We start from the raw sequence: 201,281 nt of genomic DNA, 5'->3' as shown, positions 1-201,281 counted from the left end.
GACCTCGGCATCACCCACCAACACGGCGCCTTCACCCTCCACACCGCCCACTGACACCCAAAAGCACCGACGGCGCCCCGCCCCGCACAAAACCCCGCCCAAACCGGCACCCCGACACCCGCCGGCGCCCCAAGCCCCGACACCGACCCCACTTGCTCAGCAGTCTCCTAGGCTAACGATGAGATCAACGGCCAGACCGATCCATCCAAGCTTTGTTATGACATTTATCACGTTTTCTTGGCACCTTGAGATCGCGATCTCCTTATCAATCGGCAGAAGATCTCTTTGGACCAGACGTAGCGAATCAGCAGCTAGTTCACCATCCTTTCCTTGTAACCTGATTCTAACGTCACCTTCCAAGACCCACGTGCCGCCCGTTGCACGATAGCCACGTGTTCGATTGTCATACTCACGAGTCTCAAATGAAGCCTCGGAGCGTTCAGTTGGATTCATTGATAGTGACAAGCTTCGAGTGTCGAGATTCCCTTCTACTTCACCTTGATCAATGGTGAAGTAGCCGACGACCCGCCAGTCATCACTCCAAGATTGCCGTTCATAGATTGTGTACTTGGCAATTGCACTTGCCGTGAAGCGATCTCGACGCCCATCCTGCTTCCAGGCAGACTTCTCCGGAAGAAAGAACTCAACTGAGTATGTGCCACGGAGCGGCGTGCGGCCAAAGTCATCCCAATACACATACGTAGATGCGAAGTCATCACGTTGAGAAATTGACGTATGCCAAAACCCGTCCTCTGCCGCGCAACCACCGAATACGCCACACGGATTTCCTGTTCCGCCTCCCCAGCCATGCTTGTTCCAATCTCTACTGTAGCGTTCCAAGACTTGAGGTACTTCATCCTTCGCCGAATCTCGCATCTCGGGAATTCTGACGACAGGTAAGTGTGCATACTGACCGACTGTGGTGAATTGGCCATTTACCTCCGAACTGTCCCCATGCGCGTTATGCGCCACCACCGTCACGCGATATGTGACGTCTCCCCGACGAATTGGTCTTCTATGGACGGTGACATCCCGTCGATCCGGTGCGATTCCTCCCATGGCCCAATGCTGGCAGACAGCCCGTCGCGCTCATAGGTGACCGTATAGCCAGTCGGAGCGGCCCCATCCAAGGGCCTCTTCCACGAGACAGTCGGTCCGCCGCGATCCACGTCAACCCTCAAGTCCCGCGGCTCGCCCGGTCGATTCGCGTCGGTTGACCCTATAGACGCGTTGTCATTATCCATCGTTGGAGGCAAGTCGCCATTTTGAGAGCGGGCTGAAGGCGGAGCGCTGCCTGAATCCCTACCCGGGAAGCTGATGGTGTTGGACCTGACGCCATCGATAGTGACGTGGACCGATCGTCCCTCCCGTACGTTGAATGAGCAGTACCTATCCAGTTTGCAGAGCTGCTACCACTGTGATTGATGTTTCCGGCAATCGGCACTCGTTCCGAACTTGACTCGCTGTGCCACCACACGCAGCGGGTCAAGTACGTGCCAGCCGGGAAGTTCTTGAGATTGATGTTGACCCAGCGGCAAGCCAGAGACGAGTAGGGACAATAGTTGCCGCCTGAATTGTTGGGGCCAAGCGATATCGTAACTGAACGTTCGGCGGTCGAGCTTCCATCTGGGAGCGATGATCCTGGTTCGTCCGGTTCGATATAGATGCTCTCCCTTACGGGGATACTCGGGCCGTGTCTGTTCTCTGCGACGACGCTTACTGTGTAGAATGCGTCGGTGTCACCTCTGAACTGATACTGAGTATTCGTCGTGGACCATGAGTTCGTCGACCCGTCAGGTCTCCATAGGCTGAGCACGTATCTCGTAACCCTTGAGCCGCCGTCGTTCGCGGGTGCGCCCCATGTGATCCGGACTCCACTGGAGCCGGTGCGGGTCAATCTCAGATTACGCGGTGGTCCTGGCACGTCGCCAGTCGATGGGATTGTGATCTGAGCACGTTGTGCAGATCCGCTCCCTTGGCTGTTCTTGGCCCAGACTTCTACGGTATAGGTCGCACCAACAACACCATCGAAACTGGTCGAAGTCCCGACGGTGGACCAACCGGATATGTCGCCGCTACCGGCGTGCTGGGCAGCGACGCCATACCCGGTGATGGGAGACCCGCCGTCGTCCGACGGAGGATCCCAGTCGATGTGAAATGAATCAGCATCAGTCAGCACCAGACTCAGATTTCGAGGCGGACCCGGTACGGTGCTCGGAGGAGGAGGCGGGGGTGCCGGTTGAGGATTGGCATCCACTCGCCGCATGCGGAGTGCGTCCACAGCCAACCGGGCATTTGCGATGCCGACGGTGCGGTAGTCGTCTTGTGTGACGGCATCGTAGACCGAGACCCTGAGGTACCCACCCAAGTCATATGTTCCAAGAGGCTGCCAGCCGCTTACATTCTGCTGATTGATCCATGCAGTGTCAATGCGTGAGCTGTCCTCCCATATTTCGTATCCGGTATGGGCCGTCGCCCAAGCAGAGGGTATCCACACCTCGATCTCGTAGATGCCATTCACGTACCCTATGTTCCATTGCGCCCAACTGTCGGTCATCTCGCGGGGATCGTTGCCGATCGCGATTGTGAACCGAAAACCGTTGGTTCCATAGCCAGTGCTGTTGACATTCGCAGGCGGCGTGAACCAGCTATAGTTCCCCATCTCGTCGTAGAACTCTGGATTGTCGTCGACGATCCAATCCTGCGCACGAACTGGAGTTGACGCTGCGATCGGTACGACTACCGCAGCGAGCACGCACACGGTGAGCGCGGCGCAGCCGGACTTCAGCTTGGAGGTCGACAGGTTCAGCATGAGTCGGTTTCCTTTCGTGACGAACCGATGCGCGCGGCGACACCGAGCGGCACCACGGCGCGAGGCCCGGCAGAGAGAACGGCATCCCGGAGGCGGCGTGCGAGGCAGACCGGCGCGGGTGTGAAGACAGGACCGGAACCCGCCGACGCCTCCGGCGGGTGGTGAGGATCTAGCGGAGGATGCAGGCTATCGGGATACCGGTCGGAGGGGCGCTGACACGCCCCCCCCCCCCGCCGCCGCGGCGGTTCGGGTTGTGTGAGATACGCGCATACCGGCCGCCTCCGAAAAGTCCGGCGGAGGTTAGCAGTTCCCGCCCGAGGGCCGCGCGTCGCAGCCGGCATTGACGCCGGGGAGTCGATGTTCGGCTCGCTCCGGACCGCGACCGGCACGGTCGTGCAGAGGTTCCCGCAGGGCGCGGATCGTCGACCGGCGCCCTGACCGCGTCAGGTCAGGGTGACGCCGCGACCAAGCCGGCGGCGCGGGCGAGGATCGCCGCGGAGGCTTCGATGTGGGCCTCGCAGGTCTCCTCGTCGTTCATGGGGAGCGCGAACAGGTCGAACGAGTCGCGCAGGCCGGCGATCCGGGCGGCGCAGTCGGTGGGTGTGCCGGTGACCGCGTAGAGGTCGAGCAGCGACTCGGGGAGGTGTTCGGCGGCCTCGTCCAAGCGTCCGGCGAGCATGGCGCGGCGCACTCTGGCCGCCCGCAGTTCGTCGAGGCCGACCTGGCGGCGGGCCTCGGCGGGCGCGTCGAGGGCCATGTAGGCGAAGTGGCGCAGGGCGCGGCGCCGCTCGGTGTCGTCGTAGGCCAGGTAGGCCGACCAGGCGACGCGGGCTCCTCCGCCGCGGATGGTCCTGGCCGCATCGGGCAGGTCGGCCAGCGCCTTGGCCGAAAGGATCACCCAGTCGGCCTCGGCGGCTGCAAACCGCTGCACGCGCGGGCCCCGCCCCGCCACCGCCATCGGCACGGTGCCGCGGAACCAACCCAGGTGGGCGTCACCGGCCCGGCGTCCGCTGAGCAACCGCCGGTTCACGGCGAAGGCATCGGAGAGAGCCGTGAACGGCCGCTGCGGCTCGATCTGCAGGGGAGCCAGCACCCGGCTGCCGCCGACGCCGAGCCCGTGCCACACGCGCCCCGGCGCCATCTCGGCAAGCGTGGCCACCGCGGCGGCAGTCGTGACGGGATGGCGCGAGAAGGGGTTGGTGATGGCCGGACCCACCACCAGATCGTCGCTCGCGGCGAGGATCGCGGCGAGCGCCACGTAGACGTCGCGCTCGGTGCCCTCGTCGGCCACCAGGCACACCTCCGCGCCCAATCCCTCGGCGAGCTTCGCCAGATCCACGAGCCGCCGCACGGGTTGGGTCGGCTCGAACCACACACCCCAGGGGATGGAGGGAGCGGCGGGACTCATTCCGGTCCCCGCGGCGCAGCCGGCGGCCTCACGCCGACGGCTCGCGGCCGACGACGCTGGTGCGAGTGGTCTGTGCAGCCAGCCGGCCCGCCTTGAACGTGCGCCGAGTCCCCGGTGCCGCGGCGATTGCCTGGCGCGCCGACCCGGCCGCCACCGCCACGAAGTCCGCAACGGCGCCGGGTTCAACCCCCGCCGGCGCAAGCCCCATCACGCCCCGGGCCTCGCCGGAGACCGCCGCCAGCGCCGCCGCCGGGGGCATGTGCCCGGCGGTCACCAGAAGGGAGGCGGTCTCGAACGGGTCGCCGCGGCCCATCAGGTTGAAGGGGTCCTGCAGGTTGTCGCCGCCGCCGGCGAGCCGCACGCCCGCCTCTGACAGCGCCTCGATGGCCGTGAGGCCGCGCGGCGGCGCCGTGCGGAGGCCCCGGCTCTGGAGGAACAGGTTGGTCTGCGGGAGGGTCACCACGCCGATGCCCGCCGCAGCCACCGATGCGGCGACCTGGCGCTGCTCGGCTTCGGGCATCGTTCCGAGGCTCACGCAGTGGCTGGCCGTGACCGGATGAGGGAATCCCCGGTCCCGAACACCGCGCGCCAGGTCCACCAGGGTGCGAGCACTCGGATCGAGCGTCTCGTCGATGTGCAGATCGATCGGCAGTCCCGCCTCGGTGGCCGCGTCCAAGCAGATCGCCACGCACTCCGCCGGGCGCGGGTCCAGCGCGGGGGCACCGCCGACCAGGTCGGCTCCGGCAGCGAGGGCGGCCGCCAGCGCACGCCGGTTCCCCGCGCCCTCGGGACCCGTCAGAGGCACGCCGACCAGCGCCACGAGCTGCAGGTCCACGAGCCTGAGGCACAGCCGTCGCACGGCGACCAGCGCCTCCACGCCGCGGGCGCCGATGTCGGCGCCGACGTCGACGTGGCTGCGGATCGCGGTGACACCATGCTCGGCGGCGATCTCGACCGCTCGAAGCGCCCGGGCCATCGTGCTCTCGCTGCTGATGCCGCCCCGGTGGGCCTGCCAGGCCTGAACGGCGCCGATCAAGTCACCGGTGGCGTTCACCACCACGTCCGCCGACAGCGCCTTGTCGAGATGGGCGTGCGGCTCGGCGAGGCCTCCCAGCAGCAGCATCCCCCCGAGGTTGTGACGTTCGCGCAGCTCCGTGGCCGCCGCGCCGCTCTTGTTCGCGCCGGCCCCGGCAGCGACTTCGTCCGGCGGCCGTGCCTCCTCCACCGCCGTGACCACCCCGTCGACGACGGTCACGTCCACCCGCCGCCCGTCGGGCAGCAGGGCATCGGCCAGGATGCAGGATGCGCGCACCGGCGCCGAGGGTAGCCCGCCGCGGTCAAGCCCCCGCCACCAGTCGGCGGCCATGCGAACCGGCCTCGCTGGTGGCCGGGGACTGCGGGACTGCCAGAATGGGGCCGTGCGCGTGGTGCTGGTTCTGGCCGACGAGCCCGAGATCGACGACGGCGGGCTGCGCCGGGCGGTCGAGGCGGCGCTCGCCTCGGCGGATCACGATGTCGACCTGATCGACCTGCACGAGGGTGACTTCAACGCCGCCATGACCGCCGCCGGACGACGGGCCTACCACTCCGGACAGCCCCTCGTGGAGCCTGACGTGGCCGACTTCGGGCCGCGGGTGAGTGCCGCCGAAGCGTTGGTCTTCGTCTACCGGGCACGCTGGACCGGCATGCCGCCTCGCCTCAAAGGCTTCGTGGACCGCACCTTTGTTCCCGGTGTCGGCTTCCACCTCGTCGACGGCAAGCTGCAGCGAGGCCTCGTCGGGGTGCGCCGGCTGGCAGTGATCGCCATCCACGATCGAACCCGGTCCGAGGTGTTCCGCAGCCGCGACGGCGGGCGCCGCATCCTGCTGCGGACGATGCGGCTGATCGTGAACCCGCGCTGCCGCCGGCGCTATGTGGCGCTCTACGACACCCGGCCCGAGCGTGTCGCCGCGACGCGCCGGCGCTTCGCAGCCAAGCTCGACCGCGTCCTGGTGGGACTGTGAGCACGCTCGTCGTCCTCTGCCACCCGGTGCCGGAGAGCTTCGTGGCGGCGGTGGCGGCGCAGGTCATCGAGACGCTCGACGATGCCGGAGCCGAGCCGCAGCTGCTGGACCTGTACGCCGACGGGTTCTCCCCGACCGACGCCGAGGAGGCGACCGTCGTCGCGCACCAGGAGGCCCTGAGCGCCGCCTGCGCCCTGGTGCTGGTGTACCCCACTTGGTGGAGCGGCCTGCCGGCGATGCTCACCGGCTGGCTCGAGCACGTCGTGGCCGGCGGATCCACGCCGCGACCCGGCAGGCCGGAGACGACCGCGGCGAGCCGCGAGCTCCTGGCGAACCTGCGCTACGTGGCGGCGGTCACCAGCCACGGCTCCTCGAAGTGGGTCAACGCCGTCCAGGGCGAGGCGGGCCTGCACTTCCTGCGACGCAGCCTGCACCTGCTCTGCCCGGCGCATTGCCGGTTGAAGTGGCTGGCCTTCTACGACTCCGACCGCTCCAGCTTGGCGGATCGCCAGGGGTTCCTCGCCCGGGTCGACCGCCGGCTCCGCAGCCTGGTCCAGCTCTCCTAGCCAGGGAGTTCCTGCAGGAGCCGCCGGAACACGAACGGGATGATGCCGCCGTGGCGCCAGTGGGTCGCCTCGGCGTCGCTGTCGAGACGTACCGTCAACGGGAATCGCCGCGACGCCCCGCCGGGGGAGGTCGCGATCAGCGTGGCCGGGGCGCCGGGAACCAGTCGTCCCTCCAGTCCGGTGATGTCGTAGGTCTCGGTGCCGTCGATTCCTCCGGAGCGCCAACTCTCCCCGGCGGCGAACTGCAGCGGCAGCACCCCCATACCGATCAGGTTCTGGCGGTGCAGCCGCTCGAAGCTCTCCGCGACCACCGCCCGCACGCCCAGCAGAGCCGTGCCCTTGGCTGCCCAGTCACGCGACGAGCCCGCGCCGTAGTCGGCGCCCGCCAGCACCACCAGGGGTGTCGACCGGCGGCGATAGCGCTCGGCGGCCTCGAAGATCGCCATGACCTCGCCGCCGGGTTGATGGGCCGTCCAGCCCCCTTCCCGGTCGCCGGCGAGATGGTTGCGCAGCCGGGGATTGGCGAAGGTGGCGCGCACCATGACCTCGTGGTTGCCACGCCGCGCCCCCAGGATGTTGAACTGCTCCGGCGTCACGCCGCGTTCAAGGAGGTGGCGGCCGGCCGGGCTATCGGGGTCGATCACCCCGGCGGGTGAGATGTGGTCGGTCGTGATGCCGTCGCCGAGCAGCAGCAGGCACCGGGCGCCCAGGATGTCGCTGATGGGCGGTGGCTCAGCGGGAACCGAGTCACAGAAGGGCGGCTCGGTGATGTAGGTGGAGTCCGGATTCCAGGAAGGCAGTGCTGACGGCTCGGCAAGCGGCGAGCGCCAGCGAGGATCGCCGCTGAAGATGTCCTCGGCGCGGGCGGCGAACAACTCGGGGGCAAGAGCCCGCTGGGTCTCGGTGCGGATCTCCGCCTCGTCGGGCCAGAGATCGGCCAGCAGCACCGGTGTCCCGTCGGGATCGAGGGCGATCGGCTCGGTCGACAGATCGATGTCGACCGTTCCGGCGAGGGCGTACGCCACGACGAGAGGCGGGGAGGCCAGATAGCCCAGCCGGCACTGCGGGTGGATGCGTCCCTCGAAGTTCCGGTTCCCCGACAGCACGGCCGCCACCGACAGGTCGTGTTGCGCCACGGCCGCTGCCACCGGCGCAACCAGCGGTCCGGAGCCACCGGCACAGGTGGTGCAGCCGTACCCCACGATGGCGAAGCCGAGCTTCTCGAGATGGCGCAGGAGTCCGGACCGCTCCAGGTAGTCCGCCACCACCGGGGATCCGGGCGCCAGGCTGGTCTTGACGTGTGCCGGCGCCGTGAGCCCGCGTTCGACCGCCTTGCGCGCCAGGAGACCGGCGCCGATCATCACCGCAGGATTGGAGGTGTTGGTGCAGCTCGTGATCGCCGCTATGACGACGTCGCCGTCGCGCACGCCGGTGGTGGCCGGCGTGCGGGCCGGACCACGATCCGCCAGGGCTTCGGCGAGTGACTCCGGGACTTCCCGCAAGGTAAGGGTCTGGGTGGGCCGCGAGGGCCCCGCCACCGTCGGTGCCACGTCTGCGAGGTCGAAGCGCATCACCCGGCTGAAGGCCGGAGTCGGGCTGTCGGGGGTACGGAACAGCCCCTGGGCCCTGCAGTAACGCTCGACGAGGTCCACGTGCGCCGCCGATCGCGCCGTGCGGCGCAGGTAGCGCAGCGTCTCGCCGTCCGGCGCGAAGTAGCCGGTCGTGGCGCCGTACTCCGGAGCCATGTTGGCCACGGTGGCCCGGTCCTCGAGGCTCAGGAAGTCCACCCCGGCGCCGAAGAACTCCACGAAGGCGCCCACGACGCCCGCCTGCCTGAGCGCACGCGCCAGTGCCAGCACCAGGTCGGTGGCGGTGACGCCTGCGGCGGGCCGTCCCGTCAGCCGCACCCCCACGACTTCCGGCAGCACGAGATCGATCGGCTCGCCGAGCATCACGGTCTCGGCTTCGATGCCGCCGACACCCCAACCGAGCACCCCCATCCCGCCGATCATCGTGGTGTGCGAATCGGTGCCCACGACGGTGTCCGGCCGGGCCATCACCCCGTCTCCGGCCGCATCTAGCGACACCACCGAGGCCAGGAACTCCATGTTCACCTGGTGCACGATGCCCTTGCCGGGCGGCACCACTCGCAGGTTGGCGAAGGCCTGCTCGGCCCAACGGGCGAAGGCGAAGCGCTCGGCGTTCCGCTCGTACTCGATGGCCAGGTTGGTTGCGTCGGCGCCCGGCGAGCCCGCCACGTCCACCTGCAGCGAGTGGTCGATCACCAGGTCGGTCGGCGTGGAGAGATCGACCCGCTCCGGATCGCCGCCGGCTCGTTGCACGGCGCTTCGCACCGCCGCCACGCCCAGCAGCGCCGGGATGCCCGTGAAGTCCTGCAGGATCATCCGGCCGGGACGGAACGCCACCGACGTCCCCGGTGGCGTCGCGGCACCCCAACCCGCCAGCGCCTGCACGTCCCCCGCCAGCTCACCGGCCCCACCCGGCGCCTCCTCGGCGTGACGCAGCGCGCCCTCGAGCAGCACCTTGATACTCACCGGCAGCTCGTCGACCGCTGCGAGCCCCAACTCCTCGAGGCGGCTCAGGCGGTAGTAGCGCACCGCCCCGGCGGCTGTCTCGAGGCCGGCTTCGGAGCCGAATGCGCTCACGGAGGCGAACCGGAGGCGAACCAGGCCTCGCCGTCGAGATAGGCCTGCGGCACCTGCACCGTGCCGCGCATGATCTCGCGAGCCGTCCGATCCACGACGAGGCTCGGTACCCGCCAGGCGCCGGCTGCACCCTCGGCGGTCACCTCCATCGCCAGAACGCCGGCCGGATGTCCGAGGCGCACGCGCCGTGCCGTTCGGGCACGCTCGCCGGCCTCCGGCGCCGTCGCCTCGATCGAGCCGCCGGCCAGCTCGGCCACGACGCTGCCGTCCATGGCAGCCGCTGCGGCACAAGCCATCGCGCCGGTCATCGCCAGGGTGCGGTGTGTCCGCCCCATCGAGATCAGCCGGACCAGCAGATCCACATCGGTGGCGGCAACCTCCTCGCCGCTGGTGCTGCGATACGCCCTCGATTCGCCGACCAGCGCCACCTTCGGCACGGTCCGCCGGTGCCGGCGGGCGTCGTCGACCGAGCCGGCGACGCCGGTGCGGACCGCGGCCTCGCAACGAATCATTTCGAGTTGGCTCTGGAGAGCCTCGTCGGCGTCGAGTGCGGCAGGCGGCGCCGCGGCGGCGCCGGGAGCACCGAGCGCGCCAGCCGCCACGAACACGGCGGGATTGCCCACGTCGACGATGGACACCGGCACCCCGCCCAGATCCGGCAACCCGACCTCCTCGCGGACACGGCCGGTGGGAAGCGCTCCCCTCCCGATCGAGCCGCCGGGATCCAGGTAGTCGAGTCGCAGTCGCGCGCCCGTGCCCGGCACGCCGGCGATGGCGAAGTCCCCGGACGGGTCGTACCGACCGGCCCTGAGCGGCACGCGGGCCCGGTACCGCTGGCCGGTGTTGAGGCTCAGCACCACGACCTCGGCCACGTCGCCGCCCCCCGCCACCAGACCCTCGTTGACGGCGAACGGGGCGACGGCGGCGGAGATGTTGCCGCAGTTGCCCGTGAAGTCAACCCGCGGCTCGGCCACCTCCACCTGGGCGAAGCGGAATGCCACATCGGCGGCGCTGCCGGTCGGAGCGGGACCCACGACGGCCGCCTTGCTGAGCGAGGAGATCCCCCCGCCGAGCCCGTCGATCTGGCGCCCGTCGGGGTCGGGACTGCCCAGCGCCGCCAGGATGATCGCCTCGACCTGTTCGGGCCGGAACTCGCTCAGGTCATCTTCCCGGAAGAGAACGGCGCGGCTCGTGCCCCCTCGCCAGAACGACGCCGGGACCGCCCGGTCCACGTTCAGCCCACCGGGTACGGCCGCGGTGCTGAACCGTCGTAGAGCGCGCGGGGCCTGATGAGACGGTTGTCGGCGTACTGCTCGAGCACGTGGGCCGTCCAACCCGCCACGCGGCTGCAGACGATGAAGCTGGTGAACATGCTCAGCGGGAATCCGAGGTGATACAGCACCAGCGCCGAGTAGTAGTCCACGTTGGCGTTGAGTCCCTTGCGCTCGTGCAGTTCGGCCTCCAGGGCACTCGCGGTGGCGTGCCAGTGCGGCTCGCCGGCCTCCGCACCCAACTCGGCGGCCAGGACGTCCATGGCGATCGCACGCGGGTCACGGGTGCGGTAGACGCGGTGGCCGAACCCGGGGACCTTGCGCCGCGCCGCCAGAGCCGCCTCCACGAACGACACGACGCCGCCGGGTTCGCCGATCTCGGAGAACACCGCCATGGCGTCGTCCACCGCGCCGCCGTGCAGCGGCCCCTTGACCGCCCCGATGCCCGAGACCATCGCCGAGTAGTAGTCCGAGAGCGTGCCGACGGTGGTGCGGGCCGCGAAGGTCGAGGCGTTGAGCTCGTGCTCGGCATAGGTGTTCAGCAGCGCGTTCAGGGCACCCGACTCCTGCTCGGACGGCTGCCGCCCGGTCAGCATCCAGCAGAAGTTGGCGGCATGGTCGAGGCTCGGGTCGGCCGCGATCGGCTCGTTGCCCTGCAGGTAGCGTGACATGGCGGCAACCATCGTCGGCAGGCAGCCCACGAGCCTCGCCGCCTTCGCCACCACGGCGTCCCGCGAGATGTCGTCGGCCGTGGGATCCTCCGCGCCCACCAGCGACACGGCCGAGCGCAAGACCGCCATGGGGTTCGCAGTGTCCAGCGGCGCAGCGGCCAGGAGTGCCGACACGCCCTCACTCAGGTGGCGGTGAGACGCAACCTCGGCGGCGAATGCCTCGCTCTCGGCTTCGTCCGGCCAGTCGGCGTGCCACAACAGCCAGGCGACGTCACAGAACGAGGCGTCTGTCACGAAGTCGCGGATGTCATAGCCCCGGTAGGTCAGGACGCCACCGGGACCGTCGATGGAGCAGACCGACGAGTAGCAGGCCAATACGCCCTCGAGACCGGAGGTGACCTGCGGCCGGCTGTCCTCACTCATCGGTGACCTCCCGTGGTCAGCCGGCTCGATACCCGCGTCCCGGCCGTGCTCAACCCAGCTTGAACGGGTCGCGTGTGGCGCCGGACATCTCGACCCAGACGGACTTGGTGTGCAGATACTCGCGCAGACCCTCCAGCCCGTTCTCCCGGCCGTGCCCGCTCATCTTGTACCCGCCGAAGGGCACGTCGTAGTTGATCGTGCGATAGGCGTTGATCCAGACAGTGCCGGCCTGCAGTCGCGGCACCATCCGGTGGACCCGCTGGACGTCCCTCGTCCAGACACCCGCGGCGAGGCCGAACGGCGAGTCGTTGGCGATGCTCAGCGCCTCGGCCTCCCCGTCGAACGGGATCACCGACAGGACGGGGCCGAAGATCTCCTCGCGTGCGATCCGCATGGAGTTGTCGACGCCGACGAAGACGGTGGGCTCCACGAACAGGCCGTCGCCGAAGCGCTCCGGGCGGCGCCCGCCGGTGGCCAACTCCGCCCCCTCGGAGGTACCGACACCGATGTAGCCCATGACCTTCTCCCACTGGGCGGCGAAGGCCAGCGGGCCCATCTCTGTCGCCAGTTCCATCGGATTCCCGAGGATGATCTCCTGTGCCCGACCCACTACTCGCTCGACCAGCTCGTCGTGCACGGGGCGTTCGGCGAGCAGCCGGGAACCCGCCACGCAGGTCTGCCCGCAGGCGGCGAAGATCCCCGCCACGACACCGTTGGCCGCGGCTTCGATGTCGGCATCGGCGAAGACGATGTTGGGTGACTTGCCTCCGAGTTCCAGGGACACGGGAGCGAGATGCTCGGCCGCCGCCCTGGCGACGCGTATGCCGGTGGCAACCGAACCCGTGAACGCCACCTTGTCGACACCGGGGTGCGAGACCAGCGGCTCACCGACGTTCGGGCCATCGCCGGTGACGACGTTGAAGACACCGTCGGGGACCCCGGCCTCGGCCACGATCTCGGCGAAGCGCAGCGCCGAGACCGACGTGTGCTCGGAGGGCTTCAGCACGAAGCTGCACCCGGCCGCAAGAGCGGGCGCCAGCTTGTAGGCCACGAGCATGAGGGGCGAGTTCCATGCCGTAATGGCCCCAACGACACCGACGGGCTCGAACAGCTGGTAGACGAAGAAGTTGGTCTTGGCGGAGTCCAGGACCTCGCCGCCGATCTTGTCGGCGGCACCGGCGAAGTAGTCGTAGAACTCCGGCAGGAGCGCCGCCTGCCCCGCCATCTCGCGCAGCAGCTTGCCGTTGTCGCGGACCTCGATGGTGGCCAGTTCGTCCGCGTTCTCCTCGATGAGCCGCGCCAGGCGACGCATGATCCGGGCCCGCTCCACACCCGCCAGCCGCGGCCAGGGACCCTCGTCGAAGGCGGCGCGCGCCGCGGCGACGGCCCGGTCCACATCCGCGGCGCTCGCCTCGGGAACCTGCGCCCAAGCCTCCCCGGTAAACGGATCGATGGAGTCGAAGGTGCGCCCGGAGAGCGCCTCCACCCGCTCGCCCCCGATGAACATGCGCAACGGATCGCCCAAAGGTTGGTCGCCCTCGGCCCGCGTGGCGGTCATGGTCATGATGTGCCCTCCTGGCCGGCGCTCAGCGGTAGCCCCCTGTCCGCACCGCGTCCAAGCCTACGGCCAGCATGAGTAGCAGGCCTTCCACGACGTACTGGTAGAAGGTCGGCCAGCCGGCCAGTGTCATGCCGCTCTCCAGGACGCCCAGCACGATCACACCGAGGATCGTCCCACCCATGGAGCCGGTGCCTCCCAGCAGACCGACCCCGCCGAGAATCACGGCGGTCACGACGGTCAGCACCAGGGTGCCGGGCACGCTGGCGGCCCCCGACCCGCCCAGCATGGACGACAGCACGTAGCCGCCGGTCGCCGCGCAGGCGCCGCTGAAGACGAGGTACATCATCCGGAGCCGGTCCACCGGGAGCGCAACCGACCGCCCCGCCGAGGCGTTGCCGCCCACGGCGTAGGCGTAGAGCCCGAAGCGCGTCTTGGCGAGCAGCACCCACCCCGCTGCGGCGAAAAGCACGGCGAAGACCAGCGGCAGCGGGATCCCCACGAGGTCGTTCTTCATCACGCCGTAGGCCGCGTCGGTGGTCTGGCGCAGGTTGCCGGCGATGCCAGCGCCACCGTCCACGACGAACGCCAGCCCGAAGGCGATGCCGAGCATGCCCAATGTCGCAACCAGGGGATTGACCCGGAGCTTCACCACGACGAAGCCGTTGACGAGCCCCACGCCGACGCCCGAGCCGATGGCCGCCAGGATGGCCAGCGAGGCCGGATAGCCGGCGATGACGATCTGCGTCCCGATCGTGCCCGCGAGCGCCATGACCGAGCCCACCGAGATGTCGAGGGCGCCGGAGATGAGCCCGAACGTGGCGCCGGTGGCGACGATCATCAGCACCGCCGTCGCCCGGCCGGTGTTCAGCAGGTTCGTAGTGCTCAGGAAGCGGGGCGCCGCGATGCTGAAGATCACGAACTCCGCCACGATGACCGTGCCCAGCGTGACCCAGGTGAGCCTCCCGGAGAACACCAGGCCACGCAGGCGCTGCGACCAGTTCGGGCCCTCGGTGGTGGCGCTCTCCGGTAAGACGGCGGTCATCGGAACCCACCCTTGGGTCGCTGGTCGAATGCAACCGCCAGGATCATGGCGGTGCCCACGACGATCAGGACGATCTGGGGTCGCACCGCCATCTGGACGAGGCCGTTGTCGAGCGTGCGCACGAACACCACGCCGATGAACGTGCCGAGGACCGATCCCCGGCCCCCGGTGAGGCTGGCGCCGCCCAGGAAGACGGCCGTGGCGACGTACAGCTCCCAGTTGCGTCCCGAGTTGGGGGCGATAGCGCCCAGGTCCGATGCCAGCAGGACACCGGCGATCCCGGTGTAGAGACCGGCCACGGTGTACATCCCCAGGCGGAACCGGTCGACGTTCATGGCGGCCTGGCGGGCCGCGTCCGGATTGCCGCCCACGGCGAACAGGTGCCGGCCCGCCTTGGTGGTGTGCAGCAGGACCACCGACAGCACGGCGGTGGCGATCAGGAAGAACACCGGCACCGGGACACCGCCCACGTTCTCCCGGGCGAAGCGGAAGCCGTCGTCGCGGATCTGCTGCGAGCGCCCGTCGGTGATGATGAACCCCACGCCCAGCAGTACGAACAGCATCGCCAGCGTGGCGATGAGCGGGTTGATGCGGAAGCGGGTGATGATGAGCCCGTTGACGTACCCGAGCACGATCCCGACGACCACCCCGATCAGGAACGCCAGGACGAGGGGAACGCCTGCCTGGAAGAGCTTCCCGGACGTGACCCCCACGACCATCATCCCCGAGCCGATGGAGAGGTCGAGGCCGCCTCCGATCAGGACCAGCGTGAAGCCGGTGGCGACGATGAAGGTGACCGCGCTGAACCGCAGGATCGTGAGGACGTTCTGGCTGGTGAGGAAGAAGTCGAGCCGGGACGTGAAGTAGGTCCCCAGCAGAATCAGAGCGATGAGCAGCAGGACGTGCTGGCCGAGCAGGAGGCGCCGGGCGCGGGCCGCGGCCTGGGCGCGGCTGTCGAGGGGAGCGCCCGGCGGGGTGGCGGTGGCCGTCACGCCTGCCCGGCCGCCGGCGCGCCGGCCACGATGAGGTTGACGCACTCCTCCACCGACGTGGCGCGGGCGTCGAGCGTCGCCACGTGCTCGCCCCGCTTCATGACCATGACCCGATCGGCGAGGTCCAGGACCTCGGGGATGCGATGGCTGATGATCATGATCGACAGGCCGTCGCGGCGGATCTCCCGGATCAGCTCCGTGACCGTGGCCGACTCGGTCGCCCCGAGCGCTGCCGACGGCTCGTCCATCAGCAGGACGTGGTTGTTCTCCTCGAACGCCACCGCCCGGGCGATGGCCACCATCTGCCGCTGCCCGCCCGAGAGGACCCCCACGGGAAGCCTCGTGGATCCGATCATGATGTTGAGGCGTTCCAGCAGAGCGGCTGCTTCGCGGTGCATGCGGCGGCGCTCCAGGAACCCCAGCAGGCTCGGCAGTCCCTTCGTCGGCTCACGCCCGATGAAGACGTTGGCGGCCACGTCCAGATTGTCGAAGAGCGCCAGGTCCTGGTAGATCATCTCGATCCCGAGGCGGCGGGAGTCCTGGGCGGTGGCGATCTCGACCCGTTCGCCATCCATGAGGATCCGGCCGCTGTCGGGACTCACGGTGCCCGCGATGATCTTCATCAGGGTGGACTTGCCGGCGCCGTTGTCGCCGACGATCCCGAGGATCTCATCGCGGTGCAGGTCCACGTCCACCTCGTGCACCGCCCGGATGTGACCGAAGCTGCGGCAGATCCCTCGCAGTTGCAGCAGCGGGGCACCGTTCGATCCGTTGCCGTTCGGGCCGGCGTGTTCGTTCACGTGAATCACTCTCCCGGTGGGTCCTGGGGCGGGCCGGCGACGACCGCCCCGCTGGGTCCAAGCTGGTAGTCATCGTCTGCCGGCGGCGCGAACTCCAGGTCGAAGACGAATCCCAGTTCGCTGTCCAGGTTGACGCGTACCACGTCGTCGGTGGTGTTGGCGGTGGCAGGGTCGACCCGCTGGGTCACGTAGGCGAAGTCCACGTAGGCACCGAGCGGGTAGGCGTAGCGCACCCAGGTGCCGCGATTGATCACCACGCCCGTCCCACCGGTGATCAGGAACGCACGGGCCGCATCGACGTCGGGGCGGCCGTCGACATCGGGCACGGCCACGAAGGCGGCCGAGTGCATGCCGAGCGTGATGAGCGTGACGGTGCTGGCCGGATGCTTCTGCACGAACTCGCAGCGGTTTCCCCGGTAGTAGTACCGCAGCGAGCACATGTAGGCCCGGCCGGGGAACTCCAACTCCTTCTGCACCCAGAGGTAGCCCAGGTTGTTGGACGCCCGGTTCAGGTTGGGCGAGTCGGCCGTCTCGGGGGCGATGACCGCCCCGAAGGGCGCGAAGGCGGCCCGGTCGAGGCGTTCCACCGCCAGGCGGCGGACACCGGTGGATTCGCCGTTCATGACTCCTCCGGATCGAGTGACGGCCGCACCGGCTGCCCGCTGCGGATGGATTCCTTCAGCGCGAACAGCGTGCTCATGCTGCGCAGGATGTCCGTGCCGCTGGCCCAGGGCTCGCCGCCGCCAGCGATGCACTGCAGCACGTCGGCACGCGTCGCCAGGTACGACTCGGGCGACAGCGTGTACTGCAGCGGCAGTTCCAGCGCCGAGCCGCGCGGCTCGTGCGGCCCGTAGCGCAACTCCGCCCGCACCAGCCGGGCCGGGCCGGGAAGTTCCTGATCCTGGATGCCGTCGACGCCCGCCCGCTCGCCCACGGCGAACATCTCGAAACGGCGCCGGTGACGGGTGGCGAAGTCGTACAAGAGCGTGGCGTTGGCGCCGCTCGCAAAGCTGAAGACGCCCGAGAGCACCGATCCCACGCCGTCCACCCGCCGCGACCAGTTGCCGTAGACCTCCTCGGGCGCCTCACCGAACCACGACTGGAGCACGTCCACGGCGTGGATGCAGACGTCGTGCACGGCGTCGAAGGCGTTGGTGTGCTGGCGCCCGATGCCCGAGTGGTAGTTGATCCCCGCCGAGATGAGCGGCCCGAGCGAGCCGGCCAGGATGAGGGCCCGGCAGCCGTAGAAGGCCGGGGCGTAGCGGGTGTTGAAATCCACGCCGAACGTGATGCCGCCCTCACGCGCGTGCCCCACGATGTCCTGGCACTGCTGCGGTGTCTCGGCAACAGGCTTGGCGATGATGACGTGGATGCCGCGTCGAGCAGCCTCGGCCACCACCTCCACGCGCAGCGGCGAGAGCCCCACGTCCCAGCGGATGTTGATGTCGAGCAGGTCCACGTCGACCGCGTCGATCATCGACCGGTAGTCGTCGAAGGTCTGCTCCACGCCCCAGGTGTCGCGGATCGCCTTGGCTGCGACCGGGTCGGGGTCGCAAGCGGCAACGGGTTGGAGACCGGCCGCCCGGTAGGCGGGCATCACGCCGCTGTGCACGATGCGACCGGCTCCCACCAGGCCGATCCGCAGGTCGCCGGGAATCTCCTGCCGCAGCGGTGGCGGCACGAGGTCCAGGGCCGCCACGGGGCCCAGATCAACCGGGGGGATGTCGGAAGTCAGGTCGATCTGCGGTGCCATGGTCGCCTCAATCCGCCGCGGCGTCGGCCAGGAGCGGCGCCAGGAAGCGCCCCGCCTCGCGCACGCCCTCCTCGTAGGTCTGGTACGGGTCCTCGTTCTCGATGCTCACGTAGTCGTCGTAGCCGACCGACGCCAAGGCGTCCACGAGCGCTCCCCAGAAAGCGGCATCGTGCGCCCGTCCGATCGTGCGATAGCGCCAGGCGCGCGCCGAGGGATCGCCGAAGGGTCGCTGGTCCAGGACGCCGGCAAGGGCGAGTTCGGTGGGCACCATCTCGGTGTCCTTGAGCTGCACGTGATGGACCGCCTCGCCGAGGGCCTCCACGACCCGCACCGGATCCATCTGTTGCCAGAACAGGTGGCTGGGGTCGACGTTGGCGCCGATGATCGGGCCGACCGCCTCCCGCATGCGCACCAGCGTGGGCACGTTGTACACGAGGTGGATCGGGTGCAGTTCGAAGGCGATGCGACGGACGCCGCAACGCTCGGCGAGTCCCGCCAGGTCCGCCCACAGGGCGATTCCCTCCGACCACTGGCGTTCCAGCAGAGCCACGCTGTCGTCGGGCCACGGATAGAACACCCAGTTGACGGTTGATGCGCCGCCGCCGTCGCCGGTCGTGCCCGACATGGTCACGATCTTCTCGACGCCGAGGAGCTCGGCCAGCCGGAACGTGTCCTCGATGAGCCGGCGATGCTCGGGCCCTCGAAGCGGATGCAGGGGCATGCCGGCGCAGTTGAGGGCGGAGATCGCCAGGCCTCGGCGGGCGAACGCATCGCTGAACATCGCCCGGCTGCGGGGGCTCTCGAGCAGGTGGCGCACGCCCGACGGCTGTCCGGCCTGGGTGACCTCGATGCCCATCGCCCCGATCTCCGCGGCGATGTCGAGGCGGGCCTCGAACTCGGCCAGGGTGGAGACGGGGCTCATCCAGGCCGGCCCGGCAACTTCGGGCTTGGTCTCGTCCGGGCGACCGCTCGTGGCGGTGAACATCCGGACGATGAGCCCCATGGCGGGGCCGTGCGAGCGGCCGGCACTCGTCACCGCGTCATTCCATTCATGCGGATCAACCTCGTCGCCTTCCGGCGGGGCGCCCCACGGCCCGCCCGCGGTCTCGCGACGACGGTAACCGAGGCTGGGTCGTGCGCTTGCCGGGAGGCTCCGGGTGCGTCCGCCGGCCTGCGATGCCGCGGACGCACCCGTTCCACTTACTCAGTGAGGTTTAGCCCTCGGGGTACCACTCGTCGATGTTGCTGGCGTCGATGGGGACGTGGGTGACGTGGTTCACCCGCTGCGCGGGCGTGTCGCCGTCGAGGATCGTGGCGATGATCGGGCGCAGGAATTCGCCGTAGCGGTCGGGGAAGTAGCCGATCGACATGATGAACGGCGAGTCCGGATCCCGGATCTCCGCCAGCGCGTCCGAGGCGCCGCCGTTGGACAGCACCACACCGGCGTCGAGACGCCCGAGCTGCTCCATGGCCGCCACGACCGCCACGCCAGCGAGGTCGTTGGTGGTGGCGATGAACAGCAGGTTCTTCGCGTCCGGGTTGGCGTTGAGGTACGCGGCCGCCGCGGCCTGCGTCTCCGAGCCCTCCAGCACGACGTCGTTGAGCGTGATCGTGTCCATCGTCCACTCGGGGAACTGCTGTGAGATCACGTCCATGGCCACGACCATGCGCGCCTTGGTCTCATCGGGCCAGGTGCTCTGGTAGATGCCGAAGATGCCGTCGACGTTGCCGCCCCAGTTGTTGTTGATGTAGTCGAGGGCGTACTCGCCCATCTGCTGGCCCGCCGACTGGCCGTGCGCGCCGAACCAGTACACATCATCGGCCGGCTCGGGGATGGGCCCGTCGATGAAGATCATCGGGATCTCCGCCTCGGCCATCTTCTCCAGCGTGGTCTCGTAGTTGGTGATGCCGCCGTCGAAGTTCAGGTAGACGTCCACCTCGCGGGTGATCATGGCGTCGGCGTTGGCGAGCATCTTGTTGGCGTCCAGGTCGTGGTCGAGGGCGTACAGCTCCCAACCCGCATCGGCGACCTCCGCGGTGACGCCGTTCTCGACGTCGTTGCAGAACTCGCAACCCGTCCGCAGGATGTTGGCGAAACCGACCGTTCTCTCGTCGTCTTCGCCTCCGCACGACGCCGCGATCAGGACGACGGCCAAGGTGAGGGCCAGCAGGCCCGACAGTTTCTTCACGAGACTCCCCCCATGATTTGGGGCCCGGCTGATCCGGGCGGTGCTGCAACTGTAGGAAACGGAACAATCCCGCGCTAGCGGCGCCGGCGGTCGGGATCGCTCACGCCACGACGTGTGCGTGGTGCGCCAAGCGTGGCAGGTGCGAGGCCACGCTCCAGGCACCGGCGCCGATCACGCCGAGTCGCAGCTTGCTCATGGATCGTCCTGTCCCCACTCCGCTGCGCTACCGGCCGGCGTCACGAACCGCCGCCAGCGCGCCGTGGAGGTCGTGGTAGCGCGTCAGCTTCGCGCGGTATCCCCTGCTGGCAGATTCTTCGGGCTCGTACCGCCGACTCAGGGGGAGGCCCCGACCATCCCCGGCGCCAACGCCCGTGGCGGCACCGGCGATGAGTGCCGCACCGACGGCCGCGGCTTCCGCGCTGGCGGTCGATTCCACGGGGACCTCGAGCACGTCGGCGAAGATCTGCATCCAGACCGGCGAGCGCGATCCCCCGCCGACAGCGCGGAGCGATGTCACCGCGGCGCCCGACTCGGTGAGCCTCCCGGCCATTGCGGCGGTCTCCAGCGCCACGCCCTCCAGCAGGGCGCGGACGATGTGGCGCGTCTCGGTGGCGAACGTCATGCCGATGAGCGCCGCGGTCGCCTGCGGATCGGCGAAGGCCGTGCGCGAGCCGGCGAAGTGCGGCAGGGCAATCAGATCGGTCTCGACATCGGCCGTGCCGGCGACGATCCGGTCGTAGAACTCGTCCTCGGCGCCGGCCACCGCAGCCGCCTCCGCGGCTCCGAACCGGTCGCGGTACCAGCGCAGCACAGCGCCCCCGGCGGGGGTTCCGGCGATGGCGAGCCGCTCGCCCGGCGCCCGGTACGGGACCGTTGGCACTGAGTTCCGCCCCGACTCGTCGGCGCGCAGAACCGCCGCCAAGACCGCCACGGTCCCGAGCGACAGCATGGCACTGCCGTCATCTTCAGCGCCGATGCCGGCGCCGTATGCGGCGCAAACCTGGTCCAGCCCGCCGGTGACCAGCACTGCACCGTCGGCGAGGCCCAGCTCCCGAGCCTGCCGTGCGGCAACGGCGCCCACGACGGTCCCGGTGGGAGCAGGAGTCGGGAGCTTCCCGATGTCGAGTCCGGCGGCGTCAAGGACTTCCGGGGACCAGGAACCGCCGGCGGCATCGAAGGCGAGCGTCCGCGTCGCCATCGTGTGATCGATGACCGGTGGAAGCCCCAGACGGACGGCGCAGAGATCACCGAAGCAGGCGAGGGTGGCGGCACGGCGGTACGTCTCGGGCATCTCCCGAGCGATCCAAGACCACTTGGCGACGGAGTAGTGCGGCTGCGGCTCCACACCGCACACGGAGGTGAGCCGCGCTGCGCCGAGGGCGCCGACGAGGTGCTCGTAGCAGGCCCGGGCTCGGCCGTCGAAGGAGAGGATCGTCGGTGCCAGCGCGGCACCGGAGGCGTCAATGGGCGTCACCGCCTCGCCGAGGGTGGCGACCGCCAGGGCCCGGGGCCGCTCGGGTAGCGCCGCGGTGACCTCCCGGATGGCCGAGCAGACCGCGCCCCAGACTTCGACCGGATCCAGTTCGGCCCATCCCGGCCGCGGGGTCGCCAGGCGGTACTCGCGGTATGCGCTGAGCAGCGGCAACCCCTCGGAGTCGACCGCGACCACCTTGCACCCGGTCGTGCCGATGTCGACGCCGAGGAGCGTCACCGGCCTGTCGCCCGACCGTGCGTTCCGGCGATTCGTGTGCCGGTGCCCGAGCCCGCAGCGACGCCGGTGGAGATCATCCGGCCCGGGAGGAGCCCTCGTGAACCGGGACGTTCATTCCCTCACGCCACGATCATGTCCGCGCCGACGCGCTCGAGCGTCTGCGGCTCGCCTGCCCGCAGAGCGAGATGCATGACCTGAGCGTTGAACTCGATGCCGATGGTGCGTTCGGCGGCGTTCTCCACGGTGTCGGCGACGACGAGCAGGCCGTGGTTCTGCCAGACCACCCCGTGACGGTCGCCCATGATCTCCAGCATCTCGGCGACGAATGCCTCGTCCCGGCGGTGACGGAACGGCATGATGGGAATGCTGCCGTTGGCCGACTTCAGGCCCGTCGTCGTCACGGGCAGGATGGCCCGATTCAGGGCTCCGAAGGCGTTCACATACGGCGGCTCGGTGTGCAGCACCGCGCACACCTCGGGACGCGCCGCGTAGACGCCGAGGTGCAGGAGCGCGTCGTAGGAGGGGTCGAGGCGGCCGTCGATCTGCGTCCCGTCGGCAGCGAGCACCACCAGGTCGTCAGGCGTCATGTCCTCGTAGGGATAGGCGTGCGGGGTGATCACCACGTTGCCCGTATCGGCGTCGCGGGCGCTCAGGTTGCCCTGCGATGCCGGCATGAGCGACGACGCCGAGAGCCGCTTCATCGTCACCGTGATGCTGCGGCGCAATTCCGCCGCGACCAGGTCAGCCACAGTGCCCTCCGATCCTCGCCGGCTCACAGCGACCCTAGTTCACAGGGCTATTCGGCAACCGCCGTCCGGCGAGCGAGGCGGTCTCGCCGTCTCAACCCTCAGTCGGAGATCCGAAAGGCAGCACGTGGCAGGCCACCCGGTGCGGCAGGTCGTCGGGCGCGAGCGCCGGGTCGTCGGTCTCGCAGACGTCGGTGGCGTAGGGGCAGCGGGTCCGGAAGCGGCATCCGGACGGGATGTCGAGGGGCGAGGGAATGTCTCCCGAGATGGAGGCGGTCTCGTCGGCCGCGCCCAGCGAGTAGGGATCGGGATGGGCATCCAGCAGCGCCCTCGTGTAGGGATGCCGGGGGGTCCGGAAGACCGCCTCGACCGGCCCTTCCTCCACGATCCGCCCCAGGTACATGATGGCCACGCGGTCGGCCACGTGGGAGACGACGGCCAGGTCGTGGGCGATGAAGATCATCGCCAGGCCCAGATCGTCGCTCAGCTGGGCGAACAGGTTCAGGATCTGGGCCTGGATCGACACGTCGAGCGCGCTCACGGCCTCGTCCGCGATCAACACCTCGGGTTGCACGGCCAGCGCTCTGGCGATGGCGGCACGCTGGCGCTGCCCCCCGCTCAGCGCCCGGGGACGGCGACGCGCGAACGAACGCGGCAACCCGACCACGTCGAGGAGGTCGCCCACGAAAGCGTCCCCCTCGCGGCCGTGCACCCGGCCGGCCTCCTCGATGGCCGCCCCGATCGACATCTGCGGGTTGAGCGAGGTGAACGGATCCTGGTAGATCATCTGCATCCGTCCGTGGAGATCGCGGCGCGACTGCCCCGCGGCCTCGGTCACGTCGAGCCCGTCGAAGACGATGCTCCCCCGATCCGGCCGGTAGAGGGCGACCAGGCAACGGGCCAGGGTGCTCTTCCCGCTGCCCGATTCTCCGACGATCCCGAGCACCTCGTTCGGCAGCAGATGCAACGAGACCCCGTCGACGGCGTGAACGCGCTCGCGCGGCTTGCGGCGGATCCACTCCAGCAGTGAGCGCTCGACGGCGAACCATTTCTCCAGCGCCTCCACGACGAGAATCGGATCACCGCCGGCACCGGTGGGCAGGAGCGCGCTCATGATCGGCCCCTCGCGAACGGGCACGCCGAGAGCTGCGCCGGCGAGACGGCGGTCAACTCCATCGACACCTCGGCGCACTCGTCGCGCGCCAGCGGGCAACGAGGGGCGAAGGGGCATCCCTCCGGCAGCTTCAACAGATCCGGCGGCTGGCCCGGGATGGTCCGCAGTTCCGATCGATCCTCCGGCTCGAGCTGCGGCATGGCGTCGATGAGTGCCCGCGTGTAGGGGTGGTCCGGGCTGCTGAACAGCACATCGGTGGGAGCCACCTCCACGATGCGCCCGGCGTACATGACCGCCACACGATCGGCGGCGGTTCCGATGACTCCCATGTCGTGCGAGACCAGGATCATCGACATGTTCCGCTCGTGCCGCAGGTCCTCGAGGAGCTGCAGCACCTGGTCCTGGATCGTGACGTCGAGGGCGGTGGTGGGCTCGTCGGCCAGCAGCAGGCGCGGCTCACCGGCCAGTGCCATGGCGATCATGACGCGCTGGCGCATGCCGCCGCTCATCTCGTGCGGGTACGCCGACATGCGCCTGTCCGGCGCCGGGATTCCCACCCTCTCGAGCAACTCGATGCTCCTGGCGCGTGCCGCGGCCCGGCCCAGTCCGGCGTTGACGCGAAGGGCCTCGGAGATCTGATGGCCGATCGTGAAGACGGGGTTCAGAGCGCTGGCGGGGTCCTGGAAGATCATGGCGATCTCGCGGGCCCGGAGTTCGCGCATCTCCGCGCGGTTGAACTCCAGCACGTTGCGCCCGTCGTAGTCGATGCGCCCGCCGAGCACCGCCCCCGGATGGGGGACCATCCCCACGATGGCGCGGCACGTAACGCTCTTGCCGGACCCCGACTCGCCGACGAGCCCGAGCACCTCGCCCTGACCGACGGTCAGATGGGCGTCGTTGGCGGCGAGGACGATGCCCTCCAGCGAGGGGAAGCCGATGCGGAGCCCCTCGATGGTCAGCAGCGGCGGCGCCGAGGTCTCCGGCCCGCCGGCGCGGAGTGCCGCGTCGGTCGACGTCATCCGACCACCCCGAACTTCTGGCCGAGGCGGTCGGCCAGCGAATCGCCGATCATGCTGAAGCCGGCTCCGAGGACCACGATCACCACGCCCGGCAGCGTCGTGACCCACCACGCCTGCTGGAGGAACGACTGGCCGTCGGCAACCATGGCGCCCAGTTCCGCGGTCGGTGCCTGCACGCCGACCCCCAGGTACGAGAGCCCGGCCAGCAACAGCAGGTTCAGGACGATGTCGGCCATCGAGAACACGAGGTTCGACCTGATGAGGTTGGGAATGGCATGTCGGAGGATGACCCGCCGCGGCGAGTAGCCCAGCGTGCGTGCGGCAAGGATGAACTGCTGTTCGCGCAGTACCAGCATGTCCCCCCTGGTGAGCCGGGCGTACAGCGTCCAGCCCACGGCGAGGACGCCGATGTACACCCCCTTCAGGCCCGGCCCCAGGATCGCCACCACGGCGATCACCAGCACGATGAACGGGAAGGCGATGAAGGCGTCGATCACGCGGACCGTGATGGCGTCCACCCATCCCCGGAAGTAGCCGGCGAGCGCTCCGACGATCATCCCGAAGACCATCGGCACGTACGTGATGATGAGCACCACCACCAGGTCGAGCCGGATGGCGTAGAGCGTGCGGGTGAAGATGTCCCTCCCGAACGGGTCGGTCCCCATCCAGTGCTTCCCGGAGGGGCTGAGCAGGCGCTGGGTCAGGTCGACGGCATTGGGGTCGGCGGAAGCGATCAGAGAGGCGAAGAACCCGGCGACCGAGAGCGCGCCCACGATGGCGATCCCGATGCCCAGGGTGACGTTCGACCAGCGCCGCTCCGTCTGGGCCTGGCGCAGCAGGTCGGCCGCCTCCCCCCGGAGGCCCACGGCCCGGCGGCCCGCCCAGGCGAGGGTTCTCATTCGGCCGCCATCCCGGCTCGCACCCGCGGGTCGACCACGGCGTAGGCGGCGTCGGCGAGGATGTTGACGAGGATGACCATCGCGCCGAATACGAGGATCAGCCCCTGGATCACGGGATAGTCCCTGTTGAGCACCGACTGCACCAGCAATGCTCCGAGACCCGGCACCTGGAAGACGACCTCCACGATCACCGTGCCGCTGATGAGGAAACCGATGTTGATGGAGAGAACGCTGATCAGCGGCACCAGGGCGTTGCGCATGGCCAGCTTGCCCACCACCCGGCTCTCCCGGTAGCCCCGGGAGCGGGCAGCTTCCACGTAGTCACTGTCGATCGCCTCGATGAGGCTCGACCGCAGCGTCCGCATGAGCTGCGGGGCGAGATAGAGGCCGATCGTGAGCGCCGGCAGCGTGAGGTGCAGGAGGATCCCGCCGAACCCTTCCCCGTACCCTCCGCTGGGGAGCACGTCGAGCTGGATGGCGAACAGCAGGATCAGCATCAGGCCCAGCCAGAATTGGGGCATGGCGAAGGACACCATGCTCGTCAGGCGGACGATCTGGTCGGGCACGCGATTGCGGTAGATGGCCGAGAGGGCGCCGAGCGGCACCGAGATGATCAGCGCCAGGACCGTGGCGTACAGGAGCAGGTAGACCGAGGGCAGGAGCCGGTCGAACACGATGTCGTTCACGGGCGCCCGCTTGATGATGGACGAACCCAGATCGCCCTGGAAGGCGCGCTCCACGAACTGCACGATCTGCTGACCCATCGGGAGGTCGAGCCCGAGATCCTCGTTGACGGCGGCGATGTTCTCGGGTGTCGCCTGGAGACCCAGCATCTGCACGACCGGGTCGCCCGGTATGAGCCGGATGACCAGGAACGACACGAGGATGATGGCGGCCAGCACCCAGATGCTGTGCAGCAGCCGCCGCCCTAGGAACCCCCACATACGCGAAAACGACCTCCCGGCGTGGGTCGGGTCCCCGCGGCACGGGGACCCGACCAGTATCGCGTCGTGGCGACTACGTCGCCGTTGTCAGAGCGTCAGTTACTGAGCCAGACGTCCTCGAGGTCCCACCAGCCGTTGGGCACGACCCGGAATCCCTCGACGTGGTCGGCCACCGCGTGCACGGTGGGCAGGAAGAACAGCGTCACCCAGGGCGCCTCCTCCATGGCGATCCGCTGCACCTCCGGCCAGAGCTCGGCCCGGATCGCCTCGTCGGTCGTGAAAGCGGCCTCCTCGGTGAAACGTTCGAGTTCGTCGGGGATCTCCCAACCGGTGAAGAACCCGGCGAGGATGTTGCTCGGATCCTTGTCGTAGAACAGCAGCGCCACCTCGTCGGGCACGACCACGTCGGAGGTGAACTTGGGCAGCGGCACGCCCGATTCGTACTCCATCGTGAAGAAGCGGTCACCGAACAGCGTGCCGGTGTCGACCTCCTCGATGGACAGGTTCACGCCGATCTGCGCCCAGTCCGCCTGGAGGATGGTCCCGAGCTGCTCGTGGGCCGTCGAGCCCGACGGGTAGATGTAGGCGAGGTCGAAGCCGTCGGGCATCGACGACGCCGCCATGAGCTCCTTGGCCTTCTCGATGTCGTAGAAGTACGCCGGCAGGGTGTCGTAGTCGGAGTGGTACAGCGCCTTGGGGATCATGCTGTTGGCGATCTCGCCGACGCCTCCGTACACCGCCTCGTTGATAGCCGCCTTGTTGGTGGCGTAGTTCAGCGCCTGGCGCACGCCGATCTCGCCCAGCGGCGGGATGGTGTGGTTCAGGAACACGCCCTCGTAGCGGACGATGTCGGCGACGTGGATGCTGAAGCCCTCGCTGAGGGACAGGTCGGGGATCTGCGTCCACGGCACGCCCTCCACGAGGTCGGCGTCGCCTCCCTGGATGCGCAGGATGCGGGCGTTGTCGTCGGGGATGTAGTCGAACCGGATCTCGTCGAGATACGGCTTGCCCTCCTCCCAGTAGTACTCGTTGCGCTCGAGGGTGATGTGCGAGCCGGGCACCCATTCCTTCACCTTGAACGGGCCGGTGCCGAGCGGGTTCATCCAGTGGTCGTCGCCTTCGGCCAGCACGGCGGCCTTGTTGATGATCGATGCGGGGAACACCGAGATGTTCTCGAGGAACGCACCGACCGGGCGGTCCAGGTTCACCTGCACGGTCTGGTCATCGATGATGTCCACGCTCTCGACGCCGACGCCGAGGCTCGGGATGTTTACGCTGATCGTCGGGTCCGCGAACCGCTCCAGTGAGAACTGCACGTCCTCGGCCGTGACCGGCTCGCCGTTGGAGAACCTGGCGTTGTCGCGGATGTGGAACGTCCAGGTCATGCCATCGGGACTGGAACTCCACTCGTCGGCGATCCCCGGGCCCACGTTCGGGAGGGTGTCGGGGTCGGCTTCCACGAGGGTGTTGTAGATCTGCACCCGCACGAAGATGGACCCGTTGTCGGCCACCCCCGCCGGGTCGAGGTTCTGCGTCTCGAAGAACCGGGCGAAGGTGAGCGTCCCACCGCGCTGCGGTCCGCCCGCCGGCGCGGCGGCGCTTTCGGCCGCTGCTTCGGCTTCGGCTCGTGCTGCGTCGGCTTCGGCCTGCGCGGCGGCGGCCTCTTCGCGTGCCACGTCGGCTTCGGCCTGAGCGGCAGCAGCCTCCGAGAGCGCCTCCTCCGCGGCGGCCTGCGCGTCGGCGAGCGCCGCTTCGGCAGCAGCCATCGCCTCCACATTTCCCTCGGCGGTGGCCTGTGCCAGGTCGGCGGCAGCCTGTGCCGCCTCGGCCGCGGCGAGTGCCGCCGCAGCTGCCGCGTCCGCGGCGGCCGCGTCGGCGATGCCCGTGGCGGCGTCCGCCTGGGCACTCCGGGCCGCTGCCGCCGTGGCTTGAGCCTCTGCCATGGCGTCGGCGGCAGCGGCGGATGCGCTACTTGCCTCCGCCATTGCCGCGTCGGCGGATTCCGATGCGGAGTCATCGGCCGCGCACGAGGCGGCGATGAGCATCGGTACAGCAGCGAGCACGATCAACCGCCTCCAAAGACGGCCGTGTCGCGAATTCATGTTGATCTCCTTCCGCCAACGCCATATGCGATGCGGAGGGGCGCCTCCCCCCGTCAGCGCCAGCGGCCAGGACTGTAGTTCAACCCTTTTTCGGCCGCTAACGGGCGCCCGGCGATCTCCGCCGGAGCAACGACCCTGCAGGTGGATCATCATTTTCGACGCCCCCGGGCGACATGGCACTCGGATGAGCGACAAGAATCCAGTCACGCCACGAACTCCGGGAGATCTCAGAGATGACCGCACGCGCCACCCGACTCATCGACACGCACCTCCACCAGTGGGACCTCGACCAGTGCGCGTACGACTGGCTCGACGCCGACCTGCCACCGGTGTTCCATCAGCTGCGTCGCACGTTCCTCGTCGATGAGGCGCGGCAACACATCGAGGCCACGGGCGTGACCGAGGCGATCCTGGTGCAGGCGGAGAACAGCTTTGGCGACACGGCGGCGATGCTCACGGTGGCAGAAGCAGACAACCGAGTCGTGGCTGTGGTCGGCTGGTTCGACCTGCTGGATCCGGATGCGGCGGACGCTGCGCTCGACGGGCTGCAGTCGGCCGGGGCGGTCGTGGGAATCCGGCACCTGATCCACGACGAACCCGATCCTGACTGGGTGCTGCAACCCGCGGTCATCGAGAGCCTCGGCGTCCTGGCCCAGCACGGGATGGCCTACGACTTCGTCGGTGTGCAGCTGCGCCACTTGGAACACGTGCCCACGTTGGCGACCGCGGTCGGCGACCTCCACATCGTGATCGACCACCTGAACAAGCCGCCGATCGGAACCGACGATTTCTCCCGCTGGGTGGAGCTGATGGGAGCGGCGGCGAGCTTCCCGAACGTGTTCGCCAAGGTCTCCGGCCTGCACAACGTCACCCCGCACGCCGACTGGACGCCCGACGATCTGCGAGGCGCCTTCGATGTGGCCCTCGAGTCATTCGGTTCGAGCCGCCTGATGTTCGGCAGCGACTGGCCCGTCTGCAACGTCGGCGGTGGCTACCGGCGTCAGGCCGAGGCCTTCGAGTCGCTCATCGGGCCGCTGGACGCCGAGGACACCGAGGACCTGCGCTGGCGCTCCGCCTGCCGGGCCTACGGCCTGGACTGAGCCCAGCCGACCCGGACTGAAGCGGAGGAGGAGCCGGGACATGCCAGCACCACGCATCGCCGTCGGCGGGATCCTGACCGAGTGCAACGACTTCGGGGGCCGGCCGATCGACGTCGCCGCCTTCGAGCGATTCGAGCTCCGCTACGGCGATGACGTTCTGGAGGTCGCCGGGGGTGTGATGGGCGGGATGCTGGAAGTGCTGGTCGAGCGCGGGGCGCAACCGGTACCCCTGCTGTTCGCTTCGACGAGCCCCGGCGGTCCGCTCACCACGGAGTGCTACGAGACGCTGCGCCGCGATCTCCTGGCGGCCCTCGAGGCGGTCGTGCCGGTCGATGCGGTGCTGCTGGCTCTGCACGGCGCCGCGGTCTCCGAGACCGTGCACGACATCGAGGGTGACCTGCTGGCGCACGCCCGCTCCCTCGTCGGTCCAGACGTCCCGATCGTTGCCACGCTCGACCTCCACGCCCACGTCACCGAGGACATGGTCACCAACGCCGATGGGCTGGTCGCCTGGGAGACCTACCCCCACCGTGACGCCTACACCACCGGCCGGCGCGGCGCCTCGCTGCTCGTCGATACCGCCGTCGGCGCGGCACGTCCGACGATGGTGATGGCCAAGGTGCCGGTGCTGACGGGCGCCGTGAACGGCTCCACCGAGGGTGATGGCCCGTTCGCCGACATGATGCGCAAGGCCAAGGCGCTGGAGGAACTCCCCGATGTGCTGTCCACCAGCATGTTCCTGGTCCATCCCTTCATCGACCGCCCCGGAATGGGCAGTGGAGGGCTTGTCATCACCGACGGCGACCAGGACGGGGCACGGACGGCCGCCGTGGCGTTGGCCGAGGAGTACTGGCAACGCCGCCACGAGTTCGAACCGGACATGTCCACCCCCGCCGAGGCCGTGCGCCGGGGTCTCCTGATCGACGACAGCCCGGTCGTGTTGATGGAGACCGCTGATGCCTGTGGCGGCGGGGCAGCCGGCGACAGCGTCGCCTGTATCGCCGCGCTGGCGGATCTCGCTCCCGACGCGGTGTCCGTGGCGCCGGTCGTGGACCCCGAGGCGGCTGCGCAGTGCCACATGGCGGGTGTCGGAGCCGAAGTGACGCTCCGCCTCGGCCACCAACTCGACCCCCGCTGGGGCGATCCCATGTCGATCACCGGCACCGTCGAAGTGCTCACCGACGGCAGGTTCGTCTACGAGGGCGGCATCTGGGAGGGCGTCGTCGGAGAGATGGGCCCAACCGCCGTACTGCGCGCCGGCGGCCTACAGATCGTGATCGCCTCGCACCCCACCTATGAGTGGACCGGGGAGCAGTACACCTCGGTTGGAGTGGACGCCCACACCTCCAAGTTCGCCGTCGCCAAGAACCCGATGAACTACCGGATGGCGTACCCCGATGCTCCCGTGATCGTCATCGACTCCCCCGGACCGACGCCGGCCTCGGTGCGATCACTGCCGTTCGAGCGGATGCAGCGCCCCTTCTTCCCCCTCGACGAGGACATCGCCGGGATAGGCCCCACGGTCTTCGCCTGAGGCCGGGTCGCCGACGCGAACCGATGCGGATCATGCTACGTTTATGGCATGAATCGACACCGGATCAGCACGACAGTCGACGGGCGGCTGCTGGCGTCCGCACGGGAGTCAATGCCCGGTACCCGCGATGCGCGCCTCATGGACGAGGCGCTGGCAGCACTGTGCCGGGAACGTCGCCGAGCAGAGATCGATGAGCAGTACGAAGCCTATGACTCCGTGCCACTCGACGCCCCCGACGCCTGGGGCGACGTCGAGTCGTTCCTCAGAGCAAGACGCAGGCGGTGACGGAAACACCGCGCAACGGCGAGATCTGGTGGTGCGAGACTGCCGATCTGCCGCGCCGGCCTGTCGTCGTCCTGTCGCGTGATGCGGCGATCGGCCGGCTGAAGCGGGTCATCGTCGCTCCGTGCTCGACCCGCCTGCGAGGCCTTGCGACGGAAGTACCGCTGGAGCCCGGGGACGATCCGGTGCCGCAGCCCTGCTGCGTCCAACTCGACAGCGTGCTGAACGTGTCCGCCGGGGAGCTTACCGATCGCCTCGGTGCCCTGAGCCCCGAACGGCGGCGGCACGTCTGCACAGCGCTGGAGTTCGCGGTCAACTGCTTCTGAGCAGGACGGGCCTCGACGCACGCCTATCGACGCAACTAGAAGAAGGTGCGCACCGAGCCGACGACGTTGTGGTCGTCGTCGGTGACCGGGATGGCCCGCCAGCGTTCGAACGAGGTGCAGGGATGGCTGATCCCACACCCGACCTGGTCGCCGACTCGGAGGTCGAACCCCGGGGCGATGCGCACGAAGGCGTGCTGGTCGTTGAGTTCGAAGATCTGGAGCCCGCCGCCCACGTCGTGCATCTCGCCGGCGCGACGGATGACCTCGGGCATGGGCATGTCGACGTCGTATGAGCCGTCGCGCTTGCCGAAACCCAGCAGGGCCAGGTCGGGCTCCGGGCGGGACACCACGTAGGACCACAGCGTGAGCGCGGGGCGCAGCGCCGGGTAGGTGTCCATCGGCGCCCGCACGCCGAACGGGCCCGAGTCGGTGTACATCTTCGAGTCGTGGGTCACGTAGCCACCGGGGCGGATGACCGGCCGCACCGGTCGGCCGATGTCCCAGTCGCCGCCCAGGATGGCCACCACCCGGTCGGGGAACATGCTGCCGCCGGCGGTGACGATCACCTCGTCGAGGTGGTCGAAGTGCCCGGCGGCGGCGAGCCGATCGGTGAGCTCCCGCATGCGGACCAGGAACTCGTCGACCTCGCTGAAGTCGTCTCCACAGAAGTGCAGGATCCCCTCGTAGCCCTCCACACCGACGAGGCGCATCCGGTCGGAAGCGGCGATCCGCTCGGCCACCCGCACCGCCCCCTCGATCGTCCGGCAGCCCGTGCGGCCCGCCATCATGCCGAGCTCCACGAGGCCGTCGATAGGCCGCCCCGCGGGCCGCCCGACCAGCGCCGCCTCCATCGCCTCGACGCACTCCACCGAGTCGATGAGACAGAACAACTCCACCTCGGGATGGGCGTCTAGCTCGTCGGCCATCCAGGTGACCGCCGCCGGGTCCACCACCTGGTGGGCGATGAGGATCCGGGGAATGTCGAAGGCCCGGTAGATGCGGGCCTGGCTGCCGGTGGAGGCGGTGATGGCCCAGGCGCCCGCCTCGAGTTGCAGGTGGGACAACTCGGGAGACATGGTGGTCTTGCCGTGCGGCGCCAGCGACACGCCGCTGTCGGCGCAGAACCGGGCGACGACCTCGATGTTGTGCACCAGATCGCTGTGGGAGATCACCATCACCGGGAACATGAAGTCGTCTCCGAAGAGGTTCAAGCCCGCCGAGGCGACCGACTCGAGGTCGGCGACGCCCGGTGACAGCGGCCAGCCCTTGTACTGCCACCCGAGATCGGCGTTGGCAACGTCGTAGTGCCGGCTCCAGCCGGCTTGCTCGCTGGTCATGGCTCATTCGCTCCCTGCGTTGTCGCCCCGCAGCGCCGTGCGAGTCGCTGCTGCATGGATTCCGGCCTTCGCCGGCATGACGATCGATTCGATCCGCTGCATGACTTGGCCGGCTCTCAGGACTCCGGCGCGTAGGCCACACACTCGATCTCGACGAGGATGTTCCCGTAGATCTTCGCCCCGATCGTGGTGCGGGTGGGCGGCTCTGTCGGGAAGTACTCCAAGTAGACCTCGTTGTAGGCGGCGAAGTGGCGGTCGACGTCGCGCAGGAAGGTGTTGACCTTGACGACGTCGGACATCTGTGCCCCGGCGGCCTCGAGGGCCGTCTTGATGTTCTCCAGCGTCTGGCGGGTCTCGGCCTCGATGCCACCCTCCACGAGGGCGCCCGGTTGCCAGCTTCCGTCCTCGCCGGTCGGCGTACTACCCGGCAGAAGCCCGGCGTTGCCCGACACGAAGACGAAGTCCCCCGCCCTGATCACCGGCGACAGGAACGGATGTCCCGGCGGGCCGTCCGGGACCTCGTAGACGCGCATCATGTGCCCTCCCGAGGGTGCTCGCGGTCGGTTGGGAGACTGTAGACGCGGTGTCCCCATCCCGTACGCAGGAGGATCGGTCCCGCCTGCGGGTGTTCGCCTGCGCCAACCGGCCCGGACCCGCCCGCAGGAGGCTTCGACTACGGTCGGAAGCCGTGGGGGTCCCCCGTTCGGAGTTGTGCGAGCGCTTCCGGCGCATACCGATGACAGCAGTCTGCGACGCCATCTACCGGGCCGGAGGCCGCGAGCAGGTCCTGCCCTCGTATCTGCGGCCGCTGTTCCCCGAACAACGGATCGTCGGGATAGCCAGAACGGTCCTCGGCGTCGGGTTCGACGAGCGCCTGCCGTGGGCCGAGGGCGTCGAGCGCATCCACTCCTACCTGCGGATGTTCGACGGCATCCAGCCCGACGACGTGTTGGTGTCGGTCAACCGCGACAGCCCCGTGGGCCACTTCGGTGAACTCACCGGCAACGCCGCGCAGGTACACGGCTGCGTGGGCGTCATCCTCGACGGCAACCTCCGCGACACCGACGGGCTGCGCGACATCGGGTTGCAGGTCTTCTACCGCGACATGTCGCCGCTGAACGCCATCGGGCGCTGGGAGATGGCGGCCACGCAGGTGCCCGTGACCATCGGCGCCGTCGAGATCCACCCGGGTGACGTGATCCACGCCGACTTCGACGGCATCCTCGTGATCCCGGGTGCGGAGGCCGCCCAGGTGCTGGCGGATTCCGAGACCGTGATGGCCGGCGAGGACCTGGTGCGCGAGGACATGCGCCGCGGCCTCTCCCCCGCCGAGGGGCTCGAGAAGCACGGCTACATCTGATGGCCGCTGAGGCGGGTTACAAGGTCCTCGGGCTACCTGCCTCGTCGTTCCATCCGCCACGTTCCTGCCTCTCCGTCTCCGGTGGTCCAGTTACAAGGGCCTCGGGCTACCTGCCTCGTCGTTCCGGCGAAGGCCGGAACCCAGGCACCGGCAACGAGCAGGGCGACTGAGGACGTGAGCGGGCGCACGCCGATCCTCGTGCCGCACTCCGGCGTCGTGGAGAGCGTGATCCTCGTGGAGTGGCTTCGCGAGTCCGGTGCGCGCGTCGAGACGGGCGAGGAGGTGGTGATCGTGGAGTCGGAGAAGGCCGAGACGGCGATCGAGGCACCGGCCACCGGCACGCTGGAGATCGTCATCGAGGCCGATCCCCACGACGATGTCGAGGTCGACGTCGGGGCGACCATCGGCCACGTGGTCACATGAGCGCTCAGGACCGCTTCTCGCTCGCCGGGCGGGTCGCGCTCGTCACCGGCGCCGCCAGCGGGCTGGGCCGGGCCATCGCCGCCGGGCTCGCCGAGGCGGGCGCCCGGGTGCGCTGCGTCGATCGCGACGCCGCCGGGAACGACGAGGCGGCTCGATCGATCGGGGAGAACGCGGACGCCGTCACGGCAGATGTGACCGACGCCGCTGCCGTCGCCGCCGCCGTCGACGGGTTGGTGGCCGAGGCCGGCCGGATCGACGTACTCGTGAACAGCGCCGGCGTCGGGGGACGCTCCCCCGCCGTGGACTACCCCGAGGACCTGTGGGACTCGGTCATGGAGATCAACCTGCGGGGCACCTATCTCGCCTGCCGGGCGGCAGGGCGCCACATGGTGGCCGCGGGCTCGGGGTCGATCATCAACATCGCCTCTGTCGGCGGCCTGGCCGGGTTCCCGGGCAGCCTCGGCTACCAGGCCTCCAAGGGCGGGGTGGTGGCACTGACCCGGACGCTCGCCATCGAATGGGCACCGCAGGGCGTGCGGGTCAACGCCATCGCCCCGTCGCAGTTCGAGTCGGCCATCGTGCTGGCCCAGTGGGAGAAGGAGCCCGACATGCGGGCCGACTGGGAGTCGCGCACGCCACTCGGGCGGATCGGGCAACCCGACGAGATCGTGGGTCCTGCCGTGTTCCTGGCCTCCGAGGCCGCGGCGATGGTGACCGGGCACATCCTGGCCGTCGACGGCGGCTACCTGGCCCAGTGAGCAGCCGAGCGGCCCCGCCACGCCAGCCGGGTCGGGCGAGGATGCGGCCCGGTGAGCCCGGTGAGCCCGCCGAGCCGCCGAGCCAGGCCCGCCGGTCCGGCCGGGGAGACCACTCCGCGACCCCGCCGGCCGCTGTCGGCGCGTACCGCGACGTCCGAGACGGAAGGATGAAGTGAGCCCGCCCGCCTGTCCTGCGACGCTCACCGGCCTCACCGATGCGGCCGCTCGGGACATTCACCGCACGATGGTCCGCATCCGCGTCTTCGAGACACGCGTCACGGAGTTGTTCGCAGCAGGGAAACTCCCTGGGTTCGTACACACGTACCTCGGCCAGGAAGCGATCGCCGCGGCGATCTGCCAGAACCTCCGGGACGACGATTACGTCACCTCCACCCACCGGGGCCACGGCCACGCCATCGCCAAGGGCATGCGTCCCGACCGGCTGATGGCCGAGTTGTTCGGCAGGGAGACGGGCGCCAACGCCGGCAGGGGCGGCTCGATGCACGTGGCCGACTTCAGCCTCGGCATGCTCGGCGCCAACGGCATCGTGGGCGGCGGGTTCGGCATCGCCGCCGGCGCCGGACTCTCGGCGTTGCGCCGCGGCTCGGGGCAGGTGACGGTCTGCTTCTTCGGCGACGGCGGCATCAACAAGGGCACCTTCCACGAGGCGCTCAACTTCGCCGCGGTGAAATCTTTGCCCGTCGTCTTCGTCTGCGAGAACAACCAGTACGCCCAGTTCACGGCCATCAGCCGCACCTCTGCGGTGCAGGACCTGGCGATCCGTGCAACCGGCTATGCCATGCCCGGGACGACCGTCGACGGCAACGACGCCGGCGCCGTGTACGCCGCTGTCGGCGCGGCCGTCGAGGCGGCCCGCGGCGGCGTCGGTCCGTCGCTGCTCAACTGTGTCACCTACCGCCACAGCGGCCACTACGTCGGCGACGCCGAGGTCTACCGTGACGACGCCGAGGTGGAGCGGTGGAAGGCGGCCGATCCGATCACCCGGCTGGAGGAGGCCCTCACTGCGGCGGGGTGGCTGGACGCCGCCGGCGTGGAGTCGGTCTGGGCGGCCGCCCGGGCCGAGACCGCTGCGGCCGAGGAGTTCGCCGCGACCTCGCCCGACCCTGCGCCCGAGACCGCGCTGCGCTACGTCTACACCGACGACCCTCGGGGGACGCTGGCGTGAATCTCCAGACGATGCGCTCCGCCGGCTCGGCAGGGGACGCCGCCACCCCGGCGGCATCCTCCGCCATTCCGGCGAGAACGTCCGTCACCCCGGCGAAGGCCGGGATGCACCTTCCAGCGGCACGGCGGTCCGTTCGCGCCGATCTCCCGGCACACCCCGAGGTCCGCCTGTGAAGCGGATGTCGTTCGGCCAGGCCACTGTGGACGCCACCCGCCTCGCCATGCGGGAGGACGAGCGGGTGATCGTGCTGGGCGAGGACATCAGCTGGGGCGGCAACTTCGGGCAGTTCCGGGGCCTGCTCGACGAGTTCGGCCCCGACCGGATCATCGACATGCCGATCTCCGAGGCGCTCATCATGTCCGCCGCCGTCGGCGCGGCAATGACGGGCCTGCGACCGGTGGCGTCGATGAGCTTCCTGGAGTTCACGATGGGCGCCATGGACGAGATCGTCAACCAGGCCGCCAAGATGCGCTACATGTCCGGCGGCCAGGTCAGCGTGCCGCTGGTCCTGCGGGCCTCCGACGGCATCCTGCGCTCGTCCGCCGCCCAGCACTCCGGAAGCCTGGAATCCTTGTTCACCCACATCGCCGGGCTGAAGGTGGTGGCGCCATCCAATCCAGCCGACGCCAAAGGCCTGTTGCGCTCGGCCATGGATGACGACGACCCGGTCATCTACCTCGAGAACAAGTCGATCACCGCCAAGCGGGGCCCGGTGCCCGAGGGCGACCATCGAGTACCGCTGGGCTCGGCCTCGGTGGCCAGGGAAGGCACCGACGTGACCCTGATCACCTACTCGGCCATGACACTGCGGGGCGCGGACGCGGCAGCCACCCTCAACGACGAGCACGGCATCGCCGCCGAGCTGATCGACCTGCGCAGCCTGTGGCCGCTTGACTTCGAGACCGTGGTCGCCTCGGTGTCCAAGACCGGCAGGGTCGTCATCGCCCACGAGGCCTGGCTGACCGGCGGCTACGGGGCCGAGCTCTCCGCCCGCATCGGCGAGGAACTGTTCGCGGACCTGAAGGCCCCCGTCGTCCGCGTCGGCGCCGCCCGGGCTCCCATCCCCTTCAGCCCACCCCTCGAGGGCGCCGTCGTACCCGGCACCGACGCCATCGTGGACGCCGCTCTCCGGGCCCTGACCCAACAGCTCCCGGCCGGGTAACCCTGAGAGCGTGCGGGGATCGGCTCTGACCAGCCGCTTTGCAGTCGACTGCAGCGGCGCGAATCGCATCGCCGGAGCCTGGATTCCGGCCTTCGCCGGAATGACGGGGGTTCACGACTCGGAATCCTCGGTCGGTGGTGGCGGGTGCAGTTCTCGGTTTTCGAATGCCGCGTCTTGGCGGGAGTTCACGGCTCGGAATCCTCGGTCGGTGGTGGTGTCCTGTCCGAGCACGCTCTACAGACCTTCGACCGTCACGTCGGCCGCACAGGCCGCGAGTGCGCGCAGATCACCGAGGTCTGTCGTCAGAACGGAGCCGCCCGGCTCGGCGACGGCCACGACGAGCGCGTCGACCGCAGAGCCACGCCCGGACCGGGACCGGAGTCGGGCCGCTCGCCTGGCGACGCGCTCGTCGACGCGTTCGAGGACGTCGCACGACTTGAGCAGCCGATTCGTCGGCGCGTCCCTGCCCGGGTCACCCTGCAGACACTCCACGAGCACCGGCGTCGGGACCACCGGCGGCCAGAGACCCTCCTGGCGCAGCGCCTCGATCAGCGCCGCCGCACGAAGCGACCGGCCGGCCAGGAACGAGACGGCGCCGGCATCGAGGACCAAGGCCAATCAGCCCGCCCTCCGGTCAGCGCGGCGAGCCAGCCGCTCGGCCAACTCCCGCGCCCACGCGGTCTGCGCAGCGTCCGGGGTTCCCACCTCTGCGAGCAGCTCCGACAGGTACTCCTCTCCTGCTCGGGCCAGCTGGCGGCGATGGAGTTCGACACGCACAGCCTCCTGCAGAAGTTCCGAAGCGGGAAGGTCGTGTGCCTTCACCTCGGCGTGAAGATCCTCGGGCAAGTACACCTGCATCCTCGGCATACGCCTAAGTATACGTAGTTCGCGCGACGCTAGGCCACGCCTCGGCTACTCCGGCTTCGGAGCGGAGACGAGGGAGAAGAACTTCTCGTCCTGGATCACGGCCGGCGAGGGGAACGCCACCTTGGAGTGGCTGAGACCCAGCAGAACCATCGCCTCGGCCATCTTGATGGCGACCGGGCCGGGGTTGATCACCGGGGCATCCAGATGGCGAGCGAGGTGGTCGGCAGCCTGGTGCATGGTCGTGGAGCCGAGCAGGATCACATCCGCGCCGTCCTCGGTGATGGCGAGCCGGGCCTCCTCGGTGAGACGGGGGAAGACCGTCTCCTCCTTGCCGCTCAGCAGTTCCTCCATGTCGGGGCGGATGCCGGCCGCGCGCACCGAGGCACAGTGCCCCCAGAGGTGGTAGGTGTCGAGGTTCTTCTCGTACAGGTGGCGCCACTGGTCCCACATCGTGATGATCGAGAAGCGCCTCCCCAGCATGATGGCGACCGCGTAGGAGACCAGCCCGGGGCCCAACACGGGAATGGACAGGCGCGAGCGCAGCGCCGCCAGCCCCGAGTCGGACACGGTGTCCATCACGACGGCGTCGTAGCCCTCCTCCTCGGCGCGCAGGCCCGCCTCGACGATGTACATCTCGAAGATGAGGTCCTCGTAGTAGCAGTCGACCAGCGTGGCAGTGTTCCGCACCGGCACGCACTCCACGTGGGTGCCCTCGCCGAGCAGATCGCTGGGAACCTGAGCGGATCGGATGTCCTGACCCACCTCGAAAGGGAACGGAATGATGTACTTGATCCGCATACCCGGCAGTCTGACGCCTCCCCGCGCCCGCTGCCAATCCGGGGAGTACTGTTCGGCTGGGGGACCGAACACCCTGCGTCGGCCGGGGGACCGAACACGCCCCGACCGTCATCCCGGCGCAGGCCGGGATCCAGAGAATCCGGGGAGTACTGTTCGGCGGCGGGGCCGAACACCCTGCGTGCGGGCCGATCCGAGGGGGGTTGACGATGTCGAATCTGGATGTCCTGTGGCAGCCGCTGGAGGTGGGCGCCACGACCCTCAAGAACCGGGTGATGACCAGCGCGCACAGCCTCGCCTACAGCAAGGACCACGTCCTCAGCGACCGGCACATCGCCTACTACCGCGAGCGGGCCAAGGGCGGCCTCGCCCTGCTGATCAGCGAGCAGCACGCCGCCCACGAACTCAGCCTGGGCTCGTTCTACAACTGCATCACGGCCTGGGAGGAGCGCTGCATCCCCCAGATGGAGCGCCTGGCCGAGACCGTCCACGAACACGACTGCGCCATGTTCATCGAACTCGCCATCATGGGCGTGCAGGACAAAGGCCACATGTTCTCGCCCTGGCATCCCCTCTGGGGCGTCTCCCGGGTGCCGTCGGTGATCCACAACGAGATCCCCCACGTGGTCGGCAAGCGGGAGATCCGCTCGCTCATCGAGGGCTACGTGCAGTCGGTCCGCAACGTCAAGCGCTCGGGGCTCGACGGGGTGGAACTGCACGGCGCCCACAGCTACGGCATCGCCCAGTTCCTCAGCCCGTTCTACAACCGCCGCACCGACGAGTACGGCGGATCGGTGCGCAACCGCTGCCGGTTCGCCATCGAGGTGGCCGACGCGGTCCGCTGCGAGGTCGGCGACTTCACGATGGGCATCCGCCTGTCGTTCGACGAGTTCGCCGGCGAGGCCGGCATCACCGGCGAACAGAGCGAGGAGATCCTGGACATCCTGGCCGAGACCGGCCACTTCGACTTCTTCGACCTGTCGGGGGGCAACTACCACAACCTTCACCTGGCGGTTGCACCCATGTCGGTCCCCGACGGCTTCATGATCCCCTTCGGCAGGCGCGCCAAGGAGGTGGTCGGCGACCGCGCCAAGGTGTTCATCGTCGGGCGGATCCGGCATATCGACATGGCCGCCGACATCGTGGCGAACGGTTGGGCCGACATGGTCTGCATGACCCGCGCCCACATCACCGACCCCGCGCTCGTCCGCAAGGCCCAGGAAGGGCGCAAGCACGAGACGCACATCTGCGTCGGCGCCAACGAGTGCATCCTGCGCAACTTCCAGCAGCGCGACATCTTCTGCATGGTGAACCCGGTCACCGGGCGGGAGGCGGAATGGGGCGAAGGGTCGCTGAAAGCGGTCGCCAGCGAGCGCGCCAAGAAGGTCGTGGTCGTGGGCGGCGGGCCGGCCGGCATGAAGAGCGCGGCCGTGGCCGGCAGGCGCGGCCACCGGGTGGTCCTGTTCGAGCGGTCCGACGAGCTCGGCGGCCACATCAACCTCATCAAGCACCTGCCGACGCGCACGGCCTGGCAGGACGCCATCGACAACCTCCTGACGGAGATGCGCACCGGCGGCGTGGAGGTGCGCACGGGCGTCGACGTCACCCGGGAGCTGCTGGACGGCGAGGCCCCCGACGCGGTCGTCTGCGCCACCGGATCCACCTGGGACTGCACCGGATTCAGCGTCACCCGCACCGACCGGGACGAACTGCCGGGCGCCGACCAGGACAACGTCGTTGACATCGGCTCTGCCATCGTGGCGGCCCTGGAAGATCCCGCCGCCCTCGGCGGCAGCGTGCTGATCGTGGACGACACCGGCGAGTACCTGCCCCTCGGGCTCGCCGAACTGCTGGCCGACCATGGGGCCTCCGTCGAGGTGGTCTGCCCCCGCGCCGTCGTCGGCGAGAACGTCGCCGGCGCCCTCGAGGGGAGCCACATCTATCCCCGCCTGGAGGGCAAGGGCGTGCGTCTCACGGCCAACGCGTTCGTCGAAGCCGTGAACGGCGCCGAGGCCGAGGTGTACAGCATGTGGGGAGGCTGGCGCCGCAGCGAGACGGTGGACACCGTGGTGCTCAGCCTGCTGCGCACGCCCAACGACGCGTTGTTCCGCGAGATCGAGGGCGCCTACCCCGCCGTGCACCAGGTCGGTGACGCCGTTGCCCCCCGGCGCACCATCATCGCCATCTACGAGGGCGAGAAGGCCGGACGCGAGATCTGACCGGCCCGCCGCCAGCCCACGACAGGCCAGCGCTGGATTCCGGCCTTCGCCGGAATGACGTCGTTGGGTGGCAGCCGCCTATCCGCTAACGCGCTAGTCGTCGTCGATGATGGTGCCGGTGGCGGTTCCTCGGGCGATGGTGGCGCCGACGGGGCCGGACAGGACCACTTTCAGGGTCTCGTCGGCCTCGCGCCTGCGGTCGCCGGAGATGAGCACGATGATGGTCTTGCGGGTCCGGCCGGGCTCGAAGGTGAGGGTCCTGCCGCGGACCTCGGCGAAGTCGACATAGCTGTCGGCGGTGCCCTCCTCGGTGGCCCATGTGACCGTGACCGGCTCGGGGGACGCCTCGCTGAGGGTGACCCGGAACTCCAGGAGCCCTCCGAGGTAGAACACGTCGCCTTCGACGTCGCGGGCGTCGTCGATGGTGACCGTGGGCAGGTCGGTGTCCGGCGGCGGCGGGGCGTCGTCGTTGGCGATGGCGACCTCGACGGGTCCGCCGCTGGCGGCGACGCCGCCGTTGAGGCCCTGGCCGGTGGGGGCGCGCCGCCCGGCGCCGAAGGCGATGCGCACGGTGCGCTCGGCGGTGTCGTCGTTGGGCAGCGCCGTCAGCACGAGCGTCGCCGTCCGGGCGCCCGCGGCGAACGCCACCGCGGGGTTCTGGGCGCTGTGGGGCGCACCCGTGAGCAGCGTCACGTGCCCGTTGAGGCCCTGGCCCTGCTTGAGGGCGAGCGTGTAGTGGCCGCCGGCGGCGGCGCCGGTCACCGACAGCGGCGCCGTGAGGGACTCGCCGGCGGCGAGGGCGCGGCCGAGGGCGAGGGTGACCTCGCGGGCGCCGCCGTCCTCGGCCACACTGCCGCCGGCGGCGCCGGCGAGGGCCACGGTCGTGGCGTCGTCGTCGGCCACCGACACCGAGGCGGTCGCCTTGGACGACGAGACCGCGTAGCCCTGCCCGGCTTCGACGGTGGCGGTGACCGACCCGTCGGCCTCATCGGCGCCGTCGCCGACGGTGGCGACGCTGACGCGGGCGACGCGCCCGGACATCGTCACGGTCCTGGTGCCCGCGGAGGCGCCGAAGTCGCCGCTCTGGGTCACCGTCACCCGCACCGACAGCGGCGAGGCGGGCGCTCTGTCGGCGGTGAGGGTGAAGCGCGCCGTGCCGCCCTCGGTCACGCCGCCGCCGGCGGTGACGCTGACCACCGGCACCGGCGTCGGCGGCGGGTCGTCGTCGTCGGCCACGGTCACCGTCGCGGCGCCCTGGGACGACGACACGGTGTAGCCGCTGCCCGCCTTCACCGTGACGGTGACCGACCCGTCCGGCTCGTCGGCATCGTCGCCGACGGTGGCGACGCTGTAGGACTTGCTGCCGCTGGTGGGGACGACGACGGTCCTCGTCCCCGTCGAAGCCCCGAAGTCGCCGCTCTGGGTGACCGTCACCGTCACGGCCAACGCGGACGACGGCGCCGGGCTCGCCGAGACGGTGAACGAGGCGCTCTGGCCCTCGGTGACCCCGCCGCCGGCGGTCACGCCGACCTCGGGCACCTGCGGCGGCGGAGGCGTGGGGGTCTGCTGGTCGTCGTCGGAGACCGCGACCGTCGCCGCGCCCCCCGTCGATGACACGGTGTAGCCGCTGCCCGCGTTGACCGTCACCGTCACCGACCCGTCGGCCTCCTCGACGCCGTCGCCGGCCGTGGCCACCGTGAGGCTCACGCTGCCGCCCGTGGGGACCTCAACGGTCCGCGCGCCGACCGCGGCGCCGAACTCGCCGGCCTGAGTGACCGTCACCACCACCGTCAGCGCCGCCGACGGCGCCGGGCTCGCCGACACCGTGAACGACGCGGCGGCGCCCTCGGCGACGCCCGCCCCGGCGGTCACGCTGACCTCCGGCGCCGCCGCGGGCGGCGGCGGCGTGCCCGCCGACTCGCGGCACGCCTCGAGGCTGTCCAACTCGGCGTAGATGCTCTGCCACAGCGCGTTGGGGCCGGCGCCCTGCCAGTTCGGCGTCCGGCGGTCCGGGCGGGCCTTGAGGTCCGCGACCGTGTAGTCGTCGTCGCCGAGCATCGTGTCGTAGGCGCGGGTGAACGTCTCCACCAGATCCGGGCGCGCCCCGCCCCACGGATCGGCGGTCTTCGCCAGCACCTGCCCCAGCAGCGCCGCGTCGCCGGTGACACAACTCGGCGGCGGCGGGTCGTCGTCGTCGGCCACGGCCACCGTCGCCGCGGGCCGGGCCGGCGACACCGTGTAGCCGCCGCCCGCGTCCACCGTGAGCGTGACCGAGCCGTCGGGCTCGTCGGCGCTGTCGCCGGTCGTGGCCACGGCGTGGGACACGCTGCCGCCGACGGGGACCGTCACGGTCGCCGCGCCCGCCGCGGCGCCGAAGTCGCCGCTCCCGATGACCGTCACGCTGACAGTCAGCGCGGCCGTCGGCGCCGGGTCGGCAGTGACCGTGAAGCTGGCCGAGCCGCCCTCGGTCACGCCCGCCCCGCCGGTGACGCTCACCGTCGGCACAACCGCGGGCGCCGGGTCGTCGTCGTCCGCGACGGCCACCGACGCCGAGCCGTGGCCGGAGGACACGGTGTAGCCGTCGCCCGCGTTCACCGTGAGGGTCACCGATCCGTCGGCCTCGTCAACCTCGTCGCCTGCGGTGGCGACGGTGTACTGCGCCGAGCCGCCGGTAGGGATGCTCACCGACTTGACGCCGGTGGCCGCGCCGAAGTCGCCCGTCTGGCTGACCGTGACACTCACGCTCAGCGGGGCCGACGGCGCCGGGTCGGCAGTGACCGTGAAGGAGGCCGAGCCGCCCTCGGTGACGCCCGCTCCAGCGGCGACGCTGATCTCCGGCGTCCCCACCGGCGGGTCGTCGTCGTCGGCCACCGCCACCGACGCGGTGCCGTGACTCGACGACACGGTGTAGCCCTCGCCGGCGTTCACCGTGAGGGTCACCGATCCGTCGGCCTCGTCAACCTCGTCGCCTACCGTGGCGACGGTGTACTGCGCCGAGCCGCCGGTAGGGATGCTCACCGACTTGACGCCGGTGGCCGCGCCGAAGTCGCCCGTCTGGCTGACCGTGACACTCACGCTCAGCGGGGCCGACGGCGCCGGGTCGGCAGTGACCGTGAAGGAGGCCGAGCCGCCCTCGGTGACGCCCGCTCCAGCGGCGACGCTGACCTCTGGGAGCGGAGGCGGCGTTAGCTGCTGTTGCGCCGCCGCTGCCAGTTGCTTCACGATGTCCAGCACCTTCTGCCAGCGCTCCCGCGGCGCGCCCGCCTCCACGGACGCCGCGTGGGCCTCCAGCTCGGCGATGGTGAAGCCGCCGGGCTCGCCGCGCACCGACCTGAGGGCCTTCTCCCAGTTGGCCAGCGCGCCGGCGTTGCCGGTCACGTCGCGGTGCCGGACGATCATCTGCTGGATCAGCTGCTCCACTTCCGAGGTGTCCACTTGGGGCTGCTCGGGCGGCGGCGGCGCGTCGTTGTCCGCCACGGTCAGGGTCTCAGCGGACAACGGTCCCACGGTGTAGCCGCTGCCCGTCTCGATGGTCAGCGTCACCGCGCCGTCGGGTTCGTCCACTGCATCGTCGACGGTGGGGATGATGATGTCCTTGATGCCGCGGGGCGTGATGGTCACCTTCCGCCGTCCCAGCTCGCCGGCCGCCACGAAGTCTCCGGTCTGGCCGATGGTCACCGTCACGGTCAGGTCCGCGGCGGGGCGCGGATTGGCGGTCAGGCGGTACTCCACGGCACGGCCCTCGACGCCGGCGGTGAGGGTGGACGTGATGTTCACCTCCGGGTCGCCGGCCGGGGGCTCCGCCGACAGCGGCACTCCCTGAGTTCCATCACCGTCGTCGTCCAGCACGGGCAGGCGCAGGCTGCGCCCGCCGTCTCCCCCAGCGACCGTGAAGCCGCCGCTGCCGTACAGGCGGAGGATTTCCAGCTCCACCCAGCCGTCGTTCTCCTCTTTATCGTCGTTGACGGTGGGGATGGTGACGGTCGCCCTCCCGCTGGTGGGGATGACCACGTCGCGCCGGGTTAGGTAGCGGCGGTCCACGAAGTCGCCGCCGGCTTGGCTGGCCCACACCCAGACCACCAGCGGCTCGGCGGGCGCCGGGGTGGCCGTCAGGCTCCAGATCAGGCTGCCGCCCTCGAACACTCTGGCGGGCGGCCCCACCACGAACACCGGCGACATACCGTAGAGAGAGGCCTGGTCGTAGTCCGACCGGATCCCGGTGTTCAGCGGCCCGCCGCTCCGCCCGTCGCGGTGGGCGCCGTAGACGTTGTGGCCCGCGTAGCCCAGGTGGCGGAAATGCGGGGTGCAGTCGTTGTTGCTGCCGGTAAAGGGCGCGTTGCTGTCGGTGTGACTCGCGCCGTCCTCGTTGCGCTGGTCGGCCAGGTTGTCGTTCTTCCACCAGATCTGGGGGCTGTTGTCCGCGTCCTCCAGTTCCTGCTCCCGGTCGCAGAAGTCCTCGTAATCGTCGGCGACCAGCCTGCCGTCACCCTGGGCGTCCATCCAGAAAATGGGTATGCCGGGGCGCCAGTTGCCGCCGGAGCGCAGGTCCAGGTGAGTCCGGATGTCAACGCCAACACCTTGGCGTCTGGTGGAGCCCACCACCTTGAAGTCCGCGGCGTAGGGTTTGATGGCGTCCAGGCTGCCGCCGGTGATCTCGGACTGCACGTAACCGTCGTAGGTGGAGATGTTTCTGGTTCCGGTCGGACTCCACCGGCTAGTGGTGCGGAACAGCAGCCGGAACTTGTCGCCGGGTTCCAGATTGCCGGGGACCAGCGGCCAGTCGGCCGGCACGGTGTAGGAGCCGTCGGCGTTGCGCGACGGGGCGCCCGACACGGGGACCGGCGCAACGGCCGCCAGTTTCACCGTCGGCGCGGTGGCGGCGGGCTTAGCGAGTTCGCGCCGGACCGTGTAGGCGTTCATGTCGCTGCCGCAGTCGGGCCGGTCGGCGGGCGCGACGGACCCGTCCATCTCGGTAGACACGATGCAGGGGTGTCCGGTGTAGAGCCAGTCATGCCGGGCCGAGTTCGGCACCTCGATGTGGACGTAATCGATTTCGGCGAAATCGGCGGTCTCCGTGTCCACGGCGACGAGGAGTCTGTCAGCGGCATCCTTCTTGTGATCCCCCAATTCCCCAGTGACGATGCTCCCATCCGTCTTGTGGACATTGATCTTGATGCGGAACTCCACCGGCCGTTTCAGATGCACGAAAATATTGCCGCCATCGGTTTTCCGGTAGAAGTACACCTCCGCCGAGTCGTCGTCCCGGACCAATACGTCGATGGAACCCTTGCTGGAGCTGATGTCGACGCCCCGGGCGGCGCCGCTCTTCTTCAGGGTGAAGGTGATGGTCGCGTCGTCTTCCACGATGTTGTCGTCGACGGTTCCGAAGACGAGCTCGCCCGCGGTGGCGCCCGGCGCGAACTCGTAGATCACATGCTCCAGCTGCGCCATGTCCGCGCTTTCCGTGTCGTCGATGGTGAAGGGCTGGCGCAGGGTCGGATCGGGGTTGGCCTTGTGGGCCACGGTGGCGTACAGGTGGAAGCGGGCTTTGGCCGCCGGGTCCACCGCGATGTCCAGGACCCGGCGCGTGCCTTCGATCACGCTCTCCACCCGGCCCGAGGCCACGTCGGACAGGCTCGCCGTCACGTTCGGGGCTTCCGGCGGGGTGTCGTTGTCGCTGATCAGAACGGCATGACTTTCTGCACCGCCCGTGGTCACCGTGACGCCGGCATGGTCGGACTGCAGCTTGATCCTGATTAGCTCGGATTGCTCCGGCGCGTCGTCGTCCTTGATGCTCAACGGCATCCGGACGGATTCCGCCCCGCTGGCCACCTCGATGCTCCGACTGCAGTTGCCGCCGGCGCGGGTCCAGATGGTGTAGTCGTAGCCGCAGACCGCCGTGCTACCCGGCGTCGTGTAATGGAGGGTGAAGGCGGGGCTCGCTCGGGAGAAGCTGACCGTCAGGTCGTGATCCCCCGCGCTCTCAGACACAAGCGTGGTGGAGGTGACGAAGCCTACCGTAATGCCTTCCCGGATGGTGACCGTGGCCCGCTTCGGGCTGCCCACTGTGACTCCGGCGGGCACTGTGCTCTCGTCAATCTCTATCGTGAAGGTTTCGCCGTCATCCTCCGTCTGGTCGTTGTTGATTCCTATGTTGAAAGCGCTCTCGGTCGTGCCGGGCGGGATGCCGACACTGAGCCGGGTGTTCGTGCTGGTTCCATAGTCCTGGCCGGCCGTGGCGGTGCCGGGGGTCACCACGACGGTGAAACTGGTCCATTCGGTGCGTGGCTTGGCCAGGCGCATCTCCGCGCCGAGAACGGTGCCCTCGAACGCTATGTATTCGCTGCGGGAAAAGCTGAGTTTCTGCTCGTCGTTCCGGATGGTGTAGGTGCCAGAAGACTGGCCGGCCACGACGCCGACTGCGGCCGTCCCGCTGGTGATGGTGACGATGATCGTCTCGTCGGGCTCGAACTGCGCGTCGCCCCGCACCCGGAAGAACAGGGCGCGGCTGCTCTCGTTGCGACGTATTGCGTGGTTGGCGCACTTGTTGGTAACGCCCAACGGAGCACCGCGGTCGTTGACGACCGTGAAGTCCTCGCCGGCGCCGTACGTCGCGGTTCCGCCGAAGCAGATAGTGTACGGGGGGGCAGTCGTCAGGGCGGTGGGGATGTTCACCGCGAAGGCGACGTCGGTGTGGCCCGAATCGCCCTCCGGCCCCTCGGCGGTGGGCAGGCTCAGCGAGAACATCGGTTCGTCGTTGGTGATGGTGTAGGTGGCGGTGGAATGGCCGGGGACGACGGCGACGCCCGGGGTGTGGGGGACAATGGTGACGATGATGGTCTCGTCCTGCTCGGGAGTGGTGTCGCCGGAGACGCGGAGATTGATGAGGACATCGCCGTTGCCGGAGAACCGGAAGGGCGTGGCGCAGCCGTTCCCGCCGACACCCAGCTCGCCCCCGCCCGCAGTGAAGACCCGGAAGTCCCCGCCGCTGCCGTGGGCTGCCGTCCCGGAGAAGCACAGCCGCGCCCACTTGGTCCCCGAGGCGGCCCCGGAGAGGGTCGCCGTCACGCCGACCTCGGCATAGCTTGAATCGCCCTCGACGCCCTCGGCTTGCGCCAGTTTCACCGAGAAGGCGGGTTCGTCGGCGCGGATGGTGTAGGTCAAAGTGTCCCGGCCGGGCTGGACGCTGACGCCTGCGGTGCTGCTGGAAACGGTGAAGACCACGGTCTCGTCGAATTCGATGTCCGCGTCGCCGTTGACCCGGAGTCGGAGCGTGTAGCTCGTGTCGCCGAAGCGGACGCCGCCGCTGAGGCATCCGTCGTCATCGAGAATCGCCGCAAAGGAGCGTCGCCAGACCTGGTAGTCGGCGCCGGCGCCGTACGTCGCGGTTCCGGCGAGACAGAGCCGGTACTCGGCGGTGTACTCCAAGGTTCTGTTGAGGCCCACGGTCAGGTCGACGTCGGTATGGCCCGAACTGCCCTCGGCTCCCTCGGTTCGCGCCAGGGTGATGGAGAATCCGATGTCGTCGTCTTGGACGGTGTAGGTGGCCGTGGACCGGTCGGGGTGAACGCCGACGCCGGCGGTGGTGGTGGAAACGGCGACGATCACCGTCTCGTCGTCTTCCACGTCCGCGTCGCCCCGGATGCGGAGTTTGAGGAAAGTGCCCGCCGAGCCGGGGGGCACGGTGAAGGCGGAACTGCACCCGTCGCCGTCGAGAGTCCAGGGACTGTCGGCCAGGTCGGTGACCTGGTAGTCCGCGCTGGCGCCGTGGGTGGCCGTTCCGGTGAAACAGAGCTTCAGGGAAACGGCCGCGGTGTGGACGGGAGCGATGCTCACCTGCACGCCCACGTCGGTGTAGCCCGTGCCGCCTTCTTGCCCCTCGGTGGCCGTCAGGCTCAGCGCGACGCCGACGTCGTCGTTGCGGATGGTGTAGGTGGCCGTGGCCGGGTCGACGGCGATTTCGACGGTGGTGGTGAGCAGGGAGACCGTCACCGTCTCGTCGTCTTCAACGTCCGTGTCGCCCCGGATGCGGAGCTTGAGGGAAGCGCCCGCCGCGCCCGGGGGCAGGGTGAAGGCGGAACTGCACCCGTCGCCGTCGAGAGTCCAGGGATTGTTGACGAGGCCGGTGACCTGGTAGTCCGCGCTGGCGCCGCGGGTGGCCGTTCCGATGAAACAGATTTCCAGGCTGATGGCCTGCGTGTGGGTGGGATCCACGTCCACGTCCACCCTGACGTCGGTATAGCCCGTGGCGCCCTCCGGCCCCTCGGCGGACGCCAGGTTCAGCGAGACCACGGGCGTTCTCTGGATGTTGACCCTGGCGAAGCCCGGCCCGAGGGCGCGGGCGCCGGCGCGCACCCCGGCCGGCTGGTCGCCCAGCATGACATAGATGTGGTGGTCGTCCTCGATGTCGGCGTCGTCCACGATGGGCAGGGTGGCCGTGGCCGTGGTCTGGCCGGCGGGGATGGAGACGGTGGCGATGCCGCCCGCGACGCTGACCCCGGTTCCGGTGGGCGCGCCCACTTCCTGGCCGCTGCGGGCGACCACGAACTGCACCGCCGTGTCCTCGCTGCGGCCGGCGCTCAGGGTGAAGGTGAGGGTGACGCTGGCGCCCTCCCGCGCCGTGGTCGGCGACGCCGACACGCGGACCCTCGGCCCGGTGGTGTCGCCGTCGTTGACTGCCAGCAGCAGCCGGTTGTCGGCGCCCGTGTCCGCCGTGACCGCCGTCGTGCCGCCCTTGACCGAGTCCAGCTGGATGAAGAAGCCGGCGGCGCCCTGCTGGTCGCCCGCAACCAGGTGGTCGCGGGCGATCACGTTGACGGTCACGGTCTGGGGCGCGGCGTCGCCGTTCATGGTGAGCCGCCCGGCGGCGGCGTCCAGGGTCACCCCGGCGGGCGCGCCGGCCAGGGCGTAGTCCCATTTCTTGCCGATGTGGTCCTGGCTGAGCTGGACAGTCAGGGACTCGCCGGCGCTCAAGGCCCGGCTCAGCCGCATGTCCACGGCCGCCGGGTCCGTACTGAGACCCTCGGTCATGACCGAGTCCCTGGGTTCGAAGAAGACGTGGACAGGCTCGGCCGGCGTGACAATGAACACCGGAGACAGGGCGAACATGGTGTGGCGGTCAGCCGGGGGGCCGGCGGCGTGGCTCAGCGGGCCGGCGCTGGCGCCCTGCCGCACCGAGGCGGCGTGGCCCAGGTGGTTGGCGTGTCCGGTGCAGTCGTTGTCGGAGCCCGTCCAGGGCCCGTCGATGAGTGCGGCTTTGCCGGCCTCGTCGCGGGCGTCCCGCTGTCCGGCGCTGTCCCAGCTGCCGTCGCAGAGGTCGGCGTAGCTGTCGGCCGCCTTGTTGCCGTTCACCCAGTAGATGGGGATGCTGGCGTCCTTGTCGGTCCAAGCGCCGCCCGACCACATGTCCAGGTGCTCGCGAGCGTCCACCGCGGCGGTGCTGCCGACGGCCTTCCAGCCCTGCCGGTAGGCCGGGTCGCGGCCGTGGCCGGTGGCGGCCAGGGCGGTGCGGATGAAGTCGTCGTAGTCGGCGATGTCCGCGGCGCCGGCCTGGGTGCGGGTGGACGTCTTGAACAGCAGGCGGAACTTGCTCTTGACGTCCAAGCCCGCCGGCTTGAGCTCCCAGTCGGCGCGGACCGGCCGGGTGCCGTCGGGATTGAGGCCGCTGTCGTCGTCGGTGATGGTGTAGGTGACCGTGCCCCGGCCGGTTCGGACGCCCACACCGGCCGAGCGGCTCTCGATGGCAGCGACCACCGTCTCGTCCCGTTCGAACACCGCGTCGCCCAGGACCCGGATCCTGAAACCGAGATCCCCGGCGCGACCGTACCCGATGGTGGGGCCGCAGCCGTCGCCGCCGAGCGTCATCTCCTGCCCGTCCCACGAGATGACGATGTAGTCCCCGCCGGCGCCGTGGGTCGCCGTCCCGGAGAAACAGAGCCGGAAGTGATGGTGCGCCAGCTTCGCGACCGAGAGGTTCGTCACCAGGCTGACGTCGGTATGGCCCGTATTGCCCTCGGCCCCCGCGGTCCTGGGCAGCCGCACCGAGAGTTGCGGTTCGTCGTCGGTGATGGTGTAGGTGGCGGTGCCCCCGTCGGCGTCTGTGCCCACTCCGGGGGTCTCGCTGTGAACGCTGACGGTCACCGTCTCGTCGGCTTCGGGAACCGTGTCGCCGCTGATGCGGAGCTTGAGCCCGTGGTGCGTCACGCCGGCATTCAGGTTGAAGGCGCCGCTGCACCCCTGGGCGTTGATCGTCCAGTAATTGTCGTTGTAGTCGGAGACCCGGTAGTCGCCGCCGGCGCCCAGCGTTGCCGTGCCGGAGAAGCAGATGTTCACACTGGTGGCCTCGGAGCGGGCGGAGGACAGGTCCACGTCCACGGCCACGTCGGTCAGGCCGGAGTCGCCCTCGGTGCCCGACGTCGGCAAGACGCGCACCGAGAGCATGGGTTCGTCGTCGCGGATGGTGTAGGTGGCCGAACCCCGTTCGGGGTCCACGCCGACGGCGGCATTGTCGCTGCGCGCGGTGACAGTCACCGTCTCGTGGGCCTCGCCGGCGTTGTCGCCGCTGATCCGGAGCTTGAAGGACCGGCCCGTTGTTCCGGCGGGCAGGGAGAACGCGCCGCTGCAGCCGTCCGCGCCGATGGTCACGGGAGGGCTGCGGGCATCCACGAACTGGTAGTCCCCGCCGGCACCCCGGGCGGCCGTGCCGGTCAGGCAGAGTTTTATGCCGGCCGCGGGCGCCGCCAGGGGCGGCGAAAGGTTCAGGTGCACGCTGACGTCGGTATGACCCGTATCGCCCTCGTCGCCCGCGCTCTGCCCCAGGGTCACCCGCAGCCGCGGCTCGTCGTCGCGGATGGTGTAGGTGGCCGAGCCCCGTTCGGGATCCACGCCGACGGCGGCGGTTTCGCTGTGCACAGTGACGGTCACCGTCTCGTCGGCTTCGGGGACGGTATCGCCGGCAATGCGGAGCTTCAGCGAGTGCTCCACTGCTTCGGCCGCCAGGGAAAAGGCGCCGGAGCACCCGCCGGCGTCGAAACTCCAGTCACGGTTGTGGTGGTCCGAGACCCGGTAGTCGCCGCTGCTGCCCTCCGTTGCCGTGCCGGACAGACAGAGCTTCACGCTGGTGGCCTCGGATCGGAAGGGCGACAACTTCACGTCCACGTTGACGTCGGTCAGGCCGCTGTGTCCCTCGTCTCCCTCGTCCGACGCAAGGTGTACCGAGAGCGTGGGTTCGTCGTTCCGGATGGTGTAGGTGGCGGTGCGCTTGTCGAGGTCGACGCCGGTGGCTTCGGTGAGGCTGTTGATCGTGACGGTCACCGTCTCGTCGGGTTCCGGCAGCGTGTCGCCGATAATGCGGAGCTTGAGCCGATGCCCTGTCCATGTGGCGGGCAGGCTGAAGGCTTCGCAATTGTCGGCTCCGAGCGTCCACAGACTGGTGTCGTTGGGAGGGTTGTAGTAGACCCAGTCCCCGTCGCTGCCGTGGGTCGCCGTTCCGGTGAAACAGAGATGTATCCAGGTGAGCTCGGTCAGGGGGGGAGATATTTCGATGTTCAAATCGATGTCGGTCCCGCCGGAGTCGCCCTCTGCGCCAGAGATCGACCCCAGGCTCACCCCGATTCTCGGTTCGTCGTCCTCGATGGTGTAGGTGACCGTCTCCTGATCGGGGTTGACGCCCAGACCGGCCGAGCGGCTCTCGATGACAGCGACCACCGTCTCGTCCCGTTCGGGCACCGTGTCGCCGAGGATCCGGATCTTGAAATGGAGATCCCCGGCGGCGCCGTACCCGATGGTGGGGCCGCAGCCGTCGGCGCCGACCCCCAACTCCCGCCCGTCCAACCCGATGACGATGTAGTCACCGCCGGAGCCGCGGGTCGCCGTGCCGGAGAAACAGATCCGGAAGTGATGGTGCTGCAGCTTCGTGACCGATAGGTTCGCAAACAGACTGACGTCGGTATGGCCCGTGTTGCCCTCGGCCGCCGCGGTCTCACCCAGCCGCACCGAGAGTTCCGGGTCGTCGTCGGTGATGGTGTAGGTGGCGGTGCGCCGGTCGGCGTCTGTGCGCACTCCGGGGGTATGGCTGTGGACCGTGACGATGATCGTCTCGTCGGGTTCGGCTACCAGGTCGCCCCTGATCCGGAACTTCAGAGAATTGCCCGATGACCCGCCGGCCAGGTTGTACCTTGCGCACCCCTCCGCGTCGATGCTCCAGGGATTGTTGCTGAGACTGGTGATCTGGTAGTCGCCGCTGCTGCCGCGGGTCGCCGTGCCGGAGAAGCAGAGCCTTATGCCCGTGCCGGCGGAGTGGGTGGGAGCTATGCCCACCTGCACCGTGACGTCGTTGAATGGCGAATCGCCCTCGGCGCCCTCGGTGGCGGACAGGCTCACCGAGAGTTCGGGCGTGTCGTCGTCCTCGATGGTGTAGGTGACCGTGGGCTCGGAGACGCTGACGCCGTTGCTGGCCGACACGACGGTCACGGTGATGGTCTCGTCGGACTCCTTCACCGCGTCGCCGACGACCCGCAGCCGCTGGACGACGACTCCCTCGGCCCGGTTGCCGATCCGACTCATATAGTGGGTGAGGCATCCGTTGACCACGCCGAATACATCATTGTCGTTGTGATAGTTGGTGAACTTGTAGTCGACGCCCAGGGTGGCGGCGCCGCCCAGGCAGATTCTGACGTCGGTCTGGCCGGGGTTCAGGTCGAGCGCCGTGATCCGCAGGTAAACGTCGTCCAGCCCCGCATTCCCCTCCGGCCCCGCGGTCCTTGCCTCCGTCCGGGCCGCATTCGTCAGGGCGAGGGTGACTCTCGGCCCGGTCTCCACCGCGGGCGCTTCGGTGACCAGCAGCACCGGCGACAGGCCGAAGATCTGGCGCTGCTCGTCGCGCAGGAAGTTCTTGTTCGGGCCGGGTTCGGTCAGCGGCCCGCCGACGCCGCCCACCCGGACGTGCTGCTTGGACAGCTGGAAGTTGCTGCCGGTGCAATCGGGTCGGGAGCCGGTCCAGGGGTTCTCGTTGGCGCCCTGGTTGCCGTTCTCGTCGGACGTGGGGACATGGCCGGTCGTGTCCCAGGAGGCGCTGCAGAATTCGGCGTAGTTGTCCGCCACCTTGGCCCCGCTGAGCCAGTAGACGGCGGTGTTGGCGTTCGGGTCCTCGGCGGTGTTGGTGTCGGTCCAGGCGCCGTCGGACCACATGCCCAGGTGGTCCCGGGCGTCGGTGGTGGGCGTGCTGCCCACGGCCTGCCAGGCCGTCACGAATTGTCTGTCCTTGAGAACCGGGTGGACGGCGTTGCGCAGGACCGTGTGGACGAATTCGTCGTATCTGGCGATTTCGTGGTGGGTGGCCGCCGTCCGCCACCAGGTTTTGATCAGCAGCCGGAACCGGTCGCCCGGCTCGAGGCCGCTGGGAGTCAGCCCCCAGTTCTCGGGCACGGGCCAGCTGCCGTCGGCGTTGGCCTCCCAGTCGTCGTTGACGATGGTGTAGATGTCGGTCGGCCGGGGGACCGTGGCCCCGTTGGTGGCCGATCCGATGGTCACGATGATGGTGTCGTCCCGGCGCTCGTTCTCCGTGTCGCCGATGATCCGCAGCTTGGTGACGTACTGATGGGGGCCGGTCCCGTGAGTGCCGCCGGAAGAGAAACTGATGTTGTGGCACCCGTTCGAGTCGAGGATATGCGGGTCGCCGGCTGTGTCGGTGTACTCGTAGTCGTCGCCCAGCGCGGCGGTGCCGCTCAGACAGACTTGGAAGCTGGTCGAGCCATCGTTCGGGTTGGTCAGCGTGAAGGTCACCGTCACGTCGGTGTGGCCCGCGTCGCCCTCCGGCCCCAAGAAGGACGAGTAGGCGGCCGTAATGGTCGGCGTGGTCTGCGCGGCGGCCGGCGCCGGCGCCGCCAGCAGCAGAGCGCCCAGCAACCCCGCCACCGAGACGAGCGGCAGCAACCTCCGCCAGCCGCCCGCCGGGCCGCACCGGGAGACGCCCATCATCGGCGGCCGCCTAGTGGCTCCGGGCCGCCTCGAGCCGGCAGCCGCCCGCCGGGCCGCACCGGGAGGCGCCCATCAGGCTAACCGCCGGGCTGGACACCCCCAGTATCCCGCCGCCCCCGCGGCGGCGGCCGATCGGGCCAGCAGAGAATCTCCGGGGGGGGGGGGGGAGAACGAGATGCGCTGCTCACGACAGATGCGACCCCCGAGCGCACCATCGGCCGCGACGCCATCCGCTGGGGGGAGAACGAGAAGCGCTGCTCACGACAGATGCGACCTCCACTCCGGATGCGGGCTCGTCCCCGGACTGTACACCGCGCTCAGACCCCAGCGCGGGCCGTCGACGCCGAAGCCTCGGCGCCCCTCGACGACGGGTCGGTGCAGGCCACTGGAAGACTGTTGAGCAATGCTCCCGACGCCCTGACACGTCATTCCGGCGAAGGCCGGAACCCAGGATCCACGCCGCCCGACCGGCGCTGCCCGCGGATCACGCAGCACACTCCTAGCGGAGATCGGCGTCGAAGCTCAGGAGTTCGCGGGCGTTCAGTTCGGCTATGCGGGCGGCCTCGCCGTCGGGCACGCCGGCGAGCATCTCGGAGAGTCTTTTGCGGGCGTTGGGCCACAGCGAGTCGGAGTGCGGGTAGTCCGACTCGAAGCAGATGTGGTCGATGCCGATGAACTCCCGCTCCCGCAGCCCGGCCTCGTCCTCGATGAAGCAGCCCCAGATGTGCTTGCGGAACAGTTCCGACGGGGGTGCCTCGGTGTTGATGCCGGTGTACCAGCGGTGGCGCTCCCAGACGAAGTCCATGCGCTGCAGCAGGTAGGGGATCCAGCCGATGCCGCCCTCGGCGAGACCGACCCGCAGGCCGGGAAACTTGTGGAAGAGCGGCGAGAACACCAGGTCGGCGGCGCACACCATCGAGTTGGTGCCCATCGTGGAGATCCACACCACGATCGGAGCGTCCGGCGCCGTCTCGGGCGGCTTGCCCGAGCTGCCGAAGTGCATGAACACCGGCAGCCCCGTGTCCTGGGCGGCGGCGAAGAACGGGTCCCAGTGGTCGGTGTGGAACGACGGCAGGCCGAGCGGCGTCGTCGCCTCGGGGAACGTGACGGCCTTGGCGCCCTTGGCCGCGCCGCGTTGCACCTCCGCCGCCGCCAGGGCGGGGTCCCACAGCGGCACGATGATCATCGGCACGAGGCGCTCGGGCTCGGTGCCCGCCCACTCGTCGATGATGAAGTCGTTGTAGGCCTGCACGCACAGCAGCGCCAGGTCCCGGTCCTCGCTCTCCAGGAACAGCGTGCCGCCGAAGCGGGGGAACGACGGGAAGCACAGCTGCGCCCACACCCCGTCGATGTCCATGTCCTTGACCCGCTCGGCGGGGTCGTAGCAGCCGGGCAGGATCTGGTCGAACCGGTAGGGCTCGAGGCCGAAGTCCTTCGGGTCCTTGTCGATGACCGCGTTCAGGGCGAACTGCGGGTACTCGCGCCCCTCGTAGAGCCAGAGCTCCTGGGACCCGGTAATGGCGTTGCCGTACTGGTCGGTGGTGTCGAGCTCCTTCTCGATGACGCGGGGGCCGGCCTCGCGGGCGTGCGCCGGCAGCCGGTCCTGGAAGACCCGCGGGTGCTCGATGACGTGGTCGTCGATCGAGATGATCTTCATGTGGTCCTGCAGTGGCATGCTCCCCCCTCCGGCGCCGGTGCCGTGCCCGGAGCGCGGCCCCCGGCTGACTCAGCAGGCCAGCGGGCCGCTCAGTCGAACGATAGCCCTTCCCCGGCGGCGTGGCGCGGCCAGGGCGCGGCCTCCTCGAACGCCGCCGCGGCCCGCAGCACCAGGGCGTCCTGACGCCAGCCGCCCACGATCTGCAGACCCACCGGCAGGCCGCCGGACATCCCGCACGGCACGCTCGCCGCCGGCAGCCCACAGATGTTGAACGGGTACGTGAACGGGGTCCAGCTGAGGTATTCCGTCGGCCTCCCGGCCACCTCGCCCGGATGGTCCGCGCCGGCCTCGAAGGCGGTCAGCGGCAGCGTCGGCGTCAGCAGCAGGTCGTAGCCGTCCATGAACTGCCGGACCGTCTCGGCGAAGGTGGCCTTGGCGGCATGGGCGACCGCCAGCTCCGGTCCCGTGATCCGCATGCCGCGCTCGACGATCTCCAGCCGGCCGGGATCGATGAGGTGGCGCACCTGCTCCAGGTCGTCCCGGTGGCGACCGGCGTTGCCGGCCGACCAGATCACATCGAGGAACGGGTACGGATCGTCCCAGCCACCCACGACCTCGCTGACCCGGCAGCCGAGCGACTCGAAGACGGTGGCCGCCGCCGCGGTCGACTCCCGGACCTCGGGTTCGACCGCCGCATACCCCAGGTCGGGGCTCCAGGCGATGCGCAGCTCCCCGAGCGGCCCGGTCAGCGCGGCGGCGTAGTCGGCGCCGGTGTCGGGGAGCGAGAACCGGTCCCTCGGGTCGGGTCCGGCCACGACGTCCAGCACGTCCGCCGCGTCGGCGACGGTGGTGGCGAGCACGCCGAGGTGCGACAGCGACTCGATGGGGCTGATCGGGAAGGCGGGGATGACGCCGTAGGACGGCTTGATCCCGAAGACCCCGCAGAAGGCCGCCGGGATCCGCACCGACCCGGCCCCGTCGCTCCCGATGGCCGCGGGACCGAGACCGGCCGCCACCGCCGCGGCGGCGCCCCCGCTGGAGCCCCCGGCGGTGCGGTCGAGCCGCCACGGGTTGCGGGCGGGCCCGTTGACCCTGTTGCCGGAGTCGCCCTTCCAGCCGAACTCGCTGGTGGTCGTCTTGCCCAGGAGCGGGGCTCGTGCAGCGCGCAGCCGCTCGGAGGTGGGCGTGTCGAACTCGGGAACCCAGTCCGCCAGCAGCAGCGACCCGATCGTCGTGCGCACACCGCGTGTGACGATCATGTCCTTGATCGAGATCGGCACACCGCAGAGCGCGCCACCGGGACCGCCGGCGCCGCCGTCACCATCGGCACCGCCGTCGCCGCGCAGTGCCCGCTCGGCGGCCGCAGCCGCCCGCCGCGCCTCGTCGGCGGTCACCGTCACGAACGCCGTGAGATCGCCGTTCAGCCGCTCGATCCTGCCCAGCACCGTCTCGGCCACCGCAACGGGACTCAGCGCCCCCGACTCGTAGCCCTCGCGGAGTTGGCGGGCCGTCAGTTGCGCGAGCTGTTCGTCGGGCATGACAAGCCGTCTAGCATCGGGGGCGGGCCGAGGCAACTGCGAAGCGCTCGGTGCGTGCCGGAGCCCACCGGCGAGGGGGGAGGCGAGGACATGACATCTGCAGTGGACCTGTTCGAGGCCGAGCTGCGTCTCTGCGGGGTGCACGAGGGCGAGACGGTGGCGGTGCTGTCCCAGACGGAGCGGCAGCGGGCCTACGCCCGCGACTTCCTGGCCGCGGCCCAGCGCCTGGGTGCGCACAGCTACGAGGTCGGGCTGCCGGCGGACAGCGAGGCGGGAGGTCTGGACTACGTCGGCGTGAACCCGCTGGCCGGCAACCAGGCCGCCATCGAGGCGTTGAAGCAGGCCGACCTCATGGTCGATCTGGTGTTCCTGCTGTTCTCGGTCGAGCAGCAGGAGATCCAGGAATCGGGCACCCGCATCCTGCTCTGCATCGAGTCGCTCGACGTGCTCAGCCGGCTGCTGCCGACGCCGGAACTGCGGGAGCGCGTGGAGTGCGCCGCCGAGATCTATGCCAGCGCCGAGGTGCTCCGCTTCACGAACGCCCACGGCAGCGACGTCACCTACCGGCTCGGCGCCTACCCGGTCATGACCGAGTACGGCTACACCGACGAGCCGGGCCGTTGGGACCACTGGCCGTCGGGGTTCCTGTTCAGCGGGGGCCGCGACGACGGGGTGGACGGCCGCGTGGTGATCGCCCCCGGCGACATCGTCTACCCGTTCAACCGCTACGTGCAGAGCCCGGTCGAGCTCACCGTCGAGTCGGGCCGGATCGTCGACATCAGGGGCGGCCTCGACGCCGACCTCATGGCCGACTACATGGCCGGCTTCGACGACGAGAAGGCCTACGGCATCAGCCACATCGGTTGGGGCCTCAACGAGCGCTGCCGCTGGTCGGCGCTCGCCACCGACCCCCAGAGCATCGGCATGGAGGGGCGCGCCTTCTACGGCAACGTGCTGTTCTCCACCGGCCCGAACCAGGAGCTGGGAGGCAGCAACGACACGGCCTGCCACTTCGACATCCCCATGCGCAACTGCACCCTCTACCTCGACGACGAGCCCATCGTGGTCGACGGCGACGTGGTCGTGGAGGAGATGCGCCCCCGCTCCAACTCCTAGCTGCACGCCGTCGGGGCGTCGGTTGGCGACGTTGTGGCCCTGCACGAATCGAAGCGGCCACGCAGGAGGCCATTTCGAGAGACACGCTGGTCACGATTGCTGCCAGCGACTCGTGGGGTTGCCGGTCGACCGGGCCCCGCCTCGGCTTCAGTTCGCCGCGCCGTGCCAGTCGTCGCGGCTGATACCGGCCTGGGACAGGACATCGGCGACGCGGCCGGCGCTGATGTCGCCGCGGTGCGGGTTGGGGATGCGGACCTTATGGGTGCCGCGGCTCATGTAGTCGTGTTTGCCGCCGCGGCGGGGGCCCTGCCAACCGAGCCGTCGGAACCGTGCGATCAGTTCAGTGCGGCTGACAGGCGTGAGCCGCCGGCTCATGCGTCGAGAACGAGGCGGATGCCCTCCATGTCGGGGATGTCCCGGTCGCCGTCATCGAGCTTGAGGGTCGCCCAGCCGATCAGCACGGCGTGTAGATCGCTCAGCGCTTCGTCGGGTGTTGCCCCGGCGCCCCACGCGCCGGGTAGACCGGTGACGGTGGCGATCAACTCGTCGGGGTCCTTGCTGCGCCGCAGGACGGCGTGTCGGACAGCGACGTCGGCCCAGAGAACAATGAGCTTGTGGCGCACGTCGGCCGCCGCTGGGGAGTCGGCTTGGGGTGCGCCGCCAGAGAAATGGGGCTCGATGTCCGCTAGCCGTGGCATGCGGGTGAGATCGACACCCGCGAGGCGGGGCGCAAACTCGGCCTCGAAGTCTTCCGCAAACTGACTCGCGACCCGCTCCGGTGTGGTCGTGGGCCGGAGGAAGCTCGCGTTGCTGGCGTCCCTGGCGTGGTCTCGTGTGCGGGTATCGGACATCAGCTTCCCCCATCCTCAGCGGCGGAGACCGCCATGACGTTCGTGGACTCGATGATGTACACGGGCTGACCCTTCTGGTCACGCACGCCTTCGAGTCGCAGGACACCGGTGACGACGAGCTTGAGACGCGCGACGGTGCCGTCGTCGAGCAGGTACTCGTTCCAGTGCTCGCCGCTGGAGCGGAAACCGACTTCGGTGGCGTCGTGGACACCGCCGTCAGGGCCCTGCACCTTGCGTTTGCGTTCCATGGGGCTGGTCCTTCCCGTTGGCGCCGGTGCGCCTGTGTAGCGAAGTGTAGGCATGTCGCCAGCGGACCGGCCAAGCGCGTCGGCGGCGGCCGGGGCGGCCCCGGGTGTATGGGCCCGCGGAGCGCCTGGCCCTGGTCAAGAAGATCACGACGCGCCCGCCCGAGGCGGGCCAGGGGGGCGGGCGCCAGCTCAAGGCCCGCATGTCCATGCCCGATGTCCATGCCCGAGGTCGCCCGGCCCCGCGGCGGCGCCGCCGACGAGGGGCACCCCGCCCAGCAGGAGTTCGAGTACCGCCGCCACGGCACCAAAGCGCTGTTCGCCGCGTTCGGCTGCGCCGCCGGCGCAGCCGCCGCCGCGCCCACAGACTCGATCCGCTCGGACAACTTCGTGCTCCTCTCCGACGACGACGGCCAGACGATCACAGCCATCGTGACCATCACCGACGTGGCCAAGTACCTCTACGAGAATGCCGACTGAGCAGATCGGCGTCCGGTCACTGTCGGCAGAAGCCGAGACCCGCTGCCCGAATAAGGCGCGAGGGACCGGTTTGCAGACCGCAGCAGTCCGGACGGGGTCAACATCGCATTTGAGGCGTGTCCAGACGCTGCGGGAGAACTTCATCCATTCCGACGAGTTCGAGTTGGCATAATACGTTTTGGCGGGCTTGAATCGTCTCGTGACCCGGCGGATTGCGCTCATTGGGTTCGGGGCGATCGGGCGGGTCGTCGCTGCCGAGGTCGATGTGGCGGCGGTCCTGGTGCGCGACCGTTACCTGGAATCGACGCGGCGGGCCCTGCTGGGGGTAGCTGTGGTGACTTCGGTCGAGGATCTCCGGGCGACCGCGCCCGACCTCGTGGTGGAGTGCGCGGGGCAGCCGGCGGTCCGGGAGTACGGGGAGGCGGTGCTGGCCTGCGGGACCGATCTGATGGTTGTCTCCACCGGCGCGTTCGGCGATCAGGACTTCCTGGACCGGATGTGCTCTGCGGCGCGCCGGGCCGGGCGGCTCATTCTGCTGCCCGCGGGCGCCACGGCCGGGCTCGACGGGCTGCTGGCGCTGCGCGAGGGCGGGCTCGACTCGGTCCGCTACACCTCCTCGAAGCCTCCGCACGCCTGGTCGGGCACGCCCGCGGAGCAGGCGTTCCGGCTCGACGCTCTGACGGAGCCGACCGTGATCGACTCCGGGCCAGCCCACGAGGCCGCCCGCCTCTACCCCAAGAACGCCAACCTGGCCGTGACGATCGCACTGGCGGGCCTGGGGCTGGAGCGAACGCAGGTTGACCTCGTGGCCGATCCCGCTCTCACCGGAAACGTCGGGCGGATCGAGGCGTCCGGCCGCCTGGGCACCCTCACCGTGGAGATGGCAGGCCGGGCCGCGCCCGACAACCCCAAGACCTCCCTGGTGACCGCCTACAGCATCGTCCACGCGCTCCGCTCGGGGCGCACTGTCATGGCTCTGCCTTAGAGGGTTCGTGGATAGGCTCTGAACAGGGGATTTGCTGTCCTACCACAGTGGTGCGATCGCGCCGCCGGAGCCTGGATTCCGGCCTTCGCCGGAATGACGGGAGTCACGGATTGGAATTCTCGGTCGGTAATGGCGCCTATCCGCTCATGCTCGTAGGCAGGTCGGCGGGCGATTCTGAGATTTAGTATAAAGTTCTGTAACTCACTGTTGCTTCACTCGCCGCGCGATGATAGCATCACGGCGGTGGGAACGTTCACCTATCCCATTCGACTGGCCGGTCTGGATACCCCAGAGGCCCGGGAGATCGAGGCGATGGTGGACACAGGCGCGTTCTACACCACCCTCCCCGAGCGTCTCTGCAATGAACTGGGCGTTGCCCGCGAGGGCAGCCAGAGCTTCCTGCTGGCCGACGGGCGCCGAGTCGAGTTCGACTACGGACAGGCCTGGGCAACCATCGGTGACAAGAGCGTCGTAACCATCGTGGTCTTCGGCACAGAGGAGGCCCCTGCCCTGTTGGGCGCCTACACCCTCGAGGGGTTCTGTTTGGCGGTGGATCCCGTCAACCAGTGCCTCGTGCCCATCACCCCGCTCATGTGCTGATCGCCTCGCGGCGGCACTTTTCCGGTCAGAGGCGCTCGTAGGTCCAGCCGACCGCCGCGGTCTCCGGCGCAAGGCATGGTGCAACAGGAGCGGTCGCGGCCTCCCCGGGGCTCGCCGCAGCGCAGCACGGGGCGGCCGGAACCACTAGCGTCACGCCCGCCCACTCGTCCTAGCGCAACCAGGAGGGGATGATGCGCACGAGACGATCCGTTCGAGGATTCCTTGCACCGCTGTTGGTGCTCGCCCTGATCGTCGCCGCTTGCGGCAGCGACGACGGTGAGGCCGAACCCGCCGCCCCGGCGCCCGCACCCGAGGCGCCCGCGCCGGCTCCGGCCGAGCCCGCCGCGCCGGCACCGGCCGAGGATCCCGCACCGGCACCGGAGCCTCCGCCGGCCGCGCCCGCCGAGGAGAAGACCCTCGTCGTGGCTGCGGTGGACACCGCACCGACGCTCGACACCGAGTTCTTCGCCGGCACGCCCCAGTCGTGGGAGATGACCGACAACATCTACGACACGAAGTTCTGGTACGCCGACGACGGCACCGAGCGGGACTTCAACCAGTTCCTGCCGCGGCAGTTCGCCAGTGCCGAGGTCAGCGCGGACGGCACCGAGTGGACGTTCGTCATGCGCGACGACCTGGTCGACGAGAACGGCGACCGGGCCACGACCGAGGACTTCATGTACAGCATCGATCGAGCCTTCGGCGTGCAGGCCGTGAACCAGTTCCTGCTGCTGCTGATGAACGTCACGTCGGCCGACCAGTTCGAGGCCGTCGACGACTTCACCGTGAAGATGACCCTCGCCGACTTCAGCCCGCTGGTGCAGCCGATCTTCACCCTGTCGTTCATCCCGATCCTGAACAAGGACATCGTGGAGGCCAACGCCACCGACGACGACCCCTGGGCGCTCGGCTGGCTGGCCACCAACGCGGCCGGCTTCGGGCCCTACTACATCGAGGAGAACACGGCCGGCCAGCAGACCGTGCTGCGCGCCAACCCCAACTACTGGGCCGGCAAGCCCGACATCGACCGGATCATCTACCGGGCCGTGCCCGAGTCGTCGAACCGGGTGAGCGCCCTGCTCAGCGGCGCCGTGGACATGGCGCTGGCCCTGTCGGGCACCGAGCTGTCCAGCATCGCCGGCAACGACAACGTGGAGCTCTCGGCGTTCGAGGGCAACAACATCACCACGATCATCGCCAACAACGCGGTGCCGCCGTTCGACGACCCGCTGGTCCGCCAGGCCCTGGCCTACGCGGCGCCGTACGACGAGATCATCGCCATCTTCGACGGCTGGGCCTCGCCGATCCGCAGCTACATCCCGCCGATGTTCCCCGGCTACACCGACGAGCACTTCCCGTACGAGACCGACCTGGACAAGGCCAAGGCGCTCCTCGCCGAGTCGGGTGTGGCGACGCCGATCAGCGCCACGCTGACCTACGCCGACCACCGGCCCGAGAACGAGCGGGTCGCCGTGGCCGTCAAGTCGGCGTGGGAGGAGATCGGCGTCAACATCGACTTGAACAAGGTCACGTTCGGCACCTTCGCCGACATCTCCAACAGCCGGGACTTCGAGATGATCATGACCGCGGCCCTGCAGAGCCACGCCATCGACATCCTCTACGGCATGGAGATCTTCGCCGGCGCCGGCCTCTTCGGGTTCCTGAACTACGGCAACTACGCCAACGCCGAGGTGCACGCCCTGTTCGACGCGGGCCGTTTCGAGACCGACAACGCCGCCCGCCTCGACATCGCCCGGGAGATCCAGCGGATCATGGCCGATGATCCGCCGTGGATCGTGCTCGCCACGCCGCAGTACGTGGTCTCGCACCGTCCCGGCGTCGAGGGCATCCTCTGGCCGCCCGACGAGGGCCTGCGGTTCTGGGAAATGAGGCTCACCGAGTGAGCGGGGCTGGGGTGACCGCAGCGCCCCGGGAGGACATCGACCCGATCCTGGCGGTCGTCCTCGGCAAGAAGATCGAGGCGATCGCCAAGGAGATGTCGCTCGTGCTCGAGCGCACCGCCCGCTCGCCCCTGTTCCAGGTGAAGGACTTCTGCACGGCCGTCCTGGACGAGCGGGCCAGGATCCTCAGCCAGGAGGAGGGGCTGCCGCAGATGGCCTACGCCATCGTGCACTCGCTGGAGCACCTCATCGAGTTCTTCGGCGACGACATCGGCCCCGGCGACATCTTCATCCAGAACGACCCCTACTACGGGGGCAACCACGCGCCCGACACGTGCATCTTCATGCCGGTGTTCGTCGACGGGGAGATCCATTTCTGGGGTGCCGCCAAGGGCCACCTCGCCGACCTGGGCAGCGCGGTCATGGGCGGCTACAACCCTCAGGCCACCGACATCTGGCAGGAGAACTTCCGCATCCCGCCGCTGCGGCTGTACGACCGCGGCGCCCTCCGGAGCGACGTGTGGAACCTGCTGGCGGCCAACACGCGGCTGCCCCACTTCGTGCTGGGCGACATCCAGGCCTCCATCGGGGCGTGCCGCACGGGCGGGCTGCGGCTGGAGGCCCTGGCCGAGGAGCAGGGCGTCGGCACGCTCAAGGACCACCTCGACTTCCTGCTCGACGCCACCGAGCGGCGCATGCGCTCGGAGCTGGCGCAGATCCCCGACGGGACGTACCGCAGCGAGGTCGTCTACCGCTGCGACGACGGCAGCGAGTCGATCGACGTGACCGCCAAGCTGGCGGTCACCACAGACGGCGGCCACATCAGCGTCGACTACGCCGGCAGCTCGCCGCAGACGCCCTACTACTACAACTGCGCCTACGGCACCACGTTCGCCGCGGTCGTGGCGGTCGTGCTGATGCTGGTGGACCCCGACCTGCCCCACAACGACGGGGTGCTGCGCTGCATCGACGTGATCGTGCCCGAGGGCAGCTTCCTGAACTGCACGTTCCCCTCGCCCTGCGTCCAGGGGAACTTCACGTCCTCCGACGTGGCGGGGGACTCCATCTTCCTGGCCCTCTCGGAGGTGCTCCCCGACCGGGTCTGCGCCGGCTGGAGCCGCAACGAGTCCCACATGATCAAGGGCCTCGACCCGCGGACCGGCGAGCGCTTCTACGGCCCGCCGCTGCTGGCGAACAAGGGCGGCGCCGGGGCCACGTCGGAGAACGACGGCTGGAGCTTCATCGGCCTGATCGCCTGCGGCGGGGGCTACGCCGCCAACGACTACGAGATGTTCGAGATCCAGAACCCGGTGCGTATCGCCCACCACGAGTACTGGTGCGACTCGGCGGGGCCGGGCACCTACCGGGGCGGCCTGGGCATCCGCTTCCGCTACACCCTCGAGGCGCCCGAGACCGAGGTCACGACCTACGGCGAGGACTGGGCGCCCGCGTTCGGGCTGTTCGGCGGCGGGCAGTCGTCGCTGAACCAGTACCGGGTCCAGACCCCGGGCACCGAGATGCGGCGCCTGGCGCCCAACACCACCTCGCGCTTCGCCGCCGGCACCGTGCTCGAGGCCGACAACGCCGGCGGCGGCGGCTTCGGCCCGCCCCATCGCCGCGACGTCGAGACGGTCCGCGACGACGCCCGCAACGGCTTCGTGTCGCTGGAGACCGCAGCGGAGGTCTTCGGCGTCGTCGTGGACCCGGAGTCGTTCGAGATCGATCACGACGCCACCGCCCGTCGACGGGAGGAACTCGAACACGCTTCGCCCTCCGGCTGAGCGGCCGTCGTCACGATGCTCGGCCGACTGATCGCGAAGCGGCTGGCGCTCTCGGTCGTCCAACTCTTCGGGGCGTCGGTCGTGATCTTCGCCCTGGTGCGGCAGTTGCCGGGCGACCCCGCCGTGTCGCAGCTCGGCTCGACCGCCGGACCCGAGCAGATCGAGGCCCTGCGGGAGCGCCTGCACCTCAACGACCCGGTGCCGGTGCAGTACGGCATCTGGATCCGGGACCTGTTCCGGGGCGACCTGGGCCGGTCCAACGTCACCGGCAACGCGGTGACGACCGACCTGGCCGACCGCATACCCGCCACCCTCGAGTTGATCACCATCTCGCTGTTGGCGGCGCTGGTGGTGCTGGTGCCGCTCGGGGTGTTCACGGCCCGGATGGCCAAGCGCTGGTACAGCCGCGCTGTGAACCGCAGCGTCTTCACCTACGGCCTGTTCGCCGGCTCCATGCCGGACTTCTGGTTGGCCCAGCTGCTGCTGTTCGTGTTCTTCTTCAAGATGGGCTGGGCGCCGGCGCCACTCGGCCGGGTGGATCTGGCGATGGGGCCTCCCGAGGACGTGACCGGTCTCTACACCATCGACAGCATCATCGCCGCCGACTGGGGGCGATTACGCGACGCCGTGGTACACCTCGTTCTGCCGGTCATCACGCTGGTGTTCGTCTACGGGGCGCCGATCCTGAAGATGACCCGGGCCAACGTCACCAAGAACCTGGACTCCGAGTTCGTCCAGCAGGTCAAGTCCGCCGGCGTGGGCGAGCGCACGCAGCTGTGGATTGCATTCAAGAACTCACTGCCGCCGGTCATCACGCTGGCGGGCATCACCTACGGCTTCGTGATCGGCGGCGCCGTCCTGGTGGAGACGATCTTCTCGTGGGGCGGGCTGGGCCAGTACGCGGTGCTCGCAATCTCCAACTCGGACTTCAACGCCATCCAGGGCTTCGTGCTGGTCGCCACAGTGGTGTCGATCTTCATCTTCCTGCTCGTGGACGTCGTCCACTACCTGGTCGACCCGCGGATCAGGGCAGCCTGATGGACCCCATCGAGCCCATCGAGACCACGGCGGGACCGGCGCCCCTGACCGGCCGGCGCGAGAGCCCGTTCAGGTACTACCTGCGGTTCGTCTTGAGCCGTCCCGCCGGGATCTTCGGTCTCGTGATGGTGTCCGGCGTTCTGATCGTGACGATCATCGCCCCGTGGATCATCCCGTACGACCCCGAGAAGACGTTCCCGGGGCTCATCCTGGAACCGCCCAGCAGTGCCCACTGGTTCGGCACCGACGCCACTGGCCTGGACGTGTTCTCGCGGGTCATCGCCGCCACCCGCACCGACATACCCGTGGCCTTCGCGGCCACCGCCGCCTCCATGGCCATCGGGGTGATCCTCGGCGTGATCGCCGGCTACTTCGGCGAGCGGCGCGGCCTCGGCGGCGCCGTGTCCGAAGTCATCATGCGCATCCTGGACATCTTCCAGGCGTTCCCCGTCTTCGTGCTCGCCCTCGTGCTCGTGGCCGCCGCCGGCTCGGGCGCCCTGAACGTGGGCATCGCCATCGCCTTCGTCAACGCGCCCATCTTCGCCCGGCTGATCCGGGGACAGATCCTGGGACTGCGGCGCATGCCGTTCGTGGAGGCCGCCCGCTGCGCCGGTGGGACACCTCTGCGCGTCGCCTTCGGAAACGTGATGCCCAACGTGATCTCGCCGGCGTTCGTGCAGGCCTCGGTGACGCTCGGGTTCGCCATCCTCCTGACCGCCGGCCTGAGCTTCGTCGGTGCCGGGGTGGCCGCGCCCACGCCCGAGTGGGGCTTGATGGTGGCCTCCGGCGGCCGCCACATCATCACCGGCGAGTGGTGGCCCTCGGTGTTCCCGGGCCTGGCGCTCGGCGGGACGATCCTGGGCTTCGCCTTCCTGGGCGAGGTCATGGGGCAGGCCATCAACCCGCTGGAGCGACGATGAGCAGCGGCAACGGCGTCGTCCTCTCCGCCGGCGGCGTCTCGACGACGTTCTTCACCCACGCCGGCGAGGTCGAGGCGGTGCGCGACGTGTCCCTCGACCTGCACAAGGGCCGGATGCTGGGCCTCGTCGGCGAGACCGGCTGCGGCAAGTCCGTGCTGGTGCATTCGCTCGTCAACCAGGTGCGCTTCCCCGGCAAGGTCACAGGCGGGGAGGTGCTCCTCGACGGCGAGGATCTGCTCTCACTCGACGAGCGCTCCCTCCGCCGGGTGCGGGGCCGGAGGATCGCCATCATCGGCTCCAATCCCGGCGCCTCGCTGGATCCGCTGACCACGATCGGCGACCAGCTCGGCCGGGCGATCACAGCGCATGAGAAGGTGACGGCGCCCGAGGCTACGGTGCGCGCCGTCGAGGCTCTGGAATCGGTGGGCATCCCCGATCCCGAACGGCGCAAGGACGCCCACCCCCACGAACTCAGCGTGGGCATGGCCCAGCGGGTGCTGATCGCCATGGCGCTGCTGCACTCGCCCGACGTGATCATCGCCGACGAGCCCACCGCCGGCCTCGACGTCACGGTGCAGCGCCAGGTGCTCAACCTCCTGCGGCGACTGCTGGCGGACCTGGGGTCGGCCACGATGATCGTGACGCGGGACCTGGGCATCGTCGCCCAGTACTGCGACGACCTGGCGGTCATGCGCGACGGGTCCCTCGTGGAGCACACGCCGGTGGTGAGGTTCTTCGATCGGCCGAGCGAGGCTTACAGCCGCGACCTGCTGGGGAGGGTGATGACGTCGGCGGTCGGCGAGAGCGCCCCGGCGGCCGCCGCCCCCACCGCCGAGGATCCGGCCGCCGAGCCGCTGCTGGCGGTGCGGGACCTCGTCAAGCACTTCCCGGTGCGGGGCGCCCGCCACCTCAGGGTGCACGCCGTGAACGGCGTCAGCTTCGAGGTCGGCCGCGGGGAGGCGCTCGGCCTGGTCGGCGAGAGTGGCTCGGGCAAGACGACGGTGGGCCGCCTGGTGCTGCGCCTGATCGAGCCGACCGGCGGCTCCATCGACTTCGCCGGCGAGCGAATCTCGGAGATGTCCGAGGCGGACATGCGCCCGCTGCGGAGCCGCATCCAGATGGTCTTCCAGGAGCCGCACGCCTCGCTCAACCCGTCGACCTCGGTGGCGCGCAACATCGACGAGCCGCTGCGGGTGGGCGGCATGGGACGCCGCGAGCGGAACGAGCGGGTGCGTGAGGTCCTGGCGATGGTGCACCTCAGCGAGGCCGACGGCGACAAGTTCCCCCACCAGCTCAGCGCCGGGCAGGCGCAGCGCGCCGGCATCGCCCGGGCGATCGGCACCGAGCCCGACCTCGTCGTCCTGGACGAGCCCACGTCGCAGCTGGACATCGCCATCAGGGCCGAGATCATCGACCTGCTGAACGAGATCAGCGACCAGCTCGGCATGGCCTACCTGTTCATCTCCCATGACCTGACCGCGGTGCGCAGCGTCTGCTCGCGGATCGCGGTGATGTACCTGGGGAAGATCGTCGAGGCAGCGCCGACGGCGGAGCTGTTCGCCGAGCAGCGGCATCCCTACAGCAAGGCCCTGCTGTCGTCGGTGCTGTACCCCGACCCGGCGGCGGCGCTGCCGGACTTCCGGCTGGAGGCCGAGATCCCCAGCCCGATCCACCTTCCCGAAGGGTGCCACCTGCACCCGCGCTGCCCGATCGCCACCCCGGAGTGTGGGGTAACGTACCCACCTCTCGTGGAACTGTCGGCGCAGCGGCACGCGGCCTGCTACCGCTCCGATGTGCTCGTCGCGACTCCGACCACCCGAGAGGAGGGACGATGACGAACGTCTTCCATGTGGGCGTCGACGTCGGGGGCACGTTCACCGACCTGGTGTGCGTGAGCGACGACGGCACGATGACCGCCACCAAGGTCCCCAACGTCGGCGACGACCCGTCCACCGACGTGTGTGCCGGCCTCGACGACCTCGCCGACCGGCTGGGGCTGTCGCCGGAGGGGTTCTACGAGGCGATCGAGGTGATCGTGCACGGCACGACGGTCGCCACCAACGCCATCCTCACCGGCCGGATCGCCCGGACCGGGTTGATCACCACCTTCGGGTTCCGGGACGCCCTGGAGATGCGCCGGGGCATCCGCGAGCGCCTCTACGACAACAAGTACACGCCGCCGCCGCCGCTGGTTCCCCGCTACCTGCGCCTCGGCGTGCGCGAGCGGGTCGACGCCGCCGGGAGCGTCGTCGAGCCCCTCGACGAGGACCACCTGCGGGAGGCGGTGGCGGAGCTGCGCGCCGAGGACGTGGAGTCGGTCGCGGTGTGCTTCCTGCACGCCTACCGGAACCCGGCCCACGAGGCGCAGGCGGCGGAGGTGATCGCCGCCGAATGGCCCGAGGTGCACGTCTCGCTGTCGCACGCCGTCCTCTCCGAGCGGCGGTTCTACGAGCGGATCTCGACCACGGCGATCAACGCCGCCGTGGGGCCGATCCTGGCCACCTACCTCCGGCATCTGCTGGCCGAGCTCGGTCGGCGCGGGTTCGGCGGCGCGCTGCGGGTGATGAAGTCCAACGGCGGGCTGATGTCGCCGGAGGTGGCGGCGGCCCGCGAGGCGGCGCACACCCTGCTGTCGGGACCGGCCGGGGCCGTGGCCGGCGGCACCGCCTTCAGCCGGATGCAGGGCAATGCCAACCTCATCGTCATGGACATGGGCGGCACGAGCTGCGACGTGTGCCTGATCGAGGAGGGCGCCTCGCTGGTGACACGGGAGGGCTCGGTGGCCCGCTACCGGCTCATGCTGCCGATGCTCGACATCCACACCGTGGGGGCGGGCGGCGGCAGCATCGCCCGCGTCGACGAGGCCGGGTTGCTGGAGGTGGGCCCCGCCAGCGCCGGATCCCACCCGGGACCGGCCTGCTACCGGCGGGGCGGAGACTTCGCCACGGTCACCGACGCCGACGTGGTCCTCGGCTACATCTCGCCGGACTACTTCCTGGGCGGGCGGATGGCCCTCGACGGCGACCTGGCCCGGCAGGCGGTGCGCGCCCAGGTCGCCGACGCTCTCGGGACTTCGGACCTGGAGGCGGCCGCCGGCGTCTACGACGTCATCAACGCCAAGATGGCCGCCGCCATCGGGGAGGTGTCGGTCCAGCGCGGCTACGACCCGAGGCGTTTCACGCTGCTGGTCGCCGGGGGCGCCGGGGCCGTCCACGTGTGCCCGATCGCCCGCGACATCGGGATCCGCCGGGTCATGGTCCCCCGCGACGCCAGCGTCTTCAGCGCCTTCGGCATGCTGACCACCGACTACCGCCACGACTTCGTCCGCACCTACGAGGCCATGCTGGCGGTCGCCGACGTCGAGACCATTCGGGCCGCCTATGCCGAGATGTGCGGCGAGGGCGAGGAGCTGCTGGACGCCGAGGGCGTCGAGGCGGCGGAGATGAGCCACGTCCTGAAGATGGACCTCCGCTACCACGGCCAGATCCACGAGGTGGAGATGCCCGTGGAGCGGGCGGCCCTCGACGAGCCAACCATGCCGTCGATTCACCAGAAGTTCCACGAGCGGCACGAGGAGATCTACTCCTACGCCACCGAGGCCGACCCGGTGGAGGTCGTGAACCTGCGGGTCACGAGCATCGGCCACGCCTGGACCACCGAACCCCGGGTCGAGCCGCTGGGCGGCGCCGACGCCTCGGGGGCGTTCAAGGGCAACCGCAGCACCTACTTCCGGGACGGCGGCGTCGTGGAGGTGCCCGTCTACGACGGCACCGCCGTGCTGCCCGGCATGCGCATCGAGGGCCCCTGCATCGTGGAACTGCCCGACACGAACGTCGTCGTGGACGTGCACTTCGACCTGTCCTGCGACGGCTACGGGCACTTCCTGCTCGAGGCCAAGGACTGAGCGCATGAGCACCGACCTCCCGGGCGCCGCGGGCGAGCAGTGATGATCGACCCGATCCTGGTGGCGGTGCTCGGCAAGAAGATCGAGGCCGCCACCCGGGACATGACCCGGGTCATCGAGCGCACGTCCCGCTCCCAGCTTCTCCAGGTGCGGGACTTCACCGCGGCGGTCCTCGACGCCGACCACCGGATCCTCGCCCAGAACGAGGGGCTCCCGCTGATGGCGTACGGGTTCTCCGAGATGCTGGGACACCTCGTCGAGCAGGTGGGCGGCCCCATCCGTCCCGGCGACGTCTTCGTGCACAACGACACGTTCCGGGGCAACAACCAGGCCCAGGACACGGGCGTGTTCCGTCCGGTGTTCATCGACGGCGATCTGCGCTTCTGGACGGCCACCAAGGGGCACCTCGCCGACCTCGGGGGCAGGTCGGCGGGTGGCTACGACCCGCAGGCCACCGACGTCTGGCAGGAGACCATCCGCATCCCACCGCTGCGGGTGTTCGACGGCGGGACACTCCGGCGAGACGTCTGGAACGTGCTCATGGCCAACAGCCGCTTCCCCGAACTGGTGGGCGGCGACCTGCGTGCCCTCATGGGCGCCACCGGGGTCGGCGAGCGGGCGCTGTGGGAGTTGTGCGCCCGCTACGGCATCGACGTCGCCATGGCACATCTCGACGCCCTGCTGGACTTCAGCGAGGAGCGGGCGCGAGCCGAGATCGAGCGCATGATCCCCGGCACCTACACCGCCGAGGCCACCTGGGACCTGCCCGCCGGAGTCGGTCCTGACCGGCTGGTCTGCCGCTTGGTCGCCACCGTCGGCGGCGGCCGGGTGGTGCTGGACTTCAGCGACTCCGACGCGCAGGTGGACCGCTACTACAACGGGGTCCACGGCACGTCGTACGCGGCCGCCACCTCCACGTTCCTGATGATCATCGACCCCGACATCCCCCACAACGGCGGCGTCGAGCGCTGCATCGAGGTGGTGTTGGCCGAGGGGACGTTCCTGCATGCGGCGTTCCCGGCACCGAGCGTGCTGGGCAACTTCGTCATGAACGACGTGATCGCCGAGACCGTGATGAAGGCCCTCGCCCCGGCCGCGCCCGACCGGGTGTGCGCCGGCTGGGGCAGGGGGCTCAACGTCAGCCTCTACGGCACCGACCCGGCGACGGGCAGGGAGTTCCTGGCCGTGCCGCTGCTCTCGAACAAGTGCGGCGCGGGCGGCGTCGCCGGCGGCGACGGGCAGGACTGCATCGGCATCCTGACCTGCGGGGGCGGCTTCGCCTTCGACGACTACGAGGTCTTCGAGGGGGGTATGCCGATCACCCTGCTGAGCCACGAGTACTGGGAGGACTCCGCCGGTCCGGGTGAGTGGCGAGGCGGATTCGGCATCAAGGTGGCCTATCTCATGGAGGCCGAGACCGTGGTCACGTGCTTCGGCGACGGCAGCGACGAGCCCTACGGCCTCTTCGGCGGCGAGCGGGGGGCGCCGAACCGCATGGTCATCACGCCCCCGGGCGGCGAACCGTACGAACCCGCACCCAACTCCACGACATTGGTTGCGCCCGGTTCGATCGTCGAGATGTTCAACGCCGGCGGCGGAGGCTACGGGTCACCTGCGGCCCGGCCGCACGGGGTGATCGCCAGCGATGTGCGCAACGGAATGGTGTCGGCGGACACCGCCCACCGGTTCCACGATTTCGCTATGGCGTGACCGCCCGAGCCCGGGTCCCGCGGGAGTGTGCGACCGGTTCGATGGGCCAGACCGTGCCGCGCAGCAGTTGTTGCCGACCGCTGGTTGTGGGGCAGATCCCGGCCGGAGATGTGGTTGCGAGCGTCGACGCGGCTCTGGGATGGCAACGTCGCGACCACATGAGCAACATCTGCCCCTGCGGCCGGTCCGGGGAGGTCTTGGGTCAGAGGCGCTCGTAGGTCCAGCCCACGGCCCGGTCGCCGGCGTAGGGCATCGTGCCGTGGAACGGGCGCGGGTCGTCGTCGAAGACCAGCGGCAGGAAGTGGCGGTCGCCGTCCCAGAGCTCGAGGCCTGCGGCCTGCCGGGCGGCGGGGTCGGGGGCGCAGGCGGCGAAAAGGCGGGTGCGAGGCACCCAGATCAGGCCTCCCTCGTCGTTGTGCGCCGGGGGCTCGCCGCGCCAGGCGTCGGCCAGGAAGACGAACCCCAGCCAGTCCTCATCCCGGGGACCGAAGTCGGTCCAGGAGATCGTGCCGCGCAGCCGCAGCGAGGTGACCTCCAGGCCGGCCTCCTCGCGCAGCTCGCGGCGCATGCACTCGACGACGTGCTCGCCGGCCTCGAGCTTGCCCCCGAGGCCGTTGACCTTGCCGAAGTGGTCGTCGCCGGGACGTGCATCTCGTTGCACCATCAGCACCGTGTCGCCGGCTCGGTCCCACAGGTAGCCGAGCGTGCCGACGATCGGCGTGAGGGTCACAGTCTCACGGTAGCGAACCGCCACCCGCTGCCCGCCGAGCGGCGGCGGTACCGGTCCTGGGCGCTAGCCGGCACCCTGGGCGGCGATCCGGTCCAGGGTCTCGCGGGTCGGAACCCGCCAGCTGACGTAGGCCACGCCCACCGCACCGGCGGCCAGGACGATGGCCCGTGGCGTCCAGCTCTGGATCGCCAGGCCGGTGCTGATGCCCACCGCGATCACGATCATGGACACAGCCAGGATCTTGGCGCGGCGGCGCATGCCCAGCCCTGCCCGGTAGTCCCGCACCAGCGGACCGACCGCGGGCAGGTTCAGGAGCCAGCGCTCAAGGCGGGCACTCGACCTGGAGAAGGCAGCTGCCGCCAGGATGAAGAAGATCGTGGAGGGCAGACCCGGCACGACGATGCCGACTCCGCCGATGCCCACGAGCACCAGACCCGTCGCGATCCAGACGCCCCGGATCAGCTTGCTGCGGGCCATGGCGGGAGGTTCCCCGTGGGCCGGATTCCGGGCCGGCGGCACCTCGGGGCCGCCGTTCGACTCGTCCCGCCCCGCCATGTCCGGGCTCTCCCGACTCAGCCGGCGAGTTCGGCGACGTCGCCGACGGCCAGGTAGAACATCAGCCCCATCACGGCGAGGTTGACGACGCTCAGGGGCCACTTGAGCCGGTGGTTCCCCCGCCAGAAGCGCCGGATGCTCAGAGCGTTGAACACGATCGCCACCACACCGATCGCAACGCCGACCGCCGGGCCCACGACGTCTGCGACCCCGAGCAGCGGGAACACGTAGGGGAACACGACATACGCCAGCAGGCAGCGGGTGCCCGAGACGATCATGGATTGGCTGAAACGGCGTTCAGCGACCTGTCGCGAGGGGGCTTCGGCGGGAGCGGTACCAGACGTCATAGCGGGATCCCGCCCAGCCTAGGCGTCGGCCTCGCCTCCGGTGCCCGCCCCGGCAGGCGGGAGCTCGGCTCAGTCCTCGAACTCGCCGGTCGTGAACTTCAGTGTGGCGGCGTTCTCGCTGACGGTGCGCTGAGTGGCCTCGTCGAAACCCGCCGGGGCGGTGCCCTCGACCTCGATGGTGATCTCGACGGTGGCACCGTCGGCGCGGGCCAACTGGTTGACGATGGCGTCGGCGATGTCGGCGGCCGCCCGGGTCCAGCGCAGCGAGTCCAACGTGACCCGGCCCCAGTAGCGAGTGGGCAGGGCGGGACCGGCGGGTTCGGCAACAGGCTCGTCACCACGCGGTGAGTCAGGATCGCCGCCGCCAGCCTCGCCGGATTCCTCAGGGCCGTCGGCGGTCTCGGCCCGGTCGGCGGCCAGTTGCTCGGCGGCCACGTCGGGACGGACCACCAAGCCGCTCGGAGCCAGGGCGGCGAGGGCCTCGCCCGCCCGCAGACCGACGTAGCGACCGCTCTCCCCGCCAGCAGTGTCAGCGCTGTGGGTGTCGGCATAGGCGAAGCCATCGGCCCGCCAAGTCAGCGAGGCCACGCCGTCGCGCACCGCCTCATCCAGCACCGACCGATCCCGAAGCCGGGGCAGGTACAGGTACTGCGTGAAGTCGTCCCACAGTTGTGCCACGCTGACGTGGTCCCCCCGCCACAACGGCACCCGGTCGATGTCCAGCCGCAGCCGGGGTCCGGAATATGCGGGCACTAGGCCCTCGTCGGCGATCAACTTGCGGGAGACCCGTTCGGCCAGCGACTCCGAACTGGCTCCGGCGCGCCCCACACCAGGACTCGGCAGCCGGAACGTGTCCCAGGTCATCGGCCCCGTCGGGTCGTTCTCGGGCTGGTCGGGGTTGAGCACCCACTGGTAGGTCTCGGCAATGCGCTGGTCTACCGTCTCGTCGAACTCGTCCGCCTTCGTGTCAGCCTGGCGGGTCTGGAAAGCGTCCAGGTTCAGGGTCTCGCCGTCGCGGCGTATGGAGTCCCATGCAAGCCACTGGCGGGCCGCCTGGCGCAACTCCGCGAGCCGGGCACTGTCGGGCGCCAGGAACACCACCATGTTGCGGTGGCGCCGCGCCCCGCCCGAGCGCTCGTTCAGAACCGTGGCGGCGAAGTCTTGAGCCCGACTCGACTCGCTGCTGCGGTCGTGCTCGAAGCCGGGATCGATGATCACCAGCCGGACCGTGTCCTCGTCGGGCACCTCGCCAGGCGAGCGGGCACAGGGATGCACAGCTGCGAAGTCGCCCCTACGAGCGGCCTCCGCGCCCAGGCGTCGGCGGATCGCCTCGTCAACGTCGAGAGACTTGAGTTCGGCGGCCCGATCCTGGGCTATGCGAGTGACCGTCGGCGCCAGCGCGTACCAGTAGCGGGAGGCGTCGCGGTACAGGTACGTGGCCCGGTCCGAGAGTCGCCGGAGGGCGTCACCGAAAGTGGCCGGGCGCTCCCCCGGCTGGACACAACCGAGCTTGATCGAACGGTCGTCCAGGCCCTTGTTGGCAGCCTGCTGGCTGGGCGCGGAACCGAAGTACACCGTGCGGGCCACCCGCCGCGCCGCTGAGTAACGGCCCAGCGGGGCGTTCTCGGCGTCCAGACGCCACGACAAGGCCTTGGGCCCGTCCACGTCCACCTCCAGCACCGGCCGCCAGCCATCGTCCAGGTAGCGGGTTATTTCGGCGGCAACTTCGGCATCGTCGACGGGGATCGTGCCCGGCATGATCAGCAAATTGGCGTCCTCGTTCATCCACAGACTGTGGATAACTCTGGCCATCAGGCGCAGAACACCGCGGGTGCACTGGAAGCGTTCCAGGTTCGACCAATCGCCAAAGAGCCGGTCGAACAACTCCGGGTGAACCGGGTAGGCCGCGACCATCCGGCGCTGGTAGTCGCCCTCCCGGCACTCGGACGGGAACTCGCCGCTGTTGGCCCTGTAGAGCTCCGCAAATGCCGCCGCCACCGCCTCCCGCCTGCGGGCCGCGGCGGCGCTGAGCGGCTTGAACAGCCGGCGCCGGACGATCTCGAAGCTCTCCTCCGTCGAGGCAGTGCGCCAGTTGGCCTCCACGCGCCCGAACAGATTCTCCAGGCGGGTTAGCGCGGCTTGCCCTCCCTCACCGCCGACCTCGATCTGCGAGGCGGGGATCGTGGCTACCAGGAGCGCCCGCGGTGTGGCAGCGACGGCGTCGGCAAGCGCCTGCGCGAAGCTGAAGTGGGCGTCGAAGGTCCCGGCCGGCAGACCCTGCTGCCCATAGAGCTGCCGAGCGTAGGCCACCCACTCGTCGATCAGGATCAGGCACGGCGCGTGGGCCCGCAACACTTCGCCGAGGGCGGCGCCGGGGCTGGTGGCGGACCGGTCTGCCTCAGCGATCAGCGAATATGCATCAGATCCACCAAGTTGCCAGGCAAGTTCACCCCACATGGTGCGAATCTCGGTCCCGTCGGGCTTTCGGGAGATAGTGCTCGGCTCCAGTTGATGGCCCACGAGGACCGCTCGGCGCACTCCGGTTCCGGGGAGGCTCGATCCGCCGCCGGTCAGAAGGTCTTCCACCCCCGGGATGTCGGCCGCCCGCTCGGCGCCGGCGAGGTGGTACAAAGCGATGAGGGCGTGCGTTTTCCCCCCGCCGAAGTTGGTCTGCAACTTCACGACGGGGTCGCCGCCGGCACCCGCGAATCGCTCGACCGCTCCCGTGATCAGCTTGCCGAGTCCCTCGGTGATGAAGGTGCGCCGGTAGAACTCGGTCGGGTCGCCGTACTCGGCCGCCGCCGCGCCGCGCCACACCTGGTGCAGGTCGGCAGCGTACTGGGCCATCTCGAAGCGCCCCGAGGTGACGTCGTCGTGCGGCTCGATCACCTCCCGCCAGGAAGGCAGCCCCGCCTCCACGCCGGCCTCGGTGCGCTGCGCCCTGCTGCGCCGGGCGCTGCGGCTCTGCTCCTCGAACTTCAGGCGCAGCAACTCCTGATGGAGGCCACCGATTTCGTTGGCCTGGGCACCAGCAGCAGCGGACTCCAGCAGGCGCTGTGCCGTGTCTAGTCCCCGGAGAGCATCATCTGTGGAAAAACTCTCGTTGTGAGCCCATGAGTTACGCACAACCTGCAGTTCTGCGATGTAGCTGCGGTCGGCTCGCGACAGCTTCCGGGAGAAGATCGCGTTCCATTCGTCCCAGAGCACCTTGAGCAGGAACTGCGGATCCTTTGGGTTGACTTGCCTGGGCTTGCCGCCCCGAGTGTCGACGCGCTGCACGGCCGCCGGCCAGTTGGGGCCGAACTCCGCCTCGCACTCGCGCGCCACGAACGGAGCCAAGCCGTCGCCTAACAGGGCGATCGCCTTACCGATCCGCTCATGATTGCTCAGCGCCAAGAGATCACTCCTCCCGCGGCCTCACGACCGAGGCAGACCGCAACTCCCAGCGTCACGGCGAACAAACGTAGCAAGCATCAGGGCACATCTCCCTGTAGACCCTCGGAGTTCGTGAGGTCCAGAACGCCGCGAACTGGAGAGTCTCTGTGACCAACTCCCCCTTGCATGTGGGGGGCGTCCCGTGGCGTGGTGGGCTTAGGACAGAAGCTGTTCGCCCGTAGCGGCGAGGCGGGTCAGTTCGGGCCAAGAGGTGACGAGGCCGTTGTAGACAGCGGCTTCCGCGGACCGGTTCCGCCGAGTGCAGATTTGGAACAGTCGGTAGGCCAAGTCGCGGGCCGCGTCCGCCGTGTCCGCTTCGAGGCGACTCAGCAGCCTGGCCGCGGCCGGCTCGCCGCTGTCGAGGAGTGTTCGTAGCAGGTGTTGCGTGGCTTCCCACACGGTGGGGCGCCTATCTGTGGTGGGATCCCACCCTTCCTCGAGTTCGTCGCGATCTCGTAGGCGAACCCGATCGCCGACAGCCACAGCGACTCCAGCCTCAACCAGTCCGGCCACAGACGTGTTCCGGGCCTTGGACAACTGCTCGGCGCGGCCGAACGGGCCCTCGTTGAAGCCGTGTTCGTCGAACCAGGTCAGTGCCCAGCGGGTGTCAGCGTCGAGTTCGGCGCCGGTACCGGTCAGTGTCTCGTCGAGAACCTCATTGATGAGCGCCAGGGCCTCTCGGACACCCAGGTGCGATCCATCGGCGGCCAGCACCCGCTCGTAGCGCGTGTACACCGCCATCCCGGGCCCGACAGCAGCCTGGACAAGATCCAGCGGGGCGATGTTGCCCTGCTGCAGCAGCCGTATGGCACCGGGAAGCTCGGCCTGCAACTCGCGACGTAGCTCACGGACTGTCGTCACGGACTGGGCGGAACCGTCCCCGGCCTTCGGGCGGCAGACCAGGAGCACCGAGGACGCCAGAGACTTGGTGCCCTTCTTTACGCCTTCAGGGCGCTCAGTCCGCAAGGGCCACGTTGCGGTGATTTGCAAGTCGGCAGCGATGAGACTCTCCAACAGCGCCTCCCACGCCGTGCCGGGAGCCCTGGCGTTCGTCTTCTTCGCCTTCTTCTCCACCTGCTGGTATCCGTAGTAGACGGTGAGCGGATAACGAGGGTCGTGGACTTCCCGCATGTGCTCGAAGGCCCGGCGTAGCAGCGTCTCGAAGTGGGAGTGCGCGGCCGCCCTGTCTCCCTCGAACCTTGCTGAATTGGAGACGATCTGCTCATCGCTCGGGGCCAGGAGTGGTCCCAGCGTGTCGGGCCACACGTCACCGAGCGTCGCTCTGAGCCACACAAGAAACAGATTCGACAGCGAGGCGTAGTCGAACATGTCGTAGTAGGGCGGATCCGTACAGACCACCCCCCTGTCACCGTCGAGAGCGGTGAGCATCGAGGCGCATCGAACTTCGGCTCGCCCGACGCACGCCAGCTCCCGAAGGATGTCGCTGGATGGCTCGCCGCTAGGAGGGGACGAGATCGATCCCAGACCGGCAACGCTCGTCGGCGCAGGGAGGGCCTCGACCGCCTTGACAACGTAGTCGAGACCGCCGGCCCACGAGCCCGTCGACCCCGAGAAGGGATTGGCCTCGGGGAACTCACCGTAGAACCCGTAGGCGGGTCGGATGAACGACTGCTCGACCGACCCGTTGGCCCGGTTGTGGGTCGTCATCGTCGTCGTACGGTTGGCCATCCGGGACAGCGCGAGAGCCAGGTACGTGGTGATGGCCTCGGCGTAGGCGCGTGCACCACTGCCACCCTGCTCGAGGCCGAGTTCGGCGTCCGGCATTCCCGCCCCGACGGCGTCGCGGTGCACCACGGAAGTGATTCCGTTGATCACCTCGCTGAACGTGGCCATCGTGCGGCGCTGGCGAGGCGAGAGGAGGTCGCCGAATGTGCGCAGCCCGAACGCCGTGACATTCCCGCATTCGGCTGGCAGTTCTCGGCGCAGTGCCGCCTCAACGGCCTCCGGGTACCTGGTATCGCCACCTGCGAGGCCTGCCTGTTGGCTCGCGGCGTCGGGTGCCAGCCACCCGCGTCCGCCCCGCGGCCGCTCTGGGTTGGCGAAAGCTTGCACAGCCACCAGACGCAGCCCGAAGCCAAACTCCCACCCCCAGTCGCGCACCGCGTCGGCGTCGTTCACCGTGTTGCAGAAGATGCACAGGAAGTTGGCGCCCCGTCCGACCTTGAGATCAACGACACCGGCGGGCGGCGGCCCTGGCATCACTTCGAAGTCGAAGCGGTCACTGTCGATCACCGGGCGGGCATGCCAGCGGTTCGTCCGTTTCTTGGACAACCACCATGTGGACAGCAGCGGTGTGGTGCGACGGCAGCCTGGGTTGCCGCAGGCAATCGTCCGCGCCCACAGGTAAGAGATCGCCACCGTGCGCCCGCTCGGCGACAGCGGACTCACGGCCGCCTCGAAGGCTTGAGCGAGACGCCGCTGACACTCGGCTTCAACGGCTTCCCCGTAGAAAGCAATATCAGACGCAATTCCCCTCAGCCCATCGCTTCCTCCGAAGAGACCGGAGTTGACAGCAGGCTGCCCGGCGAACCTCTGGGCAATCGACAAGGTGGCCGCACTCACAAGGCCGGCGACGGGGTTCAGGTCGATGGCAAGCGTGTCCAAACCCAGCCTGAGCGCCTCCGTCGAGATCGCTCCGCCACCGCAGAAGGGGTCCAGGATTCTCGGCACATCGTCGCCCGCGGAGGTGACGATTCGGTGCTGCGCAGCAGCTAGCAGAGCAACGTCGCCGCTGCGCTCCCATCGGCAGAGCCCCTCGATCAACTCCATCAATCTCCGGCGCTCGGCATTCTGGTCGGCCTCGGTGGGAAATCGATCCGGCCGGGCAGACGGGTCATCCACGAGCGAGGCGAACAGCACGGCCCGCGCGACGCCAAGCGGCTTGCGGGACCACCACAGGTGCATCGTCGCTGGGTGTCCCTTCTTGGGCACCGCCTTCTCAGCCCGCCCGGCGGCGTTCACAGCCTCCAGCGGCAGCGCGACCTCGATGAGCTTGCGCCCCGACGGCTTCGAACGCGACGACTCCACAGCCGCAGGTCTACACGCGAGGTACGACAGCTGCTCGACCCAGCGGCGCGTCCCGGCGATGGCACAGATGTCGGGCACCGGCGAATGACGATCTCGGCACGTCGATCGCTCCACGCAGTCGGTTACACGGGTTACGTGTTACACTGATTACGTGGCGAATCTAACACTCGCGATCGATGACGAGTTGTTGCGTCGCGCTCGGATCCGGGCTCTCGAGTCCGGCACGTCGGTGAACGCCGCCGTCCGCGACTTCTTGGTGTCCTTCACCGGGACCTCGCAGCAGGATGCCACCGTGCGGACCCTCATCGCGCTCGCCGACGACGCCGGTGTCACCAGTGGGGACAGGGGCCGCGGCTGGACTCGCGAGGACATCTACGAAGAACGGACAGCAAGCTGAGCGTCTTCGTCGACACGAACGTGTTCGTTTATCTCTACGACCACGCCGACGCCGAGAAGCAGCGCATCGCTCGCGCAGTGCTCACGGAGCAACCCGAGGAGGTCGTCATCTCCACCCAGGTACTCTCGGAGTTCTTCTGGGTGGTCACCAGGAAACTCAGCCTGGATCCGCGGGCCGCACGCGAGGGCGTGCGCCAAATGGCCACGCTCCGCGTCGTGCCCATCGACCACCGGCTGGTCCTGCGCGCAACCGATACCGCCCTCACCGCAAGGCTCTCGATCTGGGACGCCCTGATCGTCGAAGCGGCCGCCGCAGCCGGCAGTGACCGTCTCCTCACCGAGGATCTCAACGACGGCCAGACCATCCGAGACGTCCAGATCGTCAACCCCTTCTCGGGCATCGGCTGAGCCGCGACGCGTCGGCGCCGGCGCCGCCTGCGGGCACAGGGGCCGCGGCTGGAGCCGCGAAGACATCTACGAGGAACGGACAGGCCGCTGAGCGTCCGGAGCGGAAGCGATTGGAGTCTGTCAACCCCACAGGGCTGCGATCGGGACAGCCTCGATCTTTTCGGCGATTTGGCGGCGGTGACGACCCGTGTGGAAGATGACGCCGCCAGCGAACTGTTCGGGGGGCATCTGATCTCGCAGCCAGATGATGTGCCGTGCGTCCTTGCGGGTCGGGGCGCTGGCCCTCTTCACCTCGAACGCGGCGACCCTGAAGCCGAATTCGGCGATCAGGTCGATCTCGTGCTCGCCGCGCTGAGCGCGCAGGTGATGGAGTTGCACCGGCCGGACAGATGCCTCGGCCTCCACCCGGAGCTGGGCTGCCACGTAGGTGTCGATGATGCGACCCCGCGCGTCCGGGTTGTGTCTCGCGGCGTCGAAGTCGACCCCGGCCAGCCAGGCGGCGAGTCCCGCGTCGGTGAGGTAACGCTTGGGGGTGGCCGTGAGACGCTTCAGGCGGTTCGAACGCCAAGCCGGCGTGTCGTCTATGAGACGCAGGACGCTGAGGATCTCGTGATAGCCGGCGGCCGTCTTCCGGTCCAGGCGTGCGGACTCTGCGAGGGTCGAGTCAGCCACAACGCCGGCAGAATGCAACGCGCACGCCTGCAGGTAGCGGCGCATCCGCTCCGGGCTGCGGGGACGACCGTTGCCGCTATCAAACTCACCGAGGTCGCGGGTCGACGCAACCCGCACATAGCTTCGCATCCAGCGGGCCCGCCGGTCGGCATCGGCCGAGGCGACCGCAGCGGGGAAGCCGCCGGCCAGTGCGATCCGCAGGTAACCCAGAATGTCGGGCGGATCCGTCGGGACCGTGAACCGCGCTGGGGTGTCCCAACGGTCGAAGAGCGACGGCGCGGTCGCATCACCGAAGCGCTCCCGGCCGGTTAGCGGCCACAGTTGGATGTCCAGGAAGCGGCCCGTGCCGGGCCACGAGCTGGCGATGAGGTCGTTCCTCGCTGAGCCCGTGATGATGAAGCGCCCCGGTCCGCCGTCGGCGTCAACCGCCCGCTTGACGGCACCCAGGACGTCCGGCGTGTGCTGCCACTCGTCGAGCAGCAGCGGGAAGGGACCGACAGATATCGCCGCGTCCGGGTCCTCGAGAACGAGGCTGCGCTCTTCGGGCCGGTCCAGTTGGAGGACCGACCCGGCCAGCCGCTGGGCAGATGTGGTCTTGCCGACCGCCCTGGGTCCGGTGAGCAGGATGGCAGGCCATCCGCCCAGATCCGAGGCCAGGGCGCGGTCAGCGATGCGGGCGATGTAGTTCTCGATCCAGCCAGATTAGCGGACCGAGATGCCTCTTCTACAATTATGTTGGTTACTTCTTACACACATTTGTCGACTATTTCCTACACACAATCGTGAGACGACGCCGGCACCGCCAGTGGGGACACGGGCCGCGGCTGGACCCGCGAGGACATCCACGAGGAACGGACAGGCCGCTGAGCGTCTTCGTCCAGGCGCACCTCTCGCGTTGGGGCGGTGACTGGACGCCGGGCCCGTAGAAGGCGCCGGCGACGTGCTCAGTGGTCGAGCAGCATCCTCAGCACGTCGGATATCCGGCGGCCGTTCACGTAATCGATCACCCCGAGGCGGCGGACCAGACGGTCCCGGTTGACGGATCGAACGAGTTCGCACTGGGCATAGCTCGTCTCGGCCAAGCCGTTGGCCGGCGTTGCCTCCACCTCGACGTGGCACGAGAGATCGCGTCGTGCGGTGGTCAGAGGCACGACGATCGCCACCGGGAACTCCCGGCCGAACGAGTCGGGAGGACCGACCACAACGGCGGGACGCCGGAATGCGGGCTCTGCCGGATACGAGGGACCGAAGTCGACGGACCAGAGTTCGTCAATCGACGCCATCTGTGACGGCTGTGAGTTCCGCATCGGCGAGATACTGCTGCCAAGCCTGCGGGTCCGCCCGCAGGGCGGCGAACTCAGCGCGGACCCGGCGTGCGTACCGCTCGCGGCGCAGCGCCTCGGCCGCGTCGCGGACCGTCTGGATCAGCGAGGTGTCCGCTGCCCGGCTGAGTTCGACAAGTCTCTCATGGGTACCGAGATCAACTCTGATGGTCGTTGTGTTCGCCATAGGGAAAGTCTACGTAATGTAGACAGAACCTGCTCAAGCAGCGCCCCAGCGCCAGCAGTGGCCGCTCAACGATTTCGGCCGGTGGCGCAGTCGCTCGATGCGGCGCGGTGCGAACCCGACATCGGCCCGCCACCTGCACCGCACCACTTCACTGGCTACAGGAGGCTGACCTGGGTCGACGGTGCACTGGCGGCGAGTTTGGTTAGTTCGGGCCAGGAGGTCACGAGGCTGTTGTAGTCGAGGGCCTCGGTGGCCCAGCCCTTGCGCTCGCAGATGAGGTAGAGGCGGTAGGCGAGTTCCTTGGCGGCCTCGCCGTGGCCGCCGACGGCACCGAGGAGAGCTGCAGCCTCTTGCTCGCCTTGTTCGTGGACGCGGTGGATGAGGTGGTGGGCGACCTCCCAGACGGTGAATCGGCCGTCGGTGGTGGGGTCCCAGTCGGGGTCCAGTTCGTCGCGGCGCAGCAGGCGGACCTTGCCGGCACCGGATTCGACGATCCCTGCGTCGACGAGGCCGGCCACGGAGGTGTTGCGGGACTTCGACAGCAGTTCGGCGCGGCCGAACTCCCCTTCCTCGAAGCCGTACTCGGAGAACCAGCTGATCGCCCAGCGGGTGTCGTAGTCGAAGTCGGCGTCGATGCCCTCGGCCACCTCGTCGAGCGTCTCGTTGATCAGCTCCAACGCGGTGCGAACCCGCATCGTCTCGCCGCTGGCCTCCATCACCCGGGCGTAGCGGGAGAACACCGCCATGCCGGGTCCGATGGCCGCCTGCGCCATGTCCACCGGTGCGACGCCGCCCTCACGCAACAGCCGCAGCGCCTCAGGCACCTCGGCCTCAAGGGCGCGCAGGAACTCGCGCCGAGTCGCCAGCGGGGCCGACACCGAGCGCCGGCGACACACCAGCACGATCGAGGACGCCAGGGCGTTCGCCCCCATGGCACGCGGTCGATTCGAGCGCTCGGTTCGCATCGGCCAGGTGGCGGTGATCACCATGCCCGAGTCGATGAGGCTCTGAAGCATCGTCTCCCACCCCGTCGACGCCACACCGCCCTCGGTGGTCTCGGCCTGCTTGAACGCGTAGTACACGGTCATGGGGAACCGCTCGTCCTGAACATCCCTCAGCCGCTCGAAGACCCGGTTCAGCCCGGACTCGAAGAACTCCTCGGCCTGATTCCTGTCGCCGTCGAAGCGGTACGGCGTGGCCACCAACTCCTGCGCCTTCGGCACCAGCAGCGTCGCGCACACCTCCGGGTACACCGACCCCAGGCAGCGGCGCAGCCACACATAGAAGAAATCCGACAGATCGGCGTACGGCACGTTGTCGTAGTAGGGCGGATCGGTGGAGATCAGCGCCAGCCGCGGCGAGGCGATCTTTGCCGCGTCGGCCTGCGTGGCGGCGCCCGCCCCGCCGGCGGGGAGCGCGGCCAGTGCGTTGGCCACCCAGGTTGTGGCCGTCTCAAGGCTGCCCGAGGAGCCGCTGAACGGGTTCGCCTCGGCGAAGTCCCACACCATCGCCAGCGCCTGACGCGTGAACGTGTTGGCGACCGTCTCGCGGCCAGGCTGCCAGAACGCCAGCGACGAGCCTCGGTCGGCCACCCTCATCACCACGAACGCCAGGTACAGCGAGACCGCCTCGGCGTACGCCGCAGCGCCGCTGCCGCCATTGGCCAGCGGCATCTGATCGTCATCCCACCCCGCTGCTGCGGCGTCGGCCCAAACCCGCTCACGCGCCTCGACAACCAGGTCACACAACGTGTCCAGCACCGTCAACTGCCGGGGCGTGAAAAGGTCGGCCCAACGGGTCATGCCGTACTGCTGGACCCGGAATCCCAGAGCCTTCTCGGGCAGCCGCTCCGTCGGAACGTCGAGAGGCGGATCGACGAGAGCACTCTCCTCGTGCACCGCGCTTGCGGGGAGGTAGACCCGCCTCCGGTCGCCCCCGGAGACGATGGCCAAGAGTGAGTGGCCCATGCGGCCCGCGCGACCTTCAGCCCGGAGGTAGTCAAACGGCAGTGCCGCACCAGTGGCCAGACAGCGGGCACCTCTACGGGTGAGGGTACCCGCGGGCAGGTCACCCTCGTCGCCTCTTCGGACCGCGAAACGGACCGTCCTCGAGTCTCGGTCCACCGAAGGCTCCAGCCACGCCCGACTGCTCTTCTTGCTGCTCAGCACGAAGCTTCGCACCAGCGGCACGTGCCCACGCCAAGCCGGATCAGCCGAACGCACCGTGCGCGCCCACAGCCAGGCGATCACCTTGGCCTCGCCACCTCCGTGCTCGGGCGGCAGCACGACCTTCGGGTACAGACCGCCGATGCGGCGCTCGGCCTCCGCGGCCAAACCACCGGCGTAGTAGCGCACATCGGCGGCGAGGCCCTGCGCGCCGGTCCAGCCCCGCAGCTGCGCGGCACCCTCCTGGTCCGGATGAACCGGCGGGCGGTCGGCGAACCGCGGCGGGATCTCAACCTGAGCCTTGTTGATCAGCACCGCCACGGGATTCAGATCAGAGGCGTGCGCCGCCAACCCCAGGCGCTGCGCCTCCAGCGGGATCGACCCGCCGCCCGCGAACGGGTCGAGCACCGCGGGCAGGTCACCGCCGCAACTCGCAGCGATCTCCGCCCGCGCCTCGGCCAGCACTCCGGCGTCGTCGCTGTTCTTCCACGGCACCAGACGCTCGATGATCCCGAAGAGGCGTTGGCGCTCGGCGGCCTGCGCCTCGGTGGTCGGGAACCTGTCGGGGTGCGCCGACGGGTCGTCCACCAGAGAGGCGAACAGCACCGCCCGCGCCGCCGCCAACGGGCGCCGCGCCCACCAGATGTGCAGTGTCGACGGGTGCGCATGAAAGATCGTCTTCTCCGCCGACGCGGCCGCGTTGATGGCGTCCAGCGGCAACGCCACCTCGATCAGCTTCCGCCGCGGCTCAGTCACGGGCGTTCCTTCCCGCAACTGACCTCTGGCGAGTCCACGCCTCCTCGCTGTCAGCCCGCGTCGAGTTGCAGGACGAGGCGCAGGCCGGCATCAACCCGGCGCATCAACTCGACGCCCGCGCTTCCGACCCGCTCTCGCACTTGGGCCTTGTCGAGAGTCACGATCTGCGAGACGTTCACGACCGAGTCGCGATCCAGCCCGGACTCGGCCGAAAGCACTTCCACGTTGCCCGGCGCGTCGGCGAGGCCCAGGTTGGACGAGATCGCCAGCGCAACCACCGTGTTGATTCTGCTCTCGTTGAAGGCTTCCGCGGAGACGATCAGAACCGGGCGGCGGTAGCCCGGCTCGGATCCCACCGGTTCTCGCAGGTTCACCCAGTGGATGTCGCCGCGTCTCAGCACCCTCGAGCCCACTCACCACTGCTCGCGCATGGCTTCGGCCTGCGCTGCCGCCAGACCGGAATCCAGTCGGGAGTCGTGGCCTTCATACACGGCGTTGAGTTGCTGGGTGATCTCGCTGTCGCCTTCGAAACCCACGATCTGTTCCAGCGCCAACGCGTACAGCTGCGAGCGCGACATCATCCGCCGGCGCGCCAATCGTTCCGCACGGCGGAACAGGGGATCGGGGATCGAGACGGCGACCTTCACGAGGTCAGTATAACTCGGTAATACTGAGGTGCTGAGGCGGGGAGGCAACTTCGAGTCACTCACCGCGGGGGCGCTGCGAGGTTCCAGTAGGCGTCCCAGGAGAGGCGGCGGTCGTACTCGGGCTTGCGGGCGGTGCCCACGCGACCCAGCGGCACCAGTTTCTCCTCTCGAGTCAGATACGGAGTCCGCGTTCGGCCCGCCCGCCGGTCGCCGTCCGCTGCTCCGGGCGGCGTTCCGGCTAGTCTCAGAACTGTCATGCGGTCAACTCACGCGGTGAACGGTGCGGCCGCCTGAAGGCCAACTCCCTGCCTACGACCGGCCGCCGGTGGTCGAGGTGGCTCTGGCGATCCAATTCGAGTCAGCCATCGGCTACCGCTCGGTCGACCTCGCCCAGATCGCCGAGCCTTGGCAAGACATGCTGCCGAACGTGTCCGAGCGGCCGACGCTGGCACCGATTGCCGTCGAACCCGATCGCCCGGCGGTGGCACTCAAGCTGAGCGACGAGACGGAGACGCCTCGCCTGTGGCTTCAGAACAAGGAAGGAAGCCAACTCCTGCAACTCCAGCAAGATCGGCTCGTCGTCAACTGGCGGAAGCTCCCAATGGACACCCCTTACCCGCGCTACGCAACCATCCGAGCGTTCCTAGTGTCCTGAGTTCCAAGTTCATGAGGATATGGCGTGGCCTCAACCGTTCGCCTTGGCGCGAAACCGCTGTTGAAAGGCTTGCTAACCTCACCAGATACCTCCGCCGAACTTCCGGCTCAGGACACTAGTCGAGGCCTGGAAGCGTCTATCGCGCGTCGTCGAGCACCTCGACCTGACTCTGCCCCCACCCTCGATCAGCGAAGTCCTCTATGTCAACCGACCGGAGGTAGAGGACAGCCACGACTCGCCAGACGGCATGTCGACGATCGTCGCGCCGTGGACGGGATCGATGAGCGACGAATTCCTGCCAACGCCAAGCGGGGCCGGGTTCTTCACGCGCTTCGAGCTTCCCAACGGGCGCGGATGGCTCGCCATCGAGGGGCAGTCCGGCAGTCCGGTGATGGGCGGCGGATCACCGGCCTCAACCTGGTCTCGCGGGGCCGAGCGAGTTCGCCCGACCTCGACGGCGCGCTCGACTTCATGGACCTCGCTCACGAGTGGATCGTGAGAGGTTTCACATGCATCACGACAGCAGAGGCACACAATCGCTGGGGACGAACCATATGAGCGCAGTCGAGCAAGACCTGCTGAGCGAGAGCGCGCCTCGACAGCGATCATGGGTCGCCTCCGCACGAGCGGGCGTCTCAGAAACCATGACACCCGTGGCTGGGTCCGTGCTCGGACCGGAACGGCGGGAGTTGACCCTGCAGGTGTCAGCTGCTCTCTTCAGGCAACAGTGGTTCCGGCCGACACTCGACCGGATGCTCGGCTTCCTGTCCTTGGGGGAGGACTGGAACGGCTACGGCGAACGCCCCATTCACGAGAGTGCTGTGAAGCGAGCCGTCGACGCGCTCAACGAGATCTTCCCCAACGGACCGAGCCCCTGTGTCGTTCCCACGCCGGACGGCGGCGTACAGATTGAATGGATGACCGGGGGTTTCGAAATCGAGGTCGAGATCCTCCCAGCGGGCCAGCCCTAGTCCTGATCGTGGACCCGTCCGGCCACGAGACCGAGACGACCGCAACCGCCCGAAGCGGCACATGGGAGTTGCTGCGAGACCAGATCTCTCGCATGCAGCAGGCGACCAGCTGATCACTCGTGAGCCGCTCGAAGGCAGCGAGAGCCTCTGGCGGCGAGTCCACCGAACCCACATCGTCGACAACGGGCAGGTGTCATCTATCGCGTTCTCCGACCCCGAATTGTCGGTCGACATCGCCCGGATCCAGCAGGACATGTCGATCACGCTCGCGGCCGAAGCCGGCGTCGCGGACTTTCCAGCGTCCGCCGCGCAAGCACTCGATCAGCAGACTAGGGATCGGCGGCGTTCCCGGTCAGCGCCGGACGGCCTCCAGGCGGGCCCGCATGCGTTCGTGGGCCTCGGGCGAGCCGTCGTGCCAGGTGCCCATCCAGGCGTCGATGGGAATCACCTGCAGGCCGTAGTTGCACTCGAAGTACTTGTGGTGCAGGTCGTGGTAGTAAGTGCCCGCGGGCATGGTGCGGCCGTAGCCGATCTCGAAGCGGTCGAAGCCGCAGTGACCGCGCGCCGGGTCCATGGCGGTGAAGAGATTCGTCAGGATGACAACGAAGGGGCTCACTGGTATGAGCATGAAGAACAGCACCGTGGAGAAGTAGAGCAGGTGCTCCAGGGGGTGCATGGAGAGGCCCGACCACGGTCCGGTGTTCACGTTCTTGTGGTGCAGGTAGTGCGCCCAGCGGTACAGGGGACGGGTGTGCAGCAGCCTATGGGTCACGTAGAACCAGCCGGTGACCAGGAAGAACGGCACGACCGTCATTGCAAGCAGGTAGACGACCCAACCCGGCCCGTCACCCCAATCCACCCGGGCGATGTGGTTGTTGGCGTACGCCCACAGCAGCAGCGCCTCGTAGGCGGTCCAGAAGAATGCGCCGCTGGTGAGCGCCCAGAACATGTTGTCCCGCGTCTGGCTGCCCCAGAGGAAGCGGCGGCTCTTGCTGCTCAACCAGCGGCGGTCGTACTTGTAGTTCTTGCCCTGGGCCCGGCGCACGTAGAGCCAGAGGTGCAGACCCCCCGCCGAGACCAGCAGCAGCACCACGTTGCGCAGATAGATCTCGGCGATCCAGCCGATGGAGAACCGCTCCATGCGCTCCATGGCGGGGGTGAAGACGTTCCACACCAGCGCCGCCAGGCCGGCGTAGATGAAGCCGTAGGGCCACATCGTCATCCAGACGAGGTTCCGGATGGTCTGCAGCGCCTTCTTGGGGCCGCCCCGCAGCGTGGGCGGCTGCATCGGGATGGCTTCCGCCGGTTCGTACCCCGCGATCCGCTCCATGGCCAACGTCCCCCTCAGCCGATCCGCGGCGCGCGGGAGCGTACCAGCCGCCCCTCGCCCACCCGAATTGTGCCAACGTATGGCTCCGGGGACAGGCCGATGCGGGGACAGGCCGATGCACAGAGGAGGACCGCAACGATGACGACGATCAGATCGCTGCTGGACAACGTGTGCGCCGGGGGCGTGCTGACCGTTGGAGACCTCGCGCAGGTCACCCGGACCAGCAAGCGCAACGTCGTCCGCTGGCGCTATCGAGGCGCCACCGTCCGTCGCGACGTGGAGGAACGGCTCCTCGAGCTGCGCGCCGTCGTGGATCTCACCCGCAAGGCGATGCCCGACCGCGAGGCGCGAACCTGGTTGCGGTCGCCCCAGCCCGAACTCGAAGGCATGAGGCCGCTCGACGCGATCTCCGAAGGCAAGGCCTTCGCAGTGATCGACTTGCTGGGGGCTCTGGCGGATGCCGCCGTGGAGGCCGCCATCGAGTGACCTGATCGGGCGCGGTCGGCGCGCCCGCCGTCGGGAGAACGTGACGCCGACGCCGCCGGTGCCCGCCGGAACCTTGAGGTACAGGCGGGTGCCGTGCCTCATAGCTGCGGGCGGCGCACGGTCCTCCAGCGCTCGACGGCGGCAGCCACGATCGCCTCGGCCTCGCCCAGGTAGCTGTCCGGTTCGAGGTCCACCTGATCCGCCGGACCCCGGTCGCCGAGGAACGACCGGGCAGCCTCGGCCAGGGGCACGCCGGAGGTCCGAGCGGCCGCGGACAGGTCGTAGACAGCGTCGTGGGCCTCTTGGCGCCCCAGCAGCGGGGCGAGGCGGATCATGAGCGCCTCGGCCATGATCAGGCCCCCGTCGATCTCCAGGTTGGCGGCCATCCGTGCGCGGTCCACGTGCAGCCCGGCGAGCAGATCGCCGCAGCGTGCCAGCGAGCTGCCGGTGTACGCAACGAGCAGCGGCAGCGAGTCCCACTCCATCTGCCACTCCCCCGCCGACCGCTCGTGGCGACCGGTCATGGCGCGCAGCGGCACGGCGGCAAGCGCGCAGGCCATCCCGCTGAGCCCCACGATGGTCTCGGAGAGGATGGGGTTGGCCTTCTGGGGCATCGTGGAGGACGCACCGGCCAGCCGGCCGCCGCCCTCCCGGACCTCGGCGATCTCGCTGCGGGCCAGGTCGATGACCTCCAGAGCGATCCGGCTCGTCGCCGCGGCCAACACACCCAGGCTGCCGGCGACCTGCGCGAGGCGGTCCCGGACGCTGTGCCACGGCACGTCATCGCAACCCAGACCCAGGATCTCCGCGGTGCGACGGCGCGTGGCAGCGCCGAGGGGTCCGTAGGCCGCCGACGTGCCCGCCGCCCCGTACAGCTGGACCACCTCGGCGGCCGCCCGTGCCTCGCCCAGGTGTACCAGCGAGCGGGCGATCTCCTCCAGCCAGCCGGACACCTTCATGCCGAAGGTGATCGGCACGGCCTGCTGACCGTGGGTCCGGCCGGCCATCGGCGTGACCCGGTGTGACTCTGCGAGCGCCGCCAGGGTGTCGCCCAGCTCGACGCCGGCGTGGGCGATGTCCCTACAGGCGTCGCGCAGTTGGAGCACCAGCGCCGTATCCATGATGTCCTGCGTGGTGGCACCGAAGTGCAGCCAGGCGGCCACCTCGGGATGGGTCCGGCCGAGTTGCTGCAACAGCGGCAGGATCGGGTACCCGACGAGCCGGGTTCCCTCCTCCAGTTGCTCGTGATCGATCTCGACCGATGCGAGTTCTGCCCGGATCGTCTCGGCTGCCGACTCGGGGATCACGCCGGCTTCGGCCTGCGCCCGTGCCAGCGCCACCTCCACATCGAGCCAGGCCCCGATGGTCCGATCCGCGGCGAAAGCCTCCACGAACCGCGCCTCGCCGAAGACACCCAGCAGGGGCAGATCTATGGCCACGCCGCCCGCCTGCCGGCCGGCAACGGCAGCGATGAGATCGGGTGGGTCACATCCCCGAGCGTAGGAGCTGCCCGAGTGGCGGCCACGGGTGCGCCGGACCGGTCGGCCCGACACCGGCGCCGGCCAGGTGTGGTCAGTCGCCCTTGCGGGCGAGGTGTCCGGCGGCCTCGCGGCGGGCTCGCATGCGTTCGTGGGCCTCGGGGGAGCCGTCGTGCCAGGTGCCCACCCAGGCGTCGACCGGGACCACCGGCGTGCCGTAGTTGCACTCGAAGTACTTGTGGTGCAGGTCGTGGAAGTAGTCGCCGGCAGGCAGGGTGCGGTCGCCGACGGTCACGATGCGGTCGAAGTTGGAGTGACCGAGCGACGGGGCGAGGCCGGTGAAGATCTGCGTGACGATGATGATGAACGGGTTGGCGGGGATGAACAGGAAGAACACCGGCGTGGAGAAGTAGAGCAGGTGCTCGATGGGGTGCATCGACAGGCCCGACCACGGCCCGGTGTTGACATTCTTGTGGTGCAGGTAGTGCGCCCACCGGTACATGGGCCCGGTGTGCAGGAACCGGTGGGTCACGTAGAAGTAGCCGGCCACAAGCCAGAACGAGAAGACCGTCATCACCACCAGGTAGACGACCCAGCCCGCCCCGTCGCTCCAGCGGGCGTGCGGGACGTAGTCGTTGGCGTAGCACCAGTAGAGCAGCGCCTCCCAGAAGGTCCAGAAGACGGGCGCACTGACCAGCGTCCAGAAGGCGTTGTCCCACGCCTGGTTGCGCCACATGAAGCGGCGGGCGGTGGTGCTGAGCCATCGGTCGTCGTACTTGAACCGCATACCCTGCGCTCGGCGCACGTAGAGCCAGAAGTGGATGACGCTCACCCATACCGCCACCATCACCAGGTTGCGCACATAGATCTCCGCCACCCAGCCGATCTCGAAGCGCTGCATGCGGGCCAACGCAGGCGTGAAGTAGTTCCAGACCACCACCGACAGCCCGATGTAGAACAACCCGTAGGGCCAGAGCATCAGCTTGGTCAGCTTGCTGATCGCCCTCAGCGAGTCCGACGGCCGCGTCAGGAACCTGGGCGGCTCCATCGGGATGCCGTCCGGCACGTAGCCCTCGGTCCTGGCCATTTGCTCTTTCCCGACTGGCGGCAACTGATTCCGCCCAGCAGGCGCCCGTCGCCTGCAGGCGAATCAACGGTACCGGACTCCGCCGACCGGCGGAAGATCCAGCGCTAGCGGCCGGTGAGGTGTTCGACGACGGGGGCGAAATCCGCGGCCGTCTCGGCGGGGATGGTCACGTAGGAGACGCCCCAGCGCTCGCGGCGCTCCTCGAGGGCGGCGATGCACTCGTCGACGGTGCCGAAGAGGGCGTGTGGTGAGCCGAGGGCCTGCTCGACGGTGAGCCCGAAGCCGGGCGCCAGATCGGCGGCGAAGCCGTGGCGGTCGTCGACGATGCTGGCGATGAACACGCCGACGCTGAGTTCGATGCCGGCGAAGCGTTCCCCGGCGACTTCGCGCACGAGCGCCACCTTCTCGTCGGTCGCCTCGGCCGTGGCGTTGGCCGCCACGCTCTCGCTCATCACGCCGCTGCGCAGGTTCACGTTGACCGCCACGATGTCGGCTCGCTGCGCCGCCAGCATCAGCATCCTCGGGCCGCCGCCGGCCATCAGCAGCGGCGGGCGCGGACGCTGTACGGGCGTGGGGCCGGCGTCCAGGCCGCCGATGGTGTAGTGCTCCCCGGCGAAGTCGAACGGCCCGTCGCCGAAGCAGCCTTCCATGACCGAAACGGCCTCCGCCAAGCGCTCGATGCGCACTCCCGGCCGATCCTTCGGGAGTCCGGCCTGCTCGTAGTCGGTGGTCATCCAGCCGGCTCCGATGCCGATCTCCAGCCGGCCGCCGGAGATCCTGTCGAGGGTGGCGAGTTCCTTCGCCAAGACGACGGGATGGCGGTAGTCGTTGCAGAGCACCAGCGTGCCGACCCGCAGCGTCGAAGTGGCCAGCGCCGCCGTGGTGATCGTCACGAGAGGCCCGTTCCGGGCGTCCAGATGATCGGTCATCACCATGCACGAGTAGCCCAACTCCTCGGCCCGGCGCGCCTGCTCGGCTATCTGGTCCTGATTGCTGGTCCTCTCCAGAGTGAGGCCGAACCGGAATGGGCGTGTCATGGCTGCTCCTGGTCCGGCCTCAACAACTCAGCAGCTCGTGGCGTCGGTATCACGACTTCTTCCTTTGCTTCCTCTCCGCGGCGCGGCGCTGCTGCCGGTTCCCTCCCTGCGGAAGATCCGGTGAAGCGGGCGGCTGGTCTGCCAGGCCCGGTGGCACCGTGACCGGCACGACTCCTACCCGATGTATGAACGCCTTCCCGAGGTGGTTCTCCACGATCTTCACAACACCTGTGTGGTTCATCGTGTGGTTGACCGCGTGGTGAACGCTCAGCACCAAGTCCTGCAAGGTTGGGTCTGACTCGAGGTCGGTGATGTTCAGCCCCAAGCCCTTCAGCCTGCTCACTCCGAGACGGCGGCCGTGACTCATGAAGTGTCCATAGTCAGTCAGAGCGTCAGCAACGCCCTGCGCCGCTGCATGCGGATCGGGCTGCTTGGCGAACATGAACCGCGCAAGCCACTCGGTCACCATCGACTTGGCAAGTCTCTCGGCGTCTTCGCAGATCTGGAGCAGAGCAGGTGCCATGCTCCGCAGGATCGGCAACCACGCCGCAGTGTGCTCCGGATGTGCCGCGAGATCGCGGCGGGCCTCCTCGAACTGCTGCCGTATGGCCGCTGCCGGTGCCGAGCGCGGACCCTCTGGTGTGGCGATCGAGATCTGAGGATCGATCGGGCCGAGTTGGGAATGGGCGCCCATTACGATCTCGTCCGCTGCCATCGCCACCATCGTCGCAGCGGACATCGCTGCGACAGGTACAAGGACTCGCAGCCCCGGAAACCGACCGCGCAGATAGTCGACTATCGCTTCTGCTGCTTCAGCAGTCCCCCCGGGGGAATGCAGAATGAGATCGACGGGTGTGGACTTCGGCAATCCGTGCACGACCTCCATGAATGCGCCGACATCTGGATCCAGCCCGATAGCGACATCCGCTGGCATTACTCCTGGCGATGGACTGAAGCCGTCTGCCTCGTAGACGATGGTTGAGCGCTGCGTGTATTCCGCCAGCCGCTTGAGGTAGCCACGACGCACTCCATCGAAGTCCGGAGTTCCGTTCGGCAGCCGCCTACTCAGGAGTTCTTTCTCGATTTCACCCCAAGTGCCCATCGGAGGGCGGTCCTAGCCGGGGAAGTCGGCTGCGAGCGCTGCGCTCGTCGAGGAGACCCTGGATACGCGTTCCGTATACGCCGCTGCCGGCGCGTAGTGGCGCATGGCTGCCTCATACAACTCGATCGCTTCCGCAACGCCAGGCAGGGGGGCGTCGAGAGCTTGGAGGGGGTCGCTGCCCGTCTCCGGACTCATCTGCACTGGCCTCGCCGATCGAGAAGCACTCATCACGGACAACCTCCCAACTCAAGTTCGAGACTATAACTCGCCCGGGCCGGCATCCAGACCCACGGGCCAAGAGGTCGCATCAAGGAGACTGAGACTGCTGCTCCAGAAGCTGCTGCCGCAGATCGGCAAGCGAACGGCCGTCTGCGACGCGCCATGCCGTCCAGCCGTCGAAGCCCTGAATTCCGGCTGCTTCGTCGGCAGCTCGGGACGGTGTCGAGAACTCTCGGCCGTCCTCCAAGCAGATAGCGGCGTCGGAGAGCACCGTCGCACGGTACGTCACTCCCGATCGGGGCTTGTTCCAGGTCAACGCGGCACCGGGCTCGAGCAAGTCCGCGTGGAGCAAGTCGCCGACCATAACCCGACGCCCGCCGATCTCGTATCGAGCGGGAGTCTTGCGCTCTCTACCCCCCCTTCGAGCAAGCTCCGCGCCATCTCCGGGTCCGTCAGCCCTAGCAACCATGGGGTCGTGGTCGGCTTCGACATCCACGAAGCGACGCCGGTGCTGATCCTCGTAGACCGAAACGCGTAGCACAGCGATCGAGCGATCGAGTTCTGCCAGTTACTCGATCGCGCCATCGGTTCGACTGTCGAATTCGCCCGCGACGAGCACCACTCGCGGCGGCCCGTGGATGCGCCGAGGCGCATCAGTATCGGTGAACTCAGACCACGCTGCGAAGAAGGTCTCCGGCCCACCTTGGTGCATGCCCGCGAGATCGTCGAGGCTGAGGTCCCGCGCCCAACCGGCGTATTCCAGGGACTGAGCGAGTTGAGTCCGATCGACGTGCCGCTTCACCTCGATGACGTGGACATGGCCCTCGATGTCCAACGCAAGGAGGTCTGGACGCAATCCACCCGCGACGCTCGGCTGACGAGCGGCCGGGAATAGCGGATAGCCGACGAAAGCCTCGAGGTTGTGCCAGAGCAACCCTTCGATCTCGTTCTCGTACAGGCCCGCTCCGGCCTTGACACGCCGGCATGGCACGAGTTCGTCGCCACAAACCTCGAACAGTGGCACACTCAACCTCCTTTTTGCGGGATGAACCGCTGCGGTCCACTATCACGCTACCGGTGGGCACCGACGGGTCGATGGGCTCCTGGATTCCTCCGCCGGAATGACATTCGAGGAGCCCGCCGGAATGACAGGAGAGCGAGCGAGTCGGCCGTCGGGGTGGGTGGAGCGCCCTCGGGGGTCAGCGCATGGCGGTGAGGACTCGGCCGACGGTGTCGTGGCTGCGGCCCACGATCCGCTCGTAGGCGTCGGGGTCGGTGGCGCCCTCGGTGACCGTCACCATCACGCACGTGCCCGACAGGTCGCCGAGCGCCTCCCGGGCGGCGGGGTCGGCCAGCAGTGCTACCAGTCCGGCCAGGGAGGCGGCGCCGGTCTCGCCAGCCACGACGGCGGCGTCGGCAAGGTCGCGCATGGCCTGTCGGGCCGCGTCGTCATCCACGGAGGTGAACCAGTCCACCCCGGCGGCCAGGCGGGGCCACGCCACCGGCGACGGCTGGCCGCAGTTGAGTCCGACCATGATCGAGCGGTGCGGGCCGGGGACGTGCGTGATGTCTCCGGCTAGGGCCGAAGCCTGCACGCAGTTGGCGTCGCTCGGCTCGGTGCCCACCAGCACCGGCCGGTGGTCGCCGGACCGGTAGTGCGTCACCGCGGCCGACATGAACGCCCCGACGCCCATCGGCACCACCACCAGCTCGGGTTGCTCGAGGCCGCTTGCGGCAATGGCCTCGTCCACTTCGGCGAAGATGGTGGTGTAGCCCTCGATCACCTGGGCGGGGATGGTCTCGTAGCCCGGCCAGGAGGTGTCGGACACCACGATGCAGCGCTCGCCGGCCTCCTGCGCGGAGCGGGCAACGGCGTCGTCGTAGTCGCCGGCAACCATCGTGACCTTGGCGCCCTCCCACTCCATGGCTTCGATGCGGGCGGCCGCCATCCCCGCAGGAACGAAGATCTGGGCGTCGAAGCCCAGCAGCCGGGCCATGAAGGCCACCGCCCGGCCGTGGTTGCCGTCAGTGGCGGTGCACAACTGCAGCGGGCGCAGGTAGGCCAGCCGGGCCGCCAGCTCGTTGATGTTCCCCCAGCGGGCCGGCGGGGCACCGACGTGTTCGCAGATGGCCTGGTAGGTGGCCCAGGAGGCGCCCAGGATCTTGAATGACGGCAGGCCCATGCGGCGGGTCTCCGCCTTGACGAGCAGGCGACCCACGCCCAGCTGTTCGGCCAGGTCGGGGGCGTCCAGCAGGAGTGTCGGCGAGTAGGCCGGCATGCGGCGATGGAATCCGGCGATCTCGGGCGGCGCCGGGGGCCAGTCTCGTTCCTCGCGCAGGGGGTTGGGAGTGACCAGCACAGACATCACGGCTCCTCGTTGAGCGTGCGGTACCGCACCAGTCTGGCGGATCCGCGTGCTTTCGCGGCCTCGGCACCGGTCGTGGGGGTCTGTGCGGCAGGAGGGCGGAGCGGTCGCCATTGGACCGCAAGCCGCGGCTCTCGACGATTGGAACGCATCGATCGGCGACGAGCGACGATGCCGCAGCCAGCTCGAACCGCTGCCCCGGTCCGGAATCGCGGAACCGATCGGGCGCCTCGGGCGACGTGGGAGGCAACGGGAGTATCCCTCGCCGTCGACTGCCGACTCGATCCGCCGCTACGACGCAGCATCCGGGAACCGATCGGAGGCTTCGGGCGTCGTTGGAGGCGATGGGAGTTATTCCTCGCCGTCAGCGGCGACCTGATCCGCAGCGACACTGCGTTCGGGAACCGATCGGGCGCCTCGGGCGTCGTCACGGGTGATGGGAGTATCCCTCGCCATCAGCGGTGAACACGCAACCGCCCCGCCGAGGGTGTTGGATGGTCGCGTGATCGCCGTCGATTTCGATGAGTTCTACCGGACCGAGTACGCGCCCATGGTGCGGCTCGCCCGCGGGTTGGTCGACGCCACCGAGTCCGCCGAGGAGATCGCTCAGGACGCCTTCGCCCGCGTGTTCGAGCGCTGGGGCCGGCTGGAGTCCCCGGGCGGCTACCTGCGCACCGCGGTGGTCAACGGCGCCCGCAGCGAACTCCGTAGGCGGGAGGTCCGGCGCCGGATCGGCTTGGGGCAACCCCGGCAGGCGCCGCCGGAGCGGGACTACCTCCTCGACGCCCTCGACCGGCTCGCACCCAAGCGGAAGACGGCCCTGGTGCTGCGCTTCTACGCCGGCCTGTCCGAGCGGGAGACTGCCGAGACCATGGGCGTCCGCCCCGGCACGGTCAAGAGCCTGGTGTCGCGAGGGTTGGCGGAGCTGCGGGAGGTGATCGAGCCATGAACGACGACCGGCAAAACGGCCGGCGACCCGGTGACGGCAAAGAAGCGCTCGGTGCCGCCCTCGGCGAAGCCGTCGCCAGGGAGACCGACTCCCCGATTGCTCCACCGCCGGTGACCAACATCGCCGAGCGGGCCGCAGCCCGTGCGAAGGCCAGGCGGGTCCGGCACGGGGCGGTGAGCATCGCCGCCGCAGCGGCCCTCATCGCCGCCGGCCTGGCGGCCTGGAACACGCTGGGCAGCGACGGCGAACGGGTGGTGACCGGGCCGACCGCGGCCGAACCGGCGGAGCAGACGCCCGCCGACGGCGGCCGGGCAGAGGACGCCGGACCTGCCAGCGGCGGCGGACCCGCTGAGACCGCACCCGCCGGACGCGGACCTGCCGCCAACGCCGGACCAGCCAACGCCGGACCAGCCGAGCCCGCCGGACCGGAGGCAGCGTCGGCGCAACCCGCCGGAGCGGCCGCCGACACTGGAGGAGCCGAAGCGCCCGGAGCGGAGGCACCGTCGGCGGATCCGACCGATCCGGAGACCGACACGGCACCGGAACCCGGCGGCATGTCGAACTTCCCGGCGCCGGAGGACCTCTCGAGCGGTCCCGCCCTGGAGTGGACCGAGGTGTCAGTAGACCTCGGCGGCAGACCGACGGACTCCGTAGAGCTGCAGGCCCTGGGCGACGGACGGATCGTCGCCCGCGTCCGGGGCGAGAGCGGCGACCGGGTCGCGATCACCGGCGACGGCATCACCTGGAGGGCCGCCGGACTTCCCGACGGCGTCTTCCCGTACCGCCTGTCGGTCGACGGGAACGGCTGGGCGATCGCTTCGCAAGGATCGACCGCAGCCGATGATCCCGGTCGGGTCCTGGTCTCCGGCGACGGCGGCGAGTCCTGGAGCGAACCGAACCTAGACATCCGCTCCGAGGCGGGGCTGCCCCCACACTGCGTCGAACAGTCGGCGGTGCAGGACGTGCTGATCTCGGGCGACCGCGTCGTCGTGCTGGTGTCCCTGCGCCGACTCCTGGACATCGAGGCGCTGCTCGCCGAGCGGGGCCTGATCCCTGAGGGGACGCCGGCAGTCGAATGGAGGCGCACGGACGACGTCCTGACGGTCCGCCTCGGCGATCCCTCCGATTGGGACGGCACCGACGGCGACACGCTGCAAGTGGCGCTGGACGAACTAGGGCTCACGCCCGAGCATCTCCACGACTGCGACGACTACGCGTCGGGGCGGGTCCGCGTGCTGGCAGGCGACGGCTCCGGCACCGAGCAGGTCGCCGACTACGAGGGGTGGGCCACGTCCGCGGTGGCGACCAGCGACGGCTTCGCCATGGTGCTGGCGACCGACACCGGGGGCGTCCGGCGGCTCACGTCACGCGACGGGCGCAGCTGGTCGGAGATCCGGACCACCGAGGAGGCATACGCCACAGTGGCCCGCGGGCCCGGCGGCACCGTGTGGCTGGGCGAGAATCACTGGCTCGGCTACCGGATCCGGCGCGGCGACATCGCCGGCGAGCCGCGGCAGGTGGCCGTATTCGACGTGTTACAGCCGGTGGGGGTGCTGTCGGCCGGACCGGCCGGGGTGGTGACCTCGGCATGGATGCTGCCCGACCCCATCCGGGATCTGATCGAGGTGACGAGCTTCGAGAAGGACGGCTACGAGCTGCGCCTGGACAACGCCTCAGGGGGCGCCTCTCTCCGGGACCTCGCCGCGGGCACAGCCGTCTACGAGTTCTCCGCCGAAGAGCTGGAGCCCTCCGCCGAACCTCCCGACGGCGTGCGCGAGGTGACCGAGGACGACGGTTCCGTCTCGCTGGCCTTCAGCGACCCCGACACCGGCGAGGAGCTCGTGCGGTTCACCGAGGAGGACATGGTGCCCGACACCGACCGGCTCGTGACCGCCCGCACCGAACTGTTCGGCCCGACCGGCATGCCGCCGATCTGGATCGGCTGGTCGGCCGACGGCGAGCGCTGGGGCTGGCAGGACGCCGCCGAGGCGTTCGGCCTGGCCGAAGGGGAGGGGCTCACGCCGTTCTCCCTCGCCGTGGGGTCGGATTTCGTGATCGCTAGGTTCAACTCGTTCGATGTGGCCGAGGCGATGGCGATGGCCGAGTCACCGGATGCCGAGCAGTCTCAGTCCGGGCCGCCGAGCAGCTGGAGAGCCCGCTGGTTCATCGCTAAAGTGCCGTAGCCCCCGACAACCCTCCCCCATGCCCACGCGGGCCCCGCCCGACGGCGGGGCCCGCTCACGTTCCGACACACCTCACCTCCCAACAGAGATTGCTGAATCAGGACAGTCCGATGAACCGAACGCTCCGGTCGTGCGTCGGTAAGGGTGATGGGAGGCCTCACAACGGGCATCTGCGCCGGATCGTGATCCTGGACGGATCGTGGCTCCCGCGAGCGTGTTGAATGACCGCGTGACCGTCGCCGCCTTCGAGGAGTTCTACCGGGCCGAATATCTGTCCATGGTGCGACTCGCCTTCGGGCTCCTGGACACCCCCGAGTCCGCAGAGGAGATCACGCAGGACGCGTTCGCCAAAGTGTTCGAGCATTGGGACAGGCTCGACAACCCGGGCGGATATCTGCGCACGGCGGTCGTCAACGGCGCGCGCAGCGAACTCCGCAGGCGGGAGGTACGGCGCCGCATCCCACCGGGCCGGCCACGGCAGATCCCGGCAGAGCAGGACTACCTGCTGGACGCGCTTGAGCAGCTGCCCACGAGGAGGAAGACGGCGCTGGTGCTCCGCTACTACGGCGCAATGTCCGAACGGGAGATCGCCGAGACGATGGGCATCCGCCCCGGCACGGTCAAGAGCCTCCTGTCGGGAGGACTCGCGCAACTGCGGGAGGTGATCGACAGATGAACCAGAACCGGCACATCGACAGACACGCCGACGGCGACGATCGGACCCTCGGCGCCGACCTGGGTGCGGCAATCGGCAGGCGCTCGGAGTCTCTGGACCGCATCCCCCCTGTGGGCGGCGTCGTCGAACGAGCCGCCGCGGCAGCGAGCGCCCGCAGGCTCCGGTACACGCTGGTGGGCGTCACAGCGGCGGCGGCTCTGATCGCCGGCGGCCTCGTCGCCTGGAGCACGCTCGGCCGCGACGGCGGCGGCATCCAGGTGAGAGCGCCGTCCTCGGTGCCCGAGCGCGCCGAACCGGCGGGGGCAGAACCTGCTTCTTCAGCCAGCCAGGACGCGGCGGAAACGGGCGACTCCGATCTGGCCGTCGCCCGACAAATTGAGTCCGGCGAGAAAGGAGCGAGCGACAACGAGCGACCTGAGGACCCGGTCGTGACCGACCCGGATGATGGAGCGAGGGATGCCGACCCGGCATCGGCGGCACCCGCTTCCGAGCCCCCGACACCCGACGAAGTGTCCACCGGGCCCACACTGACGTGGATCGAGGTGGACTTGGACACGAGCCTTGAGTTCGTGGCCGTATACGGCATGCAGTCGGTCGGCGACGGACGAATCGTGGCCCGCGGCATGGTCCCGCACTACGTCTGGGAAACTCCAATCGACAAGGTCATCGTCACAGCCGACGGCACTCACTGGGCGGCGATCAACACGCCCAGTGCCGTCTCCCCCGACGTCGTCGATATCTCGGGGGACCGCTGGCTGCTGGGTGAAGGGGGCAACTCCGACCTTGGGCACCCTCCTCGGGCGTTTTTCTCCGACGACGAGGGCGCTTCCTGGACCGAGGTGGCGCTCAACATCGACGGCTCGGCGCCGGACCCGCCGTCCTGCCTCGAACGGTTGTCGGTGCGAGCAGTACTGACGTCCGACGACCGCATCGTCGTGGTTGTTGCGAGCGACATCTATCTCGATGTGCCCGCGCAGTTGGTCGCACGCGGCTACGTCCCGGACACGGAGTCGATCCTCGAATGGCGCTCCGCCGGCGCCGGCACGCTCGTCGTCCACTTCGGCGACTCCTCTGACCCCGAGACGGTTGAAGTGGCCGACGACGACTTGATTCCGGGGCTCGACGAACAGTGGCCGTGCGCGGCGCCGGACACCAGGAGCGGTGAAGGAACTCAATTCCTGCTGTCCGATCGAGTCCGGTTGCTCGTGGACGAGGGCTCCGGCGCCGAGCAGGTCGCCGAGTACGCCGGATGGATGACCTCGGCCATGGGCGCGCCCGACGGCTTCTCGGTCACCATCAGCGGCCGTGATGGGATGCTGGAGGTCACGTCTGCGGACGGCCGCGCGTGGAGCGAGACCCGGCTGGGCTTCGGGTACCTCGACGCCGCCCACGACGGCAGCGGCACGACCTGGTACAGCAGAGATGTCAACTTCACCTACGGCATCCTGCGCTCCGGCAGTGGCGAGCAACCGAGACCCGTCGCGGTCTTCGACGGTCTCGGACCCGGCAGGATTCTGGCTGTGGGCCCCGCCGGAATCGTCACCACGGCGCGGCCACGACCCGGTATCGATCTCGACTCGTTCGACGAGCCCGCCGTCTGGATCGGATGGTCGGCCGACGGCGAGGGTTGGGGATGGCAGACCGCCGACGACGCCTTCGGCATCGACACCGCCGACGGACTCGTGCGAATCGAACTCGCCGTCGGCGACGACTTCGTGCTGGCCCGTGTCGAGGTCTTCGACGGGTCGGATGTCGACAGCTCGCGCTGGTTCATCGGCCGAGTCCCGTCGTGACATGTCCACGAACCCTGGTAGGGGTGCGCGGGCGGCGCGATATCGGAGGCGCAAACCCGCCACCGAGCGGTCCTCGTGCGTTCGCCGATGATCGTCCGGTTGCCGCCGTGCCTTCCTCGGTCGGCCATGCACAGGCGGGTTGGCAATCGAACTGGAGCAGTCTGCGGACGCGGTCGCGGTCAGGGGGCGGCGCGGTCGGTCAGCCACTGGCGCCAGCGAGGGTCGTCGCGGGCGGCTGCGGCGGCGCCGGGGCCGTAGAGGTACGACCAGATCGACACGGTGACGTGCTCGCCATCGCCCTCGACGGCCAGGAAGGCGGTGCCGGGGGCGGGGCGGTCGAGCACCAGGGCGACCCACCGCGGGGCCACGTCGACGACGGTCCCGGCCAGTTCGGGAGCGTCGGCCGCCGACACCTCCCGTCTGAATCGACCCATCTCACCGCCAATCCGGCGACGAGCCTGCCCCGGACTTGAACCGGGGGCAAAATCCACCCGGCGCGCCGCGCCTCAGCCGACATCACTCGGGAAGTTCACAGGCGCCGCCGGGACGAGATGACGCCCGTGTCGAAGCCGGCGAGGGTCAGCCCGCCGGAGAATCTGGCGTGCTCGATCTTCAGGCAGCGGTTCATCACGACGTCGAGGCCGGCGTCCAGGCAGAGCCGGGCGGCCTCGGGGCTCCACAGACCGAGTTGCGCCCAGAACACCCCGGCACCGACGGCGATGGCCTCGGCCGCCACCTCGGACAGGCCCTCGGAGCGGCGGAACACGTCGACGATGTCGGGTGCCACGGGCAGGGCCTCCAGCGAGGGGTAGACCGTCCGGCCCAGGATCTCCCGCTCGCGGGGGTTCACCAGATACACGTCGAAGTCCACCGACGACGACAGCAGGTAGGTCACGACGAAGTTGCTCGCACGCGCCCGGTCGCCCGAGGCACCCACGACCGCCACCGTGCGCGAGCGGCGGATGATGTCCCAGCGCTCGCCGGCGTCGGGCGGCGCCCAACCCTCGACGGGGGGATAGTCAGGCACGGCCCACAGCGGCGGCGAGGGCCTGGCCGAGGTCCCAGATGATGTCCTCTGTGTCCTCGAGGCCCACCGAGAGCCGCACCATGTCGGCCGACACGCCGGTGGCGGCCAGGTCGGCCTCGGAGAGCTGCTGGTGGGTGGTGGAGGCCGGGTGGATGACGAGCGTCTTGGCGTCGCCGACGTTGGCCAGATGGGACACGAGTTGCAGCGCCTCGATGAATCTGGCGCCTGCCTGCCTGCCACCCTCGACGCCGAAGGTGAAGATGGCGCCCGGCCCCTTGGGGAGGTACCGCTGTGCTCGCTCGTGGTGGGGGTGGTCGGGCAGGCCGGCCCAGCGCACCCAGGCCACACGGTCGTCGGCGTCGAGCCATTCGGCGACGGCGCGGGAGTTGGCCACGTGGGCGTCCATGCGCAGCGGCAGCGTCTCGAGGCCGCACAGCAGGAAGAAGGCGTCGAAGGGCGAGAGGCAGGCGCCCACGTCGCGCATCTGCTCGGCCCGCAGCCGGGTGCAGAAGGCGTACTCGCCGAAATTGTCCCACCAGCGCAGCCCGTTGTAGCCGGCCACCGGCTCGGTGAAGCTCGGGAACCGCCCCGACCCCCAGTCGAAGCGACCGGCCTCGGCGACAACCCCTGCGATGGTGGTGCCGTGCCCACACAGGAACTTCGTGGCTGAGTGCACGACGATGTCGGCGCCGAACTCCAGGGGCCGGCAGAGGTACGGGGTGGCGAACGTCGAGTCCACGACCAGCGGCAGGCCGTGGGCGCGGGCAACGTCGGCGAGGCCGCTCAGGTCGGCGATCTCGCCCGCCGGGTTGGCGATGATCTCGGTGAAGAGCAGCTTGGTCCGGTCGTCGATGGCGGCGGCGAAGTCGTCGGGATCGCTGCCGCGGACGAAAGTGGTGTCGATGCCGAGGCGGCGCAGCGTCACGTCGAACTGCATGTACGTGCCGCCGTACAGCCCGGCGGCCGAGACGATGTGATCGCCGGCGCCGGCCAGGGACGTGATGCCGAGGAACTGGGCGGACTGGCCGCTGGAGGTGGCCACCGCCCCGATGCCTCCCTCTAGGTTCGCCATCCGCTCCTCGAACACGTTGACGGTGGGGTTCGAGATGCGCGTGTAGATGGAGCCGTACTTCTGGAGGGCGAAGAGGTCGGCCGCGTCATCGGTGTCCTCGAAGACGAAGGCAGAGCTGTAGTAGATCGGCGTGGTCCGGGCCCCGGTCCCCGGATCGGGTCGCCCACCGGCATGCAGCGCCCGCGTGCGAAACCCCCAATCCCGATCCGCCACGCTCGACCGCTCCCTATCCACAGGAGGCCTCACTCTCCTCGGGCTCGGACGCGGAGGCGATTGCGTCGGGCATGCCGGCGACACTAGCGGTGAGCACGATGGGTGGGCAGCCACAAGGCATTCGACCTAGCCGCCTTGTAAGCTGGCGGCATGTCGAGCACGGGTGACCTGCGAGTGTCGGGGCGGGGGCAGATGAGTCTGCCGGCGGCAGCGCGGCGACGGTGGGGGCTTGAAGAAGGCGGCAGCGTGGGCTACCTCGACATCGGTGAGGCGGTGCTGCTCGTCCCGGGTGGCGTCGACAGGCTCCGCCGAGAACTCCTGGGATCGGTTTCCGATCAGGATTGGGAGGCGGCTCGAGGCGGGTTCGGGGATCCCGAACTGGCCAACGAGTGACCCAACTCGTCGACGACCGTCTGCTGGTCAAACTGCTCGGCGGCGGCGATCCGCCACGGCCCTCCGAGGCCGTCTGGACAACCAGCTACTGGTACGTCCGATTGTGCCGGGCCGTCCTGGGTTCCAGCAGACCCTCCGGCGTACTATCGACGTCGTTCGCCGACCTGCCCGAAGCCATGCATGCTCCGGCACTGCGCGCGCTGCTCGAGCTTCCGGAGCGGATCGGGCTTGCAAGCCTTCGGACCCTGGCGCCGCTGATAGGACACTTGAGCCGCCGCCATCGGCTCAATGCACTGGGCATCGAAGTGCTCGCCGCTGCGGTCCATCTCCAGGCAGATGTCTACCTGTCGGCACCGGCGCCCCGGCTGGAGGAGGCGCTGCGCGCCGAAAGTCGCATCGTCGAGATCGTCGCCTGGAGGCGCGGAGTCCGCACGCGGTCCGCAGACGAGAACTTCTGATGGAACCGCACTGCCGGACTCCAGCCGCCCGAACGGCACGAGCTTGGCAGTTCACTGCCACCCACAATTAGTCTTCGTCTTCGGATCTTGCTCCCACGGGCGGCGCGGGCCCGCGGGGGACTTCGCTCGAGCGAGATGAGCAATCGCATGTACATCAAGGCACTCAGGCATCTGTTCGGCTATGCCCACGTCCTTCTCGGCCTGGCGGTGGCGGGGCAGTTCTTGGCATCCCCCACCTACGAGGTGACGACGAGCACCGACGTGTGGGACGCCATGAGTTTCGCCATGGCCGTTGGCGCGGCGACTGCGCTCGTCGTGAGCCTCATGCGGATCCGCGAAACCGGCAAGCTGCCGGACTGGGCGGCCACGACCATGCTGATCGCCTCCGGGTGCCTCTTCCTGCTCTTCTACCGGCTGTGGCTCAGCTGGGAGGTGTACGACGCCGCTGAGACGCCGCCCTGGGAGATCAGGCTGCTGCTCTGGTACTTCATCGACGTGCTGTTCGTCATCGTGAGCATCACCGTCGGCCGCTACCTGCTGCGCACCGCCAAGTCACAGGCCGGCGGCTGACAGCCCCGCAGCGGGGATACTCCGGTACGGCGTCGCTACGATCGAGTGCGCGGCGCTGGTGCCTTGCCGGCGCCGCAATTCGAACAGCCGGGAGGTTCGACAGGTGCACGAGTCCTTGGCAGGCAAGGTCGTGATCGTCACCGGCGCCGGCCGGGGCATCGGCCGCGCCATCGCCGAGCGGTTTGGTGGTGTGGGATCCAAAGTTGCGGTCAACGATGTCGACACGGACAGCATCGACGAGGTCGTGCGGTCGATCCGCGACTCGGGTGGCGCTGCCATGGCGGTGCCTGCCGACGTCTCCGACAGTGCCGCCGTGAACCCGATGATCGACGCCGTCATGACTGCACACGGCCGGATCGACGTACTCGTCAACAACGCCGGACTCAATGGCCCGATGCTGCACTTCTTCGAGGCCGACGAGGCTTGGTGGCGGCACATCCTGAACGTGAACCTCACGGGGCACTTCCTCGTGGCGCACCCGGCCGCGCGCATCATGGCTCGCCAGGGCGGCGGCTGCATCATCAACATGAGCTCCGGAGGCGCCACGCAGGCGCACCGCTGCTTCACCGCCTACGACGCGGCCAAGGGCGGCATCGAGGGTCTCACCCGAGCCATGGCACTGGATCTGGCGCCGTACAACATCCGGGTCAACGCCCTCGTGCCGGGCACGATCGACACGGTCGGGATGAGTGACGAGGCACGGGCGCTGCGGGGGGACAACGTCCCACTCAGGCGCATGGGCGAGCCGTCCGACATGACCGGTGCCGCCCTGTTCCTGGCGTCGGACGATGCCGCCTACATCACGGGTGCCGTACTCCGTGTGGACGGCGGAATGCTCGCCCAGCAGCGCTCGGCAACCGTCGACATCAAGCCGCCGGAGGACTTCCCCCCGCTCGAGGAGGTCTGACCGTGCCGCTGCGGGACTGGATTCCGGCCTCCGCCGGAATGACGGGAGAGGGCGGGGACGCCGGGGGCCGGCCGGCGGAGCGATTTCGCCAGACGCTCCCGACGACGGCCACCGGCGGCCCCGACCGGACACCAGCCAACCACCCGATTCAGCGAGAGGGCCACTGCCGATCGGGGAGTCGCTGACCGTGCCGCTGCGCATCGGGGCCGACGTGGGGGGCACCTTCACCGACGTGGTGCTGGAACGCGACGACGGGCGGTTCGTCTCGACGAAGGTGCTGACGACCGGCCGCCCGGAGGAGGGAGTCCTGGCGGCTGTGACCGAGTTGGCGGCCGGCAACGACGTCGACCTGGCGGAGGTGACCCAGATCATCCACGGCACCACGCTGGCCACCAACGCCCTCATCCAGCGCACCGGTGCGAGCACCGCCCTGGTGACCACCGCAGGGTTCCGCGACGTGATCGAGACCCGCACCGAGAGCCGCTTCGAGCAGTACGACCTCAACATCGTGCTGCCGGCGCCGCTGATCGAGCGCAAGGACCGCTACGTGGTCAGCGAGCGTCTCAACGCAAGGGGTGCGACGCTGGTGCCCTTCGACGAGTCCGGCGCCCGCGCCGTCATCGCCCGGTTGGCCGACGGCGGCTACGAGTCCATCGCCGTCGGGTTCATGCACAGCTACCGGAACGGCGACCACGAGCGTCGCTTCCGCGAGATGCTGCTGGACGCCGTGCCCGGCATCTCCGTGTCGCTCAGCAGCGAGGTCTCGCCGCGGATGCGCGAGTACGAGCGCTTCAACACCGCCTGCGCCAACGCCTACGTGCAGCCCCAAATGGCCTCGTACCTGCGTCGACTCGAGTCCGAACTCCGCCGGCTCGGCGCAACCTGCCCGCTGCACCTCATCCACTCCGGCGGCGGCCTGCTGAGCGTCGAGGTGGCCGCGGCGTTCCCGGTGCGGCTGGTGGAGTCGGGCCCCGCCGGCGGGGCCGTCTTCGCCGCCGAACTGGCCGCCCGCCACGGCCGCCGGCGCATCTGCTCGTTCGACATGGGCGGCACGACGGCCAAGATCGCCCTCATCGAGGATCACGTGCCGCGCACCGCCTCCACCTTCGAGGTGGCGCGGGAGGCCAGATTCAAGAAGGGCAGCGGCATGCCGATCTCGATCCCGGTAATCGAGATGCTGGAGATCGGCGCGGGGGGCGGCTCCATCGCCGCGGTGGACGCCCTCGGGCAGATCCGCGTCGGGCCCCGCAGCGCGGGCTCGGCGCCCGGACCCGCGGCCTTCGATCTCGGCGGGGACGACCCCACCGTGACCGACGCCGACGTCTGCCTGGGCCGCCTGCATCCCGACACGTTCGGGGCCAAGGACATCTCGCTGTCGCCGGGCCTGGCCGTCGGGGCCATGCAGGCCATCGCCGCGCCCCTGGGGCTGGACACCGTCACGGGCGCGGTCGGCGTCACCGAGGTGGTGGACGAGAACATGGCGAACGCGGCTCGCGTCCACGCCGTGGAGGGTGGCAAGGATCTCAGCGGCTTCTCGCTGGTGGCCTTCGGCGGCGGCGCGCCGCTCCACGCCACCCGGCTCATGGACAAACTCGGCCTCAGCGAGGTGCTGGTGCCCCCCGGCGCCGGCGTCGGCTCGGCCATCGGGTTCCTGCTGGCGCCGTTCTCCTACGAGGCGGCGCGCAGCTTCTACACCACCGTGGAGGACTTCGACGGCGAGGGGGTCAACGACACGCTGGCCCAGCTCAGCGCCGAGGCGGAGGCATTCGTCAGGCGGGGCACCGACGCGCAGGTCGACGTGCAACGGCAGGCGTCGATGCGCTACCGGGGCCAAGGGTGGGAGATCCCCGTGGTGCTGCCGCCGGGCCACGTCACCGCCGAGGCGATCGGCGGCGCCTTCACCGCGGCCTACGAGGCGCACTTCGGGAGCGCCATCGACGACCTCACCATCGAGGCGGTGAGCTGGTCGGTGCGCGTGGCGTCGCGGCGGGCGCCGCCGGAACCCGTGCGCCCCGTCATCGGCGGCGCCGCCGTGACGCCGGGGGCGGACCGGCCGGTCCACGACCCGGCCACTGGCGAGCGACGGGATGCAGGCATCGTGGAGCGGGCCGCGCTGGTGCCGGGCGAGCAGGTACAGGGACCGGCGCTGATCGTCGAGGAGCAGACCACCACGGTGCTGGGAACGCACCACGCCGCCGTCGTGGCAGCGGACGGAGCGCTCGTCATCCGCTCCGAGGCGTCGGCCCGCAGCCGGACCGTCTTCGGCGACCCGGCGGCCGCCGAGCCGACCGCCGCACCGGCGAGCCCCTCCCGCCGCGGCGAGCGGGGCGAGGTGCCGCTGTCGGCCGCGACCTGCTCCGCACCAGTGAGCCCCTGCCGCCGCGGCGAGCGGGGCGAAGTGCCGCTGCAGGTGATGTGGAACCGCCTCATCTCGATCGTGGAGGAGCAGGCCCGCACGCTGGTGCGCACGGCCTTCGCCACGTCGGTCCGCGAGGCGGGCGACCTCTCGGCCGGGGTGTTCGACCGCCAGGGCCGCATGATCGCCCAGGCCGTGACCGGCACGCCCGGCCACGTCAACACGATGGCCGCCGCCGTCGGACACTTCATCGCCGACATCGGAGCCGAGAGCATCGCGCCGGGCGACGTCTACGTCACCAACGACCCCTGGAAGGGCACCGGCCACCTGCACGATTTCACCGTCACGACGCCCGTGTTCACCGGCGACGACCTCGTCGGCTTCTTCGCCTCCACCGCCCACGTGGTCGACGTGGGCGGCCGAGGCTGGGGTCCCGACGCCCGCGAGGTGTACGAGGAGGGATTGCGCATCCCCATCATGCGCTGGGCCGACGAGGGCCGGCTGAACCGCGACCTGATCAACATCGTGCGGCACAACGTGCGCGCCGCCGACTACGTGATCGGCGATCTGCACGGCCTGGCGGCCTGCAACGAGATCGGGCGCCGACGCCTAGGTGACATGTTCGACGAGTTCGGCATCTCCGATCTCGACGAGGTGGCCGGTTTCGTGTTCGACCGGACGCGCCAGGCCACCCTCGGCGCACTGGCGGGGGTGGCGCCGGGCACCTATCGCAACGAGATGCGGGTGGACGGCTACGGCGAGCCGGTGGACCTCGCCGTGACGCTCACCGTGACACCCGCGGGCATGCACGCCGACTTCGCCGGCACGTCGCCGATAAGCCCGCTCGGCATCAACGTGCCGATCACCTACGCCCAGGCTTACTTCACCTACGGGATGCTGGTGGCGCTGGCCCCGGAGTTGCCCAACAACCACGCGTCACTGCTGCCGTTCACCGTGAGCGCGCCGCCGGGCGTCATCCTCAACGCCACCGAGCCGGCCCCCATCGCGGTGCGCCACGTGATCGGCCACTTCGTGACCGACCTCTGCCTCGGCGCCCTGTCACAGGCCCTGCCCGGAGTGGTGCCCGCCGAGGGGTCCGGGGCCATCTGGAACTTCCAGGCCAGCGCCCGCACCGCCGACCCGGCCACGCCGCTGCCCCCCGCCGAGATCCTCATGTTCAACAGCGGCGGAGGCGGCGCCCGCCCCACCCTCGACGGGCTGACCGCCACCGCCTTCCCGTCGGGTGTGATGACGATGAGCGTCGAGGCCACCGAGCAGGTGGGCCCGATCGTGGTCTGGCGCAAGGAGATCCGACCCGGCAGCGGCGGAGCGGGCCGCCGGCGCGGCGGGCTGGGCCAGATCATGGAGATCGGTCCGACCGACGGCTACCTGTTCGAGTTCTCCGCCATGTTCGACCGCGTCGACAACCCGGCGCGTGGCCGGGCCGGCGGCGGCGACGGCGCCCCCGGGCGGGTCTGCCTCGACGACGGCACGCCGTTCGCCGCCAAGGGCCGCCACACGGTACCCGCGGGCCGGCGGCTCATCCTCGAGTTGCCCGGCGGCGGCGGCTTCGGCGACCCCGCCGAGCGGGACCCCGCCGCGGAGGCGAACGACCGGCTCCAGGGCTATGTCCTCTGAGGGCGGCGCCCACCGACGACACACGCCGTGCACGCACCCCCATTCCCGCCGCTGAGCACTGCGCCCCGGCGGTCGTCCTACGACGTCGTGATCGTCGGCGGCGCCGTCATGGGCTCGTCGGCGGCCTGGTTCCTGTCCGCCAACGACGATTTCGACGGCAGCGTGCTGGTCGTGGAGCGCGACCCGTCCTACGAGTTCACCTCCACGGCGCGCACCAACAGCTGCATGCGCCAGCAGTACTCCAACGAACTCAACATCCGGATCAGCCAGTTCAGCGCCGACTACGTGCGGAACTTCCGCCGCTGGATGGGCGACGACCCCGAGGTCCCCCATCTGGCCACCCGCCACTTCGGCTACATGTACCTCGCCGGCGACGAGAGCTTCGCCGCCACGCTGCGCGCCAGCCAGCGATTGCAGTCCTCCCTGGGCGCCGCGACGGTGATCATGTCCCCCGACGAGATCGCCGCGGAGTACCCCTTCTACAACGTCGACGACATCGTCTGCGGCAGCCACAACACCACGGACGAGGGCTGGTTCGACTCGGCCACGATGTTCGACTGGTGGCGGCGCAAGGCCCGCCTCGCAGGCGTCGAGTACCTGACCGGCGAGGTCACCGCCATCGAGCGCTCGGACGGCAGGATCAATGGCGTGAAGCTGGCCAGTGGCGAGACCGTCGCCTGCGGCACACTCGTGAACGCCTCGGGGCCGCGAGCCGCCGCCACCGCCCGGATGGCCGGCGTGGAGCTGCCCGTCGAGCCCCGCAAGCGCTATACCGTCGTCTTCGACGCCGCCGAGGCGCTCCCGCGGGCGCTGCCGCTCACGATCGACCCGACCGGCGTGCACGTGCGCAGCGACGGCGCCGTCTACGTGGCCGGATCCACGCCGGAGATCGACCCGGCCGTCGCCTTCGACGACTTCAGTATGGACTCCGACGTCTGGGAGGAGCAGATCTGGCCGGTGCTGGCACACCGCGTCCCCGCCTTCGAACGCGCCAAGGTGCTGCGCCAGTGGGCGGGGCACTACGCCCACAACACCCTCGACCACAACGCCGTGATCGGGCCCCACACCGAGGTCGCCAACTTCATCTTCATCAACGGTTTCTCCGGTCACGGCGTGCAGCAGTCCCCCGCCATGGGCCTCGGCGCCTCCGAACTCATCACCTACGGCGAGTACCGCACCCTCGACCTCACCCCTCTCGGCTACGACCGCATCGCCCGCGGCGAGCCCTTCCCCGAGACCGCCATCATCTGAGCCGCGGCGACGCCATTGCGGCAGTGAGGGGGACGGTGCAGGACGCGCCTTCCCCGAGACCGCCGTCATCCGAGCCGCGGCGACGCCGCGCGCTCCGATGTGGAAATACCCGTTCAGCGCCGACCTGCAAACTAAATTGGCATCTCGGGCTGCGCCCTGTTCGGCTCCCGTGGAGCGAAGGGATGTGTTGTGTCAAGAGCCCGGCGACAGATCGGGGCTGCACTCGCCGCCGTGGCGGCGGTCTCGGCGTTCGTGGGATCCGCTGCTCCGGTGATCGGGCAGGACGGCGACGGGCAGGTGCCGAAGCGGCTGGTGGCGATCACGACCCCGGCCATCGCCGGCACCTACAAGGTGTCCTGGAAGACGTTGGGAGGCTGCGACCCCGGTTCCGGCACGTCGGGAATGGCCGGTGAGATCACCCTGACGGTGGAGGCCGACGGGACACCCGACGCCGACCCGGAGCCCGGCGAACTCACGGGCACGCAGGCCACCGAGGTCGTGGTGACCAGCCCGCGATGCGTCTACGAATGGACCGTCATGATGATCGAGGCGACCACGGACGGGAACTGCATGGTGGGACCCGCCCCGTTCGGACCCGACGACGACTTCAGGATCATCATCACGCTGGACGACCCCGACACCGCCTGTAGCAAGAAGTCCCGCATCGTGCTCCGTCTGAATCCAGCCGTCCCGGTCGACCGCGACGCCACCGACCGCAACGCCGTCCTGCGCGCCACCTTCAGCGCGACGGCCGTGCCCACGGAGCGAGCCCCCAAGGGTTGTTCCACCAGCAGCAGCGCCACCTCGGAGGTGGACGACCGGGACACACCGACCGAGACCGACGACATCGTCACGGTCGAGTTGCCGGTGGTGAACCTCACCTCGGCGGGCGAGAGTTGCCGCTACGACGTGTCGCTCAGCCTGCCCGGCCACCTCGTCGCCACCTTCATGGGGCGGAAACTCGAAGTCCTGCAGGACATTGCCGGCCTGGCCACGGTCGACGTCCGCGTCGGCGTCGTGAGCAAGACCGTCTTCCTGCTGCAGACCGTCGTCGGCGACTCCGGCGGCGCTGCCGTGCACTACGCCCTGTCGACGGATTGCGAACCGCCGTCGCCGCTCCCCGGGGTGATGCCGCCGCCAGACCCCTCGAACGGCATCCAGAGGATCGAGGGCATCACCCTCGTCGAGCTGCGGGAGGGCCGCTACAACATCACGGCGGCGCTCGCGGACGACCCCACCGCCGAGGATGCCTTCGACGGTGTGCCCACCCGCGCGCTCGGCAGCGGCGGCGAGGCCTGCGACGCCACCGTAACGCTCACCCGCCTGCCCCCGCAATGCCTCGCGGAGACGACCGACATCATGTTCAACCTGGCCACCGCTCCCGAACGCGTCATCTTCGACTTCAAGGTGACCTGCGGCGACGCCGTGGGCGGCTCAACCGGCTAGGGCGCACGGCCGGTCACCTCAAACGGGGTTGCCCATCTGCCGGGTGAACTCCCGTGCCAGCGCCCGGTTGATGTCGTCGGGCACTGGTTGTGCACCGCGGGGCAGCGACGCATGGTCTCGGGCCACGCGTTCGAGCGACCGAGCCTGCATGGCGAATCCCATGTCCATGGACTCGATGCTGTTGCCCTTGGGCCGGCTGCCGGCGAGGTTGAACATCCGTCCTTCCGCGATGAGATCGATGGTCCTGCCGTCTTCGAGAACGTGCCGGGCGAGAACATCCCCGAGGGGGATCCGCTCGGCGGTCTGCGCGTTGAGCGCGGGCACATCGATCTCCCGGTCGAAGTGGCCCGTGTTCGCCAGCAGGATTCCGTCCGGCGCCAGCCCGAGTTCGTCGACACCGATCACTCCATCGACCCCCGTGGCGGTGATGGCGACGTCTGCTTCGGCGATCAGCGCGGCGACGTCGCCGACCCTGAAGCCGTCGAGTGCCGCTTCGAGCGCCTTGATCTCGTCGATCTCGGCGACGGTGACCTCGGCCCCGTTGGCTCTCATGTAGTGCGCGATCCCGCGCCCGCACCAGCCGTAGCCGACGATCATGAACCGCTTGCCCTGTGGCATGAGGTTGGTGATCCGGCAGAAGGACTCGTAGGTGGACTGGCCGACCGCGTGCTTGTTCTCGACGAGCGCCTTGAGCGGCGTGTCGTTGATCACGATGATGGGGAAGTTCAGATGCGGCGCCAGTTCCCCGGCGAGGATGTTGTGTCCCGAGGTCGTCTCCTCGGTCCCGCCGAGGACCGCCAGGCCCCGGTCGACGGCCCGGCGCGCCAGGTCGGCGCCGTTGTCCAGCAGGATGTCGGGATTCGAGTCCAGCACCGACTCGACGTGGCGCAGGTGTCGCTGGAGGGAGTCCGAGCCGCTGCCGCGGGCGTCGATGCCGTGGTCGTTGAGGTAGGCGACGACGTCGTCCTGCGACGTGCCGTAGTTGCCCGTGGCAACGATGTCGGCACCTCCCGCCTTGAGGGCCAGGAGCAGGACCGCGGTCTTCACCTCCAGGTGCAGCGACACCCCGATGCGCCGCCCGGCGAAGGGCCGCGTGGTCTCGAACTCGGCGGCGATGCGGCCCAGCAGCGCCATGTTCGACGACGTCCAGAGAACGCGGTGCACCGTTTCCTCGACCATGTGGCGAGTCCTCCCGATCTGGTCGCCGATCCGGGACGACCCGCGGTGAGCCTAGGAGAGCACCGCGCACTCGGCAGTCGTCACCGGTGGCCCTGGATTCCGGCCTTCGCCGGAATGACGAGGTGGGAGCCGGAGGCGCGCTGACCCGGAAGGAGGTGTGGGTGGGGCCGGTGGACGGCCCCACCCACGATGTCTGTTACGAGGTGACTAACCCTCGAACTTGAATGCCACCTGGTCGAGGATCTCGAGGTGACGCTCGGAGTCCACGGCGACCTGATCGGCGATCTCGCCGTCGGGGCCGAAGATCCGGACCACGGGGATGACCGCGTTGATGCCGCCGGGACTGAAGGTGGCCGGACCGGTCACACCCTCGTAGTCGACGTCGGTGCCCGCCCGGATCAGGGCCAGGCAGTTGCTGTACGTGTAGCACTTCGTGCCTGGCGCGCCCGACACCTTGAACATGGCCGGCGCCCAGTCCGAGCCCTTCACCGAGCCCGCCTCCTCGATCGCCAGCGCGGTGACGATCAGCAGGTCGTAGGTGGTGAAGGAGTAGGGATCATCGGCGATCGTGTGTTGGGTGTAGGTCTCGTTGCCGTCCCAGAGCGGCTGGTAGAAGTCCCAGGCCGGGTTGTCCTGGCGGTGGAACGACGGGTAGGCCACCACCTCGTGCGCCGCCAATGCCTCGGCGGTCGCCGTGGCGGCGAACTCGGGTTCGGACCAGCCGACCTCACCGATGATGGTTCCGGCCCAGCCCGCCTCGGCGAACTGCTTCACCATGATGGCGCTCTCGGTGGCCTGGGCGAGGATGATCACGGCGTCAGGCGCCGCGTCCACGGCCCGCTGCACCTCGGTCCGGTAGGAGGACTGCTCGCCGGGGGCGTCGATGCGTTCCAGCAACTCGATGCCGATGACGTCCAGTGCCTTCTCGGTGGCGTCGGCGGTGAGCTGGTAGCCGGCGGTGGGTGTGGTCATGATGACCACCGCCTCGGCGCCCAGAGCCTCGGCGTACAGAGCGTCGGTGACGCCCTGGCCCTCGTCGCTGCCCTGTGCCCGGAAGATCGGCTCGCCGGGGCGTCCGCCCACGTTCACAGGGATCACGCCGCCGTGCACGGTCGGCATGAGTGGCCCGTCGTTGTCCTCCTGCCAGTCCAGCATGAAGTCCCGGTAGGTGAAGTACTCGTGGGCGGAGCTCAACACGATGTCGACCCCGTCCTGCTCGAGCAGCTTGCGGACCGCCTGGGCCTCGCCGACCGTGCCGATGTCCTCGTGGATCACCTCGATCGGGCGCCCCAGCGGCGGATCCAGGTTGATGACCTCGTTGACCGGGAAGTCCACCTGCGATGCCAGCAGGTCGCCGACCGAGGCGAAGTCGCCGGTGAAGTAGGCGAGATCGCCCAGCAGGATCGGCTCAGCCTCAGGCTCGGGAGCCGGCTCCGGCGGCGGCGGCGGTTCGGGGGCGGGATCCGGCGATGGAGCCGGGGCGGGAGCGGGTTGCGGCGCCGCGGCGCCGTCGTCATCGTCCCCGCAGGCGGCCGCCACGAGGCTGACCGCAAGCAGAACTGCGCCCGCTCGCCACACCCAACTGCGCGAGCGCTTGGCGCCCGCCGTCTGTCGGTGTGCTTTTCTCATATTTTGTATCCTTTCCTCAGTTGGTCGGTTGTGAGGTCTTTGGCATCGGTGATCATCATCGCCTCACCGAGGCTGAGCACCATCGCCCGGTCGGCCACTTCGAGGGCCTTCGTAGCATTCTGCTCGGTGATGATGATCGCCACCTGCTTAGTTTCGTGGATCCGGCGGATCCTGTCGAAGAAGTTCTCGACGTACAGCGGGGCCAGACCCGCCGTCGGCTCGTCCATCAGCAGGAGCTTGGCGTCCTGCATCAGGGCCCTGCCCGCTGCGACCATCTTGGTCTCGCCACCACTGAGGGTGCCGGCCCTCTGGTTGCGGAGGCCCGCCAGCGCCGGGAAGAGTTCCATGATCTCGTCGATCCGGTCACCGCGTGCCTGCTTGGCCACCAGACCGCCGACCCGCAGGTTGTCCAGCACGGTGAGGTCGGGAAACACGCCCCGCTCCTGGGGGACGAGTCCGACGCCCATGGCGGCGATGCGCCACGGCGGCATGTCCGAGATCGTTTCGCCGTTGAAGCGGATCGAACCCGAGGTGAGCGGCAGCAGTCCCGCGATGGCCGAGAGCAGGGTGGTCTTGCCGGCGCCGTTCGCCCCCAGGATCGCGAACACCTCCTCGCCGACGGTGAAATCCAGGCCCTTGATGACGTCGATGTCCTCGTAGCCGGTCCAGATGCCGCTCGCCTCAAACATGGCCGCTCCCGAGGTACTTCTCCACCACGGTGCTGTGCGCGCGGATGTAGGCGGGGTCACCCTCCAGGATCACGTCCCCCTCGGCCATGAAGTGCACGATGTCGCTGAATCCCCAGATGACGTCCAGATCGTGCTCCACGATGATCACCGACATGCCCTCTGCCACCTTGATGCGCAGCAAGTCGATGATCTGGGTGGTCACGTCGTCGGGCAGGCCCGCCGTGGGCTCGTCCAGCAACAGGATCTTGGGATTCAGGAGCAGGCAGCGGATCACGTCCAACAGCTTCTTCTCGCCGGTGGAATGAGCGAAGCCGGCCGGCTCGGAGAACTCGAAGAGATCCAGGTAGCTCCGGATCTCCTCGCCGTGGCGCTCCAGGAGGTGGCGCTCCCGGTAGATCCGGTGCGGCCGCTCGTCGTGGCGCTGCGCCACAGCCAGCAGCAGCGAGTCCCAGATGGTCAGACCGGCGAAGTCCTGAGTGACCTGGTTGGTCTTCACCACGCCCAGTGAGGCGATCCGGTGTGGCGGCAGCTTCGAGAGCGCCACGTCGGTGGAGCCGTCGTCGAGGACGACGCTGCCCGTGTCGGCCCGGGTGGAGCGCATGATGAGGCGCATCAGGGTGGTCTTGCCGGCGCCGTTGGGGCCAATGAGGCCCTCGACGGGCTTGCTGCCCAGCACCAACTCGTCGATGTTCACGACGGTCTGATCGCCGAAGCTCTTGGTGAGACCGCTGATGCGGATCACAGCGCGGCCGCCCGGGGTGCTCCCGTTGCCCTCAGACACGGGACAGCCCCTTGACGTGGCTCTCCCGCCGCATGCGGCCCAGGAACCCCAGCGGGCGGAAGAGCAAGACGAAGATCAGCAGTGCCCCGAAGATGATCTGCTTGGTGACCGGGAAGGCGTGCTCCAGCAGATCCTTCGGCAACGGGACATACAGCTTGATCACGATGTCGAAGAGCCCCACGGTCAGCACCGCCCCCACGAAGGCTCCCAGAGGCCGCTGCTGGCCGCCGAGGACCAGGGCGGTGATCACCGACACGGTGATCGCCACGGTCAGTTGGGTGGGGAACAAGAAGTGCACGATCGGGCCGTAGAGACCGCCCAGGGCGCCCATGCCTGCCGAGGTGAGCGCCATGACCCCGACCTTGGTGCGCTTGACCGGCTTGCGGAGGCTCCGCGCCAGAGGCTCGTTGGTGCCGGTGGCGATCAGCAGGCGCCCGTAGGGCGAGCGGTGCACCCGGCGGGCGTACCAGAGCAGCACGCCGGTGACGCCGAACAGGATCGCCAGCCAGGCCAGATCGGTGCGGTCGCCCACATCGAACGGGAAATCGATCGTGCCCAGGCCCACCCGGCCACCGGTGATGTCCTTCTCGCTCTCGATGGCCAGCAACACGATGGTCGCCACGGCCAGCGTGGCGGCCAGCACGCCGTCGTCGTCGAGATCGGCGATGACCCAGCCCGTGATCAGGCCGAGCACGCCGCCCGCCGCGGTCGCCGCCAGCAGGGCCAACCAGAAGCCCAGGTCGTAGGTCACCTGCATGATCCCGAAGGTGTAGAGACCCGCGCCCCAGAACCCGGCCACACCGAAGTTGCCGATCCCGGTGACGCCGAGTTGCAGGTGCAGCAGGATCCCCAGCCCGACGATCATCATCAGCGTGTAGGTCCCGAAGATCAAGAACGCCGGCGACCCGAAGAGGTAGTCCCAGACGGCGCTCATCGCCTACACCTTCGCCAGCTCACGGAAGCGGTTGCCCCGGAGCTTCAACACGATGATGAAAGCCACCAGCAGCACGATCTCGGCCCGCAGCGGGGCGATCTCCAGCTTCAGGGCCGACAGCAGCACACCGGTTCCCATGCCGGCCAGGATCACGCCCCGCAGGCCCCGCGCCCCGCCCACCAGCACCACCAGCAGGGTCAGCAGGAAGCGATCCCAACCCAGTCCCGGCTTGGCCGAGGAGCCGACGCCCCAGAAGGCGCCGGCCAGGCCGCCGGCGGCGCCCGCCATGAACCACATGATCAGCGTCGTCAGCAGCGGGTTGATGCCGCTCACCTTGGCCAGATCGGCGTCGCTGGCCAGCGCCCGCACCTGACGTCCCCAGACGGTCTTCTGGACGAACAGGTAGAAGAGCAGCGCCAGGATGACGACCAGGATGAAAGCCGTGAGTTGGAAGGACGTGAACCCCACGCCGAACAGCTTCATGAAGCGCGGCGGGGGCGTCTCGAAGAAGCGGGCCTCGTAGCCGAACACGAACTGCAGGGCGTAGCGCAGCAGCACCGAGAGCCCCAGCGAGATGATGATCACCTCCACCGGCCCCACGCCCCGCCGTTCGGCGGTGCGGAACACCAGGAGGTAGGTGACACAGCTCAGCGCGCCGGCCAGGATCCCGGATATGGCCAGGCTCAGGTAGAAACTGGCCGCGAAGGCGACGTTGATCCACTGCGCGAAGTAGGCGCCGAGGGTGATGGTCTCGGCGAAGGCCACGTTGATGACCTTGCTGAGGTTGTAGATCAGGGCCATGCCCATGGCCGCCAGCACCAGCGGCGCCTGCTCGGTCAGGCCGATGATCACGGCTTTGGCAATGAAGTCCAAGGTCGCTACTCAGCAGTCCGAGGCCACAGCCCCCACGATGTCGTCCTCAGCCGTCCGGCCGGCTACATCCCCGCCATGGCGGGATCCTTGTGCCACTTCCCGTCCTTCATGATCCCGACCAGGTTGTCGTGGTTCTGGAGAACGGTGATGTCGCTGGACGGATCGCCGTTCACCAGCAGGAGATCCGCCAGGTAGCCCGGCGCCACGCGGCCCAACTCGTCGGAGCGCCCGAAGATCTCCCCTCCGAGGACCGTGGCGGCCCGGATCGTCTCCATAGGCGTGAAGTCCAGCAACTCCACGAAGTGCTGCAGATCGCGGGCGTTGGTGCCGTGGGGCGTCCAGGCGAAGCCGTAGTCGCCGCCGGGCAGCACGCGCACGCCCCGGCGGTGGATCTCCTTCAGTCCGACGATGGAGTTCTCGAGCTCGTCCTTGTAGCCGACGGCCTCTGCCGCCTCCTGGGGGTAGCCGAAGTCGGCCGCCTCGTAGAGGGTCGCATACAGCCAGTGCAGCCCCGGCGCCACGAACACGTCGTCACGGCGCTCCTCCATCATGTCCGCCGCCTCGTCGTCGATGTAGCTGGCGTGGTAGATGATGTCGACCCCCTGGCGCAGGCACTGCTTGATGGAGTCGGTGCTGCGGGCATGGGCTGCGACCTTCTTGCCGACCCGGTGGGCCTCGACCACCGCGGCGCGCACCTCCTCGTCGGTCATGTAGGTGTCCTTGGCCCAGACGCGCTCGGTGATGGACTCGCCCGAGAGGATCAGCTTGATGTTGTCGACCCCCTGGCCGCACATCTCCCGCACGGCGCGGCTCATCTCCTCGGCGCCGGAGACCTCCCGCGTGATGCCGTAGACCAGCACGCCGGCGGGCGTGGCGAGTTCCTGACCGCAGGCCAGGTAGCGGGGCCCGGGGATCATGCCGGCGTCGATGGCGTCGCGGGCGGCGATGTCGATGCGCTCCTTGGCCGAGGCGGCGCCGACGCACATCGTGTAGCCGGAGTCGATCAGGATGCGCGCCGACTCCACGGCCACGATCGTGTGGTCCTCAACGGGCATGCCCGCCAGGGCGTCGAGGCTGCCCCCGCTGTTCCAGGTGAAGTGGGTGTGGGCGTCACACAGGCCCGACATGAGCGTCATGCCGCGGCCGTCGATCACCCGCCGGTCATCGCGGGGCAGTGCCCCGCCGTTCGTGGCGACGTCGCTGATCCGGCCGTCGGCGACGCTCACCTCGCCGGCGACCGGCCCCTCGGCGTTGCCGTCCAGGATGTTGATGTTCGTGAACAGGGTGTTTCCCATGCTCCGCCTCCCTTGTCTTGATCGGTTGTCGAGTATTCGACGGCCGGCGCTCCGGCTGGGGAATTCAGGCCGTCTTCAGAAAGTCTCCAAGGAGGTCGTTCACCTCGGCGGGGGCCTCCAGCGTGGTCCAGTGCCCGATGTCGTCGATGACAACGGCGGTGGCGTCGGCGAACTCCCCTGTGATGGCACGCAGCCCGTCCGGCGGGCAGACCATGTCCTCAGTGCCGGTGACACCGAGCACCGGGCAGGTAACCCGCGAGATGTCCGGCGGGCTCGAGCCGCCCAGAGCCTCGCAGGCGGCCGCGTAGCCCTCAGCGGACTGGCGCTGCAGCAATTCCTTGATCATGGCCGGGACCACGGGCCGCTCGGCGCGGGTCTTCGCCGAGACCGCGCCCTGGGAGATGCCGCCGGCCACCGCCGCCATGCCCTGGGCCCGCACCAGCGCGGCACGATCGGCCTGGGCGCTGCGAGCCGCGTCCGGCAGGTTGCGCACCGGGCCCAGGAGCGCGGACGCCCGGATGCGCTCGCCGGCGATGGCCATCACCTGCTGGGCCACCAGCGTGCCCATGGAGTGCGAGACCAGGGCGACTTCGGCCAACTCCAGATCATCCATGAGGGCGACAACGTCCCCGGCCCAGTTCTCGATCGAGATGGGGCCGACCATGGGGCTCATGCCATGGCCGTTGAGGTCGAAGGTCACCCAGCGATGGGCACCGGCTAGGGCGGCGATCTGCGGCCCGTAGATGTTGCACGTGCCGCCGAGGCCGTGAATGCCCACCACCGCGGGTCCTTCACCACTCTCCTCGACCCAGACGTGCTTGTTTCCGAGGGCGCGAAAGCCTGTGGCCATGGTTCATCCGATCCTGTTCGTGAGGGTTCCAATGGGTTCGATGGTTGCCGCCACCTCGTCGCCGGGCTTCAGGAAGCGCGGCGGGTCGAAGCCGATGCCCACGCCTGCGGGCGTTCCCGTGGCGATGACGTCACCGGGCACGAGGGTCATGCCGGCGGAGAGGTCGCGGATCAGCGTCGGGACGTCGAAGATGAGGTCGGCGACCGACGCCTTCTGGCGGAGTTCGCCGTTGACGCGGCACTCCACGACGGCATTGGCGAGGTCGATCTCCTCGGCGGTCACCACGGCCGGCCCCATGGGGCAGAAGGTGTCCAGGCCCTTGCCCAACAGCCACTGGCGGTGGGTCTGCTGGCGGTCCCTGGCGGTGACGTCGTTGACGATGGTGTAGCCGAAGACGTGGTCGAGGGCATCGGGCAGGGCGATGTCCCGCCCGCCGCGGCCGATGACGACCGCCAACTCGGCCTCGTAGTCCAGCTTCTCGGTGAGGGTCGGATGCGATTCGATGACGTCGCCGGGGCCGATCACGGAGGTGAAGGGCTTCGAGAAGACGATCGGCGCGGTGGGAATGACGTCGGTCGGTGTCGCGGCGCCGGCGGAGGCGTCGAACCCGCTGGTCGTGAACTCCAGTGCATGCGCCCGGTAGTTCTTGCCGATGCAGAAGATGTTGCGCGGGAACGAGCCCATGGGCGCCAGCAACCGGGCGTCTGCGAGTGCGATCGGTTCGCCGAACTCCACGTCGGCGGCAGCGACCTCGCCCCTGATGATCGGGTGCAGGTCACGAACGGGCTGACCGTCCACCCGCACGCGCCTCAACCGGCCGTTGCCGCGCGCTGCCACGACCGCGCCGGAGTCGTCACGTATCCGGCACCAGGCGGTCATCGGCCAGCCCTGTCGTACGGACGGAGCGTGGCGACCGCCCCTTCCGGTGCGGTCGCTGTGGCGATTCCTACAGAGGAGTTGGCGCTCGGTGCGATTGGAGATCCCCCGACCAGTGCGCTATCAGTACGGGCGACTGCTCAGAATAATCGAAGGACAGCGGCGCATTCCGCGGGTTGTCGCCGGCCGCGATCCCCACGGGCGGAGCATGCCGTGCCCGCGCACATCGCGAACGGCACCGAGCGGCTCGTCGGCTGGTCCGGCGACCGCCAGTTGGTTCTGCGACTGCCGAAGGCCTATTGACCCTGCGGCTTCAGGCCGCCGAGCAACCTCGCAATCAACTCGGCCCACTCGCGCTCGGATGGTAGGTGGAGATCGTCTCGCCCAGCGGACAGCAGCAGGTGCGTCCCGATCCCGATCGCTTGGATCATCAGGGTCACCGAGGCCGTGCCGAGTTCGGGATCGAAGATTCCCTCCTCCTTGCCCCTATCGACGAGGTGAGCCAACTGATCAGCCTGGTCGCCGAGGAATCGTTGCAGGCGCTCCTGCACCGCGGGATTGTTGCGCGCGCTTCCGAATACTTGGACCAGCACGTCCTGAGTCGCATCGGAACTCAGGAGGAGTGCTCCCCACATGACGAAGATGTCGCCAACCGGCAACGCGTCCGAACCGAAGTCCTTGATCCTCTGCTCCGGCAGGATCTCCTCGAAGATCCGATCGAGGGCGGCCACCATGACGTCGCTCTTGTGGGGCCACCGCGCGTAGACGGCGCCGGTGGTCACTCCGGCCCGGCGCGCGATGTCGCTGACCACCGCCTTCTCATAGCCGTGCTCGACGAACTCCGCCGCGGCGGCCTCCAGCAGCCGTCGAGTTGTCTCGCCAACATCTCGCCGGCCGCGTGGGTCGTCCCCATCAGGCATATCCATGCCTCCCGGACAAGAGCACGCGCGAAACAATACAGAATTGGCGCGCCCACCTGAACCTACGGCCTGGATGCCTCCGTCGGCAGCGAGGCCCGCCTCCGGGGTCGCGGTGGCGCAGACCAAGCCGAACAGCAACCGGCTGCGATCGGCGCTCGCCGGGGTAGAAGTGTTGGCCCCGCGTCATGCGTGCCTCGATTGCCGGGTGCGCAGCCGGGTCAGGGGAGCGGCGCAAGTCGCCGCACGACCGGCGCGGCCAGGGTCTCGGCGATTGCGGCGACCAGCAGTTCGTGCTCGGTCTCCCGGACCCGCCGGCGCAGGGTCTCGAGCGTGTCGCCGGGGTGGATGAGCACCTCTGCCGATGCGATGGGCGGGCCGTCGTCCACCCCCTCGTCAGGCACGTAGTGGACCATGACGCCCGTCCGGCTGATCCGTCCGGCCTCGAAGGCCCTCCAGGCGTCGCCAATGGCGTCTGTGCCGGCGAACTCCCCGGGCAGGGCCGGGTGCAGGTTGATGACCCGGTCGGGGAAGCGGTCGAGGAAGCTGGACGACAGCAGGTGCATCCAGCCCGCCAGCACCACGAGATCCGGTTCGATGCTCGCCACCAACTCCGCCAGGTCGGCGTCGTAGCGGCGCCGGTCCGCTGTGGCGTCCCAAGCCCGCTCTCGCGGCGCCCTCGCAGCCAGGGGTTCGCCGCCGGTCCTGTGCCGAGCCTGCCCGCGATAGGGCGCCAGCGGTCGGTAGTGGACCGGAACTCCCGCCCGTTCGGCCGGCAGGCGTGCCCCGGCACCCCGGCGGTTGACAATCACGGCGGCCACTTCGGCGTCGAGGCGCCCCTCGGCGATGGCGTCGAGGATGGCGCCCAGGTTCGTCCCCGCTCCGGAGGCCATCACCACCAGCCGGCCGCTCACCGCCAGGACCCCGCCAGCATGACCCGGGCCCCGTTCGGAGCGGCGACATCGACGACCGACCCGATCACGCAGTGGCCCTGCCCCACCAGAACCTCCGCGTCGGCCTCGTCCACGACCGCCACGAGGCCGATCCCCATGTTCCAGACTCTGAACGCCTCGGAATCGGCCAGCCCACCCCAGTCCACGAGCGTGGCGAACAGTTCGGGCACCGGCCAGGTGCCGAGCTGCAGCCGGACGCCCAGATGGTCCGGCAATACCCGGGGGAGATTGTCGAAGAAGCCGCCGCCGGTGATGTGGGCCAGCGCCTTCGACTCGATCCCGGCCACCGTGATCTGCGAGACGGTGGGCAGGTAGCTGCGGTGAGGTGCCAGCAGCGCATCGATCAGTGCGTCGTCCGCAGAGGCACCGGGTCGTTCGTCGAGCAGGCGCCGGATGAGCGAGTAGCCGTTGGTGTGCGGTCCCGAACTGGCGATCCCCACCAGAACGTCTCCGGCCTGCACCGTCTCCGGGCGCGGCCGGAGCCGGTCTCGCCGGGCCGCTCCCACGATGGTCCCGACCACATCGATCGTCCCCGGGACATAGACGCCGGGCATCTCCGCCGTCTCCCCGCCCAGCAGGGCGCAGCCGGCCTCGCGGCAGGCGTCGGCCATGCCGGACACGATCTCGGCCACCGCCTCGGGCACGAGCCGGGACATGGCGATGTAGTCCAGGAAGAACAGCGGTCTGGCGCCGTGCACGGCGATGTCGCCGATGCAGTGGTTGACCAGATCGACGCCGATCCCTCGCCAGCGCCCGTGGCGGCCGGCCAGCTCGGCCTTCGTGCCCACACCGTCGGTGGAGGCCACCAGCACATGCTCCGCATCGAGTCCCGCCAGCGAGTACAGCCCGCCGAACCCCCCCGGCGCCGAGAGCACGTTCGGCGTGCGAGTCGAGGCCACGGCCGCCGACAGCAGCGCCACCGCCCGGTTGCCGGCCTCGATGTCCACACCGGCGGCTCGGTAGCGGGCCGCAGCCGGCGCCGCTGGGATCGGCGCGGCGCGCTCCGCCGAGGTGGGACTCAAGGGTGGGCTCCGGTTCGCGCCGGACCGATGTCGGCCCGATGCTGGGCGCCCTCGAAGTGGATGGCGGCAACCCCGCGGTAGGCCAGGTCGGCGGCGGTGCCCACGTCGGGCCCGATCGACGTCACGCTCAGGACCCGCCCGCCCGTGGCGTGCACCGCTCCGCCGATGACCGCTGTGCCGGCCTGAAAGACCGCGCAACCCTCCTGCTCGGCGGCGTCGAGGCCGAAGATCGGGACAGGATCGCCGCTCGCTCCCGGATAGCCGGCCGAGGCCATCACGATCGCCACTGACGCCGCCTCCGACCAGTCGATGGTGACGTCGCCCAGCGACCCCGTTGCGCAGGCAGCCATGATCTCGAACAGATCGCTACGCAGCAGCGGTATCACCGCCTGCGTCTCGGGATCTCCGAAACGGCAGTTGAACTCGATCACCTTGGGCCCGTCGGCGGTGATCATCAGCCCGGCGTAGAGCAATCCGCGGTACGGCGTTCCGGCGTCCCGCCGCGCGGCCAGGGTCGGGCCGATGATCTCCTCGCCTATCTGCTCGAGCAGCCGATCGTCGACGGCGGGGGACGGTGAGTAGGCCCCCATCCCGCCGGTGTTCGGCCCCTCGTCGCCCGCCAGGAGCCGCTTGTGGTCCTGGGCGGGAGGCAGCAGGGCGAACCGCTCCCCGTCGCAGAACGCGAGCACCGACACCTCGCGGCCCCGGAGGCGCTCTTCGAGCAGGATCCGCTCACCTGCGGATCCGAAGCGCCGCTCCACCAGCATGGCCCTGACGGCGGCGGCCGCCTCGTCTCTGGTCTCGGGGACGATGACACCCTTGCCCGCCGCCAGTCCCGAGGCCTTGACCACCGGCACGTCAGGCCGCGAGCCGAGATTCGCCAGAGCCGCGTCGGCATCAGCGAACACGTCGGCGGCGGCAGTCGGTATCCGGTTGCGAATCAGGAACTGCTTGCAGTGCGTCTTCGAGGCCTCCAGCCGGGCGCACGAGGCGCCGGGTCCGAATGCGGCGACCCCGACCGCTGCGAGCGCGTCCACGAGCCCCGCGGCCAGTGGATCCTCCGGACCGATCACCGCAAGGTCGACCGACTCGCGGCGGCTCAGCGCCACCAGCCCGTCGATGTCGCCAGCCGCGATGGCCACGTTCTCGGTCCGGTCGCGGCCGGCGGTCCCGGGGTTTCCGGGAGCCACCAGCAGCCGCTCCACGTGCGGCGAGCGGCTCAGCGCCCAGGCCAGCGCGTGCTCGCGGCCGCCGCCGCCCACGACCAGGACGCAGCTCACGACCGATCCCCGTCCGCTCCGGGGGGCGGCCTCATCGCAGCCGGGCCCGCCATTGGCAGCACGCCGTCGTCCGCCGCACGTCAGTCGCCCCAGACCGAGGCGAACTGGTCCTTGGCCCCGAGTTCCAACTGCACGAACATCTCAGGCTCGAACGGGTAGACGCCGGTGAAGCATGCGTTGCAGTAGCCGTCGACGGCTCCCAGCGCTTCCATCATGCCCTCGAGCGACAGGAACGCCAGCGAGTCGGCGCCGATGTGGTCACAAATCTCGGGAATCGACCGCTCGGAGGCGATCAGCTCCTGCTTGGCGGCCATGTCGACTCCCATGTGGCAGGGGTCGGTGATCGGCGGGCAGGCGACTCGCACGTGGACCTCGAGCGCCCCTGCGTCCCGCAGCATCCGCACGAGCGGACCCGACGTGGTCCCCCGCACGATCGAATCGTCGACCAGCGCCACCCGCTTGCCCGCCACGTTGTCGCCCAGCGGGTTGAACTTCATGGCCACGCCCGCCTCGCGCTGCTCCTGGGTGGGTTCGATGAACGTCCGGCCCACGTAGCGGTTCTTGATGAGCCCGTCGGTGTAGGGCAGCCCCGACTGCTGGGCGTATCCCACCGCCTGCGGTGTCCCCGAGTCGGGCACCGGTGCCACCAGATCTACGTCGGCGGGAGCCTCGATGGCGAGTCTGGCGCCGAGGCGCTGCCGCACCGCGTGGACCAGCGAGCCGCCGTGATGCGTGTCGGGCCGCGAGAAGTAGATCTGCTCGAAGGTGCAGAATGCCGGCTGCCGGGGATGCGCTCCCTGCTCGAGCGTCATGCCGCCGGCGTCGATCCGCACGATCTGCCCCGGCGCCACCTCGCCGGCAAAGGTGGCCCCGACGACCGACAGTGCGCAACTCTCCGAGGCCAGCACCCAGCCGTCGTCGAGCCGGCCCATCACCAGCGGGCGGAACCCGCGCGGGTCTCGCACCCCGTAGACGGCGTCACGGGTCAGGATGGTCAGGGAGTAGGCGCCTTCGAGATGCGCCATGAGCGCCCGGATCCGGCTGAGCCAGCCACCGGCGGCGACCACCAGCAGCTGCACGATCAACTCGGTGTCGGAGGAGGTCTGCAACCCCACACCGCTCTCCAGTAGGTCACGCCGGAGCTGCGGCGCGTTGACCAGGTTGCCGTTGTGGGCCACCGCCAGCGGTCCGTCGATGGTCTCGATCACCTGCGGCTGGATGTTGCGCAGCGCCGAAGCCCCGGTCGTGCTGTAGCGGTTGTGGCCGATGGCGGCCTCGCCCCTGAGTGTCGAGAGGTTGTCCTCGTTGAAGACCGACCCGACCAGGCCCGGGCCACGGTGCAGATGGACCGCTCCCCGGTCGCAGCTGGCGATCCCGCTTGCCTCCTGGCCGCGGTGCTGCAACGTGTGCAGGCCGAAGAAGGCGATCCGGGCGGCGTGGCGGCCGGGCGCGTACACCCCGACCACGCCGCATTCCTCCCGGATCCGGTCGCCGGCGGGGCCGATCACGAGGCCAGCCGTTCCCGGGCTGCCAGAACCCGCTTCAGGGCCAGTTCCGGTGTGGCGTCGACGCACGTGAAGTGCCCCATCTTGCGGCCCGGCCGGGGGTCCCGCTTGCCGTAGAGATGCAGCCGGATCCCGGGGTCCGACAGGGCCTCGCACCACGCCGGTTCGCCGCCGGCCCAGAGGTCGCCCAGCAACTGCGCCATGGCCGCCGGCCGGCAGCCGCCGTCCCCCAGCGGCAATCCGCAGACGGCCCGGAGTTGCTGCTCGAACTGGCTGACGGCTGCCGCCTCGATCGTGCAGTGGCCGCTGTTGTGCGGGCGCGGCGCCACCTCGTTGACGAGGAGATCGGAGCCGACCACGAACATCTCCACGCACAGCACGCCGACCACGTCGAGGTGGCGTGCCAGCCGGGCGGCGATGCGACGCGCCGCGGCGGTCACCTCCTCGGGCAGCCGCGCCGGCACCGTGGTGGTGTCCAGGATCCCGCCGACGTGCACGTTCTCCATCACCCCGTGATCGGCGACCGCGCCGCTCGCGGACCGGGCCACCACGACCGACACCTCGCGATCGAACGGCACCTCCTGCTCAACGATCAGCCGGACCGAACCGAGGCGCCGGAACACCTCGGCGGCGACCGCGGTCCGCTCCACCTCCGACCGGTCGGCGGCCAGGCGGGCCTGGCCCTTGCCGTCGTAGCCGCTGCGGGCGGTCTTGACGATCAGCGGCCCGTCGAGGTGGGTGATTGCGGTGACCAATTCCGCCGGCCCGGCCGCTTCCCGGTACGGCGCCACCGCGACGCCGGCGGCCTGCAGGGCTCTCTTCTCAGCAGCGCGGTCGGCCGCGGCGGCCAGCACCTGGTGCCGGGGCCGGACCGGCACCCCGGCCTCGGCTGCGACACCGGCCAGGCCGAGGTCCACGTCCTCCAGCTCCCAGGTGATGACGTCGGCGCAGTCCACGAGACGGTGCGCGGCTGCGGTGTCGTCGAAGGAGGCGGCGATCTCGATGTCGGCGACCGCACCGGCGGGGGTCCGCTCGTCCCCGCCGGTGAGCACGGCGACCCGGTATCCGTGGCGCTGTGCCACCTGCGCCAGCATGCGGCCCAGTTGCCCGCCGCCCACGATGCCGATCACCGCCGGCGGCACCAGCACGTTCACGAGATCTCCCCGCCCGCCATCTCCGGCGCCCCTCTACCGTTCGAGTTGGGCGGCGCGGACCTGGGCGGCCCGGGTGGCCCGGTAGGCGGTCAGCCGATCGGCCAGATCCTGATCCTGGCGGGCCAGCATGGCCACCGCCAGGAGTCCGGCGTTGGCCGCGCCGGCTTCGCCGATGGCCATGGTGGCCACCGGCACGCCGGCGGGCATCTGCACGATCGAGAGCAGCGAGTCCATGCCGTTGAGCGCCCGGCCGGCAACCGGCACGCCGATGACGGGCACGATCGTCTGCGCCGCCAGCATCCCCGGCAGGTGGGCGGCGCCTCCGGCACCGGCGACGATCACCTGCAACCCCCGGCCCTCGGCTCCCCCGGCATATTCCACAAGCAGGTCAGGAGTGCGATGAGCGGACACGACGCGGCACTCGTGGGCGACGCCGAAGTCTCCGAGCACCTCCGCGCAGCGGCGCATCGTGGCCCAGTCCGAGTCGCTGCCCATGACCACCCCCACCAGCGCCGAGCCGGACTCCCGCCCGGCGCCGGGCAGCGCGCCGCGTCGCGCGCTCGATCGGACGCCCCTCGGCGGGTCAGGCTCTGAGCCCGGATCGCTGCCTGCAGCCATGGACGCGGGCATCATCGCGCACCGTTGCCGGCCCGGCGCGCATGGGGAGACGTCGCCACGGCGGCCGCGATTCGGGACTCGGCCGGGTAGGGGGCCGGTTGGAGCGGTGCCCCGGTCAGCGCCTCGAACACCTGCCGGTAGGCGGCCGCCGTCTCGGCTGCCAGCGTGTCGCCGAGTGGCTCGGGCCGACCCTCACCGCGATACCCCGCGGCGGCGTAGGCGCGGCGCACGATCTCCTTGTCCAGGTTCTCCGGTTCGAGCCCGGCCTGCCGGCGCGCCTCGACGGTGGCGAACCGCCAGAAGCGCGACGAGTCCGGCGTGTGCACCTCGTCGATCAGCGTCAGCCGATCGCCGGGACCGATCCCGAACTCGTACTTCGTGTCGACGAGGACCAGGCCGGCAGCCTCCGCCGTGTGCTGACCCCTCTCGAACAACTCCAGCGCGACGGTGCGAACCTGGTCCCAGCGCTCGGCGCCGACCCAGCCACCCGAGATGACCTCGGCCTCGCTCAGCGGCTGGTCATGGCCGCTGTGGGCCTTGGTGGTCGGGGTGATGACCGGGCACGGCAGCGGATCGTTCTTGACCATCCCGTCGACGAAGTCGATCCCGTCGATGCGCCTTCGGCCGGACTCGTACCGGGTCCAGAGCGACGTGGAGGTCGTGCCGGTGAGCCGGCTCCGCACCACCACTTCAACGGGCAGGGGCGCGCACTTCTCCACGATCGAGACGTTGGGGTCGACGGTGGCCACGATGTGCGGCGGAACGATGTCGGCGAGCCGCTCGAACCACCACGCGGAGAGTTGGTTGAGGATCTGGCCGCGCTGTGGCACCAGCCCCAGCACCTGGTCGAAGGCCGACAGCCGGTCGGTTGCCACGAGTGCCAGGTGGTCGCCCAGGTCGATCACATCGCGCACCTTGCCCCGCCGCATCGGCCCCAACCCGGCGGCCATCTCGTCGGGAAGGCCCCCGAAGGCGTGCGTGTTCGGGGCGGCGACGGTCATCGAGCGGCGTCCACGAAGGCCTCGAAGAGGGCCGAGCCTCGCTCTCCCGGCGGGCCCGAGGGCCTCTGCCAGTCCGCGATGTGATCCTCGGGGTGGGGCATCAGACCGACGATGGCGCCGGTCGGGTCGCACATCCCGGCGATGTCGTCGACCGATCCGTTGGGATTGGCGGGATAGGCCCCCGCCGCGTTGGCTGCCGCACCGCCTTCGGTCCCCGAAGCCAGGTAGCGGAAGGCCACGCACCCCGCCTCGATCAGTTCGGTCACGGCCCGGGCGCCGGCCACGGCGAGTCTCCCCTCGCCGTGAGCCACCGGGCAACGGATGCGCGAACCCCCCAGGGGCGCCAGCCAACTCGAGCTGCAGCCCGGTTCGATCCGGACGGTCACCCAGCGGCATTCGAAGCGGCCACCGGCGTTGACGGCCAGCGTGAAGGTGCGGGATCCGAGCAGTCCCGACTTCACCAGGGTCTGGAAGCCGTTGCAGATGCCGAGGATCGGCTTTCCCGATCGTGCCGCCTGGCGCAATTCGGCGCCGAACCAGGCCCGCAGCTCCAAGGCCAGGCGCCCACCGGCCCCCAACGCGTCGCCGTAGGAGAAACCGCCCGGCAGCAGTACGGCGCCGTAGTCGGACAATGCCGCCGGCCGCTTCCTCAGCTCGTTCACGGCGACGATCCGGGGGTCACCGCCGGCGGCCGCCACCGCCAAGGCCGCCTCCGCGTCGCGGTTGGTACCCGGAGCGTGGGGGATCAGGACCGGGGGACGGTTCATGGTGACGGTGAGCGGCACCCGAAGGCGCGCCTTGCATCCTCGACCGTCAACGTCACGTGACCCGAGGTGCCGATCGGCGTGGCAGATCTTCCTCCTGCGCCGGCAGCGACGCGGAGCTCGATCTCGCCGGTGCCGGTCACGGTTCCGATGCGCCGCCCCACTGCACCCAGCCTCGCCGCCACCGCGTCCCGCGCCGTGGCGGGGGTTTCCAGCACGAGTTGCCCCGGCGCCTCGTTGGCCAGGGCCGCGATCATCCCGAGTGGGCTGCGAGCGTCGGGGTCGGCGGCGTCACCGGGGATGGTCGCCCGAAGGCCGAGCCGACCACCGATGGCCATCTCCGCCAACGCAACCGCGATCCCGCCGTCGCTCACGTCGTGGGCCGCGCTCACGTGCCCGGCCGCTATCAAGTCGTGCACGGCCCGGTAGCGGGGCAGCGGATCCCCCAACGGCGGCGGGACCCGAGCGTCGCCGAGGCTCAGCACGTCAGCCGCCAGGGATCCGCCCAGGTGACCCGAACCTCGCCCGACCAGCCACAGGTCGCTGCCGCAGGTGGTCAGGGCGCTCGTCGCCGCCCGGTGCAGATCCGGCACGATCCCGACGGCGGAGATCAGCAGCGTGCCGAGGACGGCCCGGCCGTCGAACTCGTTGTAGAGGCTGTCCTTGCCCGAGACGAACGGGGCGCGGTACCGGCGAACCCCTTCGACGCAGCCTTCCACGGCCCGCACCAGCGATCCGAGCCGGTCGGGTTTCGTCGGGTCACCCCAGCTGAAGTTGTCCAGCAGGGCGATCTGCGCGGGGTCCGCCCCGACAGCCACGAGGTTGCGGAACGCCTCGTCGATGGCATGCAGCGCCATCGCCCACGGATCCAGGGCCCCGATGCGGGGCGTGAGGCCCACGGCCAGAGCAACCGCCCTGTCGTGGTGCCAGGTGCCCAGCGGCTTGAGCACAGCCGCGTCGGTCGGACCGTCGGCGCCGGGGCCCGCGAACGGGCGCACCACGGTCCCGCCCCTGACCTCGTGGTCGAAGCTGCGGACGATCGACTCGCGGGAGGCGACATTGGGATGCGCCAGCAGGTCCAGGAGCAGCTTCTCGTTGTCGATCGCGGGAGGCGAGCCGGGGGTGACCGCCCCGATGGCCGGATCGCGGTGCTCCGCCACAAGAGTCCGCCGCGGCAGGCCGTGGTGCAGGAACTCCATGGGCAGGTCGATCACGTCGCAGGCGCCATGGCGCACCACCAGCCGCCCGGACGAGGTGAACGAGCCGATGTCGCTCAAGTCCACCTCCCAGCCCGTGCAGAGATCCCGCAGCGGCGCAACCTTCTCGGCGGGCACGGCCAGCACCATGCGCTCCTGGGCCTCGGACAGCCAGATCTCCCAGGGCAGCAGGCCCGGATACTTGAGCGGAACCGTCGCCAGATCAACCTCCGCTCCCAGTTCGGCGCCCATCTCCCCCACCGCCGAGGACAGCCCGCCGGCGCCGCAGTCGGTGATGGCGTTGTACAGACCGCGATCCCGGGCCCGCTCGATCACCTCGATGCAGCCCTTCTGGACGATCGGATCGCCGATCTGCACCGCCGAGCCGGCCCGGTCCACAACAGAGGCGTCCAGCCCGGCCGAGGAGAACGTGGCACCGCCGATGCCGTCGCGGCCGGTCCGGCCGCCGATGACGACGATCCGATCGCCGGTCATGGGGGTGGTGGGATGCGAATCCCTGGGAAGCAGTCCCAGCGCCCCGCAGAACACCAGCGGGTTCCCCACGTAGCCGGCGTCGTACAGCACGGCACCGTTGACCGTGGGCAGGCCCAGCTTGTTGCCGTAGTCGCCGATGCCGGCCACGACCCCGTCGCGGATGCGGCGGGGATGCAGCACGCCGGCGGGGAGGTCGGCCTCGGCAAGATCTTCGGGGCCGAAGCACAGCACGTCGGTACAGGCAATGGGCCGGGCGGAGACCCCCATGACGTCGCGCACCACACCGCCGACACCGGTATTGGCCCCGCCGAAGGGCTCCAGAGCCGACGGGTGGTTGTGAGTCTCGACCTTGACAGCGAGGTCCAGTTCGTCGTCGAAGGCGACGATGCCGGCATTGTCGACGAAGATCGACCGCAGCCAGCCGGCCTCGAGCTCGGCGGTCGCCCGCCGCAGGGCGTTGAGCAGGCCGTCATGGCGCGACACCTCGAGGTGGCCGTCGGCGCGGGTACGGGTGAGGTGGATCTCCGCCTTGAAGGTCTTGTGGACGCAGTGCTCCGACCAGGCCTGCGCCAGGGTCTCGAGCTCGGCGTCGCTGGGGTCGCGGCCGCACGACGCGAAGTGGTCTCGGACGGCTCGCATCTCCGTCACGTCCAGCGACAGCATCCGCTGCCGGCTCAAGGCAGCCAGTTGCCCGTCATCCAAACCGATCACCCGCACCGGCGGCGCCGCCGGTGCGACCTCCCAGGTGGGTGAGAACGACGGGGCCAACTCGCCGCTGCCGCTGCGCTCGATCGTCGGGTTGGCCAGCAGCCGCTGCGTCAGCACAGCCAGGTCGTCATCGTCGAGATCGCCGCTCAGTTCATAACGGCGCGCGGTGGCTGCTCGCAGCGACGGGAGTCCCAGCACCGCGGCCGCCCGCTCCAACTCCCGCGCGGCACCGTCGGTCACTCCCGCGATGGGCGCCACCTCCACCACCCGCTCCGCCGCGGCCGGCTCGCCGACCGCGACCTGGTCGGTGACGGGATCCACCAGAACGTCCGCGCAGAGCCGAGCCACGTCGGCAGAGCCGAGTTGTCCCTCGAGGTGGTACACCGTCCAACGCCGGCAGCCGGTGAGACCCGTCACCCCCAACTGGGCCGCCGCGTCCAGGATGCGGCGCTCCTCGGGGTCGCCGGCGCTACGCACCTGGATCCGCGTGGTGAGAGTCGCCGCGTCCCTGCCGTCAGGCACCAGCCGCTCCGACCGGCGCCCGCCCCCGACTGCGACGGCTCTCACGTCATGACTCACCCGGCCATCCCCCGTCGGTGCTGCGCCGAGACTGCTCCGCCAACCCGATTTCGACGGCAGCTCCGGCCACCGCCGTAGCTTCCCCCGCGCGCACGCCCCGGTGGTGGATCCCAAACGAGCTCGAGTTGCCCGCCGGCGGGGGCGGTTCCGGCTAGGCCAGTGCGGCGATCTCGGCTCGCTGTTCGGAGGTCATCGTCCAGCCGGCTGCGGCCACGTTGGCCGCCACCTGCGAAGGCTTCGTGGCGCCGCAGATGACCGAGGCAACCGTCGGGTTGGACACCAGCCACCCCATAGCCAACTCCAGGATGCTGCGGCCCCGCTCGGTGGCGTAAGCGATGAGCCGGTCCACCGCGGCCAGGTTCTCCTCGCGCAGGAAGCGCTCCCAGGTGCGGCCCTTCATCGTGGTCAAGCGGGCGCCGTCGGGTCGAGCCGCCCCGGAGTACTTGCCGGTCAGCAGCCCGGACTCCAGCGGGAAGAAGGGCACCACGGCCATGCCGGCGCGGCCGCAGGCGGCGAGCACTCCGGCGTCCTCGACATCGCGAGTCAGCACCGAGTAGTGGTTCTGGACGCTGGCGTAGTTGCCCACACCCATCTCGGCCGCGGCATCGACGCTGGCGTCGACGAGGTCAGCGGTGAAGTTGGAGCAGCCGATCTCCAAGACCTTGCCCTCCTCCACCAACTCCGCCAGGGCGCCAAGCGTCTCGGCCTGCGGGGTCTCGGGGTCGGGCGTGTGGATCTGGTAATGGTCGATGCGGTCGGTGCCCAACCGCCGCAGGCTGCGGTCCACGCAGCGGCGGACCCAGGCGGGGTCACCGCCCCGTTGACCCTCCGGCAGGAACTTGGCGTGGCCGAACTTGCTGGCGATCACCGCACGGTCACGGTTCCCGGCCAGCGCCGCACCCAGGAACTCCTCCGACTTGCCCCCTCCATAGATGTCAGCGGTGTCGAAGTAGTTGATCCCGGCCTCGAGGGCCGCGTCCACCACCGCCCGCGAGGCCTCGGCGTCGATCGTCATGCCGAAGTTGTTGCATCCCAGCCCCACGACAGACACCGGCAGGGTCCCGATGTTCCGCATCTCCATGCCACTGACCCTATATCGGCGCCCGGGAGAACGGCGGGGAATGAGTCCGCGTGCCGCAACCCCCCGGGCATTCGGCGATAGCTCACCGATGAGCGGCGCGGACGAGCCAGCGAATCGTGGTCGCCGCCTGGCTGCCGTCGTCGCAGGCCCTGGCCCATCCTGCGGCGTCGGAGTTGTAGACGCCGTCTGAGACGGTGACCGAGGCTCCCCGGTCGAGGAGCCGGCGGACCATGTCGACGCGCCGGAACTGGATGGCGAAGTGCAGCGCGGTGGTGTTCCGGTACGGGCACACGTCGACGTGGACGCCGGTGTGGAGGAAATAGTCGACGACGGCGTGCCGGTTGTTGAGGGCGGCGAAGACGAAGGCCTCGCCGACGATCTCGGCCGGGTCGTCCCGGGGTGAGGCGCCGGCGGCACGGCCGACGGCGGCCCAGTCCGGGCGGTACGGCCCCGGGTCGGCCCGCAGTGTTCCGTCGGCGGCGACCCAGCCCTGCACCCACCGCAGCAGGCCGCTGGCCGCCGCGAGCCACAGGGTCTGCCGGTGCAGCCCGTGCCTCACGAGCACGTCGGCGGCCTCGGCGGAGCTGTGCATGGCCGCCGACTCCAGGGGCGTGAGGCCGGCGTCGGCGCGGGCCGCCGGATCGGCGCCGGCAGCCAGGAGTTGCGCGCACAGGTCGGGGAGGTTCCAGCACCCGGCCAGGTTCAGAGCCCGATCCAGCGCCGCGCCGGCACCGATCAGCGCGTCGATGATCTCCGCGGACGAGTGGCCGACGTCGGGTTGAGTGGTCAGCTCCAGCAGCGTGTTGTCCCCGACCTTCAGGTTCACGACCTCCGGGTCGGCCTCCAGAGCCGCCCGCAAGCCGTCGACGTCATCGGACAGGAGCGCATGGAGGGCCGGCTGGATCCTCTCGTCAGCACCCACGGGCACCTCGCCATCGTAGGTTCGTCGCCCTCGCAGGTTCGACACCCTGCCGGTCACTACAGTTGGAACGGCCGTCGTCGTCTGCCGCGAGCACGTCCCCGAGGTTCGACGCCCTGCCGGTCACTACAGTTGGAACGCGGCACGCAGTGGATCGACCGGGAATTGGTTCTATGACCGCCGCCACACCTGAGCGGGCAACCACGCCCGACTCCGCCGCCAAGCCCCCGCCTGCCACCGAAGGGGATCCGCGGAACCCCATCCACAACGTCTTCTGGAAGCGGCATCGCAGCGAGGTGGAAGCGGATCTCGGGGGGCTGCGCGCCCAGCCGCTCACCTTCTTCCCGGGGTTCAAGTTCTACGGCGATCTGGAGAGCATCCGAGTCCCCGGCGCCTGGGTCGTCACCCGGCTGGCCCCCATCCTCGAGGTGTCGCGCAACCCGCAGATCTACTCCTCGGCGTCCGGGGTCACCATCAACGACTTCCCGCCGGAGTTCAACGAGTACTTCAACTCGATCATCGCCATGGACGACCCCCGCCACGCCCGGCTGAGACGGCTCGTCTCGGCGGGCTTCACGCCCCGGATGCTGGCCCGCCTCGAGGACTCCGTGCAGGGCCAGGCCCGGCTGATCACCGACGAGGTGTGCGAGCGGGGCGAATGCGACTTCGTCACCGACGTGGCGGCCCGGCTGCCGCTGCGCATCGTCTGCGACCTGATGGGGATCCCGGCGTCGCAACACGACTTCGTGTTCGACCAGTCCAACGTGATCCTCGGCGGGGGCGACCCCGAGTACGTGCCCGAGTTCGGGGATCTCATCACCGCCATCCTCACCGCCGGAGGGGCCCTGACCCAGCTGATGGACGAGGTGGCGGAGTCCAAGGTGGGGGTGGACACCGACGACCTGACCAGCATTCTCGTCAACGCCGAGGTGGACGGCGAGCGGCTCACCCGCGCCGAGCTCGCCAGCTTCTTCATCCTGCTGGTGGTGGCCGGCAACGAGACCACCCGCAACGCCATCAGCTGGGGCCTGCTGTACCTCACCGACCACCCCGACCAGCGCCGCATCTGGACCGAGGACTTCGAGGGCACAGCCCACAGCGCCACCGAGGAGATCGTCCGCGTCGCCAGCCCGGTCACGTACATGCGCCGCACCGCTCTGTGCGACACCGAACTGGACGGCCAGAAGATCGACGCGGGCGACCAAGTGGTCATGCACTACCTCTGCGCCAACCGGGACGAGTCGGTTTTCGATGACCCGCTCGCCTTCGACGTGCGGCGGGACCCGAACCCCCACGTCGGCTTCGGCGGGCCCGGCCCTCACTACTGCCTCGGCGCGCACCTCGCCCGCCGCGAGATCAAGGTGATGTTCCGCGAGCTGTTCAGCCGCATCGGCGACATCCGCGCCACCGGCGAACCGGACCTCCTCGCATCATCCTTCATCCACGGCATCAAGCACCTGCCCGCCGAGTTCACCCCCACCAAGCCGACGAGAGCGTCCCGATAGATTCGATCCGTGGATCTCGAGCCGGCGAGCCCTTGCTCATGACAAACCCGACGTGATCGGCTCGCGCCATAAACACATACTTCTTCGGCTCAGCAGCGGCCTTGCGTAGAAAGGTCACGCTGGTCTTCGCAGTGGTCCCGGCGGGGGCGAACGTGATCGCTGGCGATGCAGCGCACCTGCGCCCGGTCAGCGGATCCTCAACGCGCGCCTGCTGGGCCGTATCCCACAGTGGAGACTTGGGCAGAACTCGGCCCACTGACGACAAACTCCAGCCCGGAGAGCTGCTCTGACCTGGGATTTCTCAGTGGCGGGGGGAGGATTTGAACCTCCGACCTTCGGGTTATGAGCCCGACGAGCTACCAGACTGCTCCACCCCGCGGCGGACCTCCGAGGATACGCCGTCGGCGGCGTGCCGGCAACTCCGCAGCGGCCGTCCCGCCGCGTCCCGACTCGAGAGGCCGCGAGTTTGCCGCGAGGGCGGGAACCGGAGCGCGGCGCGGCACGCCACCGCGCTGGGCGACGAGAGTTTTCCCGCGAGGGCGGGAACCGGAGCGGTGTTTCGGTCGTCAGACACCGGTGAGAGGATCGGAACCGATACGGTCACGACACAGAACCTGACGGGGCGCGCCCCGGTCCCATCTCCGAGCGCCGCCGTCGGAACGACAAGGAGAACCCCATGCGCTCACTGATCGCCGGCATCCTGGCCCTGACCGTTCCCATGACCGAATGCGCCGGGATCGGCAACGGGGAGGAGACACCCGCCAAGGCCGCGGCCAGCGCGGCGGCGACGGAGAGCCCGCCGGGCGACGCAGAGTTCGCCTCGACGTTGAGGAACTTCGACGACTGCGACGCCCTGCTGGCGCACATCCGGGCCGAGGCGATGAGCCGCGTGGGCCCGTACGGGCTGGACGGCGACCGGTTCGGTCCCGCCCTAGGGCGACGAGGCTTCGACGAGGAGGCTATCGAGGCCGACTTCGCCGTGGCCGAGAGCGCTGCCGCCGCGGACGACGCCGCCGCTCCCGCTCCCGCCGTCGTCGACGGCGGCGACGACTTCTCGGGCACGAACGTGCAGGTGACCGGCGTGGACGAACCCGACATCGTCAAGACCGACGGGCGCCGCATCATCACGGTGCGCAACGGCACGCTCACCGTGATCGACGTCACCGGCGACGAGCCGGCCATCACCGGTCGGGTGCTCCTCGGTGAGCGCTGGGGCGGCGAACTGCTGCTCCACGGCGACCGGGCGCTGGTCATCAACAACCACTACGGCACCATCGAGCCGCTGCCCGCCGACGCCGGGAGCCGCCGCTACGACCGCGACATCGTGATCATCGACGAGATCCTCCTCGACGGGACACCCCGCCGGGGCCGCAGCCTGCACACCGAGGGCCGCTACGTCAGCTCCCGGTCCATCGACGGCACGGCGAGGGTGGTCATCGTCTCGCACCCGAGCGAGCTGGCGTTCGTGTACCCGCGGAACGCCAAGGGCGAAGCCGTCGCCGCCGCCGCCAACCGCCGGGTCGTGGCGGAGAGCACGCTCGATGACTGGCTGCCGCACTACCGGGTGGTCTCCTCGGAGGGCACGGTCACCGAGGACGGACGGATCCTGGCGTGCGACCGGGTGTACGTGCCGTCGCGGTTCTCCGGCTTCGGGTCGCTGGCCGTGCTGACCTTCGATCTCGAGGGGCCCCTGACGCTGGGCGACGGCGCCTCCACGTTCGCCGCCGGCGAGACGATCTACGCCAGCCACCGGAACCTGTACGTGGCGACGAACACATGGGTGCCGGAGCCGTTCTTCGACGTCGCAACCTGGCGACGAGACCTCGACGAGCGTTACCGCACCTCGATCCACAAGTTCTCACTCACCCCCGACGGGCCTGCGGTCTACGAGGCCTCCGGTTCGGTGAAGGGCCACCTGCTCAACCAGTTCTCCCTGCACGAGCACGGCGGGCACCTGTTCGTAGCCGTGACCGACGGCTCGCCGTGGAGCGCCGACCGCCGCAGCGAGAGCCTCATCTTCGCCCTCACCCAGACCGACGACAGGCTGGCGGTCGTCGGCAGCGTCGGCGACATGGGGCGCGGCGAGCGGATCTACTCCGTGCGCTACATCGGCGACCGCGCCTACGTGGTGACGTTCCGCCAGGTCGATCCGCTGTACGTGGTGGACCTGGCCGACCCCACCGAGCCCGAGGTGCTCGGCGAGTTGAAGATTCCCGGCTACTCGGCCTACCTGCACCCCGTCGGCGACGGCCTGCTCGTCGGCATCGGCCGGGACACTGACCGGGCCGGCCGCATCATGGGCTTCAAGGCGTCGCTGTTCGACGTGGCCGACCCCGCCGAGCCCGTCGAGATCGACACGTGGAGTCTGGCCGACGCCGAGAGCAGCGTGGACTGGGACCACCGGGCGTTCCTGTGGTGGGCGCCGGAGAATCTCATGATCGTGCCGGTGTGGTCGTGGCGCAACGAGGTTCCCAGCGGCGCCGCCGTCTTCGAGGTGACCAGGGAGCGGGGCCTCGACTACCAGGACCTCATCACCCACAGCACCGAGGACTACACCTTCTCCACCGACTGCTACTACGACTTCGACCTCGAGCCTCGGAACGGTCGACAGATCCCTCTGCTGTTGGTCTGCACGCCCGAGCAGGTGGGCAACCCCGTCGGCTACAGCTGCGACACCGTGCCCGCGACCGAGGCGGCCCACTGGGACATCGATCTCGAGATCATCGACCTGGAGGTGACCGAGAACGACCGCTTCCAGCTCTGCTGGCCGCGGGACCGGGACGACACCGAGCGGATCGAGCGCTCGCTGATCATCGGAGACGACGTGTGGACGCTGTCGCGCGGGCTGCTGCAGAGCAACGACGTCGACACGCTGGACCGCCGGGCCCGCCTGGCGCTGCCCGGCTGAGCGAGGGTGCCGTCAGTCCCCGCCGCCGGCTGCGGAGCGAGCCCGCCGAGTCTGACGCGCTGCCCCGAGCCCAACCCGGAGACTGCGGGCTCGTCTCCTCGCCGTGTCGAGCGAGCGGGAATGCGCCTTACGTAGCGGTCGACCCGGATCTCCCCGCGGCGGCGGCCGGGCCGGACTCGGCGGCGGGGACTCCGCCGATCCGGGGCCGTGACTGGTTGCGGACGATCATCGTCAATGCCGCCACGACCACCGCGATGGCCACCATTTGCAGAACCGACAGCGACTCGTCGAAGATCAGCCACGCGAGCCCCGACGCCACCACGGGGATGAGCAGGGTCAGCGTCGATGCCAACCACAGGGGGACGTGCCGCAACGACCAGTTCATGGCGGTGTGGCCGAGGACGCCCGAGCCGAACGCCATCACCACCAGCCACATCCAACTCTCGCCGGTGGGCCACGACAGATCCTGGCCGAAGACGGCCGCCAGCGGCAGGTTCATGAGCCCCACGTAGATGGCGACGCAGACGGTGTACTGCTGCGCGTCCACCTTGTCCCGGGCCTGACGGGTGGCGATGAAGTAGGCCGACCACCCGAACAGGGCGCCGATCGCGGCCAGGTCGCCGCCGAGGGACCAGTTCTCGCTGCTCGCCGACTCGAGGGCCACGACGGCCACACCGACCATGGCCAGCGCCGCGTAACCGATGTCCCGGCGGGGCATCCGCTCCCCGTACAGGCGGGCCGACACCGCCGAGACGATGATGATCTGCAGGGCGTTGATGATGGTGGCGTTCGCGACGGTCGTGAACTTCACGGCGGTGAAGAACAGGCCCGCATCGATCCCGAGAGTCACACCGCCCCAGATCGAGTGGCGCATGTGGAAGCGTGTGATGGGTACTCGCCGCGCCCTCAGCACAGCAGTCATGACGATCGCGAAGAGCAGGAATCGATAGGCGATGAGGGCCAGCGCACCCATGTCGATGATCTTGGCGATCACGCTCGAGGCGCCCCAGGCGGTGACTGCCAGGGTCGTGCCGGCGATGCCCAGAGAGAGTTCGCTGCGGCCGGCGAGGGTTCGGCCGCCGTGCGCCGCGGCCGCTGAATCGCTCACCCGGGCACTCTAGGGCGGCGTGCCCGGGATGCTCAGGTTCGTTCGGAGCTACGCCGGCCCACTGTCCGGTGCGACGGGTCCGTCATGGGTCAGGTCGGTTACGGGCACGTTGCAGCAGGTGTCGGCGAGCGAGTCCGCCCGCCACATACGCGCCGCGGTGTAGGCGGCGGCGACGGCGATGAAGATTCCTGCGGACGGGTCGGCCCACCACCAACCGAAGAGCATGTTCGCTCCCAGCCCGATCAGCACCGCGCCCGAGAGCAGCGCACACAGGGTCGTCTGGGCCGCCTCGGCCTGCACCGCCTGGGATCCGAGCACCACCGCCAACTGCAGCTTCAGGCGCGCCAGGATCGGCATCACCGCCAGCGACAGGGCCGCCAGGGCGATGCCCAGGATCGAACCGTCCGGCTCGTTGCCGGAGATGAGATCGCGCAGCGACTCGGCCAGCACGTAGGCGGCGAGAACGGCGAAGCAGGCCGCTATGAGACGCTGGGCGCGCCGGTCCGCGGCGTGCCGGGCGTCGGCGCCACCTCTTTCGAGCCTCAGGCGCCACGCCAGCACGAGCCCCGCCACCAGTTCGACGAACGAGTCGAATCCCCAGCCGATGAGGCTGATCGAACTGGCGCGGATCCCGACGACGATCACGGCCACGCCCTCGACGGCGTTCCAGGTCATGGTGAGCCGGTTCAGCCGTCGCGCCCAGGCAACCGCCGCCGTCCGGGACAGGCGGGAGACGACCGTGGTCACGACCATATGATAAGCAATGAAGGTCAGGGTGCCCGTTCAGCAACCGATGGTTGATCGCGGGCATGAAGGGGGACTCAGCATGAGCCGACTCGTCGCCGGCACGCTGGTCCTGATCGTCGCCGCCACGGCTTGCTCCAGCACCGCTGACGTGTCGGCCGTTCGTACGGTGGACATGGGGCGCACCGAAGTTTCGACCGCCGCGCCGGAGCCGGGCAGCCGAGCCCCGGCGAAATTGGCCTCGCAGACCTGGCCCGATTGGGCTCTCGCAAACTTCGACGACTGCGATCGCCTGCTCGATCACATCCGATCCGAGGCGCTGAGCCGAGTCGGGGCGTACGGTCTCGATCGGGGCCAGTACGGGCGGTCACTCGATGACGACTTGTTCGATGAGATCCTCGAGGACGACTTGGAGGACGGCTTCGGCGACGACACGGCCGGCAGGTTCGCCAGAGACGTCGCCGCGGCCGAATTCGAGTCCGAGGAGGCCGGCGAGGAGTCCGAATTCGAGTCCGACATGGGCGACGACATGGACGACATGGGTCCACCGATGGACATCGCCACCGACGATGGGGGCGGCGCGACAAGAGTCGAGTTCTCGGGGACGAACGTGCAGGTGAAGGGGGTGGACGAACCCGACATCGTCAAGACCGACGGCCGGCGCATCATCACGGTCTCGGGGGGCGTGCTGACCGTCGTGGACGTCAGCGGCGCCGAGCCCGCCGTTGCGGGCCACGTCGTGCTCGACGAGACGCCGGACGGCGAGTTGCTGCTGCACGGCGACCGTGTTCTCGCCATCCGCAACGATGTCGGGGGCATCCGGCCGGAGGCCGATCTCCGCAATCAGGGCCCGACGCAGCCCGAGACCGTCGTGATCGACGAGGTGCTCCTCGACGGAGTGCCCCGCCGGGGTCGCACGATGCGGGTCGAGGGCCGCTACGTCTCCTCACGCTCCGTCGGCGGCACGGCACGCATCGTCATCAACTCGTTCCCCGACGAGCCGGGATTCGTCCGCCCGCTCAATCGGGACGGAATCTCCCTCGCCGCCGAACTCAACCGGCAAGTCGTCGAGCAGACCACTCTCAGCGACTGGCTGCCCGACTACTCGCTGGTCAATGCGGACGGTTCGGTGTTCAAGGCGGGCGAGCCGTTCCTCGCTTGTGACCGGGTGCACGTGCCCGGCGAGTTCGGCGGGTTCGGCACAGCGTCGGTCCTGACCGTCGACCTCACGCAGCCGCTGGCGCCGGATGACGGTGCGGCCACGTTCGCCGTGGCGGAGACGGTCTACTCGAGCCTCCAGAGCCTCTACGTGGCGACGAGCGCCTGGGTGTCGGCGTCGGATCTCGCCGGTTCCGCGATCACCGGTCGTGCAGCCGCGCGGTACGCCACGTCGATCCACAAGTTCTCGTTCGGCGCGGGCGGCTCCGCCGCGTACGAGGCCTCCGGCTCTGTGGAGGGCCACCTGCTGAACCAGTTCGCACTCCACGAGCGCCACGGGCACCTGTTCGTGGCGGCGACCGACGGGCCCCCAGGGCGGTTCGGGGGAACCGTGAGCCGGATCGTCGCCCTCGGGCAGCAGGGTGACAGACTCGTCACCGTCGGCGGGGTCGGAGACCTGGGACGCGGCGAGCGCATCTTCGCCGTCCGCTACATCGGCGACCGGGCCTACGTCGTGACCTTCCGGCAGGTCGATCCCCTCTACGTCGTCGACCTGAGCGACCCCACCCGGCTCGCCGTCCTCGGAGAACTCAAGATCCCCGGCTTCTCCAGCTACCTGCACCTCGTCGGGGACGGGCTGCTCGTCGGCGTCGGGCGGGATGTCACCGAGGGGGGCTGGGACCGGGGATTGAAGATCTCGCTCTTCGACGTGTCCGATGCCGCCGACCCCCGCGAGATCGACACCTGGACTCTGGAGGACGCCTTCACCGACATCGGGGCCGACCACCGCTCGTTCCTGTGGTGGGCGAGAGACCAGATGATGGTTGTGCCGGTGACCGTCCCCTACTGGGGAGACGCGCCCGGCGGGGCCTATGTCTTCAAGGTGACGCGTGCGGACGGCCTCGAGGAGTTCGGCCGCGTCGACCACAGTGGGGCCGGCCGCGAGGAAGAACCGGTGCGCCGATCGCTCGTGATCGGGCAGGACCTCTGGACGATGTCGGCGTCGCTGCTGCAGCGCAACGACATCGGCACGCTGCGGCGGGGCGACCGCGTCCCGCTTCCCGCCGCCGGTGAGGTGGAGTCGGACCGCCCGCCGACGCCGGCCGATGGCACCACTGCGGCGCCGGCCGCGACGACCTCGCCGGCCGTGGTCGCAACCCCCGATGCCGGCGAGGCGCGATCCGTCGCGACGGTGACGCGGTTCAGCGACTGCCCCGGCCTGCTGGGACACATCCGGATCGAGGCGGCGAGGCACGTGGGCGCCTACGGCTTCGACCGCGGCCGCTTCGGCCGCCCGTCGGACCGTTCCGGAGGCGCCGACGACGACGCTTGGCGGTTGGCGGTGGCGGGCGATGACAGCCTGCGCGACTTCATCGACAGTGACGGTCAACGCATCGTGACGACGGTTGGCGGCACACTGACCGTCGTCGACGTCACCGGCGCCGAGCCGAGCCTCGTGGGCCGTCTGCCCCTGGACCTTGATCGCACCGTCCGCCTCATGACGCTCGGCAACCGGGTGCTCGTCGTCGGCGAGAACAGAGCCGGCAGGCCGGGCCAGATCTCGGGGACCAGCTCCTCCGGCAGTGCCGTCGTCGTGCGCGAGTTCCTGGTGGACGACCAGCTTCGACGGGGCCGCAGCCTGTATGTCGAGGGGCGTCTCCTGGACGCCCGGCCCAACGCGGGGAGGGCCCGGATCGTGGTCCGGTCGGCTCCGAGGGATGTGGGTCTCGTCTACGCGCCCACGGCGGCCGGGGAACGCGTCGCCGCCGCCGGGAACAAGCGGAGCATCGAACGGTCGACACTCGAGAACTGGCTACCGAGATACTCACTCGTCGCCGGCAACGGCCTCCGTCTCAGCGAGGGACAACTCCTCTCCTGCGATGACGTGGTCGCGCCGAGCAGGTTCTCCGGCGTCGGTGTCGTGTCGGCCCTGACGATCAATCTGAACCGGTCGATAACGAGCGGCGCCGCGGCGGCGATCGTCGGTGAGGACGTCGCCGCCCTGGCCACGGGCGAGAGCCTGTACGTCGCCACCGAGCCGTGGCCGGCACCATCTCGGGAGGGAGGCGCCGGCCACGCCACGGCCGCAAGTTCCCCGACCTCCACATCGATCCACCGGTTCACCCTCTCGCACTGGTGGCGGGCCGCCTACGAGGCTTCCGGCCCGGTCGCCGGGAACCTGATCGGGCCGTCACCGCTGCACGAGCGCGGCGGACACCTTTTCGCCGCGGTGGACGAGGGCACGTCCGGCTCGGGGGACGACCGCGGCGGGTCGCGCATCGTCGCTCTCGAGAAGGACGGGGACGGCTTCGTGACGATCGGACGGTCCGACGACCTGGGCGATGGCGATCCGGTCACGGTGGTGCGATACACCGGTGATCGGGCGTTCACCCACACGGGACGCCACTGGCAACCGATCCGGGTCGTCGATCTGCACGACCCCACCAGGCCCTCGCCCGCAGGCGCGCTGTCGGCACTCTCTTACGACCAGATCGTCCTGCAGCCGATCGGAACCGACCAGCTCGCCACTGTCGAGAGCGACCGATCGAGATGGGCAGCGGCCACCAAGGTCTCCTCCTACGCGGTCGTCGATGGCGAGTTCCGCGAGACCGGGACTTGGACGCAACCCGGTACCAGCAGCAGGGCGGCTTCGGATCCCGAGAGCCTCCTGTGGGCGGATCGAGCACGGCTGCTGGTCGTACCCGTCGCGGAAAGATTCGCCCGTGCCCCAACCCGCGGCGCCGCAGTCTTCAGCGTGAGTCCGGCCGGCGACTTGACCTACGTCGGCCATGTCGGCCCGAGCGAGCATCAACGTGAGGACGCTGGGAGCGAGGTCTTCCGCTCGTTGACGATCGGCGAGGATCTCTGGACTCTCTCGGGCTCGTACTCCCGCCTCGACCGGCGGGCGAACTGGCTGCTGCAGAGCTACGACTTGGCCACCCTCGAGCGCAAGTCGGCGGTCGCTCTGAACGATTGACCAACGCGGGATTGGTCTGCCGGGACACACGGGCGCTCGCGCGCCGCTCACAGCTAGCGGGCGGTCATTCCCCCGTCGGCGGGGACGGCGGCACCGGTGAGCGCGCCGGAGGCTTCGGAGCAGAGCCACGCCACGACGGCTGCGACCTCTTCGGGCCCGATGATCCGGTGGTCGACGTGGTGGTCGGCGAAGCGGGCGGGGTCGTCAATGCCGTAGACCTCGGCGCTGTGGGTCAGGAGCATCGTGTCGGTTGAGCCTGGCAGGACGGCGTTGGCGGTGATCCCGGTGTCGGCGAGATCGGCTGCGAGGCCTCGCACAAAGCCGATGACGCCCGCCTTCGAGGCGCTGTAGGCCGCCAGGCGAACCGTGGCCTTCAGCGCGGCCGCCGACGACACCGCGACGAAACGGCCCGAGCGCGGAGCAGGACGAGCGAGCATGGCCGGCACCGCGGCCCGCGCGAGATGGAAGGTGCCGGTGAGGTTGGTGTCGAGGGTGGTGTGCCACTGCTCATCGGGCATCTCCCAGACACGGCCGGCGGCGATCAACACGCCTGCCACGCCGACGGCGGCGTCCAGCCCGCCGAACCGGTCGACGGCCAACTCGACCGCCCGCTCGAGGTCGCCCACGGATCGCACGTCGCCCACGATCGCCTCACCACCGCAGCGCTGCGCGGTCGCTCCCAGTTCCTCCCGGCTGGCAAGCGGATAGCCCAGCGCCGGGTCGTCACGGCAGACGTCGAAGAGCACGAGGTTCCAGCCGGTCGCGGCCAGGGCCTCGGCGGTGGCCGCGCCGATGCCGCGGGCGGCGCCGGTGATCAGCGCGACGGGCACGGCTTCGCCACTTACCCGCCGGCGCCGAGCGTCACGGCGAAATCCGGGGGCACGACGATGTCGGACGGGTCGAGTTCGGTGACCGCGCCCCGGCCGAGACCCAGGAGTACCGAATCGATGCCGTCGCGGAGGACGTCGAGCACGTTCTCGACGCCCGCCTGACCGTCGGCGGCCAGGCCCCACAGGGCGGCACGGCCGATCATGACCGCGCGGGCGCCGAGAGCCACGGCCTTCACCACGTCGGCGCCGCGACGGACGCCCCCGTCGAGCAGCACCTCGACGGAATCGCCGACGGCCTCGGCGACCGCGGGGAGCACGCGGATCGTCGCCGGGGTGCCGTCGAGATTGTTGCCGCCGTGGTTCGACACCGAGACGGTCGTGGCACCGATGTCGGCGGCACGCCTGGCGTCGTCGACCCGCACGATGCCCTTGATCATGCACGGGCCCTCCCACTGGGAGCGGAGCCACGCCAGGTCTTCCCACGACGGCGGCGGGGTCTGCATCCACTCGCCGTAGGCCGCGAAGAAACCGGGCGGTTCCTCCCCGGAGATCGTCATGTTCGGCACCGCGAGCCCGGGCAGTCTGCCGGACCGGAGCCAGCGGCCCAGCCACCGGGGTCGTCGCGCCAGCTCCGGCGCGAGCTTCCGGACCGCCGTCAGGTCGATCTTCTGGGGGATGAACGGACTCCCCCGGTCGCGGCTGTGCACGAACGACCAGTCGAGCGTCACGATGAGCCCGGCGGCACCCGCCGCCCGGGCACGCTCGAGTCGCTGTTCGATGCGCTCCCGCGACCCCGCCCAGTAGACCTGGAAGAACGTCTGGGGGTTGGCGGCAACGACCTCCTCCACCGGCTTGGCGCCGAAAGAGCTCAACCCCATGGCCGTGCCCCGGGCGGCAGCCGCTCGGGCGACGGCCACCTCGGCGTCGGGGTGCACGGCCTGCACGCCCACCGGTGAGATCAGAACGGGCATCGACAGCGCCTGGCCCATCACGGAGACGGAGAGGTCCCGATGGCCGGCCTTGCCCGCCACGCTCGGGGCGAAACCCAGTTCGCCGAACGCCGCCGTGTTGTCGGCGAGCGTGATGCTCGCTTCGGACCCGGCGTGCAGCGCCGCGGCGACCGACGGCGGCAGCACCCGCTCGGCGCGCCGACGGGCCTCGGCGACCGACTCGAACCATCCGCCGCCCATCAGACCCCCGAGGCCACGAGGTCCGACCCCGCGAGAGGGTTCTCGTCGCATGCCCGGTCGGGCCGGCGCCGGGAGAACGTCACCCGTGAGTGATCGACGGAGGGCCTGGGGATCGAACCCGGCTCGACGCCCGCGAGCGCCGCCTGCCCGTGCCCCTTGACGCACTCCGGGTCGGGTCCGGCGAGCGGCAGCCCGGTGAAGAACTTGGCCGCCATGCACCCGCCGCGGCACACGTCGAACGCCGAGCAGGACGAGCAGGCGCCGGCCGATTGCGGCTCGCGCAGCGACCGGAACAGTTCCGACTCGCGCCAGACCCGTGTGAACCCACTGGGATCCCGCACATTGCCCGCCAGGAAGGCGTCGTGGATGGCGAACGGGCAGGCGTAGACGTCGCCCACCGGATCGATGAGGCACACCACCCGGCCGGCGCCGCAGAGGTTGAGTCCCGGCAGTGCGTCGCCGTAGCCGCCCAGGTGGAAGAACGAGTCGCCGGTCAGCACCTGCTCACCGTGATCCAGCAACCAGAGATAGAGGTCTCGCTGCTGATCGGCCGTGGGGTGCAGTTCGTCCCAGACGTCGGCTCCCCTGCCCGACGGCCGCAGCCGGGTCAGTCGCAGCTGCGCCCCGTACCGGTCGGCGAGCGCCTCGAACGCGTCGAGTTGGCCGAGGTTTCGCCGGGTGCACACCACCGAGAGCTTGAATCCGGCGACGCCGGCGGCGGCCAGCCGCTCCATAGCGGCGACGGCGGTGGCGAACGAACCGGCGCCGCGCACATCGTCGTTGACCGCGGCGGTCGCCCCGTCGAGAGAGATCTCGACGTCGAGGTAGTCGCCGGCGGCGATGCGGCGGGCGATGTCCGCCGTGATCCGCGAGCCATTGGTTGAGAACTTCACGCCGACGTGGTGGGCCGCCGCATAGTCGACGATCTCCCAGAAGTCCGAGCGGATCGTCGGCTCGCCGCCGCCGATGTTCACGTAGAAGACCTGCATCTGCTCGAGTTCGTCGATGACCGCCTTCGCCTCGTCGGTCGAGAGTTCCTCCGGGTCGCGCCGCCCAGAGCTGGACAGGCAGTGGCGGCAGGCCAGGATGCAGGCGTAGGTCAGTTCCCAGGTGAGGCAGATCGGCGCGTTCAGGCCGGCCGCGAAGTGCTCCACCAGCGGCATCGCCGCGCTCACGAGCCGCGCTCCTGCAGCATCCCGCCGGCGACGAGCCGCTCGAGGGCGCGCTCGAAGGCCGGGAGGGCGCCTGCAGCCACGCCCGCGGCGGCGCATGCGGCCCGCGCCGTGGGGGCGTCGCCGAGGCCTTCGATCACCGACAGCAGCCGCGCGTCCTTCAGAAACGACAGGCGCCGCGAGCCGAAGTGATAGAGCAGCGCGCCGAACGGCTCCGGGCGCACCGACACCTCCGGTGCGACGGCCAGGGCGCGGTCGAGGACGTCGCTCGTCGCGGCTGTGCCCGCCTCATCCAGCGTGAGGTCGCACGGGGACCGGCGGCAGCCCGCAATGAAGCTTGGCGGGCGACCGACACCCCGATCGTGGCGTTCCTCGACGCCGACGTCGAGGTGACGCCGGGCTGGTTGGCGCCGCTTCTGGCACATTTCGCCGACCCGGCCGTCGCCGCAATCGCGCCGCGTGTGCGCGCCCGAGCGGCCGACGGCAGCACGCTGGACCGCTTCGAGCGTCACTGCTCGCCGCTGGACATGGGCCCCCTCCCGAGCATCGTCAGCCCACGCCGGCGAGTGCGATACGTCCCCTCGGCGGCTCTGCTGTTCCGCCGCGACGTTCTGGACGCGCTCGGCGGTTTCGACGAGGACCTCCGGCTTGGCGAGGACGTCGACCTGATCTGGCGGGCGGTCGCGGCGGGATGGACGGTGCGCTACGAGCCGTCGGTCGTCGTGCACCACCGCAATCGCCCCAGGTGGGCCGCGCTGGGTCGCCAGCGCTACGGCTACGGAACGTCCGCGGCGCCCCTGGCGGCGCGCCACCCTGGGTACGCAGTCCCGCTGGAAATCGCACCTTGGAGTCTCGCCGCCTGGCTGGCCCCGGTGCTCGGCGGTCGGAGAGGCGCATGGGCAGCGACGTCGATCGCAGCGAGACGCATGCGGCAGTTGCACGAACGCCTTGCGGGGCGCAGCGAGACATCGATCGCGGACTGTGCCCGCACCGTCGTGCGAAGCCATCTCGTCGCCGGCCGGCGGGCGGCAACGGCAGTCCGGCGCACCTGGCTCCCCCTGCTCGTGGCTGCAACGGCGTCGTCCTGGGGCCGGAAGCTGGCACTGGCGGCGCTGATCGTGGATCCGTTGGCGTCCTGGGCGACCAGCCGACCGTCCATGGGGCCGCTCAGGTGGATTCTGGCGACGCTGTACTCCGACGCCGCATACTGCACCGGGGTCTGGCGCGGCGCAGTCGCCGCGCGCTCCGCGGCCGCACTGCGACCTCAATTGACCCGAGTGGCCGGTACTCCGGCGGCAGCGCCGGCCGGCGCGCCCGAGAGTGGATCCCAGCCTCCACCGGGATGACGGGGTAGTGCCGGGCGGTGGACCCAGGCCCCCGCCGGGATCACGGGCTGGTGCTGGGGTGCCGTCAGCCGGAATCGGCCTGCGGACTGCGGAGGGGCCAGGGGTGTGCCTGTTCGAGCTGTCCGGCCAGACGGAACAGGACGTCCTCACGCCCGTAGCCGGCCGTGAAGTGGATGCCGACCGGCAGGTTGTCGGCGTTGCGGTCCCACGGGACCGACATGGCCGGCACGCCGGCGATGTTGGCCAGAGACGTGAACGGGATGAAGTTGAAGACGGCCGTCAGGTAGCCGTTCAGATCCTCGGTGGTGGGGTCCAGGACTCCCAGCGGTGGCGGCGGAAGAGATCCCCGGCGGCGACGCCTCCTGGATCAGCAAACCGGTGCCGCAGTTGGAGATCCGCGTCGTCGATGACGAAGGCGCGGACGCCGAGGTGGGCGAGCTGATCTGCCGCTCGCCCTCGGTGATGCTCGGCTATCTCAACAACGAGGAGCGCACCGCGGAGGTGTTCCGGGACGGCTGGCTGCACACCGAGGACATCGTCCGCATCGACGCCGACGGCAACCTCTTCTTCGTGGATCGCAAGAAGGACATGATCAAGACGGGTGGGATGAACGTGTCCTCGGTGGAGGTGGAGCGCGCGCTCTACGGCCACGATGCACTCATGGAGGTGGCCGTGGTGGGTCTGCCCGACGACTACTGGTCCGAGGCCGTGACCGCCTTCGTCGTCCCCAGGCCCGGACGATCGGTGGAACCCGCCGAGATCATCGATCACTGTCGCGCCTCACTGGCGGGTTACAAGGTCCCCAAGGCAGTCCACGTCACCGACGCTCTGCCCAAGGACACGCAGGGCAAGATCCTCAAACGCCGACTGCGCGACGAGCACACCTAGCTGTCCCGCGCTCACCCGAGACAAGGTTGAAGACTCCCGGCGGAACGCCGGCCTCCTGGATGATCTCGGCGAGAGGTCAACGCCTATTTGCGCGCGCTCTGAACCACCACTCGAAGATTTGGGGGGAAGCGCAGACTAACTTGGTATCCGGCGTGTGTTCTGTGAGCGACGGTCCGATGAGCGGCGTGGTGGCCCGCTGGGCGTTCTCTTTGTCCCGGCGGATGCGGGGTGTGGGGGTTGCGCTGGTGGCGGCGGCGGTGTTGCTGAATGCGGGCGCGGCGGCGGTGGGCGCGAGCGAGGGGGACGCCGGGCCCGACGAGGCTGAGGGTTTGGAAGGTGGGGAGGAGCTGCCGGGCGATCCGTTGGGGCCGGCGGAGGATGTCTGGTCGGCGGCGGCCATTTTCGGCGACGACGGTTGGTGGGTTTGGGATGACGGTGGTCGGGGTGTCCCGGTCCGGCCGTTGGGTGAGGGGGAGGTTGCCGAGTGGCTGGGCGAAGAGGGGGCGGAGGCGGTTCTGCCCGATTTCGACGGGAACGGCACTTCGGTGTTCGAGGGGGCCAGGTGGGTGGCGACGGACACCGGGCAGGTGATGGCCCTGCGGGGAGGGGTGATCGTGCAGTTCCAGCCCGGGACGACGGATGCCCGGGCTCGGGGGGTGCTGGCGGACCACGACGCGGGCGGCGGCTCGGTGTCGGTGTTGGGGGGTTTGGCGGACAGCTACTACGTGGCCACCGGCTCCCCCCTCGATGCGCTGCTGATCGCCGACACGCTGGCCGGGGAGTCGTCGGTTCGCAGTGTGAGCCCCGACTGGATCCTGCCGCTCGGCGTCGACAGCAGTTCGGGCGCCGACGTGGACTCTCCCACAGTTGGATATTGCACAGGCTTTCGGGCGTGGCTCTCCGATCGTCTGTCAGGGTGTCTGTGGCACCTTCGCAGCGACACCGACTACCGCGGCCCGAACGGTCATGATCCCGTGGTCGATGTCAATGTGGTCGACGCGTGGGGGGTGAGCCGGGGGGAGGGGGTCAATGTCGCCATTGTGGATAGCAGGATCGATCATCGCCATGAGGACCTGGCCCCGAACCTCAGGACCGACAAGGGCACCAACTACCCCAGCGTCACCGGAGGTGGCAGAAGCGAACACGGCACCCGGGTGGCTGGAGTGGCGGCGGCGGCGGACAACGACCTCGGCAGTCGCGGCGTCGCCCCGAGAGCGACGATCTACCCCTACAACCTGTTGAGCAATTACACGCTCGCCAACCAGATCGATTCGCTGACCCGTCACAAGGAAGAGGTGGGGGTCTCCAATCACAGTTATGGCCAAAAGGGCCTCAACACGGGGCGTCTGATTCGGGCGCCGAGTCTGCTGATCAGTGCTCTGGAGAGCGGATTGACCCACGGGTATTCGGGACGGGGCACGGTTCAGGTGGCGGCTGCCGGGAACTCCAAGGAAAGCGGGTGGTATCGCCTGGTGGGAATGGCCGAGTTCCGCAATCATCGCGGCATTGTCAATGTCTGCGCGGTGAACCATGCGGGGGAGTCGTCGGATTACTCGTCGGAAGGGGACAATCTGTGGGTCTGCGCGCCCTCGAGTAGCCGCTCGAGTAGCCTCTCGAAGAATATTCTGACTACGACGGGTCATTCCGAGTACACTCGGTTTTTTTGGGGGACCAGCGCGGCGGCGCCCATGGTGTCCGGTGTGGTGGCGCTGATGCGCGGTGTGAATGCCGAGTTGACCTGGCGTGATGTGAAGTTGATCCTGGCGGACACCGCCCGCCGCAACGACCCCGGTGACAGCAGCTGGAGCACCGGCGCCTCCAAGTACAGCGACGCCGACCACAGGTATCACTACAGCCACAAGTACGGTTTCGGTCTGGTCGACGCGTCCGCGGCGGTGGATCTGGCATTCGAGTGGCCGCTGTTGCCGGCGATGCAGACCGCCTCGGCCTCCACGTCGGTGACGTATCGGATTCTCGAGGACCGGCAGGTGGTCGAGATACCGCTCACTCTTTCCACTTCCATCGATTTCGTTGAGCATGTGGATGTCGAGTTGGGTCTCTGGACGGAGTTCGCCCGAGATCTCGATATCAGGCTGGTGTCGCCCGCGGGCACCGAGTCTCTGCTGCTGGAGCCCTGGGAAGGGGGATACGGGTGCAGGCTCCCGTGTGGGATCAGCGGCAGCTTCAACTTCAGTTCCACCCGGCACCTGGGAGAGGATCCCTCGGGGACCTGGAAGCTCCGCATCTCAGACCAGTTCCCCTCCCGCAGGAACACGGCCGGTCCTTCTTGGGGGGAGTTCGCCGAGGTGCGGACGGCCACTCTGACCGTGTACGGACACAGCGGCCAGAGCACCGACGGGCGGCCGCGGCTGCGTCTGTCGGTGGACGGCGGCACCGGCATCGACGTGGACGCCGACGAGGGCGAGACGGTCACGGTCGGGGCGACGCTGAGCGGTGGAACGTTCACCAGTGATCTGGTGGTTCCCATCTCGGTCAGCGCCGGGACGGCCACCGTGACCGGCGCCGGAGCCGACATCACCTCATTGGCGTCGGTGACGATTCCCGCCGGGAAGGCCCAGGGCAGCGGGGCCATCGAGGTGCTCGACGACGGGAGGGCCGAACCGGACGAGACCTTCAAGGTGGGTCTGGGCGCCACGCCTTCGGGTGTCCTGGCGCTGGGGGCGCCCTTCACGGTCACCATCGCCGGCGACGATCCCGTACCCGAGGTCACCGTCACCGGGGGCGGCCCGGCTACCGAAGGCGAAGCGGCCACCTTCACAATCACCGCCGCCCCTGCTCCGAAGGCGCCGCTGACCGTCAACTTGCTGGTGTCACAACAGGGCGACTTCGTTGCTGCGGCCGATCTGGGTTCGCATTCGGTGACGGTCCCGACCGGCGGCACGGCCCAGTTCGCGGTGGACATCGTGGACGACGGTTACGCAGAACCTGATGGGTCGGTGCGGGTGGCGGTGTGGAACGGCGAGGGTTACAGGATCGCTGTCGGGCAGGGTTCGGCTGCGGTGCCAGTGGACGACAGGGATGATGAGAGAACCGTGGTGAGCATTGCCGGCGGCGGAACCGTGACCGAGGGCGACGCGGCCACTTTCACGCTGACCACCGACTCTGCTCCGGATGCGCCGCTGACGGTTTCGCTGCTGGTGTCGCAGTCGGGCGATTATGTCGCTTCGGGGGACTTGGGCGCCCGGACGGTGACCGTTCCCATCAGCGGTTCGGCCATGTTCTGGGTTGCCACGGTGGACGACAGCGTCTACGAACTGAACGGGTCGGTGACGGTCAGGGTGACCCCGGGTCTCCGATATGCGGTGTCTTCGTCGCAGGATTCGGCGACGAAGACAGTCCGGAGTGAGGACGTTCCGGAGATCAGCATCACCACCAGTGACAGCGCCGTGACTGAAGGCGGCTCCGCAGTCTTCACGGTCACTTCCACCCCCACTCCGATAAAGCCGCTCACGGTCATATTGGCGGTGACTTGGCGAGGCTCCTACAAGGTCCCCGGGATTCTCAGTTCGCGCCGGTTGGAATTCCTTCCAAGGAACGGCTCATACAGCCGTTCGATGCAGATTTGGGAGGCGACCCACGATGACAAGGTTGATGAGCGCGATGGGCTGATGAAGGTCAGGGTGGTGGGATCTCACGCCTACACGGTGTCTGCCACCCAGGGATCGGCCGACGTTGTGGTGAGGGACAACGACGCCCCTCTGGTGGTGAGTGTGGTGGGTGGTGCGGGGGTCTCGGAGGGCGGCACCGCCTCCTATACCGTGTCGGCTGTTCCGGCGCCGTCCGCGCCGCTCACTGTCTCGTTGACGGTCGCTCAGCAGGGCGATTTTGTCGCGGCGGGGGCGACCGGTTCGCATTCGGTGACGATTCCGACCAGCGGTTCGGCGCCGTACACGGTTGCGACGATCGATGATGGGGTGGATGAGGCCGATGGGTCGGTCACGGTGACTGCGAAGGCGGGCAGCGGCTACATCGTGTCTTCGAATATGCGTGCGGCGTCGGTGGCGGTGTCCGATGATGATGACCCTCCGCCGGACGATGCGCCGGTGGTCGGCGTGGCCGCCGGCCCCGGCGTGACCGAGGGCGACGGCGCGGTCTTCACGTTGACCGCCGATCCCGCCCCGTCGGCGCCGCTGACGGTGTCGCTGGCCGTCGCGCAGACAGGCGACTTCGGCGTGTCGACGGGCGCGCGGACGGTGACGGTTCCCGCCGGCGGCAGCGTCGCCCAGAGCTTTGCCACGGTCGATGACGACGTGGCAGAGCCCGACGGCTCGGTGACCGTCACGGTGAACGCGGGCAGCGGCTACAAGGTCTCGTCCGCCCAGGACGCGGCGACGGTGGCCGTCGCGGACGACGACACGCCGGTGGTCGGCGTGGCCGCCGGCCCCGGCGTGACCGAGGGCGACGGCGCGGTCTTCACGTTGACCGCCGATCCCGCCCCGTCGGCGCCGCTGACGGTGTCGCTGGCCGTCGCGCAGACAGGCGACTTCGGCGTGTCGACGGGCGCGCGGACGGTGACGGTTCCCGCCGGCGGCAGCGTCGCCCAGAGCTTTGCCACGGTCGATGACGAGGTGGCAGAGCCCGACGGCTCGGTGACCGTCACGGTGGACGCGGGCAGCGGCTACAAGGTCTCGTCCGCCCAGGGCGCGGCGACGGTGGCCGTGGCCGACGACGACCTGCCAGGGCCGGAGGTCGGGGTCACCGCCGTGGCCGTCACCTTGACCGAGGGCGACGACGCCCGCTTCACCGTCACCGCCAGCCCGGCGCCCTCGTCTCCGCTGACGGTCTCGCTGCAAGTGCTGCAGATCGGGGATCACCTGGCACCGGGCGCCGCCGGCGTCCAGCAGGTGACCATCCCCGTCTCCGGCTCGGCGCAGCACAGCGTCGCCACCGACGACGACGCCGTCGCCGAACGCAACGGCATGATCATCGTCATGGTGGCACGAGACAGCGGCTACACCGTCTCGCGGTCCCGCATCTCGGCCGGCGCCGTGGTCTACGACAACGACGCGCGAAGCCGGACGCCGACCCCCCGGATCAGCGTCACCGCAGGCACCGGCATAACCGAGGGCGGCTCTGCCGCTTTCGCTGTGACCGCCGACCCCGCGCCCGCGGCACCGCTGACCGTGAGCGTCGCCGTCGGCCAGACGGGCGACTACGCCGCGCCCGGCACGACCGGCACGAAGACCGTCACGGTCCCCACCAGCGGCAGCGTCAGCCACACCGTCGCCACGATAGACGACAGCGCCGACGAGGCCGACGGCTCGGTCACCGTCACCGTGAACACAGGCCAGGGCTACAGCGTGTCGTCGTCGCAGGGCTCGGCGACGGTGGCGGTCTCCGATGACGACGACCCGCCGTCGGCGACGCCGGAGGTCAGCGTGACCGCGGGACCCGGCGTCACCGAGGGCACCAGCGCGTCGTTCACTGTCACGGCGAGCCCGGCGCCTGCGTCGCCGCTGTCGGTGTCGCTGACCGTCACCCAGACGGGCGATTTCGGCGTGTCGACGGGCACCAAGACGGTGACGGTTCCCACGAGCGGCGCCAAGAGCTACACCGTGGCCACCGCCGGCGACAGCGTCGACGAGGCCGACGGCTCGGTCACCGTCACCGTGAACACAGGCCAGGGCTACAGCGTGTCGTCGTCGCAGGGCTCGGCGACGGTGGCGGTCTCCGATGACGACGACCCGCCGCCGGTGCCGCAGACCTGCGTCACCGCGGACACAGCGTTGCTGGCCCAGGTGCTGGCCAAGACCCGGGATCCGTGGAACGGGGGGCGCCCGGATCTGTTGGAGACGTTCACCCGCTCCTACAACACCATGTTGGGCACCGACACCTACACGGTGGCGGCGCTCAAGGCCCGCCCCGACCGCCAGGAGCCGAACTGGCAGGGCAACGGACCCAACGCGCTGTGGCAGAAGGTGTACGCCGAACTGGACCGCCTCGAGGCCTGCCGCGCCACACCGCGAACCCCCACACCGCCCCCGCCGCCGACGCCGACGCCCGAGATCAGCGTCACCGCGGGCGCGGGCATCACGGAGGGCGGTGGCGCTGCGTTCACGGTCACGGCCAGCCCGGCTCCCGCAGCCGCTCTGTCGGTGGGCGTGACCGTCACCCAGCAGGGCGATTACGGTGTGTCGACCGGCTCGAAGACGGTGGTGATCCCGACCGGCGGAACAGCCCGGCTCACGGTGTCGACGGTGGACGACGATGCTGATGAGGCTGACGGGTCGGTCACCGTCACTCTCGACGCCGGTCAGGGCTACACGGTGTCGGCGGCGCATGGCGCGGCGTCGGTGGCTGTCTCAGACGATGATCTGCCACCCTCTCCCCCACCCCCTCCACCTCCGCCGACGCCGGAGGTCGGCGTGACCGCGGGGGCGGCTGTGACCGAGGGCGGCAGCGCTGCGTTCACTGTCACTGCCAACCCGGCTCCTGCTGCGCCGCTGCCGGTCTCGGTGACGGTCACCCAGAGCGGCGACTACGGCGCGTCGACGGGCACGAAGACCGTGATCGTTCCCACCAGCGGCACCAAGTCATACACCGTGGCCACGGCGAATGACAGCACTGACGAGGCCGACGGGTCGGTGACCGTGACCGTGACCGCGGGCAGCGGCTACACCGTCTCGTCGTCGCAGGGCTCGGCCACGGTGGCGGTTTCCGACGGCGACGCCACCACCGTCACGCTGGCGGCCGTCGCCGGTGCCGCCATCGCCGAGGACGGCGGCACCAGGGAGATCACCGTCACCGCTGGCCGGGCCCTGGCTGCCGGCGAGACCCTCACCGCGCCCCTGGCCGTGACCGGCGCCGCCGCCGGCGGCCACTACACCCTGGCGCTCAAGCAAGGCCAGGGAGTCAACGACCACGTGACGCTGCTCACCGACGGCCCCCACAGCGCACAGAACCCCGCAGTGGTGCTCGCCGCGGGCGGGCAGCAGGCGACGCTCGTGCTGGTTGCGCTGCCCAACGACGACACCGCCGAGCGCACCGTGGCGGTGGCGTTGGCCGCAGGCAGGCTCGCCCCGTCGGGGCAGGGACTCTCAGGCGGCGTCACCGCAGTTGGCGGCCCCATCGCCACCGCCATCACCAACGACGACCAGCCCCCGCCCGCCGGACTGCCCGCCATCACCATCGACACCCGGTACTCCCGCGCCGGCGAGGACACCGGAGCGATCACCTTCGTCGTGGTCCTCAGCGAGGCGTCGACCCGGACGGTGACCGTCGGCTACCAGACTCAGGAAGGCACCGCCTACGACTACCTCGACTACCCCGGAGCCCGGGGCCGGCTGACCTTCAGGCCGGGCACAACCCGCCGCGGCATCACCGTCATACCGAACGCAGACAACAGACGAGAGGCCGACGAGACCTTCCAGCTGGTCCTGTCCGACCCCGTCGGCGCCACCCTCACCGACCGCACCGCCACCGGCACCATCATCGACGACGACTAGGCGCTAGACCGTGAAGAGGCGGCCGGGGCGGTCCACGGCGTCGGGGTTCTCGCCCGACGCCCGCACCCGCGCCACCTTGTTGAGGGCGCTCACGAAGGCCCGCACCGAGGCCTCGACCACGTCGCTCGACAGCCCGCGGCCCGACACGGTCACACCGTCGGTGGACTCGAACCGCAGCGCCACGTCCGCCAGGGCGTCCACGCCGCCGGTGACCGACGTGACGCTGTAGTCCGTCAGGCGCCCGTGGACGCCGGTGGCCGCCTTGACCGCCTTGCAGGCGGCGTCGACCATGCCGTTGCCCTCCTCCCGGGCGGTACGCGACTCGCCGTGCACCGACACGACGACGGTGGCGCTGGGCGTGCCGGTCCCGACGCTTCCGCCGTGGCACTCGAGCACCTGCAGTTCGAAGGCGTGCTCCAGCGCGCTGCCCACCTCGTCGGCCACGATCGCCTCGAGGTCGGCGTCGGTGAGTTCGATCTTGCGGTCGGCGAGTTCCTTGAAGCGCGCGAACGCCGCGTTCAGGGCGTCACCGGTGATGTCGAGTCCCAGGCTCTGGAGGCGGTCGGCGAAGGCGTGGCGGCCGGAGTGCTTGCCCAGCACGATCTGGCTGCCCTCCTGGCCCACCGCCTGCGGGTCCATGATCTCGTAGGTGGTGCGCTCGCTGAGCACGCCGTGCTGGTGGATCCCCGCCTCGTGGGCGAAGGCGTTGCGCCCCACGACCGCCTTGTTGTACTGGACGGGATAGCCCGTCAGGCGGCTCACCAGCCGGCTCGTCTTGTGGAGCTCCTCGGTGCGGATCCCCACCTCCAGGCCGCCGAAGAAGTCGTCGCGGGTCTTGACCGCCATGACGATCTCCTCGAGCGCGGCGTTGCCGGCCCGCTCGCCGATGCCGTTGACGGCGCACTCGACCTGACGGGCGCCCGCCAGCACTCCCGACAGCGAGTTGGCAACCGCCAGGCCCAGATCGTTGTGGCAGTGCGTGGACAGCACGTAGTCACCGCTCACCTGCTCCCGGATGCGCCGCAGCTTCTCGGCGTACTCCTCCGGGACGCCGTAGCCCACCGTGTCGGGAATGTTCAGCGTGGTGGCGCCGTTGTCGGCGGCCACCTGGAGCACCTCGCACATGAAGTCGAAGTCGCTGCGCGAGGCGTCCTCGGGGGAGAACTCCACGTCGTCGGTGTAGCTCCTTGCCCGCGCCACCGCGGAGGCCGCTTCGGCCTTCACCTGCTCGGGGGTCATGCGGAGCTTGTGGCGCATGTGGGTCTCGCTCGTGGCGATGAACACGTGGATGCGCCGCCGCTCAGCCGCCTCGATGGCCTCCCAGCAGCGGTCGATGTCCTTGTGGGCGGTCCGGGAGAGGCCGCAGATGACCGGTCCCTGCACCGCCTTGGCGATCACCTGCACCGCCTCGAAGTCGCCCCCGCTGGCGATCGGGAAGCCGGCCTCGATGATGTCCACGCCGAGCCGGGCGAGCTGCTCGGCGATCTCGAGCTTCTCGCTCTGGTCCAGGGAGATGCCGGGCGACTGCTCGCCGTCGCGCAGCGTGGTGTCGAAGATGACGACCCGGTCCGGATTCTGTACCGACATGACCTTCTCCTGTCTCTATCGAGGTAAAGAAAAACCTCCTGCCCCGGGGCAGGAGGTTGGTCGACGAGCGCCGGTATGCGGGCGCTCGCCCTAGCGAAGAAGCAGCAGGTGAACGAAACTGCGCATCGACCTACAGCATGGCAGCAGGCTGGCGATTCGTCAACGTTCGCGCCGGATCCCGCCGCCGGCCGTACCGACGATGTGCTCGCTATACTCCGCGGCGATGTTGCGATTCCTGAAGCGGCTCATCAAGTGGGCGCTGATCATCGCCGTCGTGGCCGCCGCCATCCGCTGGCTGAAGAACAAGCGCGAGGGCGACGACGCCGAGCAGGATCCGGGTTCGATCGAGCCGTGGCCCCCGCTGGAGGGTGACGGGGGTGCCGGTGACGCCTCCGAGGAGTCGTCGACCGCCTGAGCTCCGGTCGGTGCCAGGCGACGGCACGATCCACTGGTATCACCCTCCGATCTGCCGAGTTGTCGTGGCGCGTGGGCGTCCTGGCGCGAGTCAGCGCGCGGAGGGCCCTGACTGGTCGACGGTGCCCAGGCGGATCACCGTCACCGTCAGGACGCCGGGCGTCTCCCGCAACCGCCGTGCCACGGCCTCGGGTACGTGGCGGTCCGTTGAGAACATGATCAGCGAAATGGAGCTGCGGCCGCCCGTGCAGTCGAGCACCATGTCGGCGATGTTCACGCCGGCCTCACCGAGGATCGTCCCGACCGCCCCGACGATGCCGGGCTTGTCCTCATTGGTGATCATGACCATGTGCCGGGACGGGCGCACGTTGATCGCCACGCCGTTCACCTTCACCACGTAGGGGTCGCCGCGCACTCCCAGGAGCGTGCCGACCAGCTCCGTCCCCCCGCCTCGCACCACCACCTCGTTGAGGAAGTCCCGGGGCGCCACGTGGCTGTGCGTGACCGTCCGCAGGCCCACCTCCCCAGCCATCAGGGGCGCGTTCACATAGGTCACGTTGGTCTGGCGGGCCGTGGCCAGCAGACCCTTCAGCACAGCCAGGCGCGCAATGGAGGGATCGTGATCACCGATATGGCCCCAGAACTCCAACTCCACCTCCTCGGGCAACCCGCCGACGATCTCGGCCAGCATCCCGCCCATGTGCTCGCAGAGCGGCAGGTAGGGTCGCAGGATGTCGGGCGCCTGCCGCGCCTCGATGTTGACCGCGAACGGCACGAAGCCGCCCGCCAGGGCATCGTTCACCTGCTCGGCGATGTTCACCCCCGCCCGGTGCTGCGCCTCAGCCGTGCTCGCCCCCAGGTGCGGCGTCACCACCACGCCGGGCAGGCCGAACAGGGGCGACGACTCGATGGGTTCGCCGTCGAAGACGTCCAGCGCGGCCCCCGCCACCCGGCCCGAGCGCAACGCCTCCGCCAGCGCCTCCTCGTCGACGAGTCCGCCACGGGCAACGTTCACGATCCGGATCCCCGGCTTGGCCTCTGCAAGGAGCTCCGCCCCGATGAGTCCGATCGTCTCGGGGGTCCGGGCGACGTGCACGGTCACGAAGTCGCTGCGTGCCATCAACTCGGGGAGGCTCACCAACTCGATGCGCAACTCGCGGGCCTGCTCGACCGACACGTAGGGATCGTGCGCCACCGTGAGCATGGCGAATCCGGCCACACGCTCGGCCACGAGACGGCCGACGCGCCCCAGCCCGATGATGCCGAGCGTCTTGCCCGCCAGCTCGATGCCCTCCCACTGCGCCCGCTCCCAGCGCCCCGCCATCAGCGCGGCGTGCGCCTGGGGGATGTTGCGGGCCTGGGAGAGGATCAACGCGACGGTGTGCTCGGCCGCCGACAGCACGTTGGACAGCGGTGCGTTCACAACCGTCACGCCCAGCTGCGTGGCAGCGGCGAGGTCGACGTTGTCGAGGCCCACACCGGCACGGCCCACCACGACGAGGTCCTCGCCGGCCTCCAGCACCTCCGCGGTCACCTGCGTGGCCGAGCGGATGATCAGCGCCTGTGCGCCGCGCACGGCCTCGGCCAGCTCGGCGGGCGACATGCCGAGGCGCACGTCAACCTCGTGGCCGGACTCCCCCAGGAGGTCGATGCCGGCCGCCGAGATGCGCTCAGCGACCAGAACACGTGCCATGGGGGCTCACCTCGCTCTGTCGTGCGGACTCTTGGCCTCTTGGCGTACCGGCCGCCCGGCGAACGAACACTAGAGCCGGGCGTCGGGGCACGCGCCGGCCAGCACCGGCGCCGGGCGCTAGAGGGACGGGACGTCGAGGATCTGGGACGGGTCGGGGAGGGAGACGGCCAGCGACGGGTCGTTCAGTGCCAGGACCGTGAATCCGGTGCTGAGCACGTACTCGATGTCGGGCAGATCGAGGGGCGCGGCGCCTTCGGCGCCCTGTGACCCCATGTCCCCGAACGCGGCGAGGCCGCCCAGCAACAACTGGCTCAGGTCGACGACCTGTGTCAATCTCCGGATCGCGCCGTCGGCGTCGGCAGCGAACTCGATCTCGGTCGGCACAGGCCCGGGCAGCATCTCGAACAGTTCCCCGGCGTCGGGGACAGAGCCGGCGTCCTCTCCCAACAGCCCGCCGATGAAGTCGGAGAGCTGCTCGGCCGCGGCCGCCAAGTCGACGGTCATCCGGTAGGTCTCGACGGCGGTGCCGCCCACCTCGCCAGGCCCCAGGTACTCGGCCTCCAGCACGGCGCCCGCGGCGGTCGCGGCCTCCGCCAGTTCCAGGAATTCCGCGAGCTGCGGGGCGAGCGGGAGCTCCCCGAACAGACCCAGCTCGTCATCGCCGGACGCGCTGGCGACGTCGATCCACAGGTCGCTGATGTCCCCGCCGGCCTCGGCGACGGCGTCGGCCAGCGGGCCGGTCGGCTCGCTCCCGGCCCCGTCGAGCGCCAGCAACGGCTCGACTCTGGCATACGAAGCGCCGGTTTCGTCGATGACGAACTCCATGGGCGGTGCATCCCCAAGACCGGGCGCCAGGCCGCCCTCCGCGAAGGCGAGCACGCCCATGGCCGCCGGATCGACGCTCAGCCAGGTATGAGGCCCCACGGTCCGCACCAGCGCGAACGGCTCGTCGCTCAGCGATCCCAGCTTCATCCCTTCGATGCTCACCTCCATCGACAGGAGCACCTCGTACTCCACCGAGGTGATGTCGTCGTAGGCCGCCTGCGCCGCGGCCACGAGCCGTGCGACCTCCGCCCCGCTCAGAGATCCAGGGCTCGGCGGCGGGGCCTCGGTGGCGCCGGCGACCGGCGGGGGGACGGGTTCGGCGGGGGAGGCCGGCGCCGGCGGAGGCGCAGGTTCGGCCGGGGGTTCGGCCGCCGGGGGTTCGGCCGCCGCGGGCGCCGGGACGGGCGCCGTGGCCAGTGACTCGGCTGGCGCCAGCGACTCCGGCGGTGATTCGCTCAGCGGCGCCTGCGGGGCGCCCGACTGCGTCGCCACCTGCTGTCCACCGCCGTCGCCGCAGGCAGCCGCAACCAGCAGCACCGCCGACACACCGGCAATGAGCGCACCCTTTCGTACGATGTCGTTCATCCTCACGGTGGTGCACCTCGATTCTCGCGGGCGATCGTTGGTCACTGGGGTGTGCAGCGACCCTACCGGCTCGTCTCTTCTGCACAGTGGCAGCACGGGCGTCGCGGCAGGCGGCGCTGCGGCGCCGGTCTCAGAGGTTGCGCACCGCGACGGGCGCGACGTCGTCGGCTGGCTCGAAGCCGAAGATCTGCGCCAGGAAGGAGAGCTCGGCCGCGGCGGCCGCCACGATCGCCTCGGCGCCCCGGAAGCCGTGCGCCTCGCCCTCGAACAGAAGGTAGGCGTAGGGGAGCCCGTTGCGCTCCAGGGCCTCCACCAGTGCCTCCGCCTGCTTCGGCGGCACCACGGGATCGCTGTCGCCCTGCAGGACGAGCATGGGACACGAGATGCGCTCCACCCGGTGGATCGGCGAGCGCTCGACGTAGAGGTCGCGCTCCTGGGGGTACGGGCCAACGAGGCGGTCCATGTAGTGCTTCTCGAACTTGTGGGTGTCGCGGGCCAGGGCCTCCAGGTCGGTGACGCCGTAGCGGATGAGGCCGGCGGAGAACACGTCGTACTCCGTGACGGCCTGCAGCACCGCGTAGCCCCCGGCGCTGGCGCCGATCATGGCCAGGCGATCACCGTCGGCCTCGCCGCGCTCGGCAAGGTGCCGTGCCGCCGCCACGCAGTCGGCCACGTCGGTGACGCCCCAGCCGCCGTCGAGGGCGCGGCGGTACGCCCTGCCGTAGCCGGTGCTGCCCCGGTAGTCCACGTCCACCACGGCGATGCCCCGGCTGGTCCAGTAACGCAGCCCCAGGTGCAGGGCGGTGCGGGCCGCCCCAGTGGGGCCGCCGTGGGCCATGACCAGCAGCGGCGGCGCACCGGCGCCCTCACTAACGGCGACGTCGGGGTTGGCCGGGCGGTAGAACCAGCCGTGCGCCACATCGCCGCCGGTCGTGGGGAACGTCACCGGCTCGGGTTCCGGCGTCAAGCCCGGATCGAGGCGCAGTGCCGGCGGCGAGTACACGACTCGAGCCTCCGCCACCGCGCCTGCGCCGGTGACGTGCAGGATCTCGTTCTCCACCGACGGCGAGCCGGCCACGCAGGCCACACCCCCCTCCCAGGCACGCAAGGCACCGAAAGAGGTGTGCGCCCGGCAGGTGGCCACGGCGGGCACCTCGGATCCCGCGACCGCCGCAGTGCCGCGTCTCACATCAGCCGGGTCGTCACGCGCACCCCGCGGGCGCAGCGACGCGGCAAGTCCACCGGTCGCAGTGCCGCTCCTCGCATCACCCGGGTCCTCACTGCTCTCGGCGGTGCCTGCGTCGGCGGCCCCGACACCAGCGGCGCCCGGCCGCCCGCCTACGAGCCGCAGCTCGTGGCCTCCCCGGCGGGCCACCGCATAGGCCAGACCCCCGCGATCCCCCGCGGCCGACCACACGGCGTAGCGGCTCATGCCGAACACCCAGGGGGCGGTCTGGATCTCGCCGTCGGGCAAGTCCAGCCGGATGCGCGGCGAGGCATCCGCCGCCAGCGGATCGCCCTCCAGTACCCACAGGGTGGACCACCCCGAACCGTCGCTTACCCAAGTGAGCGACGAGGGATCCACGTCATGAGGCGCGGCGGCAGCGCGCGTGGACGATCCCGAGCCGTCGCTCACCCGGTTCGGCCCGCCGTCACCCCAAGCCGGCCCGAAGATCCATTCGTCGAGCCCACCGGCGACGCACCGGGACCCGGCGACCGTGGGGCCATCGAGGCGCGCCACGTGCAGCTCGCAACCGTCCCAGGGCATGTTCGGGTGGTCCCACTGCAACCAGGCCAGCCGGCGCCCGCACGGCGAGGGACGGGGGTCGGAGTAGAAGTCGGCACCGCTGACAGTCACCTCCACCCGGCCGCTGCCGTCGAGGGCCACAGAGACGATCTCGTTGACGTTCTCGGGGCGTGCGGGGCGTTCCCGCACGCACACGAACCACTGCCCGTCGGCGCTGAGCCGACCGTCAGCGTAGAGAGACGAGCGGTCGGCGCCCTCGGGCGTGAGCGCGACAGGCTCGCCGTCGTCGGCGCCGAGACGCCGCAGCCGGAAGTCGCTGTCGTCGGAGTACACGCAGACGCCGTCGGCCACCCACCAAGCGGCGCCGCCGTAGGAGTGGACGCGGCTGCGCACGTTGGCGTCCGGCGGGGTCATCTCCCGCACCGACCCGTCGGCGCTGCGGCGCATCAGCACGGTCCGGCCGTTCGCCGCGGGCCGCGTCTCGGACCACCACAGGTCGCCGCCGTCGGCCACCAGCGAGGTGATCCGGACACTGCCGGCGGCCAGCGACTCGGGCGTGACCGGCGACGGCCAAGCACCGAACGGCGCCGCTCCGCCCGGCACGATGCGACCTGGACTCCGGGCGCTCATCGCTGCGGGGGCATTGGCTCGGCGTGCGCCCGGTGACTCACTGGAGGCGCAGATCGGGCCGCGAGAGGAACGACGCGAGCGGTGGTCGGAGGCACTGCCCGGTAGCCGGCTAGGAAAGGAAGTCCACGATGCGGCCGACGCCCTCGGCCAGGTCGGCGTTGGCGAGGGCGAAGGAGAGTCGGACGCATCCGGGCGCCCCGAACGCCTCGCCGGCCACCACGGCCACCTTCGCTTCGGACAGCAGCAGATCGGCCAGCTCGAGGCTGGACTCCACCTTGCGCCCGGCGATCGGCCGCTCCATCACCTGCTCCAGCGACGGGAACGCGTAGAAGGCGCCCTGCGGCAGCGGGCAGTTGATGCCGGGGATCTGCGACAGCATCCCGTGCATGGTGCGCCTGCGGCGGTCGAAGTGGGTCCGCATCTCGGCCACCGCGTCGAGCGGTCCCGAGACGGCGGCCAAGGTGGCCCGCTGCGACACGTTGCAGACGTTGGAGATCTGGTGCGACTGCAGGGCGGACGCGGCCGCCGCCACGGGCGCCGGCGCGATCATCCAGCCGACGCGCCAGCCGGTCATGGCGTATGTCTTGGCCACCCCGTTGATCACCACGCAGCGCTCAGCCGCGGCGGGCGCCACGACGGGCAGCGAGACGTGACGGTGACCGTCGTAGGTGAGGTGCTCGTAGATCTCGTCGGTCAGCACCCATATGCCGTGCGCCGCGGCCCAGTCCCCGATCGCCTCGACCTCGCCGGGCGGGTACACGCTCCCGGTGGGGTTCGACGGCGACACGAAGATCAGCATCTTGGTTCGGGGCGTGCGCGCCGCCTCGAGCTGCTCGACGGTGACCCGGTAGCCGCTTGCGACGTCGGTCGGAACCACCACAGTCCGCGCCCCCACCATCGCCGCCGGCTCGGGATAGGTCGGCCAGTAGGGGGCGGGCAGGATGACCTCGTCGCCGGAGTCCAGCAACGTCAGCAGGGCGTTGTAGACGGCATGCTTGCCGCCCGCAGTGATGACCACCTGCTGCGGCGACACGTCGAGGCCGGAGTCCCGAAGCGTCTTGGCGGCGACCGCCTCGCGCAACTCGGGGAGCCCCGGCGTCGGGCTGTAGCGGTGGTCGCGCGGCTCCCGACAGGCGCGCACCGCGGCCTCCACGATGTGGGGCGGCGTCGGGAAGTCGGGCTCGCCGGCGCCGAAGCCGATGACCGGCTCCCCCGCGGCCCGCAACGCCTTGGCCTTGGAGTCGGTGCTGACCGTCGCCGACGGGGTGATCGCCGCCACCGCCCGCGAGACCGATAGAAATGAGGTGGACGAATCGGGTGACGATTGAGGTGATGAGGATGATGACAGGGAACTCACGGGTGCAGTCTGGCAGCCCGGCAAGGCAAAAATGACCGGCGACAGCTCGTCGAACAACATCGTCCTTCCCGACGGGATTCGCCCGAGCGACGGGCGCTTCGGCAGCGGACCCTCGCGGGTGCCCCCCGAGGCTGTGGCAGCCTTGGCCGAGACGGCCGGCGGCTACTTGGGCACCAGCCACCGTCGCCCCGGCGTGCGCAGCGTCGTCGCCCGGCTGCAGGCGGGGTTCGCTGAACTCTTCTCGCTGCCAGAGGACTGGGAGGTGGTGCTCGGCAACGGCGGCGCCACCGGCCTCTGGGACTGCCTGAGCTTCGGGCTGATCCGCCGCCGCAGCCAGCATCTGGCCTTCGGGGAGTTCTCCGCCAAGTTCGCCCGGGCCGTGCAGGCCGTGCCGCACCTCGAGGCGCCGCAGATCATCGAGACCCCCTTCGGTACCCATCCGGACCCGGTCCCCGCCGACGTGGACGTCTACGCGCTGACCCACAACGAGACCTCCACGGGCGTGCAGATGCGTCTACGGCGACCGGCGGGGGTCGGCCCCGAAGACGGGTTGGTGGCCGTGGACGCAACCTCCGGCGCCGGCGGCCTGCGCTGGGACCCGGCCGAGGTGGACGTGTACTACTTCTCGCCGCAGAAGTGCTTCGCCGCCGACGGCGGGCTGTGGGTGGCGTGCTGCTCGCCGTCGGCGCTGGAGCGCATCGCCGCGATCGGCGACAGCGGGCGCTGGTGTCCTCCCACGCTGAGCCTGCCGCTCGCCGTGAAGAATTCCGCCGCCAACCAGACCTACAACACGCCGGCGCTGGCGACGGTGTTCCTCACGCTGCAGACAGTGGAGTGGATGTGCGCCAACGGGGGCCTGGAATGGGCCGCCGCCCGCTGCGACGCGTCGGCGGAAACCATCTACGACTGGGCTGAGGCATCCGACTACGCCGAATCGTTCGTGACCGACGTGGCCAAGCGCAGTCACGTGGTGGCCACCATCGACATCGACGCCGACGTCGCCGACGCCGGAAGGATCGCCACGGAGCTGCGGGCCAACGGCATCGTGGACACCGAGTCCTACCGGGCGCTCGGCCGCAACCAACTCCGCATCTCGCTGTTCCCCGCCATCCCGCCCGACGACGTGGCGGCGCTCTGCGCATGTATCGACCACATCGTGGCCCGGTTGTAGGCGCCTGGGCCCGCCCCGGCAACGTCCCGCTGAAGCCGTCGGCGGACGCCGGTCCGCGCGCTGTGCCATGAGCGAGTTCCACGCCCGCAAGTTGCTGGTCGCCACGCCGCTCATCGACGACGGCAACTTCGACCAAACCGTCGTGCTGCTGCTGGAGCACACCGCCGAGGGCGCCGTCGGCATTGTGCTCAACCGGCCCTCGTCGCTTGTCGTCTCCGAGTTGCTGACCGGTTGGGAGGACGTGCCGGGGGTGCTGTACTCGGGCGGACCGGTGTCGCCCGAGAGCCTCATCGGCCTGGCACGGGAGTGGCCCGGCTGCTCGGAGTTGGGCTGGAAGCGCATCCTCGACGATGTCGGCAGCGTGGACCTCTCCCTGGGGGCCGAGCAGCTCGCCGGCAGGCCCGGATTGCGTCTCTTCTTCGGCTACGCCGGCTGGGACGCCAACCAGCTCGACGGCGAGATCGCCGCCGGCGCATGGTTCGTGGTGGATCCCGAGCCCGGCGATGTCCTCACCGACGACCCCGGCGGACTCCGGAAGTCGGTGCTGGCGCGCCAGCCGGACCAGGTGTCCTGGTTCCAGAACTACCCCGACGACCTCCGCTCCAACTGAGTTCGCCCCGACCGTCATCGCCTCCTGTCCGGCTGTGCGCTAGGAGCGGCGGCGCACCCTCCGGCGACGCTTGACGCCACGCCGGCCGCGTGACTGCAGCCGCAGCCGCTCGGCGCGAGCCTCGGACTGTTGCGCCAACTCGTCCCACAGCCGCTGGTAGCGCTCGAGCCGGGCGGCGTCCACCTCCCCGGCGCGCACGGCCTGCTGGACGGCGCATCCCGGCTCGCTGCGGTGGGTGCAGTCCCGGAACCGGCAATCGCCGGCGCGGCCGGCGATGTCGGAGAACACCTCGTCGAGGGCCACGTCGGCCTCCCAGAGGCTCACCGCCCGCAGGCCGGGCGTGTCGATGAGCACCCCGCCGCTGGGCATCAGCACGAGTTCGCGGCGCACTGTGGTGTGCCGGCCGGCGCGGTCGGCGTCACGCACCTCGGCGACGGCCAGCACCGGCGCGCCGACCAGCGCGTTCAGCAGGGTCGACTTCCCCACGCCCGACGGCCCCAGGGCCACGAAGGTCCGGTGCGGCGCCATCGCTCGGCGCAGGTCCTCGAGTCCCCAGCCCTCGGTCGCACTCGTCTCGACGATGTCGATGCCGGGCGCCACCGATGCCACCTCGCGGTGGACCCGCCGCCGGCCGGGCGCGTCGAGCAGATCACCCTTGCTCAGCACGATCACAGGCTCGGCACCGCTGTCGGCCGCAAGCACCAGGAACCGCTCGATCCGGGCCTCATTCGGCGGCAGGTCCAGGCCGACAAGGATCCCCACCACGTCCACGTTTGCTGCCAGCGTCTGCTTGGTCACCGTGATCGCAGGGTCCCGCCGAACGATGGCGGTGCGCCGCGGAAGCACCGTGTCGATGACCGCCCCCTCGTCCGAGTCCTCGCTGCTGGCGACATCGCTCCCCCGGCCGTCGCCTCGGCCGGGCGCGCCTCCGTCGGCGTCGCTGAACAGAACCCAGTCGCCGGCGCTGGGCGACACCGCGGCCTGCGACCGCTGCGAGTCGGAGGCCGCCGTCACCTCTCCGTCGGCCCCCAGCACAACACAGACTCCCCGACCGACCGTGCCGACCCGCCCCGGCCGGCTGCCCGCCAACGCCGTCCCGTCACCCACCGCCGAATCCGCCCGCCGCCGCGCCAGCACCTCCTCCCACCCGGCGTCCCAGCCGTAGCGTTCGAGGCTCATCGGAGCCCCCGCCGGCGTCTGCCCGCTGCCTGTCGACACGTCTCCCGACCCCGTCGGTTGCCCCCCTGTCCGGTCGGCGGCCCCTTCGGTCCGCCCGGCTGGACACTCCGGTGGAGCGGGTCGGTCGGCGGTCATCGGGAAGACTCCGGCACCGGCTCGCCGGGAGCGGTGACGCCGAGCCAGACGGTCCTGCCAGCGGCGGCGAGGGCGGTTCGCTGGTGCTCGTATCCGGGCATGAGGCGGCTGACGGTGGCCCAGAATCCGGGGGTGTGGTTGGTCTCTCGCAGGTGGGCGAGTTCGTGGACCAACACGTAGTCGATGAGGCCCGGCGGGAGTTGCAGGGCGGCCCAGTGGATGTTGACGCGCTGGAGGCCTTCGGTCGGTCGGGCCGATCCCCAGCGGTAGCCGAGGTCGCGCACCTCGACGGCCACAGCGGCGTCACCCAGGCGGGCCGCCCAGGGGCGAATGCGGCGGCGCAGCCACTGTCCCCCAACATCGGCGTACCACCGGCGCATCGCCGCGGCTCCTCGTTCCGCCTCGCCCGCGGACAGATGGAAGCGGCCCCGCTCCAGACGCACGCAGCCCGCGTCGCTGGCTGCGGTGAGAGTGAGCCGGTGGCTACGGCCGAGGTAGGCGAACCCTTCGCCCTCGGCGAACCGCTTGACGACGGGAGGGCCAATGAGGGCGTCCTTCTCAGCCAGCTTGCGGTAGATCCAGCGACGCTTGTCGGCCACGAACCGTGCGGCCCGTTCGACGCTCACCCCCGGCGGCGCCTTGAGCACCAGCGAGGCGTCGCGTTCGACGACGATCTCGATGGTCGTGCGATCCCTCGGCGGCGCGACGTCCAGAACAAGATCGCCGACGACCAGTGTCGGACGGTCGTGCACCAAGTCGGCGGTTGCGAGGCTCATGACAGTCTGTGCTGGTTGGCCTGGGCCAGGGCCACTAGTTCGACGGCGAGTTCGTCGAGGCTGTCGTAGGTGAACAGGTCGCTGTCGTCGAGTGTGCGCTTGACGGCCTTGCGGAGGTCGTCCTGGCGGGTGGGGTGGTCCCAGAAGCCGACGGTGCCGACGATCCGGCGAATCTCCGCCACGAGATCCCGAGTGAGCGCCACGACGTGCTCGGCGGTGTCGGGGCCAGCGCTAGCGACCTTCTGGGCTATGAGCCCGTGGAACGGCAGTTCGGTGGCCGGGTCGAGTCCGGTTTGCTGCTCGTCGCTACGGCCGGTGTTGATCTCGGTGATCAGCTCGCCGAGTTCGAGGGTGATCTGCTCCCAGCGTTCCTCGAGCCGGTGGAGGATCTCGTCGATCCGCTCGGAGAGCCTGCCGTAGTAGGCGGGGTCCTCGTCGAGGTGTTCGCGGATGTGGTGGCGGGCGGCGTGCTCCATCTCCGACGCCTTCGCCCGGTGCGAGACGATCCCGGCGATGTGGTCCCCGAATGCGGGGTCGGTGATGCGCAGCGGCGGGACCCGCCGGCTCAGGTCGAGCGCGGTGATGTGCTCGTCGATCAGCCGGCGCACCTTCTCGGAGTACTTGTGCGGATCGAATTCGCCGTCGGGGGTGTCCCGGTAGCGGCGCCGGGTCCGCACCTGGATCTCTCCGAACAGTTTCACATCCTCGACGAACTCCAGCGCCTCGGGCCGGGGCAGGACGGTGTCGAAGGTCGTGAGGAAGGTGCGCAACGCGACGTCGAAGGTGGCCCGCAGCTTCTCATCGGCGAGCAGCTGCGCGCACGCCTCGATGGCCTCGCCGGTTTCGACCCGTTCGACACCGTGTTGGACGAAGATCTGCCGGACCCGCTGGCGCTGCGGTTCGAGCTTCTCGATCTCGGCAGTGAGCGGACGCAGCGCCCCCTCCACATCGGGATCGATCGCGCCGTCGGCACCGGTGTACACCGCGAGGGCCTCGGTGAGCTGCGACGACACGCCGTAGTAGTCGACGGTCAGCCCGTAAGACTTCTTCGGCGCGGTCCGATTGACGCGGGCGACGGCCTGAAGCAGTTCGGCCTGCTGGATCAGCCGGTCCAGGTACAGCACCTGCGCCTGCGGCACGTCGAACCCCGTGAGCAGCATCGACTTGACAATCAGCAGCGCCAGCGGGCTCTCGTTCTCCCCGGCGGAACCCAGCGGAAGCCGGAACCGGTCGATGCGCTCCAGTTGGCGGGCCTTGTCGGTCCACGGGGCGTACTCCGGCGGGTCGTTGTGATCCCCCGAAATCACCGGGGCGAAATCCAGGACGCGAATCAGGTCCGCCTGCCGGGCGGCCGTGCGCAAGAACATCTCCTCGGAATCCGGCGACCGGCCAGGCGGCGTGAGCAGTTCATCTCGCCGCCGATCGATCTCGCCCACCAGTTCGTCACGCGCCTGCCGCAGCGCCGTGTGGTAGCGGAGGCACGCCTTGCGACTCGTGGCGACGATCATGCCCTTGAAGCCGTCGGGCATCACCGTGGCGACGTAGTGCCGGAGGATGTCGCGGGCCTTCGCCGCTATCAGCTCCGGCACCTCCAGCACCGCCGCGGTGGTGGCGTAGCGCCGCTGCAGCGTCTCCCGCTGCTCGTCGGTGAGACCTGCGAACCACCGGAAGAACACCTCGTCCATCCGCGAGGCACCCCGCACGGCGGCGTCGGTGGTGCGCCCCTCATAGAGGATCTGAACCGTCGACCCGTCTGCCTCGGACTCCCTCAGCGTGTAGCGGTCGAGGTAGTCGCCGAATATCTCCAGCGTCTTGCGGCGCTCGCCCATGATGATCGGCGTCCCGGTGAACCCGATCCGCGCCGCGTTCGGCAGCGCGGCCATCAGGTTGGCGTGCAGCAGCGAGGCCTGCGAGCGGTGCGCCTCGTCCACCATCACCAGGATGGCCTCGGAGCGGTTCAGCGTCCCGAACGACTCCCCCTCCCCCAGACCCTCCGTACTCTCGCCGGCACCGGCGCGTCCGGGCCGCCGACCCCGACTCGGACGCGCGGCCTCACCCAGACCCTCCGTGCCCTCGCCGTCGCCGGCTGCGTCGCGCCACTTCTGGATCATCGCCATCACCACGCCGGGGCCGTCGGCCTGCAGCAACTCCCGCACCTCCGCTGCGCTGCGGGCCACCCTCACCGTCTCACCCGTGAGGCCGGCGGTGCCGGTCAGTTGTCGCTCCAGGTCGGTGCGGTCGGTCACCAGCACGATCTTGAACCGCCGCAGGTCGGGGTGGCTGCGCATCGCCCGCACCAGGAACACCATCGTGAGGCTCTTGCCCGAGCCCTGGGTGTGCCAGATCACCCCGCCGCGGCGATCCACATGACCGTCGACCGCACGGGTGTCGCAGGTGAGCAGGCGCCGCAGAGCCTTCTGCACACTCCGGTACTGCTGGTAGCGGCCCACCAGCTTCGCCGTGCGGCCCGAGCCGATGTCCTTGAACACTGTGAAGTGACGGACGATGTCCAACAACCGCTCGGGTGCCAACATCCCTGCCGTCAGCACCTCCTGCTCCCTCAGCGCGTCAGCGGGCCTGCCGAGCGACGCGGCGACCTCCCCCACCGTCGCCGGGTAGGGATCTTTCCAGGCCAAGTAGTGCTCGGGCAGCGCCGAGAACGTGGCCGCCTCGGCCCGCTCGCCGGTGACAGCGACGGTGAACTGGTTCGTCCAGAACAGATGCTCCGCACCCTCCGGGGCCTCGGCGCCGCGCTGGTTGGCGTAGCGGCGCAACTGGTCGATAGCGTCGGCGATGCCGCTGTCACTGCCGGGCGGCTTCGCCTCAATCACCACCAGCGGGACGCCGTTCACGAACAGCGTCACGTCGGGCCGGATGTTCGGCGCCCGCCCTGGCGTCGCCACCGTGAACTGCGACACAGCAAGGAAGTCGTTGGCCGAGGGGTCCTCCCAGCAAATGTAGGCGACGCTCCGATCCCGACCGCCGTCCCAACCGTCGAGCCCGGCGACCGTGGTGCCCCCGAGCAACAAGTCGGTCGAGAGCCGGTTCGCTTCCAGCAGTCCCGCACCAGCCGGAGGTGACCGCAACTCCGCAACCACCGAGTCGAGGCGAGCCTCATCGAGCCACGAATCGCCGTCTCGACCAGGATTGATCCTCAGGAGCGCCGAGCGGAGCCGCTGCTCAAGCAGCACATCCCTGTCCGATGAGCGATCCACGCTGTGAGCGGGCGTCCGCTCGGACCAAACCAGCGTCTCCCATCCGAGCAGAACCAGATGCTCAAGAAGAGGCCGCTCGACCAACTCCCACTCGGGACCCGAGGTCACGCCGCCACCGTACGAACGCGACCAGACAGGAGATCGGATGCGAGACCGGAGCGCAGTCGCCTCAACTTCTCCAACCGCATCTCGTCGGCCTCGATGTCGTAGTCGGCGGCATCGAGGATCTCCGCTATGTGCCGCTGTGCCTCCAACGGCGGCAGCCAGACCTCAAGATTCTCAAGCTTCTCCTTGTTGAGGGTCGGTCCCTTGACTGCCGTGTCGAGTACACCACCACGGGCGATCCCAGGAAGGGCATGGTAGAGCCAGCCATCGTCAGCTCTCCCATCGAGCCCGTGTACCGAAACAATAGCTTCATTCGTAAACAACTCAGTCCCCGCTCGTGCAACTCGACCCACGGTGAGCTTGAAACTCATTAGGACCGAACCAGTAGACACTGAGCGCCCGGCGTACGGACGTCCAGCCTCGGAGATTGTCTCAGCGGTTTTCAGGACCGGATCGGTTTGCATATCGGCAATGGTCGCCCACGGATAGCCATCTGTTAGATTCCAGAATCGAGCCTCGCTGCGCGATGGTGTCTTGCCGAACTGTAGTAGTGCGATCTCCTTCAGCGTGGTTTTCTTCCAATTCAAGCGACCCGCTACCCCGACGCCTCCGCCGAGCAGATCGGAGGCGAGACCGGCCCGAACCGCCCCGCTTTTGGCGATGATACGTTCGCTAGCTTGGATGGTCTCGTCGATCGTGTCGAGGATCTCTGCGATCCGCCTCTGCTCCTCCAACGGCGGCACTGAGAGTTCGAGGGACTCCAACTCACTCCTGCCAATCGCCGAGAATGTCGTACCCTGTGAAACGCGATGGAGTGCTCGTGAACACTCGACGAGAGCATGATGACCAAAGCCAGGTTCGACCTCTTCAAACCTGATAGCAGCAAGTCCTCTCCCGATCCCGTATTCCTGATCTGAACGGTTGATATCGCCGACAGGTGCCCGGACACTAAGCAGAGTGTCCCCCCGAGCACACCGCCGAGGTGCCGAATCGCACTCCAGTGTCGCTTCTGGATGCGTGGGCCCGAACTCGGCGTTTCCTTGGAGAAACGGCAGCCCGCGATCGAGATCCGTTACGAGGGTGCCAGCGGGCGACTGGCCCATTCTCAGATCCGCCACGTCACCCAGTGGTACTCTCCGCCACTCACCCATATCCCAACTCCTTTAGGTGCTTCTCGAGTCGGGCGGTGGTGGCGTCTCGTTCGGCTTCGAGGTCGGCGAGGGTGGTGCCGTACTTGTTCACGAGGTTGTCGTACCAGCCGAGGGTGCTGCGCTCGACGTCGGCGAAGTGCTCGGCGACGAGGCTCTCGAACCGGTTGCGGAGCACGCCGATGGCGTGGGCGGGGGCGTCAGGCGGCGGCATGGCTTCGAGGGCCTGCCGGGCTGAGGCGAGCAACGAGGCGTCGATGGCCTTGAGAGCCCTCTTGGCCTTCGTGCGCTCGGATTTCAGCTTCTTGATATCGGCCGGGCTGAGAGCGTCGTCGGGCTCGTCGTCCTCATCGTCGGAGGCTTCGGCGGCTTTGATCTCGGCGTCGAGACGGGCGTGCTCGGACGCAAAGCTGGCTCGTTCGGCCAGTTGGGCCCCGGCGAGGAGCTCGATGGCGGTCTGGTCGGCCAGGTCGGGGGCACCCTTGTCGTCCGCACCGGCTTCGGCGGTGGTGAGCCAGGCTTCGATCACCGCCGTCCAGCCCCGGTTGGCTGCCGTCTCCAGTTCGTGGAAGCACTCCTCCCACCAGGTGGCGGCCATGCCCGCGGCGGCGAAGCGGTCGACGCCGGCCGGGACCATGCGCGCGGTGAAGTCCTCCACGAGCCGGCGGCGTTGCCCGACGAGGATCCCGCTCTCGGGCAGCGCCCGGAGCATGGGCTCGACGGTGCCGGCCCACCAGTGGGGCCAGGGGCTGTGGGTGGCCCGTCCGGCGACGGCGCGGCTGATCGCCTGGTGCGCGGCGTCCCGCCCGCCGCCCGAGTTCGCCGACCAACGCGACTCGCCGCTCGACCAATGAGTGACCCCGCTATGCGCGGCGTCTTGCCCCGCTGTCGGTGGAAGCGCTGGGGGTTCGGTCGTGGTGGTATGGCTGATCGCGCTGTGCTCGGCGTCTGGCCCGGCGGTGCCGGTGATCTCGTGGCGCCAGTCGGCGTAGCCGTCTCCCCGATCCTTGAACAGGGTCGCCGCGTCGAGGCCGGCCCGCGCCAGCAGGTCCGCGGCGGCCTCGATCTCGGGCGTCGGGACGCCGCCGTGGAGGTGGGCGCGCACGTCGTGGGGTTCGGGCGGCGGGGCGTTGTCGGCGTAGCGGCGGATGTTGCAGTTGAAGTCGTTCTCGGCCAGCTCGTCGATGGTGACGACCCTGGCGAAGCCGTCCACGTCGGCGAAGGCCCGGTAGGCGGCGGTGATCTTCTCCTCGTCGCGGGGGCGCAGGCGGTTCTGGGCGCGGCCCTCGCCGTAGTCGCGGTCGGCATTGATGAACAGCACTTTGCAGCGCCGCTCGGAAGGCTTGGCGCCCTTGGCCCGCAGGATCAGGATGGCGGCGGGGATGCCGGTGCCGTAGAACAGGTTCGGGCCAAGCCCGATGACGGTGTCGAGGAGGTCCTCCTCGATGATCCGCCGGCGGATCGCCCCTTCCGCGCCGCCGCGGAACAGCACACCGTGGGGCATGACCGTGGCGACGATCCCGTCTCGCTTCAGGACCGCCAGCATGTGCTGGAGGAACATCAGGTCGGCCTTCTTGCCACCCTCGGGCGTGTAGCCGTAGACGAACCGCTCCGGGTGGGCAAGCGAGGCCCTGTCGTAGTTCTGGCTGAACGGCGGATTCGTGATCACCCGATCGAACCGCTGCAGCTCTCCGCCGCGGACATGGCCGGGGTCACCGAGGGTGTCGTCGTTGCGGAGGTCGGCGTCGCGGATGCCGTGCAGCAGCATGTTCATCTTCGAGATCGACCACGTCGTGCCGTTGGTCTCCTGGCCGGCGAGGACCAGGTTGCGGGGATCGCCGCCGTTGTCGGCCACATGGTCGCGGGCGTAGATCAACATGCCGCCTGAGCCCGAGCACGGGTCGTAGACCGCCATGCCCTCCCGAGGGTCCACCAGCCGCACCATGAGTCGCACCACCTGGCGGGGCGTATAGAACTCGCCGCCCTTCTTGCCCGCCGAGTCCGCGAAGTCCCGAATCAGGTACTCGTAGGCGGCGCCAAGCAGGTCCGGGAACTCGAAATCCTCGTTGCGCAGCCGGTACTTCGAGAAGTGACCGATCAGATCCCGCCACTTCCTGTCAGCCACCGTCGTCGTGCCGACACGCCGGTTGAAGTCGATGTGCTGCAGCACCCCCTCCAGCGACGCGTTGCCCGCCTCCAGCGCCCCCAGCGCCCGGTTCAGCCCATCGCCCACCTGATGATGCAACTCGTCCCGCAGATGGGTCCACCGCGCCTCCCGCGGCACGAAGAACGCCTCCGAGTACGAGTCCGGGTCCTCCGCCCGCCGCTCCGCCTCCTCCGCCGACCGCCCCCGCCCGAGCTGCGCCTCGACGATCCGGCGGTGCTCCTCCTCGAACACATCGCTCGCCCGCTTCAGGAACAGCGCCCCGAAGATGTACTCCTTGAACTCCGACGCATCCATCTTCCCCCGCAAGATGTCCGCCGCCGCAAACAGATGCCGCTCCAACTGCCCCAAAGTGAGCACCCCGCAAGGCTAGTTCTGAGCACACCGCTGCCCGAAGGCCAGTCACAGGCGTGCGGCAGACTGGACTCGTGCGGTCAGCGACCGCAAGCCCGGCAACTCAACGCGGAGAACATGTGATGATCAACGAGGAACCCGCCCTCGAAGCGCTGCACGAGTTCCGCGGACACCTCCAGCGGAACGAGGACATCCACCGCCGAGGCGGTAGCAAGGCCGCGTCGGCGGACGAGTCCGCCGACCGACTCGCGGAACTGGAACCGCTGATCGAACAGATCGCGGCCGAGGTCGAGTCCGATCCGAAGAGGCACACCCCACCAAGCCACGGCGCATTCGTGTCTGGCACGTGGTCATGGTCCAACCGAGTCCGCTGGGTGGTCCGCCTTATCGGCATCCTCGAGAACCGGGCCAGGCACGCCGATATTTTCGCCCCGCCGGGGCCAAAGCTCGCAGCATCGCAGTTGCATCCGTGGGTCTGGAACGCCGCGACGGACCTCTGGGACAACGGCCACTACCGGGAAGCCGTGCAGAAAGCAGCCACCGCCGTCGAGCAGCAGACCCAACTCAAACTGGATCTCACGAGTCGGGGCGGCACCGATCTGTACATGACAGCGTTCAAGGCGGACGCCAAGAGCGGCGACCGAAGAGTGCGCTTCGGGCATCTGCAGCAGAAGGCAGCAGACGGAGAACTCACAGCCGACTGGCGGTCCGCACACGACGGAGCGGCGCACTTCGGACGTCGCTCCAGCGTCTCGAGACTGGGGCGGGTGCCACCTCCTCCACGCTCGCGACTGCGCCGCTCATCTCCTTGATCCGGACGATAGCGCTGAGCCGCTGTGCTGGACGCCTCCATCGGTGGACTCACTGCCCGCTAACGTCCGAAGCGTCGCTATTGCTGGAGTTCGATTGATCGATAGCTTCCAAGACGCGGTACAAGCTCGAGGACGGATTGTCCTTGGGGTGCATCCGGGAAGCGCTGGCGTGCAGTGTCGCAAGCCGTTTGGCCCGCTTGATGGCTTGGTGTCGCAGTGACATGTAGACATCGCCGACAAGGCGCTTTCCCTGCGAGTTGTCGAATTGACGAAGGAGGCCTCGGCAGTCGTCGTTGTCGATCCAACGGTCGTGGTCGGTGTAATGGAGTAACAGCCATAATTCGAAGCAGGGATTGGAGATCGCCACGCTGATGTCGTTGTCGCGAGCCATCTGGACCGCATCGCTCAGCCGGGCATGCGGCTTGGGCGCTTCCACGTCGAACACGCACCAGTAGCTCGTAGAACCGGTCTGCTGACGGCGTTCGAGACGTTTCGCTTCTTTGGCGTGTTCGACCAGTCTGCGAGGATCGCATCCCATCCCACGAATGTCCAGTGTCGCGACATCGCGAACCGTCTCGAGGGAGGCAAACGCCTCCAGATACAGCGGTTCAGTCAGCGTGCCCTCGCAAAAGATGACGAAACGTGCCAGCTCATCGCGCTGCGGAGCGCGGCGCCTCAGCGGCCTTTCGCCTCGTCGGCGGGTTGCCATGCTCAGTCTCGGGGCGTGACGCCCAAGGCCTCGCGGACTCGGTACTCGTCTACTACCGGGATTCCGCCGAAGCGACCTTCCAGGTAGCCGCGCTCGAGGTTCGTGGAACGCCGGACGCTAGTACTGCGGAAATCAGACAGCGCTGTCAGCTCTGTGCTGCCGTCGCGCCGCTTGGATGTGATCCAGACTTCGTCGCGGTTCAGGCGACGGAGCAGGCTCGTGTCGTGCGTAGTAAAGATGATCTGAGCACCGCGGTCGTTGGTCGCGGGATCTTGGAACATCTCCACGAGCTTGCCGGAGATCACCGGGTGAAGGCTCGCGTCGAGTTCGTCGACCACGAGAAGGCCACCGTTCTGTAACACTCCAAGCAGTTCGGGGATCAAGCCGAGCCAGGCGATGGTCCCGTCGGATTCTTCACCGAGTTCCAGAGGATGCTGGTCACCGGCAACGTCGTGCAGAAGCCTCAGCCTGCGACCGCCGCGACCCGGAGCCTCGTTCACCACCTCCACTCCCTGGACCCCCAGGTCCGCGAACAACAGCATTGAGAGCGCCAGATCGCGATGCTGCGTGCGGCTCTTCCTCGCGTGCGTGTCACCATCGTGGTGACTCGGGGATGACGCGTCGTCAAACACGTCGGCCAGGAAATCGTCCCAGCCGCGGAGTGTCCAGCGGAGGTTGGCTCGGAACAGTCGAGCCTCACTACCCATGAACGCCCGAGGCCAGAGGCCGACAAAGTTGATGCCGAACAAACAACGGGCCACCGCATCGATCTCCTCGGTGAGTCGGCTGGCGACGGACATGGCCAATGTTGTCGGCGTGATCAGCTCGCGTCCGCCAGCGGTGAAGCGCGTGCCGCGCCTGAACGCCAGATTGTCGCCATCGCGCTCGAATAGCGTGCGACGGCGCTGCCGCGGATAGCTATACAGCGCCTCGAATACGACCCGGGACACGTCTACCTCCAACTCGTAGCGGTACCGCACGCCGCTGACGACTAGCTCTATCCCGAAGTACGACGGCTGCGGTGACCCAAGAGCGAAGCTGAACGGATCACTGGGGATCTCGTCCTCCCAATTTCGTAACGACCATCCGACCGCATGCGATAGCCACGCGAGCGCGTCGATGAGGTTGGTCTTGCCGGAGCCGTTAGCGCCGTAGATTCCAGCAACAGTCAGGACCCGCTCGTCGAAGTCCTCAATCTGGCGGGCCGCGGCGCGATCCTTGTCCATCGCGATCATGGACAACTCGACCGGCTCACAGATCGAGCGATGATTGCCGACTTCGAAGCGCAGAAGCATCGTTTGCTCCTCGTAGGCTAGAGGCACGCACACCCCTCACGGCGTCGCTTTACTGCGAAGAGCGTACTCTATCTGCACATGGGGTGCAATGGGTCCGCTCGGCTCTGCCGGCCAGGCTGGGCGGTCGCCGGTGGTACGATCAGAGCCGGCTTCCCCCTGAGGCGACTAGCCGGGCGATCCAGCCCGGAGGAGGGAAGCGGCGCAATGGAGATCAGCCAACTCGAGTTCATCATCGCCTGGGCGTCGATCCTCGGCACCAGCCTCGGCGGCGTGTTCGCCGCCTTCAAGTTCCTGCACCGCGAGATGCGAGACGGCTTCAAGCGCCAGGACGAGATGCTCGAGCAGGTCACGGACCTGCGGGGCGCCGTGGCCCGCATCGAAGGGCACCTGGGAATCGGATTCCCCGGAGCGGCCGGCGGCCGGCACGAAGGCAGCGAGCGCCCGGTCGCACCGCGGGGCACCGCCGTCGCCCGACCAGCGTACGCTCGGGCTGGGGTGGAGTTCTCCTGCTTCAACTGCCTGCCAGACTGGGAGGCAGGCACGACGACCACAGCGATAGGTGGGACATGTCCGCTGATCTCTCCGACGATCAACAGGCCGCCGTCGACCACCGGGGGAGCCGCCTGGCCCGGCTTCGGCCCCGGCCGGGTTCGACGGTCCCGTGGGCCGCGCTCGCAGGGCTGCTGAGCGCTGGCGCGGCGATCGCCGTCGGGGAGTTGATCTCGGGGATCACCGACCGGGTGCCGTCGCTGGTGCTGGGCGTCTCCGACGCCATCGTGGACAGCCGCTTCGTCCCGGGGGCCGTCATCCGCTGGAGCATCGACACCTTCGGGTCGGCCCAGAAGCCGCTGCTGTTCTACGGCGTGCTGGCGGCAACGCTCGTGCTGGGGGTGCTCACCGGCATCGCGGCGCGGCGCCATCGCTGGGTGATCTTCGTCGTCTTCGCCGCCTTCGGAACCCTGGGAGGCCTGGCCGCCAACGTCAACGCGACCGCCTCGACACCGATGGCTGTGCTGACTGCCGCCCTGGCGGTCGTGATCGGGGGCGGAGCGCTGTGGGGAATGCTGCGCCTGATCTCGCCGATCTCGCCGGTCGCCGCTGACGACGTCAAGCCCCGCCAGCCCCACCCGTACCTGAACGAGACCGGTAGGCGCTGGTTCCTCACCGCCGCCGGTGCCACCGCAGTGGGTGCCCTGGCGGCCAGCGGCGTGGGTCGCTACCTGGCCGGCCGCCGCGGCGACGTGGAGGCGGGCCGGGCCAGCGTGGCGGATCTGCTGGACACCGCGGAGGTACGAACCGACGTCGGCGGGGCCGGCACTCCGACCACCACGCTCGCAGGCGGCACGACGCCTACCACGGCGGGAAATGGTCCCGCCCCGGTACCGGCGGACGCCGGCACCACCAAGCCGACCAGCGGGCCCGGCGGGGACACCATCGCGCCCGCGGCCGACGGATCATCCACCGTCGTCGAGGACGCTGCCGGCACGAGCCCGACGACCGCCGCGCCCGCCGAGACCAGCCCGACTACGACCGCAGTCGACGGGACCGAGGTGGCCGCTCCGGCTCCCGCCGACACCGGGGACGGTTCGGTCCCGACAACGCAAGCCGCAGCCACGACCGCTGAGGGGGCCGCCCCCGGCACTACCCAAGCCCCCGAACCCGGCGCAGGCGCCCAACCGATCATCGATCCGGGCGAGCGGAGCGCCCCGACGACCACCGAAGCGGTGGCGCCCACGACCCAGGCGGCACCACCGCCTCCGCCACCCACAACCCGGGCACCGGCGCCTCAGCGGAACCGGGCGGGCTACTACGACAACACCGTGACCGGCATCTCGCCCATCGTCACGCCGAATTCGGACTTCTACCGCATCGACACCGCCATCGTGGTGCCGTCGGTGGATGTGAACGGTTGGGAGCTTTCCATCTCCGGCATGGTCGACCGACCGTACACGATGAGTTTCGCCGAACTCATCGACATGGGACTCGTGGAGACCCCGGTCACCCTGAGTTGTGTCTCCAACCGGGTCGGCGGGAATCTCGTGGACAACGCGGTGTGGCGAGGCGTGCCCCTGGCCGACGTGCTGAACCGAGCCGGTGTCCAGCGGGGCGCCACCCAGATCGTGGGTCGCTCGGTGGACAACTGGAACTCCGGCTTCCCCACCGAGTACGCCTTCGACGGCCGCGTGGCGCTCGTGGCGGTCGCCATGAACGGCGAGCCGCTGCCCCGCGAGCACGGGTTCCCGGTCCGGCTGGTGATCGCCGGCCTCTACGGCTACGTGTCGGCCACCAAGTGGCTGGAGGAGATCCGGCTCACCACCTGGGAGGGATTCGACTCGTACTGGGTGCCGCGGGGTTGGGCCAAGCGCGGCCCCATCAAGACGCAGTCCCGCATCGACGTGCCCCGCAACAGCGCACGGGTCCGGGCCGGCAGGGTGGCCGTCGCCGGCGTGGCCTGGGCGCCGACGAAGAGCGTCGAAGGGGTCCAGGTGCAGGTCGGCAACGGGCCGTGGGTCAACGCCGACTTGAGCAACAACATGTCGGTCAACTCCTGGCGCCAGTGGGTGTACGCCTGGGACGCCCGCCCCGGCAGCTACCAGATCCGCTGCCGCGCCACCGACGGAACGGGATACACCCAGACCTCGGAGATCCGCCCACCGGCACCCGACGGTGCCACCGGCTGGCACACCATCGACGTCACCGTCGTCTGAGCACGGCGGGCAGGCCGCCGGAAGGGGCTCCGCTCAGTCGACCCAGATCCCCTCGTGCGGAGCAGCCGCCTCTGCTTGGAGGTGGGGTCCGAGCACCTGGATCTCGACGGCGCCGCGCTCCAGGATCAGCCGGCAACCGCCGAAGACAGCGACCGGCGTCGTCGTTTGCGCCTTGGCGATCTCGGCCAACTCTCGCTCACCGAGTCCGAAAACGACCCGCCTGACGCCGCCCCAGTAGATGGTGCCGGCGCACATGGGACACGGTTCGCAGCTCGAGTAGAGGGTGCCGGAGGCTCGCTCCTCGGCCGTCAAGGCACTCATTGCCTCGTGCATCAGGTTGGTCTCGGCGTGGTAGAGGATGTTGCCGCCCGTGCTGCCCGTCGTCTCGGCCTCGAGCAGGATGTTGCCGTCCGTGTCTGCGAACAACGCTCCGAACGGCAGGTTCCCTCTCGCCACCGCCTGCGCCGAGAGTGCTATCGACCTGCGCAGCAGGCGTTCGTCCGTCTCGTTCAGGTGCTCGATCGCTGCGGACATCAGGGAACCTCCGGTTGGTGCTCGTACCACCTGGTGGCCGACTCGTAGGCCGCCGCGACGGCCAGTACAGCAGAATCCTCGAACGGCGCGCCGACGAACTGCAATCCGATGGGCAGCCCCGAGGCCGAGAAACCGCACGGCACGCTCACCGCGGGCTGGCCCGTCAGGTTGAACGGGCACGTGTAGGGAATGAGAGTCCCCAGTTCGGTGGCGGGATCGAAGGAAGCCAGCGGCATCGCCACCCGGGGCGTCGTGGGCGTGACCAGCGCATCGAGGCGGGCATCGGCGAATGCCCCCAGAACCTCGCCTCGCAACCCGCCGCGGAACTCGACCGCCTCGGCGACCTGGCTCACCGGGATCGACAGCGCCCCCACGAGCATCTCGAGAACGCCAGGGTGATAACCAGCGGCGCGACCCTCCAAGAGGTGTCGGTGGGCGGCGACCAGTTCGGTGGCGAAGAAGGTGGAGATCGCATCGGGCGCCGCCTCGAACGCCGGGATCTCCACCGGCACCAGCACCGCTCCCAGGCGCCCAAAGACATCACACGCCGACTCGAAGGCGTCCCACACGTCGCTCTCGGGCGGTGTCCTCGCGTCGAGCGCGGCGCGCGTGCTGTCGCCGAGGGTGCCGAGTCGCCGGCCGTCGAGGCTTCCCGGCACTCCGGCCGCTGCGGCAACTCCGGCGTCGCCCGATTCCCAGCAGGTCGCGGCGTCGGCGGGGTCCGCTCCGGCGATCACCTCGAGGACCTCAGAAACCTCTGTGGTGGACCGGGCGAAGATCCCCACGTTGTCGATCGACGGCGCCGTGGCGTGGCGGACGATTCCGTGGTTGCTGACGAGGCCGGCAGAGGGCTTGAGGCCGACGACGCCGGTCATCGCCGCGGGGATGCGGACCGACCCTGCCGCGTCGGTGCCGAGGGTGAACGCCGCCGAACCCACGGCCACCGAAGCGCCACCGCCGGCGCTGGATCCGCCCGGGTAGCCGTCCAGCGCCCAGGGGTTGCGCGTGGGGGGCTCGTCGAGCCCGCAGGTGAGTTCGTGGGACACCTGCGTGCCGAGGAGGACCGCTCCCGCGCGGCGCAGCCGCTCCACCACGGTCGCGTCGAAGTCCGCGACGTGCGCGGCGAACGCCCGCGACCCCCCGGCCGCGGGCAGGCCGGCGACCGAGATCACCTCTTTCACCGCGAACGGCTGACCGGCCAGCGGTCCGCTGACCTCGCCGTCGTCGACCAGCCGCGCCGCTGCGACAGCCCCGGCGCGGTCCACGTGGACGTATGCGTGGACCAGTGGCTCGGTCTCCTCCAGGCGAGCCAGCGCCACTGCGAGCCGGTCGACGGCCGATTCAGGCACGGGAGACGCCCCGTGTGGCCACGCCGGCGGCTCCGTCGAGGCGGAGGGTCGCGCCGCTGACGTGCGCGGCCGCGTCGCTCGCAAGCCAGAGGACGGCACCGCTCACGTCCCTGCCCGTCCCGTGACGACCCGACGGCGCGGGCCCCCACGTCGAGGCGTCCTCGGCGTGGTGCTCGTAGCCCGCAGGTGTCGTCTGCATGCCGGGGAAGACCGCGCCGGGACAGATGGCGTTCACCCGGACACCGTGCGGCGCGGCCTCGGCGGCGAGCGTCTCCGAAAGCGCCAGGACGCCGGCCTTCGTGACGGAGTAGGCGGGTATGTGATGGATCCCGCGGAGCGCGGCGTCGGAGACGACATGGACGATGACGCCGCGTCCCTGCCTGCGCATCATCTCGAAGCAGGCGCGGGAGTACCGGAAAGTGGCCGTGAGGTTCACCTCGACGACTTCACGGAAGACGTGCTCGGGTGTGTCGGCCAGCGGCGCGGCGAAGATCATCGCGGCGCACGCCACGAACAGGTCGAGTTCCCCGCCGAGGGACGAAAGGGCCTGCTGTACGCCCCGGTCGGAGTCATCACGATCCGCGGCGTCGGTGCGAACGAACGAGGCCCCTGTCGCGGCGGCGACTGCGGCGCCGCGACCGGCGTCTCGGCCGCAGAAGGCCACTCGCATCCCCGTCTCGGCGAGGTGCTCGACGACAGCCCGGCCGATGCCCGACGTGCCGCCCGTGACGAGCGCGGTCCGCCCGCGCAGCTCGCTGCTCATTGCCGCACCCGCGCCGCGCGCAGCGCGGCCAGCATCCCCCCGTCCACCGACAGCGCCGCACCGGTGCTGCCCGCGGCGGCGTCGGACAGCAGGTACGCCACCGCCTCGGCGACCTCGGCCGCGGTGGCACAACGCCCCGTCGGCGGCAGGCCCTGCGTCGGCGGCGGCAGGCCGACCCCCTCGGCAGCCTCGGCCGCGGTCGCGTGGCCACCCGAGGGGGGCACCGGCGGCGGGCGCTCCAGCGGATCCGCGCCGTTCACGACCGAACTCATGCCGACGGCCGTGTGACCAGGACAGACGGCGTTGGCCCTGACGCCGCGGCTCGCCCCCTCCACGGCGAGCATCCGCGTCATCCACAGCAGCGCCCGCTTGGACACCGAGTACGCGCCGAGTTCGGCTTCGGGCCAGTCGGCAACACCCGAGGCGATCGCAACAATCGCGCCGCCACCGTCGCTGAGGGCATCCAGGCAGGCGCGGGCGAACAGGACGGGGGCGACGACGTTCGTCTCGATCAGTGCGTCCCAGGCGGCGTCGGTCGTCTCCGACAGCGGCGACCGGTGGAGAACCCCGGTGGCCAGCACCAACCCGTCGAGGCCGCCGAGCACCCCGAGCGCCTCAGCGACGATCGCAGAAACCGCGCCGGACTCCCTGACGTCGCCCGGAACGAACGTCGCACCCGTGCGGCCGGCCAACTCCGTACCGCGGGTCAGGTTCCGCCCGCTGAACGCCAGCTCGGCGCCTTCGGCTCGGAGCCGCTCGACGACGGCGCCCCCGATGGCGCCGGTCCCGCCGGTGACGAGGACTCGGCGGGTGGTCGCCGCGCTCACTCCTGGGTGTCGGCCATGGACGGGAGCGCCCTGATCGAGCCGTCACCGGCGAGTTCGGGGTTCTGCGCCCGCCACTGCTCCCGTGGGTTGAGGGCGCGCCAGGCGTCCACGTACTCGGACTGGCGCGAGAAGACAACGTCGGAGTGCTCAGCGGCCCGGCTCACCACCCGCTCGAGCATCCGCAGCCGCGAGCCGCGCCCGATGACCTGCGGGTGGATCGTGAGGTTGTAGACGCCGCCGGGGCAGTGGTCGTAGGCGTAGTCGAACTCGCCGGTCCACATCTCCTCGGCCACCGACGGGGGCGCCAGGCCGGGGATCTGCCCCCACACGAACTCGAAGATCGGCACGTCGTCCATCGGCCAGGCCACCGGGATGCCCACGATGTCGGTCAGCTCGCCGAACTGGTAGGCGCCGTCGGTGAGCCAGCGGTCCCCCTTGCGCACGTAGACCGGCATCATGTCGGTCGACATGCGGCTCCCGTCGAAGTCGAAGCCGAACTCCTCGATGAGCGCGATGGTGTGCTCGCTCATGTTCCAGGCCGGGGACACGTGGCCACGGGGGCGCACACCGGCGACCAGGTCGAGTGCCTCCAGTCCACGTTCGATGATGAGGCGCTGGCCGGCCACGTCGAAGTCTCGGGCGTCCTCGTGCATCCAGCCGTGGTAGGCGAGTTCGTGGCCCCGGTCCACGATCTCCCTGATGAGGTCCGGATAGGCCAGCGCCGTGTGTCCCGGCACCAGGAACGTCGAGCGGATCTCGTAGCGGTCGAGGAGTTCCAGCACCCGGTGGGTGCCGGGGATCTCCATCTCGCCTCGGGAGATCATGCTGGCGTTGGTGCTGCGGAACGAGGTGATCCACAGCGACAGGGCATCCATCCCGACCGTGAGGCAGAAGGTCAGGCGCGGCAGCCCGCCCATGTCACGACCTCCCGGCGGCGGTGCGGTCGAACCCCGCGGGGGGATGCACCTCGCAGATGTGCATCACGTTTCCCTCGGGGTCGTAGAAGGAGCGGAACCGGTACCAGATCCCGTCGAAGTCGTCGCCGGGAATCTCCTCGAGGAACGCGCCGGCGCCGTAGATGTTCGTTTCGCCCGCCCACGTGATGCCGTGCTCGTCGAGTGCGGCGATGGCCTCGTCGATGTCGTCCACCTCCGCGGCGAAGGAGTGCACCCCGGCCGGGTCCTCGTTGTAGTTGGCCGTGCGTTGGCGCTCGCCGCGGTCGGCGTCGGGCACCGAGAGCAGCACCAGGTCCACGTCGCCGCACATGAACATGGCCCAGCCCTTGGTGGGCTCGTAGCCGTGCGGGTGCAGCGGCAGGCCCAGCACGTTCCGGTAGAAGTCGACCATCGTCGCGAAGTCGTTCACGACGATGTCCATGTTGTCGAGGCGCTTGAGTTTGAGCATGGCCTCAGCGCAGCGGGACGGCGACCGACGGCATGGGGGCGCCGGTGGCGCCGCGGATCCGCATCGGGAAGCCCAGGAACGCGAACTCGTAGACCTGCTCCGCGGCGATCTCCTGCATGTTGCAGACCTCGATGATCTGAGCGCCAGCGGTGGCGAACATGTAGCAGTGCACCGGGGCGTACTGGCCGTAGTAGGGCTGGGGCTCGAGGCCGATGTTGTCGCCGGCGATGCACATCGCCCCGGCCTCCTCGCAGAGCCAGCGGGCGCCGTCGACGTTGATCCCCGGCGAGGCCGACAGGTAGTCCATCGAGGGCCACATGTTCATGCGCCCGGTGCGCAGCAGCACCACGTCGCCCTTGCGCAACTCCACACCCTGCTTGCGGGCGGTCTCCTGCAGGTCCTTCGAATCGACCTCGTAGTGGGGCTCGAGGATGTCCACCCCGTGCATGGCGGCCACGTCCAACAGCACGCCCCGGGCGATGATCGGCGGGAAGCGGTCGGTGCCGCCCTTGGTCCAGACCATGGAACCGAGGTGCTCGTCCTGGGTCCAGCCGTTCCAGAACGTCTCGTAATACCCCATGTGGTTGAGCGTGTCGATGTGGGTGCCGCAGTGGGTGTACATCGAGATGGAGTCGCCCGAGTAGGCGTACTCCTTGTGGATCTCGGGCCCGTAGCCGGAGCGCCCGTCGAGGATCGACCCGCTGGGCGTGTGGGTCATCCAGATGCTGAACGGGGGATCGCCCGCCTCGGTCCATGACGGCATGCCCGACCAGTACTCCACGGAGAGATCGAAGACCTTGGTGCCGTTGAGCCGGGCCATGATCGCCCCCACGGACTCGGGGGTCACCCAGTTGAGCCGCCCGATCTCGTCGTCGGGACCCCACGGACTCTTGGAGACCTGGTGGCCGTTCCTCTCGAACAGCGGCTCGGGCTGCAACTCGATGTCCACGGTCTCTTCGACGGCGTCGAGAGCTACCTCGAGGCCCGCGATCTGCTCAGCGAGTGCAGTGTCGTCCACTCCGCACATGTGGCCCCCTCCTCGTCATCGGATGTGGTCAATGGTGCAGCGTATGCTTGACAGTGACATTATTCAAGGACACAATTCCGATGTGAACGATAAGCAAACGCTAATAGCAGCGAAGTCGGAGACCGAAGCCGTCAATCTCCGGCATCTGCGGGCCTGGGTGACGGTCGTGGATGAGGGATCGGTGACCGCGGGAGCGCGGCGGCTCGGCGTCTCGCAGCCGGCGCTGTCCCAACAGTTGCGGGCACTGGAGGAGTTCTTCGGGAGCCGCCTGCTCGAGCGGCTGCGCCGGGGCGTGCAGCCCACTCCGCTGGGCCGCGCCCTGCTGGGCGATGCCCGAGGGGCGCTGGCCGCGGCGGACCGGCTCACCCGGCAGGCCAGGACCATCGCCGGGTTCGACGTGGGCGTCCTGGAGGTGGCGACGCTGCCCACGCTGGTGGACTCGATGCTGATCGACCCGCTCCGCCTTTGGCAGGAGGAGCACCCGCAGGTGGCCATCCAGCTCCACGAGTTCGCGCTTCAGGCGACGATGAACGAGTCAGTTGCGATGGGGGTCGGCGACCTGGCCATCGGGGTCCGGCCGCCGAACTGGTCCGGACCGGTCGTCTCCCTGGGATGGGAGCAGTTCGTCGTTGTGCTGCCACCGAACGACGCCCTCGCCAACGGGGACGGCCCGGTGGCGCTGCGGGAGTTGGCGGACCGCAACTGGATCCTCTACGAACCCTCACAAGGCCTGTCCGACTACGTCGCCACAGCGTGCGCCCTTGCCGGTTTCCGTCCACGCAAGGCGGTGCTCACCTCCCAGGTGCAGGCGGCAGTGCGTCTGGCGGCGGCGGGTCTCGGCGCGGTGCTGGTCCCGTCGGCCAACGTGCCGGAGGAACTCGCCCACACCGCGCGCGCGCTGGATCCCCCCGTCGCCTGGGAACTCACCGTCTTCGCGCGCTCAGCCCTCTCGGCGCCCGCGGCCGCCTTCGTCGAACTCCTCGGCCGTGGGCCGACACCGACCCTGCCAGCCCACGCAGTGGTCCTGCCGGGCGGCTAGCCCGCCCCGAGACCGGCACACGCGACACCGAGGAGCAGAGCGATGACGACACCCGACGGAGCCATGGCACCGGGGATCGACGCCATCCGGACGTTCCCCAAGGTAGAGCTGCACATCCACGTCGAGGCCTGCCTGAGCGCCGAGCGGATCGAGGAACTTGCCGCCGAGTTCGGTGTTCCGATGCTCCGGCCCGCCGAGTCGTTGTTCGTCTACTCGACGCTCGCCGACTTCCTGGACGTCTACGAGTGGTGGTGCGACCTGCTGCGCACCACCGAGATCGCCGAACGATTGGCCTACGACGCGGCGGCCCAACTGCGCGCCGACGGGATCGTCTACGCCGAAGTGCTCTGCGGTCCGCGCTACTGGCCGCACCTGCGCCGGGAGCCGCTCATCGAAGCGCTGGCGGCCGGCTTCGAGCGGGCACACCGCGACGGCCACGCCGACTGCCGGCTCACACCCTCCATCAGCCGGGAGCAGTCAGCCGAATGGGCCATGGGGCTCGTGGAGTGGCTCGGAACCAGTGGCCCGTCCCGCGTAGTTGGCCTCGGCCTCGACGGCAATGAGGAACTCCTGGGACGCACCTCGCCGAAGTTCACCGAGGTCTACGCCCGCGCCGCCGAACTGGGCCTCGGGCGGACGGCACACTCCGGGGAGTCCTCGGGACCCGACGGGGTGTGGGACGCGCTTGAACACCTGCACCTGGACCGCGTGGATCACGGCGTGAGATCGATCGAGGACCCGAGACTGGTCGAGCACCTGGCGGCGAACGGCGTCACGCTGAACGTGACCCCCACGTCGAACGTCATCACCGGGCTGTACCCCGACGTGGATCACCATCCCGTCGGGCCGCTCATGGCGGCCGGTGTGCCGGTCACGATCAACTCCGACGACCCGAAGGCGATGAACGTGACGCTGAGCGGCGAGTTCGAGAAAGTGAGCCGCTCCCTCGGCTGGGGCCTGGGAGAGGTGGCGGCCGCCACGCGGAGGGCCATCGACGCCGCGTTCTGCGACCAGGAGAAGGCGGCGAGCCTCCACCGGCAGGTCGACGACCACGTTCGGGGTCTCACGCGGGAGCCGGCGGGGAAGGACCACCACCCATGAGCACCACGACACCGCGGGGGGCGCCTGCGCACCCGGACGGGCGGGACCCGCTCTCGGCCGGCTACCTCGCCGAGGTTCTCGCCGACCTGGTGCGGATCCCCAGCACCAACCCCGGCGCCTACGAGTCCGACGTGGCTAGCCGTGTCGTGGAGCATTTCGCGGGCACGCCGGTGGAGGCCGAACTCGTCGAGTCGCTACCGGGTCGCCATTCGGTGGGCGCCATCCTGCGCGGCCGGGACGACGGACCCCGGCTGATCCTGAACGGCCACCTGGACACGGTGCCGATCGACGACGAGTCCGAATGGACGACCGACCCCTTCGGCGCCGAGGTGCGCGACGGGTTCATGTACGGGCGCGGTACCTGCGACATGAAGGCCGGACTGGCCACCCAGATCGGTGTGGCTCACCACCTCGCCGCCCAACTCGACCGGCTCGAGGGGTCGCTCGTCCTCCACTTCGCGGTCGGGGAGGAACGTGCGGAACCTGGAACGCTGTCGCTGCTGGAGGCCGGCTACACCGGCGACTACGGAATCGTGACCGAGCCGACCGACCTGCGCATCGCCGCGGCCACGCGGGGCCTGCTGCCGTTGCGGATCCGCCTGCAGGGACGATCCATCCATGCCAGCCGCAGCCATCTGGGCGTCAACCCGACGTGGGGGCTTCTGTGGGTGCTGCAGGCCCTCGAGGGCTACCGCGGCGACGTTGAGCAACGTCGCCACCATCTGCTGGGCGCGGGCTCTTGCACCCCGACAGTGGTCCAGGGCGGGGTCACCCCCAACGCCGTCTCGGACTCGGTGGAGTTGTTCGTGGACCGCCGCCTCGTCCCGGGCGAGACCATCGAGCGCGAGGTGCAGGAGGTGACCGAGCGCATCCTCGCTGCCCGGCCCGCCGGCTCAGAGGTGGGCGTCGAGGTAACGGTGGCCTACAACCGCTTCGAGCCCGCGGAGATTCCCGTCGAGTCGGCCCTGGTTCAACGGCTGGTCCACAGCGTTGAGAGGGTCACCGGCACACCCGGAGTGGTCTACGGCGCCCCGTTCTCCAGCGACGTGCGCAACCTCGTCAACGACGCGGGCATCGAAGCGGTGAACTTCGGACCCGGCAACGTGGCGGAGTGCCACTGTGCCAACGAGAGGGTCGAGGTGCGACAACTCGAGGGCGCCGCCCGGGTCATCGCAGACCTGGCCGCTGACCTCCTGACGTCCCGCTGATGTCCTCGGGGGGTCGGCAGGAATGCCCGGATTACGTGATCGGGGAGCACTGCCCGACCGGGGGTTACGGCAGTGACGACTGAAGGCGCCGCCGGAGCGCGGGCACAAGACCGCCATGATGTGTCGGCCCGGGGCATCACGAAGGCCTTCCCCGGAGTCGTGGCGAACGACGGCGTGGACTTCGACGCCGATCGCGGCGAGGTTCATGCGCTGCTCGGCGAGAACGGTTCGGGCAAGACCACGCTGTGCAAGATCCTCACCGGCCTCTACCGTCCCGACGCCGGCCAGGTGCTCGTGGGCGGGAACCCTGTCAGCTTCCGATCCCCTGCCGACGCCTACGACGCCGGGATCTTCATGGTTCACCAGCACTTCAGCCTCGTCTCGTCGATGACCGTGGCGGAGAACGTGGTCCTGGGATGGCACCGCGACGGCCGGCGAGTCTTCAACCGCAGGCAGGTGGAGGACGAGGTGGCCCGTGCCGCGGAGCGCTATGACATGCGCGTCGACCCGCGAGCGGTGATCTCGCGCCTGTCGGTCGGCGAGCGCCAGCGCGTCGAGATCCTCAAGGCCTTCTACAGGGGTGCGCGCACGCTGATCCTCGACGAGCCGACGTCGGTGCTGACCCCCCAGGAGGCCGAGCAACTGTTCGTCTCGCTCCGGCGCATGGCGGCCGAGGGTGAGGCCGTCATCTTCATCTCCCACAAGCTCGACGAGGTGTCGGCTCTCTGCGACCGGGTCACCGTGCTGCGCCAGGGCCGCGTCTCCGGCTCGGCGAACCTCCGCACGACGAGCGTGGATGCGCGGGGCCTGGCCAGGATGATGGTCGGGCGCGACATCGCCTTCTCGAGACGCTCGCGGTCCCAGCCGCTGGGCGAGGGCGAACCGGCGCTCGAGTTGCGTGACGTCAGCGCAGTCGACGCGGACGGCACACCGGTGTTGCGGGAGATCACGCTGTCGGTACGAGCCGGGGAGATCCTCGGGGTCGCCGGCGTCGCCGGGAACGGCCAGGTGGCTCTCGGCGAGGTGATCGCCGGGCTGCGCAAGCGCACCGGCGGGGAGGTTCGGTTGCGCGGGAAGCCGCTGCCGCCGGGCGATCCGCGTGCCGCCTCGGACCGCGGCCTCGCCTACGTCCCCGAGGATCGCATCGGCACCGGTCTGGCGCCGGGGCTGACCGTGGCCGACAACTGTGTGCTGAAGTCCTACCGGCAGCGGCAACTGAGGCGCGGACCGTTCCTCGTCAAGTCCCGGATCATGGCCCGGACGCAGCAGTTGTTGGAGGCGTTCAACGTGAAGGGCACCGCCAACTCCCTGGTCCGGCAGCTCTCGGGAGGGAACGCCCAGAAGGTGCTGCTGGCACGGGAGATCTCCTCGGAGCCACAGGTGCTGGTCGTCGCCACGCCGACACGGGGGCTGGACGTGTCGGCGATGGAATCCATTCGCACGCTCCTGCTCGAAGCGGCCGCCGGCGGCGCGGCCATCCTGATGATCTCCGAGGACCTCGGCGAGATCCTCGACCTGGCGGATCGGATCGCCGTCATCTCCCGCGGCCGGATCCAGGGCGTGATCCAAGGAGACGGCGCCGACGCCGAGCAGGTCGGGGTACTGATGATGGGCGGCGCGCTGGAGGACGCCGGTGCGGTGGCTTCCTGAGATCCACTTCGAACGGCGGCTGAAACCGCCGCGCTGGCTGGGTCCGGCCACACCGCCGATTGCGGTGATCGCGGCCCTCGCCATCGGCGCGCTGGTGCTGTGGGCCAGCGGCCGCGATCCCATCGACATCTACCAGCGCATGGTGCGGGCGGCCTTCACCAACCCCGGAGCGTTCTCCAACACGCTCGTGGCCGCCACGCCGCTGCTGCTGACGGGGCTCGCCGCGGCCGTCACGTTCCGCATGAAGGTGTGGAACATCGGCGCCGACGGCCAGTTGATGATCGGCGCCATGCTGGCGGCCGCCGCGGGCACGTACTTCGGCGGGCAGAGTCTCACCACCGTCATGACCCTGATGATCCTGGCGGGCATCGTCGGAGGCTGCCTGTGGGCAGCAATCGCCGCGCTGTTGCGGGTCTACCTGAACACCAACGAGGTCCTCACGACGCTGATGCTGAACTACATCGCGCCGCTGATCCTCTTCTACCTGATCTTCGATTCGACGTCCTACTGGCGCGACCTGTCCACGCAGAGCGCGCGGGTCTTCCCGCGAGCCAAGACCTTGGCGGAAGAGGCCTTCTGGCCGCAGTACGGCACGACCGTCGTCGTGCCGTTCGGCTTCATCCTGGGAGCGGTGCTGGCGCTGGCGCTCCTGTTCGTGGTGCGCAGCACGCGGTTCGGTTTCCAGATGAGGGTGTCGGCCGACAGCCCGGCGGCGGGCCGCTATGCGGGCATCCGGACCGGCCGGCTGCTCATACTGGTCATGCTGCTGTCCGGCGCCCTCGCCGGCATCGCGGGGGCCAGCCAGATCGGCGACATCTCGCACCGTCTCGAGCCGAAGAACCTGCAGCTGGCCGTGTTCGGCTACACCGGCATCGCCGTGGCGGCGCTGGTCCGCTACCACCCACTCGCCATCGTCGTGAGCGCCATCCTGGTGGGCGCTCTGAACAACGCCGGCTTCAACCTCCAGGGGCCCGACCTGCCGCTGGGGCTCATCGGCGTGAACCAGGGCATCATCCTGCTGCTGGTGGCGGCGAGCGAGGTGAGCGCCCGCTACCGCGTGGTCATCGGTCGGCGCGACGGGAGCGCCACTCGGGCGCCACCACCCGGCGAGTCTCCTGACGCGGCTGCGGCGGGCGACATCTCCGCCACCCAAGCCGACCACGGAGCAGAGTCATGAACGAGTCGCTGTTCGTGGATCTGCTGGCGGCCGGCGTCTTCTACGGGACGCCGCTGGTCCTGGCAGGCCTGGGCGAGTTGCTGGCCGAGCGCAGCGGGGTCATGAACCTCGGCGTGGAGGCCATGATGCTCATGGGCGCCGTCACCGCCTTCTGGTTCGTCCAGTCGTTCGAGGGGCCCGGCTGGCTCGCTCTACTCCTTGCCATGCTGATCGCCGCGCTGGTCGGGATGGCTATGGCGACGCTCTATGCGTTCGCCGTGGTCACGCTGCGGGCCAACCAGGTCGTCTCCGGTCTGGCACTGCTGATCCTGGGTGGAT

General features: G+C 69.6%; 158 protein-coding genes, 1 tRNA gene and 1 pseudogene (1 of these 160 only partly in view). 57 read left to right on the top strand and 103 right to left on the bottom strand.

Features of this window, described 5'->3' with window-relative positions; genetic code table 11:
- Nucleotides 1–156: 156 nt before the first annotated feature.
- The 3 genes from OXG55_03010 to OXG55_03000 form a co-directional block, all read right to left on the bottom strand.
- A complete protein-coding gene (locus tag OXG55_03010; protein MCY4102228.1) occupies nt 157–981 on the bottom strand; it encodes a hypothetical protein in 825 nt (274 codons plus the stop codon).
- A 2,279-nt stretch (nt 982–3,260) separates the two neighbouring features.
- Nucleotides 3,261–4,220: an LLM class flavin-dependent oxidoreductase gene (locus OXG55_03005; protein MCY4102227.1), complete on the bottom strand. Its 960-nt coding sequence runs from the start codon at nt 4,218–4,220 to the stop codon at nt 3,261–3,263.
- A gap of 28 nt (nt 4,221–4,248) precedes the next feature.
- Nucleotides 4,249–5,532: an amidohydrolase family protein gene (locus tag OXG55_03000; GenBank protein MCY4102226.1), complete on the bottom strand. Its 1,284-nt coding sequence runs from the start codon at nt 5,530–5,532 to the stop codon at nt 4,249–4,251.
- A gap of 106 nt (nt 5,533–5,638) precedes the next feature.
- Between OXG55_03000 and OXG55_02995 the strand changes: the two genes are divergently transcribed.
- Nucleotides 5,639–6,223, top strand: coding sequence for an NAD(P)H-dependent oxidoreductase (locus tag OXG55_02995; protein MCY4102225.1), 585 nt, complete (start codon nt 5,639–5,641; stop codon nt 6,221–6,223).
- Complete coding sequence (locus OXG55_02990) at nt 6,220–6,789, top strand: NAD(P)H-dependent oxidoreductase (GenBank protein MCY4102224.1); 570 nt, start codon at nt 6,220–6,222, stop codon at nt 6,787–6,789. The genes OXG55_02995 and OXG55_02990 overlap by 4 nt, the downstream gene beginning before the upstream one ends.
- Here OXG55_02990 and acnA read toward each other — a convergent pair.
- The 18 genes from acnA to OXG55_02900 form a co-directional block, all read right to left on the bottom strand.
- Nucleotides 6,786–9,455 carry an aconitate hydratase AcnA gene (gene acnA / locus OXG55_02985; protein ID MCY4102223.1) on the bottom strand — a complete coding sequence of 890 codons (2,670 nt, stop codon included), beginning with the start codon at nt 9,453–9,455 and terminating at the stop codon, nt 6,786–6,788. The two genes, OXG55_02990 and acnA, sit on opposite strands and share 4 nt — an antisense overlap.
- Nucleotides 9,452–10,687 (bottom strand): hypothetical protein, encoded by a 1,236-nt coding sequence (locus OXG55_02980; GenBank protein ID MCY4102222.1) that lies wholly within the window; start codon nt 10,685–10,687, stop codon nt 9,452–9,454. The genes acnA and OXG55_02980 overlap by 4 nt, the downstream gene beginning before the upstream one ends.
- Before the next feature lie 2 nt (nt 10,688–10,689).
- Complete coding sequence (locus tag OXG55_02975) at nt 10,690–11,820, bottom strand: citrate synthase (GenBank protein ID MCY4102221.1); 1,131 nt, start codon at nt 11,818–11,820, stop codon at nt 10,690–10,692.
- A gap of 49 nt (nt 11,821–11,869) precedes the next feature.
- Nucleotides 11,870–13,378: an aldehyde dehydrogenase gene (locus OXG55_02970; protein MCY4102220.1), complete on the bottom strand. Its 1,509-nt coding sequence runs from the start codon at nt 13,376–13,378 to the stop codon at nt 11,870–11,872.
- Between the two features lie 28 nt (nt 13,379–13,406).
- Entirely contained in the window at nt 13,407–14,423 is a 1,017-nt protein-coding gene (locus tag OXG55_02965) for an ABC transporter permease (GenBank protein ID MCY4102219.1), read from the bottom strand.
- Nucleotides 14,420–15,415: an ABC transporter permease gene (locus OXG55_02960; protein MCY4102218.1), complete on the bottom strand. Its 996-nt coding sequence runs from the start codon at nt 15,413–15,415 to the stop codon at nt 14,420–14,422. The genes OXG55_02965 and OXG55_02960 overlap by 4 nt, the downstream gene beginning before the upstream one ends.
- Nucleotides 15,412–16,215 (bottom strand): ATP-binding cassette domain-containing protein, encoded by an 804-nt coding sequence (locus OXG55_02955; GenBank protein ID MCY4102217.1) that lies wholly within the window; start codon nt 16,213–16,215, stop codon nt 15,412–15,414. Before OXG55_02955 ends, OXG55_02960 begins: the two co-directional genes overlap by 4 nt.
- Before the next feature lie 5 nt (nt 16,216–16,220).
- Nucleotides 16,221–16,838, bottom strand: coding sequence for an ureidoglycolate lyase (locus tag OXG55_02950; GenBank protein ID MCY4102216.1), 618 nt, complete (start codon nt 16,836–16,838; stop codon nt 16,221–16,223).
- Nucleotides 16,835–17,968, bottom strand: a complete 1,134-nt coding sequence (locus OXG55_02945; protein ID MCY4102215.1) for a Gfo/Idh/MocA family oxidoreductase — start codon at nt 17,966–17,968, stop codon at nt 16,835–16,837. Before OXG55_02945 ends, OXG55_02950 begins: the two co-directional genes overlap by 4 nt.
- Before the next feature lie 7 nt (nt 17,969–17,975).
- A complete protein-coding gene (locus tag OXG55_02940; protein ID MCY4102214.1) occupies nt 17,976–19,004 on the bottom strand; it encodes a sugar phosphate isomerase/epimerase in 1,029 nt (342 codons plus the stop codon).
- A 178-nt stretch (nt 19,005–19,182) separates the two neighbouring features.
- Nucleotides 19,183–20,157, bottom strand: a complete 975-nt coding sequence (locus tag OXG55_02935) for a sugar ABC transporter substrate-binding protein (protein ID MCY4102213.1) — start codon at nt 20,155–20,157, stop codon at nt 19,183–19,185.
- A 223-nt stretch (nt 20,158–20,380) separates the two neighbouring features.
- Nucleotides 20,381–21,868, bottom strand: coding sequence for an FGGY family carbohydrate kinase (locus OXG55_02930; protein MCY4102212.1), 1,488 nt, complete (start codon nt 21,866–21,868; stop codon nt 20,381–20,383).
- A 119-nt stretch (nt 21,869–21,987) separates the two neighbouring features.
- Entirely contained in the window at nt 21,988–22,617 is a 630-nt protein-coding gene (locus OXG55_02925; GenBank protein MCY4102211.1) for a class II aldolase/adducin family protein, read from the bottom strand.
- Between the two features lie 91 nt (nt 22,618–22,708).
- Nucleotides 22,709–23,728 (bottom strand): ABC transporter ATP-binding protein, encoded by a 1,020-nt coding sequence (locus tag OXG55_02920; GenBank protein ID MCY4102210.1) that lies wholly within the window; start codon nt 23,726–23,728, stop codon nt 22,709–22,711.
- Nucleotides 23,725–24,747, bottom strand: coding sequence for an ABC transporter ATP-binding protein (locus OXG55_02915; GenBank protein MCY4102209.1), 1,023 nt, complete (start codon nt 24,745–24,747; stop codon nt 23,725–23,727). Before OXG55_02915 ends, OXG55_02920 begins: the two co-directional genes overlap by 4 nt.
- Nucleotides 24,744–25,646 carry an ABC transporter permease gene (locus tag OXG55_02910; protein ID MCY4102208.1) on the bottom strand — a complete coding sequence of 301 codons (903 nt, stop codon included), beginning with the start codon at nt 25,644–25,646 and terminating at the stop codon, nt 24,744–24,746. The genes OXG55_02915 and OXG55_02910 overlap by 4 nt, the downstream gene beginning before the upstream one ends.
- A complete protein-coding gene (locus OXG55_02905) occupies nt 25,643–26,590 on the bottom strand; it encodes an ABC transporter permease (protein ID MCY4102207.1) in 948 nt (315 codons plus the stop codon). Before OXG55_02905 ends, OXG55_02910 begins: the two co-directional genes overlap by 4 nt.
- A 95-nt stretch (nt 26,591–26,685) precedes the next feature.
- Complete coding sequence (locus OXG55_02900; GenBank protein MCY4102206.1) at nt 26,686–28,653, bottom strand: ABC transporter substrate-binding protein; 1,968 nt, start codon at nt 28,651–28,653, stop codon at nt 26,686–26,688.
- Nucleotides 28,654–28,925: 272 nt separating this feature from the next.
- Here OXG55_02900 and OXG55_02895 point away from each other — a divergent pair, with 272 nt between their 5' ends.
- The 4 genes from OXG55_02895 to OXG55_02880 are packed head-to-tail and all read left to right on the top strand — an operon-like array spanning nt 28,926 to nt 31,934.
- A complete protein-coding gene (locus tag OXG55_02895; protein MCY4102205.1) occupies nt 28,926–29,792 on the top strand; it encodes an amidohydrolase family protein in 867 nt (288 codons plus the stop codon).
- 40 nt (nt 29,793–29,832) lie between these two features.
- A complete protein-coding gene (locus OXG55_02890) occupies nt 29,833–31,326 on the top strand; it encodes a M81 family metallopeptidase (protein MCY4102204.1) in 1,494 nt (497 codons plus the stop codon).
- A gap of 48 nt (nt 31,327–31,374) precedes the next feature.
- Nucleotides 31,375–31,611, top strand: a complete 237-nt coding sequence (locus OXG55_02885; GenBank protein MCY4102203.1) for an antitoxin MazE5 — start codon at nt 31,375–31,377, stop codon at nt 31,609–31,611.
- On the top strand, nt 31,608–31,934 hold the full coding sequence (locus tag OXG55_02880) for a type II toxin-antitoxin system PemK/MazF family toxin (GenBank protein MCY4102202.1): 327 nt from the start codon (nt 31,608–31,610) through the stop codon (nt 31,932–31,934). Before OXG55_02885 ends, OXG55_02880 begins: the two co-directional genes overlap by 4 nt.
- 35 nt (nt 31,935–31,969) lie before the next feature.
- On the opposite strand, the gene OXG55_02875 is transcribed toward OXG55_02880, so the two are convergent.
- Together OXG55_02875 and OXG55_02870 are read right to left on the bottom strand one after the other, a co-directional pair.
- The gene (locus OXG55_02875; protein ID MCY4102201.1) at nt 31,970–33,271 is read right to left on the bottom strand and encodes an alanine racemase; all 1,302 of its coding nucleotides are present in this window, start codon (nt 33,269–33,271) and stop codon (nt 31,970–31,972) included.
- A 116-nt stretch (nt 33,272–33,387) separates the two neighbouring features.
- Nucleotides 33,388–33,804, bottom strand: coding sequence for a RidA family protein (locus OXG55_02870; protein MCY4102200.1), 417 nt, complete (start codon nt 33,802–33,804; stop codon nt 33,388–33,390).
- 155 nt (nt 33,805–33,959) lie between these two features.
- On the opposite strand from OXG55_02870, the gene OXG55_02865 reads away from it, so the two are divergent.
- From OXG55_02865 to OXG55_02845, 5 genes are all read left to right on the top strand, one after another.
- Nucleotides 33,960–34,631, top strand: a complete 672-nt coding sequence (locus OXG55_02865; protein MCY4102199.1) for an RraA family protein — start codon at nt 33,960–33,962, stop codon at nt 34,629–34,631.
- Between the two features lie 174 nt (nt 34,632–34,805).
- Entirely contained in the window at nt 34,806–35,054 is a 249-nt protein-coding gene (locus tag OXG55_02860) for a lipoyl domain-containing protein (protein ID MCY4102198.1), read from the top strand.
- Nucleotides 35,051–35,812 (top strand): glucose 1-dehydrogenase, encoded by a 762-nt coding sequence (locus OXG55_02855; protein ID MCY4102197.1) that lies wholly within the window; start codon nt 35,051–35,053, stop codon nt 35,810–35,812. The genes OXG55_02860 and OXG55_02855 overlap by 4 nt, the downstream gene beginning before the upstream one ends.
- Nucleotides 35,813–36,056: 244 nt before the next feature.
- The gene (locus tag OXG55_02850) at nt 36,057–36,998 is read left to right on the top strand and encodes a thiamine pyrophosphate-dependent dehydrogenase E1 component subunit alpha (protein MCY4102196.1); all 942 of its coding nucleotides are present in this window, start codon (nt 36,057–36,059) and stop codon (nt 36,996–36,998) included.
- A gap of 178 nt (nt 36,999–37,176) precedes the next feature.
- Entirely contained in the window at nt 37,177–38,160 is a 984-nt protein-coding gene (locus tag OXG55_02845) for an alpha-ketoacid dehydrogenase subunit beta (protein ID MCY4102195.1), read from the top strand.
- 234 nt (nt 38,161–38,394) lie between these two features.
- Here the strand turns inward: OXG55_02845 and OXG55_02840 are convergent, their stop codons facing one another.
- From OXG55_02840 to OXG55_02830, 3 genes are read right to left on the bottom strand one after another with little or no spacing between them, the layout of a single operon-like run.
- Nucleotides 38,395–38,778: a hypothetical protein gene (locus OXG55_02840; GenBank protein MCY4102194.1), complete on the bottom strand. Its 384-nt coding sequence runs from the start codon at nt 38,776–38,778 to the stop codon at nt 38,395–38,397.
- Nucleotides 38,779–39,027: a hypothetical protein gene (locus tag OXG55_02835; GenBank protein ID MCY4102193.1), complete on the bottom strand. Its 249-nt coding sequence runs from the start codon at nt 39,025–39,027 to the stop codon at nt 38,779–38,781.
- Nucleotides 39,028–39,072: 45 nt separating this feature from the next.
- Complete coding sequence (locus tag OXG55_02830; GenBank protein MCY4102192.1) at nt 39,073–39,825, bottom strand: aspartate/glutamate racemase family protein; 753 nt, start codon at nt 39,823–39,825, stop codon at nt 39,073–39,075.
- A 206-nt stretch (nt 39,826–40,031) separates the two neighbouring features.
- Here OXG55_02830 and OXG55_02825 point away from each other — a divergent pair, with 206 nt between their 5' ends.
- The gene (locus tag OXG55_02825) at nt 40,032–42,041 is read left to right on the top strand and encodes an FAD-dependent oxidoreductase (protein ID MCY4102191.1); all 2,010 of its coding nucleotides are present in this window, start codon (nt 40,032–40,034) and stop codon (nt 42,039–42,041) included.
- A 93-nt stretch (nt 42,042–42,134) separates the two neighbouring features.
- Here the strand turns inward: OXG55_02825 and OXG55_02820 are convergent, their stop codons facing one another.
- From OXG55_02820 to OXG55_02810, 3 genes are all read right to left on the bottom strand, one after another.
- Nucleotides 42,135–56,018, bottom strand: a complete 13,884-nt coding sequence (locus OXG55_02820) for a hypothetical protein (protein MCY4102190.1) — start codon at nt 56,016–56,018, stop codon at nt 42,135–42,137.
- 499 nt (nt 56,019–56,517) lie between these two features.
- A complete protein-coding gene (locus OXG55_02815; GenBank protein ID MCY4102189.1) occupies nt 56,518–57,693 on the bottom strand; it encodes an amidohydrolase family protein in 1,176 nt (391 codons plus the stop codon).
- A 71-nt stretch (nt 57,694–57,764) separates the two neighbouring features.
- A complete protein-coding gene (locus tag OXG55_02810) occupies nt 57,765–59,213 on the bottom strand; it encodes an amidase family protein (protein ID MCY4102188.1) in 1,449 nt (482 codons plus the stop codon).
- Nucleotides 59,214–59,303: 90 nt separating this feature from the next.
- Here OXG55_02810 and OXG55_02805 point away from each other — a divergent pair, with 90 nt between their 5' ends.
- Complete coding sequence (locus OXG55_02805) at nt 59,304–60,329, top strand: leucyl aminopeptidase (GenBank protein ID MCY4102187.1); 1,026 nt, start codon at nt 59,304–59,306, stop codon at nt 60,327–60,329.
- A 147-nt stretch (nt 60,330–60,476) separates the two neighbouring features.
- Here OXG55_02805 and OXG55_02800 read toward each other — a convergent pair whose 3' ends face one another.
- From OXG55_02800 to OXG55_02790, 3 genes are read right to left on the bottom strand one after another with little or no spacing between them, the layout of a single operon-like run.
- A complete protein-coding gene (locus OXG55_02800) occupies nt 60,477–60,704 on the bottom strand; it encodes a type II toxin-antitoxin system HicA family toxin (GenBank protein ID MCY4102186.1) in 228 nt (75 codons plus the stop codon).
- Nucleotides 60,701–61,180, bottom strand: a complete 480-nt coding sequence (locus OXG55_02795; protein ID MCY4102185.1) for a hypothetical protein — start codon at nt 61,178–61,180, stop codon at nt 60,701–60,703. Before OXG55_02795 ends, OXG55_02800 begins: the two co-directional genes overlap by 4 nt.
- Nucleotides 61,180–61,428: a hypothetical protein gene (locus tag OXG55_02790; GenBank protein MCY4102184.1), complete on the bottom strand. Its 249-nt coding sequence runs from the start codon at nt 61,426–61,428 to the stop codon at nt 61,180–61,182. Before OXG55_02790 ends, OXG55_02795 begins: the two co-directional genes overlap by 1 nt.
- A 213-nt stretch (nt 61,429–61,641) precedes the next feature.
- Here OXG55_02790 and OXG55_02785 point away from each other — a divergent pair, with 213 nt between their 5' ends.
- The 10 genes from OXG55_02785 to OXG55_02740 all read left to right on the top strand — a co-directional run bounded on the left by OXG55_02785 (nt 61,642) and on the right by OXG55_02740 (nt 74,744).
- Nucleotides 61,642–61,905 carry a hypothetical protein gene (locus OXG55_02785; GenBank protein MCY4102183.1) on the top strand — a complete coding sequence of 88 codons (264 nt, stop codon included), beginning with the start codon at nt 61,642–61,644 and terminating at the stop codon, nt 61,903–61,905.
- A gap of 199 nt (nt 61,906–62,104) precedes the next feature.
- A complete protein-coding gene (locus OXG55_02780; GenBank protein ID MCY4102182.1) occupies nt 62,105–62,890 on the top strand; it encodes an aspartate dehydrogenase in 786 nt (261 codons plus the stop codon).
- Between the two features lie 243 nt (nt 62,891–63,133).
- Nucleotides 63,134–63,490 carry an aspartyl protease family protein gene (locus OXG55_02775; protein MCY4102181.1) on the top strand — a complete coding sequence of 119 codons (357 nt, stop codon included), beginning with the start codon at nt 63,134–63,136 and terminating at the stop codon, nt 63,488–63,490.
- Between the two features lie 191 nt (nt 63,491–63,681).
- Nucleotides 63,682–65,394: an ABC transporter substrate-binding protein gene (locus OXG55_02770; protein ID MCY4102180.1), complete on the top strand. Its 1,713-nt coding sequence runs from the start codon at nt 63,682–63,684 to the stop codon at nt 65,392–65,394.
- Complete coding sequence (locus OXG55_02765) at nt 65,391–67,172, top strand: hydantoinase B/oxoprolinase family protein (GenBank protein ID MCY4102179.1); 1,782 nt, start codon at nt 65,391–65,393, stop codon at nt 67,170–67,172. Before OXG55_02770 ends, OXG55_02765 begins: the two co-directional genes overlap by 4 nt.
- A gap of 15 nt (nt 67,173–67,187) precedes the next feature.
- The gene (locus OXG55_02760; protein MCY4102178.1) at nt 67,188–68,210 is read left to right on the top strand and encodes an ABC transporter permease; all 1,023 of its coding nucleotides are present in this window, start codon (nt 67,188–67,190) and stop codon (nt 68,208–68,210) included.
- On the top strand, nt 68,210–69,130 hold the full coding sequence (locus OXG55_02755; GenBank protein ID MCY4102177.1) for an ABC transporter permease: 921 nt from the start codon (nt 68,210–68,212) through the stop codon (nt 69,128–69,130). The genes OXG55_02760 and OXG55_02755 overlap by 1 nt, the downstream gene beginning before the upstream one ends.
- Nucleotides 69,127–70,965 carry an ABC transporter ATP-binding protein gene (locus tag OXG55_02750; protein ID MCY4102176.1) on the top strand — a complete coding sequence of 613 codons (1,839 nt, stop codon included), beginning with the start codon at nt 69,127–69,129 and terminating at the stop codon, nt 70,963–70,965. The genes OXG55_02755 and OXG55_02750 overlap by 4 nt, the downstream gene beginning before the upstream one ends.
- A complete protein-coding gene (locus OXG55_02745; protein ID MCY4102175.1) occupies nt 70,962–73,034 on the top strand; it encodes a hydantoinase/oxoprolinase family protein in 2,073 nt (690 codons plus the stop codon). Before OXG55_02750 ends, OXG55_02745 begins: the two co-directional genes overlap by 4 nt.
- Nucleotides 73,035–73,076: 42 nt before the next feature.
- The gene (locus tag OXG55_02740) at nt 73,077–74,744 is read left to right on the top strand and encodes a hydantoinase B/oxoprolinase family protein (GenBank protein MCY4102174.1); all 1,668 of its coding nucleotides are present in this window, start codon (nt 73,077–73,079) and stop codon (nt 74,742–74,744) included.
- Between the two features lie 202 nt (nt 74,745–74,946).
- On the opposite strand, the gene OXG55_02735 is transcribed toward OXG55_02740, so the two are convergent.
- The 5 genes from OXG55_02735 to OXG55_02715 form a co-directional block, all read right to left on the bottom strand.
- The gene (locus OXG55_02735; protein ID MCY4102173.1) at nt 74,947–75,474 is read right to left on the bottom strand and encodes an 8-oxo-dGTP diphosphatase; all 528 of its coding nucleotides are present in this window, start codon (nt 75,472–75,474) and stop codon (nt 74,947–74,949) included.
- A gap of 63 nt (nt 75,475–75,537) precedes the next feature.
- Nucleotides 75,538–76,029 (bottom strand): DUF454 family protein, encoded by a 492-nt coding sequence (locus tag OXG55_02730; protein MCY4102172.1) that lies wholly within the window; start codon nt 76,027–76,029, stop codon nt 75,538–75,540.
- A gap of 17 nt (nt 76,030–76,046) precedes the next feature.
- Entirely contained in the window at nt 76,047–76,376 is a 330-nt protein-coding gene (locus tag OXG55_02725) for a hypothetical protein (GenBank protein ID MCY4102171.1), read from the bottom strand.
- A 69-nt stretch (nt 76,377–76,445) separates the two neighbouring features.
- On the bottom strand, nt 76,446–79,772 hold the full coding sequence (locus OXG55_02720; protein ID MCY4102170.1) for a Swt1 family HEPN domain-containing protein: 3,327 nt from the start codon (nt 79,770–79,772) through the stop codon (nt 76,446–76,448).
- 195 nt (nt 79,773–79,967) lie between these two features.
- A complete protein-coding gene (locus OXG55_02715; GenBank protein ID MCY4102169.1) occupies nt 79,968–82,937 on the bottom strand; it encodes a DUF1156 domain-containing protein in 2,970 nt (989 codons plus the stop codon).
- Nucleotides 82,938–83,010: 73 nt separating this feature from the next.
- On the opposite strand from OXG55_02715, the gene OXG55_02710 reads away from it, so the two are divergent.
- Both OXG55_02710 and OXG55_02705 read left to right on the top strand, forming a co-directional pair.
- Nucleotides 83,011–83,256, top strand: coding sequence for a hypothetical protein (locus OXG55_02710; protein ID MCY4102168.1), 246 nt, complete (start codon nt 83,011–83,013; stop codon nt 83,254–83,256).
- Nucleotides 83,253–83,663 (top strand): PIN domain-containing protein, encoded by a 411-nt coding sequence (locus OXG55_02705; protein MCY4102167.1) that lies wholly within the window; start codon nt 83,253–83,255, stop codon nt 83,661–83,663. The genes OXG55_02710 and OXG55_02705 overlap by 4 nt, the downstream gene beginning before the upstream one ends.
- A gap of 120 nt (nt 83,664–83,783) precedes the next feature.
- Here the strand turns inward: OXG55_02705 and OXG55_02700 are convergent, their stop codons facing one another.
- From OXG55_02700 to OXG55_02675, 6 genes are all read right to left on the bottom strand, one after another.
- Entirely contained in the window at nt 83,784–84,464 is a 681-nt protein-coding gene (locus tag OXG55_02700; GenBank protein ID MCY4102166.1) for a DUF4143 domain-containing protein, read from the bottom strand.
- An 815-nt stretch (nt 84,465–85,279) separates the two neighbouring features.
- Complete coding sequence (locus tag OXG55_02695) at nt 85,280–85,618, bottom strand: type II toxin-antitoxin system PemK/MazF family toxin (protein MCY4102165.1); 339 nt, start codon at nt 85,616–85,618, stop codon at nt 85,280–85,282.
- The gene (locus OXG55_02690; protein ID MCY4102164.1) at nt 85,605–85,844 is read right to left on the bottom strand and encodes a hypothetical protein; all 240 of its coding nucleotides are present in this window, start codon (nt 85,842–85,844) and stop codon (nt 85,605–85,607) included. Before OXG55_02690 ends, OXG55_02695 begins: the two co-directional genes overlap by 14 nt.
- A 155-nt stretch (nt 85,845–85,999) precedes the next feature.
- On the bottom strand, nt 86,000–88,765 hold the full coding sequence (locus OXG55_02685; protein ID MCY4102163.1) for a DUF1156 domain-containing protein: 2,766 nt from the start codon (nt 88,763–88,765) through the stop codon (nt 86,000–86,002).
- 50 nt (nt 88,766–88,815) lie between these two features.
- The gene (locus tag OXG55_02680) at nt 88,816–89,163 is read right to left on the bottom strand and encodes a type II toxin-antitoxin system PemK/MazF family toxin (GenBank protein ID MCY4102162.1); all 348 of its coding nucleotides are present in this window, start codon (nt 89,161–89,163) and stop codon (nt 88,816–88,818) included.
- Nucleotides 89,164–89,178: 15 nt separating this feature from the next.
- Nucleotides 89,179–89,412, bottom strand: a complete 234-nt coding sequence (locus OXG55_02675) for a ChpI protein (GenBank protein MCY4102161.1) — start codon at nt 89,410–89,412, stop codon at nt 89,179–89,181.
- A gap of 280 nt (nt 89,413–89,692) precedes the next feature.
- On the opposite strand from OXG55_02675, the gene OXG55_02670 reads away from it, so the two are divergent.
- The gene (locus OXG55_02670; protein MCY4102160.1) at nt 89,693–90,067 is read left to right on the top strand and encodes a TIGR04255 family protein; all 375 of its coding nucleotides are present in this window, start codon (nt 89,693–89,695) and stop codon (nt 90,065–90,067) included.
- A gap of 198 nt (nt 90,068–90,265) precedes the next feature.
- On the opposite strand, the gene OXG55_02665 is transcribed toward OXG55_02670, so the two are convergent.
- Complete coding sequence (locus OXG55_02665; protein MCY4102159.1) at nt 90,266–90,553, bottom strand: hypothetical protein; 288 nt, start codon at nt 90,551–90,553, stop codon at nt 90,266–90,268.
- Nucleotides 90,554–90,711: 158 nt separating this feature from the next.
- On the opposite strand from OXG55_02665, the gene OXG55_02660 reads away from it, so the two are divergent.
- The gene (locus tag OXG55_02660) at nt 90,712–91,038 is read left to right on the top strand and encodes a hypothetical protein (protein MCY4102158.1); all 327 of its coding nucleotides are present in this window, start codon (nt 90,712–90,714) and stop codon (nt 91,036–91,038) included.
- Between the two features lie 352 nt (nt 91,039–91,390).
- Here the strand turns inward: OXG55_02660 and OXG55_02655 are convergent, their stop codons facing one another.
- Entirely contained in the window at nt 91,391–92,368 is a 978-nt protein-coding gene (locus tag OXG55_02655; protein ID MCY4102157.1) for a sterol desaturase family protein, read from the bottom strand.
- Nucleotides 92,369–92,506: 138 nt separating this feature from the next.
- Between OXG55_02655 and OXG55_02650 the strand changes: the two genes are divergently transcribed.
- Nucleotides 92,507–92,854 carry a DUF2384 domain-containing protein gene (locus OXG55_02650; protein MCY4102156.1) on the top strand — a complete coding sequence of 116 codons (348 nt, stop codon included), beginning with the start codon at nt 92,507–92,509 and terminating at the stop codon, nt 92,852–92,854.
- 98 nt (nt 92,855–92,952) lie between these two features.
- On the opposite strand, the gene OXG55_02645 is transcribed toward OXG55_02650, so the two are convergent.
- From OXG55_02645 to OXG55_02615, 7 genes are all read right to left on the bottom strand, one after another.
- Nucleotides 92,953–94,293: an adenylosuccinate lyase family protein gene (locus OXG55_02645; GenBank protein ID MCY4102155.1), complete on the bottom strand. Its 1,341-nt coding sequence runs from the start codon at nt 94,291–94,293 to the stop codon at nt 92,953–92,955.
- A gap of 133 nt (nt 94,294–94,426) precedes the next feature.
- Entirely contained in the window at nt 94,427–95,419 is a 993-nt protein-coding gene (locus tag OXG55_02640; GenBank protein MCY4102154.1) for a sterol desaturase family protein, read from the bottom strand.
- Between the two features lie 104 nt (nt 95,420–95,523).
- Nucleotides 95,524–96,456 carry a TIGR03621 family F420-dependent LLM class oxidoreductase gene (locus OXG55_02635; GenBank protein MCY4102153.1) on the bottom strand — a complete coding sequence of 311 codons (933 nt, stop codon included), beginning with the start codon at nt 96,454–96,456 and terminating at the stop codon, nt 95,524–95,526.
- Nucleotides 96,457–96,505: 49 nt separating this feature from the next.
- Nucleotides 96,506–97,558: an ATP-dependent Clp protease proteolytic subunit gene (locus tag OXG55_02630; GenBank protein ID MCY4102152.1), complete on the bottom strand. Its 1,053-nt coding sequence runs from the start codon at nt 97,556–97,558 to the stop codon at nt 96,506–96,508.
- A gap of 307 nt (nt 97,559–97,865) precedes the next feature.
- Nucleotides 97,866–98,273, bottom strand: coding sequence for a hypothetical protein (locus tag OXG55_02625; GenBank protein ID MCY4102151.1), 408 nt, complete (start codon nt 98,271–98,273; stop codon nt 97,866–97,868).
- Between the two features lie 72 nt (nt 98,274–98,345).
- Nucleotides 98,346–98,801, bottom strand: a complete 456-nt coding sequence (locus tag OXG55_02620; protein ID MCY4102150.1) for a hypothetical protein — start codon at nt 98,799–98,801, stop codon at nt 98,346–98,348.
- A 175-nt stretch (nt 98,802–98,976) separates the two neighbouring features.
- Nucleotides 98,977–100,143, bottom strand: a complete 1,167-nt coding sequence (locus tag OXG55_02615; GenBank protein MCY4102149.1) for a diaminopropionate ammonia-lyase — start codon at nt 100,141–100,143, stop codon at nt 98,977–98,979.
- 502 nt (nt 100,144–100,645) lie between these two features.
- Here OXG55_02615 and OXG55_02610 point away from each other — a divergent pair.
- The 4 genes from OXG55_02610 to OXG55_02595 all read left to right on the top strand — a co-directional run bounded on the left by OXG55_02610 (nt 100,646) and on the right by OXG55_02595 (nt 105,744).
- Complete coding sequence (locus tag OXG55_02610; protein ID MCY4102148.1) at nt 100,646–101,092, top strand: sigma-70 family RNA polymerase sigma factor; 447 nt, start codon at nt 100,646–100,648, stop codon at nt 101,090–101,092.
- On the top strand, nt 101,089–103,275 hold the full coding sequence (locus OXG55_02605; GenBank protein MCY4102147.1) for a hypothetical protein: 2,187 nt from the start codon (nt 101,089–101,091) through the stop codon (nt 103,273–103,275). The genes OXG55_02610 and OXG55_02605 overlap by 4 nt, the downstream gene beginning before the upstream one ends.
- Nucleotides 103,276–103,474: 199 nt before the next feature.
- A complete protein-coding gene (locus tag OXG55_02600) occupies nt 103,475–103,951 on the top strand; it encodes a sigma-70 family RNA polymerase sigma factor (protein ID MCY4102146.1) in 477 nt (158 codons plus the stop codon).
- On the top strand, nt 103,948–105,744 hold the full coding sequence (locus OXG55_02595; GenBank protein MCY4102145.1) for a hypothetical protein: 1,797 nt from the start codon (nt 103,948–103,950) through the stop codon (nt 105,742–105,744). The genes OXG55_02600 and OXG55_02595 overlap by 4 nt, the downstream gene beginning before the upstream one ends.
- Nucleotides 105,745–105,923: 179 nt before the next feature.
- On the opposite strand, the gene OXG55_02590 is transcribed toward OXG55_02595, so the two are convergent.
- The 3 genes from OXG55_02590 to OXG55_02580 all read right to left on the bottom strand — a co-directional run bounded on the left by OXG55_02590 (nt 105,924) and on the right by OXG55_02580 (nt 108,056).
- Nucleotides 105,924–106,178, bottom strand: a complete 255-nt coding sequence (locus tag OXG55_02590) for a hypothetical protein (GenBank protein MCY4102144.1) — start codon at nt 106,176–106,178, stop codon at nt 105,924–105,926.
- A 95-nt stretch (nt 106,179–106,273) separates the two neighbouring features.
- Nucleotides 106,274–106,771 (bottom strand): CoA-binding protein, encoded by a 498-nt coding sequence (locus tag OXG55_02585; GenBank protein ID MCY4102143.1) that lies wholly within the window; start codon nt 106,769–106,771, stop codon nt 106,274–106,276.
- On the bottom strand, nt 106,764–108,056 hold the full coding sequence (locus OXG55_02580) for an O-acetylhomoserine aminocarboxypropyltransferase/cysteine synthase (protein MCY4102142.1): 1,293 nt from the start codon (nt 108,054–108,056) through the stop codon (nt 106,764–106,766). The genes OXG55_02585 and OXG55_02580 overlap by 8 nt, the downstream gene beginning before the upstream one ends.
- 150 nt (nt 108,057–108,206) lie before the next feature.
- Here OXG55_02580 and OXG55_02575 point away from each other — a divergent pair, with 150 nt between their 5' ends.
- The 7 genes from OXG55_02575 (at nt 108,207) to OXG55_02545 (ending at nt 117,075) form a co-directional block, all read left to right on the top strand.
- Nucleotides 108,207–108,449, top strand: coding sequence for an AbrB/MazE/SpoVT family DNA-binding domain-containing protein (locus tag OXG55_02575; GenBank protein ID MCY4102141.1), 243 nt, complete (start codon nt 108,207–108,209; stop codon nt 108,447–108,449).
- Nucleotides 108,446–108,907 (top strand): hypothetical protein, encoded by a 462-nt coding sequence (locus OXG55_02570; protein ID MCY4102140.1) that lies wholly within the window; start codon nt 108,446–108,448, stop codon nt 108,905–108,907. Before OXG55_02575 ends, OXG55_02570 begins: the two co-directional genes overlap by 4 nt.
- 135 nt (nt 108,908–109,042) lie before the next feature.
- On the top strand, nt 109,043–109,477 hold the full coding sequence (locus tag OXG55_02565) for a hypothetical protein (GenBank protein MCY4102139.1): 435 nt from the start codon (nt 109,043–109,045) through the stop codon (nt 109,475–109,477).
- A gap of 103 nt (nt 109,478–109,580) precedes the next feature.
- On the top strand, nt 109,581–110,384 hold the full coding sequence (locus tag OXG55_02560) for an SDR family NAD(P)-dependent oxidoreductase (protein MCY4102138.1): 804 nt from the start codon (nt 109,581–109,583) through the stop codon (nt 110,382–110,384).
- A 187-nt stretch (nt 110,385–110,571) separates the two neighbouring features.
- Nucleotides 110,572–114,378, top strand: coding sequence for a hydantoinase B/oxoprolinase family protein (locus tag OXG55_02555; GenBank protein ID MCY4102137.1), 3,807 nt, complete (start codon nt 110,572–110,574; stop codon nt 114,376–114,378).
- A gap of 27 nt (nt 114,379–114,405) precedes the next feature.
- A complete protein-coding gene (locus OXG55_02550; GenBank protein ID MCY4102136.1) occupies nt 114,406–115,629 on the top strand; it encodes an FAD-binding oxidoreductase in 1,224 nt (407 codons plus the stop codon).
- 189 nt (nt 115,630–115,818) lie between these two features.
- The gene (locus tag OXG55_02545) at nt 115,819–117,075 is read left to right on the top strand and encodes a hypothetical protein (protein ID MCY4102135.1); all 1,257 of its coding nucleotides are present in this window, start codon (nt 115,819–115,821) and stop codon (nt 117,073–117,075) included.
- A gap of 18 nt (nt 117,076–117,093) precedes the next feature.
- Here the strand turns inward: OXG55_02545 and OXG55_02540 are convergent, their stop codons facing one another.
- From OXG55_02540 to OXG55_02440, 21 genes are all read right to left on the bottom strand, one after another.
- Complete coding sequence (locus tag OXG55_02540; GenBank protein ID MCY4102134.1) at nt 117,094–118,254, bottom strand: adenosylhomocysteinase; 1,161 nt, start codon at nt 118,252–118,254, stop codon at nt 117,094–117,096.
- 207 nt (nt 118,255–118,461) lie between these two features.
- On the bottom strand, nt 118,462–119,883 hold the full coding sequence (locus OXG55_02535; protein MCY4102133.1) for an ABC transporter substrate-binding protein: 1,422 nt from the start codon (nt 119,881–119,883) through the stop codon (nt 118,462–118,464).
- Nucleotides 119,880–120,572, bottom strand: coding sequence for an ABC transporter ATP-binding protein (locus OXG55_02530; GenBank protein MCY4102132.1), 693 nt, complete (start codon nt 120,570–120,572; stop codon nt 119,880–119,882). The genes OXG55_02535 and OXG55_02530 overlap by 4 nt, the downstream gene beginning before the upstream one ends.
- A complete protein-coding gene (locus OXG55_02525; GenBank protein ID MCY4102131.1) occupies nt 120,565–121,353 on the bottom strand; it encodes an ATP-binding cassette domain-containing protein in 789 nt (262 codons plus the stop codon). The genes OXG55_02530 and OXG55_02525 overlap by 8 nt, the downstream gene beginning before the upstream one ends.
- On the bottom strand, nt 121,346–122,287 hold the full coding sequence (locus tag OXG55_02520; GenBank protein MCY4102130.1) for a branched-chain amino acid ABC transporter permease: 942 nt from the start codon (nt 122,285–122,287) through the stop codon (nt 121,346–121,348). Before OXG55_02520 ends, OXG55_02525 begins: the two co-directional genes overlap by 8 nt.
- A 3-nt stretch (nt 122,288–122,290) precedes the next feature.
- The gene (locus tag OXG55_02515; GenBank protein ID MCY4102129.1) at nt 122,291–123,160 is read right to left on the bottom strand and encodes a branched-chain amino acid ABC transporter permease; all 870 of its coding nucleotides are present in this window, start codon (nt 123,158–123,160) and stop codon (nt 122,291–122,293) included.
- A gap of 62 nt (nt 123,161–123,222) precedes the next feature.
- On the bottom strand, nt 123,223–124,455 hold the full coding sequence (locus OXG55_02510) for an amidohydrolase family protein (GenBank protein ID MCY4102128.1): 1,233 nt from the start codon (nt 124,453–124,455) through the stop codon (nt 123,223–123,225).
- A 64-nt stretch (nt 124,456–124,519) separates the two neighbouring features.
- Nucleotides 124,520–125,305 carry an alpha/beta hydrolase gene (locus OXG55_02505; protein MCY4102127.1) on the bottom strand — a complete coding sequence of 262 codons (786 nt, stop codon included), beginning with the start codon at nt 125,303–125,305 and terminating at the stop codon, nt 124,520–124,522.
- Nucleotides 125,306–125,308: 3 nt separating this feature from the next.
- Nucleotides 125,309–126,103 carry a fumarylacetoacetate hydrolase family protein gene (locus OXG55_02500; protein ID MCY4102126.1) on the bottom strand — a complete coding sequence of 265 codons (795 nt, stop codon included), beginning with the start codon at nt 126,101–126,103 and terminating at the stop codon, nt 125,309–125,311.
- Between the two features lie 374 nt (nt 126,104–126,477).
- The gene (locus tag OXG55_02495; GenBank protein MCY4102125.1) at nt 126,478–127,101 is read right to left on the bottom strand and encodes a TetR/AcrR family transcriptional regulator; all 624 of its coding nucleotides are present in this window, start codon (nt 127,099–127,101) and stop codon (nt 126,478–126,480) included.
- Nucleotides 127,102–127,319: 218 nt separating this feature from the next.
- A complete protein-coding gene (purN, locus tag OXG55_02490) occupies nt 127,320–128,012 on the bottom strand; it encodes a phosphoribosylglycinamide formyltransferase (protein MCY4102124.1) in 693 nt (230 codons plus the stop codon).
- Nucleotides 128,009–129,073 carry a phosphoribosylformylglycinamidine cyclo-ligase gene (gene purM / locus OXG55_02485; protein MCY4102123.1) on the bottom strand — a complete coding sequence of 355 codons (1,065 nt, stop codon included), beginning with the start codon at nt 129,071–129,073 and terminating at the stop codon, nt 128,009–128,011. The genes purN and purM overlap by 4 nt, the downstream gene beginning before the upstream one ends.
- Nucleotides 129,070–130,353, bottom strand: a complete 1,284-nt coding sequence (purD, locus tag OXG55_02480; protein MCY4102122.1) for a phosphoribosylamine--glycine ligase — start codon at nt 130,351–130,353, stop codon at nt 129,070–129,072. The genes purM and purD overlap by 4 nt, the downstream gene beginning before the upstream one ends.
- Before the next feature lie 80 nt (nt 130,354–130,433).
- Nucleotides 130,434–131,861: an amidophosphoribosyltransferase gene (gene purF, locus OXG55_02475; GenBank protein MCY4102121.1), complete on the bottom strand. Its 1,428-nt coding sequence runs from the start codon at nt 131,859–131,861 to the stop codon at nt 130,434–130,436.
- Nucleotides 131,858–133,012 (bottom strand): 5-(carboxyamino)imidazole ribonucleotide synthase, encoded by a 1,155-nt coding sequence (purK, locus tag OXG55_02470; GenBank protein MCY4102120.1) that lies wholly within the window; start codon nt 133,010–133,012, stop codon nt 131,858–131,860. The genes purF and purK overlap by 4 nt, the downstream gene beginning before the upstream one ends.
- Nucleotides 133,013–133,045: 33 nt before the next feature.
- Entirely contained in the window at nt 133,046–133,507 is a 462-nt protein-coding gene (gene purE, locus OXG55_02465; protein ID MCY4102119.1) for a 5-(carboxyamino)imidazole ribonucleotide mutase, read from the bottom strand.
- 134 nt (nt 133,508–133,641) lie between these two features.
- Nucleotides 133,642–134,631: a phosphoribosylaminoimidazolesuccinocarboxamide synthase gene (locus OXG55_02460; protein MCY4102118.1), complete on the bottom strand. Its 990-nt coding sequence runs from the start codon at nt 134,629–134,631 to the stop codon at nt 133,642–133,644.
- A complete protein-coding gene (locus OXG55_02455) occupies nt 134,628–135,398 on the bottom strand; it encodes a phosphoribosylformylglycinamidine synthase subunit PurQ (protein ID MCY4102117.1) in 771 nt (256 codons plus the stop codon). The genes OXG55_02460 and OXG55_02455 overlap by 4 nt, the downstream gene beginning before the upstream one ends.
- Entirely contained in the window at nt 135,395–138,316 is a 2,922-nt protein-coding gene (gene purL / locus OXG55_02450) for a phosphoribosylformylglycinamidine synthase subunit PurL (protein MCY4102116.1), read from the bottom strand. The genes OXG55_02455 and purL overlap by 4 nt, the downstream gene beginning before the upstream one ends.
- 208 nt (nt 138,317–138,524) lie before the next feature.
- On the bottom strand, nt 138,525–139,454 hold the full coding sequence (locus tag OXG55_02445) for an aldo/keto reductase (protein MCY4102115.1): 930 nt from the start codon (nt 139,452–139,454) through the stop codon (nt 138,525–138,527).
- A gap of 82 nt (nt 139,455–139,536) precedes the next feature.
- Nucleotides 139,537–140,382 carry an ankyrin repeat domain-containing protein gene (locus tag OXG55_02440; protein MCY4102114.1) on the bottom strand — a complete coding sequence of 282 codons (846 nt, stop codon included), beginning with the start codon at nt 140,380–140,382 and terminating at the stop codon, nt 139,537–139,539.
- Between the two features lie 164 nt (nt 140,383–140,546).
- Between OXG55_02440 and OXG55_02435 the strand changes: the two genes are divergently transcribed.
- Nucleotides 140,547–141,878 carry a cytochrome P450 gene (locus OXG55_02435; protein MCY4102113.1) on the top strand — a complete coding sequence of 444 codons (1,332 nt, stop codon included), beginning with the start codon at nt 140,547–140,549 and terminating at the stop codon, nt 141,876–141,878.
- Nucleotides 141,879–142,183: 305 nt separating this feature from the next.
- Here the strand turns inward: OXG55_02435 and OXG55_02430 are convergent.
- Nucleotides 142,184–142,257, bottom strand: a tRNA-Met gene (locus tag OXG55_02430).
- 297 nt (nt 142,258–142,554) lie between these two features.
- On the opposite strand from OXG55_02430, the gene OXG55_02425 reads away from it, so the two are divergent.
- On the top strand, nt 142,555–144,786 hold the full coding sequence (locus OXG55_02425; protein ID MCY4102112.1) for a beta-propeller domain-containing protein: 2,232 nt from the start codon (nt 142,555–142,557) through the stop codon (nt 144,784–144,786).
- Between the two features lie 127 nt (nt 144,787–144,913).
- On the opposite strand, the gene OXG55_02420 is transcribed toward OXG55_02425, so the two are convergent.
- Together OXG55_02420 and OXG55_02415 are read right to left on the bottom strand one after the other, a co-directional pair.
- Nucleotides 144,914–145,894, bottom strand: a complete 981-nt coding sequence (locus tag OXG55_02420) for a DMT family transporter (protein ID MCY4102111.1) — start codon at nt 145,892–145,894, stop codon at nt 144,914–144,916.
- Nucleotides 145,895–145,942: 48 nt separating this feature from the next.
- Complete coding sequence (locus OXG55_02415) at nt 145,943–146,641, bottom strand: cation transporter (GenBank protein ID MCY4102110.1); 699 nt, start codon at nt 146,639–146,641, stop codon at nt 145,943–145,945.
- A 79-nt stretch (nt 146,642–146,720) separates the two neighbouring features.
- Between OXG55_02415 and OXG55_02410 the strand changes: the two genes are divergently transcribed.
- Nucleotides 146,721–150,773: a beta-propeller domain-containing protein gene (locus OXG55_02410; GenBank protein MCY4102109.1), complete on the top strand. Its 4,053-nt coding sequence runs from the start codon at nt 146,721–146,723 to the stop codon at nt 150,771–150,773.
- 53 nt (nt 150,774–150,826) lie between these two features.
- On the opposite strand, the gene OXG55_02405 is transcribed toward OXG55_02410, so the two are convergent.
- Genes OXG55_02405 through mftB form a run of 4 tightly spaced genes read right to left on the bottom strand, consistent with a single transcriptional unit; the run spans nt 150,827 to nt 154,261 of the window.
- Nucleotides 150,827–151,603, bottom strand: coding sequence for a mycofactocin-coupled SDR family oxidoreductase (locus OXG55_02405; protein MCY4102108.1), 777 nt, complete (start codon nt 151,601–151,603; stop codon nt 150,827–150,829).
- Nucleotides 151,604–151,614: 11 nt separating this feature from the next.
- On the bottom strand, nt 151,615–152,793 hold the full coding sequence (gene mftD, locus OXG55_02400; protein MCY4102107.1) for a mycofactocin biosynthesis FMN-dependent deaminase MftD: 1,179 nt from the start codon (nt 152,791–152,793) through the stop codon (nt 151,615–151,617).
- Entirely contained in the window at nt 152,793–153,956 is a 1,164-nt protein-coding gene (mftC, locus tag OXG55_02395) for a mycofactocin radical SAM maturase (GenBank protein ID MCY4102106.1), read from the bottom strand. Before mftC ends, mftD begins: the two co-directional genes overlap by 1 nt.
- Before the next feature lie 8 nt (nt 153,957–153,964).
- Nucleotides 153,965–154,261, bottom strand: a complete 297-nt coding sequence (mftB, locus tag OXG55_02390; protein MCY4102105.1) for a mycofactocin biosynthesis chaperone MftB — start codon at nt 154,259–154,261, stop codon at nt 153,965–153,967.
- Here mftB and mftF point away from each other — a divergent pair.
- On the top strand, nt 154,154–155,311 hold the full coding sequence (gene mftF / locus OXG55_02385; GenBank protein ID MCY4102104.1) for a mycofactocin biosynthesis glycosyltransferase MftF: 1,158 nt from the start codon (nt 154,154–154,156) through the stop codon (nt 155,309–155,311). The genes mftB and mftF overlap by 108 nt on opposite strands.
- A gap of 64 nt (nt 155,312–155,375) precedes the next feature.
- Here the strand turns inward: mftF and OXG55_02380 are convergent, their stop codons facing one another.
- Entirely contained in the window at nt 155,376–155,594 is a 219-nt protein-coding gene (locus OXG55_02380) for an amidase family protein (GenBank protein ID MCY4102103.1), read from the bottom strand.
- Nucleotides 155,595–155,647: 53 nt separating this feature from the next.
- Between OXG55_02380 and OXG55_02375 the strand changes: the two are divergent.
- Nucleotides 155,648–156,199, top strand: a pseudogene (locus tag OXG55_02375) (AMP-binding protein).
- 176 nt (nt 156,200–156,375) lie between these two features.
- On the top strand, nt 156,376–163,665 hold the full coding sequence (locus OXG55_02370) for a S8 family serine peptidase (protein MCY4102102.1): 7,290 nt from the start codon (nt 156,376–156,378) through the stop codon (nt 163,663–163,665).
- A 3-nt stretch (nt 163,666–163,668) separates the two neighbouring features.
- Here the strand turns inward: OXG55_02370 and OXG55_02365 are convergent, their stop codons facing one another.
- On the bottom strand, nt 163,669–165,252 hold the full coding sequence (locus OXG55_02365) for a 2-isopropylmalate synthase (GenBank protein ID MCY4102101.1): 1,584 nt from the start codon (nt 165,250–165,252) through the stop codon (nt 163,669–163,671).
- A 223-nt stretch (nt 165,253–165,475) separates the two neighbouring features.
- Between OXG55_02365 and OXG55_02360 the strand changes: the two genes are divergently transcribed.
- Nucleotides 165,476–165,667, top strand: coding sequence for a hypothetical protein (locus OXG55_02360; GenBank protein MCY4102100.1), 192 nt, complete (start codon nt 165,476–165,478; stop codon nt 165,665–165,667).
- Nucleotides 165,668–165,757: 90 nt separating this feature from the next.
- Here the strand turns inward: OXG55_02360 and serA are convergent, their stop codons facing one another.
- The 4 genes from serA to OXG55_02340 all read right to left on the bottom strand — a co-directional run bounded on the left by serA (nt 165,758) and on the right by OXG55_02340 (nt 172,503).
- Nucleotides 165,758–167,359 carry a phosphoglycerate dehydrogenase gene (gene serA, locus OXG55_02355; GenBank protein MCY4102099.1) on the bottom strand — a complete coding sequence of 534 codons (1,602 nt, stop codon included), beginning with the start codon at nt 167,357–167,359 and terminating at the stop codon, nt 165,758–165,760.
- Nucleotides 167,360–167,476: 117 nt separating this feature from the next.
- The gene (locus OXG55_02350; GenBank protein ID MCY4102098.1) at nt 167,477–168,775 is read right to left on the bottom strand and encodes a hypothetical protein; all 1,299 of its coding nucleotides are present in this window, start codon (nt 168,773–168,775) and stop codon (nt 167,477–167,479) included.
- A 124-nt stretch (nt 168,776–168,899) separates the two neighbouring features.
- Nucleotides 168,900–171,119, bottom strand: coding sequence for a prolyl oligopeptidase family serine peptidase (locus OXG55_02345; protein MCY4102097.1), 2,220 nt, complete (start codon nt 171,117–171,119; stop codon nt 168,900–168,902).
- A gap of 136 nt (nt 171,120–171,255) precedes the next feature.
- Complete coding sequence (locus OXG55_02340; protein MCY4102096.1) at nt 171,256–172,503, bottom strand: pyridoxal phosphate-dependent aminotransferase; 1,248 nt, start codon at nt 172,501–172,503, stop codon at nt 171,256–171,258.
- Nucleotides 172,504–172,534: 31 nt separating this feature from the next.
- Here OXG55_02340 and serC point away from each other — a divergent pair, with 31 nt between their 5' ends.
- Both serC and OXG55_02330 read left to right on the top strand, forming a co-directional pair.
- Nucleotides 172,535–173,674 carry a phosphoserine transaminase gene (serC, locus tag OXG55_02335; protein ID MCY4102095.1) on the top strand — a complete coding sequence of 380 codons (1,140 nt, stop codon included), beginning with the start codon at nt 172,535–172,537 and terminating at the stop codon, nt 173,672–173,674.
- Nucleotides 173,675–173,741: 67 nt separating this feature from the next.
- Entirely contained in the window at nt 173,742–174,284 is a 543-nt protein-coding gene (locus OXG55_02330; GenBank protein ID MCY4102094.1) for a YqgE/AlgH family protein, read from the top strand.
- A 39-nt stretch (nt 174,285–174,323) separates the two neighbouring features.
- On the opposite strand, the gene rsgA is transcribed toward OXG55_02330, so the two are convergent.
- The 5 genes from rsgA to OXG55_02305 all read right to left on the bottom strand — a co-directional run bounded on the left by rsgA (nt 174,324) and on the right by OXG55_02305 (nt 183,366).
- Complete coding sequence (gene rsgA, locus OXG55_02325) at nt 174,324–175,463, bottom strand: ribosome small subunit-dependent GTPase A (GenBank protein MCY4102093.1); 1,140 nt, start codon at nt 175,461–175,463, stop codon at nt 174,324–174,326.
- 131 nt (nt 175,464–175,594) lie between these two features.
- Nucleotides 175,595–176,374: a SprT family zinc-dependent metalloprotease gene (locus OXG55_02320; protein ID MCY4102092.1), complete on the bottom strand. Its 780-nt coding sequence runs from the start codon at nt 176,372–176,374 to the stop codon at nt 175,595–175,597.
- Nucleotides 176,371–179,697 (bottom strand): type I restriction endonuclease, encoded by a 3,327-nt coding sequence (locus OXG55_02315; protein MCY4102091.1) that lies wholly within the window; start codon nt 179,695–179,697, stop codon nt 176,371–176,373. The genes OXG55_02320 and OXG55_02315 overlap by 4 nt, the downstream gene beginning before the upstream one ends.
- The gene (locus OXG55_02310) at nt 179,694–180,845 is read right to left on the bottom strand and encodes a restriction endonuclease subunit S (protein ID MCY4102090.1); all 1,152 of its coding nucleotides are present in this window, start codon (nt 180,843–180,845) and stop codon (nt 179,694–179,696) included. Before OXG55_02310 ends, OXG55_02315 begins: the two co-directional genes overlap by 4 nt.
- Nucleotides 180,838–183,366 carry a class I SAM-dependent DNA methyltransferase gene (locus OXG55_02305; GenBank protein ID MCY4102089.1) on the bottom strand — a complete coding sequence of 843 codons (2,529 nt, stop codon included), beginning with the start codon at nt 183,364–183,366 and terminating at the stop codon, nt 180,838–180,840. Before OXG55_02305 ends, OXG55_02310 begins: the two co-directional genes overlap by 8 nt.
- A 116-nt stretch (nt 183,367–183,482) precedes the next feature.
- On the opposite strand from OXG55_02305, the gene OXG55_02300 reads away from it, so the two are divergent.
- Entirely contained in the window at nt 183,483–184,172 is a 690-nt protein-coding gene (locus OXG55_02300; GenBank protein ID MCY4102088.1) for a hypothetical protein, read from the top strand.
- A 49-nt stretch (nt 184,173–184,221) separates the two neighbouring features.
- Here OXG55_02300 and OXG55_02295 read toward each other — a convergent pair whose 3' ends face one another.
- Together OXG55_02295 and OXG55_02290 are read right to left on the bottom strand one after the other, a co-directional pair.
- The gene (locus tag OXG55_02295) at nt 184,222–184,881 is read right to left on the bottom strand and encodes an RloB family protein (protein ID MCY4102087.1); all 660 of its coding nucleotides are present in this window, start codon (nt 184,879–184,881) and stop codon (nt 184,222–184,224) included.
- A 2-nt stretch (nt 184,882–184,883) separates the two neighbouring features.
- Nucleotides 184,884–186,176, bottom strand: coding sequence for an ATP-binding protein (locus OXG55_02290; protein ID MCY4102086.1), 1,293 nt, complete (start codon nt 186,174–186,176; stop codon nt 184,884–184,886).
- Between the two features lie 204 nt (nt 186,177–186,380).
- Here OXG55_02290 and OXG55_02285 point away from each other — a divergent pair, with 204 nt between their 5' ends.
- Nucleotides 186,381–186,863, top strand: coding sequence for a hypothetical protein (locus tag OXG55_02285; GenBank protein ID MCY4102085.1), 483 nt, complete (start codon nt 186,381–186,383; stop codon nt 186,861–186,863).
- A gap of 374 nt (nt 186,864–187,237) precedes the next feature.
- Nucleotides 187,238–188,884 carry a molybdopterin-dependent oxidoreductase gene (locus tag OXG55_02280; protein MCY4102084.1) on the top strand — a complete coding sequence of 549 codons (1,647 nt, stop codon included), beginning with the start codon at nt 187,238–187,240 and terminating at the stop codon, nt 188,882–188,884.
- Nucleotides 188,885–188,917: 33 nt separating this feature from the next.
- Here OXG55_02280 and OXG55_02275 read toward each other — a convergent pair whose 3' ends face one another.
- From OXG55_02275 to OXG55_02245, 7 genes are read right to left on the bottom strand one after another with little or no spacing between them, the layout of a single operon-like run.
- A complete protein-coding gene (locus tag OXG55_02275) occupies nt 188,918–189,418 on the bottom strand; it encodes a nucleoside deaminase (protein ID MCY4102083.1) in 501 nt (166 codons plus the stop codon).
- Nucleotides 189,418–190,767, bottom strand: coding sequence for an amidase (locus OXG55_02270; protein MCY4102082.1), 1,350 nt, complete (start codon nt 190,765–190,767; stop codon nt 189,418–189,420). Before OXG55_02270 ends, OXG55_02275 begins: the two co-directional genes overlap by 1 nt.
- On the bottom strand, nt 190,760–191,530 hold the full coding sequence (locus OXG55_02265) for an SDR family NAD(P)-dependent oxidoreductase (protein ID MCY4102081.1): 771 nt from the start codon (nt 191,528–191,530) through the stop codon (nt 190,760–190,762). Before OXG55_02265 ends, OXG55_02270 begins: the two co-directional genes overlap by 8 nt.
- A complete protein-coding gene (locus OXG55_02260) occupies nt 191,527–192,357 on the bottom strand; it encodes an SDR family oxidoreductase (protein MCY4102080.1) in 831 nt (276 codons plus the stop codon). Before OXG55_02260 ends, OXG55_02265 begins: the two co-directional genes overlap by 4 nt.
- Nucleotides 192,354–193,274 carry a polysaccharide deacetylase family protein gene (locus OXG55_02255; protein MCY4102079.1) on the bottom strand — a complete coding sequence of 307 codons (921 nt, stop codon included), beginning with the start codon at nt 193,272–193,274 and terminating at the stop codon, nt 192,354–192,356. Before OXG55_02255 ends, OXG55_02260 begins: the two co-directional genes overlap by 4 nt.
- 1 nt (nt 193,275) lies before the next feature.
- Nucleotides 193,276–193,761: a VOC family protein gene (locus tag OXG55_02250; protein MCY4102078.1), complete on the bottom strand. Its 486-nt coding sequence runs from the start codon at nt 193,759–193,761 to the stop codon at nt 193,276–193,278.
- A 4-nt stretch (nt 193,762–193,765) separates the two neighbouring features.
- Nucleotides 193,766–194,788, bottom strand: a complete 1,023-nt coding sequence (locus OXG55_02245) for a cyclase family protein (GenBank protein ID MCY4102077.1) — start codon at nt 194,786–194,788, stop codon at nt 193,766–193,768.
- Between the two features lie 82 nt (nt 194,789–194,870).
- Here OXG55_02245 and OXG55_02240 point away from each other — a divergent pair, with 82 nt between their 5' ends.
- The 6 genes from OXG55_02240 to OXG55_02215 form a co-directional block, all read left to right on the top strand.
- Nucleotides 194,871–195,827: a LysR family transcriptional regulator gene (locus OXG55_02240; protein MCY4102076.1), complete on the top strand. Its 957-nt coding sequence runs from the start codon at nt 194,871–194,873 to the stop codon at nt 195,825–195,827.
- A 42-nt stretch (nt 195,828–195,869) separates the two neighbouring features.
- Nucleotides 195,870–196,928 (top strand): adenosine deaminase, encoded by a 1,059-nt coding sequence (gene add / locus OXG55_02235; GenBank protein ID MCY4102075.1) that lies wholly within the window; start codon nt 195,870–195,872, stop codon nt 196,926–196,928.
- Nucleotides 196,925–198,136 carry an ArgE/DapE family deacylase gene (locus OXG55_02230; protein ID MCY4102074.1) on the top strand — a complete coding sequence of 404 codons (1,212 nt, stop codon included), beginning with the start codon at nt 196,925–196,927 and terminating at the stop codon, nt 198,134–198,136. The genes add and OXG55_02230 overlap by 4 nt, the downstream gene beginning before the upstream one ends.
- 72 nt (nt 198,137–198,208) lie before the next feature.
- Nucleotides 198,209–199,786, top strand: coding sequence for an ABC transporter ATP-binding protein (locus tag OXG55_02225; protein MCY4102073.1), 1,578 nt, complete (start codon nt 198,209–198,211; stop codon nt 199,784–199,786).
- Nucleotides 199,770–200,963 carry an ABC transporter permease gene (locus OXG55_02220; GenBank protein MCY4102072.1) on the top strand — a complete coding sequence of 398 codons (1,194 nt, stop codon included), beginning with the start codon at nt 199,770–199,772 and terminating at the stop codon, nt 200,961–200,963. Before OXG55_02225 ends, OXG55_02220 begins: the two co-directional genes overlap by 17 nt.
- A protein-coding gene (locus OXG55_02215; GenBank protein MCY4102071.1) for an ABC transporter permease crosses the window boundary here: on the top strand, nt 200,960–201,281 show its 5' end (the start). Its footprint extends 638 nt past the window's final position; only the first 322 of its 960 coding nucleotides appear in the window; it begins with the start codon at nt 200,960–200,962; its stop codon lies off the right edge, out of view. The genes OXG55_02220 and OXG55_02215 overlap by 4 nt, the downstream gene beginning before the upstream one ends.

It is taken from the genome of bacterium, assembly GCA_026708055.1.
GTDB lineage: Bacteria > Actinomycetota > Acidimicrobiia > Acidimicrobiales > CATQHL01 > VXNF01.
The sequence above is the reverse complement of the archived record's forward strand: the minus strand, read 5'-3'. Positions and strand labels throughout refer to the sequence as shown.

Excerpts from the sequence above, each read along its gene's own strand:
- OXG55_03005 (MCY4102227.1), bottom strand. The coding sequence starts at position 4,220 with ATGAGTCCCGCCGCTCCCTCCATCCCCTGGGGTGTGTGGTTCGAGCCG.
- OXG55_02975 (MCY4102221.1), bottom strand. The coding sequence starts at position 11,820 with ATGAGTGAGGACAGCCGGCCGCAGGTCACCTCCGGTCTCGAGGGCGTA.
- OXG55_02970 (MCY4102220.1), bottom strand. The coding sequence starts at position 13,378 with ATGACCGCCACGCGGGCCGAGGGCGACCAACCTTTGGGCGATCCGTTG.
- OXG55_02965 (MCY4102219.1), bottom strand. The coding sequence starts at position 14,423 with ATGACCGCCGTCTTACCGGAGAGCGCCACCACCGAGGGCCCGAACTGG.
- OXG55_02950 (MCY4102216.1), bottom strand. The coding sequence starts at position 16,838 with ATGAACGGCGAATCCACCGGTGTCCGCCGCCTGGCGGTGGAACGCCTC.
- OXG55_02945 (MCY4102215.1), bottom strand. The coding sequence starts at position 17,968 with ATGGCACCGCAGATCGACCTGACTTCCGACATCCCCCCGGTTGATCTG.
- OXG55_02920 (MCY4102210.1), bottom strand. The coding sequence starts at position 23,728 with ATGAGCGCGCTCCTGCCCACCGGTGCCGGCGGTGATCCGATTCTCGTC.
- OXG55_02915 (MCY4102209.1), bottom strand. The coding sequence starts at position 24,747 with ATGACGTCGACCGACGCGGCACTCCGCGCCGGCGGGCCGGAGACCTCG.
- OXG55_02910 (MCY4102208.1), bottom strand. The coding sequence starts at position 25,646 with ATGAGAACCCTCGCCTGGGCGGGCCGCCGGGCCGTGGGCCTCCGGGGG.
- OXG55_02905 (MCY4102207.1), bottom strand. The coding sequence starts at position 26,590 with ATGTGGGGGTTCCTAGGGCGGCGGCTGCTGCACAGCATCTGGGTGCTG.
- OXG55_02895 (MCY4102205.1), top strand. The coding sequence starts at position 28,926 with ATGACCGCACGCGCCACCCGACTCATCGACACGCACCTCCACCAGTGG.
- OXG55_02890 (MCY4102204.1), top strand. The coding sequence starts at position 29,833 with ATGCCAGCACCACGCATCGCCGTCGGCGGGATCCTGACCGAGTGCAAC.
- OXG55_02885 (MCY4102203.1), top strand. The coding sequence starts at position 31,375 with ATGAATCGACACCGGATCAGCACGACAGTCGACGGGCGGCTGCTGGCG.
- OXG55_02875 (MCY4102201.1), bottom strand. The coding sequence starts at position 33,271 with ATGACCAGCGAGCAAGCCGGCTGGAGCCGGCACTACGACGTTGCCAAC.
- OXG55_02870 (MCY4102200.1), bottom strand. The coding sequence starts at position 33,804 with ATGCGCGTCTACGAGGTCCCGGACGGCCCGCCGGGACATCCGTTCCTG.
- OXG55_02855 (MCY4102197.1), top strand. The coding sequence starts at position 35,051 with ATGAGCGCTCAGGACCGCTTCTCGCTCGCCGGGCGGGTCGCGCTCGTC.
- OXG55_02850 (MCY4102196.1), top strand. The coding sequence starts at position 36,057 with ATGGTCCGCATCCGCGTCTTCGAGACACGCGTCACGGAGTTGTTCGCA.
- OXG55_02845 (MCY4102195.1), top strand. The coding sequence starts at position 37,177 with ATGTCGTTCGGCCAGGCCACTGTGGACGCCACCCGCCTCGCCATGCGG.
- OXG55_02835 (MCY4102193.1), bottom strand. The coding sequence starts at position 39,027 with ATGCCGAGGATGCAGGTGTACTTGCCCGAGGATCTTCACGCCGAGGTG.
- OXG55_02830 (MCY4102192.1), bottom strand. The coding sequence starts at position 39,825 with ATGCGGATCAAGTACATCATTCCGTTCCCTTTCGAGGTGGGTCAGGAC.
- OXG55_02825 (MCY4102191.1), top strand. The coding sequence starts at position 40,032 with ATGTCGAATCTGGATGTCCTGTGGCAGCCGCTGGAGGTGGGCGCCACG.
- OXG55_02820 (MCY4102190.1), bottom strand. The coding sequence starts at position 56,018 with ATGATGGGCGTCTCCCGGTGCGGCCCGGCGGGCGGCTGGCGGAGGTTG.
- OXG55_02815 (MCY4102189.1), bottom strand. The coding sequence starts at position 57,693 with ATGCCACTGCAGGACCACATGAAGATCATCTCGATCGACGACCACGTC.
- OXG55_02810 (MCY4102188.1), bottom strand. The coding sequence starts at position 59,213 with ATGCCCGACGAACAGCTCGCGCAACTGACGGCCCGCCAACTCCGCGAG.
- OXG55_02805 (MCY4102187.1), top strand. The coding sequence starts at position 59,304 with ATGACATCTGCAGTGGACCTGTTCGAGGCCGAGCTGCGTCTCTGCGGG.
- OXG55_02800 (MCY4102186.1), bottom strand. The coding sequence starts at position 60,704 with ATGAGCCGGCGGCTCACGCCTGTCAGCCGCACTGAACTGATCGCACGG.
- OXG55_02795 (MCY4102185.1), bottom strand. The coding sequence starts at position 61,180 with ATGTCCGATACCCGCACACGAGACCACGCCAGGGACGCCAGCAACGCG.
- OXG55_02790 (MCY4102184.1), bottom strand. The coding sequence starts at position 61,428 with ATGGAACGCAAACGCAAGGTGCAGGGCCCTGACGGCGGTGTCCACGAC.
- OXG55_02785 (MCY4102183.1), top strand. The coding sequence starts at position 61,642 with ATGTCCATGCCCGAGGTCGCCCGGCCCCGCGGCGGCGCCGCCGACGAG.
- OXG55_02770 (MCY4102180.1), top strand. The coding sequence starts at position 63,682 with ATGCGCACGAGACGATCCGTTCGAGGATTCCTTGCACCGCTGTTGGTG.
- OXG55_02760 (MCY4102178.1), top strand. The coding sequence starts at position 67,188 with ATGCTCGGCCGACTGATCGCGAAGCGGCTGGCGCTCTCGGTCGTCCAA.
- OXG55_02755 (MCY4102177.1), top strand. The coding sequence starts at position 68,210 with ATGGACCCCATCGAGCCCATCGAGACCACGGCGGGACCGGCGCCCCTG.
- OXG55_02750 (MCY4102176.1), top strand. The coding sequence starts at position 69,127 with ATGAGCAGCGGCAACGGCGTCGTCCTCTCCGCCGGCGGCGTCTCGACG.
- OXG55_02745 (MCY4102175.1), top strand. The coding sequence starts at position 70,962 with ATGACGAACGTCTTCCATGTGGGCGTCGACGTCGGGGGCACGTTCACC.
- OXG55_02740 (MCY4102174.1), top strand. The coding sequence starts at position 73,077 with ATGATCGACCCGATCCTGGTGGCGGTGCTCGGCAAGAAGATCGAGGCC.
- OXG55_02730 (MCY4102172.1), bottom strand. The coding sequence starts at position 76,029 with ATGGCGGGGCGGGACGAGTCGAACGGCGGCCCCGAGGTGCCGCCGGCC.
- OXG55_02725 (MCY4102171.1), bottom strand. The coding sequence starts at position 76,376 with ATGACGTCTGGTACCGCTCCCGCCGAAGCCCCCTCGCGACAGGTCGCT.
- OXG55_02700 (MCY4102166.1), bottom strand. The coding sequence starts at position 84,464 with ATGCGAAGCTATGTGCGGGTTGCGTCGACCCGCGACCTCGGTGAGTTT.
- OXG55_02695 (MCY4102165.1), bottom strand. The coding sequence starts at position 85,618 with ATGGCGTCGATTGACGAACTCTGGTCCGTCGACTTCGGTCCCTCGTAT.
- OXG55_02690 (MCY4102164.1), bottom strand. The coding sequence starts at position 85,844 with ATGGCGAACACAACGACCATCAGAGTTGATCTCGGTACCCATGAGAGA.
- OXG55_02660 (MCY4102158.1), top strand. The coding sequence starts at position 90,712 with ATGACACCCGTGGCTGGGTCCGTGCTCGGACCGGAACGGCGGGAGTTG.
- OXG55_02655 (MCY4102157.1), bottom strand. The coding sequence starts at position 92,368 with ATGGAGCGGATCGCGGGGTACGAACCGGCGGAAGCCATCCCGATGCAG.
- OXG55_02650 (MCY4102156.1), top strand. The coding sequence starts at position 92,507 with ATGACGACGATCAGATCGCTGCTGGACAACGTGTGCGCCGGGGGCGTG.
- OXG55_02640 (MCY4102154.1), bottom strand. The coding sequence starts at position 95,419 with ATGGCCAGGACCGAGGGCTACGTGCCGGACGGCATCCCGATGGAGCCG.
- OXG55_02635 (MCY4102153.1), bottom strand. The coding sequence starts at position 96,456 with ATGACACGCCCATTCCGGTTCGGCCTCACTCTGGAGAGGACCAGCAAT.
- OXG55_02630 (MCY4102152.1), bottom strand. The coding sequence starts at position 97,558 with ATGGGCACTTGGGGTGAAATCGAGAAAGAACTCCTGAGTAGGCGGCTG.
- OXG55_02615 (MCY4102149.1), bottom strand. The coding sequence starts at position 100,143 with ATGTCTGTGCTGGTCACTCCCAACCCCCTGCGCGAGGAACGAGACTGG.
- OXG55_02605 (MCY4102147.1), top strand. The coding sequence starts at position 101,089 with ATGAACGACGACCGGCAAAACGGCCGGCGACCCGGTGACGGCAAAGAA.
- OXG55_02595 (MCY4102145.1), top strand. The coding sequence starts at position 103,948 with ATGAACCAGAACCGGCACATCGACAGACACGCCGACGGCGACGATCGG.
- OXG55_02590 (MCY4102144.1), bottom strand. The coding sequence starts at position 106,178 with ATGGGTCGATTCAGACGGGAGGTGTCGGCGGCCGACGCTCCCGAACTG.
- OXG55_02575 (MCY4102141.1), top strand. The coding sequence starts at position 108,207 with ATGTCGAGCACGGGTGACCTGCGAGTGTCGGGGCGGGGGCAGATGAGT.
- OXG55_02565 (MCY4102139.1), top strand. The coding sequence starts at position 109,043 with ATGAGCAATCGCATGTACATCAAGGCACTCAGGCATCTGTTCGGCTAT.
- OXG55_02540 (MCY4102134.1), bottom strand. The coding sequence starts at position 118,254 with ATGGTCGAGGAAACGGTGCACCGCGTTCTCTGGACGTCGTCGAACATG.
- OXG55_02535 (MCY4102133.1), bottom strand. The coding sequence starts at position 119,883 with ATGAGAAAAGCACACCGACAGACGGCGGGCGCCAAGCGCTCGCGCAGT.
- OXG55_02530 (MCY4102132.1), bottom strand. The coding sequence starts at position 120,572 with ATGTTTGAGGCGAGCGGCATCTGGACCGGCTACGAGGACATCGACGTC.
- OXG55_02520 (MCY4102130.1), bottom strand. The coding sequence starts at position 122,287 with ATGAGCGCCGTCTGGGACTACCTCTTCGGGTCGCCGGCGTTCTTGATC.
- OXG55_02510 (MCY4102128.1), bottom strand. The coding sequence starts at position 124,455 with ATGGGAAACACCCTGTTCACGAACATCAACATCCTGGACGGCAACGCC.
- OXG55_02505 (MCY4102127.1), bottom strand. The coding sequence starts at position 125,305 with ATGGCCACAGGCTTTCGCGCCCTCGGAAACAAGCACGTCTGGGTCGAG.
- OXG55_02495 (MCY4102125.1), bottom strand. The coding sequence starts at position 127,101 with ATGCCTGATGGGGACGACCCACGCGGCCGGCGAGATGTTGGCGAGACA.
- purE (MCY4102119.1), bottom strand. The coding sequence starts at position 133,507 with ATGGGCAGCGACTCGGACTGGGCCACGATGCGCCGCTGCGCGGAGGTG.
- OXG55_02460 (MCY4102118.1), bottom strand. The coding sequence starts at position 134,631 with ATGACCGTCGCCGCCCCGAACACGCACGCCTTCGGGGGCCTTCCCGAC.
- OXG55_02455 (MCY4102117.1), bottom strand. The coding sequence starts at position 135,398 with ATGAACCGTCCCCCGGTCCTGATCCCCCACGCTCCGGGTACCAACCGC.
- OXG55_02445 (MCY4102115.1), bottom strand. The coding sequence starts at position 139,454 with ATGGAGATGCGGAACATCGGGACCCTGCCGGTGTCTGTCGTGGGGCTG.
- OXG55_02435 (MCY4102113.1), top strand. The coding sequence starts at position 140,547 with ATGACCGCCGCCACACCTGAGCGGGCAACCACGCCCGACTCCGCCGCC.
- OXG55_02425 (MCY4102112.1), top strand. The coding sequence starts at position 142,555 with ATGCGCTCACTGATCGCCGGCATCCTGGCCCTGACCGTTCCCATGACC.
- OXG55_02410 (MCY4102109.1), top strand. The coding sequence starts at position 146,721 with ATGAGCCGACTCGTCGCCGGCACGCTGGTCCTGATCGTCGCCGCCACG.
- mftD (MCY4102107.1), bottom strand. The coding sequence starts at position 152,793 with ATGGGCGGCGGATGGTTCGAGTCGGTCGCCGAGGCCCGTCGGCGCGCC.
- mftC (MCY4102106.1), bottom strand. The coding sequence starts at position 153,956 with ATGCCGCTGGTGGAGCACTTCGCGGCCGGCCTGAACGCGCCGATCTGC.
- OXG55_02370 (MCY4102102.1), top strand. The coding sequence starts at position 156,376 with ATGAGCGGCGTGGTGGCCCGCTGGGCGTTCTCTTTGTCCCGGCGGATG.
- OXG55_02365 (MCY4102101.1), bottom strand. The coding sequence starts at position 165,252 with ATGTCGGTACAGAATCCGGACCGGGTCGTCATCTTCGACACCACGCTG.
- OXG55_02360 (MCY4102100.1), top strand. The coding sequence starts at position 165,476 with ATGTTGCGATTCCTGAAGCGGCTCATCAAGTGGGCGCTGATCATCGCC.
- serA (MCY4102099.1), bottom strand. The coding sequence starts at position 167,359 with ATGGCACGTGTTCTGGTCGCTGAGCGCATCTCGGCGGCCGGCATCGAC.
- serC (MCY4102095.1), top strand. The coding sequence starts at position 172,535 with ATGACCGGCGACAGCTCGTCGAACAACATCGTCCTTCCCGACGGGATT.
- OXG55_02330 (MCY4102094.1), top strand. The coding sequence starts at position 173,742 with ATGAGCGAGTTCCACGCCCGCAAGTTGCTGGTCGCCACGCCGCTCATC.
- rsgA (MCY4102093.1), bottom strand. The coding sequence starts at position 175,463 with ATGAGCCTCGAACGCTACGGCTGGGACGCCGGGTGGGAGGAGGTGCTG.
- OXG55_02320 (MCY4102092.1), bottom strand. The coding sequence starts at position 176,374 with ATGAGCCTCGCAACCGCCGACTTGGTGCACGACCGTCCGACACTGGTC.
- OXG55_02310 (MCY4102090.1), bottom strand. The coding sequence starts at position 180,845 with ATGGGTGAGTGGCGGAGAGTACCACTGGGTGACGTGGCGGATCTGAGA.
- OXG55_02300 (MCY4102088.1), top strand. The coding sequence starts at position 183,483 with ATGATCAACGAGGAACCCGCCCTCGAAGCGCTGCACGAGTTCCGCGGA.
- OXG55_02295 (MCY4102087.1), bottom strand. The coding sequence starts at position 184,881 with ATGGCAACCCGCCGACGAGGCGAAAGGCCGCTGAGGCGCCGCGCTCCG.
- OXG55_02290 (MCY4102086.1), bottom strand. The coding sequence starts at position 186,176 with ATGCTTCTGCGCTTCGAAGTCGGCAATCATCGCTCGATCTGTGAGCCG.
- OXG55_02285 (MCY4102085.1), top strand. The coding sequence starts at position 186,381 with ATGGAGATCAGCCAACTCGAGTTCATCATCGCCTGGGCGTCGATCCTC.
- OXG55_02280 (MCY4102084.1), top strand. The coding sequence starts at position 187,238 with ATGCTGCGCCTGATCTCGCCGATCTCGCCGGTCGCCGCTGACGACGTC.
- OXG55_02275 (MCY4102083.1), bottom strand. The coding sequence starts at position 189,418 with ATGTCCGCAGCGATCGAGCACCTGAACGAGACGGACGAACGCCTGCTG.
- OXG55_02265 (MCY4102081.1), bottom strand. The coding sequence starts at position 191,530 with ATGAGCAGCGAGCTGCGCGGGCGGACCGCGCTCGTCACGGGCGGCACG.
- OXG55_02255 (MCY4102079.1), bottom strand. The coding sequence starts at position 193,274 with ATGGGCGGGCTGCCGCGCCTGACCTTCTGCCTCACGGTCGGGATGGAT.
- OXG55_02250 (MCY4102078.1), bottom strand. The coding sequence starts at position 193,761 with ATGCTCAAACTCAAGCGCCTCGACAACATGGACATCGTCGTGAACGAC.
- OXG55_02245 (MCY4102077.1), bottom strand. The coding sequence starts at position 194,788 with ATGTGCGGAGTGGACGACACTGCACTCGCTGAGCAGATCGCGGGCCTC.
- add (MCY4102075.1), top strand. The coding sequence starts at position 195,870 with ATGACGACACCCGACGGAGCCATGGCACCGGGGATCGACGCCATCCGG.
- OXG55_02230 (MCY4102074.1), top strand. The coding sequence starts at position 196,925 with ATGAGCACCACGACACCGCGGGGGGCGCCTGCGCACCCGGACGGGCGG.